Source organism: Microbacterium sp. 4-7 (genome assembly GCF_014332665.1).
GTDB lineage: Bacteria > Actinomycetota > Actinomycetes > Actinomycetales > Microbacteriaceae > Microbacterium.
Window position 1 is genome coordinate 169,813 of the sequence record NZ_MCRH01000005.1, and the last position, 224,858, is coordinate 394,670.

Sequence of the window (224,858 nt, forward strand, 5' to 3'; positions counted from 1 at the left end):
GACGAGGAATCGGAAGAGGCGTCGCTGTATACCGCCATCCCGAACAGTGGGAGGAACTCGTGTTCCGGCCTCGGTGTGCAGGAGAGCCGGGCTCACCCGCCGCCGAGCGCGCGCGTCACTGGGACTCGCGCGGCGGGTTGTGCATGAACTCGATCCGGATGCCGTCGGCATCCTCCACGAACGAGGCGTAGTAGCGCTCCGTGTATCGCGGATATTCCTTGGGCTCGCGCACGGCCGACCATCCCGCATCGCGCGCGACGGCGTGAAGGCGGTCGACCTCGTCTCGCGTCGACACCGAGAAAGCGATGTGCTGCCATCCCACGCGGCCGTGACGATGGGGCCCGGATTCCTCATCCCAGGCGTACAGGATGATCTCGGTCTCGTCGCCGTTGTGCCACGAGATCGAGTGGTCGTCCTCGCCGCCGCTCTGATAGCCGAGGGCCGTCAGCACGGGATGGAACTGCGCGCGACCGCGCTCCAGCTCGTTGACGGTGATGCCCAGGTGATCCAGAAGAGCCATGCGTCCAGTCTTCCAGTCGGCGCCCGGATCGCACTAGTGCGGAGCGTGGTACTCCGCTTCGCCCCGCTTCCAATAGCCCTTGACCACCGCGTTCGCGGAGTCGACGCCCCACCGGCTGAGCAGCGCGCGCCCGGGCTTCACGACCGACTGCTCGGCGGCGATGAACACGAACGGGTCGTCGCCGACCGAATCGTCGGCGGTCAGGCGGTCGAGGAATGCGATGAGGGCGGAGCCTTCGGCGGCGTCGCCACGGTGCAGCCATTCCACGTCGACCGGGGTGTCGATCTCGATCTCCCGGCCGACGGAGGCCGTCTCGATCACGATGCGGGCGGGCACCCCGGCGGGTATCGACGAGGCGAAGCGTCGGATCGCCGGGATGGCGGTCTCGTCTCCGACGAGAAGCCAGGATCCGGGGCTGCCGCTGAGCACGGCCGAACCGCGGGGGCCACCGACTCCGATCGATGCACCCAGCGGAGCGGTCGCGGCCCACGGGGCGCCGACCCCTGCGTCGCCGTGCACCGCGAACTCGACGTCGAGCCAGTCGTCGCCCCAGGCGAGAGGTGTGTACTCGCGACTCGGCGCCTCCCGCATCTGCTCGAGGGACTCCACGGGACCGGACGGGAAGAAGAGGCGCATGTGGTCGTCGGAGCCGGGAGAGTCGAAGCCCTCGAGGTCACTGCCACTGAGCCGGACACGCACGTAGCCAGGGGCCAGCCATTCCCGGGCGGTCAGCGTGACGGTGCGGAAGCGCAGATCGAGGCCGCGGCGCTCGATGGAGAAGCGGGATTTCGTATCGCTCATAAAGTAAGGCTAACCTATCTTGGAGGTGGAGTTAGGGCATCCTAAGTCCGCCGTTCCCGCGCCGTTTCCGCGCACTCATCACCGCAGAACAGGAGTCTCTCCATGTCCATGCCCAGAATCCTCACCGCTACGAGCGTCGGTCTCGTCGGCCTCCTCACCCTCGCCGGCTGCGCCTCCGGCTCCGACGCCGAGCCGCAGGGGACCGCAGCCGCAGCGGACTCGGTCACCGTCGAGGACAACAGCGGATCGCACGAGATCGCCACGCCCCCTGCATCCGTCGTCGCACTGGACAACCGCACGTTCCAGACCCTCTCCGACTGGGGAGTCGAGCTCTCGGCCGGCGCTGTCGCGCTCATGCCGGACACCGTGTCGTACCTCGACGACGAGTCGATCGTCGACATCGGCCTGCACAGCGAGCCCGACCTCGAGGCGATCGTCGCAATCGAACCCGACCTCATCATCAGCGGCCAGCGATTCACCCAGCACAACGAGGCGATCGCGGAGCTCGTGCCGGACGCCACGATCATCGACCTCGAGCCGCGCGAGGGCGAGCCCTTCGACGAGGAGCTCAAGCGTCAGACCACCGTCCTCGGCGAGATCTTCGGCAAGCAGGACGAGGCGCAGGCGCTCGTCGACGATTTCGACGCGGCCGTCGAGCGGGCCAAGGCCGCATACGACGACGCCGACACCGTCATGGCGGTGAACACCTCCGGCGGCGAGATCGGGTACCTCGCGCCGACCGTCGGGCGCTCGCTCGGACCGATCTACGACATCCTCGGTCTGACGCCGGCGCTCGAGGTCGATGACGCCTCCGACGACCACCAGGGCGACGACATCTCCGTCGAGGCGATCGCCTCCTCCAACCCCGACTGGCTTCTCGTGCTCGACCGCGATGCGGTCTTCGCCGCCGAGACCCCCGACTACGTGCAGGCGTCCGAGATCCTCGAGAGCTCCGAGGCGCTAGCCGGCGTCACCGCCGTTGCCGACGAGCAGATCGTCTACATGCCCACGGACACCTACCTGAACGAGGGCATCCAGACGTACACCACGTTCCTCGAGGACCTCGCCGACGCGCTCGAGGCCGCGCAGAAGTAGGGCCGACCGGCGGCATCCGCTCCGAGCGGATGCCGCCGTCCGGCGTCGCATGATGACCCGCACCCACACCCGCACCGCATCCATCGAGTCGCCCCGTTCCGTCGGGCGGCTCTTCGACGTGAAGCTGCTCGTCGGCATCCTCGTCGTCGTCGCACTCCTCGTCGTGTCGCTCTTCACGGGCGTATACGACATCGCGGGGGCCGCGGACGGCGCGGAGATGTTCCAGATCACCCGCGTGCCGCGCACGATCGCTCTCGTCCTCGCGGGAGCCGCCATGGCGATGGCCGGGCTCGTGATGCAGCTCCTCACCCAGAACCGCTTCGTCGAACCCACGACCACCGGCACGACCGAGTGGGCAGGGCTCGGTCTGCTGACCGTCATGGTGCTGGTGCCGAACCCGTCGATCCCGTTGAGGATGACGGGCGCCATCATCGCCGCCTTCATCGGCACGATGGTCTTCTTCGCATTCCTGCGCCGCGTCTCCCTCCGGTCGTCGCTCATCGTCCCGATCATCGGGATCATGCTCGGCGCCGTCGTCGGATCGGTGTCGACGTACTTCGCGCTCGTCACCGACTCGCTCCAGGCGATCGGCGTCTGGTTCGCCGGCAGCTTCACCTCGGTGCTCCGCGGGCAGTACGAGATGCTCTGGATCGTGGCGGTCGTCGGGGTCGTCGTCTTCATTGTGGCGGACCGCCTCACGATCGCCGGACTGGGGGAGGAGATCGCCACCAACGTCGGCGTCGACTACAACCGCGTGATCCTGCTCGGGACCGTGCTGATCGCCGTCACCACCGGAGTCGTCACGGTCGTCGTCGGCAACCTCCCGTTCCTCGGACTGATCGTGCCCAACATCGTCTCGATGGTCCGAGGAGACGACCTGCGCAGCAACCTGCCGTGGGTGTGTCTGCTGGGCATCGCGATCGTCACGGTCTGCGACATCATCGGCCGCACGATCATCATGCCGTTCGAGGTCCCGGTCTCGCTGATCCTCGGGATCGTCGGCGCGATCGTCTTCATCCTCCTCCTGCTGAGGCAGCGTCGTCGTGGCTAGCGCACTCGCGGTCGATGCCCGCACCTCCGGATCCTTCACGTCCGCGCGTGCGCGCCGTCGCTACGCCCTGGTGCTGGGCGTCCTCATCGTCCTCTCCGCGGCCTTCGCCTTCGCCCTGCTCGCCTGGGACAACCCCATGCCGATCGGATCGCCTGGGTTCTGGCGCATCGCGAAGCTCCGCGTGACGAATGTGACCGTGATGGCAGTGGTCGCGGTGGCGCAGGCGATCGCGACCGTGAGCTTTCAGACGGTCACGAACAACCGCATCATCACGCCGTCGATCATGGGGTTCGAATCGCTCTATCGGGTGGTGCAGACGACTACGGTCTACCTGTTCGGCGTCGCAGGGCTCGTCGCGATCCAGGGCGTCTGGCAGTTCGGCCTGCAGGTCGTCATCATGGTGGGGCTCGCGATGGCGCTCTACGGATGGCTGCTGTCGGGGCGCTACGGAAACCTCCAGATCATGCTCCTGATCGGGATCATCATCGGCGGCGGACTCGGGGCGATCTCGACCTTCATGCAGCGGCTGCTCACACCGAGCGAGTTCGACGTGCTGGCGGCTCGCCTCTTCGGCAACGTCTCCAACGCGGACGCGTCCTACCTGCCGCTCGCGATCCCGCTGTGCGTCGCCGCGTCCGCGCTGCTGTGGCTGCGGGCACGGCGGCTGAACCTCCTCGCGCTCGGACCCGACGTGTCGCGCTCGCTCGGACTCGACCACAAGCGCGAGCTCTATGCCGTGCTCTTCCTCGTCGCCGTGCTGATGGCGACCTCCACCGCGCTGGTGGGCCCGATGACGTTCCTCGGCTTCCTCGTCGCGACCCTCGCGTACCAGTTCGCCGATACATACGACCACCGGCTCATCTTCCCGGTGGCGGTGCTCACCGCCTTCACGATCCTCGCCGGGGCGTACTTCGTCATGAAGAACGTCTTCTACGCGCAGGGCATGGTGTCGATCCTCATCGAACTCGTCGGAGGAACCGTGTTCCTCGTCGTCATCCTCAGAAAGGGCAGGCTGTGATCACACTCGACGGCGTCCGCCGCGACTACAGCGACCAGGTCGCGATCGGCCCTGTGGACCTCCGGATCCCCTCCGGCGGCATCACAGCACTGATCGGTCCGAACGGCGCGGGAAAGTCGACTCTGCTGACGATGATCGGCCGGCTCGGCGGCATGGACGCCGGAGCGATCGAGATCGCCGGATACGACGTGGCGACCACGAAGTCGAAGGATCTCGCCAAGATCGTCTCGGTGCTGCGGCAGGAGAACCACTTCGTCACCCGTCTCACCGTGCGCCAGCTGGTGGGCTTCGGGCGCTTCCCGCATTCGAAGGGCCGGCTGACGCGCGCCGACGAGGAGCTCATCAGCAGAGCGATCGACTTCCTCGATCTCGGGGACCTCGAAGGTCGATACCTGGACGAGCTCTCCGGCGGCCAGCGACAGCGAGCCTACGTCGCCATGGTCCTGGCGCAGGACACCGAGTTCGTTCTGCTCGACGAGCCACTCAACAACCTCGACATGAAGCACGCCGTGCAGATGATGAAGCACCTGCGCCGGGCGTCGGAGGAGCTGGGGCGCACGATCGTCATCGTGCTGCATGACATCAACTTCGCGGGGCACTACGCCGACCACATCTGCGCCATGAAGGACGGAGCCGTCATCGAGTTCGGGTCGCCCGCCGAGATCATGACCGGCGACGTGCTCACCCGGGTGTTCGATACGCCCGTGCGGGTGGTCGAGGGGCCGTCCGGTCCGTTGGCGGTCTACTACTGACGCTCAGAGCTCGACGCCGTGGTCCTCGTCGTTGACGCCGGTGTTGTGGCCGCGCCGGGACTCGTAGCCGATGAACCAGCCGAGCCAGACGATCGCGGCGAGCAGGATGCCGAGCCAGACGTTCTGGAAGATCAGGCCGATCACGACACCGACGATGAGCAGCCCTGCCGTGACGGAGAAGCGGAGTGCGTTGCGGGACATGGCCTCAGCCTAGGGGCGATCCGCGCCGTGCGGCAGGGTCAGCGACTCCGATGATCTTCGGGGGAGAGCCGCGGCCCACGACGGGGTTCGCTCACCCTGCTCGCGAAGATGAGGCGGATCACTCGCTGCCGGTGGCCGGCCCACGGGGCGAGCAGCTCGAGCATCCCGTCGTCATCCGTGCGGTGGCCCGTGAGGGCATAGCCGACCTGATGGGCCAGGTGGTAGTCCCCGACGCTCACGGCGTCAGGATCGCCGAGGGCTCTGATGCGGGTCTCGGCCGAGGTCCAGATGCCGACGCCCGGCAAGCTCGTCAGCACGCGATCGCGCTCCTCGCCGGCGGGGGCGGCCAGAAGTGCGCGCGAGACGCTCTCAGCGCGCTCGGCGGCGCGCACGACGGTCTTCGACTGCGGCGGCTGCACCGCGACCCGGTGCCAGTCCCACGACGGGATGCGGCGCCACTGCGCGGCGGTGGGGGCGGTGTACATCGGCCTCGGGGTGGGACCGGGTGCGCGCTCGCCGAACTTCGTGACGAGCTGTCTCCATGCGCGGAACGCCTCGAGGCCGGTCACCTTCTGCTCGATGATCGCGCACGCGAGAGCGTCGAACACGACGCCCGTGCGAGCCAGGCGGATGCCGACCGACCGGCGTGCGACGTCGGCGATCAGCGGATGATGGGAGGGATCGAAGCCGGTGGGGTCGTCGTTCGCGCCGCACAGCTCCGGGACGCTGTCGAGCGCGTGCTCCGCTCCGTCGCCCCACGCCGTGGCGATGATCTCGTCGCCGCGGGCGCGCAGCGCGAGTGCGGCAGGACCGAGCGGCGTTCGCAGCGTGCGCCAGATCACCGGGCCGTCGAACACCATGGTCGGGTCGCCGGGCCCCCGTCGCAGCATGCCCACCGTCGCGCGGAGATCGACGGGTGCGGCCGGCCGATACACGGTCTCGCGCGGCGCGCCGCGGGAGGCCGCATCGGCGGCTCCGGCATCCGCGGTCAGGGTCATGCGCCCACCATACGTGGCGGGGCTGACACTCGGATCAGAAGCGGTCGGGCGAGGGCGTTCCGTGGCCGTAGCGGATGACGACGTCGGCGTGCCGGTCGAAGCGGTAGCCGATGCCGCGCACGGTGCGGACGATGTCCTCGTAGCGGCCGAGCTTCGCGCGCAGACGCCGCACGTGCACGTCGATCGTGCGCTCGCCGGGAGTCTCGTCGTCCTGCGCCTGCCAGAGCGCGGAGACCAGCTCGCTGCGCTCGATCGTCCGTCCTTCACGGAGCACGAGGTACTGCAGCAGCTCGAACTCCTTGTAGGTGAACGCCGCGGACTCGCCGTCGATCAGCACGCGCTTGCGCGAGATGTCGACCACGACGCCGCCTTCTTCGTCGGTCGCCTCCTCTTCGGCAGCGGCCTTGGTGCGTGCGATCGCACCCGGCTCGTGCAGTGCGAGACGGACGACGTCGAGGTCGCGGCCGCCGGAGCCGTGCGGGGCCAGGGCGACGGTGGCGTGCGTCTCGGCACCCGGTGCGAGCTCGGCGAGGGTGCGGCGCAGAGCGTCGACCAGGAGCGGGAGGCTGACGCCGGCTTCGGCGGCCTTGATCTCGTCGAGACCGACGTAGAGGGCGAATCCTCGCGGCGAGCGGACGGCGGGAAGATCTGCATCGAGCGGTGCGGCGGGCTCCGACGAGACGGTGCGGACGGCGGTGGCGGCGGCGGGACGCTCGAGAAGTGCGATGTTCGACATGATGATGTAGTCCTCAGGACGTGAGCCGGAAGAAGGCTCTGATGCGTTGCATGAATGACCGGGCGAGCCGGGAAGCGAGCACGGGGTGGGTGCTCGGAGACCAGTCCTCGCAGATCGCGAGAAGTCAGGTCAGACGGAGTGGCTGTTCGTTCAGCGACACATTCGGCAACACATGCCAACGCGACCGGGCATCATCATCCCGGCAGTCCTGTTCGCCTCCTGGGCGGACAAAGGGCTTGCGTTGGTAGTCATGGGGGGATTATGTCGGAAGAAGTCCGCGCGTGTCAAAACGGCCGCCGGCCGGGGAGCGAGGCGTAACGTGGAGAAGGTGACCACTTCGACCCTCGCTGCCGGCTTCATCCTCACTGATGAGAAGGACGCCTCGCGGTACACGCTGACGCGCGACGGGCAGCTCGTCAGCGTGCTCGACTATCGCGACGACGGGAACACGATCGCCCTGACGCGAGCCTTCACCATCCCGACTTTCCGCGGCCACGGCTACGCGGGCGTCGTCGTGGAGGGAGCGGTCGCCGAGATCGAGGAGCGCGGAGATCGCAAGGTCGACGCCGTGTGCTGGTATGTCGCCGACTGGTTCCAGGCGCATCCCGAGCACGCGTCTCTGCTGCGCTCGCGCTGACGCATCGACGTGTGACGCTGTGTTACGCGGCGTCATTCCTCCGGTAATATGGATGCTCTGCTCAGCCCCGTCGGCTGAGGTGGTCAGGCGCTGACGCGCGCTGGTCCGAGGCTCGAAACCTCCGGCATCGTCCCCGACACCGGAGGTTCTTCCATGTCATCGTCCCTGCGCGCCCGCCCCCAGACACGGTGGTGGGCGCTCGTCGTCATCTCCCTCACGCAGCTGATCGTCGTCCTCGACGGCACCATCGTCAGCATCGCCCTGCCGCAGGCGCAGGCATCGCTCGGTCTGAGCGACGGCCAGCGTCAGTGGGTGGTCACGGCCTACGCCCTCGCCTTCGGCGCGCTGCTTCTGCTCGGAGGACGCATCGCCGACTACCTCGGTCGCAAGCGCACCTTCATGATCGGGATGGTGGGCTTCGGCGCGGCGTCCCTGTTCGGCGGCCTCGCGCAGTCCGGCTGGGAGCTGATCCTCGCGCGCGGCCTCCAGGGGGTCTTCGCCGCGCTCCTCGCTCCCGCCGCCCTCGCTCTCCTCACCGTGACCTTCCCCTCCGGGAAGGAGCGCAACACGGCGTTCGCCGTCTTCGGGACGGTCGCAGGAACAGGAGCGGCCGTCGGTCTCCTCCTGGGCGGATTCCTCACGGAGTTCACCGATTGGCGCTGGTGCCTGCTCGTCAACCTGTTCTTCGTCGCGATCGGACTGATCGGCGGAGCGCTCTTCCTGACGGAGAGCAAGGCGGACGGCGACAACCGCTACGACGTCTGGGGCGCGATCACCGTGACCCTCGGTCTCGGCTCCCTCGTCTACGGGTTCAGCCTCGCCGAGAACGGCTGGGGCGACCCGCTCACCATCACCTTCCTCGTGCTCGGAGTCGTGCTGCTCGCCGCGTTCGTCTGGGTCGAGAGCCGCGTGGCCCAGCCGCTCCTTCCGCTGCGGGTCGTCGCGGACCGGGTCAGGGGTGGTGCGTTCCTGATCCAGGGCGTGGCCGGAGCGATCATGATCGGCGCGACGCTCTACCTGACCTTCCACCTGCAGTTCGTGCTCGGGATGGGCGCGCTTCAGGCGGGCGCGGCGACCCTGCCGCTGCCGATCGCCACGATGATCATCGCCCCGATCGCGACCAAGCTGCTCGGAGTGATCGGACCGCGGCCGATGATGATCGTCGGACCGCTCATCGCCGCGGCGGGTCTGTTCCTGTTGTCGGGCATCACCCCGGACGGCGCCTACCTGGTGCAGATCGCCCCGGCGCTCGTGCTGCTCGGCGTCGGCATGGGCTTCGTCTTCATCCCGCTGCAGAACCTCGCTCTCACCGGAGTGGCTCCGCACGACGCGGGCATCGCGTCGGCAGTCGCCAACTCGGCCATGCAGATCGGCGGATCGATCGGCCTGTCGGTGTTCACAGCCGTGTACGCCGCGTCGGTCGGAGGGCACGCCCAGGCGGATCTCGACCCCGGGCAGCTGACCGACGCTTACGGCTGGGTCTTCATCGTCGCGTCGATCCTCATGCTCGTCGCCGCGGTGATCGCCGCGGTGATGGTGCGGGGCACGAAGGACGAGCTGATGCCGGCGCAGCCGGGACTGGCCGTCGCTGCGCACTGACGTCGTCGTGGCGTCCTCTCTCGGCCGGATCGCGGAGATCTCGATGCGGGGAACGGGCGCCACGGCACGCCTCGGACCGAATGTCGGTGGGGGTTCGTAGCGTGTGAGTATGCGAATCCTGCACACCTCCGACTGGCACATCGGCCGCACCTTCCATGGCAACTCGACCATGGACGCGCTGGCCGAGGTGCTCGGGGCGCTCACGGCGCAGGTTCGCGACCACGCGGTCGACGTCGTCATCGTCGCCGGCGACGTGTTCGACTCGGCGACCCCCGCCGGCCCCGCGTACACGCTTCTCGGTGACGCTCTCGTGGCGCTGCACGAGACGGGGGCCCGTGTGATCGTCACGAGCGGCAACCACGACTCCGCCGCGCGGCTGGGGTTCCAGGCGCGACTGCTGCGTGACGGCATCCATGTGCTGACCGACCCCCTCGCGATCGGCACTCCGGTGACACTGACAGACGCCGACGGCCCCGTGCACTTCTTCGGCATCCCCTACCTCGAGCCCGCCATCGTCCGACAGCACTGGAACGGGGCCGAACTGCGCACGCAGGCGCAGACGCTGGCGCACGCCATGGACCTCGTACGGGTCGGTATGAATGAACACCCCGGCCGGTCCGTCGCGATCGCCCACTGCTTCTCCGCCGGGGTCGACGCCACGGTGGGCCTCGAGCGCGAGGTCCGGCAGGGCGGTCTCGACGTCGTGCCGCTGACCGTGTTCGACGGTCCCGACTACGTCGCCCTCGGTCACATCCACGGGCGCCAGCAGATCAGCGAGCGCGTGCGCTACTCGGGCGCCCCCCTGCATTACAGCTTCGGCGAGCAGAACAAGCCGCGCGGGTCCTGGCTGGTCGAGCTCGACGCGACCGGACTGGCATCGGTCGAGTGGCTCGAGCTCCCCGTGCCTCGCCGTCTCGTCACGCTCACGGGCACCCTCGAGGAGATCCTGTCGACCGAGAACGTCGCCGCTCACGCGGAGGACTGGGTCTGCGCGGTCTACACCGACGCGCTCGCCCAGACAGAGCCGATGCGCCGACTCCGTGAGCGGTATCCGCACTGCGCGATGGTGCAGCATCAGCCGTCCCAGACCTCGGAGACGATCGAGCGGTCGTACGTCGAGAGATTGCAGGGTGCCGTGACCGATCCTGAACGGATCGAGGCCTTCCTCGAGCACGTCCGCTCAGGGCACGGGGCGACCGAGCGCGAGGCCGAGCTGATCCGCGAGGTGCTCGATGACCGCGTTCGTGCAGAAGCCCTCGTCTAGTCCGGTGGCCGCTCGACGCGAAGACTCTCCGACAGCGAAGGAGGCGCTCTGATGCAGCTGCACCTCCTCGAGGTCGAGGGCTTCGGGCCGTTCCGCGATCGTCAGGTCGTCGACTTCGACGCCTTCGCAGACGACGGCATCTTCCTGATCGCCGGTCGCACGGGAGCAGGCAAATCCAGCATCCTCGATGCGGTCTGCTTCGCTCTCTACGGTGGGGTGCCACGGTACGAGGGTGGCGAGAAGCGACTGCGCAGCGACCACTGCGAGCCCGACGACGTCACCGAGGTCGTCGTCGAGTTCAGCACTCCGGCCGGCCGATACCGGGTCACACGTTCGCCCGAGTACGAGCGGCCCAAGAAGCGTGGCGGCGGGATGACGGTGCAGTCGGCAGCCGTGCAGCTCGACACGCTGGTCGGCGGCGAGTGGATCGGACTCGCTGCGAAGGAGCGCGAGGCAGCCTACGAACTCGACGAGATCCTGCAGCTCAGCCGTGAGCAGTTCCTGCAGGTGATCCTGCTCGCGCAGAACCGCTTCTCGGAGTTCCTGCTCGCCGGCAGCCGTGAGCGGCAGGCACTGCTGCGGCGGTTGTTCGGCACCGAGCGGTTCGAGGACGTGCAGACACGTTTCGACGAGCGACGCAAGGCGGCGGAGCGGTCGCTCGGAGCCCGTCTCGCCACCGTGTCAGTCCGCCTCGACGAAGGCGAGCGACTGGTCGACAACGCCGACCTCGGGCATGACACCGACGCGCAGGGAGGCGACACCGCTTCGAGTGAGGCGGAGTCCCTCGTGATGACGACGGACGACCGTCTCGACCGTCTGCGTCGCGCTCAGGCTCGAGCGGACTACCGCGCCGAGCGTCGCGCGGCGGAGCGTGTCGACGCCGAGAAGGAGTCGGATGCCGCGGATGCGGCGCTCGCGACGCTGCGAGACGAGCAGAGGGCGCAGATCGAGCGCGATCGTGCCAGGGCAGCGCTCGATCGTCTCGAGGCCGAGGAGCCTCGGATCGCGGACGCGCGCACGGAACTGCACGAGGCTCGGACTGCGGAGCTTCTTCGGGGCCCGATCACGGCCGCGGCGACGGCGTCTTCTGCGCTCGATGCGTCGGTCGAAGCCGAGAAGCGCGCACGCGCCGTGTGGGCGGCTCACGACATCGTCACGGACGATCTCGCGGAATGGGCGGCTGAACGCACCAGGCAGACGGGCACGTGGCAGCGGGCGGCGGAACTGGAGGGTTCCGCGTCCGCTCTCGACGCCGAACTCACCGCAGCCGCGGATGCCGTGGCGGCGGCGACCGCGCGCATCGAGGCGGCGGAGGCCGATCGCGTCGCTCTTCCGGGACAGCTCGAACAGCTCACTCTCGACCGTGACGCGGCGAGGCAGCGTGCCGATCGCGTCGCGGATCTGGCTGCAGCGCGAGATGCTGCCGCCGTGCGGCATGCCGCCGCACTCGAGGCGGAACGCCTCGGTGTCGCGCACGCTGGAGCGGAGCGCGAGCTCGCTGAGGCCAGCGTCGCGCTCGCCGCGGCCCAGACGGCGCTGGCTCAGCTCAGACAGCGCCGCCTCGACGGCATCGCGGGAGAGCTGGCGGCTTCCCTGCAGGACGACGAAGCGTGTCCGGTATGCGGATCCCCCGAGCATCCCGCTCCCGCCGTGCACACGGATCCGGTGTCCGCCGACGACGTCGACGAAGCCGAGACCGAGCGCGACATCATCGCCGGGCGTGAGCGTGACGCCGCCGAGCACGTGTCCTCGCTGCGTGCGGATCTCGCCGCCGCAGTCACCCGGGCCGACGGTCGAGCAGCCGATGAGGCTGCCACAGAGTTGCACGACGCGACCGCCGCACACGCGGAGAGCGTCGAGGCCTCGCACGAGCGGACGAGGCTCGAACAGCGGCGCGACGCCCTGATCGAACGCATCCGGCGGCTCGAGATCGATCGCGAACGTGACTCCGCCGCGCTGGCCGCAGCCCGCGAGGAGCACTCGCTCGTGGCTCAGCGCATGGCCGAGGCGCGTCAGGCGATCGCCGACGCGAAAGGACCGTTCGACTCCGTGGCAGCGCGGCTCGCTGCGACGCTCGATGAAGTTCAGGCTGCTCTCGCGCTGGTCGAGGCGTCGGCCGAACGTGAGCGCAGAGCAGAGGCGGCGACCGCGGCGATGCTCGAGCGGGACGCCGCACTCGCCGCCTCCGAGTTTCCCGACGTGGCCGCTGTCGAGCGGGCGCTGCGCTCCGCCGCTTCCCAGGCGGCGCTCGAGAGCCGGATCACGCAGCATGCCGTGCTCAGAGAGAAGGAGCGCGCGATCCTCCTCGACCTCGAACTGCGCACGCTGCCCGAGGAGCCGATCGACCTCGATCCCGCCGAGCTGAGGTCCCTCGCCGCTCGGCAGCGCTGGTCGGCAGCGGTCGACGAAGCCGGGCGAGCTGCCGCCGTGGCGGAGCAGCTCGCAGCACTCATCGAGGCCGCCGCCGCCGAGCACGCGCGCACCGCGGAGGACGCCGCCGAGTACGAAGTCCTGCAGAACCTGGCCGACACCATCGCCGGGCGCGGTGCGAACACGCGCAAGATGACCCTCGAGACGTTCGTGCTGGCCGCGGAGCTCGAGGAGATCGTCGAGGCGGCCAATCGACGCCTCGGTGACATGTCGACCGGGCGCTACCAACTGCGTCACTCCGACGCGCTCGCCGCGCGCGGCGCGGCATCCGGGCTCGGGATCGTCGTGTTCGACGCATTCACCGGCCAGACAAGGCCAGCGCAGTCCCTGTCAGGAGGCGAGACGTTCCTGAGTTCGCTCGCCCTCGCTCTCGGACTCGCCGAGGTGGTCACGGCGCGAGCCGGCGGCATCCGTCTCGACACCCTCTTCATCGACGAGGGGTTCGGATCCCTCGACGGCGACACGCTCGACGTCGCTATGCGCACCCTCGACGAGCTCCGACAGGGCGGTCGCACCGTCGGGGTGATCAGCCACGTCGAGGCGATGCAGGAGCAGATCCCCGCGCAGCTCTCCGTACGCGCGACGCCGAACGGGCCGAGCATCATCGAGACGCGCTGAGACCCCGCACCGACGCGGTGCGTGTCTCAGACGCCGTACTCCCGACGGATCACCTCGCGCAGCTGCACGCTGCAGCGGGCGATCGCCTCGCGGAAGTCGACGAGCGCACCGTCCTCGGCTCGATCGGAGATCGCACGGAAAGCACGGATCGGCACCCCGAACTTCTCGGCGACCCAGATGTACGCATAGGTCTCCATGTCGACCAGTCCCGCACCGGACGGCCGGATGACGGCCGTGATCCCCGCATCGCCGACGAAGCTGTCTCCGGTCGCGATCAGCACACCCTCGCGGCCCGTCGACACGCGCGCCGGCAGGGAGACGTGCTGCCCTGCGACACCGTCGAGGTCGAACACGTCATGCTGCAGCGCGCTGCCGATCTCGTGGACCGTCGCCTCGAGTTCAGGGTCGATCCCACCGGCGGTGCCGACGACCACGACCTCGGAGTACTCCTTGGCGTCGAGCGCACGGGTCAGGGCGTAGACGGCCTGCATCTTGCCCTCGCCGGTCACGAGCTGGTCGAATCCCTCGAGCTCCTCCGGGAACGCTGCGAGTTCGGAGGCCATGGCTGCGACGAGAAGTTTCACTCCGCCATCCTCTCAGGTGCATCGGCCGCCGCGGAGTCACGCGCGTGCGATCCACGTCATCTCGATGTAACACTGGAGGAGGATACTGACGTCGGGTAGACCGGAGGAACACATGACCCTGCAGCAGCAGATCTCTGAAGCGCTCGGCGTGAGGGCTGAGATCGACCCCGAGATCGAGGTGGAGCGCCGCGTGCAGTTCCTCGTCGACTACCTGCGCACCACCGGCGCGAAAGGTTTCGTGCTCGGCATCTCGGGCGGTCAGGACTCGACACTCGCCGGTCGTCTGGCGCAGCTCGCCGTCGAGCGGGTGCGAGCAGAGGGCGGGGAGGCGAAGTTCCTCGCCGTCCGGCTGCCGTACCGCATCCAGAAGGACGCGGCGGATGCCCAGGCAGCACTCGAGTTCATCGAGCCGGATGCGTCGGTCGAGGTGAACATCCAGAACGGCGTCGACGGCGTCGAGGAGGACATCGAGTTCGCCGTCACGAGCGACATCAGCGACTTCAATCGCGGCAACATCAAGGCGCGAGTGCGCATGGTGACGCAGTACGCGCTGGCCGGCCACGACGGTCTGCTCGTGATCGGCACCGACCACGCGGCTGAGGCCGTGACGGGCTTCTACACGAAGTTCGGCGACGGGGCCGCCGACATCCTCCCGCTCTCCGGACTCACCAAGAGGCAGGGGCGTTCGCTTCTCCTGCTCCTCGACGCTCCCGACCAGCTCGCCTACAAGGTGCCCACCGCCGATCTGCTCGACGGTCAGCCCGGTCGCGCCGATGAGGACGAGCTCGGACTCACCTACGAGCAGATCGACGACTTCCTCGAAGGGCGCCAGGTCGACCCGGAGGTCGCCGGGCGCATCGAGTCGCGCTATCTCGCCACCCAGCACAAGCGCAACCTGCCCGTGACGCCCGACGACTCCTGGTGGCGCTGAGCGGCCCATCGTGATCCCGTGTCGGATGCCGCGGCTAGTGTCGAAGTGTCCGACAGAACGGGAGCATCGTGCGGATCGACACTCAGGCGCAGCGCGTCATCTGGAGCGCGAGCGACCTCAAGGCGGCCGCCGAATGCGAGTTCGCGTGGTGCCGCGCGATCGACGCCAAGCTGGGGCGGGTCCCCGCCGTCGACGAGCCCGAAGACGCGACGCTGGCGCGGGCGGCGCTGCTCGGAGACGTGCATGAGCGGACGGTCTTGGCGCGCTATCTCGATGATCTCGGCGCCGATCGGGTGCATCTCGTCGAGAAGGTGTCGTCCGTCGACGCAGTTGCCCTGGCGGCGGCGGTCGAAGAGACGGTCCAGGCACTCGGCTCCGACGCTGTCGTCGTCTTCCAGGCGGCTTTCGCTACACCCGAGTTCGTGGGATTCGCAGATTTCCTGAAGCGCGACGACGACGGTCGCTGGCGGGTGCAGGATTCGAAGCTCGCCCGAAAAGCGCGGGTCACGGCCCTCATGCAGCTCGCGGCATATGTCGATCAGCTCGATCGGCTCGGCATCCCACGATCCGACGAGGTCGACCTCATCCTCGGCGACGGCTCAGTGAGCACCCACTCCGTCGACGACCTCCTCCCGTTGTTCCAGGTGCGACGGGCGCGTCTGCGCGCGCTCATCGCAGATCGTCGCATCGACGACGGTTCCGCCGGGGCCGCGCTGGCGTGGGGCGACGACCGCGGCGATCTCGAGGTCGTGGCGTGCGGGCGCTGCGCCACCTGCGAGGAACAGGTGATCGCGCACCGAGATCTCCTCATGGTCGCCCGCATGCGGCCCGTGCAGCGTGCGCGACTGAGAGCCGCCGGCATCGAGACCATCGACGCCTTGGCAGAGGCGCCCACGCCCCCCGACGGCATGAACACCGACACGTTCGAGACTCTGAGGGCACAGGCCCGACTGCAGATCCAGGCGGATGCCGACGGTGCGCCGACCTATGACGTGCACTACGCGGCCGCGATCCATACGCTCCCGGTGCCGAGCCACGGAGACATCTTCTTCGACTTCGAGGGTGACCCTCTCTACACCGAGCCGGCGTCGGACGGTCAGGCTCACTGGGGGATCGACTACCTCTTCGGATGGGTCGACAACTCCGATCAGTACACCGCGCTCTGGGCACACGATTTCGCGGCGGAACGCGAGGCGTTCGAGAGGTTCCTCGACTTCGTGAAGCTGCGGCGCGCGGCTCATCCGGGCATGCACATCTATCACTACGCCCCGTATGAGACCTCGCACCTCGTGGCCATGGCGGCGCGGCACGGCGTCCGTGAGGGCGAGATCGATCGACTGCTGCGTGAAGGAGTGTTCGTCGACCTGTATCCGCTCGTGCTGCGGACCGTGCGGGTCGGCACGAGGTCGTACTCCATCAAGAAGCTCGAGCCTCTCTACATGGGCGCGGATGTGCGCACGAGCGACGTCCAGAAGGGCGATGACTCGATCGTGCAGTACGTCGCGGCTCGAGAGCTCGCGGCGGCGGGGGAGCAGGAAGAAGCGGATGCCGTGTTCGCCGACCTCGCCGACTACAACCGCTACGACTGCGTCTCCACCCGGCGCCTCCGCAACTGGCTGATCGACATCGCGAGGGCTGAGGGCGTGACTCCGGCGCCGCCGGATGAAGCGGACGAGGTGATCTACGAGCCGTCACCGCGCTCGGTGTCACTGCTCGCCGATGCGAAGCGCGCGGTCGACGCAGGCGACGACGGTCAGGTGCATCGCATCGCGGCCGCGGCGATCGACTACTTCCCGCGCGAGGCGAAGAGCTTCTGGGTCTCGCACTTCCAGCGACTGCGCGAACCCGTCACGATGTGGGACGGCACGCGTGACGTCGTGCGCATCGACCGCGCCTCATCGCGCGTGCAGAGGGATTGGAGCATCGGCGAGGGCCGACGGGTGATGTCGCGCGACATCGAGATCCGCGGCGAGGTGTCGCCGGGCACCACTCTGGGCGCCGGGGCGCAGCCGTTCGCCCTGTATCCGGTGCCGGCTCCCTTCGACACCGAGGCACCGTCACGAGCGGTGCATGTCCCTCACACCGTCACGGTCGCCGAGGTGCTCGACGACGGCTACCTGATCACCGAGACGGCGATCCAGGGGCAGACCTGGGACGAGCTTCCCCTCGCTCTCACTCCGGCTGCGCCGCCACGCGTCGTCTCGCTGCAGGGCGCGATCGATGAGTGGGCGGACTCCGTCCACGCGGCCGCACCCGGGTTCCCGCGTGACGCGGCCACCGACGTGCTTCGTCGCCTCCCTCCGCGCACGCTGTCCGGTCGTCCGCTGCCCGAGCAGGGCGACGACGTGATCGACGCCATCGTCCGAGGCGTGCTCGATCTCGACCGCAGCTACCTCGCCGTGCAGGGCCCCCCGGGGACCGGCAAGACCTACACGGGCTCGCAGGTGATCGCCCGGCTGGTGAAGGAGCACGGATTCCGGATCGGTGTCGTGGCGCAGTCCCACGCGATCATCGAGAACCTCCTCGAACGAGTCGTCGCCGACGGTGTGCCGGCGAGTCAGGTCGGCAAGGCTCCGAAAGACCCCTCCGTCGAGCCGGGCTACACCGTCATCCCCAAGAACGGCATGGCGTCATTCCTCGCCGAGCAGGCCGAGCACGGTGCGGTCGTCGGCGGCACAGCGTGGGACTTCAGCAACACCGCCCGCGTCGAGCGCGGAGGGCTCGATCTCCTCGTGGTCGACGAAGCAGGGCAGTTCTCGCTCGCGTCGACGATCGCCGTCGCGGCCGGAGCGAAGAACCTGCTGCTCCTCGGAGACCCGCAGCAGCTTCCTCAGGTCAGTCAGGGCGCGCACCCCGAGCCGGTCGACACCTCGGCGCTCGGCTGGGTCATGGACGGCGACGCGGTCATCAAGCCCGATCACGGCTACTTCCTCGCGAGATCGTGGCGCATGCATCCGTTCGTCGCGGCCCCGGTGTCCAGGCTCGCGTACGCGGGCCAGCTCGCCTCGGCACCCGGAACCGAGAGGCGGTCGATCGACGGCGTCGACGCGGGGCTCCACGTCGTCCCGCTGCGGCATCGAGGCAACGCCACAGAGTCGCCGGAAGAGGCGGCCGAAGTGGTGGCGCTGGTACGCGGTCTCGTCGGACGCACGTTCACCGACAATGATGCGGAGTCCACGGCGCGCCCGCTGGCGCAGAACGACATCATCGTCGTCGCGCCGTACAACGCCCAGCGTCAGACCGTGCACGATGCGCTCGCCGCGGCGGGCTTCCACGACGTCCCGGTCGGCACGGTCGACAACTTCCAGGGCAAGGAGGCGGTGGTCTCGATCACCTCGCTCGCGGCGTCCAGCGGACGCGATGCTCCGCGAGGCCCGGAGTTCCTCCTGCTGCAGAATCGGTTGAACGTGGCGATCTCGAGGGCGCAGGTCGCGGCGTACCTCATCCACTCACCGGCCCTGCTCGACGATCTTCCGCGCACTCCCGAGGGGGTCGCTCGGATGAGCGCCTTCGCGCGTCTGGTCGGAGCGGCGAGCTGAGGTCGCCGGGGGCTGGGAGAGCGATGACTCACACGATCGATGATGTCCTGCGAGCCTCGGCCGCGTGGGTGTGGTTTCCCCGCGGCAGCGAGCAGCAGCGGAGCCATCTGCAGCTGGTGCGGTATCCGACGCGATTCGGTGGCGGAGTGCGCGGCTCGCAGGTCGACTCGGATGCGGATGCCGCAACCGTCGTAGAACACGCCATCGACCGCACGAGGGCGTGGGACGAGAGCGAGCTGCGGTTCTGGACCAACGCGTCCGACCGCCCCGATCTCGAAGCCGAGCTCCTCAGGCGCGGAGCCGAGCACATCGACACCGTAGCCGTCTTCGCGAGCCGGATCGACAGCGGCACGATCGACAGCGCCGCGAGCGATGTCCCGCCTGAAGCCAGGGCGGAGGTCGTGCGAACGCTCGAGCAGGTTCGCGAAGTCGACGCGATCAATGTACCGGTCTGGAAGCAGCAGCCGCTCGATGACGAAGGCCTGCGCATCGAACTCGACGGGATCACATCGGCGTACGACGCAGGCACGCAGGTGCGTGTTCTCGCCCGTCTCGGCGCGGACGGCGAGGCGGTCAGCACGGGCGGCTGCACGATCGTCGACGGCTTCGCACGCCTGTGGGGAGCGGCGACGATCGAGCAGGCACGGGGACGAGGAGCCTACCGTGCCGTCCTCGTGGAGCGGCTTCGCCAGAGCGCGGCACGGGGAGCGACCACGGCGTTGGTGAAGGGGCGCACCGCCACCTCCGCGCCGATCCTCGCGCGAGCGGGTTTCACGAAGTACGGCGAGGAGCGCTGCTACCTCCTGAGGGCGTGAGTCACACGACGCGGCTGCTCGAGCGCGGTCAGGCGCCGGTGCCGCCGAGTTCGTCGCGCACGATTCGCGCTCCCGCTGACAGGGCGCTCATCTTGTCGAGAGCGACGCGCCTCGGTAGGGGCGCCATCCCGCAGTTCGAGCTGGGGATGAGCAGGTCCGCATCGACGAACTGGAGCGCGCGCCGCAGGGTGTCGGCGACTTCTTCCGGAGTCTCGATCTGCTCGCTCGCGACGTCGATCGCGCCGAGCATCACCTTCTTGCCGCGGATCAGCTCGATGAGGTCGAGCGGCACGTGGGAGTGGTGGCTCTCAAGCGAGACGATGTCGATGGTGGATCGCTGCAGAAGGGGGAACGACTCCTCGTACTGCCTCCACTCGGCTCCGAGGGTCGCCTTCCAATCGTTGTTGGCCTTGATCCCGTAGCCGTAGCAGATGTGGACCGCGGTCTCCGCACGCAGTCCTTCTGCTGCCCGCTCCAGAGCAGCGACGCCCCAGTCCTTCATCTCGTCGAAGAACACGTTGAACGCGGGCTCGTCGAACTGGATGATGTCGACTCCGGCTGCCTCGAGCTCTTTCGCCTCCTGATTGAGGATCGTCGCGAACTCCCATGCCAGCTTCTCGCGGCTGCGATAGTGGCGGTCCGACAGCGTGTCGATCATCGTCATCGGGCCAGGCAGCGCCCACTTGATCGGCTGGTCGGTCTGCTGGCGCAGGAAGGCCGCGTCGTCCACGAACACGGGCGCGCGGCGGCTCACTGCGCCGACGACGGTCGGCACGCTCGCGTCATAGCGGTCGCGGATGCGGACCGTCTCCCGATTCTCGAAGTCGACTCCGTCGAGATGCTCGATGAAGGTGGTGACGAAGTGCTGACGGGTCTGCTCCCCGTCGCTGATGATGTCGATCCCGCGTCGACGCTGCTCGTGCACTGCGGCGCGCAGGGCGTCATGCTTGCCCTCCACGAGCGCATCGCCCTGCAGCTCCCACGGCGACCAGAGGACTTCGGGCCGGGCGAGCCACGCCGGCTTGGGCAGACTTCCGACGATCGAGGTGGGGAGGAGTTCTCGCACGGTCGACGATCCGCGGCCGGTCATCGGACCGCAACGGGGGAGGCGGACACGGGGGAGGACGGAGCGGGGTACCCGGCAGCCCACCGGTCCAGCACCGTCCGGTGCGGCGTGACGAAGTGCTCATCGGCGTAGCGTCCCTGCACGACGGCGAGCTGGCTGCGCTCCTCGCGGTCGTACGTGATCTCGGTCTGCTGATAGTCGTCGTGGGCGAGGCTCGGACGGTAGACGCTCTCGGCGGACGCATTCGCGTTGTAGATCTCAGGCCGGTAGATCTTCTGGAAGGTCTCCATGGTGCTGATCGTGCCGATGAGCTGCAGATCGGAGTAGTCGCTCAGGAGGTCGCCGCGGAAGTAGAAGGCGAGGGGGGCGACGCTGCCGCGTGGCATGAAGTAGCGGACCTGCAGCCCCATCTTCCCGAAGTACTCGTCGGTGAGCGAGAAGGAGTCCTGCACGTACTCGGCGCCGAGCACGGGGTGGTGGTTGCCGTTGCGGTGATAGGTCCTGCTGGTCGAGACGCTGATGCAGATCACCGGCAGGGTCGAGAAGCGCTCCTGGTACGCCTCGGACTCGAGGAAATGCTGGAAGAGCTTGCCGTGCAGCACGCCGAAGTCGTCGGGAGTGGAGAATCCGCCGGCGGCCGCGCTCGCCGCAGGCAGGACGACGCTGAAGTCGTAGTCGCGGAGGTAGGAGGAGAAGTTGTTTCCCACGATCCCATGGTGGCGTTCGCCGGTCAGCCGGTCGACGATGTGGACGTCGAGCACCTCGAGCACCGGGAACTCCTCATCGTTGCCATCGGCGAATCGCAACTGCACCGAGACGATGTCGAGCTCGACCGTGTAGCGCTTGTCGCCGCCCGCGAGGTCGTTGAAGCGACGGTCGATCATCTCCAGGGCGTTGCGGAGGTTCTGCTGGCGGCGCTCGCCGCGCGCGAGGTTGGCGAAGTTCGTGGTGATGCGCGAGCTGTCGGACGGGGCATAGTCCTCGTCGAAGCGAGTGGTCGTGATGCTGAACGTGATCTCGTTCGCCATGAGGGGCCAATCCGGGAGAGGGGAGGCCCATCGGGCCTCGCGAAAGCGGTGATCTCATAGTGCAGCGATGCCAGAGCTATCGGGTAATTCGGCTCCGCTATGCGGTGATATAGCCTTCTCCTATGCCTAGGCGATCGAGCGGGATCACACTGCAACAGCTCCAGTACTTCATCGAGGTCGCGGCGGAGGGGTCCATCACCGCGGCGGCCGACGTGCTCTATGTCGCGCAGCCCACGATGTCCGCGGCGATGAAAGACCTCGAGAGTCGAGTCGGACGCGATCTGCTCACCCGGTCGGCGCGAGGGGTGACGCTCACGAGCGACGGCACGGAGTTCCTCGGGTATGCGAGACAGATCGTCGAGCAGGCCGAGCTTCTCGAGCAGCGCTACCTCGGGCGGCCACCGTCGCGCCGACTCCTCGGGGTCTCCACTCAGCACTACTCCTTCGCCGTCGACGCATTCGTGCGGATGGTCAAGCGCTCGAGCGCCGCCGAATACGAGTTCTCGCTCCGCGAGACCCGCACGTGGGACATCATCGAGGATGTGCGGACGCTCCGCAGCGAACTCGGCATCCTCTTCCGCAACGACTTCAACCGCAACGTCATCGACAAGCTCCTGCGGGACTCGGGTCTCGCATTCCATCCGCTCTTCATCGCCGAGCCGCACATCTTCGTCTCACGGCGGAACGCACTCGCGTCGCGAGACCGTGCGACCCTCGACGATCTCGTCGGCCTTCCGCGTCTCACCTTCGACCAGGGCGCGAACAACTCGTTCTACTTCGCGGAGGAGATCCTCTCGACCCTCTCGAGTGCGCGGGAGATCCGGGTCTCCGATCGAGCGACGATCTTCAACCTGATGATCGGTCTCGACGGATACACGATCTCGACCGGCATCATCAGCGACGATCTCGATCCCGAGATCGTCGCCGTGCCCCTCGACGTCGACGAGCGCATCGAGATCGGCTGGATCGGACGCACGGCCATACCGCTCACCGAACAGGCTCAGCAGTACCTCGGCGAGGTGCGAGACGTCGTGGCGAGCTTCGGCGTGCCCCTTCTCGAGGACGAACCGCGCGAGCCGGAGATCCGTCAGACGGTGCCGTAGAGCCGATCGCCGGCGTCGCCGAGTCCGGGCACGATGTAGCCCTTCTCATTGAGGCGCTCATCCAGGGCCCCGAGCACGATCGTCACGTCGCGGTCTCCGACGAGCGCCTCGATGGCGGCGAGGCCTTCGGGAGTGCCGAGCAGGCAGATCGCCGTGACGTCCTTGGCCCCGCGGTCGAAGAGGAACTGGATGGCGGCAGCCAGCGAGCCGCCGGTCGCGAGCATCGGATCGATCGCGAAGCACTGACGATCGCTCAGGTCGTCGGGAAGGCGCTCGGCGTAGGTGGTCGGCTCGAAGGTCTCCTCGTCGCGGACCATGCCCAGGAACCCGACCTCTGCCGTCGGCAGCAGCTTCACCAGGCCCTCGAGCATGCCGAGGCCGGCGCGCAGGATCGGCACGACGATCGGACGGGGCTCCGAGATCTTCACGCCCATCGTCGTCGTCACGGGAGTGGTGATCTCGACCGGACTGACCTTCACGTTGCGGGTCGCCTCATACGCGAGAAGCGTCACGAGTTCTTCGGTCAGCTGCCGGAAGACGGGCGACGGGGTGCGATGGTCGCGCAGCACCGAGAGCTTGTGAGTGACGAGAGGGTGGTCGGCGACGTGGACACGCATGGATACAGGCTAATGCGCCGGGGGCTCCGGTACGACATCGGATGCCGTCGGCTGCCCGAGCGGCTGTCGTAGGCTCGACGCATGACCGCCTCCGACGCCCGCGCGATGCGACGCGCGCTCGAGCTCGCGGCCGAGGCGTCGGCGGCCTCGGAGATCCCGGTCGGCGCGGTGGTGCTCGACGCAGAGGGCCGGATCATCGCCGAAGGACGCAATCATCGTGAGGCGACCCACGACCCCACGGGGCACGCCGAGATCGCGGCGCTGCGGTCGGCCGCAGCGTCCGTCGGCTCGTGGAATCTCGACGGCCACACCCTCGTCGTGACCCTCGAGCCCTGCATCATGTGCGCGGGGGCGATCCTGCAGGCGCGGATCGGCCGCGTCGTCTTCGGCGCGTGGGACGACAAGGCGGGGGCCGCCGGCTCCATGTACGACGTGCTGCGCGACCGTCGGCTGCCGTACCGCGCCGAGGTCGTCGGCGGGGTCGAAGCGGATGCCGCCACGGCCCTGCTGCGGAGCTTCTTCGAGCAGCGGCGCTGACGGCTACGGCACCCCGCGCGCGATCAGTCGGAGGACTTGAGCACGAAGACGTCGGTCGACGGCTCGGGGTCGAGCGACGGCCGGTACACGTCGGGCTCGATGTAGATCACGCGTGCGATCGGAAGAGCCTCGCGGATGCGGGCCTCGATCGCATCGATGTCGACAGCTGCCTCGCGCAGCGGCTTGTTCGCGTTGAGTGCGATCTTCGCCGCGACCATGAGCTCGTCCGGGCCCAGGTAGAGGGTCTTCATGTGGATGATCTTCTCGATCTCGTCGCCCGCGTTGATCGCGTCGACGATGCGATCGTGATCGGCCTGCGTGGCGCCCTCGCCCACGAGGAGGCTCTTCGTCTCGACGCCGAGCACGATCGCGATGAGTACGAGCAGGATGCCGATCATCAATGTGCCGAGTGCGTCGAACAGCGGGTTTCCGGTGATCACGGTGAGCCCGACGCCGAGCAGTGCGAACGTGAGACCGGTGAGTGCCCCGACGTCCTCGAGGAGCACGACGGGGAGCTCCGGCGCCTTCGCGCGGCGCACGAACGACACCCAGGACTGGCCCGTGTCACGGACGAGATTGCTCTCTCTGACGGCGGTGCGCAGCGAGAACGACTCGAGGCCGATCGCGACCACCAGCACGACGATCGGCAGCCACCACCACGTCTTGTCGAGTTCATGCGGGTGCGTGAGCTTGTCGATCGCCTCGTAGATCGCGAACAGACCTCCGACGGAGAACAGGATGATCGACACCACGAACGCGTAGACGTACCGTTCCCGCCCGTAGCCGAAGGGGTGCGCCCTGTCCGCCTCGCGCTTCGCCTTGCGTCCGCCCAGCATGAGCAGCAGCTGGTTGCCGGAGTCGGCGACCGAGTGGATCGCCTCGGCGAGCATCGATGCGGATCCCGACAGCGCCCACGCGAGGAACTTCGCCAGGGCTATGCCCAGGTTCGCCAGGAACGCCGCGAGAATGGCCTTGCCGCCGCCGGATGCACTCATGCGTCGAGTCTAGATCGGCTCGTCCGTGGTCGCCCGGTGCGCCCGCCGTAGGATGGCGACATGGCTGACTCGCTTCCCTCTCTCGCGTTCCTCGGTGCCGGATCGATGGGCGGCGCGATCCTCCGAGGGGTGGTCGCATCCGGCATCCAGGTCGACGGGGGAATCACCGCGACGAACCGCACGCCCGAGAAGGCGGCGGCCCTCGCCGACCTCGACGGGGTCAGGAGCATCGCCCTGTCCGAGACCACCGACGGCAACGCGGATGCGGTCGCGAAGGCTCGCATCGTCCTCGTCGGGGTGAAGCCCGCGATGGTGCCCGATCTGCTGCGCGAGATCGCCTCGCATCTGGCCGACGACGCGATCGTCGTGAGCCTCGCTGCGGGAGTCACGCTCCAGACCTTCGCCGACAACCTCGGCGCCGACGTGCGGGTCATCCGATCGATGCCGAACACGCCCTCGACAGTTGGCAAGGGAGTCACCGGTCTGGCCGCGGGGGCAGCGGCATCCGACGACGATCTCGCCCTCGTGCACCGCCTCTTCGCCACCGTGGGCGCGGTCGTCGAGGTTCCCGAATCGCAGATCGACGCATTCTCGACGATCTCGGGTTCCGGCCCCGCCTACGTCTACCTGCTCATCGAGGAGCTGACCAAGGCAGCCGTCGGAATGGGCTTCAGCGAGAGCGACGCGCGGGTCATGGTGGAGCAGACCTTCATCGGCGCCACTGCGCTGCTCGATGCGTCGGGTGAGGAGCCGTCCGAGCTCCGCCGCAGGGTCACGAGCCCCAAGGGCACCACCGAGAAGGCCGTGGCGGTGCTGCAGGACGCGCACCTCGATCGCACCTTCGCGGATGCCGCCGCTGCCGCGCTCGCACGCGCGAAGGAACTCGCGGCCGGAGCCTGACATGCAGCTGCGGTTCTCCGGGGAGATCTGGTTCTGGCGCGGTCCCGCGCCGTTCCATTTCGTCACCGTGCCGCCGGCGGAGAGCGAGATGATCGGTGAGGTCGCGAGCGTCGTCACCTACGGATGGGGGATGATCCCCGCATCCGTCACGATCGGCGACACGACGGTGACCACCGCCCTCTGGCCCAAGGACGGCGGCTACATCGTGCCGATCAAGAAGGCCCTGCAAGACCGTGAGAGCGTCGGCGTCGACGACCTCGTCGAGATCGCGCTCGACATCGACGCCTGACGTCCGTCGCGCGGATGCCGGTCAGCGGTCGAGGGCGGCGAAGCGCTCGATGTCGCTGTTGGTGCCCGAGACGATGATCAGATCGTGGTTTGTCACGATAGTGTTCGCCTCGGCGTAGCGGAACGGCTTGCCCGGGCTCTTCACGCCGACGACGGTGACCTTGTACTTGCTGCGCACGCCGGATTCGTTCAGACCCACGCCGCGGATGAACTTCGGCGGGTACATCTTGGCCAGCACGAAGTCGTCGTCGAAGCGGATGAAGTCGAGCATCCGGCCGGAGACGAGGTGCGCGACGCGCTCACCGGCTTCTCGCTCGGGGTAGATGACGTGGTTGGCGCCGACGCGGGCGAGGATCTTGCCGTGCGACTGTGAGACGGCCTTCGCCCAGATCTGCGGCACCTTGAGATCGACGAGGTTCGCGGTGATCAGCACCGACGCCTCGATCGACGAGCCGACGGCGACGACGGCGACCTGGAAGTCCTGAGCGCCGATCTGCCGCAGGGCGTCGATGTTCTTCGCATCCGACTGCACGGTGTGCGTGACGCGATCCGACCACTTCTGCACGAGCTCGAGGTTCGCGTCGATTGCCAGCACTTCGCGGTCGAGGCGATCGAGCTCGCCGGCACACGCGGCACCGAACCGGCCGAGGCCGATGACGAGGACGGGAGCATCGCTCCGGAGTACTTCAACCAACGATCGGCCTTTCCACGGGCAGCGAGTAGTACTGCGTTCGCGACGTCGCGGCGACGGCCGCGGCGAGAGTCACTGTACCAATGCGCCCCATGAAGATGGTCGCGGCCATGACATAGGTCGCGGAATCCGGAAGCGATTCCGTCAGGCCCGTAGACAGACCGACCGTGCCGAAGGCCGAGATCACGTCGAAGAGGACGTGGCTGATGTCGGCCTTGGTGATCTGGGCGATGATGATCGTCGACAGGGCGACGATCGTGGCACCCCACGCGACGACGCTGAGTGCCACCCGCTGCACATCGCTGGGGATGCGCCGGCCGAACGCCTCGACGGACTGTCGTCCCTTGGCCTCGGACCACACCGCGATCGCGAGCACCGCGAGCGTGGTGACCTTGATTCCTCCTGCTGTGGATGCCGATCCGCCGCCGACGAACATGAGCATGGAGCCTGCGACCAGCGATGACCCGTTCAACCCTCCGACGTCGACCACCGAGAAACCGCCGGAACGAGTCATGATCGACAGGAAGAACGCCTGGAACGTCGTGTCCACAGCATCCATCGAACCGAAAGTGCGCGGGTTCTCGTACTCGAGGACGAGGAAGACGATCGCACCCAGAAGGATGAGAAGCGACGTGGTGATCAGCGTGAGCTTCGTGTGCAGCGACCACTTCTTCACGTGCCAGACGTGCTTGGCGAGCGTGTAGATCACCGGGAATCCGATGCTCCCGAGGAAGACGCTGATCATGAGCACCGTCAGCACGAAGTAGTCGTCAGCGAAGACGCCGACCCCGCCGGGGTTGGGTGAGAATCCCGTGTTGGTGAACGACATTGCTGCGTAGTACGGCGCCTCCCACAGTGCGACGAGAGGATCGATCTTCGCCATCACCAGACCCGGGTACAGCAGCAGTGCGACGACTCCCTCGATGACGAGGGTGGACAGCGCGACGGTGCGCAGCAGCTGGCCGACCTCTCCCAGCCGCACGGTCTGGCTCTCGTTGACCACACCGCCGTGGGCCCGCAGGGGATTGGTGTCTCCCGCGGCGAGGAGTTTCGCGCGCAGCCCGAGCTTACGAGAGACCACCATTCCCATCAGCGATGCGAGGGTGAGCACACCCATGCCTCCGATGTTGACGCCGACGAAGATGACGACATTGCCGAACGGCGACCAGTGCGAGGCCATGTCGACGGTGACGAGGCCGGTGACGCAGATCGTGGAGACCGCGGTGAACAGGGCGTCGCTGAGCGGCGTCACGGTTCCGGAGGCCGAGGCGATCGGCAACGAGAGCAGAGTGGTGAAGACCAGGATGAGCGTCGCGAAGATGACGATCGCGAATCTCGAGGGGGACGAGGTGATCATATGCCGGAGGAAACGCCCGATACCGCGCAGTGCCATCGGGGCAGAGGGCATCGATCCGATGCTCGACATCGTCCGCCTTTCTGATCGGCGCCACACGCCCGCACGCCGAGGAGGTCTCGCCGAGCCTTCGTCATGGTACTCCGTGCCGGGGACGACTACCCTGATCACATGACGGACATCTTCGACGTGATCGCAGACGGTACGAGGCGAGACATTCTCCAGCTTCTCCTGCGACGCACCGCCGAAGGGGATGCCGGAACGAGCGTGAGCCAGATCGTCGCCGACCTCGGCATCAGCCAGCCGACCGTCTCGAAGCATCTGAAGGTCCTGCGCGAGGCCGAGCTGGTCAGCGTCCGCGAAGACGGGCAGCGTCGTTTCTACAGCTTGGCCGTCGAGCCGCTCGAGGCCGTCGACGACTGGCTCGTGCCCTTCCTCATGGATGCCTACGGCGACGACGCACCCGACATCGACTACCCCGGACTGCCGCTGCCCGACGGAGCCGCACACGCGGCCGAGGTCGTCGGCCGTGCCGCGGCATCGGCCAAGCACGTGGTCGCGACGGCTCTCAAGCGCCTCGGCGGCTGATCGCGGCCGGAGACACACATCGCCCCTGACGATCGGGGGGCGTGTCGTCAGGGGCGAGGCCGCGGGCCCCAGCCCGCGTGACTCGGATGGTGCCATCGTGAGTCGTGTGGTCAGCCTCGCAGGGCAGTCTGAACGGTTCCGGCATACGTCCTATGTCTCCGCTGTGACCTCGCCCGTTCCGCTGGCCGTGCGCGGATTCGGGACCTTTCCCGTGCGCGCCTTCGCGACCGTCGGGGATGCACACTGATCACACAGGCCACATGGGTTTACACGTGTCCCACCTTGCCCATAGAGTGTGCACACAATCCAGAAAGGGGTACGTGGGATGCCCGAGGTTCCAGATGTCCGGTTCCTTACGGTGGCCGAGGTCGCCGAACTCATGCGCGTGTCTAAGATGACGGTCTATCGGATGGTGCACGCTGGGGAGCTGCCAGCCATCCGCTTCGGTCGCAGTTTCCGTGTTCCGGAATCCGCGGTCGCCGAGGCCCTGCAGCGACCGATAGCCGACGTCGGCTGACGTCCTCGGCGTCGTCTCGTGAGCGCGTGCAGCAGAAGCTCCACGGTTTGCTAGACTGATCCGAGGCATTTTTCCGTGCCCGTACCCGGGTGTCCGTCACCGACGACACCCAGCCACTGACTTAGTGAGGTTTCCGTGGGTTCTGTCATCAAGAAGCGCCGCAAGCGCATGGCGAAGAAGAAGCACCGCAAGCTGCTTCGTAAGACTCGCCACCAGCGTCGCAACAAGAAGTAAGCGACCAGACACGAGCGCCTGTCTCCGGACGGGCGCTTTGTGTCTCTGCCCCCGGTTTCCCACTCGTCGCAGGAGCATGCCATGAAGTCGATCACCGTCACCGAACTCGCCGAGCGGTCGAACACCCCGCTCATCGATGTCCGAGAGGTGGATGAGTTCGCCGCCGGTCACGTACCCGGGGCAGTCAACATCCCGATGTCCGAGATCGGCAACCGGCTCGAAGAGTTGCCCGCAGAGTCGTTCGACGTCATCTGCCAAGCGGGTGGGCGGTCGGCGCGCGTCGTCGAAGCGCTCGAGTCCCGCGGATACGACGCCACCAACGTCGAGGGCGGAACGGGCGAGTGGATCGCGCAGGGCCGCGATATCGAGGTGCCGTCGGCGTGACCACGCTGACCCTCATCGGCAAGCCGGACTGCCATCTCTGCGATGTCGCGTCCGAGATCATCGACGCCGTCGTCGCCGACCTGCCTGACGCGGCAGCCGAGCGCATCGAGATCGTGGAGGCCTCGATCGCCGACGATCCTGTGCTCTACGAGCTGTGGTGGGAGAAGATCCCCGTCGTCCTGATCGACGGCGACCTGCACGCGCACTGGCGTCTGTCCGCCGACCGACTGCGCGACGCGCTCGAATCAGCCGTGCAGCAGGACGCACTCGAGAAGGAAGCCCGATGATCCGTCACGTCGTCACCTGGAAGCTCGCAGCCGACGATGCGGCGACACGCGCCGAGCAGGCCGCCGAGGTCGCCCGTCGTCTGAACGCTCTCGACGGCGTCGTGCCGCAGCTGCGCTCGATCACCGCGGGCGCGAACGTCGCTTATCCCGACGCGAACTGGGACGTCACCCTCGTCGCGGACGTCGATTCGATCGCTGCGCTCGAGGAGTATCAGGTGCACCCGGCGCACGAAGAGGTCGTGGCGTATGTGCGCTCGGTCGTCGCCTCCCGTGTGGCCGTCGACTTCGAACTCTGAACCTCTGATCGGCGGTTCTCGGTGTGATGAGCGCAGGGGGAATCGCAGGCGAGACCACTTGGCGTGACATCACGATCGCCTGGGCATCGCCCTCGCAGCCGCACGGTGTCACTGAAGCCGATGCCGCGGCGATGGGTCAGCGGGAACGCCTCCGCGAGCTGAGCGGCTGCCGTGCCCAGGCGTTCCTCGCCGGCAGGGCACTGATGCGCGCCCTCGTACGCAGGATCACCGGGACTCACGACATCGTCATCTCGAGCCGCTGTGCCAGGTGCGGGGCGGACCACGGTCCGCCGCGCGCCGACGGCGTCTTGCTCAGCGTGAGTCATGCGGAGGGTCTCGTCGTCGTCGCAGTGGCTCCGGCAGCGGTGGGGACTGCGGCGTCGCTCGGCGTCGATGTCGAGCAGGCATCTGCGGCCGGCCGGGTCGACGAGCTGCGAACGATGTTCCCTGACGGTGCCGCCCCGGATCTCGCGGGGTGGACGCGCATCGAGGCGGCGGTCAAGGCGGATGGTCGCGGATTCGAGACAGAGCCGTCAGAGGTGCTCCTCCGACTGCGCGCGAACACGGATCCCTGCGTGTGGTCGGCAGCGCTTCCGGGTCGTGCCGCCACGATCGACGTCACGACGCTGGTCGGCCCACCGGGGTACGTGCTGAGCGTCGCTCGGGGGTGATCCCGCTCGGTCTCAGGACCGGGATGCAGGAAGTGCGGGCAGCGGGAGTTCGTCGATCCAGGTCCGCACCAGGGTGCGCGCCCGGTCGTCGGCCACCTCGCCGACGAGGCCGAGGAAGTCGTCGCTGGTGACAGCGAGTCGCGCGAACCGCGCGGTCCACTCCCGCGTCAGAGCGAAGAACCGCTCATCGCCGATCGTGAGTCGCAGGGCATGCAGGGTGAGGGCGCCGCGCTTGTAGACGCGATCGTCGAACATGTCGTTCGGACCGGGATCCGAGAGCAGCAGATCCTGGGCGAGGCCGCGGAGGGCGGCGTGATGGGCCAGAGCGTTCTCGTGGGCGGTCGACGCGCCGGACGCTTCCGACCACAGCCACTCGGCGTAGCAGGCGAATCCCTCGTTCAGCCAGATGTCCCGCCAGCGGGCGACGCCGACGCTGTTGCCGAACCACTGGTGCGCGAGCTCATGCGCGATGAGGCGCTCGCTGCCCCCGGCTCCGTCCACGTGATTCGCACCGAAGATCGCCATGCCCTGCGCTTCGAGGGGGATCTCGAGATCGTCGGGTGTGATGACGACCTTGTAGGACTCGTAGGGATACGTGCCGAAGGCTTCGACGAACGTCTCCATCATGTGCGGCAGCGGGGCGAAGTCGGAGCGCACGCGGCCCGCGAGCGCCCGCGGGTGGAACAGACGCCCGGGAGTCGTACCGAGAGCGACCCGGTCATCGTCGTACTGGCCGATCTGCACGGTCATCAGGTATGTCGCGGTCGGCACCGGCTGCTCGAAGATCCATCGGGTGCGACCGCGCTGCGTCGATCGCGTGGCTGCGCCGCCGCTGACCACGGTGTACTCGGGATCGGCCGTGAACTCCAACCGATACGTCGCCTTGTCCGAGGGCAGGTCGTTGCAGGGGAACCAGGTCGGCGCGCCGGTCGGCTGCGACGCGACGAGCACGCCGTCTTCGAGTTCTTCCCACCCGAGGAGCCCCCATCGAGTGCGCCGGGGCGACGGAGAACCGGAGTACTCGACCGCGACCGTGAGCTCCTGACCGCTCGCCCGCTCGCCCCCGAAGACCACTTTGAGCCGCCGGTCGTCCTGCCTGAACGACGCCGCGCGATCACCGACCACCCGCACCTTCGTGACTTTGAGCCCGACGAGGTCGAACGAGACGTGCTTCGCCGATTCCTGCAGCTGCAGTCGGATCGTCGCCGTGCCCGCGATGCGGTTCGTGGTCACGCGATAGTCGATGGCCAGGTCGTAGTGCAGCACCCCGTAGCGCCGATCGCCGCTGTGCGGGGTGTAGGGGTCGACGGTCATGCGTTCGAGGCCTGGTAGGAGCGCACTTTGACGGCACGCCACGGCCCGATGGGGTTGCCGCTCCATCGACTGCCGATCGGCACGAACTCGCCCCGCATCACGAGTGAGGCGGGCCCGACCGTGGCATCCGATCCGATCGTGGCCGCGGGCAGGATCACGCTGTGCGGACCGAGGGTCGCACCGCTCTCGAGGGTCACTGCGTCGATGCTCATCACTCGATCATGGAACAGATGCGTCTGAACCACACATCCGCGGTTCACGGTCGCACCGTCCCCGAGGGTGACCAGGTCGGGCTCGGGCAGCCAGTAGCTGTCGGTCCAGACGCCTCGGCCGATCTTCGCGCCGAGGGTGCGCAGCCAGATGGCGAGTGCAGGAGTGCCTGATGCGGCGTTGGCGAACCAGGGTGCGGCCACCATCTCCGTGAAGGTGTCCGACACCTCCGTGCGCCACACGAAGCTCGACCAGAGCGGATGCTCACCGGCACGGATCGGCCCCACGATCAGCCATTTGGCGGCGGTGGTGATCAGAGCGGCGAAGGCGCCTGCGGCGAGCATCACGGCGCTCGAGAGCAGCACGGCCCATGCGAGTCCCCAGGCCTCGACCACCGCGGCGAGCGTGAGCATCACACTCACTCCGATCGCGCAGGTCACGAACACCGGGATGATGCGGCACAGCTCCCACAGAGCCCGCGCGAGGCGGAGTCCCGGGCGCGGGCGATACGTGCGCTCGAGATCGGAGTCGTTGACCACACGGCGCAGTCGCGCGGCGGGCGAGCCCAGCCACGATGAGCCCGCCTTGGCCTTGGGTGGAGCGACGGACAGGACGGCGACGAGGCCGTCGCGAGGCACGTTGTGCCCACCGGCGGCCATGCCGGAGTTGCCGAGGAACGCGCGCTTGCCGATGCGCGCGGTGCCCAGCCGCATCCATCCGCCCTGCAGCTCGTAGGTCGCGACCATGGTGTCGTCGGCGAGGAACGCTCCGTCGGCGATGGTCGTGAGCTTCGGGATGAGCAGCACGGTCGACGCCTCGACGTCGCGCCCGACCTCGGCCCCGAGGGCCCTGAGCCAGAAGGGAGTGGCACTGCTCGAGTACAGCGGGAAGAGGAAGGTACGGGCGGAATCGAGCAGACGCTCGGTCGTCCACGCCTGCCAGGCGATGCGCGAGCGCACCGGGTACACGCCTTCGCCGAGACCGGCTCCGAGCACACGCACGAGGACGAGCACGAGACCGGCGAAGACGAAGCCGGCGAGCAGCACTGCGGGAACCAGCAGCGCCAGGATGCTCGGGACGGCCGCTGTCAGGGAGTCGGACCCGCGCATGCCCAGCGCGAGCACCCAGGCGCCGGCGGCGAGCGAGAGGACAGGGAGGACGCCGAGCGCGGCGGAGGAGGCGGCGTAGGCCCACAACCACCGGGTGCGGCTGGGCGGGCGGCCCTCCGCGAACGGCCGCGACACTCCGCCGACGCGTGCCGCCGGCGATCCTGCCCAGCGCTGCCCGGCGCGGACCCGACCGAACACGGCCGAGCCGGGTGCGATCTCGGCGCTGCGACCGATCTTCGTGCCGGGGGCGAGGGTGCTGCGGGCTCCGATGGTCGCTCCCGCGCCGATGCGGATGCCGCCGATGCGCACGGTGTCGCCATCGATCCAATAGCCGGTGAGGTCGACCTCGGGCTCGATGGAGGCTCCGGAGCCGATGTCGAGCATGCCCGTGATCGGCGGGACGGTGTGCAGATCGACATCTCTGTGGATGCGGGCGCCGAGAGCTCGTGCGTAGTAGACGACCCAGGGAGCACCGGCCAGGCCGACCGGGTCGACCTGCTGGGCGATCTGCTCCGCGAGCCACAGACACAGATGCACTCCGCCGCCGCGCGGATAGTCGCCAGGGCGGAGTCCGGCGAGCAGCAGACGCGCGGCGACGGCGGCGATCGTCATCTTCCCCACCGGGGTGACGAAGATCAGCAGGCCGACGATGATCGTCCACACCGGAACAGCGGGCAGGAATTCGAATCCGGGGGACAGCCGCAGGAGCCAGCTCGCGGCGAGCAGGTAGAGCAGCCATCGGATGCCGGTGAACACGAACAGCGGGAGACCCGCGATCGTCTGCACCCACTGCATCCGTCGGGGGGTCGGGACGGGCTGGCGGAAGACGCGTTCCTCGGCGTCCTCGTCGTCGGCCTCATCGTCGACGGCATCCGACATCTGGCGCAGCCGCGGCAGATCGTAGACGTCGGTCATCGTGAACTCCGGCGCCCGGGTGCGCAGGCGGGAGACCAGCTGGGCGGCCGCGAGCGACCCGCCGCCGAGCTGGAAGAAGTCGGCGTCCTCGTCGCCCGGGCGCACGCCGAGCACGGCGAACCACTGCTCGGCTAGCCACGCCGCCGTGCCGGACAGGGACGAGTCGTTCGCGTCGCCGGAATCGAGCGGCCAGGGGAGAGCCGCTTTGTCGACCTTCCCGGACGTGCGGACGGGCAGGTCGTCGACGACGGCGAGCAGGGGGATCAGCGGAGCGGGAAGCGTCTCCGAGAGCTCACCACGCGCCACCTGCCGGTCGAACCCCTCGTCGGGCACGACATAGCCGACGAGGATCGGCATGCCCGTCTCGGTCTTCTGCACCACCACGGTCGCCGCCGAGACGGAGCTCAGCGCCTGCAGCGCCGCCTCGACCTCGCCGAGCTCGATGCGGCGGCCGCCGATCTTGACCTGGTCATCGGCGCGACCCTGGAAGATTAGTCCCTCGGACTCGACCCGCACGACGTCGCCGGAGCGGTAGGCCCGGTCCCAGCCGAGAGTGGGCATGGGCGCGTACTTCTCGGCATCCTTCGCAGGGTCGAGGTACCGGGCGAGACCGACTCCGCCGATGATCAGCTCGCCGGTCTCGCCCTCGGCGACGCGCTGTCCGTCAGCATCGACCACGGCGAGCGACCACCCGTCGAGCGGGAGGCCGATGCGCACGGGACCCGTACCGCCCATCAGCGAGGCGCAGGCCACGACCGTGGCCTCGGTCGGGCCGTAGGTGTTCCACACCTCACGTCCGTCCGATGCCAATCGGGCGACGAGCTCGGGCGGGCAGGCCTCCCCGCCGAAGATCAGCAGGCGCACGTTCTCGATCGCGTCCTGCGGCCAGAGGGCGGCGAGCGTCGGCACCGTCGAGACGACGGTGATGCCGTGGCCGAGCAGCCAGGGCCCCAGGTCTTCGCCCGAGCGCACGAGAGCTCGCGGTGCGGGCACCAGGCAGGCGCCGTGGCCCCACGCGAGCCACATCTCCTCACAGGACGCGTCGAAGGCGACCGAGAGGCCTGCGAGCACGCGATCACCGGGACTCAGCGGTGCGGCCTGGAGGAACAGACGTGCCTCGGCGTCGACGAAGGCCGCGGCCGAACGGTGCGAGACCGCGACGCCCTTGGGCACGCCGGTCGACCCGGAGGTGAAGATGATCCAGGCATCGTCGTCGACCGTCGGCGGCGCGACGATCGGGATCGCGGAGGTGCGCGGATGAGGCGACTCGCCGCCGAGGAGATCGACCGCCTCGGTCGCCCCGGCCGGCATGTAGCCGGCGTCGGTGATCGTGCCCGCGATGCGGGCCTCGTGGAACACGAGATCGGCACGCTCCTGCGGGTCGTCGGCATCGACGGGGACATAGGCGGCGCCCGCCGCGATGGTGCCGAGGATCGCGATGTACAGCTCGCGGTGTCCGGACGACATGCGGATACCGACGCGGTCGCCGCGGCGCACGCCTCTCTCGTGCAGCAGGGCCGCCGTGCGCCAGACGTGCGCGAGCAGCTCGGCGTAGCTGAGCGCCCCGTCCGCGTCCTCGATGGCCGAGGCGTCGGGATATCGCCGGGTCGTCTCCTGAAGGATGTCGATCAGCGTGCGGGGAGGAGGCGCGTCGGCGCCCCGGTCGAGCGCCTCCTGCACGTCAGCGCGCAAGGAGGTCGAGCAGAGCGGCCTTCGTCAGGCGCGAGTATCCGGTGCGGCCCTCGGCGCGGGCGCGGGCGCGCAGCTGGACCAGGGTCAGCGCGCTGAGCTCCGGTGCCGCTGCAGAGGTCTCTGTTGGTACCGGTGCCGGTGCCGGTGCCGGTGCTGGTGCTGGTGCCAGTGCGGGTGCCGACGTCGGGGTCGTGATCGTGACCGTCGGCTCGACGGTCGGAGCCGCGACCACGGCCTTCTTGGCCACGGCCTTCTTCGCCTCGGCCTTCTTGGGGGCCTTCTTCGGGGCCGGCTGCTTCGCATCCGGCGTCGGCTCGACGGCGGACTTCGTGTCGGCCTTCTTCTGATCCTTCTTCGCGGCGGACTTCCTGTCCGACGCCTTCTTCTCCGCCTCCAGGCGTGCGGTGGCCTGGGTGAGGCGCGCGGTCGCCGCGGTCGCCGACTTCGCGACCTTCTTGGGCCGATCCGCGACCTTCTTCTTCGAGACTTTCGCCGCGTCCTTCGCGTCCTCGACGAGAGGCTTCAGCTTCTTGGCGTCTTTCTTGGGCAGGGACTTGATCAGCTTCTTCGCATCCTTCGCCGCATCCTTCGCCGCGTCGAGAGCGGCTTCGGCGGTGCGCTGTGCTGAGGTCTTCTTTGCCATGATCGGGTCTCCTCTGAGTCCGGAGCGTGTCGGCTCGGGCTGTCGGCACAGAGGATACTCAGGCAAGGTGAACAATCGGTGCCGCATCGTACGTAACACGCCCGTCATATTCGGTCACACTTGCAACACAAATGTGATCCGCAGAAGGCGGCCGACGGCGGGTTCGGCCCGGTGGTGCATGTTTAGATGTTCTCCTACCCGTCCGTGGGGAACCACACCCTCGTCCTTCAGGAGCTGACATGCAGCGTCGCAACATCATCGCCGGGATCGCGCTCGCCGCGACCGCCACCCTCGCCCTCGCCGGATGCGCGACCGGCGGCAGTGACGCGGGATCGGGTGAGCCTGCGGCCGGCGACGAGTACGACCTCATCGAGGCGGGCACCCTGACGGTCTGCTCCGACATCCCATACGCACCGTTCGAGTTCGAGGGCGGCGACAACGGCACGGGTTACACCGGCTTCGACATCGACCTGCTCGACGCGATCGCGAAGGAGCTCGACCTGAAGCTCTCGGTGCAGGACGTCGGATTCGACGCGCTGCAGTCGGGCACCACGCTCGCCGCCGGACAGTGCGACGTCGGCGCCTCGGCCATGACGATCACCGACGAGCGCAAGGCGAACATCGACTTCTCCGAGCCGTACTACGAGTCGCTGCAGTCGCTGCTCGTGCGCACCGACTCGGGCATCGAGTCGATCGACGACCTCTCGGGCAAGAACGTCGGAGTGCAGCAGGGCACCACCGGAGAGGCCTACGCGACCGAGAACGCCGAGGGCGCAGAACTCGTCCAGTACCCCTCCGACGGAGAGCTGTGGCCCGCGATGCAGGCCGGACAGATCGACGCGATCCTTCAGGACCAGCCGGTGAACCTCGAGCACGAGAAGGCCGACAGCGCGTACAAGATCGTCGAGGAGTACGAGACCGGCGAGTCGTACGGTTTCGCATACGCGAAGGGCGAGAAGGATGCTCTGCGCGAGGCGATCGACGGCGCGCTGCAGGATCTCCGCGACAGCGGCGACTACCAGACGATCTACGACACCTACTTCACCGCGAAGTAATCGGCGAGCGACGTAGGACAGGGAGACCTTGACAATGGCGTTGAGGCGCACCACGAAAAGCAAGCTGTATCGGTACACCGTCTATGCGGTGCTGATCGCGGTCGCCGTCTGGCTGATCGTCAGCACCGACTGGGCCCGCATCGCGCAGCTGTATTTCAACCCGGAGGTCGCGGCGAAGATGCTTCCGGGCATCATCACCACGGCGCTCGTGAACACTCTGTGGTTCACGGCCGTCGCGTTCGCCGGCGGTCTGCTGCTCGGCGTCGTGCTCGCACTGCTGAAGCTGTCGTCCATCGGACCCTTCCGATGGATCGCGACGGCGTGGATCGAGCTCTTCCGCGGGCTTCCCGCGATCCTCACGATCTTCGCCATCGCGTTCATCCTGCCGATCGGACTCGGCGTCCCGGGCACGAAGCTCGGCGGACCGGTCGTGCTCGGCCTGATCGGTCTCATCCTGGTCGCATCGGCGTACATGGCCGAGACGATCCGCGCCGGCATCCAGGCCGTTCCCAAGGGGCAGACCGAGGCGGCACGTTCGCTCGGCATGTCGCCCATGAAGACGACGTTCTGGATCGTGGTCCCGCAGGGGTTCCGCATCATCATCCCGCCGCTGACCAACGAGTTCGTCCTGCTGCTGAAGGACACGTCGCTGCTCTTCGTGGCAGGTTCCTTCATCTGGTCTAAGGAGCTGACGAACTTCGCCCGTGACGCGAGCACGCAGAACGCGAACGGAACGCCGCTCATCATGGCGGCGGCCCTCTACCTGATCGTGACGATCCCCCTCACGCGCTTCAGCGCGTACCTGGAACGAAGGATGTCGAGGCAGCGATGATCACCGATCTGATTGACGTCCACGCCCCCGCGATCGACCTGCAGGGGCTCGTGAAGAGCTTCGGCGACAACGAGGTGCTCAAGGGCATCGACCTCACCGTCACCGCCGGAGAGGTCGTCTGCATCATCGGCCCGTCGGGCTCGGGCAAGTCGACGCTGCTGCGCTCGGTGAACCTGCTCGAGGAGCCGACCGGCGGCAAGGTGCTCATCGAGGGGATCGACATCACTGATCCCGATGTCGACATCGACCGGGTGCGCACCCGCATCGGCATGGTGTTCCAGAGCTTCAACCTCTTCCCCCACCTCGATGTGATGGGCAACCTCATGATCGCGCAGCAGCGCGTGAAGAAGCGGTCCAAGGCTGAGGCTGAGCGGGTCGCGAAGGAGATGCTCGGACGCGTCGGGCTCGCCGAGAAGGCGGACGCCTTTCCCGGACACCTGTCGGGCGGTCAGCAGCAGCGTGTCGCGATCGCGCGGGCGCTGTGCATGAACCCGGACATGATGCTGTTCGACGAGCCGACGTCGGCGCTCGACCCCGAGCTCGTCGGCGAGGTGCTGCAGGTCATGCGCTCGCTCGCGGACGAGGGCATGACGATGCTCGTCGTCACGCACGAGATGGGCTTCGCCCGCGAGGTCGGATCACGTCTGATCTTCATGGACGGCGGCTACATCGTCGAAGAGGGTGACCCGCGCGAGGTGCTCGCGAACCCGCAGCATCCGCGTACGCAGGACTTCCTGGCTCGCGTCCTCTGAGTTCGCGTCTCACCTGTCACGACGAGACCCCCTCCTGCTGAGTCAGCGCGAGGGGGTCTCGTGTGCGGAGAGTGCGGTGCGAGGTCAGGCCTCCACGACCTCGGCATCCGCGGCATTGCGGCGCACCGAGTCGATGCCGTTCAGCGCGGACGATCTCGACGAGTAGCCCTCGCTGATCGCGATCACCTCGCCGTTGCCGGACTTGAGGCGGAACCGGTACTCGCCGGACTTGTCGGTGTACAGCTCGAACGTGCCTGCCATGAGGTGTCCTTTCTCGACGGTGAGGAGGGCACGAGGCCCTCGAGCATCACGGTATCTCGGAGTACTGCGCCAGCGATAGGGCTCGGTCAGCCGCGCGGATGCACGGCGACGGGCTCGGGAGCGACGGCGATCCGCACGCGATCGCCGAAGGCCGGGCGGATGCCCGGAGCGTGCTGGAGGCGCACCAGCTCGCCTGATTCGGTGCGCACGAGCGTGCGGCGCATGCTGCCGAGGAACGTGCTCTCCTGCACCAGCGCATCGGTCGCGGCATCGGCCTCGGATGCGAAGTGCACGTTCTCCGGGCGCAGATACACGTCGACGGGCCCGTCGGCCGGCGACTGCAGGGGAAGCTTCTGACCCCACACGACCACGTGATCACCCTCGGCGACACCCGAGACGACGCTCGAGAGCCCGACGAAGGCGGCGACGCCCGCCGTGGACGGCGTCGTGTAGAGCTGCTCCGGGGTTCCGATCTGCTCGATGGTGCCGGCGTTCATCACGGCGATCCGGTCGGAGACCGCGAGGGCCTCCTCCTGGTCGTGCGTGACGAACACGGTGGTGATGCCGAGCCGCAGCTGGATGCGCCGGATCTCATCGCGCAGCTGCACCCGCACCTTCGCATCGAGGGCAGAGAGCGGCTCGTCGAGAAGCAGGACCTTCGGCTCGGTGACCAGAGCGCGGGCGAGCGCGACGCGCTGCTGCTGACCTCCGGAGAGCTGATGCGGGTAGCGATCGGCGAAGTCCGAGAGCCCCACGAGCGCGAGGGCGTCGAGGGCGCGCGTTGCCGCCTCGGCCTTGCCGACGCCGCGGCGACGCAGCCCGAACGCCGTGTTCTCCGCGACCCGCAGGTGCGGGAACAGGGAGTACGACTGGAACACCATGCCGATGTCCCGCCTGTTCGTGGGCACCCGCGAGACATCGTTGCCGCCGAGCAGCACCGCACCGCTGTCGAGCCCCTCGAGTCCCGCGAGCACGCGAAGCAGCGTCGTCTTGCCGCAGCCGGAGGGGCCGAGCAGCGAGACGAACTCACCGGGGGCGATGTCGAGATCGACGCCGTGCAGCACCGTGTTGCCCGAGTAGCTCTTCACGATGCCCTGCAGTTGCACGCGCGTGCCCTCTCCGGCTTCGGCGAGCAGCATGTTGTCGGCGGTCTGAGGGAGGGTCATGAGCGGGCCTTTCCGGTGCCGCGGGCGACGCGGCCGATGAGAAGCAGAAGCAGGAAGACGAACAGCAGCGCCAGCAGGGTGAAGATCGCCGGAGCGTACGGATCCTGCTTCTGCACGACGACCATGGCCGTCTGGAACACCTGGCGGTTGAGGAGCGAGGCGATCGTGAACTCGCCGAGCACGACGGCGATCGAGATGAGAGACGCCGCGAGGAGTCCCTGACGCAGGTTGGGAGCGAGCACCTTCAGCACGACGGTAGGCCAGCCGGCGCCGAGGGATCGGGCGGCTTCGGCGAGCGTGCGCAGGTCGGCGGCGTCGATGGAGGCCTGGATCGAGCGGTACGCGAACGGCAGCACGGTGATGCCGTAGGCGAAGGCCAGCGTCCACGTGCCGGTGCCGAGGGTGCGTCCGATCTGCAGGTAGATCGGTGCGAGACCCACGACCAGCACGATCGCGGGGATCGAGATCGGCAGCAGCACGGCGAACTCGAAGACGGGTGTGAGCTTCGCGAAGCGCAGGTTCACCAGGATCATGGTCGGTGCGAGCAGCAGGAGCACGATCGCGACGGTCACGACCGCGAGGACCAGGGAGTTGCCCAGGCCCATCCAGATCGGCCTGATCGCCGCCGACTTCGCGGGATCGAAGAGCGCGGCCCACCGCTCGAGGCCGAGACTGCCGTCGGTCTGGCGCAGCGTGTAGAGCAGGGTCGAGACGAGCGGGATCGCGAAGAATGCGCCGACGACCACGCCGATGATCCAGCGGGTCGCGAGTGACGGGCCGAGGCGGTTCATGACTGCCACCTCGCTGCCCGACGCTGGATGAGCGAGTACAGGGCCATAACGACTCCCACGATGACGATCATGCCGAGCGCGAGCGCGCCGGCGAGATTCTCACGGCCGAGAAGGGTCTCGCTCGTGAGGGCGGCGCGGATCTGCAGCGGCACGATCTGCGAACCCTGACTGGCGAGGGCGGCGGCGGTGGCGTACGACGAGAAGGCGTTCGCGAAGAGCAGCAGGAGGCTCGCGAGGAACGAGGGTGCGAGCACGGGGACGCCGATGCGCAGCCAGAAGCTCGCGCGCGTGCCGCCGAGCGTGAGGTTCGCCTCGGCCCACTGCGGCTTGAGGGCTGCGAGGGCGGGCATGAAGGTGATCACCATGAGCGGGATCTGGAAGTAGATGTACGGGAGGATCAGCCCGGGAAGCTCGTAGAGCCACGTGCCGTTCGCGAAGATGTCGATGCCGAGGTCGTTCTTGAGGAAGAGGGTGACGACCCCCTGGATGCCGATCGTGGCGATGAAGGCGAAGGCGAGCATCACGCCGCCGAACTGGGCGAGGACGCCGGCCGCAGCATCCACGGTCGAGCGCACGGCGCCGTCCGGGTTCATGCCGAGCAGGGCATAGCAGACCAGAGCACCCGCGATCGCGCCGACGACGGCGGTCAGCAGCGACAGGCCGGCGGAGTTGGCGAACGTGGTGAGGACGACGGGGTCTGCCAGGGCCGACAGGTTCGACCAGGTGAACGACCCGTCCTTCGTGAAGAAGCCGGAGCCGATCGCGAGGAGGGTGGGAACGGCGAGGAAGAGCACGACGTAAACGGCGAACGGCACGAGACCGAGCCAGGCGACGGACGGCGCGGAGCGCTGGGCCCGCGACGAGGTCGCAGACCCAGCGCTGTGCGCTGCGGGGGAGACGGGGGCGGATGCCGTGGCATCCGCCCCCGCTGCGGTGGCAGTCGTCACTGGACCGCCGCGGCCCACTTCTCGCCGAGCAGCGTGCCGGCGTTCGTCGACTGCTCCTCGGTCGGGACGACCGTCTCGCTGGGGACCTCGGGAAGAGCAGCAGCCAGGTCGGCGTCGATGGTGCCGGCCTCGGTCATGGCCTCCATGCGGGCCGGGCGTGCGCCGCCCTTGAGCCACAGGTTCTGCACCTCGTCGCTGTAGAGGAACTCCTGCCACAGGCGTGCGGCGGCCGGGTTCGGAGCATCCTTGTTGATCGCCTGGTTGTAGTAGCCCGCGTAGCCCGTGCCGTCGAGGACGACGACCTTCCAGTCCTTGTTGTCGGTGGCGTGCGCCGCGTTCAGGTAGTCCCAGTCGAAGACGACAGGGGTCTCGCCGCTGGCCACGGTGGCGGTGGTCACATCGACCTTGAGCAGGTTGCCGGCCTTCTGGAGGTCGGAGAAGAAGTCGATGCCGGGCTGGAAGTCGTCGAGGGTGCCGTCGGACTGCACGGTCGCGAGGCCCACGGCGGCGAAGGCCGCGCCGGCCTGCGTCGGGTCTCCGTTGATGGCGACGGCGCCCTTGTAGGCGGCATCCTTCAGATCGTCGAGCGACTCGGGAGCGTCGAACTTCGACGAGTCGTAGCCGATCGACATGTATCCGCCGTAGTCGCCGACGAAGAGGCCGGTCGGCTCCTTGAGAGCGTCGGGGATCTCGTCCCACGTCTGCACCTGGTACGGCGCGAAGACGTCGGTGTTCTGCAATGCGACGGTCAGACCCAGGTCGAACACGTCGGGCGCGGTGTCGAGGCCCTCGTTCGTCTTCGCAGCCTGGATCTCCTCGGCGCTCGACACGTCGGGAGAGGCCTCGTTGATCGTGATCTCGGGGTACTTCTCGGCGAAGAGGTCGAGGATCTCGCCGTAGTTCGCCCAGTCACGCGGAAGCGCGATGACGTTGAGCTGCCCCTCGGCCTTCGCGGCCTCTTCGAGGTCGGAGAAGGAACCGAAGTCCTCGACCGAGGTCGCGGATGCGGCGTCGACAGCGTCGCTGCCTGCGGCCGGGGTCTCCGCGCCGGTGGCGCAGGCGGTGAGACCCAGCGCGGCGGTCGTGAACAGGGCGATGCCGGCGCCGATTCGTGCGCGGCGGTGGAAGTTGGTCATCAGGGTCCTCTCGGTGCCCGGCGCTGTGAGCCGGATTCGGGTTGCGAGAGGACACTATGAGCCGAGGGTTGCCGATGATCGCGGCTCGGGTGAACGACAGGTGTCGAAGGTGTGACGGGTCGGACTGCAGTGGCGTTCGAGGTGCCGCGTGGTCTGACATCCTGGACGGATGGACATCGGCAGTGTGCTCGGGCTCGAACAGCTCACCTGGGGCACGCTGATCCTCGTCGTCGTCGCGGCCTTCGCTGCCGGGTGGATCGATGCGGTGGTGGGCGGCGGCGGTCTGCTGCAGCTCCCCGCCCTGCTGCTGATCCCCGGGATCTCGCCGATCCAGGCTCTCGCGACCAACAAGCTCGCGTCCGTGTTCGGCACGGCCACGAGCAGCGTCACCTACTACCGACGTGCGAAACCCGATATCCGCACGGCTCTGCCGATGGCCGCGATCGCCCTGGTCGGATCGTTCGGGGGAGCTGCCGTCGCGACTGTTCTGCCGGCCGCCGCCTTCAAGCCGATCATCGTGGTCGCGCTGCTCGCCGTCGCGCTCTTCACGGCCTTCCGCCCGCAGATGGGCGCCGCGACGCGGCTGCGCTTCAGCGGGCACAAGCACCACATCATGGCTGGTCTGTCAGGGCTCGTGATCGGCTTCTACGACGGTCTGATCGGGCCGGGCACCGGCACGTTCCTGGTGATCTCGCTCGTCGCGCTGCTCGGCTACGACTTCCTGCAGGCGAGCGCGAAGGCGAAGATCGTCAACCTGGCCACGAACACCGGCGCCCTGCTGCTCTTCATCCCGCACGGCGCCGTGCTGTGGCTGCTCGGCGGCATCCTCGCGGTCGCGAACGTCGCCGGCAGCTACCTCGGATCCCGCATGGCCATCTCGCGCGGCACGACCTTCATCCGCGTCGTGTTCCTCGTCGTGGTGGTCGCCCTCATCGCCAAACTCGGCGTCGACGTGTGGAACGAGAACATCGTTCCGGCGCTCGCGCAGCTGCGCTGAGCATCCGCGCTGCCGCGCATCCGCCTCCGCCTGCGCTCCGGCATCCGCTCGCGCTCCGGCATCCGCTCGCGCTCCGGCATCCGCTCGCCGTCCGCGCGGTATTCTGCGTGTGTCACGGCCGGATTCGGTGAGTCCGGCCGATCCTGACGCATTCGGCCGAGCGGGGGATGCGCGGTGCATGCGTCCGGGATCCGGCCTGGCGCATACGCAGAGACCCCGCTCCGCTGAGCGGAACGGGGTCTCGGTGCGACGGGGCGATGTGGCGTCAGGCCTCGTCGTCCTCGGGCTCGAAGTCGACGCCGGCCTCGGCGCGCTGCTCGGCCGTGATCGGTGCCGGAGCGGCTGTCAGCGGGTCGAACCCGTTGCCGGACTTCGGGAAGGCGATGACGTCGCGGATCGACTCGGTCTTCGACAGGTGCTGCAGCACGCGGTCCATGCCGAGGGCGATTCCACCGTGCGGCGGGGCGCCGAACTTGAAAGCGTCCAGCAGGAAGCCGAACTGCTCCTGCGCGACCTCGTCGCTGATGCCCATGACCTCGAACACGCGCTTCTGCACGTCTTCGCGGTGGATGCGGATCGATCCGCCGCCGAGCTCGGAGCCGTTGCACACGATGTCGTATGCATAGGCGAGAGCCGAACCGGGGTCGGTGTCGAACGTGTCCTGGAACTCGGGCTTCGGCCCCGTGAACGCGTGGTGCACGGCCGTCCAGGCTCCGGCGCCGACGGCGACGTCACCCGACGCCACGGCATCCGCTGCCGGCTCGAACATCGGAGCGTCGACGACCCACGTGAACGCGAACTCGTCGGGGTTCAGGAAGCCGAGACGACGTCCGATCTCGACGCGGGCGGCGCCGAGCAGTGCACGGCTCTCCTTCGTCGATCCGGCGGCGAAGAACACGCAGTCACCCGCGGATGCGCCGACGAACTCGGCGAGGCCCGCCTGCTCCGCCTCGGACAGGTTCTTGGCGGCGGGGCCGCCGAGCGAGCCGTCCTCGTTGAAGAGGACGTACGCGAGGCCACGCGCACCGCGCTGCTTGGCCCAGTCCTGCCACGCGTCGAGCTGCTTGCGGGGCTGGCTCGCACCGCCGGGCATGACGACCGCGCCGACGTACTCGGCCTGGAACACCCGGAACGGGGTCTCGGCGAAGTACTCGGTCGCCTCGACCAGCTCGAGTCCGAAGCGCAGGTCGGGCTTGTCGGAGCCGTACTTGGCCATCGCCTCGGCGTAGGTCATGCGGGGCAGCGGGGTCTGCACATCGACGCCGATGGTCTTCCACATCGCGACGATGAGCGACTCCATCAGCGTGATGACGTCTTCCTGGTCGACGAAGCTCATCTCGATGTCGAGCTGCGTGAACTCCGGCTGGCGGTCGGCGCGGAAGTCCTCGTCGCGGTAGCAGCGGGCGATCTGGTAGTACTTCTCGACGCCGCCGACCATGAGCAGCTGCTTGAACAGCTGCGGCGACTGCGGCAGGGCGTACCAGCTGCCCGGGTGCAGACGGGCGGGCACGACGAAGTCGCGGGCGCCCTCGGGCGTCGAGCGCGTGAGGGTCGGCGTCTCGACCTCGGTGAAGTCCTCGCCGTGCAGCACATCGCGGACGGCCTTGTAGACGTTCGAGCGCAGACGCAGAGCGGATGCCGCGGCGGGGCGACGCAGGTCGAGATAGCGGTACTTGAGGCGCGCCTCCTCGCCGACCGTCTCGGTGTCGGCGACGGCGGTCGACACCTGGAACGGCAGCGGAGCGGACTCGTTCAGCACCTCGACGTCGGTCGCGATGAGCTCGATCTCGCCGGTGGGCAGGTTGGGGTTCGCGTTGCCCTCGGGGCGACGCGAGACCTCGCCGGTGACCTTGAGGACGAACTCGTTGCGCAGCGGGTGCGCGATCTCCTCATCGCGGATGACGACCTGCGCGATGCCGGACGCATCCCGAAGATCGATGAACGCGACTCCTCCGTGATCACGACGGCGATCGACCCAACCCGAGAGGGTGACGGTCTGACCGATATGCTCGGCTCGCAGTGAGCCTGCCGAGTGGGTGCGAAGCACGGAGGATTCCTCCTGATCTGGGAAATGATGAACCCGCCCATTCTACGTGGGCGGGTGTCGCCTCCTCTGCCCGCGGCATATCGGTCAGTAGGATCGCCACGACAGAAAGGGTCACCATGGACTCCAACGGCATCTCCGACCTGTATGCGTCGATCTTCTCCGGCACGACCGGACTCATCGTGCTCGTCTTCTACGTCCTCGTCGCGGTCGGTCTGTGGAAGGTGTTCACCAAGGCGGGGTACCCCGGCATCCTCGCCGTCATCCCGATCGTGAACGTGGTGTTCCTCGTCAAGATCGCCGGGATGTCCGGCTGGCTCGCACTGCTCTATCTCATCCCCATCGTCGGCTTCATCTTCGGGATCATCGTGGCGGTGCGACTCGGCGAGCGGTTCGGCAAGGGCGGGCTCTTCTCCTTCTTCCTGCTCTTCGTCTTCCCCTATATCGGGTATCTCATCCTCGGTTTCGGCGACTCCCGCTACAGCAGGGCGTGACGTGGTGGCATCGCGACTGCACCTCGTCCGCCACGGCGAGGTGCACAACCCGAAGCGCGTGCTCTACGGTCGGCTCCCCGACTATCACCTGAGCAGGGCGGGACGGAAGATGGCGCGAGCCGCCGCCGATCACATCGCCGGGCTCGATCGTCCGGTCGCGGGGCTCTACTCCTCTCCGCTCGAGCGGGCGCAGGAGTCTGCTGAGCCGTTCGCCGAGCGCTTCGGCCTCTCGCCCGAGATCGACATCCGCCTGATCGAGCCGACCAACGTGTTCGAGGGCACGCAGATGCGCCGCTCGCTTCTGAACCCGCTCAAGTGGTGGCACCTGCGGCAGCCGTCGCTGCCCAGCTGGGGTGAGCCCTACGCGTCGATCGCCGAGCGGATGCTGGGCATGATGGCCGAGGCGTGGCGGTCGGTCGACGACGGCGATCTGGTGATGGTGTCCCATCAGGCGCCGATCTGGATCACCCACCTCCGGGTGGCGGGTTTGCCCCTGCAGCACGACCCGCGCACCCGGCGCTGCGCACTGTCGAGCGTCACCTCGTTCGAGCTGGTGGGCGACGTGTGGCGTGAGGTCGATTACGCCGAACCTGCGGCGACCGGCGGTGCGGTGGACGTGGGAGCAGTCTGACCCCTCGCCTCGGTCTCCCTTCCGCTGCGGTCAGTGCGCCATCAGCGACTGGATGACGCCGACCGCCGCCATCTGACCGGCAGCGGACGCGAGCAGCACCGATGCCATGGGTCCGGGAAGCGACGCCCGGTGCGCGAGGTCGCCCGCCGCGAAGACCCCGGGCTGCGATGTGCGCCCGAATTCGTCGATCTCGATCGAGCCGGAGGGCAGCAGTTCCAGGCCGAGCTGATCGGCGAACGGCGCACGGTGGCGCAGTGAACCGGATGCCACGAACACGCCGGCCACGGTGTGCGCGGTCGACGCCGTGGTGATGCGCACATCAGCCGCCTCCGGCGCGACGGCGGCGACCGGTTCCGCACTGACCCGAACGCCCAGGCCTTCGAGAGTCCGCGTCTCGTCGGCCGCGAACGGCTGCTCGACAGGAAACACCGTGGTGTCGCCGACGATGCGCCCGAGCAGCCCGATCAGGTGCTCGGCTCGAGGAGCGGGCCCGAGGATGCCGATCGAGCGACCGGCGTGCTCGTGGCCGTCGCAGAACGGGCAGCTGAAGGCCTTCGTGCCCCAGAGGTCCTGAAGTCCGGGGATGTCGGGGAGATCGTCGGCGACGCCGGTCGCGAGGATGACATGTCGGGTCTCGACCGTCTCGCCGTCGGCGAGTCGTACGACGAAGCCGCCGTCTGAGCCGGTCACCGTCTGTGCTCCGACGTCGCGGAGCTCGACATCCGGGTACTCGGCGAGCTGCGCTCGCGCCGTCGCGCGGAACTCCGTCGGGGGAGTCCCGTCGTTCGCGACGACGTTGTGCATGTGCAGCACGGTGCCGTTGCGGTATTCGCCCGAATCCAGAAGCAGCGTGGGGCGGTGCATCCGCCCGAGGGTCAATGCCGCCTGGAGGCCGGCGGGGCCTGCGCCGATCACGATCGCGTCGTACATGTGGGGTCCTTCCGAGGGGTGCTCGCTTGCGTTCGTCCTCAGTCTGTGACTTCATGTCAACATGAAGTCAAGCATCGAGAGTCCGTGGTCCGTGGGAGAGGTCGCCGAACGCTTCGAGCTGCCCACGAACGTGCTCAGGCACTGGGAGTCGGTCGGCCTGCTGCGCCCCGCGCGGGACACCGCAGGGAGGCGCCGCTACGGCCAGGACGACGTCGTGCGGATCGCTGTCATCCAGCGCAGCAAGGCAGCCGGGATGACCCTCGATCAGATCGCCGTGCTCCTCGACGACGGCAGTGCGGGGCGTCACGAGGTGCTGCAGCGGCACCTCGACGATCTCGATCGGCGCATGGAGGACATGCGCCGTTCGCGGGAGATGACCGAGCACGCGATGGGATGCCGGTCGCACGACATCGCCACCTGCCCGCGCTTCCGGGCCAGCGTGGAGGACGTCCTCGCGCGTCTCTGACGGCAGGCGAGCACCCCCGGGGCATCCGGCCCATGCATAGGAACCCCCGCGTAAACTGGGAATCGTGCCACTCGCCTCGACGGTTCGTCCGATCCGCAGCGGCCGCTCCTCCCGCATCCGGCCATCTCGCCGCGCGGTCGGGGCCGCGCTCGCCGCGGTGCTCGCCATCGGTCTGAGCGCCTGCGCTCCCGATCCCGTGAACGACTCGTTCCTCAGCGGTGACAACCCGGGCTATGTCGCGGCAGACGGAGCGATCGTCGAGATTCCGGTCGCCGAACGCGGCGAACCCGTCACCGATTTCGGCGGACTCACCGAGGACGGCGAGGACTTCTCCAGCTCTGACCTCGCGGGCAAGGTCACGGTCGTCAACTTCTGGTACGCCGGATGCGCCCCGTGCCGCCTCGAGGCGGAAGACCTCGAGAGCGTCTGGCAGGAGCATGGCGGCGACGACGTCGCCTTCCTGGGCATCAACACGCGCGATCAGGCCGACACCGCGAAGGCGTTCTCCGCCGAGTTCGGTGTGACCTACCCGAGCCTCATCGACGTCGACACGGCCGAGGCGAAGCTCGCCTTCGCGTCGTCGGTGCCGATCCAGGCGACCCCCACCACTCTCGTGCTCGACAAGCAGGGTCGCGTGGCCGCCCGCATCATCGGGCCCATCGATGGCACCTCGATCCTCTCGACGCTCGTCAAGGACGCGCTCGCGGAGGACTCGTGAGACTCCCGGGAGCGGCGTGAACCCCGAAGTCATCATCGGATCGGGAGCCCTCTGGCTCGCGATCCCCGTCGCGCTGCTCGCGGGCCTCGTGTCGTTCCTGTCGCCGTGCGTGCTGCCCCTGGTGCCGGGCTACCTCGGATTCCTCGGGGGAGCGGTCGCCCCCCGCCGCGTCCCGAACCCGACGGACGGCTCGGCGGTGTCGACGGTCGAGGCCCCCGCTCGCGGCCGACTCGTCGTGGGCGTGCTGCTCTTCATCCTCGGCTTCAGCCTCGTGTTCGTGTCCCTCACCGCGCTCGGCGGGCTCGCCAACGTCTTCCTGCTGCAGTGGGGCGAGCTGATCACCCGCATCCTCGGCGGCGTGATCATCCTGATGGGCCTCGTGTTCCTCGGTCTGTTCGGGTTCGCCCAGCGCGAGCTGCGATTCCATGTCGACTCGAAGGCCGGCCTGATCGGCGCACCGCTGCTCGGCATCGCCCTCGGCATCGGATGGGCGCCGTGCCTCGGACCCACGCTCACCGCGATCTTCGCCCTCTCGTTCAACGCCGGCGACCCGGTGCGGGCGGGCCTGCTCGGGCTGGCGTACTCGCTCGGCCTCGGCATCCCGTTCCTGCTGGTCGCGCTCGGGTTCGGATGGGCGACGAAGGCGATCGGATTCCTGCGCCGGCACATCCGCGTCGTGAACGTGATCGGCGGCGTGCTGCTCATCCTCCTCGGCCTGCTGATGATCACGGGGCTCTGGACGGACATCATGTCCCGACTGACGGCGGTGATGAGCAGTGTCGACCTCCCGATCTGATCAGAAGAAGACGCATCGGAAGGATGACGTGAGCAGCACAACCGAGAGGTCGAGCGATCCGCTCCGGCCGTCCGACCACGTCGACGGCGAAGAGTCGATCACCCAGCCCCGCCTCGGATTCGTGGGCTGGCTGCGCTGGGGATGGCGTCAGCTGACCTCGATGCGCACCGCGCTGATCCTGCTGCTCGTGCTCGCGATCGCGGCGATCCCCGGCTCGATCTTCCCCCAGCGGATGGCCGACCCCAACGGCGTCACGCAGTGGGAGCGCGACAACCCCGATCTCTTCCCCGTGCTCGACGGGCTGAAGATGTTCGACGTCTACCTCTCGCCGTGGTTCTCGGCGATCTACCTGCTGCTGTTCGCCTCGCTCGTCGGCTGTGTCATCCCGCGCATCCGCCACCATGCGAAGGCCCTGCAGGCACGCCCCCCGCGCACCCCTGCACGTCTGAAGCGCCTCGCCGACTTCCGCGCGGTCGAGCGCGCCTCGACGGACGCTCCGGCAGAGGCCGCCGCATCGATCGACATCGCGCAGAAGCAGCTCAAAGCCCTGGGCTACCGGGTCGAGCGGTACGACGACAAACGATCGTCGTCGGTCTCGGCCGAGCGCGGCTACTGGCGTGAATCGGGCAACCTGCTCTTCCACCTCGCTCTCGTCGGCGTCCTGATCACGGTGGGCGTCGGGGGAGGGTTCGCGTACACCGGACAGCGCGTCCTGGTCGAGGGCGAGACGTTCGCGAACACCCTGCTCGACTACGACTCGATGAACCGCGGCCGCTTCGTGAGCGACGGAGCACTCGCGCCCTACTCGATGCGTCTCGACAGCTTCGACGTCACGTACCAGCCGTTCGGCGAGCCGGGCTCGGGCCAGGCAGGCGACTTCTCGGCCAACGTCACCGTGCAGGAGAACGGCGAGGAGCGCACCGGATCGGTCAAGGTCAACGAGCCCCTCGGCGTCGCCGACGACAACGTCTTCCTGCTCGGCAACGGCTACGCGCCGACGATCACCGTGCGCAACCCCGATGGGGACGTGGTGTTCACGAACAGCACGCCGTTCCTGCCGCAGGACAACAACATGACCTCGCTGGGCGTCATCAAGATCCCCGACGGCCTCAGCGAGCAGGTCGGCCTCGTCGGCTTCTTCTACCCGACGACGGGGGTGCTCGACACCGGCGCGTTCTTCTCGGGATTCGGCGACCTCACCAACCCGACCCTCACGCTCGACGTCTACACCGGCGACCTGGGCATCAACGAGGGCATCCCGCGGTCGGTCTACGTGCTCGACACCACCGGTATGACCAAGGTCACCGGGCGCACGACGGACCTCGAATCGATCGAGCTGGCACCCGGACAGACCGCCGACCTGCCGAACGGCTTGGGAACCGTGACCTTCGAGGACGAGTCCCCGGCGGGTGCGACAGACGCGTCGCAATCGGTCAAGCGCTTCGCCTCGTTGCAGATCCACCGCGACGCGTCTGGCCCCTGGGTGCTCGGCTTCGCGCTTCTCGCGCTCGGCGGTCTGATGCTCGCCCTGTTCATCCCGCGACGCCGGGTGTGGGTCAAGGTGACGGCACAGGACGGCACCGTCTCTCTCGAGTACGCCGGTCTCGCTCGTGGCGAGGACCCGACGCTCGCGACGGCCGTCGACGACCTCGTGGCAGGTCATGCGCGTCTGATGGACGCGGCCGGGGTCACGACGGCGGTCGAGGTCAACGAGCCCGACACCGACACCGACGCCTCAGAGGCGAAAGACGCTGAGGCTGACGGCTCTGACGCCGATGGCTCCGACCAGGCGGCGTCGGCACCCGAGACGCCCGCCGACCGCGACTCCGCGCGCCCCGCATCCGACACCCCGAAAGTAGACTGACACCATGTTCGATCTCGAAGTGATCTCGCCGATCCTGCTGTGGACGGCGATCGCGATCTATGCGGCGGCCTTCGTGGCCTACGCCTTCGACCTCGCCCGTCGGTCGCAGCTGTCCGCGGACGCGGCGACCGTGCAGGAGTTCGAACTCGTCGGAGCCGGAACCCGTTCGCGCGGCGGCAAGGCGGCGACGGCTGCCGCGGCATCCGGATCCGATGTCGCTCCGCAGCGCTTCGTGATGGCCCGCATCGGGACCTCGCTGACCGTGCTCGCGTTCATCTTCCATCTCGCCGCCACGCTCACCCGTGGTCTCGCGGCCGGGCGAGTGCCGTGGGCCAACCTCTACGAATTCGCGATGATGGGAACGCTGCTGATCGTCGCCGTGTTCCTGGTGGTGCTGACGCGCATCGATCTGCGCTTCCTCGGCACGTTCATCACCGGTCTGGTCGTCGTGCTGCTGGGTCTCTCCGCCACGAACTTCTACGTCGACGTCTCGCCCCTGATGGACCCGCTGAAGAGCGTGTGGCTGGTGATCCACGTCTTCGTGGCCTCGCTCGGCACCGCGTTCTTCGCTCTGGCCTTCGCCCTCTCGGTGATCCAGCTGATGCAGTCGCGTCGCGAGCGCCTCATCTCCGAGGGCGCGGAGAAGACCGGCCCCGGATTCCTGCGCACGTTCCCCGGGTCCGAGCGGCTCGAGAGCATGGCCTACCGCTTCGCGATCATCGGCTTCATCCTCTGGACGTTCACGCTGATCGCCGGCTCCATCTGGGCCTACTACGCCTGGAGCCGCTTCTGGGGCTTCGACGTCAAGGAGACCTGGACCTTCGTCATCTGGGTTCTCTACGCCGGGTACATCCACGCTCGCGCGACGCGCGGCTGGCGCGGCAACCCCTCGGCGTGGCTGGCGATCGTCGGCTTCTCGGCCGTGCTCTTCAACTTCACGATCGTCAACGTCTTCTTCAAGGGTCTGCACGCATACTCGGGCCTCAGCTGAGCGCCCGAGCGCGGCTCATCTGAACGAGCGCAGTCCGAAGGGGATGACCTCGGAGTGCTCGGCTCCGTCTTCGTACCAGACGAGCTCGACTTCGCTGATGGTCTCGGCGGGGCGCGAACTGAGCGAGCGCCGCGACTTGTGCGACAGCTCCGTCCACGCCGCGGGCGCGAGCGTCTTCGCATAGATCACCGACAGGTGGAACGTCCAGTCGTCCGTGCTGCGCTCGTCGAGACGTCGGAAGTCCGTTCCCTCGAGCGCTTCGCTGAGTGTGGAGTACGCCGACACGATGGATGCGGTGCGCCGCAGCCGCAGGATGACGACCTGCCAGGGTGCGGGGAACACGTCGACGGCCTCGGCGACGACCTCGATCGGACGCTGCGCCACCGCCCACTCGCGGATCAGCGCGAGCAGCTCTTCGCGGCGCTCGGGCTCATGGAACGCGCGCAGGGTGACGTGCTCGGTGTGCGGGTGCGGAGCTTCCATCCGGCCGAGCGCCGACCTCTGCTCGGCCCGGTACACGTCCGACACGGCCCGCGTGGGTCGCAGCACGAGATACTGCTGTCCCTCGAGTGACTCGAGCTGGGCGGGAGAGGTCATGAAGGGGCGACGCATCCTCTGATCGTACGTGCGCGGGCACACGTCCGAATACCGTTCGATCGCGAGCGGGCACGGATTCGGAGCGGATACAGGACGCGCCGCGCATCGTGATCGATGCGCGGCGCGTCCTGCGTCGTGGTCCGAAGCGGTGCTCGGCGAGGTGGTTCACGCCGTCGCGAGGGCCGCCTTCACGGAGGTGGTGCGCCGCAGTGCCACCGCGACGGTGGTCGCGACGAGCGACAGCACGCCCCAGACGATGAGGGCTGCGGCTGCGCCTCCGTTCGCGGTGATCAGCCCGGCGAACGCGGGGGAGGTCGGCAGCGATGCGCCGAGATCCGCCAGCCATCCCGGCACGGTCGAGATCAGACCGGTCGCGATCGCGAGCACGCCGACGAGCGCGCTGACCCAGCGGCCGACGCCGCCGAAGACCGCGACGAGTGCCTGGTTGACGGCGGCGAAGACGATCCCGGCCAGCACGGCGATACCGGCGAATGCCCACCAGGCCGCGGCGTCGTATCCGGCGACGATCTGCACGATGAGCGACACCAGCAGACCCTGGGCTGCACCGATGGCGGCAGCCGGGGCGAAGGCGCGCAGGGCGAGTCCGGCCGACGAGCGTCGGGAGGTCAGGGTGCGCGCGGTGTAGGCCCGCATGACCAGGAACGAGGCGAGAGACCCGAACCACAGCACCACGGCGGCGAGCAGCGGAATCGCGGTCGGGCCGAAGATCGTGGCGCCGTCGGCGCCCTTGGACGCCACCGGATCGGCGATCACCGACGCGAGCGAGGTCGACTCGGAGTCGCTGAACGAGGGGAGCGAATCGGATGCGGTGCGCAGGCCGCCCGCGAGATCGCCGGTTCCCGTGGCGAGGGTGTCGAGGCCGGTCGCGAGCTCGTCGGCACCGGTCGCGAGCTCGGTCGCTCCGTCCGACAGCTGGGATGCGCCCGTCGCCAGTGCTCGTGCACCGCTCGCCGATTCGTCGAGACCCTGCGACGCCAACTGGTTCAGACCGTCCGCGAGACCCGTCGCCCCCGCACCCGCCTCGCCGAGCTGGGCGGCGAGCGTGGTGAAGGCGCCCGGGAGAGTCGCGATCTGGGGAGAGACGGTCGTGAGATACCCCGATGCGGTTCCGGCCGACGTCGCGGCATCCGCAGCGTTCGCGGCCTCGGCGGCGAGCTCGGCGCACAGATCACCGGAGGTCATGGGGTCACAGCTCGCGGCCATCGCGCCGAGGCGCTGAGCAAGCCCGGCGGTCTGGGTGGCGGCATCCGTCGCGGCCGCTGTCCCGGTCTCGACAGCTCCCACGAGAGCGGGCAGCTGACCGGCCTGATTCTGCAGCTCCGTCGCGCCTGCGGTCAGCCCGGTGCCGATCTGGCTCGCGCCGTTCGCGGCCTCGCGGGTCTTCGACGCGAGTGTGTCGAGCCCGGATGCCAAGGAGGATGCGCCGTTTCCGAGCTCCGTGGCACCCGAGGCGAGCTGAGTCGCGCCGTCGGGGATCGCCGCGGCTCCCGTGGCCGCATCCCGCGCGCCGGTGGCGAGTTCGGCGGCGCCGTCCGCGGCCTCGCCGATCTGGTCTCCGATCGTGGTGAAGCCGACGAGGATGTTCTCCGTCGTCGCCTCCGACAGCAGTGTGCCCATGCTCGAGGCCGCCACGTTCGCGATCTGACTCGTGATCAGGTCATCGGCGACGAGCCCGTCCTCCGGGGTGGTGACCTGGATCGTGGCCTGCTCCGCGTCGCCGCCGCCGTCCGAGATCGCCTGCCCCGCCGAGGTCGCTGCGGCCGAGAACTCCTCGGGGATCGTGATGACGGCCTGGTACGAGCCGTCGGCGAGACCGTCGGCGGCGTCGTCCTCGTTCGAGATCACCCAGGTGAGGTTGGAATCGAGCTCGTCCGATCCTTCGACGAGCCCCGAGGCGAGCTGTCGACCGAGCGGAGTGAGCTGCCCGTCGATCTCGACGGGCTCGTCGAGGTTGACGATCGCCGCGGTCATCGACTCGAGACGCTCGGTGGGATTCTGCAGGGCAGCGACCAGGATGCCGCCCACTGCCGCGGGAAGCAGCAGGACGCCGAGGATCGTCAGCCACGTGATGGGCTTGCGCGAACGGGCGCGTTCGATGGGGAGGGTCATGCGTTCACCTCGGTCGATTCGGTGGTGCCGTCGACGATGCGGGGCACCGGGGACTCGGATTGCGACTGTGCGGCTGGCGCGTCGATGTCGATCGTGTCAGCCGATGAGCGGCCGGCATCGGCCAGGATCTCCAGGGCCGCCTGGGGATCGAGCGCGGTGAGCAGCATCGCCGTCGTGCTGCGGGAGTCGCGCAGTCGCGCCGCGAGCTGATCGCGTTCGGGGCGGGAGAGCCGGTCGGCTCCGTCGATCACCACGAGAGCCGGCCGTCCGCGCAGTGCCTCGGCGAGGTCGGCCGACAGGCTCGCGGCATCGGCGGCCATGACCGCTCCGACATGCGCCCGCACCCACGCGGATCGACCGGGCAGAAGATGGCCTGCGACCCGGAGGCGGCCATCGTCCGCAGTCGCCCGCCCGGCGATCGTCAGAGCGAGCGCGCGCAATGCGCCGGCTGACGATCCGGTGAGCACGGCGGAGGCCCCGGGTGCGAGGCGCAGGTGGAGGCCGTCGATGCCGGCATCCGTCATCGTGAGGTCGTCGGCGGCGACGATCGAGTCGTCGCCCGGCCAGCCCGCCAGGTGACGCTCGCGTTCGACCGCCGCTCCTTCGATGTCGACGCTCGGGAGGATCCGCTCCAGCCAAGCCGGGATCTCCCACGCGCGCTCCCCGAGGATGGCCATGAGTGCAGGGATCAGCGTCATCCTCACCAGGAACGCGTCGATCGCGATGCCGGCCGCAAGGCCCAGCGCGATCGGCTTGAGCGACGAGTCGCCTTCGGGGACGAACGCCACGAAGACGGCGAACATGATGAGGCCGGCAGCGGTGACGACCTTCGCCGATCCCGTGAAGCCGCTGCGCACGGCACGCAGTGCCGCGGCTCGGCGAGTCGCGCGATCGGGGCTCCTGCCGTCGGGATCGTGCACGAAGTCCTCGCGCATCCGAGACACCAGGAACACCTGATAATCCATCGCGAGCCCGAACAGCACACCCATCAGGATGATCGGCATGAAGCTGATGATTGGACCGACCTTCGCGACATGGAGGGCGTCGGCGAACCAGCCCCACTCGAACACGGCTCCCACGATGCCGAACGCGGCGACGATCGAGAGCAGATAGCCGGCGGCTGCCGTGACCGGCACCCAGAGAGAGCGGAACACGATCGTGAGCAGGATCAGAGACAGGCCGATGACGAAGATGCCGAACGGGAGAAGGGCGTTGCCCAGCTGGTCGGAGATGTCGATGCCCACCGCGGTGAACCCGGTCACCTTCAGGTCGATGCCGAACTCGTCGAGCCACTCGTCGTGGTGCGAGCGCAGCTCTCGCACGAGATCGGCCGTCGCGGGGTCATCGGGTGCGGTCTCGGGGATGATCTGCACGATGCCGGTGTCGGCGGTCTCGTTCGGGGTGGCGAGGGCGACCTCCTTGACCCCGTCGATCTGGGCGACCTCGTCGCCGAGATCCTCCATCAGGGTCAGCGGATCGGTCGACGTGACGATCGTGCCCGTCAGGATCAGCGGTCCGTTGAACCCGGGACCGAACTGCTCGCCGACCAGGTCGTAGCTCTGCCGCGCTTCGGAGTCCTGCGGCAGCACGCCCGCGTTGGGCAGCGCGAGATTCAGGCTGAGGGCGGGCACGGCGACGATGCCGAGCCCGAGCACGACGGCCAGGGACACGAGGATCGGACGCCGGGTGACGCCGGTCACCCAGCGCTCGCTGAAGCGACGGCGCTGCGCGGGGGCTGCCTTGCCCTTCTTCGCCTTCGGAGCCCGGCGCGGTCGACCGGCGACGCGGCCCTTCATGAAGCCGAGCAGAGCGGGGGTGAGCGTCACGGCGATGGCGACGGCGACCGCGACGGCGGCGGAGGCCGCGATGCCCATCGTCGTCAGGAACGGGATGCCCGCGAACCCGAGTCCGATCAGGGCGATCAGCACGGTCACGCCCGCGAACACCACCGCCGAGCCTGCCGTGCCCACAGCCCGCGCTGTCGACTCCTCGGGGTCGACTCCCTCGCGGACCTGATCCTGGTGCCTGGCCATGATGAACAGTGCGTAGTCGATTCCGACGGCGAGCCCGAGCATCAGGGCGAGGAGGGGAGTGGTCGACGAGACCGTGGCGAAGGCGGTGGCGGCGAAGATGCCGGCCATCGAGATGCCCACACCGAGCACGGCCGTGAGCAGCGGGAGCCCTGCGACGACGAACGAGCGGAACGTGACGATCAGCACCAGCAGCGCGATCAGCAGACCCACGGCCTCGGTGAGCGTGACACCGGGGATGGAGGTGGCGAAGAGCTCTCCGCCGAGGGAGGTCTGTGATCCGTCCGGCAGCTCATCGGCGAGTTCGGCCACGACGGCTCGCAGGTCATCCTGCGTCTCCTCCGATACATCGCTGGCCTGGCCGTCGAACTGCAGGCGGATGATACCGGCCGTCTCGTCGTCGTTGATCATGCCGCTGACCATCTCGTCGAACGGGGAGGTCGCCGAGAGCACCGAGTCGTCGAGGTCGGCGAGCTGGTCGACGGCATCCTCGATGTCGGTCTTATATGCGTCATCCGTGATCGAGTCGCCGTCGGCGGCGACCACGATGATCTGCGCGCTGGTGCCGCTGACCGCGGGGAACGAGCGGTTGAGCTGCTCGAGGCCGGCCTGGGACTCGGTGCCCGGGATCGAGAAGGAGTTGTCCGTGCCAGCCCCGAGGACGAGGGCGCCGGCCCCCGCGATGCCGAGGGCGAGCAGCCAGGAGACGAGAACGCGCCACGGGTGCCGGTAGGACCAGCGACCGAGCGAGGACAGGAGTGTGGACACGAGGCTCCTCAGGGAATACGGGCTGGATACACAGGTGTATCCAATACATACCTGTATCGTAAGGTGGTCCGAGCCCCGGAGTCTGTGTGCGGGGTGTGAGAATGAGAGGCAGGAGGATTCGATGACGACACCCGCCACCCGCAGCCGGGAGAACACGCGAGCCCGGCTTCTCGATGCGGCCGCGCAGGTCTTCGCCGAGGTCGGCCTCGACGGCGCCTCCGTCGAAGCGGTCTGCGATCGCGCCGGGTTCACCCGCGGCGCGTTCTATTCGAATTTCGAGTCGAAGGACGAGCTCTTCCTCGTGCTCGCCGGCAGCGTCGGCGAGCAGCGCGTCAATGCGGTGCGTGACCGCGTCGACGAGATCGCCGCCGAGGGCGGTCTGTCAGAGGGATGCGACCCGGTCGAGCTCGTCCAGCGGATCATGGACGCGGGCGGCGATGACCGCCTGGGCGTCATGCTGATGAGCGAGATCCGGATCCGTGCTCTGCGTGACCATCAGTTCGGCGCTGCCTACCTCGTGCAGGAGCGCGAGATGGTGTCGAGCATCGCCGTGATCATCACGGACATCGTCTCGGTGAGCTCGCTCGAGCTGAAGGTTCCTGCCGAAGAGGCCGCGCGCATGCTCATGATCATCTGGGAGGGCATGACCGTTCGCGGAGCGATGGCCGGTCAGGACTCCGACCAGCTGCGGCATTCCAGCGGCGAGGAGCTCGGGCGCCTCGTGCAGCTGCTGCTCGCGGAGTGACCTCGCAGACGAACGGCGGTCAGCGCGCGTCGAGCACGGCGTAGCACCGCGCGAGGCGATCGAGCCACCAGTCCCGTCGGTCGTCCGAGGCGGCGAGCCGCGCCAACGCGTCGGGATCCGGGGTGACCCGAGCTGCCGGGATCGAACCGTCCACCGGGCGCAGGTCGGCGACGTCGTCGAGGAACAGGGATGCCGTGCCGAGCCCGCAGTCGTAGTCGAGAGTCGGCAGGGCGGCGGCGAGCGCCGCGCCCTGGGAGAGTCCGATCGCGGTGTCGAGCGCGCTGGAGACCACGACGGGCAGGCCCGCGGCGGTGATGATCTGCAGCGCATGCGTGATGCCCCCGAGCGGCTGCGCCTTGATGACGAGCAGGTCGGCGGCCTTCTCGCGCGCGACCGCGAGCGGGTCGGAGGACTTGCGGATGCTCTCGTCGGCGGCCACCGGAATGCCCATGTACTTCACCCGGGTGCGCAGTTCGGCGAGCTCCGGCACTGTCGCGCACGGCTGCTCGACGTACTCGAGATCGAACTCGTTGAGCGCATGCACGGCGTGCTCGGCCTCGTCGACGTTCCACAGGCCGTTGGCATCGACGCGGATGCGACCCTCCGGCCCCATGGCCTCGCGCACGGCTCGCACACGGGCGATGTCGTCTGCGAGCGTCTGCCCGGGTTCCGCGACCTTGACCTTGGCGGTGCGGCAGCCGGCGAAGCGGGCCAGCACTTCGGCGACCTGCGCCGCCTCGACAGCCGGGATGGTGGCGTTCACGCCGATGCGCTCGCGGAGAGGCTCGGGCTGCGTCTTCCAGGCGAAGTCGATCGCCGCTGCGAGCCAGGTGGCCGACTCGAGATCGTCGTACTCGACGAACGGAGAGAATTCCGCCCATCCCTCCGGCCCTTCGACGAGCAGCGCCTCTCTCTTGTCGACCCCGCGGAAGCGGGTGTGCATCGGAAGCGAGACGACCCTGGCCGAGCCGAGCAGATCTGCGAGCGGTGGGAGCATGTGCTCATTCTGCTCTGTCGGCGCCTCGTCGGGGATCCGCCGTGCCGACGGGTCCGCCTCAGCGCAGGCGCTTCTGCAGTTCGCCCATCCGCTCGCTGGGGCGGAACCCGAGCGCGGTGTTGACGGCGAGCATGTGCGCGTTCGACTCGGCGTTGTGGGTGTAGACGGCGCGGGTCTGCGGCGCCTCCCTCTGCAGCATCCGCAGGTTGGCTGCCTTGACCGCGATGCCGAGCCGGTGCCCCCGGTCCGCGGTGCGCACGAGCGTCCCCCACTGATAGGCGTTGCCGTCGTCGGTCGACACGACGAGCTGCGAATACGCCGCGGCCTCGCCGTCGGTCGCAAGGGCGATGGCCCCGAACGACACGCGCCTCTGGCGGTCGAGCAGTTCCTCGCTCTCGCGGATGCTGTCGACATCGGGTCTCTGGGGTTCGATGGCGAGTTCGCCGGTCGGGGCTTCGGTCTCGAGGGCGGCGTCGAGGATCGTCCAGCGTTCCACGACCTCATCGGGGATGCGGCCGACCCAGCTGCGGATCTCGTACGGAGCGATGGCCGATGCGATGTCGCTCTCGATCCGGTCGAGCAGTGCGGGGTCGACCGGGAGGTCGAGCCTGCTCTGCACGTCGCCGAGCGCCAGGCTGTAGCCGCGGGCGCGTGCGAACTCACGCCCCGGCGATCCGGCACCTTCCGAACCGAGTGCGTGGCGCCACGACGTCGCCCCCTGCGCGATCGTCCGACCGGACGCCGTGACCTCTGCCTCGAGGAACGCGAGGGCCTCGGAGCCGATGCCGCGCCGTCGGTGCTCGGGCGGCACGCTGATCGCGAGATGGGCGACGTGGGTGTTGTCCTTCAGGGGGAGCGCGAGGCTCGCGGAGCCGACGATCCGGTCGGCGTGGCGCAGCAGATAGGCGCGTCGATCGACGACGGCCGACTCCTGCTGCAGCTCGCTGCGCGACTCCTCGAGCGACCACACGACGGCATCCGCGCCGCGATCCGCGCGTTCGGCGGTGGCGTACGCATCCCACCACGCATCGACGGACCGGTCATCGGTCGCGTCGATGCGGAGGATCTCGATCGCCATGCGACCACCGTACGCGCCTTGTCCCTCACATAAATGTGTGATTGACAATGGTGTGTGACGCACAGTAGTGTGATGGACATGAACGAGACCCTCGACACGCATCTGCAGGAACTGCGCCGCGGCACCGTGGTGCTGGCGTGCCTGCAGCTGCTGCGCACGGCGGGGTACGGCTACGGGCTGCTCGAAGACCTCGAGCGCCGCGGCTTCGCCACCGATGCGAACACGCTGTACCCGCTGCTTCGGCGTCTCGAGAAGCAGGAGTACCTGACGAGCGAGTGGAACACCGACGAGGCGCGGCCCCGCAAGTTCTACCGCACATCGGAAGCCGGCATCCGGCTCGCCGACACCCTGACCGAAGAATGGCGATCGCTCACGACGGCGATCGCGACCCTCACAGCTGAGGAGAACTGACATGCCCTCGACAGCCACGCTCACCGAGCGATACATCAGCGCCACGATCCGCAGCCTCACGCCCGAGGTGCAGGACGACGTCCGCGCCGAGCTCGAAGGATCCATCGCCGACGCGATCGACGCGAGACTCGAACAGGGGGACGACCCGGCCGAGGCGGAACGGGCGGTCCTCACAGAGCTGGGCGACCCCGGCGTCCTCGCCGCCGGCTACGCCGACCGGCCGCTGCACCTGATCGGACCCCGGTACTACCTCGCGTGGTGGCGGCTGCTCAAGCTGCTGCTCATCATCGTGCCGGTGTGCGCGATGGGCGGTGTCGCGATCGCGCAGGCGATCGAGCGCGCACCCATCGGAACGATGATCGGCGCCGCCGTCACGGTCGGCATCTCGGTCATCGTGCACGTCTGCTTCTGGGTGACCCTGGTCTTCTTCATCCTCGAGCGCACCGGAGCGGACACCGGGGTGAAGTGGGACGTCGACCAGCTGCCCGAGCCGACCCAGAACGGAGCCGGCAGGGCGGACGCGATCGCGTCGCTCGTGTTCCTCGTGCTGGGGGTGGGCGCGGTCTTCTGGGACGCATTCATCGGCTTCTTCCCGACGGAAGGAGATCCGATCGCGATCCTGAACCCGGGTCTGTGGCCCTGGGGGATCACGTTCTTCCTCGGGCTCTTCGTCGCCGAGGCGCTGCTGACGGTGGTGGTCTACGCTCGCCGCCGCTGGACGATCGCCGCCGCTGTGGTCAACACCGTGCTCGCGGCGGTGTTCGCCGTCTGGTCGCTGACGCTGCTGGTGCAGGGCGAGCTGCTCAACCCCGAGTTCCTCCGCTTCGTCTTCACCGACAACGGCGTGACCGATGAGACGATGCGCATCCTGACCGTGATCACCGGGTTCGCCCTCATCGCGTTCCCGATCTGGGACATCGTCGACGGCTGGATCAAGACCGCTCGCGCTCGCCGCGGCTGATCACCGCACGCAGACGGCGTCGCCTCTTCCGGGCGACGCCGTCTCCGCGCGCAACCCGGGCGGGAATAGGCTGGATGCTGTGACCAGCGCATTCGTCTCAGACCTGTTCGACCCGGACGAATGGGTGCTCGCGCCCGGTGCCGAGGACTACACCGACATCACCGCCCACGTGAGCACGGACGGCGGAGTCGCGCGCATCGCGTTCAACCGCCCCGAGGTGCGCAACGCCTTCCGCCCGCACACGGTCGACGAGCTCTACCGGGCACTCGACGACGCACGGCAGAACCCCCGCATCGGCGCGGTCCTCCTCACCGGCAACGGACCGAGTCCGAAGGACGGCGGGTGGGCGTTCTGCTCGGGCGGCGACCAGCGCATCCGCGGCCGCGACGGATACAAGTACTCCGATGACGAGACGACCGTGCACGATCCGGCTCGCGCCGGTCGCCTGCACATCCTCGAGGTCCAGCGCCTCATCCGCTTCATGCCGAAGGTCGTCATCGCCGTCGTGCCGGGCTGGGCGGCCGGCGGAGGGCACTCGCTGCACGTGGTGTGCGACCTCACGATCGCCTCCGCCGAGGAGGCGCGGTTCAAGCAGACCGACGCCGATGTCGGCAGCTTCGACGCGGGGTACGGATCGGCGTACATGGCGAGGCAGACCGGGCAGAAGTTCGCGCGCGAGGTGTTCTTCCTCGCCGAGGAGTACTCGGCGCAGCGGGCGTACGAGGCCGGGGCGGTCAACCGGGTCGTGCCCCATGCCGAGCTCGAGCGCGAGGCGCTGAAGATGGCGCGCACCGTGCTCACCAAGTCGCCCACGGCGATCCGCATGCTGAAGTTCGCCTTCAACGCGGTGGACGACGGGCTCGTGGGGCAGCAGGTGTTCGCGGGCGAGGCCACGCGTCTCGCCTACGGCACCGATGAAGCGGTCGAGGGCCGCGACTCGTTCCTCGAGAAGCGGGACGCCGACTGGACCTCGTTCCCCTGGCACTACTGAGCGGATCGAGACGCACATGGTCGCGCTGACGCCGACGGATGCCGAGGATCCGGCCGAACTGCGGGCCGCTCTGGCGCGCGCGCTCGACGGCGGGCCGGCGCTCGGATTCGGGATGCTCGGAGACGCCCCGAAATGGGTGCCGGACGGCACGGCCGTCGTGATCGCCACCTCCGGCTCCAGCGGAGTCCCCAAACGGGTCGCGTTGAGCGGCGAGGCGCTGCGGGCGAGCGCCGAGGCCACGGCGGCGAGAGTCGGCGGCGGGCGCTGGCTGCTCGCGCTGCCGGCCGGATACGTCGCAGGGCTCCAGGTGGTCGTGAGGTCTCTGATCGCCGGCACGCACCCCGTCGCGCTGGGCCGTCGGTTCTCGCCCGAGTCCTTCGCCGAGGCGACGCTGTCGATGCTCCGCCCGTCTGCCTGCGGTTCCGCCGCGATCCCCGAGCTGTACACCTCTCTCGTGCCTGCGCAGCTGTCGACTCTGCTCGACGCGGCCGACGACCGACCGGTGTCGGCCGCGCTTCAGGCCTACCAGGCGATCCTCGTGGGAGGACAGGCGCTGCCCGAGCCCCTCCGCGACAGGGCCGCCGATCTCGGCATCCGGCTCGTCCGCACCTACGGTTCCACCGAGACCAGCGGCGGGTGCGTCTACGACGGTGTCCCCCTCGACACGGTCGCTGTGCGCACCGTGGACGGAGAGCTGCGCATCGCCGGTCCGATGCTCGCAGACGGCTATCTCGGCGACGGGGAGCTGACGGCGAAGAACTTCTCGCGCGACGAACACGGCATCCGCTGGTACCACACCGGCGATCTCGGGCTCTTCGACGACGGCGTGGTGCGGGTGCACGGCCGCGCCGACAATGTGATCGTCTCGGGCGGAATCAACATCTCCCTCGACCGCGTCGAACGGCTGGTTCGCAGTGTCCCGGGACTCACCGGCGCGGTGGTCGTCGGCGTACCGGACGAGCGATGGGGTGAGGCCTCGGTCATCGTCGCACCCAGAGGCGAAGCTCTGCGACGAAGCGAGTCGGAGCAGCTCGCGCACGCACGAGACCTCGTCGCCGAAGAGCTGGGCAGGCACGCGAGGCCGGCGCGGCTGATCATGGTCGACGAACTCGCCGTGCTGGCCTCAGGCAAACCCGACCGCGAGTCGATCAGACGCGCCGTCGTCGAACTGCACTGACGGTCGATTCGCCGGAGTGGGAACTCTCCTGCCAGAGTGAGGCATGGCCACCTACACGCACGGACATCACGAGACCGTCCTCCGCTCTCACAGCAGCCGCACCATCGCGAACTCGGCGGAGTACCTGCGCCCCCACCTCACCGCGAACACCAGGCTTCTCGACGTCGGAGCGGGGCCCGGCAGCATCACGGTCGACTTCGCGGGCGTCGTCGCCCACGTGACGGCGACCGAGATCGATGAGAACGCGCTCTCACTCTCGCGCGATCTCGCGTCGAGCAGAGGGCTCACGAACCTCGACTTCGCGGTCGAAGACGTGCACGCGCTGAGCTTCGCCGACGACACCTTCGACGTCGTCCACGCGCACCAGGTGCTGCAGCACGTCGGCGATCCGGTGCAGGCGCTGCGTGAGATGCGCCGGGTCGCAGCGCCCGGCGGTGTCGTGGCGGCACGTGACGCCGACTACGCAGGCTTCATCTGGTTCCCCATGCTCCCTGAACTCGACCACTGGCTCGACCTCTACCGGCGAGCGGCGAGGGCCAACGGCGGCGAGCCCGATGCGGGGCGCCGCCTTCTCGCCTGGGCCCGCGCGGCCGGATTCGATGACGTCACCGCGACGACCTCCAACTGGACCTACGCGAATCCCGAGGATCGCGCCTGGTGGGGCGGCATGTGGGCCGACCGCATCCTCGAATCGGCGCTCGCGCGGCAGCTGGTCGACAGCGAGATGGCGACGTCGAGCGACCTGCAGGTGATCAGCGACGCGTGGAAGCGCTGGGCCGACGACGGCGACGGGTGGTACCTCGTGCCGCACGGCGAGATCATCGCCCGCGCCTGACCGGACCGCGGATACATCTGCAGGCGGATGCGAGGCGGATGCCGTGCCGCGTAGCGTGGGGGAGTGATCCGCCCGCTCTCCCGTACGGCGCTCGTGCTCGACATCGTCGGGGCGGCGCTGCTCTTCGTCATCCTCACGCCTTTCTCCGTCGTCTTCTACGGCCCGGGGGCGGTCGGCGAGGGGATCAGCGGTGCGGCGGTCGCGGCGATCGTCACCGCGGGCATCCTGATGTTCGGCGGAGTCGCGATCGGCAGGCTCGCCCCCGGACTCGCGCTCGCCGCGGCCTGGGCGGGCGCGATCGTGCAGATGCTGTCCGGATTCGGTCCGCTGCCGATCGATGTGGCGATCCTCCTGGTGCTCTACGCGACCGCCGCCTGGGGGTCCCGCGCGGTGCTGTGGTGGGGCTTCGGCTCGGCGCTGCTCGGTGCTCTGGTCTCGGCGGTCTACCTGGTCGTCGTCACGGGCGTCACCTCCGGCGCCAGCGGGTGGGATCAGCTGACGACCGGCACGCTGCTCCTGGTCGTCTCGGTGCTCGCGCTCGGATTCGCGTGGGTCTGCGGTCTGCTGTGGCGGGTGGTGCTGCGCGCGCGGAGCACCCGTTCGGCGCAGCTGAAGGCGGAGTCGCTCGCGGCGGAGGAGCAGGAGCGTGTGCGGATCGCCCGCGACATGCACGACATCGTCGCGCACTCGCTGGCCGTGGTGATCGCGCAGGCCGACGGCGCCAGGTATGCGGCCGCCGCGAAGCCCGAGATGGCCACCGAGGCCCTCGGGACCATCGCCCAGACCGCTCGCAGCGCCCTGAGCGACGTGCGTCTGCTGCTCACGCAGCTGCGCCACCGACAGGGGGACGGTCCCCAGCCGACGCTCGCAGACCTCGAGTCTCTGTTCGCGCAGGTGCGTCAGGCGGGAGTCGAGCCCCGGATCACCGTCGATCCGATGCCGCCGGGGGAGCCGCCGGGAGCCATCCAGCTCGCGGTGTACCGGATCCTCCAGGAGGCGCTCACGAACGCCATCCGTCACGGCGACGGCGCGGTCGACGTGCACCTCGCGTGGCTTCCCGACCGTGTCGACATCCAGGTGCGCAACACTGTGGGACGGGAGCAGCCGCAGATCGGCGGCGGTCACGGGGTGATCGGCATGCGTGAACGGGCGCAGCTCGTCGGCGGTAGCCTTCAGGCGGAGCGCCAGGGAGCGCAGTTCGTCGTCCGCGCCTCGCTCCCGATCGGAGAAGTCGCATGATCAGGGTCGTCCTCGTCGATGATCAGGCGCTGTTCCGCGCCGGAGTCCGCATGCTGCTCGCCTCGCAGCCCGACCTCGACGTCGTCGGAGAAGCGGGCGATGGCCGCGAAGCCGTCGCTCTCGTGCACGCGACTCGACCGGACGTGGTGCTGATGGACATCAGGATGCCGGTCATGGACGGGCTCGCTGCGACCGCCGAGATCCTCGCTCAGCCCGACCCGCCGCGCATCGTCATGCTGACGACCTTCGACCTCGACGAGGCCGCCGCTCGCGCGATACGTCAGGGGGCGAGCGGATTCCTCCTGAAGGACGCCGACCCCGAGTTCCTCCTCGCCGCGATCCGCACCGTCCACGCGGGCTCGAGCGTCATCGCCGCGTCGGCGACCCGCGAGCTGTTCGAGCACTTCGCCGAGGAGCCGAAGCCGGTGCCGGTGCAGTTCTCCGCGCTGACCGAGCGTGAGCGCGAGATCTTCGCGCTCGCCGCCCGGGGGCTCTCGAACTCCGAGATCGCCGCTCGCGAATATCTCAGCGAGGCGACCGTCAAGACCCACATCAGCCGCATCCTGACGAAGCTCACCCTCCGCGACCGGGTGCAGCTGGTGGTCTTCGCGTTCGAGCACGGACTCGCCTGACCCGATTCCTGTCCGCGGGATCATCCTTGCGATGTAGGCGGATGCGCCGTCAGGCCGACGCGGCGGAGCAGCCGGCGTCCGTAGCGTCGAAGGCATGGAGATCACGACCACCGACCTCGGGCTCGCAGCCCGCGTCCAGCACCTCAAGAAGACCTACGGCGCCGGCGAGGGCACCGTCCACGCGCTGGACGACGTCAGCGTCGGCATCCGCCGCGGACAGTTCACCGCCATCATGGGACCGTCCGGTTCGGGCAAGTCCACGCTCATGCACATCATGGCCGGCCTCGACACCCCGACGCAGGGGAGGAGCTGGATCGGCGACACCGAGATCACGGAGCTCGGAGACCTCGATCTCACGATCCTGCGCCGCCGCCGGGTCGGCTTCATCTTCCAGGCGTTCAACCTCGTGCCGACGCTCACCGCCCTCGGCAACATCATGCTGCCGTTCGAACTCGACGGGCGGCGACCCAGCGCGATCGAGAAGGCGCGCATCGATGGACTGATCCAGACGCTCGGGCTCGGATCCCGTCTGCAGCACCGACCGCATCAGCTCTCGGGGGGCCAGCAGCAGCGCGTCGCCATCGCCCGTGCGCTCGCCACGGCGCCCGATCTCGTGTTCGCCGACGAGCCCACGGGCAATCTCGATTCCCGCACGGGGCGCGAGGTGCTGCAGCTGCTGGCCACCGCGAGCCGCGAGCACGGACAGTCCATCGCCATGGTCACCCACGACGCGATCGCGGCGAGCCATGCCGACCGGGTGCTGTTCCTCGGAGACGGCCGGATCGTCGCCGACCACCCGCGCCAGAGCGCCGAGGAGATCTCGGCCTACATGCTCGCCGCCGAGGTCGCGGCATGAGCGCCGTCATCGAGTCTCCGACTCTCGCCGTCGTACCGCAGACGTCCGCGACCGGTCCACGCCTCGCCTGGCTGCGCGACCGGGGCATGGGCGCCAGCATCCTGGTCGCAGCGCTCTCGGCCGCCTTCGGAGTGGTGCTGGTCGAGACCACGGCCTACCTCGGAGCCGTGCTGCAGGCCGACCCCTTCATCGGCGACAGCGAGACGCTCGCGTTCATCGTGGGACTGCTCTCGGTTCTGCTCACGGGCGTCGCGATGTACGTCGCCGCGATCGTCACCGCGAACACGTTCTCGACGATCATCGCCGGGCGCACGCGTCAGATCGCCCTGATGCGCCTCATCGGCGCGACCGCGAGGTCCCAGCGGGCCGTGGTCGGCCGGCAGGGCTTCGCGGTGGGGGTCATCGGCGCGGCACTCGGGCTTCTCGCCGGCCTCGTGATCGCCGCGGTCGGCGTGCAGATCGGTTCCGGGCTGATCGAGAACGTGCCGCAGGGGTTCTCTCTCGCCCAGCCGTTCATCGCCTTGCCGGTCGTCGGCGTCGCGCTCACGACCTGGGCGGCGGCATGGGTGGGCTCCAGACGCGTCCTCGCCGTCACGCCGCTGCAGGCGATCGGCGGGTCGGTCGAGCGCACTCGCGAAGAGCTGTCCCGCCCCGGGCGGCACATCGGCGCATGGATCCTGCTGGCTTCCGGCACCGTGCTGCTGGCGGCAGGGGTCGTCGTCGGCCTCGTGCACCCGCTCGGGGTGGTCGTCGCCTTCGTCGGCGGACTGCTCTCCTTCACCGGACTCGCGCTCGGATCGGTGCTGTTCATGCCTCCCGTGCTGCGTCTGGTCGGGCGGATGTTCGGATCGAGTGCCACGGCACGACTCGCGGCCGAGAACGCCCTCCGCTATCCCGAGCGCTCGTCGCGCATGGCGATCGGCGTCGTGATGGGGGTCACACTGGTCACGATGTTCGCGGTCGCGCTCGAATCGGTCAAGCAGATGCTGATCGGTCAGGTCGAGGGCGAGACGCCTGCGGAGTTCTTCACCCCGTTCGACGCCTTCGCATCGGTGATGATGGTGCTCGTGGCGGTGTCGGCGGTGATCGCCGCGGTCGGTCTCGTCAACCTTCTGACGATCGGCGTCGTGCAGCGTCGTCGCGAGCTCGGACTCCTCCGGTCCATCGGCCTGTCCAATGGGCAGGTGCGCCGCATGGTGCTGCTCGAGGCGGCGCACATCACGGTGGCCGCCACGCTGACCGGGTTGATCCTGGGCATCGCCTACGGATGGATCGCGGCGCAGTCGCTGCTCGGTTCCGTGCCGACCCTGCCCGACTTCGAGGCCGCAGGGCTCGTCGCACCGCACGTGCCCTGGCTGCCCGTGGTCATCATCGTCGCGGCGACCGCTGTGCTGACCCTGGTGGCTGCCGCGACGCCGACTCGCCTCGCCACCCGCGTGGCGCCCGTCGACGCACTGGCCGCCGACTGACGACGACGCCTGGGGATGCCCCGATGACCGAATCGGTCATCGGGGCATCGGCACCCGGGCGGTCGTTCTAGGCTGGACGGATGCCGTCTCCGTTCGACCAGTCCACGTATCAGGTGCGTCTCGAGTGGGGCGTCGACGGGCTCGATCGCGTCGCGCCCGCCGATGTCGTCGTCGTGGTCGACGTGCTCCGCTTCTCGTCGACGGTGGCAGACGCTGTCGCGTCGGGCTCCGCGGTCTCGCTCGACGACGCGCGTGAATGGTCCCGCAACGGTGCCGCGGTCGCCGCCCGCGCCGGCGACGCGGTCGTGCTGATCGGAAGTCTCCGCAACGCGGCGGCAGTGGCACGAGCGATCGCGACGCTGCAGGAGCGCAACCAGTCACGTACTTCCGTGAGCGTGATCGCCGCGGGCGAAGCCGACGCCGCGGGCACCGTGCGCTTCGCGGTCGAAGACCACCTGGGAGCCGGCGCGATCGTCGCCGCGCTCACCGAACTCGGCATCGACCACACGGCGCCCGATGCGGCCGTGGCCGCCGAGGGATTCCGCGCGCTGAAGAGAGCGCTGCGCCACATGGTCAGCGCGAGCGGTTCGGCGCGTGAGCTCGCGGACGGGGTCGCCGCGACCGAGCGGATGCGGGCATCCGGTGCTGCGCCGACGACGGTGTCGGACGCCGCCGAGCTCGACGCCCTGGATGTCGTCCCCGTGCTGCGTGACGGGCTCTTCGTCGCCTTCGACTGAGCGGTCTGCGGTCGTCCCCGGCGCGCAGGCCATCCCCGCTCGTAGGTGAGGCGCCTGTGGATCTCGTCCCTGCACGCGCTCGGCAACAGGCCGTGCATCCGGCACGGGTTTCGTGTTCCGCGACGTAGGGTCATGGCATGAGGTTCGTCCCCGCTTTCATCGTCGATGCCGTCCTGGTGCTCGTCTTCGCCGTGATCGGCCGTGCCTCGCACGGAGAAGATCCCGGCGGGTTCCTGCTCACCGCCTGGCCGTTCATCGTCGCCCTCCTGCTGGGTCACGTCGTGGCGGCGCTTCTGCCGGCGAGGCCGCGTCGACCGTGGTCGCTGGCCTGGGGTGCCGTCGTCTGGCTCGTCACCGTGGTCGGCGGGCTGCTGCTGCGCGTCGTGGCGGGGGACACCGCGCAGATCGCGTTCATCATCGTCACGACCCTCGTGCTCGGCGTCTTCCTCGTCGGGTGGCGAGCCCTGGCAGCGCTCCTGCGTCGGCGTGCGGGGCGTGCGAGCGACGTCGGTGCGGCGCGCGGGCGGCCTGAGGAGCGGGAGGATGACGACACTCCCGTCGACCGGGACGCACCCGCCGACGCGGCAGCCTCGGATCGAGCGCAGGAGGAACCCTCGCCCGAGGCCGATCCGGAATCAGGTCCTCACGCGCGCTGACCGCACTCTGGCGGTTCGCGGCGCTCGGGGCGGGTCGACGTCGTGCGCGGATCAGCGCGACATCTGCGCCGCGAGCCTTGTGTCGGCCGTGATCTCGCGCCGAGTCCAGTCGAACAGGTAGCGCGCGTCGTACGAGCGGGAGCACCGCGCGCACGATGTGGCGCGTGACGGACGCCGATGGCGGTAGGTCACGTGACCAGCGGGGCACTGGCCGACCCACGGCGCGAGTTCGACCGCCGTCTCGCCATGGTGGGTGGTTCCGCCGACGTAGCCCAGGTCTCGGGCCACGCGCTTCCAGGTCGGGCCGTGGGCCGCTTCATGACCCGCGAGGGCATGCGCCACCTCGTGCAGCAGCACCTGATGGATCTCGTCGTCCTCGAACCGCGCAGCCAGATACCGCGACACGGTGATGCGCTTCTTCGTGTAGTCGCACTGCCCCGCCCGACGCTTCGCGTGGTCGAAGCCGAATGACCAGCTGTCGTCGAGGTGCAGCGTGATCAGTGCCTCGCCCCAGACGCGCACCCGGTCAAGTTCCGCCATGCGATCAGGCTAAGCCATACCGCCGACATCGCCCCTCAGCGGGGCACCGGCGGGCGTGTGCTGCCGTCAGCCCGCGACGAGCTGCGTCGTGCGGCGCCGCTCGGCGGCTTCGATGGCGAGCAGCACCGTCTCGAGCTCTCGGTCCTCGGCCCCGGCCTCGCGGCGCAGGAAGAGGGACTGCTTGAAGCTCTCGCGAGCGGTCTCGTAGTCGCCGGCCTCGTAGGCGTTCCTGCCGTGATGGTGGTGCGCGAACGCGGCGATCGACAGCCAGCGCTGTCCCTCGGCTTCGGCGGCGCACGTCGCGAGCTCCTGCTCGGCGGCGGCGTGGGCGCCGCGGTGCTGCAGGATCGTGGCGTGCAGCACCCTCGAGCGCAGGACGTCCTTGCGTGTGCCCGCCATGCGCGACTGGCGCACGGCCTCATCGGCGAGGGGGAGCGCTTCGTCCAGACGGTCGAGGACCTTCAGCAGCCAGACCCGCTCCAGCAGTGCCGGAAGGCTCCGCTGGCTCTCGATCTCCTCCAGCCGTGCGGCGCATTCACCGAGGTCGACCAGCTCGCGAAGGCTCTCCGGGTCGTATCCCTGGATGAAACTCATTGCTCTCCTTCCGCAGCGTCCCCCGTCAAGTGTGCCTCGCGTCGGCGAAGTCGTCGGGGCGGCACGCCCCACGGCCCCGCATCCGATCTCGATCGAGGCCTCAGCGGAGGAACAGCGAGGCGTCCGGACGAGGGGAGGCGACGGCATCCGCATCGGTCACCACGCGCGCACCCTGCACGAAGGCGGTCACCTCGGCACCCTGCGCGATCTTGGCGGGATGCGGCCCCGCGGCGAGCATCCTGGGCAGCCATTCGGTGGGCAGGGGAGCCGCCGATGCGGCGATCACGAGGTTGCCGAACCTGCGCCCCTTCAGCACCTGGGTGTCGGCGAGGACGCCGATCTCGGGCAGAACCTCCGCGATCGTCGCGACCTGTCGCCGGGCGAACGCGAGGCCCGGCCCGTCGGCGACGTTCACGAGCAGCACGCCGGCGGGCGCGAGCAGTTCGGCGAGTTCGCGGTAGAACTCGATGCTGGTGAGGTGAGCAGGTGTCTGGGCTCCGGAGTAGACGTCGGACACCACCAGATCGCAGGTGCCGACGATCGCCGGGGGGAGGCGGCGGACGCCCTCGCGGGCATCTCCGATGCGGAGCCGGATGGCCGCGCCTCGCGGCAGGGGGAGGTGCTCGCGCACGAGGGTGGCCAGCGGTGCCTCGAGCTCGATCACCTGCTGCCGGGAACCGGGGCGGGTCGCCTCGATGTAGCGGGGGATCGTCAGTGCGCCCGCGCCGAGGTGCACCGCGGTCAGGGGGCCGGCAGCGAGCTGGTCGATCACGGCGCCCATCCGCACGATGTACTCGAAGTGCAGGTGCGTGGGGTCATCCAGGTCGACGTGCGACTGCGGGGTGTCGTCGACGATGAGCTCGAATCCGCTGGTGAACTCCGACGGCACGATGCGGGCGATGCCTCCGTGGTCGAGACGGACCTGCGGGTGCTCGGTGTCCTTCGCTCGCGTCCTGCCCATCCTCCGAGACTACGCGCTCACTCCGCCTCGACATCGTGTGGTCGGCTCACGCGATGGGAGGATTGAGGGCTGCTGACTCGCCGCGAGTCTGCCGCGGAGGCTCGATGTTACGGCCGCATGACGTTTCCGAGAATAACTTGCAGGGAATTAGTTAGTGATGAATACTTTTTCCTACGTGGTAGGCACCCGATGCCGCCAGGACGTTCAAAGAGGAGATCCCTGATGCACAAGCGCATTCTTCCGGTCGTGGCGCTGGGCGCCGTGGCCACCCTGGGCCTGGCGGCCTGTGCCGGCGGCGGAGCCGACACCGGCGGAGCCGTCGACGGAGAGGGCCAGGAGCTCACCGTCTGGATCATGAAGGGCACGAACCCGGACGCGAGCGCGTTCTACGACGAGGTCTCGAGCGCCTTCGAAGACGAGACCGGCGCCACGGTCAAGATCGAGGAGATCCAGTGGGCGGACGCTCACGATCGCTTCGTCACGTCGATCGCCGGCGGCACCACGCCCGACATCGCCGAGACCGGAACCACCTGGACCGCGGAGTTCGCGGACGCGGGTGCCCTCGAGCCGCTCGACGAGTACGTCGACGCCGAAGACGGCCTGCGTGACGACCTCGTCGAGGGCCTCGCGGTCGCCGGCACCTACGAAGACGAGCTGTACGGCATGCCCTGGTACGCCGGAGTCCGCTCCATCGTCTACCGCACCGACGTGTTCGAGGAGCTCGGTCTCGAGGCCCCGAAGACGTGGGACGACATCGTCACCGCTGGCGAGGCCATCAAGGCCGCCAAGCCCGACATGCTGCCGTTCCCCGTCGCGGGTGACGCGGAGTTCCAGGTGTACCCCTGGGTCTGGGGCGCCGGCGGCGAGGTCGCGACCCTCGACGGCAAGACCTGGACGAGCGAACTCGACAGCAAGGAGTCGCAGGCCGGCATCGAGTTCTACACCGGACTCGCGACCGAGCACGGCTTCTCCTCCGCCGGGGCCACGACCTGGAAGGAGACGGACCTCCGTGACTCGTTCACGCAGGGCAACGTCGCCATGATGCTCTCGGGCTCCTGGACCCCGAAGGCTCTGATCGAGGCCAACCCCGAGCTCGAGGGCAAGATCGGCGCCGCCGTGATCCCCGGCGAGGACGGCGGCATCGCTCCGTCCGTGCTCGGCGGCTCGCACCTGTCGGTCTTCAACACGACCGAGAACGCCGACCTCGCATGGGAGTTCGTCAAGCTGATGACCACGGGCGAGTTCGCCGAGAAGTGGGCTGACGAGACCGGATACTTCCCGGGAGTGCAGTCCGCGATGGAGGAGGCCCTGGCCTCGACCGACCCGCTCGTCGCTCCGTTCGCGCAGCAGATGGTCGAGGGCGGCGCATCCGTGCCGGTCACCCCGAACTTCGGTGCCGTTCAGGCGAAGAAGACCACCAACTCGATGATCCAGGCGATCCTCAGCGGGCAGAAGGACGTCGCCACGGCGACGAAGGACGCCGCTGCTGAGATGACCGACCTGCTCAACCAGTAAGGCTGTATCCCTTCATGTCGATGGTGCAAGCGCCACTGCCGGTCACGAAGGCGGAGTCCACCTCCGCCTCCGTGGCCGGCGGCCGGCCGCCCAAGCGGGGTTTCTCGCTGATCACGGCCCGCCCCTGGCTTCTTCTCGCCCCCGGGCTGGTCATCCTCGCGGTGCTCATGCTCTGGCCGCTCATCCAGGTCGTCATCTTCTCGCTGCAGGACTACGGTCTTCGCGAGATCAACACCGGCGAGAACAACTGGATCGGCGTCGACAACTACGTCGAGGCGCTCACCAACCCGACCCTGTGGACCGTCGTCCTGCCGAACACCGTCGGCTTCGCCGCCGTCGCCGTGTTCGTCACGGTCGCGGTCGGCACGCTCGTGGCGCTGCTGCTCGCGAAGCTGGGCACGGTGTGGCGCACCATCGTCTCGAGCTGCATCATGGTGGCGTGGGCGATGCCCGCCGTCACCGGAACCTACGTCTGGACGTTCATCTTCGATGCCGACCGCGGCATCTTCAACACCGTCCTGCAGGATCTCGGCCTGATGGACGACCCGGTGAACTGGTTCACCAATCAGTGGTCGTTCTACGCGATCGTGCTGCTGAACGTCGTGCACCACGGCTTCCCGTTCGTCGCCATCACGGTGCTCGCGGGCCTGCTCGGCGTCTCGAAGGAGATGCTCGAGGCGGCCGCGCTCGACGGCGCGAACGCGTGGATGCGGTTCTGGAAGATCATCTTCCCCACTCTCAAGCCCGTCTTCTCGGTCGTGATCATCCTGTCGACGATCTGGGACTTCAAGGTCTTCGCGCAGGTCTACCTGATGCCCGGTGGAGGCGGCGGCAACCGATCGGTGCTGAACCTCGGCGTCTGGTCGTACGTCGAATCCTTCGGCCAGAACCGCTACGGCTTCGGTGCCGCGCTCGCCGTGCTGCTCACCCTCGTGCTGATCGGCATCACGATCGTGTACATCCGCTCCCTCATGAAGGAGGACGAGCTGTGAACCCCCGCCCGTCTGTCATGTCGCGCGTCGGCACCGGCATCGCGATCGCCGCCGTCCTGATCTTCACGCTGTTCCCCGTCTACTGGATGGTCTCCAGTGCGCTCGACGCCAAGGCGTCCAGCGGAGGGCAGTCGCTGCTGCCTCAGGAGTTCACGTTCGACAACTTCGCCTTCGTCCTCACCGACGGCGGTTTCGGCACCTACCTCCGCAACTCCGCGATCGTGGCTCTCGTCACCGTCCTGGTCAGCGCCCTGGTGTGTCTGCTCGCGGCTGTCGCGGTCGCCCGGTTCCGCTTCAAGTTCCGCACGACCATCCTGATGATGATCCTCGTCGTGCAGATGGTTCCGCTCGAGGCCCTCGTCATCCCGCTCTTCCTGCAGGTCAAGAGCCTCGGGCTGCTCAACAGCATCCTCGGCCTGATGGTCGTGTACGTCGCGCTCTCGCTGGCGTTCGGGATCTGGATGCTGCGCGGGTTCGTCGCCGCCGTGCCCGTCGAGCTCGAGGAGGCCGCGTACATCGACGGCGCCAGCTGGTGGCGGATGTTCCGCTCGATCCTGCTGCCGCTGGTGATGCCCGGTCTCGTCGCGACCAGCATCTTCAGCTTCATCACGGCCTGGAACGAATTCATCTTCGCCATGACGATCCTCGGCAGCGCGACCGACCAGTACACGGTCTCGATCGGACTGAAGTCGTTCTTCGGCCTGCACTCCAACGACTGGGGCAGCATCATGGCCGCGTCGACGATCATCACGATCCCGGTGATGGTGTTCTTCGTGATCGTGCAGCGTCGTCTCTCGGCCGGCATGGTCGCGGGAGCGGTGAAGGGATGACCGACGACCTCGTCCGCCTCGCCAACGGGGTGCTCTGGCCGGGGTTCCTCGGCACGGAGGCCCCCGAATGGCTTCTCGACGAGCTGCGCGACGGCCTCGCGGGTGTCGTGTACTTCAGTCAGAACGTCGGCGAGGGACTTCCTTCTCTGAGCGACGAGATCCTGCGGGCCAATCCGGACGCGCTGATCGGGATCGACGAGGAGGGCGGCAACGTCACACGCCTCGAGTCCGCAGCCGGCTCCACGCTTCCGGGGGCGGCTCAGCTGGGCATCGTCGACGACGTCGAGGCGACGCGGGCATCGGGTGCCGAGCTGGCTCGACGAGTGGCCGCGATCGGCGGCAACGTCGTGCTCGGTCCCGTCGCGGATGTGAACACCGATCCGCGGAATCCTGTGATCGGCGTCCGTTCCTTCGGCAGCGACCAGAAGCTCGTCGCCCGACACGTGCAGGCGGCGGTGGAGGGCCTGCAGAGCACGGCGGTCGCGGCGTGCGTCAAGCACTTCCCGGGGCACGGTGACACGCACACCGACTCGCACCACGCACTGCCCGAGATCTCGCTGGGGATCGAGGAGTTCGAGCGCGTGCACCTCGAGCCGTTCCGCGCGGCGGTGGCCGCAGGTGTCGACGCCGTCATGACCGCGCACATCGTCGTTCCCGCCTGGGGCGCCGAGCCGGCGACGCTGAATCCCCGAGTGCTCGGGCTGCTCCGTGGCTGGGGCTTCGACGGCGTGATCATCACGGATGCCCTCGACATGGCGGCCATCCGCGAGACCGTCGGCATCGGCGAAGGCGCCGCGCGTGCCCTCGCGGCCGGAGCGGATCTGCTGTGCATCGGCAACCCGACGAACCGCGGTGAGGCCACGCTCCCCGACCAGGACCGTCGAGACTTCCTCGCCGCGCGCGACGGGATCCTCGCGGCGGTGGACGACGGCTCACTCTCTCGCGAGCGACTCGCCGAAGCGGCCGGGAGGGTCTCCCGCCTGGCTCAGACGCTGAGCGTCCGTGCCGAGACTGCGACTCCCGTCGACTACGACGGATCGGACATCGTCCGACGCGCGATCACAGGAGTGACGCGCGATGCCGAGGCGCTCGCCGTCGTCGATGCTCGCCGACGTTCGACGCTCGCGGTCGACAGCGCGTCGGCGTACGTGGCTGAGACTCTGGCGGCAGACGGTCATCGCGTGCGCGTCGACGTCGCACGGACGACGATCGACGAGCAGGATGGGGCTCTCGACGCGGCTGTCGCGGCAGACGGACTGACGGTCGTCCTCTTGGATCGTCCAGACACCGACGACGGGCAGCGTGCGCTCGTCGAGCGCGCCGCTCTGCGTGATCCCGACGCGGTCGTGGTCAACGTCGGACTCGCGGCACGGCAGCCTCTGCCCCTCGCGCTCGTGGAGGTCGGATCCGCGAGCCGGATCGGAGCCCAGGCCGCCAGAGATCGACTGATCGGGGGCTCGTCGCGCCGCGCCGATCCGTCGCCCGACAGCGCGGGTGCCGCCGACTGAGGCAGGATGACACCGTGGACGCCGATGTTCTCGCGCTGGTGCGCCGATCCGTTCCCCGACTGAGTGCTGCAGAAGCACGGGTCGCGGAGACGATCCTCGGAGACCCCACGCTCGTCGTCGACCTCGCCATCAACGACCTCGCCCAGCTCTGTCACACATCGCTGTCGACCGTGGCTCGCTTCGCGCAGTCGCTCGGCTTCAGCGGATACCGGGAGCTGCGGGTCGCGGTCGCCCGCACGATCACGCTCGCCCAGGCGCAGCAGGCGCGCTTCGGCCTCGACACCACGGCGATCGATCCCGATGACGAGCCGTCCGCCATCGCTGCGAAGCTCGCGGCACAGGAGATCGACGCGATCGAGAAGACGGCGCTCGGACTGGACGCCGACGCGCTCGACCGCGTCGCCAGGGCCGTCGTGGCGGCGCGCCACGTGGATCTGTTCGGGCAGGCCGCATCGTCGTTGACCGCTCAGGACCTTCAGCAGAAGCTCGCGCGCATCGGGTGCTCGGTCGCGCACTCCGCCGATCCGCACCTCGCCCTCACGACGGCGTCGCTGCGGACCCCGGAGGACGTCGTCATCGCGTTCTCCCACGGGGGCGAGACGCAGGAGGTCGTCCGGGCTGTCGAGATCGCCAGAGATGCGGGCGCCTTGTCGGTGGCCATCACCAGCGCCTCCGACTCGACGCTCGCGCTCGCCGCAGACGTCTCGCTGATCACCTACGCGCAGGAGTCGCCGTTCCGCATGGCCGCGATGTCGAGCCGCATCGCGCAGCTGGCGCTGGTCGACATCCTCTTCGTCCGGGTCGTCCAGCACCGGGGCGAACCCGTGGTCATCCCGCTCCAGCTGACGCACGACGCTGCGGCGCCACGTCGACGTCGCTAGAAGCAGGCGATGAGATACCCGTCGACCGTCACCGGTGCCCGTGGCGACCGGCAGGAACAGCGCCGCTGATCAGTCGATGTGGTCTCGGGTGCTGACCAGTGCCCTGGTCGCGATCCGGTGCGCGCGAGCGAGGCTGCCGGTGAGCGAGAGTCCCGACAGGACGCCGGCCAGGAATCCGGCGGCGAACGCATCTCCGGCGCCGATGGACTCCACGACGGGGACATCGAGCGACCTGCTGTCGGTGCGCTCGGCGCCGTCGAAGGCCACAGCGCCGTCTGGACTCGTGGCCAGCAGATACCTCGGTTCGGGGAACAGCTCGCGCAGTCGATCGGGCTCGCCGGTGCCGAAGACCGCCTCGGCGTCGGGGCGTGTGCAGAACGCGATGTCGGCGCGGCGGACGTAGTCCGCGATCACCGCGCGCCCCTCCTCCTGTCGCCCGCGCCACAGCGCAGGTCGCCAGTTCACGTCGAAGCTGAGCAGCCGCCCGTCGCGCGGCGCATCGAAGAGGGCGTTCTGCGCTGCGTGGGCGGTGTCCGAGAGAGCAGGCGTGATCCCCGAGGTGTGCACGAGGGCGGCCTGTGACAGCAGCGCGGATGCCGCGGGGGAGTCGAGCGTCGCCGGCGACAGGGCCGCGGCCGCGGAGCCCGAGCGGTAGTAGTGCATGGTCCCGTCGACGGAGCCGTCCGGACGCGGTGACAGCTCCTTGACGTAGAGGCCGGTGGGCGCCTCGGCGTCGATCTCCACGGCGGAGTCGTCGACCTCGTGCCGGCGCAGCTCGGCGGTGAGGAAGCGCCCGAACCCGTCGTCGCCCACACGGGAGACGACGGCGGTGCGGATGCCGGCCGAGGCCAGTGCGATCGCCGTGTTCCACTCCGCTCCGGCGAGCGAGCGGTGGAACGTCCGCACGTCCTCGAGGGGCGCGGCGATGGCCGGGACGAAGGAGACGAGGCCCTCGCCGACGCAGACGGCGAGGGGAGACGTGTCGGGCACGCTCTGGAGATTACCGGATCGGCCACACCCCCGGACATCCGTAACAGGAATGAAACCTGCAGGTGTTTGGCATCGGTCTGCGCACTGGGTAGTTTCAAGGAATCACCGTTTCCGAAGTCGACGATGTCTTCGGAACGCGCACAGCAGCGCTCGACAGAAAGGTCACACAATGCACCACTCAGTCATGCGTCGGCGAGGTCTCATCGCCGTCACCGGAGCGGCAGTCGCCGCGATGGTCCTCTCAGGATGCGTCGCCAGCGAGCGCGGCGACGACGGCGGAGAGGCGTCCGGCGATGTCGACGGAACCTTCGTGTTCGCGGCGTCCTCCGACCCGGCGAGCCTCGACCCGGCCTTCGCCCAGGACGGCGAGAGCTTCCGCGTCTCGCGTCAGATCTTCGAGGGCCTCGTCGGCACCGAGCCCGGCACGGCCGACCCGGCACCGCTGCTGGCCGAGTCATGGGAATCGTCCGAAGACGGCATGAGCCACACCTTCACGCTGAAGGAGGACGTGACCTTCCACGACGGCACGCCGTTCAACGCCGAAGCCGTATGCGCGAACTTCGACCGCTGGTTCAACTGGACCGGCCTCGCGGCCTCCGAGGCGTTCGGCTACTACTACAACAAGCTCTTCAAGGGCTACGCGGAGAACCCGGCTGACGCCGTCTACAAGTCCTGCACCCCCGACGGCGACTACTCCGTGACGATCGACCTGAACAAGCCGTTCGCAGGGTTCGTGGCGTCGCTGTCGCTGCCGTCCTTCTCCATGCAGAGCCCTTCGGCCCTGCAGGAGTTCGGTGCTGATGAGGTCAGCGGCTCGGCCGAGGCACCCGTCCTCTCGGAGTACGCGATGGGGCACCCGGTCGGCACCGGCCCGTACCAGTTCGACGAGTGGGCGCCGGGCGAGCAGGTCTCGCTCAAGGCGTACGACGACTACTGGGGCGAGGCGGGTCAGATCGACGAGATCATCTTCCGCACGATCGACGACCCGACCGCGCGTCGTCAGGCTCTCGAGTCCGGCTCCATCGACGGCTACGACCTCGTCGGTCCGGCCGACACGCAGGCACTCGAGGACGACGGCTTCACCATGGTCTCCCGTCCTCCGTTCACGATCCTGTACCTCGCGTTCAACCAGGCGCTCCCTGAGCTGCAGGACCCGAAGGTCCGCGAGGCGCTCTCGTACGCGGTCGACAAGGATGCCCTGATCAGCCAGGTCCTGCCCGAGGGCACCGAGAAGGCGATCGAGTTCGTGCCCGACACCGTCAACGGCTACAACCCCGATGTCACGACCTACGACTACGACCCCGAGAAGGCCAAGGAGCTGCTGGCAGAGGCCGGCTACGACGAGGCCAACCCGCTGAAGCTGACCTTCAACTACCCGGTCAACGTCTCGCGTCCCTACATGCCGGACCCCGAGCAGATCTTCACGGTCCTCTCGTCGCAGCTCGCCGAGGTCGGCGTCGAGACCACCCCGGTCTCGGAGGAGTGGGTCGAGTACCTCGACCGCACCACCGGCACGTCGGACCACGGCATCCACCTGCTCGGCTGGACCGGTGACTACAACGACACGGACAACTTCGTCGGCGTCTTCTTCGGGCAGCAGAGCTCCGAGTGGGGCTTCGACAACCCGGAGCTGTTCCAGAAGCTCAACGAGGCTCGCGGCGTCTCCAACCTCGAGGACCAGACGGCCCTCTATGAGGAGATCAACGAGATGGTCGCGCAGTTCATCCCCGGTGTCCCGCTCGCGCACCCGGCGCCCACACTGGCGTTCGACCCGCGTGTCGAGAGCTACCCCGCCAGCCCGGTGAACGACGAGGTCTTCACGGACATCGTCCTCACCGAGTAGGTCTGACCGACTGAGTTGCCCACCCGGGTCCCCGCGCTCGCCGCGGGGACCCGGGCCCGGCGTACCTTCTGATCAACGGAGACCTCTTGCTGCGCACCATCGGCAGACGACTGCTTTTCCTCATCCCCACCCTGATCGGCCTCAGCATCCTGCTGTTCGCCTGGGTCAGGGCCCTCCCCGGCGGCCCGGCCGTCGCGCTTCTCGGCGAGAAGGCGACACCCGAGGCCATCGAGAGGGTCAACGAGCTCTACGGCTTCAACAAGCCCATCATCGAGCAGTACTTCATCTGGGTCGGCCGCCTGCTGCAGGGCGACTTCGGCACATCGATCCAGACCAACCGGCCGGTCACGGAGGAGTTCTTCCGCCGATTCCCGGCCACGATCGAGCTGAGCGTCGTCGCGCTCATCTTCGCGGTCGGCGTGGGCATCCCGCTCGGATACTGGGCCGCTCGCCGCCACGGCAAGTTCACCGACCACGCGTCGGTCGTGCTGAGTCTCATCGGCATCACCATCCCGGTGTTCTTCCTCGCCTTCATCCTCAAGTACGTGTTCGCCGTGCAGCTCGGCTGGCTGCCGTCGGACGGCAGGCAGAACCCACGAATAGACGCCACCCATCCGACGGGGTTCTATGTGTGGGACGGCATCATCACCGGCGAGTTCGACGCCTCGTGGGATGCCCTCATGCACCTGGTGCTCCCGGCACTCGCGCTCGGCACCATCCCGCTCGCGATCATCGTCCGCATCACCAGGGCGAGCGTGCTCGAAGTGCAGAACGCGGACTACGTGCGGACGGGGCGGGCGAAGGGCGTCGGCTCGTCGACGCTGCGCAGTCGCTTCATCCTCCGCAACGCGATGCTGCCGGTGATCACGACGATCGGTCTGCAGACCGGGCTCCTGATCTCGGGGGCAGTGCTCACCGAGACCGTCTTCGCGTTCCCCGGCATCGGGTCCTTCCTCGCGAGGGCGATCTTCACACGGGACTTCCCCGTGCTGCAGGGGTTCATCATCTTCATCGCGATCGCCTACGCGCTGATCAACCTGGCCGTCGACGTGTCGTACAGCTTCATCGATCCGAGAGTGCGGGTGCAGTGATGATCCGTCTCGTTCTCCGAAAGGGGGTGGCGTCATGACCATCTCGCTCCCACCCGCGCAGGGTCCGTCCGCGGCGAGCGGCTCGGTCGTCGACACGGTCGCCGTGAATCAGGCCGGCCTCAAAGAGGGGCCCGGGGGGTTCTGGCGCGACGTGTTCCGCCGCCTCCGCCGCAACCCGACGGCCTGGATCGGCGCCGGCATCGTGCTGGTGTTCGTCCTCGTCTCGGTGCTCGCGCCATTGCTCGCCCCGTACCCCGAGACGGCGTTGCCCGGCGCGAAGTACATCACGCCGACGCACATCCCCGGTCCGGGGGAGCTGCCGGAGTTCCCCCTCGGGCTCGACCGCTTCGGCGGCGATGTGCTCTCCAAGCTCATCTGGGGCGCGCAGGCGTCGCTGCTGATCGGTGTGATCTCGACCGCGCTCGGTCTGGTCGGCGGAATGATCCTCGGACTCCTCGCCGGCACGTTCGGCGGATGGGTCGACACCCTCATCATGCGCATCGTCGACATCATCCTGTCGGTGCCGAACCTGCTGCTGGCGGTATCCATCGCCGCGATCCTGGGTCAGACGCCCTTCGCGGTGATGATCGCCATCGGAGCATCCCAGGTTCCGATCTTCGCCCGCCTCCTGCGGGCGTCGATGCTGCAGCAGCGATCGAGCGACTACGTGCTCTCGGCCCATACGCTGGGGCTCGGTCGCGGGCAGATCACCATGTCGCATGTGCTGCCGAACGCCATCGGGCCTGTCATCGTGCAGGGCACGCTCACACTCGCGACGGCGGTGATCGATGCGGCGGCGCTGTCGTTCCTCGGTCTCGGCGGCGGCCGTCCCGAGACGGCCGAGTGGGGCCGCATGCTCACCTACGCCCAGGCCGAGCTGGCCATCGCGCCATGGCTGGCATTCCTGCCCGGCATCTGCATCGCGGTCACCGCGCTCGGCTTCACCCTGTTCGGTGAAGCCCTGCGCGAGGCCATGGACCCGAGGACGAGAGCACGATGAACGCTGCGAAAGAGACACGGACCACGGACGCTCCGCTGCTGTCCGTCGAAGGGCTGGCGGTCGACTTCGCCACCATGGACGGCGTCGTGCACGCCGTCGAGGGAGTCGACCTCGAGATCGCGCCGGGCCAGACCGTCGCGATCGTGGGGGAGTCCGGGTCGGGCAAGTCGACCACTGCCATGGCCATCATCGGGCTGCTCGCCGGTGGCGGGCGCGTGGCCGGCGGCAGCATCCGCCTCGACGGCAAGGACATCACCCGCGCTCCCGAGAGCGAGCTGCGCACCATCCGCGGGCGCGACATCGGCCTCGTGCCGCAGGACCCCATGTCGAACCTGAATCCGGTCGCGAAGATCGGCACCCAGGTCGCCGAGACCCTGCTCGCCCACGGACTCGCCACCAGGCAGAACGTGCAGCAGAAGGTCGTCGAGGCGCTGACAGCCGCCGGACTGCCGGATCCCGAGAAGCGCGCGAAGCAGTACCCGCACGAGTTCTCCGGCGGCATGCGCCAGCGCGCACTGATCGCGATCGGCCTGGCGTGCAAACCGCGCCTGCTGATCGCGGACGAGCCGACGAGCGCGCTCGACGTGACGGTGCAGCAGACGATCCTCGACCAGATCGGCGACATGACGCGCGAGCTCGGCACCGCCGTGCTGCTCATCACGCACGATCTGGGACTCGCGGCCGAGCGTGCCGAGCGCGTCATCGTGATGCACCGCGGCAAGGTGGTCGAGCAGGGGCCGGCGAAGCAGATCCTCGAGAATCCGCAGCACCCCTACACGCAGTCGCTCGTGCAGGCGGCGCCGTCGGTGGCTGCCGCGCGTCTGCGCCCGGAGGCGTTCCACGCCGAGGAGCGTCCGTCCGATCCGAACGCAGCCGAGGATGCCTCGAGCGCGCTCGCCCTGCCGATAGCGGACAACATCGTCGAGATCGAGAACCTCACCAAGGTCTATCCGGTCCGCGGGCAGAAAGAGGACTTCGTCGCCGTGAACGACGTGTCGCTCGCCATCCCGCGCGGCGAGACGGTGGCGATCGTGGGCGAGTCCGGTTCGGGCAAGACGACGACCGCGCGGATGCTGCTGAAGATCATCGAGCCGACGAGCGGTCTCATCCGTTACGAGGGAAAGGACGTCTCCTCGCTCACCCGTGCGGAGACCCGGGACTTCCGGCAGAAGGTGCAGCCGATCTTCCAGGATCCGTACTCGAGCCTGAATCCGATGTTCACCATCGAGCGCCTCATCTCCGAGCCGCTGGACTTCTACAAGCGGGGGAGCGGCGCCGATCGGCGCAAGCGCGTCCGGCAGCTGCTCGACGACGTGGCCCTGCCGCAGTCGATGCTGCGCCGGTATCCGTCCGAGCTGTCCGGCGGTCAGCGGCAGCGTGTCGCGATCGCCCGTGCGCTCGCACTCTCGCCCGAGCTGATCGTGTGCGACGAACCCGTGTCAGCGCTCGACGTCCTCGTGCAGGATCAGATCCTGAACCTGCTGGGCGACCTGCAGACCGAGTACGGACTCAGCTATCTCTTCATCTCCCACGACCTCGCCGTGGTCCGCCTGATCAGCGACTACGTGTGCGTGATGAAGGACGGCTCGCTCGTCGAGGCGGCATCCTCGGAGGAGATCTTCACGAATCCTCGAGACCCGTACACGCGACGTCTGCTGGCGTCGATCCCGGGGAACGAACTCAACATCGCCTCCTGACGACGACGATGCGTCCCGCCCCGAGCGCGAGCTCCGGGGCGGGCGCACCGGGTCGACGGACGACGCTTCCGGGTGCCATTACCGCAGCATCCGAAGAAGGTCAAGGATTGCGCTTGCCATGTCGCAAGATCGCGCGTATAGTTGGTAGTTGCGCTCGCTTCTCCGTGCCCTCATATGGTGGTCGGCATTTCGTTGAGTCTTTGAGCGCACACTCCACCTGACGACAAAGGAATCGAGAAGCCCTGCGGGGCTCACGGAGGTTATTCCCTTGGCTGCTGCTCGCAACGCATCCACATCCACCACCACCAAGAACGGACGCGGAGCTTCCCGTCTTTCGTTCGCCAAGATCTCCGACACGCTGACGGTCCCTGACCTTCTCGCTCTGCAGACGGAATCCTTCGGATGGCTCGTCGGCAACGACGCCTGGAAGGCTCGAGTCGCAGAGGCCAAGAAGGCCGGCCGCACCGACGTGAACGAGAACAGCGGTCTCGGCGAGATCTTCGAGGAGATCTCTCCGATCGAGGACCTCGGCGAGACGATGCAGCTGTCGTTCACCAACCCTTACCTCGAGCCGGAGAAGTACTCGATCGAGGAGTGCAAGGAGCGCGGCAAGACGTACGCCGCTCCGCTGTACGTCGAGGCCGAGTTCATGAACCACCTCACGGGTGAGATCAAGACCCAGACGGTCTTCATGGGCGACTTCCCGCTGCAGACCGACAAGGGAACGTTCATCATCAACGGCTCCGAGCGCGTCGTCGTCTCGCAGCTCGTGCGTTCGCCCGGTGTGTACTTCGACAAGACCCCCGACAAGACGTCCGACAAGGACATCGTGTCGGCTCGCGTCATCCCGAGCCGTGGTGCATGGCTCGAGTTCGAGATCGACAAGCGCGACCAGGTCGGCGTGCGCGTCGACCGCAAGCGCAAGCAGTCGGTCACCGTGTTCCTCAAGGCGCTGGGCATGACCAGCGAGGAGATCCTCACGGAGTTCGCCGGCTACACCTCGATCGAGGAGACGCTCGCGAAGGACACGATCGTCACGAAGGAAGATGCGCTCCGCGACATCTACCGCAAGCTGCGTCCGGGCGAGCAGGTCGCCGCCGAGGCCGCCCGCGCGCTCCTCGACAACTTCTACTTCAACCCGAAGCGCTACGACCTCGCGAAGGTGGGTCGTTACAAGATCAACCACAAGCTCGGTCTCGACGCTCCGCTGACCGACTCGGTCCTCACGGTTCAGGACATCGTCGCGACGATCAAGTACCTCGTGCGTCTGCACGCAGGCACGGAAGAGACCTTCCCCGGCATCCGCTCGGGCAAGAAGGCCGACATCCGCATCGCGACCGATGACATCGACAACTTCGGCAACCGTCGCATCCGCGCGGTCGGCGAGCTGATCCAGAACCAGGTCCGCACCGGTCTGTCCCGCATGGAGCGCGTCGTCCGCGAGCGCATGACCACGCAGGACATCGAGGCGATCACGCCGCAGACCCTGATCAACGTGCGCCCCGTCGTCGCCGCGATCAAGGAGTTCTTCGGAACCTCGCAGCTGTCGCAGTTCATGGACCAGAACAACCCGCTCGCGGGTCTGACCAACAAGCGCCGCCTCTCGGCCCTCGGCCCCGGTGGTCTGAGCCGTGACCGCGCAGGCGTCGAGGTCCGTGACGTCCACCCGTCGCACTACGGCCGCATGTGCCCCATCGAGACCCCTGAAGGCCCGAACATCGGTCTGATCGGTGCCCTCGCGACCTTCGCGCGCATCAACTCGTTCGGTTTCATCGAGACCCCGTACCGCAAGGTCGAGGGTGGCGTCGTCACCGAGCACATCGATTACCTGACCGCTTCTGAAGAGGTCGACTTCAACATCGCGCAGGCGAACGCCCCGCTCGACAAGAACGGTCGCTTCCGCGAGAGCCACGTCCTCGCGCGCCCCAAGGGCGGTAGCGGTGAGGTGGACCTCTTCCTTCCGGAGGAGATCGGCTACATCGACGTCTCGCCGCGCCAGATGGTGTCGGTCGCGACCTCGCTCGTGCCCTTCCTCGAGCACGACGACGCACAGCGCGCACTCATGGGCGCCAACATGCAGCGTCAGGCTGTGCCGCTGCTCCGCAGCGACTCGCCGCTCGTCGGAACCGGTATGGAGGGCTACACGGCCATCGACGCCGGCGACGTGCTCACGGCTGAGAAGCCGGGTGTCGTCACCGAGGTCTCCGCAGACCGCGTCACCGTCATGCTCGACGAGGGTGGAACGCAGGACTACCACCTGCGCAAGTTCGACCGCTCGAACCAGGGCACGTCGTACAACCAGAAGGTCGTCGTCAACGAGGGCGACCGCGTCGAGGTCGGAGAGGTCATCGCCGATGGCCCCGCCACCGAGAACGGCGAACTGGCACTCGGAAAGAACCTCCTCGTCGCGTTCATGACGTGGGAGGGCTACAACTTCGAGGACGCGATCATCCTGAGCCAGGACCTGGTCAAGGACGACACCCTCTCCTCGATCCACATCGAGGAGTACGAGGTCGACGCGCGCGACACGAAGCTCGGCAAGGAGGAGATCACCCGTGACCTCCCCAACGTCAGCCCCGAGCTCCTGAAGGATCTCGACGAGCGCGGCATCATCCGCATCGGTGCCGAGGTCCGCCCCGGCGACATCCTCGTCGGCAAGGTCACGCCGAAGGGCGAGACCGAGCTGTCGGCGGAAGAGCGTCTGCTCCGCGCGATCTTCAACGAGAAGAGCCGCGAAGTCCGTGACACCTCTCTCAAGGTGCCCCACGGCGAGCAGGGCACGATCATCGCCGTCAAGGAGTTCAACGCCGAGGACGGCGACGACGAGCTCGGCTCCGGTGTCAACCGCCGCGTCGTGGTCTACATCGCCCAGAAGCGCAAGATCACCGAGGGTGACAAGCTCGCCGGTCGTCACGGCAACAAGGGTGTCATCGCCAAGATCCTCCCGATCGAGGACATGCCGTTCCTCGCGGACGGAACCCCGGTCGACATCGTCCTGAACCCGCTGGGCATCCCCGGTCGAATGAACTTCGGCCAGGTGCTCGAGACCCACCTCGGGTGGATCGCGAAGCAGGGCTGGAAGGTCGAAGGCACCCCGGAGTGGGCTGCGCGACTCCCCAAGGACGCGTTCGAGGCTGCCCCCGGCACCAAGGTCGCGACCCCGGTGTTCGACGGTGCGAGCGAGGAGGAGATCTCCGGTCTCCTCGACGCGACCACCCCGACCCGTGACGGCATCCGCCTGATCGACTCGACCGGAAAGACGCAGCTGTTCGACGGCCGCTCCGGTGAGCCGTTCCCGGCGCCGATCTCGGTGGGCTACATGTACATCCTGAAGCTGCACCACCTGGTCGACGACAAGATCCACGCACGTTCGACGGGTCCGTACTCGATGATCACCCAGCAGCCGCTCGGTGGTAAGGCGCAGTTCGGTGGCCAGCGATTCGGTGAGATGGAGGTGTGGGCCCTCGAGGCCTACGGCGCCGCATACGCGCTCCAGGAGCTCCTCACGATCAAGTCCGACGACATCCTCGGCCGCGTCAAGGTGTACGAGGCGATCGTCAAGGGCGAGAACATCCAGGAGCCCGGCATCCCCGAGTCCTTCAAGGTGCTCATGAAGGAGATGCAGTCGCTCTGCCTGAACGTCGAGGTCCTCTCGGCAGACGGCACGCTCGTCAACCTGCGTGACACCGACGACGAGGCCTTCCGCGCTGCGGAGGAACTCGGCATCAACATCTCCAGCCGCTTCGAGGCCGCCTCGATCGACGAGATCTAAGGTCCAGGCCGCCGACCGCGCGTCACGCCCGGTCGGCGGCCCACCTCCCCGATTTCTTCAGAAGAATTCCTACACAGGAGAATTTGTGCTCGAGTCAAACACTTTCGATGAGCTTCGCATCGGCCTGGCCACCGCGGACCACATCCGCGCCTGGTCCTACGGCGAGGTCAAGAAGCCTGAAACCATCAACTACCGCACCCTGAAGCCGGAGAAGGACGGTCTCTTCGGAGAGCAGATCTTCGGCCCGTCCCGCGACTGGGAGTGCGCCTGCGGCAAGTACAAGCGTGTCCGCTTCAAGGGCATCGTCTGCGAGCGCTGCGGCGTCGAGGTCACCAAGTCCTCGGTCCGTCGTGAGCGCATGGGTCACATCGAGCTCGCCGCTCCCGTCACCCACATCTGGTACTTCAAGGGTGTTCCCTCGCGTCTCGGGTACCTGCTCGACATGGCGCCGAAGGACCTCGAGAAGGTCATCTACTTCGCCGCCTACATGGTCATCTCGGTCGACGAGGATGCTCGTCACCGCGACCTGGGCACGCAGGAGAACAACATCCGTCTCGAGCTGAAGACGCTCGGAGACCGTCGCGACGCGAAGATCGCCGAGCGCCTGGCTCGCCTGGAGGAGGAGCTCGCTTCCCTCGAGGCGGAGGGTGCCAAGGCCGACGCGAAGAAGAAGGTCAAGGACGCCGCCGAGAAGGAGATGTCGCTCATCCGCAAGGGTGCCGACGAGGCGATCGCCAAGCTCGAGCGCGTGTGGGAGGACTTCCGCACGCTCGAGGTCGGCGCACTGCGTCCCGAGGACGACGTCTTCCACGAGCTCCAGGACCGCTTCGGTCAGTACTTCGAGGCCTACATGGGCGCCGAGTCGATCCAGCGTCGCCTCGCGGCGTTCGACCTGGCAGCCGAGGCGGAGAGCCTGCACCTGCAGATCTCCGAGGGCAAGGGCCAGCGCAAGATCCGCGCGATCAAGCGTCTGAAGGTCGTCAACTCGTTCCTGGAGACCGGCATGAGCCCGGCCGCCATGGTCCTCGACGTCGTTCCGGTGATCCCGCCGGAGCTGCGCCCGATGGTGCAGCTCGACGGTGGCCGCTTCGCGACCTCCGACCTCAACGACCTCTACCGTCGTGTGATCAACCGCAACAACCGTCTTCGTCGTCTGATCGACCTCGGTGCTCCCGAGATCATCGTCAACAACGAGAAGCGGATGCTGCAGGAGGCCGTCGACGCACTGTTCGACAACGGTCGCCGTGGTCGTCCCGTCACCGGTACCGGCAACCGTGCCCTGAAGTCCCTCAGCGACATGCTGAAGGGCAAGCAGGGTCGTTTCCGCCAGAACCTGCTCGGCAAGCGCGTCGACTACTCGGGCCGTTCGGTCATCATCGTCGGCCCGCAGCTGAAGCTGCACCAGTGCGGTCTGCCCAAGCAGATGGCGCTGGAGCTCTTCAAGCCGTTCGTCATCAAGCGCCTGATAGACCTCGGTCACTCGCAGAACATCAAGGCGGCCAAGCGCGCTGTCGAGCGCACGCGTCCCGAGGTCTGGGACGTGCTCGAGGAGATCATCCGCGAGCGTCCGGTGCTGCTCAACCGTGCGCCCACGCTGCACCGTCTCGGCATCCAGGCCTTCGAGCCTCAGCTCGTCGAGGGCAAGGCCATCCAGCTGCACCCGCTCGTCTGCGCGGCGTTCAACGCCGACTTCGACGGTGACCAGATGGCTGTCCACCTGCCGCTGTCGGTCGAGGCTCAGGCCGAGGCCCGCGTGCTCATGCTCGCGTCGAACAACATCCTGAAGCCGTCCGACGGACGCCCGGTCACCCTGCCTTCGCAGGACATGATCATCGGTCTGCACCACCTGACCACGGTCAAGGCGGGCGCAGCCGGTGAGGGCCGTGCATTCGGTTCGGTGGGCGAGGCGATCCTGGCGAAGGACGAGGGAACCCTCGACCTGCAGGCCAAGGTCCGCATCCGCATCCCGGGTCTCACGTTCCTCGAGGGCGAAGCTCCCGAGGGCTACGAGCGTCACGGTCTCGTCGACGCATCGCTCGGTCAGGCGATCTTCAACGACACGCTGCCCAAGGGATACCCGTTCGTCCGCGAGCAGGCTGACAAGAACAAGCTGTCGCAGATCGTCAACAAGCTGGCCGAGGAGTACCCCAAGGTCGAGACGGCTGCGTCGCTGGACCGCATCAAGGACGCCGGTTTCTACTGGGCCACGCGCTCGGGTGTGACCGTCGCCCTGAGCGACATCCTCACGCCGCCGAACAAGGCTGAGATCGTCGCGGGCTACGAGAAGCAGGCCGCGAAGGTCCAGTCCCAGTACGAGAAGGGCCTCACGACCGACGTCGAGCGTCGTCAGGAGCTCATCAAGATCTGGACCGAGGCGACCGACGAGGTCCAGGCTGCGATGAAGGCCAACTTCCCCGAGGACAACACCATCAACCGCATGGTGTCGTCGGGTGCTCGTGGTAACTGGCTGCAGATCCGGAACATCGCCGGTATGCGTGGTCTGGTGAACAACCCCAAGGGTGAGATCATCCCGCGTCCGATCATCTCCTCGTACCGCGAGGGTCTGTCGGTTGCGGAGTACTTCATCGCGACGCACGGTACCCGTAAGGGTCTCGCCGACACCGCTCTGCGTACCGCCGACTCGGGTTACCTGACCCGTCGTCTGGTGGATGTCTCGCAGGACGTCATCATCCGCGAAGAGGACTGCGGCACGTCGAAGGGCCTCGAGCTCCCGATCGCCGCTCCGAACTCGCAGGGTGAGCTCGTGCGCGACGCGAACGTCGAGAACTCGGTGTTCGCTCGTACGCTGGCCTCCGACGTGGTCGACAGCAAGGGTGAGGTCCTCGCCTCTGCCGGCGACGACGTGGGTGACGTTCTCATCGACAAGCTGGTCGGTCTCGGTGTCGAGAGCATCAAGGTGCGCTCGGTCCTCACCTGCGACTCCGCCGTCGGTGTCTGCGCGCAGTGCTACGGCCGTTCGCTCGCGACGGGTAAGACCGTCGACATCGGCGAGGCCGTCGGCATCATCGCGGCACAGTCGATCGGTGAGCCCGGTACCCAGCTGACGATGCGTACGTTCCACACCGGTGGTTCGGCGTCGGCAGATGACATCACGCAGGGTCTGCCCCGCGTGCAGGAGCTCTTCGAGGCTCGCACCCCGAAGGCCGCATCGCCGATCGCCGAGGCCGATGGCCGCATCACGATCGACGAGACGGACAAGGCCAAGAAGGTCATCCTGACGCCCGACAACGGTGACGAGGAAGTGATCTACCCGGTCCTGAAGCGTGCGACGCTTCTGGTCGAGGACGGTCAGCACGTCACGGTCGGTCAGCCTCTCCTGGTCGGAACGCTCGACCCCAAGGAGGTCATGCGCGTCATGGGTGCCCGCGAGGTGCAGCGTTACCTCGTCGGCGGCGTCCAGGGTGTCTACCGCTCGCAGGGTGTGCCGATCCACGACAAGCACATCGAGGTCATCGTCCGTCAGATGCTCCGCAAGGTCACCGTCGTCGATCACGCCGACACGACCCTGCTCCCGGGTGAGATGGTCGACCTCAAGCGCTACCAGGCGATCAACCGCGAGGCTGTGGCAGAGGGCAAGCGCCCCGCGTCCGGCCGTCCGGAGCTGATGGGTATCACGAAGGCGTCGCTCGCGACCGAGTCGTGGCTGTCGGCCGCTTCCTTCCAGGAGACGACCCGCGTTCTCACGCAGGCCGCCATGGAGGGCAAGCGCGACCCGCTGGTCGGTCTCAAGGAGAACGTCATCATCGGAAAGCTCATCCCCGCCGGAACCGGTCTCTCGAAGTACCGCGACGTCACGGTCGAGGCGACGGAGGAAGCCAAGAGCGAGCGCTACCCGAACCGGATCTTCGCATCCGACGGTGCGTACGCCGACGGCGACTTCGGTTACGTCGACTTCGACGCGTTCTCGACGGACGACATCACGCCGGGTACGTACAACTGATCGAGTGAGTGAGTGAGAAGGCCCCGGGCGATTCGCCCGGGGCCTTCTTCGTGCCCGGATCCGGGGTGCCTGCCGTGGACAGGGCGGCGGATCAGTCGAAGAGGTGCGCCACGATGCTCGAGGTGTATCCCTCGGGCGCGAGATTCGAGTACTGGGAGTCGATCAGCACGTCGTCCCGCCAGAAGAGGGTGCGACCGTCGGTGACAGGGTACTGCTCGTTCTGCCAGGTCTTCTCGCAGCGCGTGCCGCCGTCGGGAGTGAAGCACGTGTAGCCCTCGTCGGCCACGAGAGCGTTCAGCATGTCGAGGGCCGGCCCTCGGTTCATCAGGGAGATGGTGGTGACCAGCCGGGTGGTGTCCGCCCTCGGATCCGCCCAGATGCAGGTGAGCTCGCCGTCGTCTCCGACCCCGGACGGCCCGAAGGCCGCGTCATTGAGTGGCACTCCCTCGAGCTGTGCGAGCACGTCGTCCGAGAGGATCGCCCTGCAGTCGGTCGGGAGAGCGATCGGAGTCTCTGTCGGTGTGGGGGAGGGCGACGGGCTCTCCGATTCGTCCGGTCCCGGACTCGACGACGGTTCAGCGGAATCGTTCGACGGAGTGGTGCCCGAACCGGTCGGATCGCAGCCGGTGAGCACGGCGAGGAGCAGGAGAGCCGCAGCGCCGGCGGCGATTCGAGCGTTCATGCGCTCACCGTAGCGCTGTGCCCAGCCCGCGCAGGGAGGCTGACCGAACCGCCGAAGAAGCCGCTCTCGCGGTAGTGTCGGCGGAATGAGTGATGATTCCTCCCGTATGCCCGGTGCAGTCGTCGTCGGAGACGCGCTGATCGACGAGATCCACGACGTCGGCGGGGTGCGTGAGCTGGTCGGCGGCGCGGCACTGAACGTCGCCGTCGGTCTTCGCAGGCTCGGGGTGCCGACCACCCTGATCGCGATGGTCGGGGACGACGAAGCGGGGGCGCACATTCGCGAATACCTCGACGATCACGACGTGCGGCTGATCGCCAGCGAGGCGCCGCTGGGCTCGTCCCGGGCGATCGTGCAGCGTGGTCCCGACGGCGAGCCCGTCTACGTGTTCAACGAGGCCGCGCAGAGGCGCAGCATCCGCTATTCCGACGAGGCTGTCCGTGCGATCGCCGATTCGGATCTCGTGGCCGTCAGCTGCTTCCCCTTCGACGTGCCCGGTGAGGTCGACGCCCTGCTCGACGCCGTCGGCGACACTCGCCTCGCTGTCGACCCGAACCCACGGTCGGGGATGCTGAGCGACCGTGCCGAGTTCGTGCAGGGCTTCGAGCGCGCCGCCGCAGGAGCGTCGATCGTCAAGATCGGCGCCGATGATGCGTCTCTCCTCTATGACGGCGATCTCGATGCGCTGAGGGCGCGGCTGCGCGCGCTCGGGGTGAGCGCGGTGCTCGCGACCGCAGGCGCCGATGGTGCAGCCCTCGAGTCGGATGCCGGCATCGTCACGGCGCCCATCTCGACGCTGCCCGGTCGCGTCGTCGACACCGTGGGAGCCGGAGATGCGACTCTCGCGGCCGTGGCGGCCGGCCTTGCTCAGGGGACACCCTCCGATGCGGAAGGCCGGCAGCACCTGCTCGATCGAGCCATGGATGTGGCCGCTGCGACGTGCCGAGCCGAGGGCGGCCTGCTGCGGACTCCGGAGTCGATCGCTGACGCCGATCGCGGCGTGTTCGGCAGCTGAGCGTTCGATTTCTCACGCTTGCCCTCGGCAGGTATGATTATCTATCGTGCCCCCGGTTGGCTGTCGAAGTCGGACGGGTGCGCTCTGGCGAGTTACCCAAGCGGCCAAAGGGATCTGACTGTAAATCAGACTGCTCAGCATTCGGGGGTTCGAATCCCTCACTCGCCACCATGGGGTATTCCCGGATCTCGAGGAAATCATTCCCGTATCTCGGAAGACGAGGTCAGAAGAGGAAAACCACCGGAAGCCCAGTGGTTTTCCTCTTTTTCGGGTCATTTGCTCGGCTTCACGGATGCGATTCTGAACGGCCTTCCCGGGTGCCTGGGGCGCGATGACATGGACCGGCCCCTTAGGCACGCGTGGCCTAGTCAGTCGACGACCTGCTGGATGAGCTCGAGTACGCGCGCCCACGACGTGCACGTAGCCTGATTCCACGAGGCGCTTCTTCGCCGAGCCGCTTCGGCTGCAAGTGGATCATGGCGCTTCGGCAGCGCCGTGAAAGCTGGGTCTACGGCGTCGGTGTCGCGGCAGCCGCGAACACTTCCACATAGGCATCGAACCGGAACCCATCGTTGACGAACTCGCCGTCGTCGAACAGGCTGTGGCCGTCTCAGGTGAAGGCCATCGTCCATGAATCCGGGTGCCCGATGCCATCGACCTGTCGGCGGATGTCGTCTTGAATGGTGGGCAGGATCCGCGACACAGTCTCCTCGGTCGTTGACGCCGCATGCAACGACTCTGACGAGGCCACGAAGATCGTGTGGCCCGGAACGGTTGTCAGCGGGCTGTCGCGGAGGCGCCGCCGGATCCTCCCGGAGTAGAGATCCTCGAGGCTGGCGCGGAGCGCCAGCCCGATGTCGACTGTGATGTCGCTGACGTAGTCGTTGGGGTGAATGGGCTGAGGGGTCACGGTCGTCTCCTGCATGTGTGAGGTACCCGAAGAACCGGGTACCCCACACACATGCGCGGTCTCGCGCTAGGCGTGCGTCACATCTTGACCAGCCCGTAGCGGGCGCGACGCGCGGCCGGCATCCCACGGCCCTTGCGGGCGTTCTTCGTCCGTCGCGGTGCGGAGACATGACGGTTCGTCCGCTTCTGACGACGGTTCGGCTCTGGGGCCGGCCGTGACTCGTTGTACTCTTCCTCCAGCCAGTTCGCGATGATGAGGCCGTTCTTGGCGATGACACCGAGGAGAGCGAGGAACGCCTGGTTGGGCTCTCCACGCAGACGTCGGTTGGTGGAGTCGTGCAGGCTGTTGTCGGAGCGCTTGAGTAGCTTGTTGAACGACTCGATGGTCTGGCGTCCGTAGGTGTGGGCGTCGTCCCACTCGGCGGTGCCGTAGTGGTGGTGCTGGCGGTACTTCGCTCCGAGCTCGGCGTCGAAGGTCACGCTCGAATCGTTGGTACAGATGTGACCCGGGGCCTTCGGCACGTTCTCTACGGGCAGCGGCTGTGCGCCGTTCCTCGGCGCCGGCTCGTTCGGCCTGAGGGGGCACTCGAGGCTCCGACCTTCACCGGAACCGGGGCAGGGCATGACCAGGTTGCCGTTAGCCTTCTTGTCCTTCTGGTACAGCTCCCACTTCGTGCGTTCCTGGAGTGCGGCGTACCGCCACTGACGATGGCTGAGCTCTCGCTCTGCGCGGATGGCCTTGGTGAGCTTCTTGTTCCTCTTGTCTTCCTGAACCTTCTTGTTGTACGTGACCATGATTTGCCGGTGGCTCATCGGGGTCGCCGGGCACATCCAGCGGCCTTCGAGCATGAACGCCCCGTGCGCCTGCGCCTGGGTGGTGCCTTCGCCTTTCGATGCCCGCGCCGTCGGCAGCGGGTAACGCATGCTCAGCATCGCTCCCGCTTCGCGCAGCGGGGCCTGCAGCACCTGAGGGTTCGCGTTCGGAAGGTACGCCTGGTCGCCGATGATGTACCCGAACCCGTGACCACACGCGAGGATGTCGTCGAAGATGTCCCGAGCCCGATAGTTGGAGTCAGATGTCGGGGTGTGGAAGTTGAACCCGACGATGATGTGCGGAACGGACTCACGGTACTTTGGGTCGTTGGAGACGAGCACCGCGAGCTCGGCCTCGTAGCCGTACCCGACCTTCTTCGCGTGAGTTTCCTCACCGTCCCAGCTGTCGCGCTGGTCATAGGTGCGGATGTACCACCCGGCGTCGGGGTCCAGTGGAATCGTCTCGTCGTCTCGGCGATTCTCTCGTCGTTCTTTCGACATGCCGCGGCTGGGGGCGGCGAGGAAGGTGGCGTCGACGGCCAGGCTCAGTTCATGGGTCTTTGCCGATGCCGGCAAGGTGTCGTACTGGGCGTGCAGCAGGTCGTTGGCGAAACGGAAGAAGCGCATGCGCCGGTCTTCGAGCTCATCGGCGCGCATCTCCCGGTCCTCGAGGACGGCGGGCCATTCGCCCTTGAGGAGCGGGCGCTGACGGGTGGGGAGGGGCTTGTAGTCGAACACGTCCAGGAGGCGGTTCGTCGCACGCTCCACACGTCATGCCGGCAGGAGCAGCTTTGCCAAGCCCGATCCGCTGACGATCCGCGTCCACCTTCGACTGCTCCGTCGCAGCGTCGAGGACCGCACCATCCAGATTGGTCAGTAGTGCGGAATGAGTGACGAGGAACTCATACTCCTTGTGCAGCGCCGACAAGTGGCGGTCGGCGAATTCGGTTGCGGACGGTGCGGTCGCCAGGTGCGCGGCATGCGCGTACGCCTCGACGGCTCCACGGGCGACGGTGACACTGGTGGTCGTAGCGACACGAGCCAGGTGGTTCAGTGACCGGAGATGGTCGGCCCCGCTGAGTATCGCGCCATTGATGGCCGTGAACGTGGGCACGACCTGGTCGCCGGCCAGCCGGTCATCACCCCAGATCACGATGGGGGAACCTTCGGGCGGTGCCGTCGAGCGGAACTCTGCCATGAGACTGTCGCCGAGGTCTGCGAACGTCGTCAGAGCGATGGTCACGTTGTTCCGGTCTTCGGAGGTGAGGGTCACGAACACAGACTAGAGCCACCGGAACTGCTCGCGGGACGCACATGGCGAGCGGAACGTCCGCTACGGGGTCGGCGAATCTACACGCACCCGAAGTTGGATGGAACCGTGGCGGCGTATCCGGACATTACGTTCTATGAGGGCCACCGACTTCGTCGCTCTACGCGAACGCTGCCTTGCACTTATCGACCACCACTACCGAGACCACCGCGTCGGTCCGGCCTGGCTTGCTCGTGAGCTTTTCGTCTCTCGCCGCCAGCTCGACAGAGCATTCGTCGGTTGCCCGAGCGTTGCCGAGCTCCTCGCCAAGCGCCGACTCCGGCAGGTCGTGGCCATCGCCGCTTTCCGCCCCGACATTCCCATGTCCATCGTCGCGCGACGCTGCGGGTACGGGACGTATGAGACTTTCCGTGCTCAGTGTCACCGTTACTTGCAGTGCAGCCCGCGGGATGCGCGAAACACTCACGCTGAGACTCTGAGGGCATTGACGTTGCCGACGGCCGCATAGCGCTGGCTGTTGATGTGCAGACACGTCCGAGGTGGGACCTTGTGTCGACGACTCCGTTTAGACTCGGGGAGGCAGTCGGGGCTTTCCGATGTCTGTACGTCGCGAGGTGAGGCAGTGTCGGAGAACGCAGAGACGAGGGCGCCTCACGACGGCGAACTCCTCTTCCGCCTTTCGCGAGGCGACGAACCGGCGTATCGCATGTTGCACGACCGGCACCAGGCTCCGGTGTGGCGAATGTCGCTCGTGCTGATGCGCACCACGTGGGATGCCGAAGAGGTCGCGGCTACCGCATTCTTCGAACTGTGGCGCAAGCGCGACAAAGTCCGGGTCGTCGACGGATCGGTGCTGCCTTGGCTCCTGGCGACGACGTCGTTCGCAGCGAAAAACAGCCTTCGTTCCCGTCGCCGGTACCAACGGCTCCTCACCCGTATCCCGCACGACGGCGACGTTCCCGACCATGCCGACGAAGTTGCCCAGGCCATGGACTCCCTGAGGATCTCGAGCGACGTGCGCGAGGCCTTGCTCCACCTCAACCAGCGGGACGCGAGCGTCGTCATCCTGTGCGTGATCCAAGAACTACCTACCTCGGAGGCAGCGGTCGTGCTCGGCATACCCGAGGGGACGGTCAAGTCCCGGTTGTCGCGCGTGAAGACCCGCCTGCGAGGAGTGCTTCATGAGTATGCTCCGACAACAGAGGAGGCGAACGCGTGACTGACCCATCCGAAGGAATGCCGCACCGCCGCGAGGTGCAGGACTTGCTCATCGAGCAGATGCGCCGGGACTTGTCGCGCCAGCCATGGTGGAAGACCCTTACGGGGCGGCTATCCATCGCCGCTGGCGTGCTCGTTGTGGCGGGGGCAGGAGTCGCCGCCGTGGTCCTCTTGGAAGAACGCCCGGTCGACGACACCAGCATCGTGCAGTGCCTCGAAGGTCCATACCGGAACCCGGACGGCACGCTGTCTGGCGCGGCGGTGAGTATCGCCACGCCAGACGGCGTCGTACCGATTGAAGACGCAGAGGCTGTATGCATCCAGATGTGGGAGTCCGGTGCGTTTGCCGAGACGGACCCACTGTCCGCGACGCCAGGCCCGGCTGTTGCTCCGTCCGAGTTCACGACCTGCGTCACCGACAATGGCGAAGCAGCGGTCGTGCCAGGAAAGATCGAGTGCTCGACGCTTCGCTTGCACCCGTATCAGAGCTGAGCCGGACGAGGATCAACCGAAGGTTCCGACCGGGCGGTAGACGATGGACGACGTCTTCGCGGCCAGTGTGCCCAATGAGGAACAGTACGGGGCGCAGGTCAGGACCGCGCCGGTGTAGCTCGTTCCGTCGTACTGCGACGACCAGCAGTTGTTGAACCCTTCCGCCGACCGCACGTTGTTGGTCCACCCGGATCCGAGACTCGGGAAGCCGAACGTCACGCCGTAACAACCGCTTCCAGAGCCCCAGTGAAGAAGAACAGACCCCGAGCGCGACGTCCCGGTCCAGATCTTGCCGACTGTTACGGTGGCTGCGGCCGCCGCACGAGCACTCACGCCCTCCGGGTGAAGCTGCTGGTAATCGCCTGGTGCACCATCTTCTATGAACTGTTCCGCTGCTTCGACCGAATCGAAGCAGGAGACCACGGTGGGGATGTCGTCGGGAACCGGCTCGCCGTCGGGGATGGCTACACCTCCGACGGTGCAGGCGGCGGGGACGGTGGGTTCCGCAGATGCGAGTGCCGGCGAGGGCGCGGCGAACGCGAGGGTTGCGATGAGCGCCACGGCAGCTGGCAGGAATCGTCGAGACAAAGGAAGCTCCTCCGGTAGGGGTTGGATTCGCTTCGGTATGTCCAACCCCCAGTCCGGGGTTCCTGCACTACTCCGCTCAACAGGTCGAGATCCGCGTATTTACGGGGAAGTCGGCCTCACGGTTTGACTCGATCTCTGTACTCCGGTGTGCCTTCGGCGACGGCGGTTGCGTACTTCCAGGCGCACTCGACACCAGCGTCACGAAGGACGCTGGTGTCCGACTGCGCCGCTGCCACGCACAGATCGGGCCGGAGGGAGACCGGCGTCCAGAACGCGAGGGGGCAGCGTCAACGAGCTCCGCGCGGAGTCGTCCGAGCGTGATGAGGCGTGCAACGGCAAGGGCAGGGTCTACCGGGGCGCACATCACAAGTGGCCTATGCAGCCGACGCGAAGCACCGCGACTACCGGGCTAGAGCGCGGGCGAAGCGCGCGAGAGAGGACGCTACCTCGTCGTGATTCGAGGAGTCCTCGACTCGGTCGACGCGCCGACGGTTCTCATCGCAAGAGAGGGTCTCGATGTCGCGACGGTGTGTATCGACCCCGGTGTCCAGGACAGCCGGGCGGTGAGCTCACGATGAGCGATAGGCCGCGACGATGTCGGCCGCGATATGACCGCGGTCACCCACGGCGTAACCGTTGCGACGTGCCCATGTGCGGATGGTGCCCCTCTCATCCGCCGACGGCGGCGCGACGGCGGAAGAGCCACGGGACGCCAGAGGGCGCACCCGCCGTCCCGCCTTGATGAACGGAGCGAGGGCGTCGCGGAGCTTCTCCTGGTTGGCGTTGGTCAGGTCGATTTCGTTCGAGGTGCCGTTGAGTTCGAACGTGACCTTGCCGCCCTCGTCGATGGTCGACTGGTCCAAGTCGTCGATGAGCTCGACGATTCGCCGCTGTGCCATGGAGATCCAATCATGAGGTGCCACGCTCATCTTCGTCGCGGTCTTCTGGATCCTATAAGTGATAGGGCGGCATGGACTTCGCGACTACCTGGCTGGGTCCTGACTACAGAATCTGAGCCATTCTGCCGACCATCGAGGGCGTGCACAGACCGGTGAGAATCGCGGAGATGGCCCTGCTATGGCGCGGATCGAGCCGCGTCCAGCTCGTCGATGACCACGAACTCCGACTACTTAGGGTGTTTCTGTCTCGCTCATCGCCGTGTTGTTCTCGCGGATCGGCGCTCTAGTCACAAGCTCCGCGGAATAGTCCGAATGGTCGAGGCGCGACGACACCAGACTCATCGATACGGAGTAGATATGCGAAACCGAACTTATTGGAAGCCACTGGCATCTGCGGCGGCTCTGGCCGCCGCATTGGTCATGGTTGGCGGACCACAGGCGGCAATGGCTCAGCCCGCAGTGAGTGCCGAAGCTCCGGCGGCGGCAGACTCCGCGTTCTACTACGTGCCCTTGCCGCACACGACGCGATTGACGGATGCCGTGACGACTGCCGAATATCACGGCTATCCAGTTCTGGCATACCGGTTTGAGAATCCTCAGATCGTCGGTGAGTTTGCGGTGAGCGGCACGCAGAGCGTCGACGACTTCCTCAGTGACTTCCACGACCAGTATGGAACTGAGCCAATGGTCGTTTCAGCTCTCATCAGTGTCCCTGCTGATGAGCTCGAGCAGATCGCCCAGGAAGACGCGGCAACCGACAAGGTGAGCGCGAGGTTGGCCGATTTCGTTGCACCGCCTGCCGACGCGGAGAAGGTGGAGACCTTGTTCGCGGATCGCCAGGCACACGCTGCCTCCGAGAACACTGAAGCCCTCCGAGCACCCGCAGAGTGGACACCCACTTACGCGGAGGTGGAGGTCTATCGCCAGAGCGCGAGCGACGTGAGATTCGTGCAGTACTACGCGTGGAACGGGACGACGACGAGCACCACTGCCCTCGACGACATCTTCGGCATGGAGTTCGAGGTCAATATCAAGACTGACCAGGCGGGGTACCAGGGCAGCCCGCGCCCCGTCGGATGCCCGGCGGACTACAAAGACCGTCCATTCGCGAAAAACTACGCATGGACGTGGTCGGTGCTGATGAACATCGGTAACGGACTCGAGCAGGCGCCGCCTGCCATTGGCGCGTACCCCGACTACAACGACCTTCTCGATGACTGCAACAAGAACTCCATCGCAATCGGCTTCCGACTCCCGCAGGAGCTCCCGTCGGGCCCGACGGGGACCCAGGACATACTGCTGACAATTGACGCACCGCGGGGGTTGGACACGACCGGCAAGATCTCCGGCGGAGTCCAGACCATCACCAATACCTGGTGCGCGGACTTCCCGCTGCTCGAGAACACCGACTGCATGGGCGTCGCTGCCGGAACCGCGGGATACCGTCCGACGCTCGCTGAGAGCCGGGGATGGGTTGCCCCCAATAAGTGCTGGTCGTCGGACAACCGTGGTCTTGCGGATCCTGTGACCTACACTTGCCCTGCATGACCAGGAACGTGACTCGGCAAGACACCTCCTCAACAGTGAGAGGGTGGCTGCTCGTGGCGGCCGGCTTCCTCGGGATGCTGCCTGTGTGGGGTGCGTTGGTGTCGCAGTACGTCGACGCCCGCGACGCGTATACGGACTGTGCGGCCGATGCGCCAACCGGCGCGACGCTCGTGGGAGACACGTATCGGTTCGCGGTTGAACGGACGTCATTCCCGGCGGGCCGGCAGTGCATCTATGACATGCAGGACGGAACCCTCGTCACCACGCAGTCAGGGTGGACACCGACCATCTGGGCAATTGCGGGCACCGTCGTCTGCGTCGCGGCTGTCGTCGTGATCTGGCTGCTCTGGCGCCGGACTGCGGCGATGCAGCGTCTGCTTGTGCATGTGGCTCTCGTGTTCGCTGCGCTCGGGTGGGTGTCCATCGCCTGGTTCGCTTCGCTCGGATGACGCCGTGTGCCGCTCCGCCCGCTGTGCGCGGCCGAGCGGCACACGGTTTCCCTCGCCTTCGAGGAATGCGTGAGGTCTCGAAGGAAAGCAATCGTAACTACCGACGTCGATGCAGTTCGCAAATGGCGGATTCAGGTCAGGTGAGCGCGCTCTTATGGGTGGCGCCGTGAACATGTCGCGCGGAGCCCGGCATGCGCCTGAGGTAACTACAGAATTCGAGACAGGAACAAAAGAGTTCTGCGCCCGTAGAGCATCCAGCGCGCCGCTGCATGATTCGATGGGAGCAGCTCGGCGGCTGATCCATGTCCCCCAAATGGCCTACATACAGATCGTTCACTCCGCCGCAAGATCAAGACCGAGCAACTCAAGACCCGCGAGAACTCGGGGATCTAAGTCGCAACCGGCAGAAGTCCGCGTGTGCGCGGCCTGTTGCATGTATCAGAGGGTTGGAAATGCGCAGGAGTGGAGGGGAAGAAACTATGGGAATGAATCATCGGTTGCTCTCACTCGCTCCTGTCGATAACTTTCGAACCTGTGAGGCGCCTGTGCTTCACAATGACAAAGGATAAATACTTATGCGACGAAGCAATGTCAAGAAGAAGTTGGCGAGGGGGTTCACTGCCGCGGCTATCGGGATCGCAGCAACCTTCGGGATCGCTGCGCCCGCGTCGGCGGCCAACGGTAACTGCCCGTCGTCCTACCTGTGTACCTGGAAGGACTCGTTGTCCGTAACCGACGGCTCGGGTTCGGCGTTGCAGCTGTTCCAGCAGCACATCTCGAATTACAACAACTACAAGTACCTCGGCACGAATTACAACGCGGGAAACTCCGCGACGTCGATCTTCAACAACGGAATCACGGAAACCGCCTACATGTACGCCAGCACCAGCAAGAGAGGCTTCTTGTTCTCGATCCCGAAGGGGAGTTGGAATTACTTCCTGTCGGGCTCTCATGGCGACAATATCGAGTCCGGCTACTTCGCCTCGTTCAACTGATGGTCTTTCCTCATCGCAGGACCCGAGGGCTGCGAGCACTGCTCGCAGCCCTCGGGCTCGCCACTGCGTCTCTGCTCATCGTCGGCTGTACCGCTACAGAAGATCTGTCAGGCGAACTCCCGCCGCAGAACGTCGCGGAGTGGTCACTCCCGCTAGACGAGTTCACATACACGTCGGCACCACTGCGAGACTACGCAGAGGCACTCCTCGAGAAGCCTTGTTACGCGAAGCACGGGATCGACTGGCCAGTCCCATGGCAGCCAATCGACCGGACGGCCGGGCCATCGTTTAGCGCCGGGCTCCAGCAACTTTTCACCCCCGAGCTCGCGCATGCCTACGGGTATCACCGTGCGCCGAACGACTACGAAAACTCGGATGAGTGGAGAGAATTCGTCGCGGACGCGGGGCGCATCGCTGAGACGACTCCTGGGTTCGATCCGATCTTGGAAGCGTGTCGTGATGAAAGTCGTTCCGCACTCCCGGTGCCGTCCGACGAGACCCTCTACTACGCCGTTGACGCCGCGCAGACAATAAACGACGAGGCGGAGCTGAAAGATGACGTTGTCGCGGCAGGAGTCGTGTGGGCTGCGTGCATGGAGGACAAGGGCTTTGGTGGCCTGCCGCCGGTGCCTAACGAGGCTCCCGGCGACGCCTTGATAGAAAAGTGGCAAATCGGGGTACCGGGTACAAAAGCAAGTCCCGAAGAGATCCAGATGGCGACCGCGGACGCGGAATGCGCGGAAGAATCCGGCTGGCTCGACGCGTACTACCAAACGGTCTGGGATCTCCAGGTCGAGTTCGTGACCAAGAACTCGGATAGGCTCCAGCGAATGCGCACCGAACTCAGCGAAGATCGCGACCGCCTCCTCACCGCAATCTCGGAAAACGCTCCGACCAAGTAAAGGCAGTCGACAGATGAAAGGAACGCGACCCAGACGTAAGTGGTGGATCGTTGCGGGTGCGATTGCCCTTGCTGGCGCGCTCATTGTCGGAGGGTGGGCAGTTGCACTGACCTTCGTCTCCCCACAGCAGGTCGAAGCGGCTGCAGCACCACCGAGCCAGGCGCCCCTGCTGGCGACCATTGAGCGCGGCGATCTCATCGAGACGCAAACCTGGCCAGCGTCCGTGGCATTCGCGGGACGGCAGTCGATTCCTTTGGCCGGGCCTGCCGAAACGGCACGGAGCGTCGTGACGAAAGCGCCGGTCACCCCGGGCGGGCAAGTAGATCGCGGTGCCGTGATCCTTGAGGTAAACGGGAACCCCGTCTTCATTTTCGAGAGCGCGTTCCCCTTCTACCGAGACCTCGGCCTTGGAGACAAGGGGCCCGACGTGCTCGCGTTCCAATCCGGACTCGTCGGCCTGGGCTTGCTGGGTGAAGCCGACGGTACGTTCGGCGCGCAGACCGCTACCGCGACGAAGGCGCTCTACACCCGCGCGGGGTATACCGCCCTGACACGCGCGCCCGCTGAGGCGAGCGCAGACGCGGCCACGACCAAGACCGCGGACGAGAAGCCCACCGAGACCTCCTCTCCGGCACCGAGCGTCTACATCCCCCTTGCGGCACTGGCAGCATCGACCTCACTGCCTGCCACGGTGCGGAGCACCCCGGAACTTGGCGCTTTCATCAGCGATGACAGCGCCCTGACAACCGATAGCTCGGCGACGGAGATTCGGGTGGCGCTCGACAGCCCAGAGGACTTGCCGGCCGGAAGTGTGGTCACCGTCGCCGTTGAAGGCGGCGAATCCATGCCGGCCACCGTCACGAGCGTCGAGGTCGCGACCCAAGCGCCGGGTCCCGACACGCAGCAGAACGCCGACAATGTTGCCCCAACGTACTTTGCTGTGGTGCTGCCCGCTGACGGGAGCGCGGTCAACGACGAGCTCGTCGGACGTCCCGCTAGCGTGTCGCTGCAGAAAGAGCCGCTCGCACGCGACGCTCTCCTCGTGCCGCTGTCCGCCGTATCGGTCGAGACAGATGGGACGGGAACGCTCATGGTCGAAGACGCCGAAGGTGACTTCGCTCGGGTCCGCGTCGACATCATCGCGGTGCAGGACGGCCTGGCTGCGATCTCCACCGACGAGGCCGGGGTCGCCGAAGGCCGGCGGGTTCTTCTCGGATGAGCGAGCCATTGCTGCGGCTCGAGAGTGTTGGCCGAGTGTTCGAGGCGGACTCTGACACGCCGCTTCATGCGCTCGCCGACATCAATCTCGCCATCCACGAAGGGGAGTTCGTCGCCATCGTGGGACCGTCCGGGGGAGGCAAGACAACGCTGCTGTCGCTGCTGGGCTTGCTTGACTCACCGACATCCGGGGAGTATTTCGTCGGGGGTATTGCCACCTCGTCCCTCTCGGAGACCGAGCGCACACGCTTACGGGCAACGATGTTCGGGTTCGTGTTCCAGGCCTTCCATCTACTCGACCGCCGCCCGATCTCTGACAGTGCGGAGCTCGCGCTCTTCTACCAGGGAGTGCCGGCCACAGAGCGAGCGGAGCGTGCGTCCAGCGCATTGTCCTCGCTGGGCCTCGGGGGCCGCGAGAAGGGGCTGGCGTCGAAACTGTCAGGTGGGCAACGTCAGAGAGTCGCGATATCCCGTGCTGTGGCGTCGGGAAACCCGGTGATTTTGGCGGATGAACCGACCGGCAACTTGGACAGTGAGACAGGGGCGGCCGTTCTCGCCGAATTCCAGAACATCCATCGCTCGGGCGGCACCGTTGTCGTCGTCACACATTCAGACGAGGTTGCCGCGACTGCGGACCGGATCGTGCGGATCTCGGATGGTCAGATCGTCTCGGACAACGGTGCGCGCCGGTCTGCCGACACCGCCCCCAAGCCCGCGCATTCGGGGCTGCGCCGGGTGCGGAGCTCGGACATGCTCCGCGAGGCGGTGCGTTCGGTCATGTCGCGGGGCGGCCAAAGTCTGGGCCTCGTACTCGCTGTCGCGGTCGCCGTAGCGCTCATGATTATCTCGCTGGGCCTCGGGGCTTCGGCAAGCGCACAAGTCTCGGAGACTTTCGATGCACGCGCGAACAGAGAGGTCGCGGTCACCTGGGATCAACCATCGGCGAGAGCTGTAGCCGACGCCATGGAGGACGCGGCTGGCCTCGCAGGCGTCGAAGCCGTCGCGGGGCTCGTCGACCATGGCGAAGTCGACGTCGCGACTCCGGCGGGCGCCTTCAAGGTGACGCTGCGAGGCGCAGTCGGCGATATCCCCGGGGCGACCTCATCGACGATGACGTGGGCGAACAACCACGACACCGTCGCCAACGGTCAAGTCATCGTCGGGAGGGCCCTCGCACGACAGCTGGACCTCGCGCCGCTCGCGTTGACGCCGGTCATCTCGGTTGGAGGTCAGAACTACGTCGTGGTCGGCATAGTGGAGACGTCCGACCGGTTCCCGTTGCTCTCCGGCGAACTCATCATGGGCGAGGAGCAGGCGCTCGAGCAAAGTCCACAGGCGGGCAGTCAACTCGCGATTGTCACGTCGAGCGGCGCCGCGAGCCAAGTGGGGAGCCACGTGGCCCTCGCCATCGATCCAAGGCACCCCGAGCTGTACAACGTCAGCGTGCCGGTGGATCCACAGAGTCTCAGGCAAGAAGTGGAAGGCGGAGTGCAGATCGCCCTCCTAGCCTTCACTGTTCTCGCGGGCTTGGTGGCGATCCTGACACTCGCCAACGCCATCACAAGTTCAGTGATGGCGCGCAGCGGTGAACTCGGTCTTCGTCGGGCAGTGGGGGCACGGGGACGAGACCTGGGGATCCTCGTGTCGCTTGAGGCTGCGCTGGTGGGGTTGTGCGGTGGACTGGTCGGCCTGTTCATCGGCGTAATCGCACTGCTTGTCTTCACTATCGCGCAGCGCTGGCTGCCGGTGTTCGATCTCGCGCTCGCCCCAGCGGCTGTTCTCGCCGGTCTCTGCCTGGCGACCCTGAGCTCGTTCCTCGGCGCTGCCCGTGCCGCAAGGGTGAGTCCGCTCACAGCCCTACGCGGCTGAGCGAGCATCGCGCCGCTCCTCCAACCGCTCTCAACGACTGTCCAAACCGACCTGAACGCGTCCGTCGCTCAACCCTGACTGCGAGCTGCGGCGTTCTCAAGCGAGAGTAAGGCAGTCGAGGACGTGCGTGGGAATAGCGAAAGGAACGAGTAGGAAACGCGTGAAAATGGGGGGCCGCGATCCCTGTAGAGAGTATGGCTCGCGGAGATACGGGAAACCCCCACCATGGGGTATTCCCGGATCTCGAGGATTTTGTTCTCGTATCTCAGAATGCCAGGTCAAACGAGGAAAGCCCCCGGGAATACCGGGGGCTTTCCTCGTTTCGGTGCCAGTTCTGCTTTCTTGCGTGAGCTGTCGGCAGGCCGCCCAGAGGTCCCTGGGCTGGCTGGGTCGCACTGTGCGCGACCGTTGGGCAGTGGCAGCTCAACCGATGAGACAACAGGCACGACGAGAGCGTCGCAGGGCGAGCTCAGTCTCGACGTAGCAGGCCCTCAGGTAGGCGATCCCCTGGGGAGAGCCAGAACCTGAGGGCGACGGCGCCGCGGCCGAATCCTGAGTTTCGCCCGCTGGCACCTCAAGCAGGAGTAGGGCAGTCGGGGGTATCCGTGGGAATCGCGAAAGGAACGCGTGGGAAACGCGTAGGAATCGCGGGCCCCGATCCCTGTAAAGGGTAGGACTCGGGGACACGGGAAAACCCCACCCTCTGTTCGTTGTTCTCGATCACGAGATCGACGAGCCGGAGAAACGCCCCCGTCCTCGGGGGCGTTTCCTTTTCACGGCGTGCTCACATCGCAGGAACCAGGACGCGATCGATCGTGTGGATCACTCCATTGTTCGCGGTGATGTTCACCCGCCACAGCACCAGGGCTGGGTCCCGCAGGGTGGGGCTCTCGTCACGCAAGAAGACGCCGCGCGGCCGGACGACCCCGCCGTTGGCCATGGTGAGTGAATTCGACGTGATGACCTTGATCGGGCCCAGCTTCTTGCCCGCGACGACGTGGTACAGCAGGATGTCGGCGATCTGGTCGGTGGTGAAGGCGGTCGTGAGCGTGGTCAGTGCCGCCGCCTCGGATGCGGGTGCGGTGCCCGTCAGGTCGGACACCAGCCGCAGGAAGGCTCGATCGTTCGGAGCGAAGACGGTGAACGTTCCCGCCGGATCTGCGAGCGTGCTGTCGAGGCCGGTGGCGAGCACCGCCTGGACGAGCAGGTCGTAGTCGTTGGCGTTTCGGTCTGGAGCGCCTCCTCCTGAGGCGGTGACGAGAACATCGACGATGTTCCCCGAGGGGCGTGCTGTCTCTGCGGCCTGTGCGGGCGCGGCGGTCAGGACGAGGGCGAGTGCGGCCACCCCTGCGAGGGAGGCGCGGATCTTTCCAGTCATCGTTCAACTCCATTGTCGATCGGGGTCACGGCGAGGGTCGTGACACAGGGTTATTCCGCTGGTCACCACCGTTTGGATGCACCGGCCGCGAAGTTTCTCTGAGCTGCCTCGGAGAGCGGAAGACAGTTTCTGGACTGTATTCAAAAACATATGGACAGAGTGATCGGGGGCGCGCATAATCGCTTCAACACCACCGGGCACCAGCGAAGGAGCACCCCATGAGTGATGAGAAGGAAACGTCCGAACTGTTCTCCGAGGCCTCGGGGCCGAGTGGAGCATCGATCACGGACTGGACGGATCTCGGCCGAGAGATGTGGGCCTATCTGACCGGTCGCGGAGCGGCGGTCAACTACACGTTCGAGGACATGACCGTGGAAGTCCCTCGGGATATCGGGCCGGATGCGCCTCGCGCGACGTGGAAGTTCAACGGCACGCTGCGCGTGACGACCAGCGACAGCGAATCCGGCGAGAGCCGGCCGGCCTGACGGCCTGCCACCATGATCCGTCTCGATATCGACCTGAAGGTCGAGCACGTCGCTTCGGACGGCGCATCTCCGACTCGCTTCACCGTGCGTGCCGCGGGTCGGGCGGTCGTCATCTCGTTCGAGTCCACTGCGGGCCTCACCGGCATGGGTCGCCGCGAGCTCACGCAGCTGGCACCTCTCGCCGATGCCTTGTCGCGACGAGGCCTCAGCGTGCGTGTGGAAGGGCCGAAGGGGACTCTGCTCCAGCTCGGCGACGTCAGGTCAGGGCCTGTCGGCCGTGCGATCGCCGGGTCGTCGCACATCAGGCTCGGACATCTGTCGGCGCTGCTCTCGGAGGTGAAGCACCGGGACGATGGCAGCCGGTTCCGCCTCCCCGCCCCGCCGCCCACTCTCTTCCCCCTCGTTCCCACGTTGGCACGTCGGGTGCCGCGGCGGGTGACGACCACCCACTACCTTCCCGGATCCGGTCGACCACGGCTGATCTTCGCGGTCGGGAACGGCGACTGGAACAGCACCAGGCCGCGTGAGTTCGATCTCCTTCCCGGACGGACGACGATCGGCTCGGGCAAGGACGCCGACCTGCGGCTCGAGGGAGTGGAGGCGCTGCACGCCGAAGTCCGCCACAACGAGGACGACGAGTACGTCCTGTATTCGTACGCCCCCACCGGCGGCGGGCGGCCCAATCTGCCGCACAGCTCGGAGGATGCCCGGATTCTGCGCACCGGATCGCGGATCGAGATCGGATCCTGGCGGCTGGCGTTCTATCGTGAGGAGTTCGCCGATCACGGACGCCCCTTCGGAGGACGTCAGGGTGGCGAGTACGCCTTCCAGAGGCAGCAGCCGATTCGACCGTACGGATCGGGGGAACTCGGCTGAACAGACGCACACGAGAGGTACCGGACATGAGTGACCAGACACGGATCGCGCAGCTCGAGAAGGAGCACGTCGAACTCGTCCTGCGCCGCTTCGACCGCAGGGACGCATGGGAGCTGGGTCGCTCGATCGCAGAACGGGCATTGGCCGAGGGTCACCCGGTCGCGGTGGACGTGCGCACCCCGTCAGGGGTCCTCTTCCACGCATCTCTGCCGGGCGCGACGGCCGACAACGACGCATGGGCGGCGAAGAAGGCGGCGACCGCTCTCAGGTTCGAGACCAGCACGGCTCTGCTCGAAGCGCGCATCGAGCAGGGCGGCCGGGACATGTACGAGCCGGGATGGCTCGATCCGGTCGTCTACGCGGTCGCGGGTGGGTCGGTGCCGATCCGCGTCGACGGTGTGGGTGTCGTCGCGGTCGCGACGGTGTCGGGACTTCCGTCATCGGACGACCACGACCTGGTCGTCGAGGGGATCGCAGGGCTGGGTCTGCTCACGGAGTAGCGGCGCGGATCTCGATCTCCGCGTATGGATAGTGGCAGTCGCCGGTCGCACCTGATCGCTCGCAATCGAGATCGGGTACGAGCATCAGCATCGGCGTCCCCGTGAGATCGGGCGGCACCTCGACCGACACCGAGGTCGCTCCGACCTCGAGACGTGAACCGGTGCGCAGATCGCCCTCGGGGGAGCGGATGATCACCTCGCCCGCCCAGAGCTCGTCGAGGCACTCGGGGGGATGCACTGACACGGAGACCGTCTGCCCGGCGGTGGCTGACAGCGGATCGACCGTCAACATCACAGCCACGCCATCGCAGCTGAGAGGGCTCGCACGAGGGGCGTCGCTGACCGAACCGGCGCCAAGGGGCGTCTCCGCAGTCGACGCATCGTTCGCAGGCTGAGTTCCGCCGGAGGAGGACGAGCAGCCGGTCAGCCCGACGCTGAGCGTCGTCGCCGCGACCAGGATCCGCACAGCGCGCCACATCGAGTTCTTCATGACTCAGAGTGTCGCGGGCCGAGGCATCGTCTCAGTAGTCCGGGTGCAACCGCAGCCGTGACGCGATCTGAGCGGCCTGCTCAGCCGGCGTCAGAGCGATGTCGATCTCGATGGCCCGCTCGTCCGCCTCCAGGGGTTCGAGCGTCGCGAATTGCGAGTCGAGCAGTGTGGCGGGCATGAAGTGCCCCTGGCGGCGCAGCATCCGCTCGAGGATCAGCTCGCGCTCGCCGGCGAAGTGCACGAACGTGACCGCATCCCGGCGAAGCACGTCGCGGTAGCTGCGTCGCAGGGCGGAGCAGGTCACGATGCCGGGCTCGCCGGCGTCGATGCGCTCATCGATCCACTCGGCGATGCGGTCGAGCCAGGGCCAGCGGTCCTCGTCGTTCAGAGCGTGGCCGGCAGCCATCTTGGCGACGTTCGCCTCGGGATGCAGGTCGTCGCCCTCTTCGAACGCCCAGCCGAGACGGCCGGCGAGCATCGCTGCCACGGTCGACTTTCCGGTGCTGGCGACGCCCATGAAGACGAGGACGGGTGCGTTGACGGACATCATGGCGCGCTCAGACGAACATGCTCAGGACGAGGACGCCGGCGAGACCGGTGACGGAGATGAGGCATTCGAGTACTGTCCATGACTTCAGAGTCTGCGGGATGCTGAGGCCGAAGTACTCCTTGATGAGCCAGAAACCCGCATCATTGACATGCGACAGGAACACCGAGCCCGAGCCGATCGCGAGCACCAGCAGCGCGACCATGGGGGAGTCGAGGGTCTCGGTGAGCGGCTGCAGGATGCCGGCGGCGGTGATCGTCGCGACGGTCGCGGATCCCGTGGCGATGCGGATGACGACGGCGACCAGCCACGCGAGGATCAACACGGAGACGGACGACCCGGAGACGAACTGGGCGATCACGTTGCCGATGCCGGTGTCGACCAGCACCTGCTTGAATCCGCCACCCGCGCCGACGATCAGCAGGATGCCGGCGATCGGGCCGAGCGACGAGCCGACGATGTCGTTGATCTTCGTGCGGTCGAATCCGGCGCCGCGGCCGAGGATGAAGAATCCGGCGAGCACGGCGATGAGCAGGGCGATGACCGGCGTGCCGAGGAAGTCGAGCGCGACCTTCCACGGGGCGTCGGAGCCTGCGGCCGAGATGTCGGCGACAGCCTTGGCGAGCATGAGGAACACGGGGAGCAGGATGCTGAAGAGCGTCGCGCCGAACGACGGGCGGCGACGCTGCTCGATGCCCTCGTCCTCGTCCGTCACGAACAGCTCGGGGACCGGGACGTCGACCCAGCGCTCTGCGAAGCGGGCGAAGAGCGGCCCAGAGATGATCACGGCGGGGATCGCGACGATCACACCGAAGGCGAGGGTGAGGCCGAGGTTGGCTCCGAGCGCGTCGATCGCGGCGAGCGGGCCCGGGTGCGGCGGCACGAGGCCGTGCATGGCCGAGAGGCCGGCGAGCGTCGGGATCGCGATGCGCATGAGTGGCGCCCCGGAGCGCCGTGCGACGAGGATGATGACCGGCACGAGGAGCACGAGGCCGACCTCGAAGAACATCGGGAGACCGATGACCGCACCGATGAGTCCCATGACCCACGGCAGCGACCGTGCGCTGGCACGGCTGACGAGCGTATCGACGATGCGGTCGGCACCACCCGAGTCGGCGAGGAGCTTTCCGTAGATGGCACCGAGGGCGATCAGGATTCCCACCCCGCCCATCGTGGTGCCGAATCCGGTCGAGAAGCTGGTGACCGATGCCGCGATGTCCATGCCGGCGATCGCGCCGGTGGCGAGCGCGCCGATGGTGAGCGACAGGAAGGGATGCAGCTTCACCCACGTGATGAGGACGATGATGATCGCGATCCCGAGCACTGCGGCGGTGATCAGCTGACCGGCGGGGCGGTCAGGGGCTGCCGTGTCGGCGACTGCCGTCATGAGCGCGTCGGCGGCGGGGGTGAAGAGTGCCATGAGCTTCCTTGATCCGGGCGTGGTTTACGACCTTATGCCGTACATAATAAGCACGCATACCACGTCATGCGCAACATAACCGAAACAATCGCCTGAGACGTCCCACGTCAACGACCCTGTGGCGGGCATACTCGACATATGACCGTCGCCGGCCCTGCAAGCCCTGTCCACGACTCGCTCGTCGCCGAGCTCGGTCGCGCGATCGTCGACGGCGAGCACCCCCCGGGCTCGCGGATGCTGACGGTGGAGCTCGCTCAGGAGCGGGGAGTGTCCCGCTCCGCCGCCCGTGAGGCGGTGCGGGTCCTCGAGTCCTTCGGTCTTGTCTGGGTGCGGCGGAAATCGGGTGTCGAGGTGCGGCCGCGGGCCGATTGGAACGTCTACGCGCCCGAGGTGATCGCGTGGCGACTCGCGGGCCCCGGTCGCGATGAGCAGCTTCGCGAGCTCAGCCAGCTCCGTTCCGTGATCGAACCGCTCGCTGCGCGACTCGCTGCGGTGAACGCGACGTCGGAACAGAAGGTCGAGCTCGTCTCACTCGTCGTCGCGATGAGCGAGGAGGACCACGAGGCCGACCGAGAGCGCTACCTCACCGCGGACATCAGGCTTCACCGTCTTCTGCTGGATTCGTCCGGCAATCGGATGCTCGCCGCTCTGGGCGGCATGGTCGAGGCGGTGCTCAGGGGGCGCACGGCGCATGACCTCATGCCGCACGTGGCCAATCAGAGCGCTGTGCAGTGGCATCGGGATGTCGCGTTCGCGGTTGCGGGCGGAGACGCCGATGCCGCGGCGTCAGCGATGCGGAGCATCGTCATGGAGGCCGACGAGGCGATGCAGCGCGCTGCCGAGTAGCCGAAGAGCGGCAGCCTCAGCCGATATCTCGGTATACGTCGGCTTCCGCAGTATTCCGGAATCGTTCGCAGACCTACGATCGGATCGCGGAGAGTTTCGCGTTCTCGGGGGAGGCCGGCGATGGAGCAGGGGACAGGCGGACGTGCGCGCGGCGCGCGTCTTCCCCTGCACATGCTCGATCGTCCGCGGCTGACGGAGATCTTCGATCGAGGGCATGCCCTGACGGTCATCAGCGGCCCCGCCGGAGGTGGGAAGTCGGTTCTGCTGAGCCAGTGGGCGACGGTGCAGGAAGAGCGAGCGGCTGCTGCGGTGCGACTCGGGTTCGACGAGAGCGTCACGAACGAGCACCTCATGCTTCGCGAGATCCTGACCAAGGTCATCGTCCAGGACTTGATCGCTGATCGGAGCACCGCTCGCTCGGCGCTGCGTGGGTTCGACAGCGTCCGGGATCCGGGCGGCGAGCTCGCGCGTCTGCTCGGCGACCTGAGTCGCCCGTGCGTCCTACTGATCGACAATGCGGAGCGGGCCGATGAGCGGTCGTTTCTCGGGCGGGCTCTCGATCTTCTCGACGCCGCACCGCTCCTGCGGATCGTCGTGGCGACGCGCCGCTCGACGGTGACGCGGACGCTGCAGATGCTCGCGTCCGCGGACGTGTGCGTCGTCGGACCCGCGCATCTCTTCTTCACGTGTGACGAGGCTCGGGCGGTGGTGGAACGCGTATCCGGTCAGGCGCTCCCGCCGCATCCGCTCGGTGAGGAGAGCGCACTGCCCCTCGCAGCCCGGGCGTTGGGCCTTGCTCTCGCGACCCATCGGGACCCGGTCGAGATCGCCGCCGTCGAGGTGCAAGGGCTCGCTGATGCTCTGATGGCCAGCCTGATCGGTCCGGATGCTCCGGCCGACTTCCAGGAGTTCCTGCTTCGGACTTCGGTGCCGGGGAGAGTGACGCGCGAGATCGTCCGGCGTCTCGGCTGGCCGGATGGCGGGGACGAGCACCTCGATCGGGCCGAGCTCTACGGACTGGGCATGTGGGAACCGGCGGATGACGGTCTCGGGTTCGTCTACACCCCGCTGCTGCGCGAAGCGCTCGCGCGCCGACTCGATCAGCGGCCACTCGACGCCGTGGCACCGATCCGCCGAACAGTCGCGCTGTGGGCTTCCGAGCACGGCCGCCATCTCGAGGCGCTGACCAACGCGATGAGAGCGAGGGACTACGTCCTCGCGGTGCGCCTCGGGCGCAAGTCCTGGTTCATCCTCTCGCGGTCGAGTCCGCGCGAAGTCGAGACGCTGCTGCGTCGCGAGAATCCTCTCGTGCTCGCGCGTCATCCGCTGCTCGGCATGCTGCTGGCTTTGGTCCTGCTGCGTCTCGGTCAACGGCTGCGCGCGTTCGCCTATTTCCAGGGCGCCGCGCTGTCACTCGGCCGCCGGGGCGTCGACGATGACCCCGTCGAGCGGTTCTGGATGCTCAGCGCGAAGGCGCTGGCCGAGCGGTTCGCCGGGCAGTTCCGGCGATCCGGGATGTCCGCCGATCTGGTTGTTCAGGTCTTCCACACGATGGATGCCGAGCAGCGTGCGGAGTGCACCGGATTCGCGGCGCTGCTGCTCAGCAACTGCGGGCTCAGCTTCTTTCAGCTGGGTCGGATCTCGGATGCCATCGAGGTCCTGGAGCTCGGCATGACGATTCAGGTCGCGCATACCGTCATGATCCTCGAAGACGGTGTCGGTCTGCGGATGCCCGATGACGACGGCGGCTGGTATCACTGCGCTGCGACTCTCGCCGGCGTATACGCCCTGCGGGGACGGCTGTCCGATGCGCGGCGGGTCCTCGACGAGATCGACGGCGTCGATCCGCCGCCCGCCTGGCGATCGGAGCAGTTCGGGATACTGGAGCAGATCGCCCACGCCGTCATCGCCATCGCGGCGCTCGATCTCGACGAGGCCAGACGCCGTACGGATTCGATCGCACACCACCTGGGAACGACGGAGCTCTGGCCCTACCTCGTCTGCGTTCAGAGCGAGATCGAGGTGCGCGAGGGGCGCGCGGCCGAGGCATCGCTGGCCATCGCCCATTCGCTCGGGCGGGGCGTGAACTCGGCGGTCTCCGACTACGGATCGTCCCGGCTGACTGTCGCGCAGGCGATGGCGTCGCTGGCGCTCGGCGACCAGACGGCGGCCCGACGGACTGCGGCAGGGCTCCCGGGCGATGATCCGGCTCGGCTCGCCGTCGAGGCGTTCGTCGCGCTCCTCACCGGTGACGACGCGCGTTCCTACGCCGCGGCCGAGGTCGCCCAGGCCGAACGCGACCCGGACCTCGACCGGCTCTGCCTCGCAGCCATCACGTCCTCAGCCGCGGCAGCACGGTTGGGCAGGCGTGAGGCATCTGCCCGCGCGATGTCTCGCGCCGTCGCCGTGATGCGAGAGCAGCGCTCTCAGGCTCCGCTCGCGCTCTTCGCCGGTGACGTGCTGAGCGAGGTGCGCGAACTGTGCGCGCCGACCGAGCAGGAATTCCTCGACTCCTATCTCGCGCGCGCCTCGGACGGATGCCCGTTCCCGGCGCTGCCGCCCCCGGTCAGGCTCACGTCGAGAGAACTCGCGGTGATGCGAGAGCTGCGGAGGACGTCGTCCACCGACGCGCTCGCCGCGGCACTCTTCGTCTCACCGAACACGGTGAAGGTCCAACGTCGCAGCGCGTATCGCAAGCTCGGTGCGTCGAACAGGGAGCAGGCTCTTCTGCGCGCCGCAGAGCTGGGGCTGCTCGAGGACTGAGCGACTGACCGGTCGATCGAGGCGCACCCCGAGTTCGGGTGACGCGCGGTGCGCCTCAGAGTCGGGAGCGTGGGAGGGGTGAACCTGGGGGTTCGTGCTCTCGTCGACCTGTGTTCACGATAGGTGCGGGCGCGTCGGGGTCGTGAGGGAGCGCATCCAACACGCGGTATTTCGCCCTGGAACTCACCCTGGCCGCGCCTCGCCGCGATCTCGGACGCCTGGTCGCGACCCCATGCGCACCGGTGTTCATAGACTGGAGCGATGCGAGCGCTCACCGAAGCAGACGTCCGTGCCTCGTTCGTCAATGCGGATGCCGACGAGCTGCGGGTCATGGAGATGCCCCACGACTTCGTCCTGATCGACTGGGACTACCTGGACTTCTTCGCGTGGCGAGACCCGAGTGCGGGTCGGCGCGGCTACGTGCTCACTCAGCACGACGGTGAGGTCTCGGGGTTCGTGCTGCGAGTCTCGGACCCCGGCCGAGGTCGTTCGGGCATGTGCAACATCTGCCACACCATGCAGCCGGGAAACCAGGTGGCGCTCTTCTCAGCACGGCTCGCAGGCGAGGCCGGTGAGCGGGGCGACTCCGTCGGCACCTACATGTGCGCCGATCTCTCCTGTCACGAGAACGTGAGACTCGCCCACCCGCTCGCCCCGAACGAGATCCTCGCCCCCGGACAGGTGGACGTCCGTCTCGACGGCACGAGGCGGCGAATGGAGGCCTTCGTGGGCCGCGTGAGGCAGCAGGCCTGATCACGGTTAGCCTGGTCGCATACGTCCTGCGCTCGAAGGAGAAGCCATGAACGATGCCATCCTGTTCACCGTCGATGAGGGGCTGGCCCGGCTCACACTGAACCGTCCCTCACGGCTCAATGCCTTCAACTCCGATCTGGCGCACGCGTGGCGCGACGCGACGGCCGAGGCGACGTCGCGCACGGATGTGAAGGCGATCCTGATCGATGCGTCGGGCCCCGCGTTCTGCGCCGGCGGTGATGTCATCGAGATGGCGACGACGATGGGATCGGGTGACGAGATCACGGCCCTGGCCGAAGTCATCAACGCCGGGATCCGGTCGCTGACCGAGTCTGCGGTGCCGGTCGTCGCCGCAGCCCACGGGACGACCGCCGGCGGCGGGCTCGGCATCCTGCTCAGCAGCGACTACGCCGTGGTCGGCTCACGCTCTCGGCTGGGCAGCCTCTATGCGAACATCGGGCTGACACCCGACCTGTCGGTCTCGGCTCAGCTCGCTCGAGCGGTCGGACAGCGCCGCGCGCTGCAGCTGGTGCTGCAGGACCGCCTCCTGACGGCCGCGGAAGCCGTGGAATGGGGCCTCGTCGCAGAGGCCGTCGACGGGGCCGACTCTGCGGACGAAGCCGGCCGGGTGAGGGCGCGTGCGGAAGAGATCGCCCGCTTCTGGCTCGCCGGTGCGGCTGAAGCGTACGGTCACGCGAAGCGCCTCGTCCGCTCTCAGCCCGAGCGGACGTTCGCCGAGCAGCTGAGCGAGGAGGCGCGCTCGATCGGCGCCTCCCTGGCGACCCCGGACGCTCAGGCCCGGATCGCCGCGTTCGCCGCGGCATCCGCACGCAAGGGCTGATTCCCGCGGGAGCCGGTTCGCCCCGATGTATCCACGGATCATGTCGAGGCTCCTGCCTCCGCGCCGGCGCATGCAAGGATGAACGCAACGCCGCTCAACGAGAGGAACGCGATGTCGCAGCCGGAGATCACCCAGCAGCCCCCCGCGCTGGTCGAGAAGAAGAACATGTCCCTTCTCATCAGAGGGGCGATCTGGATCGCCATCGGCGCACTCATCGCCGCGGCGCTCGTCTGCGTCGTCTGGGTTCTGATCGGTGATCAGGACGGGCTGATCGGGCGGGCATTCCTCACGATCCTCCTGCTCGCCGCGTTCGCAGGGATCGCGATCCTCGAGGCGGGACTCGCCCCCAACCGTCCCGACTGGCTCGCGCTGTCGAGCATGGTCAGCTGGATCGTGGCTCTGCTGGTCGGAGCGGTCAAGATCTGGCTGCCCGAGGACGACGCGTTCTTCACCGGTGCAGAGCGCTTCTTCCAGCTGCTGCTCGTGGTGGGAATCCTCCAGCTCGCCCTGCTGCATGTGAGGCTGTTCACTCCGGCCGCGCAGCGTCACGTGACGACGTTCACCCGCATCATCTACATCGCGACGATCGTGTTCCTCGGCGGCCTCGTGGCCATGCTGATCTTCTTCCTCACCTTCCCGCACACCTTCGACTACGGCGAGCTGTACTGGCGAATCGTCGTCGCACTCACGATCCTGGCCGCGGTCGGAACCACGCTGATCCCGCTGCTCAACGCCCTGTTCGCTCCTCGCAAGCCGGCCGGAGCTCGTGCCGCCGCCGCGGCGCAGAGTGTCGCAGCCGCTCCGGCATGGCCGACCTACGCAGACGGTGTGACGCCCCTGCCGGTGCTGCCCGACGGCTCGCCGGACTGGAATGCCTACTACACCGGCCACCCGTCGCCGCAGCCGCAGCAGGCGCTCCCTGTCGCTCCCGCGCCGCAGGGGGTCCCCGTCGCGCCGTTCCCGACCGCGCCTGAGCCGTACTCGCAGGGCCCGGCGACGCCTCCGGCTCCGCCCGCGCCCGCGGCTCACGACGCCTACCCGCCGGCTCCCACTGCTCACGACGCCTACCCGCCGGCTCCCACTGCTCACGACGCCTACCCGCCGGCTCCGCCGCTGCCTCCCCAGTGAGCATCGAACTCGAACTGGCTGACCTCGCCCGCCGGATCGCGCGCGAGGCGGGAGACCTGGCGCGGCGCCGTCGCGACGAGGGCGTGCACCTCGCCGCCACGAAGTCGACGCTGGCTGACATCGTCACCGAGGCCGATCGCGAAGTCGAAGCGCTCGTCCGCGACCGGCTGAGGGTCGCTCGACCCGGCGACGGCTTCCTGGGCGAAGAGTCGGAGGCTGAACCCGGCGTGACCGGCATCACCTGGGTCGTCGATCCGATCGACGGCACGGTGAACTACGCCTACGGAATCCCCTCCTATGCCGTGAGCATCGCGGCAGTGAGGGGCAGCGCAGTCGCGGGGGAGTGGGAGGCGCTCGCCGCTGCCGTCTACGCGCCCGCAACCGCCGAGATGTTCACCGCCGCTCGAGGTCATGGCGCCTTCCTGGGCGACGTGCGGCTGTCGGTCACGACCGAGACGCCGGCGGGAGCGCTGCTCGCCACCGGATTCGGCTACGACCCCGCGACGCATGACGGCGACCTCGCGACCGTGCGCAGGATCATGCCGATCGCAAGAGACCTCCGCCGCGCAGGCTCTGCCGCCCTCGACCTCGCTTTCGTGGCCTCCGGGCGGCTGGACGGCTACTTCGAGCGCGGCCTGAAGCCGTGGGATCACGCGGCAGGCGCGCTGCTGGTCACCGAGGCGGGGGGCGATGTCTCGCTGATCGACCGTGCTTCCGCGAGACCCATGCTCATCGCGGGTGGCACTGAGGTCCATCAGCGCGTCCTCGATACTCTTCGAGATGAAACGTGAACGATTCATGGCATTCACAGGTGGATCAGGCTAGGGTTTATCCGATCGTTACTTTCATCGGCCCGAATCGGTGAAGGTCGTAAGCGCCCCCGAGCTTGACGTTTGAACCCGAGAGAATCTGATTTGCCCTTCGAGAATCCCCAGGCTGCCTCTGCGCCCACGCGCCGCTCCAGCCGTCCCCGCACTGCGGCCTTCGAGGCCTCCGCGGCAGGAGTGACGGAAGCCGTCTCCGAAGCCGCGCCCGTCTCCGAAGCCACGGCCGTCCCCTCCGAGGCTCCCCTGTCTCGTCGTGCCGCCCGCCAGCGACTGAACACCGCAGAGGTCTTCATCGCCGCGACCGCGGTCGCGGCGGCGTCAGCAGCATCCGACTCCGCCGACGTCGTCGTGAGCGAGACCGATGAGGCTCCCGCGGACGTCGCCGAGCCGATCGTCATCGAGCCGATCGTCGCCGAGCCGATTTCGATGCCCGCAGCAGCCGAGCACGATCAGCCCGACTCGGAGCGCGCGGACGACGCAAGCCACCGTTCGAGCGACGAGGATGCCTTCGAGACGGCTGCCCGTGCATTCCGTCGCGTGGCACCCGAGGCCGCGGCCGAGCCCGCCGATCACTCCACGGAGGCCGCCGAGGCTGACGAGACTCCGGTCGAGCATGTCGTGCGCCGTCGCCCGTCTGCACGCAAGTTCCTCGCCGTCGGCGCGACCGTCGGCGTGATGAGCCTCGCCGGTCTCCTCGCCGTCGGCATGACCCTTCCTGCCGAAGCCGTCGCCGCAGTGCAGGGAACGCCGTCGCTCGCGGCGACGTCCCTCGTCGCTGCATCGGGTACGGCGTCGAAGGCTGCATCCGACGACGAGATCCAGGCGTTCGTCACGTCTTCCGACGTGCAGAACGAGCCGCTCGCGCGCTCCGACAGCTTCTCGAGCGTGTCTCTCATCCAGGTGGCATCGGAAGAGGGCATCAACTACTCGAATGAGGTCTTCACCAACGACGCCGAGGCTGCCATCCAGTGGCCGTTCAAGGTCGGCGTGGGTATGAGCTCGGGATACGGCATGCGCTGGGGTCGTCTGCACGAGGGAATCGACTTCGTCCCCGGTGAGGGAGCGCCCATCCAGGCGATCGCCGACGGCGTGGTGCGCATCGCCACCGAGCAGGGCGGCGCCTACGGCGTCACCGTGTACATCGACCACGTGATCGACGGACAGATCGTCACGAGCCACTACTCGCACATGCAGTACGGCTCGCTGCAGGTCAAGCCCGGGCAGACCGTGAAGGTCGGCGACGTCGTCGGCCACACCGGAAACACCGGTCGTTCCTACGGAGCGCACCTGCACTTCGAGATCATCATCAACGGCGGCACGATCGATCCGCTGCCGTGGTTGCGCGAGAACGCGGGTCGTACCTCGTACTGACACCTCGATTTCATGAGGACGCCACAGTGATGGTATTCTCGTGTGGTTGCCCCGCGAGGGGCAGCACGCCCCGATAGCTCAGTGGCAGAGCACTTCCATGGTAAGGAAGGGGTCGTCAGTTCAATCCTGACTCGGGGCTCACAGCGTTCGTATCTGCGATGCGGATGCGGTGTGGCAGGGTAGCTCAGCTGGTCAGAGCGCACGACTCATAATCGTGAGGTCGCGGGTTCAAGCCCCGCTCCTGCTACAGATGAAAACCCCCGGGATTCCCGGGGGTTTTTGCGTACCCGGGCTCAGGATCGACCGAGACGCACTGCGGGCACGATGTTCGCACGGTGCCCACCCGATCGGGTGAGGTTCGGCGTGCGCGATGTCAAGGGGATGCCCTGGCGAGGCCTGCGGCGGTCACACTGGTCGTCCAGTACCCGGACGATAGGAGCGACTCATGTCAGACCCCCACGCAGCACCGGACGAAGGCGCCGAGATCGACGCGACCGGCGTGGACGCCGACTTCGTGACGAACGACCCGGACCCCGAGGTCGACCCCGCCACCCCGGGTGAGAGCCAGAAGGCCGACGGCGACAATGCGGATCACCCGGACGAGCTCGAGGTCGGCGACCTCCCCTGACCACGCACGAAAGACGGGCCCGCTCCTCATCTGAGGAGCGGGCCCGTCTTTCGTGAAAGGGTCAGCGACCGGCGGGCGGGATGTCGCGCCGACCGGCTGCGATGCGGTCCTCGTCGCCGGGGGCGGCGTCACTTCGACCGGAGCCGCCGCGCTGCTCCGCCTCGAGACGCTCCGCCTCCTCGCCGCTGATGGCCTCGCCCCGAGCGACGAGCCCCGCCTGATCCGACAGCGGGATCTGCTTGAGGAACAGCGAGAGCACCAGAGCGAGAGCAATGAAGGGCACCAGGTACCAGAAGACCGGTGCGAGGGCATCCGCGTAGGCCGTGACGATGCCGTCCCTGACCTCGTCCGGCAGCGAGTTCAGCGTCGCGGGGTCGATCGTCGACGCCGCCTGCGAGGCGGCATCCGGTGATGCTCCGGCGTCGGCGAAGACGCCGAGCAGGTTCTCGGTCAGGCGGGTGGTGAAGATCGTGCCGAAGACGGCGGTTCCGAGTGATGCACCCACTTCGCGGAAGTAGTTGTTCGTGCTCGTCGCTGTGCCGATCTCGCCGGCGGGAACGGCGTTCTGCACGACCAGCACGACGACCTGCATGATCAGTCCCAACCCGGCGCCGAACACGAAGAGGAAGGCGCAGATCAGCCAGATCGGCGTCTCGGCCGAGAGGGTGGTCATCGAGATCATCGCGATGCCCGTCAGGATCGTTCCGACGATCGGGTAGATCTTGTACTTTCCCGTCTTCGAGATCGCGATGCCCGAGAAGATCGACGTTCCGATCAGTCCCACCATCATCGGGATCATCAGCAGACCGGATGCGGCGGCCGACGTGCCTGACGACATCTGCAGGAACGTCGGGACGAACCCGATCGCCGCGAACATCCCGATGCCGAGCACGAGACCGATCGCGGTCGCGTTGACGAAGATCGGATTGCGGAAGAGGCTCAGCGGGATGATCGGGTCCTGCACCTTGGCCTCGGTGATGACGAATGCGGTCGCCGCCACGATGAGCCCGGCTCCCCAGGCCCATGTGGCGAGCGAATCCCAGCCGAACTCCTTGTCGCCGCCGAAGTCGGTGAAGAAGATCAGACAGGTCGTCGCTATCGAGAGGAAGATGACGCCGAAGATGTCGATCGGCTTCTGGGCCTTCTTGCTGGGCAGCTTCAACGCGACGAGGGCGATGATGAAGGCGGCGATTCCGACCGGGATGTTGATGTAGAACGCCCACTGCCAGGTGAGGTGGTCGACGAAGAACCCGCCGAGCAGGGGACCGGCGACGGCCGACAGACCGAAGACGGCGCCCAGGGGACCCATGTACTTGCCGCGCTCGTTCGCGGGGACGATGTCGGCGATGATCGCCTGCGACAGGATCATCAGACCGCCGCCGCCGAGGCCCTGCAGTGCGCGGAAGATCACGAACATCCAGAAGTCGGTGGCGAAGGCGCAGCCGACGGACGCGAGCGTGAACAGCGCGATCGCGACGAGGAAGAGGTTGCGTCGGCCCAGGACGTCACCGAACTTGCCGTAGATGGGCATGACGATGGTGGTCGCGAGCAGATAGGCCGTGGTGATCCAGACCTGGTGGTCGACGCCGCCGAGCTGTCCGACGATGGTCGGCATGGCGGTCGAAACGATCGTCTGGTCGAGGCTCGAGAGCAGCATGCCCGCTATCAGGGCGCTGAAGATGATCCAGATGCGGCGCTTCGTGAGCAGGAAGGGCGCATCCTTGGTGGCGGTGGCGGACATTCAGTGGGCTTTCTGTGATGGTGCGAACACGGTGCGAGCGATCTCGAGGCGTCGGCTGACGAGGTCGCTGAAGGAGTCGGTCGAGTGGTGGTGCAGCAGCTGGTCCATGCACAGGCGCACCAGGGCACCGACAGTGTGGACCATGACCTCGGCGCGCAGCTCGGCATCGTCGCCTCCACCGCTTCGCTGAACGACGAGCTCGCCGTCGCGCCTCTCGTTCTTCGCCAGCTGCTCGAATGCGGCCTTGAGCAGTCGAGGCTCCTGCTCGATCACCGCGAACAGGGCCGGCGCGTCGTCGAGGGGATTGAAGAGCTCGAATCGCGCGATCGTCAACCCGATGAAGTCGTCGAGCAGCTCGCCGTCCTGCGCGACGAAGGCGGCCTCGAGCGCTTCCTGTCGCGAGTCGATCGCGGCGAACCCGAAGACGGCGTTCTCCTTGCTCTCGAAGTAGTTGAAGAACGTACGCCGCGAGACACCGACCGCAGAGCAGAGCTCCTCGACGGTGAAGCCGGCGAAACCGTGCTCGGTCGTCAGTCGGCGAGCCTCGTCGGTGAGTGCGCGGGACGTCTCCCTCTTGCGCTGCTCTCGCAATGAATCTGCACTCTCGCTCATGAAGTGCAATCTTGCACTCTGAACCTAAGAGTGCACTGTGAGCTCCGTGCTCCGATCGTGTCGGTATGGGCTTCCTCCTCGGAGCTCTCCCCGCGCTCGTCGCCGAACTGGCCCCGAGCGATTCGACCGGGATCGCGGCCGGGGTCTACAACTCGCTGCGCACCCTCGGAGGGTCGGCTGCCGGCGCGGTGTTCGCCGTGCTGCTCGCGGGCTTCACCGCATCCGGATCCCTCAGCTCGTCGATCGGCGGTTACATCACCATCTGGAGCGTCTGCGCCGGCGCGTTCATCATCTCCGCCCTCGCGCTCGCATTCATGCGGATGCCGCGCCTCACCGACTCCTCCGCACGAAAGGCCCACTCGTGAGCGCCCCCGATTTCGCGGCCGATGCCGTCGCGATCCTGCCCGACCTGGTCGCCCTGCGACGAGCTCTGCACGCCGACCCCGAGCTCGGACTCGACCTGCCGCGCACGCAGCAGAAGGTTCTCGACGCGCTCGAAGGACTGCCCCTCGAGATCACCACCGGCACGCGCACCACCTCGGTCGTGGCGGTTCTGCGCGGAGGGCGGCCGGGGCCCGCGGTGCTGCTGCGCGGTGACATGGACGCCCTGCCGATCGAGGAGACGACCGGTCTGGAGTTCGCCTCCACCAACGGCACCATGCACGCGTGCGGGCACGACCTGCACACCGCGGGCCTCGTGGGCGCGGCGAGGCTTCTCTCGGAGAGACGCGACGAGCTGCACGGCTCGGTGATCTTCATGTTCCAGCCGGGGGAGGAGGGACACGGGGGCGCGAAGGTCATGATCGAGGAGGGGCTGCTCGACGCGGCCGGTGAACGTCCGGTCGCCGCGTACGCGATCCATGTCGCACCCGGTCCGCGCGGCCTCTTCGCGACGAGGAGCGGAGCGGTGGCCGCAGGATCCAACCAGCTCTTCGTCACGGTCGACGGCAGGGGAGGGCACGGTTCGCAGCCTCATCAGACGCTCGATCCGGTGCCCGCCGCGGCCGAGATCGTGCTGGCGCTCCAGAGCTTCGTGACGCGGCGGTTCGATGCCTTCGATCCCGTGGTGCTGTCGGTGACCCGGCTCTCGACGGGTGAGGGAGCGGTCAACGTCATCCCCGAGCAGGTCGAGCTCGCTGCGACCGTCCGCAACATGTCGCCCGCGTCGCTCGCGACCCTCCAGGAGGGGCTGCCTCGGGTGATCGAGGGGGTGGCGGCCGCGCACGGCCTCACCGCCGACGTGCGCTTCGACACGATGTATCCGGTGACCGTGAACGACCCCGCAGAGACGGCCGAGACCGTCGACGTGCTGCAGGGTGTCTTCGGCGAGCAGCGCGTCGTCATCATGCCGACGCCGATGATGGGATCAGAGGACTTCGCCTTCGTCCTCGACGAGGTGCCCGGCACGTTCATCGCGCTGATGACCTCGCCGCCCGACGCGGACCCGAGCACGATCGAGTGGAACCACTCGCCGAGGGTGCTGTTCGACGACGCGGTGCTCGGCGACCAGGCTGCGGCGCTGGCATCCGTCGCATTCGCCCGCACGGCTCGCTGACGTCGCCTCTCAGCGGAGGCCGCTCCCCGTCGGGGAGCGGCCTCCGTCATGAATGACGACCAATTTGTGACGAATCGTTCGTAGCATCCGTCTTAGTGGTGTCGCTGCACTGCGGCCCTCCCCGCAGGGGATCGGAACACACTGACGAAGGAGCACATGATGGCGAACGTCTCGAACGCACAGCAGCCCAAGGTCCAGGTCGCCCCGGCAGGTTCGACCGTCGCCTCGACGGGTGCGACGATCATCGAGAACGGCGTGGTCGCGAAGATCGCGGGCATCGCGGCGCGAGAGGTTCCCGGTGTGTACGCGCTCGGTGGCGGAGCCGCTCGCGCCGTCGGAGCCATCCGTGATGCTCTCAACTCCACCGACCTGACCCAGGGTGTCAGCGTCGAAGTGGGCGAGACGCAGGTCGCGGTCGACGTGACGATCGTCGCCGAGTACCCGGCATCGTTGCAGAAGGTCGCGGACGATGTCCGCGCGGCGATCTCCGTCGCGATGAGCGAGTTCGTCGGCAAGCAGGCGGTCGAGGTCAACGTCACCATCAACGACGTCCACATCCCCTCCGATGACGCGTCGGACGACGTCGCCGCCGCCGCCGACGACGCCGTGGAGACGCGTGTCCTGTGATCCATCGAGATGCGAACGAGTGATCGGATCAGCATCTCGTGACCTCGTGATCGGGTCGATGATCCGATCCGATCACGGGTCCGCTCCGAATCTATTCGGGGGAATGGAAAAGGGAGTCGACGCATGGCTGGGGAACGCTTTCGCTCTGCACTCGAGCAGGCCGACGACCGGATCGTCGCCGGTCGGGCGATGGATGGGGACGTCGCCGCATTCGCGGTGCTGGTGCGCAGGTACACGCCGATGATGCGCGCGTACACGCAGCGGATGCTGAACGCCTCGGCCGATGTCGACGACATCGTCCAGGAGACGTTCGTGACCGCGTGGCAGCGGTTCTCCGAACTGGACGACCCCGCGAAGGTCAAGAGCTGGCTGATGCGCATCGTGAGCCGCAAGGCGGTGGATCGCATCCGCGCACTGCGACCGATGATCGACGTCGACGACGTGGAGCAGGCCGCGCCGCCGCAGGGTGCTCCGGCGCGCGTCGTCGAGGCCCGCGCGGGGATCGAGGCGCTGGGGGCGGCGTTGCAGGAGCTGCCGGCCGCCCAGCGGGAGTGCTGGGTGCTCAGGGAGATGGGCGGGTACTCGTACGACGAGATCGCCGCCGAGCTCGACATATCGGTGTCGACGGCGCGTGGCCTTCTCGCCAGAGCCCGCAAATTCATGATCGTGCGAATGGAGGCCTGGCGATGAGCGATGATCAGGCGACCCCCGACGTCCGTCAGCTCGGTCTCGAACCGGGCGATCTCGACGGGCACACGCTCGAAGAGCTGAGCGACTATCTCGAAGCAGGGAGGGTTCCCCTCGACCCGTCGATCGAGGGCTCGCCGGGATGCCAGCTCGCTCTCGACGCACTCGAGCGGCTGCACGGCCTCGGCGGTCAGCTGATCGACGCCGATGCCGCCGCCATGCCCGAGGTCGATGACAGCTGGGTCGATCGCATCCTCTCGGGCATCGCCCTGGACGCCCGCGCCGGGCGTCGGATCCCGTTCGCAGAGACCGACCCCGCGGTCGACTTCGGAATCACCGAGGGGGCAGTCCGGGGCCTCATCCGCTCGGCGGAGAACGCTGTGCCCGGCATTCTGGTCGGGCGGTCGACACTCGACGGCGACGTCACCGCCGTGGGCGAGCCGATCCGCATCGCGATCGAGGTCAACGCCGTCTACGGCGAGTCGATCCCGCAGGCGGTGGACCGGCTCCGCGAAGAGGTCGCCGAGCGTCTGCGGCGGCAGACGTCCCTCACGGTGACCGCGATCGACGTCACCGTGCGGGACATCCAGAGAATCAGCAGCGCGGCGGAGGAGACACCATGAGCGTTACCGATCCCACGGGACTCGCTGAGAGGATCGAGGCGGCCGTGCTGGCCACCCCGGGTGTGCGCAGCGTCTACCGGGCGGGCTCACTGGTGTCGAATCTCGTCGGAGAAGGTGCGGTCGCGATCGGCATCAGCCGGGTCGACGAGCCGCTCGTGGCGGTTCGCGTCGCCGACGAGGGCGTCGTGGTCGAGGCATCGCTCGGCATCGAGTACTCGGCGAGTGCCGTCGAGCTGCTGCAGGACGTCCGCGGGGCCTTGGGGAAGGTCCTGGCGGAGGACGGGCTGGGGCCCGTCGAGATCGTGCTCACGATCGCGTATGTCCATCCTCGGGAGGCATCGTCGGACTGAGTCCGCGTGAGCGCGCTGAGGCGCCGATCCTGGGTGAGGATCGGCGCCTCCTGGTGGGGCGGCCGGCCTGATGCCGAACGGCGGATCAGGCGATGGCGCGCAGGCCCTCGACGAGAGGCGTCGTGGGACGGCCGATGAGGCGCGCGAGCGTGCCGTCCGACTCGGAGAGCGCGCCCGACGCGATGCCGGCATCCAGAGCGACGACGAAGCCCGCCGTGCCCTCGTCGAGACCGGCCGCCTGGAGTCCGGCGAGCTGCTCGTCGGCCGTGAGCGGCTGATAGGTCACGTCGCGGCCGGAGACCTCCGCGAGCGCGGCCGCGAGCTCGGTGTAGTCCCACGCGACGTCGCCGCCGAGTTCATACACCTGCCCGATGTGACCGTCTTCGAGCAGCACGACGGCTGCGGCCTCGGCGAAGTCCTTGCGGCTGGCCGACGCGACGCGGCCGTCGCCGGCTCCGGAGGCGAGCACTCCGGTCTCGGCTGCACGGGCGAGGTCAGCGGCGTAGTTCTCGGTGTACCAGTTGTTGCGCAGGATGACTGCCGGGAGACCGGACGCCGTGATGAGCTCCTCGGTGGCCTTGTGTTCGGGGGCGAGCACGAGATCGCTCGTCGTGGCCTTCGGAGCGCTGGTGTAGACGAACTTCGTGACACCGGCGGACCGGGCGGCGTCGATGACCGCCTGGTGCTGCGCGACGCGCTGCCCGACCTCGGAACCCGAGATCAGCAGGACGCTGTCCACGCCCTCGAGGGCGGAGGTGACGGAGGAGGGGTCGGTGTAGTCGAGCCGCGCGACCCGCACGCCGAGATCCTCGGCCTTCGCGACATCGCGGGCGCCGGCGATGATCGACTGCGGGTCGGCGCCGCGCTCGAGGAGGCTGGCGATGACGAGGCGTCCGAGGTTGCCGGTCGCACCGGTGACGAGGATGGTCATGGGGTGTCCTTTCGTAGGTGACAGAGGCGATAACCTGGCCACCGTGTCGGAACATTCCATACTGTGGGTACCCACTTTGAAGTAAGGTACATACATGACGGTTAGTTATGCAGAGATCCGCGAGTCGACTCCGCAGATCTTCGAGCCGGGATGCAGCACCCGCGTCATCCTCGACCACGTGATGAGCAAGTGGGGCGTGCTCGTGCTCTCGTCCCTCTCCGACGGCACCCATCGCTGGGGCGAACTGCGCCGCGAGGTCGGCGGCATCAGCGAGAAGATGCTCGCCTCGACCCTGCGAACCCTCGCCGACGACGGGCTGGTGCGTCGTGAGTCCTTCCCGACGGTGCCTCCGCACGTCGAGTACAGCCTGACTCCTCTCGGGCGGGATCTCATGGGGCGGATGCTGCCGCTCGTCGAGTGGGTCGCCGACCACGCCGACGGAATGATCGTTCGTGACTCACTCGACTGATTCCGTCGCTCAGTTGCGCAGAAGCCCACGGAATCCGTCGGTATAAGAAAAGGATTGACGCGATATACGCGGTACCCGTATGTTCTGAGCATGTCAGCTACGACGCCGATCCATCTCGAACGCCCCGACGGCAAGGGCCTGGCCGCCGGCACCCTCGGTCTGTGGGGCTCGACCGTCATCGGCCTGGCCTCGACGGCCCCCGTCTACTCACTCGTCGCGACGCTCGGCTATGTGGTGCTGGCCGTCGGAGCTCAGGCACCGATCGCGTTCATCATCGCGTTCGTGCCGATGCTGCTGATCGCCTTCGCCTACCGTGAGCTGAACAACGCCGTCCCCGACTGCGGCACCACGTTCACGTGGGGGACGAAGGCGTTCGGTCCCTGGGTCGGCTGGATGGGCGGCTGGGGTGTCGCAGTCGCCGGCATGGTGGTGCTCGCCAACCTCGCCCAGATCGCATCGGTCTACTTCTGGTCCCTGATCGGGTTCGATCTCGAGAACAACGACTGGCGGATCGTCCTCGTCGCTGTGCTGTTCATCGCCGCGATGACCTGGGTCAGCTGGCGCGGCGTCGAGATCGGTGAGCGCATCCAGAACGTTCTGCTGGGCATCCAGTACCTCGCCCTGGCGATCTTCGTCGTCGCCGCTCTCTGGCAGTTCTTCGCCGGTACCGCCCCGAACCCGACGCCGTTCGAGATGGAATGGCTGAACCCGTTCGCGTTCACCAGCTGGCCCGGATTCACCGAGTCGATCCTGCTCGCTCTCTTCATCTACTGGGGCTGGGACACGTGCCTCGCGCTCAACGAGGAGACCAAGGATCCCAAGAAGATCCCCGGCCGCGCGGCGCTGCTGACGACCGTCATCCTCCTCGTCACCTACGTCGGCGTCACGATCGCCGCGATGATGTACGCCGGTCTCGGGTCGGAGGGCACCGGGCTCGGCAACGAGGCCAATGCCGACGACTTCTTCCTGGCGATCAAGGACGGCCTGCTCGGCCCGTTCGGCTGGGTGCTCGTGGTCGCCGTCGTGCTCTCGGCCATCTCGTCGACGCAGACCACGATCCTCCCCACCGCCCGCGGCACCCTCGCGATGGGCGTGTACCGCGCTCTGCCGGCGAAGTTCAAGGACGTGCACCCGACCTACAAGACTCCGTCCTTCTCGACCATCGTCATGGGGGTCGTGGCCATCGCGTACTACATCGGCATGACCCTGATCAGCGACGACATCCTCCAGGACTCGATCCTGTCGCTCGGTCTGGCGATCGCGTTCTACTACGCCATCACCGGGTTCGCCTGCGCCTGGTACTTCCGCAAGGACCTCACCCGCTCGGCGCGCGACTTCCTCTTCAAGGGGCTGTTCCCGGTGCTGGGCGCGGCCATGCTCACCTGGGCCTTCGTGCAGTCGGCGATCGACATGTGGGACGTGGACTACGGCTACACGGTGCTCTTCGGCATCGGCGGCACCTTCGTGATCGGCATCGGAGCGCTCGCGTTCGGCCTCGTGCTCATGTTCGTCTGGTACCTGTTCCCGCGGTCGAAGAGGTTCTTCCGCGGCGAGAGCCTCAACCGCGACACCCAGGTGATGGTGCCCGACGAGCCGGGCCTGATCCGCTCGATCGACGGCGGCATCTGAGCTGCGGCATCCTGTCCGAGCCGGATCGCGTGCGGGTACGCCCTAGGCTTTATCCGTGCGCATCCGGCTCGACATCGCCTACGACGGCACCCACTTCCGCGGGTGGGCCAAGCAGCCCACCCTGCGCACAGTGCAGGGGACTCTCGAGGCCGCGCTTGCTCGCATCGTCGGCTCCGAGGTGCAGTTCGTCGTCGCAGGACGGACGGATGCCGGGGTCCACGCCCTGGGTCAGGTCGCGCACGTCGACCTCGACGAGGAGCAGTGGGCCCGCATCGAGTCGCGTCAGGGTCGTGCGCCGCAGGACCCTGCGGCGTCGATCGCGCGACGGATGAGGGGAGTGCTCGGCGCCTACCCTGATGCGACCGTCACGGCCTCGTCCATCGCTCCGGATGGATTCGACGCCCGATTCTCTGCGGTCTGGCGGCGTTACCGCTACCGTCTCGCCGACTCGACGGCGGGGTACGACCCTCTTCGGCGCCACGACACGACCGCGCACCGCGGCGTTCTCGACGACCAGGCGATGGATGCCGCGGCGCGGACGCTCATCGGACTCCACGATTTCGCGGCCTACTGCAAACCTCGCGAGGAGGCCACGACGATCCGGACGCTCCTCGACTACCGCTGGTCGAGGGACGCCGAGGGTGTGCTGGTCGCCGAGGTGAAGGCCGACGCGTTCTGCCACAGCATGGTGCGGGCCCTCGTCGGCGCGTGTGTCGCCGTGGGGGAAGGGCGTCTCGACATCGACGATCTGGTCGTGCTGCGCGACGCGCTCACCCGCACCAGCGAGTTCAAGGTCCTGGCGGCGCGGGGACTCACGCTCACCGAGGTCGGCTATCCCGCCGACGATCTGCTGTCGACCAGGGCGGAGCAGACGCGCGCCCGTCGTGACGGCACGAGCGCATGAGTCGGCGGGCTGCGATGTTCGTCGAAGTCACCTCCCCGGGCTGGGCGTTCTGGCGAGCGCTGGTCGACACCTGCATCGGGCTGATCGTCGGCACGCTCTACACGTTCGTCGGCATCATCGTGGTCGGCATCGTGGGGGAGGAGGCGCTGTCGTCCCTGTACTGGCAGATCGACCTCGACCCTCTGTTCCGAGCGAGCATGGGCGTCTTCCTGCTCGCGGCTGCGCTGCTGGCAGCCCTCGTCCCCGTCGTCGTGGTCGCCGAACGCTTCGCGGCACTGCGCGCCGTCGAAGCCGCTGCGCTCGAGAACCCGGATGCCGTGCCGCAGCACTCCCTGCGCCAGACGCTGCAGGCGTCACCGGCCGCACTCCTGCAGAAGACCGGCACGGTGATGTTCTGGTGCGTGGTCGGACTCGGCGCCCTCTTGGCGCTGGGGGTGCTCTTCACGGAAGATCTCCGTGAGGATGCGGTGAGCTGGGTCGCGCTCCTCGTCATCGCCGTGCTGGCCGCCGGCGCCGCGGCGGTGCGACGACTCGGGCGACGAGCCGTCGAGCGCGTTGGGCCGCGGATGAGCGCGCAGTGGAGCCGGTGGAAGCGGCTGGTGCCGCTCGCGGAAAGGCGCGACGCCGACCGCAGGGACGCGGCGATGCGCACCGTCGTGCCCCGCTGGCTCGCGGTGCCGAGCGCGCGGACGGTCGGCCGGATCGCGAAGATCCTGCTGACGGCGACGCTCCTCTCGCTCGCGGCCTTCATGCTGTCAGTGTTCATGCGACAGCAGTGCCGCACCTGCGACCCGGTCTACTGGGACGAGCCCATCGAGAACGGCATCGATGTGCTGAGCCTGACCAGCGGCGCAGCGATCGCGATGTGCGCCGCCCTCGGCATCGTCGCCTGGCTCGGGGGAGTCGTCCTGCAGTTCTCGCGCGAGCGCGCGCTGGTGCGGTGGGTCTCTGACGGCGTGCCGCGTCGCGTCGACACGAGCCTGGTCGAGTCCCTGCTCGCGGGCAATCGGTCGATGGTCCGGCTGCAGATCGGTCTGTCCGTGGTCGGGGCGGGTGCTCTCATCGTGGGCACCGGCGCGATCTGGGCGGACTGGACGGCGATGGACGCACGGTGGCCCCTCGTCGCCGCCGTCGTGCTGATCGCCTCGGGCTTCGTCATCGGCTGGGCGGATTCGCGCCGACGTCGCAGAGAGCGCCAGCTCGCGCGGGATGCACTGTTCCCCGGCGACGTCGGACGCCGCGGCGACGCGACGACGCGAGGGCGGGCGATTGCCACCGGAATCCAAGACTGACGCACTACCGTGAAGTGCGATGAAGGTCATCTCGTACAACTTGCAGAAGCACCGCGCCGCAGGAGAGCTCGCGGCGCTGGCCTCGACGCACGATCCTGACATCCTGTGCCTGCAGGAGTGCGATGTCGCGGACCTGCCGGAGACCATCGGAGACCTCACCCTCGCGGATGCGACGCAGGGCAACCGGCTGGGACTCGCGATGTTCTATCGCGCGAGCGAGTTCCACCTGCAGGGCATCCGCACGATCGAGCTGAAGAAGTCGCTGCACGACCGCATCGCCAAGCCCGCGCACGAGCGGGTCCTGGGCGCACGGCTGCGGGACATCGACGCGGGGCGCGAGTTCATCGCCGCGTCGTTCCATGCGGCGCCGCTCACGGCCCTGAACTCCCTGCGGCGGCATCAGATCCGGGCGGCGCTCACCGAGCTGGCGACGCTCGGCGAGGGACTGCCGCAGCTGATGGTCGGCGACTACAACTACCCCGTGTTCAAGGAGAACCTCGGTCAGACGATCCGCGAACACGGATACGCGCTGACACTGAGCGACGATCACACCTACACCCGGTACCGCGTGTTCCGCGGCCACTACGACTTCGCCACCTCTGTCGGCTTCGAGATCCAGCGGGTCACCACGCTCCCGCAGGGGATGAGCGACCACCGTCCGATCCTGGTGACCACCCGCTTCGACTGACCGCCGACCGGCCCGGTTTGGGAGAACGCTCGGAATGACGTAAGCTGTCACTTTGGTACTCGACTGCCGAGTGCCACGAACGTGAGCCCTCCACTGGCGTGTTCCTCCCTGTAGGGAAGAACCACCCCGGAGTGGGATTCACGAACTTCTCCGTTCGAACAAGAAAGCAGCACTATCGTGACGCGCACTTACACCCCTAAGGCCGGCGAGGTCCAGCGTGACTGGGTCGTCATCGACGCCACTGACGTCGTTCTCGGCCGTCTGGCCTCGCACGCCGCTACGCTCCTGCGTGGCAAGCACAAGCCCACCTTCGCCAACCACATCGACTCGGGTGACTTCGTCATCATCGTGAACGCCGACAAGGTCGCGCTCACCGGTCAGAAGCTCCAGAAGAAGCTGGCCTACCGCCACTCGGGTTACCCGGGCGGCCTGAAGTCGGTCACCTACGCCGAGCTCATGGAGAAGAACCCGGTCCGTGCTGTCGAGAAGGCCATCCGTGGCATGCTCCCCAAGAACAGCATCGGCCGTCAGCAGCTGTCGAAGCTCAAGGTCTACGTCGGTGGAGAGCACCCGCACGCCGCTCAGCAGCCGAAGACGTACACCCTCGACCAGGTCGCCCAGTAAGCGCCGTAAAGACTTAAGGACATACTCGTGGCTGACATCCAGGACACCACCGAAAACCCCCAGAACTTCTCGACGTCGACTCCCGAGACCGACGCAGTCGAGGCGGCTCCCCGCCCCGTGCTGAGCGTCCCGGGTGCCGCTGTCGGCCGTCGCAAGCAGGCCATCGCCCGCGTGCGTCTCGTCCCCGGCTCGGGAACGATCACGGTCAACGGCCGCACGCTCGAGGACTACTTCCCGAACAAGCTGCACCAGCAGCTGATCAACGACCCGTTCACCATCCTCAACCTCGCCGGCGGCTACGACGTCATCGCGCGCATCTCGGGCGGTGGCCCCTCGGGCCAGGCCGGTGCACTGCGTCTCGGCATCGCTCGTTCGCTCAACGGCATCGACGAGGAGAACAACCGTCCGACCCTGAAGAAGGCCGGCTTCCTGTCGCGCGACGCTCGCGTCAAGGAGCGCAAGAAGGCTGGACTCAAGAAGGCCCGCAAGGCGCCTCAGTACTCGAAGCGTTAAGGTCCACCGCTCCGATGCCGATCTTTGGCACGGACGGCGTGCGAGGGCTTGCCAATGGCATCCTCACCGCCGACCTCGCGCTCACCCTGGCCCAGGCGACTGCTGTCGTCCTGGGCCAGGGCCGTACTGCGGAGGCTCGTAAAGCCGAAGGCAAGCGACTCACTGCAGTCGTGGCCCGCGACCCCCGCGTCTCCGGTCACTTCCTGACCGCTGCCGTCTCCGCAGGACTCGCATCCTCCGGCGTCGACGTGCTCGAGGCCGGAGTGATCCCGACGCCGGCTCTCGCGTTCCTCGTCGCCGACCGCGACGCCGACTTCGGTGTGATGATCTCGGCCTCGCACAATGCGGCACCCGACAACGGGATCAAGATCTTCGCCCGCGGCGGCGTGAAACTGCCCGATGTCGTCGAGCAGCGGATCGAAGAGGCCATGGCCGGCGAGAAGCTGCGTCCGACCGGTGCCGGCGTGGGCAGGATCATCCGATTCTCCGACGCCGAAGACCGCTACGTCGTCCACCTGCTCGGCTCGCTGCCGAACCGGCTCAACGGCATCAAGGTCGTGCTCGACTGCGCCCACGGCGCCGCATCCGGCGTCTCGCCGGAGACCTTCCGCGATGCCGGGGCCGATGTCACCGTGATCGGTGCCGATCCGGACGGCTGGAACATCAACGACGGCGTCGGTTCGACGCACCTCGACCAGCTCGCCGAGGCTGTCGTCCGTCTCGGTGCCGACATCGGGATCGCGCATGACGGCGATGCCGATCGATGCCTGGCTGTCGACGCTCAGGGCAACGTCATCGACGGCGATCAGATCATGGCGATCCTCGCGGTCGCGATGAAGGAACGCGGTCACCTCACCGACGACACCCTCGTCGCCACCGTGATGAGCAATCTGGGTCTGCACATCGCCATGCGCGAGCAGGGGATCACGGTTCGACAGACCGCGGTGGGCGACCGCTACGTCCTCGAGGACATGAACCGGGGCGGCTACGCCCTGGGCGGAGAGCAGTCCGGACACGTCATCATGAGCGAGTTCGCGACCACCGGTGACGGTCTGCTCACAGGGCTCCACCTCGTCGCCGAGATGGCGCGCCAGAACAAGACGATCGCCGAGCTCGCGAGCGTGATGACCGTCTACCCGCAGGTGCTGATCAACGTCCGCGACGTCGACAAGGACGCGCTCGAGTCCGATGCCGTCGTGCAGCAGGCCGTTCGCGAGGTCGCAGCCGAACTCGGCGAGACGGGCCGGGTGCTCCTGCGCAAGTCGGGCACCGAGGCTCTCGTCCGAGTCATGGTCGAGGCACCGGATGCGGAATCCGCGCAGTCGTACGCGGACCGCCTCGTCGATGTGGTGCGGGAGCGCCTCTCCCTCTGAACCGTCGAGCGCGCCGTGCGGCACCGACCCCTGGTCAGTCGCGCGGCGCGCTCCAGTTCAACTGCTCGATGTATCTCAGCAGCACGCCCTCGCGCAGAGCCCACGGCGACACTTCGAGCTCGTCGACGTCGAGCGCCGTCATGGCCGTGTGCAGCGATACGGCGGCGGCGACGATCTGGAACGTGCGATCCGCCGTGATCCCGGGCAGCTCCTGCCGCGCGGAAGCGGGCAGGCGAGCGAGTCGAGGGATCCACGATCCCAGCGCTGCTCGCGGCAGCACCATGCGCTGGATCCCCGACCAGCCGGGAACCGGATAGCCGGCCAGTCGAGCCAGAGATCGGATCGCCTTCGAGGAGCCGACGACGTGATCGGGCCGCGGGAGCGCGGTGAATCGGGGAAGCACCTCGGCAAGGGTGGCGCTCGCGTGCTCGCGAAGCCGCTCGACGTCGTCTTCGCCCGGCGGGTCCTGCGGAAGGAACTGCACGGTCATCCGACCGGCTCCGAGTGGGACGGATGCCGCGGCGTCGGGAAGCTCGTCGCCGCCCGCCGCGACCTCGAGCGATCCACCGCCGATGTCGAGGAGAAGGAGCTGGCCTGCCGACCAGCCGAACCAGCGCCGAACGGCGAGGAAGGTGAGTTCGGCCTCGGTCTCTCCATCGAGCACCTGCAGAGGCTGGCCGAGGGCGGCTTCGATGCGGGCGATCACGTCGGCGCCGTTCCGGGCGTCGCGCACCGCACTCGTCGCGGTGGCGAGCAGCTCATCGACCCGCTCGGCGTCCGCGACCGCGCGCGCCTGGGCCACGGCCGCTTCGAGTGCGCGCACCCCCTCTTCCGAGATCGATCCGTCATCGGTGAGGTAGCGCATCAGGCGCAGGACGGTGCGGTCGCTGGTGGTCGCCAGCGGCCTGCCGCCGGGGCGGACGTCGGCGGCGAGCATGTGGACGGTGTTGGAACCGATGTCGAGTACTCCCAGGCGCACGGATAGAGACTACTCGTGCGCCGTTACGATGTATCCGTGACCACCGCCGACCCCACGCTGCCGCTGTCTCCGTATCGCGAGATCGGGCGCGATGAATGGGCGCGATTGGCGGCGGGACTCGACCAGCCGCTCACCGAGACCGAGGTCGTCGAACTCCGGGGCATCGGCGACCGGCTCGACCTCGCCGAGGTGCGCGAGGTCTATCTGCCGCTCAGTCGACTGCTGAGCCTCTACGCGACGGCCACCAAGCGGCTGGGCGCCGCGACCAGCTCGTTCCTTCAGGAGGACGATTCCACGACCCCGTTCGTGGTCGGAGTCGCCGGCTCGGTCGCCGTCGGCAAGTCGACGATCGCCCGTCTGCTGCGCGAGCTGATGAGCCGCTGGCCGGGCACCCCTCGCGTCGAGCTCGTGACGACGGACGGGTTCCTGTATTCGAATGCCGAGCTCGAGCGCAGGGGCCTGATGGAGCGCAAGGGTTTTCCGGAGTCCTACGACCGGAGGGCGCTGCTCGAGTTCCTCACCGAGGTGAAGAGCGGTGCGGCAGAGGTGCGGGCGCCGTTCTACTCGCACATGCGCTACGACATCGTCCCCGACGCCCATGTGGTCGTCCGTCGCCCCGACGTCGTGATCGTCGAGGGCCTGAACGTCCTCCAGCCGCCGCCCGCCCCCAATGACGTGGCCGTCAGCGACCTCTTCGACTTCTCGATCTTCGTCGACGCCGACACCTCGCACATCGAGAAGTGGTACGTCGATCGGTTCCTCGCACTGCGCCAGGGCGCGTTCTCGAATCCCTCGTCCTACTTCAACGTCTTCGCCCACCTGACCGATGACGAGGCGATCACGACGGCTCTCGGCTATTGGAACGAGATCAACATGCCGAACCTGGTCGAGAACGTGATGCCGACCAAGCATCGCGCGCGTCTCGTGCTCAACAAGGGCGTCGACCACAGCGTCGAGAGCGTGCTCCTGCGGAAGCTCTGACCGGTCGGCTATTTCGTTCGGAACCTTCGCAAAAAGCCCGCCTTACTCTTGACGACATGTGTGGAATCGTCGGATACGTGGGCCCGCGGCCCAGCCAGGACATCCTGCTCGCAGGCCTCGCCCGTCTCGAGTACCGCGGGTATGACTCCGCGGGTGTCGCCGTCATCGACGGCGACGGTTCCCTCGGGATGCGCAAGAAGGCGGGAAAGCTCGCCATGCTGCGCGATTCGCTGAAGGATGCCGAGCTGTCGGACGGCAACACGGGCATCGGGCACACCCGCTGGGCCACCCACGGTGGGCCCACCGACGAGAATGCGCACCCGCATCTCGCCGATGACGACAAGCTCGCCGTGATCCACAACGGCATCATCGAGAACTTCGCCTCGCTCCGCGACGAGCTGCTCGCCGATGGCGTCAGCTTCCGCAGCGAGACCGACACCGAGGTCGCTGCCGCGCTGCTCGGCCGCGAGTACCGCAACAACGGCGGAGACCTGCAGGGCGCGTTCCGCGCCGTCGTCAACCGCCTCGAGGGCGCTTTCACCCTGCTCGCGATGCATCAGGACCACCCGGGCCTGGTCGTGGGTGCTCGCCGCAACTCGCCCCTGGTGATCGGCCTCGGCGAGGGTGAGAACTTCCTCGGCTCCGACGTCGCCGCGTTCATCGAGCACACCCGCAAGGCACTGGCCATCGGCCAGGACCAGATCGTCTCGATCACCCCGGACGCCGTCACCGTCACCGACTTCGCCGGCACGCCTGTCGAGGCCGAGCCGTTCGACGTCTCGTGGGACGCCGCCGCCGCCGAGAAGGGCGGCTGGTCGAGCTTCATGGCCAAGGAGGTCGCCGAGCAGCCCGAGGCGGTCGCCAACACGATCCGTGGCCGCATCCAGGGCGACCAGGTCGTGATCCCCGAGCTCGACGGGCTCGACGACCTGTTCCTCGGCATCAACCGCATCATCATCACCGCCTGCGGTACGGCCGCGTACTCGGCGCTCGTCGGCAAGTACGCGATCGAGCAGTGGGCGCGGGTCCCCGTCGACGTCGAGCTGGCGCACGAGTTCCGCTACCGCGACCCGGTGATCGGCGACGACACCCTCGTGATCTCGATCAGCCAGTCCGGTGAGACGATGGACACGTTGATGGCCGTCAAGTACGCGAGGGAGCGCGGCGCGCGCACCCTCTCCATCTGCAACACGCAGGGTGCGACGATCCCTCGCGAGTCCGATGCGGTGGTCTACACCCACGCCGGGCCCGAGGTCGCAGTGGCGTCGACGAAAGCCTTCTCCGCGCAGATCACCGCTCTGCTGCTGCTCGGCCTGCACGTGGGGCGCGTGCGCGGCTCCGTCCAGGATGCGTCGGTCGACGTCGCCGAGCTCACCGCACTTCCCGAGAAGATCGCCAAGGTCCTCGAGAGCGAGCAGGAGCATGTCACCCAGCTCGCGAGCTGGATGGCCGACACTCGTTCGGTGCTGTTCCTCGGTCGCCACGTGGGCTTCCCGATCGCACTCGAAGGCGCGCTGAAGCTCAAGGAGATCTCGTACATCCACGCGGAGGGCTTCGCCGCCGGCGAGCTGAAGCACGGCCCGATCGCGCTGATCGAGCCCGGACAGCCCGTCTTCGTGCTGGTGCCTTCGCCTCGGCACTCGGCTGTGGTCCACTCCAAGGTCGTCTCGAACATCCAGGAGATCCGCGCTCGCGGAGCTCGAGTGATCGTGGTGGCGGAAGAGGGCGATGCGGCCGTGCTGCCGTTCGCCGACGAGGTCATCCGCATCCCGCTCGCCGGCGCGATGTTCGAGCCGCTGCTCGCTGTCGTCCCGCTGCAGATCTTCGCGATGGCGCTCGCCACGGCCAAGGGGCTCGACGTCGACCAGCCGCGCAACCTCGCCAAGTCCGTCACCGTCGAGTAAGCGTCGTCGGCCTCCAGTGGCCGCTCATCGAGACACGTCACCCATCCGGGGCACGGGCACCGTGCAGAGGCTGGGCCGACCGATTCGGGATGCCGCGACTAGGCTGAACTGGTGATCATCGGGACCGGCATCGACCTCGTGGACATCCCGCGGTTCGAGCGGACGATGGAGCGCACGCCGCGGCTTCGGGAGCGGCTGTTCGCGCCGGGGGAGCGGGGTCTCCGGCTGCCGTCGCTCGCCGCGCGCTATGCCGCGAAGGAAGCCCTGATCAAGACGCTCGGCGGCTCTGACGGCGTGCACTGGATCGAGATCGAGATCGCCTCCGAGGCATCCGGCCGCCCGCATTTCGTGCTCTCCGGTTCCACCGCCGACGTCGTCGCAGAGCGCGGGATCACCCGACTGCACCTGACCCTCACCCATGACGCGGGGCTCGCCGCAGCGTTCGTGGTCGCCGAAGGAGAGCCGCTGTGACCGTTCCGTTCCGCGAAGCCCGCATCGAGCCGGATGCCATCAGCGACAACGTCCGCCATTTCCGCAGACTCACCGGCGTGCAGGTCATCGCCGTCGTGAAGGCGAACGCCTACGGCCACGGGGCTGCCGCGGCTGCCGTCGCCGCCCTCGCCGGGGGTGCCACTCGTCTGGGGGTCGCCGAGATCCCTGAGGCGCTCGAACTCCGTCGTCAGGGCATCACCGCTCCGATCGTCGCCTGGCTGCACGCGCCGGGCGAGCGTTTCGACCAGGCTGCGGCGCACGACATCGAGGTGGGAATCTCGTCGTTCGACCAGCTCGAAGCGGCGGGAGCGGTCGCCTCGGTCGACCGCCCGGTCGGCGTGCACCTCAAGTTCGAGACCGGGCTGTCGCGCAACGGCATCGCCCCGGCGGACTGGCGTCGTGTGCTCGCCGAAGCCGCGCGCCTCGAACGCATCGGGCGGTTGCGCATCGTCGGGCTCTTCAGCCACCTCTCGAACACGTCGCCCCAGGACGACCGGGCGGCACTCGCGAAGTTCGAGGAGGCGGTCACGGCGGCGGCGTCGTTCGGCATCCATCCCGAGATCCGGCACATCGCGGCGACAGCGGCCGCGATCGACCTGCCGGAGATGCGTCTGGATGCCGTGCGCATCGGCATCGGTATCTACGGCCTCTCGCCGTTCGACGACCGCTCTTCTGCGGAGCTGGGGCTTCGCCCGGCCATGACGCTGCGGGGGGCGATCGCCGCCGTCCGCCGCGTGCCGGCCGGCGCCGGGGTGTCGTACGGATACGACCACCGCACCTCCCGTGACACGACCCTGGTGCTCGTCCCGCTGGGATACGCCGACGGCGTGCCGCGCCACGCATCCGGGCGCCTGCCCGTATCGATCGCCGGACGCCGATACACGAACGTCGGCCGCATCGCCATGGACCAGTTCGTCGTGGACGTCGGGGACGCCCCGGTGTCGATCGGCGACGAGGTCGTGCTGTTCGGCGACCCGACGCTCGGCGTGCCCTCGGCATCGGAGTGGGCGAACGCCGCATCGACCATCGACTACGAGATCGTGACGCGCATCGGCGCCCGTGTTCCCCGGCGGTCGGCATGAGCGTCGACCCGTCCTTCCTGGGGCTCCGCGAGATCGAGACCTCGGACGCGATGGAGCAGCTCGGCTTCCGCATCGGCGAGCAGCTCGAAGCGGGCGACCTGCTGATCCTCACCGGCCCGCTCGGCGCAGGCAAGACGACGTTCACCCGCGGACTCGCGGAGGGTCTGGGCGTACGCGGCCCCGTGCAGAGCCCCACCTTCGTGATCGCGCGCACGCACCCCTCGCTCGTCGGACGCGCGCCGCTCGTGCACGTCGACGCCTACCGGCTCGGCTCAGGGGCAGAGCTCGACGATCTCGACCTCGACCTCGCACGATCGGTCGTGGTGATCGAGTGGGGACGCGGGATGGCCGAGGACCTGGCCGAGACCTGGTGGGACATCGAGCTGGAGCGTCCCGTCGGCGGTGACGACGAGCTCGACCCCTCGGAGCTCGACGCCGACGCACCGCGGCACGTGTCGATCACGCGTGGCGGACGCTCAGCGATCACCGGCTGAACGACGACTACCCTGGAGAGGTGATCCTCGCCGTCGACACCTCCCTGGGCACCGCCGTCGCCCTCATCGACGACGACGGCACGCGTCTGTCAGATGCCTCGTCCGCCGATCCGCTCCGTCACGCGGAGGTCATCGGCGAGCTTCTCGTGCGGGCCCTCGACGCGCCCGGATCAGGCCCGATCGATCATGTGGTGGCCGGTATGGGCCCGGGGCCGTTCACCGGACTCCGCATCGGCATCGCGACGGCACGCACGTTCGCGCTGGGGCGTGGCATCCCCGTCGTCCCCGTGCCGAGCCACTTCGCCGCAGCGCTCACGGCCGTCGAGCATCACGCCGTGACCGGGCCGTTCGCCATCGTGACGGACGCCCGCCGCCGAGAGGTCGCCATCACCGTCTTCGACGGAACGGATGCCGACGGCATCCCGCACGTCATCACCGACACCGTGCTGGTCGCACGCGTCGACGCCGACGAGCACCTCCAGGGGATCCGCCGTATCGATGTGGAGACGCTGTCGGGCGTCGATCTGGCTCGCGTGGGCGCGAGGGCGTTGGCTGCCGGGCGCACACTCGCGGGCACCGAGCCGATCTATCTGCGTCAGCCCGACGTCACCGTGCCGGGAGCGCCCAAGAAGGTGGGGTCATGACGCTGCGCGACGCGACGCCAGACGATCTCGACGCCATCATGGCGATAGAGCACCGCTCGTTCCCCACCGACGCGTGGAGCTCGGAGGCGATGGCCCTGGAGCTCGCGAGCCCGCACGGACGCTATCTGGTCGACGAGCAGGACGGCGCGATCATCGGCTACGGCGGAGTCCGTGCACTGCAGGGGTCGAGTGACGCCGACATCCAGACCATCGCGTTCGACGTCGAGCACCGCGGTCGCGGCCGCGGCCGGGCGCTTCTGCGGTCCCTTCTCGATGCCGCGGTGGAACGCGGAGCCAGAGAGGTCTTCCTCGAGGTGCGGGCAGACAACCCCGGTGCCGAGGGGCTGTACCGCTCGGAGGGGTTCGAGGAGATCGGACGTCGCCCCCGCTACTACCAGCCCGACGACGTCGACGCGATCGTGATGCGCCTCGCCCTGCAGCATCCGCGCTCCGAGCATCGAGATGAGACGGCGTCGGATGCCGCGAAGGAGGCGACCTCATGACCGAGCCGCTGGTGCTGGGCATCGAGACGAGCTGCGACGAGACCGGCATCGGGATCGTCCGCGGACGCAGGCTGCTCTCGAACACGATCGCGTCGAGCATGGACGAGCACGCCCGCTACGGCGGAGTGGTTCCCGAGGTCGCCGCCCGCGCCCATCTCGAGGCACTGCAACCCTCGATCGATGCCGCCCTGGCCGAGGCCGGGGTGCGGCTCGGCGACCTCGACGCCGTGGCCGTCACGAGCGGACCCGGCCTCGCGGGAGCGCTCATGGTCGGCGTCGGTGCCGCCAAGGGTCTGGCGGTGTCGCTCGACAAGCCGCTGTACGCGGTCAATCACCTGGTCGGACACATCGCCGCGGACATCCTGACTCTCGACTCCGAGCCGCTGGAGTACCCGACGATCGCGCTGCTGGTATCGGGCGGGCACACCTCGCTGCTGCACGTGCGCGATCTCACGACCGACGTCGAGATGCTGGGCGAGACCATGGACGATGCCGCGGGGGAGGCGTTCGACAAGGTCGCCCGACTGCTGTCGCTGCCGTACCCCGGCGGACCCGAGATCGATCGCGCGGCACTCGACGGAGATCCGAACGCGATCCGCTTCCCTCGAGGTCTTTCGCGCGCCTCCGACCTCGCGAAGCACCGTTACGACTTCTCCTTCTCCGGGCTCAAGACCGCTGTCGCGCGCTGGGTCGAGCGCTGCGAGGCAGACGGCGTTCCCGTGCCCGTCGCCGACGTCGCCGCGAGCTTCCGTGAGGCGGTCGTCGATGTGCTCGTGACGAAGGCGCTCGCCGCGTGCGCAGACCTCGGCGTGCCCCGCCTGCTGCTCGGTGGAGGAGTGATCGCCAACCGACGACTCCGCGAGGTCGCCCTCGCGAGGGCGGAGAAGGCCGGCGTGACGGTGCGCATCCCGCCGTTGTCGCTGTGCACCGACAACGGCGCGATGATCGCGGCGCTCGCCGCGGAGCTCATCGCGTCCGGCCGTCGCCCGTCGACGCTGGCGTTCGGAGCCGACTCGACGCTTCCCGTCACCGAGATCCAGGTCGACGAGCGCGTCGCGGTGATGTGATGAGCGACGTGCCTCGCACTCCGGATAGGGCGGGTGCAGAACCGGGGCCCGCCTCGAGTGCCGCGGTGCCGCCGACCAGGATCGAGCGCCCGAGCGGCGAGGTCGAGCATCCGGCGGGGTCGGCACGCATACCTGGGTCGCGCCGCGAGGGATACACGAAGCTCCCCACCGGCCCGGTCGGAGTCGAGCCGGTGGTCGTCACGGGGCCAGTCGCCGAGGACATCGGTCGGGAGAGCGACTGGGAGCCGGCGACGGGCACGTCCGCCGTGGACGACACCCGCCTCGCTCCCTGGGCGCTGATGGCGGCGGTCGTCGCCTTGGCCGCGTCGTTCTTCGTCGGTTGGGGCATCCCGATCGCCATCGTCGCCGTGATCGCGTCGATCATGTCGCTGCGCCGACCGGTCGAGAGCCGCGCCATCGCTCGTTGGGCGCTCGTCCTCGGTCTGTGTGCGACCGTCTACAGCCTCGGCTGGCTCGTCTGGGCCGGGATGCAGTTCGAGAGACTCGGATAGCCGATGCTCGACGCGGACCGATCCGTCGAGCTGCGCGCGCTCCAGGCGCGGGCGTACGGCCGTGCGGGGGCGTTGAGCGCGGCGGACGCAGCGCGGCTGCGCGAGCTGGAATCCGCGAAGACGCGTCTGGCGGGGCCGCCGGCGACGAGAAGTCCGGAGACGCGTGCGCCGGACCCTGCGCACGCTCCGCGGGGAAATGCCGAGGAGGAGCGGATCGCGTCACCTCCCGAGGCGGCCGTGGACATCGAGGCCCAGGGTGAGTCCCCGCTCATCGCGCTGCGACACCATCGGCGTCTCGCGGTCGCGGTCGCCACGGCCTTCGCGGTCATCGGCCTCGCGCTGGGCTGGCTTCTCTTCACCGACCGGGGTCCCGCGCCGATGCAGCTCAGCGCCCAGCAGGAGGAGTGGCAGAGCGCGATCGTCGCATCGGGGGACTTCGACCCGGGGTCGGTGCGGGCCATGGCGGAGGAAGAAGGCGTCGTGATCTGGTTCGCGACGAAGAACGAGAGCGCTGACGTGTGCCTGGTGCTCGGACACGAGGACGCGACGGCTCCCGCGTGCACGACGCGGGAGCAGGCCGTGGTCCAGGGCGTGAATGCCACTCTCACGAAACCCGTGAGCCAGAGTCAGACTTATGACGTCGAGGCGCAGATGTTCCTCACGCCGGCCGGCGAGCCGGCGGTCGTCACCCGCAGCTACATCACCTCGCCGCAGTCCACGGCGATGTTCGCCAGCCCCGACGAGGCGGCGGCGGCGACCGCCCTCGCCGAGCGGACGGGACTGGACCGGCGGACGATCCTGGTCGCCGGCTACGACGACGACGTGCCGATCTGGACGGGGATCGACATGTCCACGCAGAGGTACTGTCTCGTCTACGACGGGTCGATGCCCGACCCTCCGATGGCCTGCGATGACAGCATCATGCTCGCCGACGCGGACAGTACGCTCGTGCTCGACGTCGTGGGTGAGGGGAAGACGACCCGCTACGAGTACCGGTTCGGCTACGGTCAGCAGTACCTGACCGTGACGAAGGGCTGGGAGGGCGACGATGCTGCAGGAGAGTGACTCTGCCGAGCTGCGCGGGCTGCAGGTCAAAGCGTACGGCCGCGACGGTGGCCTGACCGAGGCCGAGGCGGCGAGGCTGAGAGAGCTCGAATCGCTGCGCGGCGAGCCTGGCAGGCCTGACCGGGTCGACCCTGGCCCGCGTGACCGGCTCGACGCGCCGGTCGGGCAGGGACCGGCCCACGAGCCGCCGACGTCGGAAACGCCGTTCCGTGACGGTCAGGCACCCGTCGCCGACGCTTCCCCCAGCGCGCCCGGCGAACACGCGGACGACGGAAGTCGGTCCACCGAGACCGGAGGCCTCCGCGCGGCATTCCGTCAGCACTGGAAGGCGGTCGCCGCGGCATCCGCACTTCTGCTCGTGATCGGTCTCGGCACCGGCTGGGCGCTCTTCGGGCGTTCCGGCGATGCCGTCGCGTTGACTTCCGCGCAGCAGGAGCGGCGTGCGGAATTGCAGGCCGAGGGCGGGTTCGACCCGGGCAGTCTGCGCGCGATCGGACAGGACGAGGACGCCCTCGTCTGGTACGCGACGAAGGACGACGGCGAGACGGTGTGCCTGACGCTCGACGCCGCCGACAAGTCGGCGGATCAGTGCCAGCCCGCGGCCGATCTCGACAACGGGAACGGCATCGGCCTGAACGCGAGCGTCGCGGTGCCGGGGGAGGGGGACGAGGGCCTCGAGGAGATCTGGGCGTCCGCCGCGCGAGCGATGAACGGGGAGGTCGTCGGCATCATCCAGCGATGGCGTTCGGACGAGAAGTCCTGGCTGTCGCAGTTCCAGGGCGACGAGCGGGAACGCGCCGAGCAGCTGGTCGAGGAGGGTTTCGAAGAGTTCTCCTTCTCGGTCGTCGGGTACTTCCGCGATGCCCCGGTCTGGCGCGCACAGCGCGTCGAGAGCGACGACATCCAGGACTGCCTCATCGTCGATGCCGTCCAGGCCGTCGAATGCCGCCCGGCGAGCGAGGGACAATCGTCGGCGGACGTCATCGAGGTCGCCGGAACCATCGTGGACGAGGCCGGAGGGATGATCTCCGACTGGAGCGTGCGTCTCGCGTACACGTTGAACGGCATGCCCTACCTCGTGGTGTCCGGAGACAGCACGACGGCGACGGCAGAGCAGACGGTGAGGCCCGGTGAGACGCTCGAGCTCGGCGGCGAATTCCAGGATCCGATCCAGGTCGACATCCCGTCAGACGACACCGAGGGCTAGGCGCCGGGGAGACGTCAGCCGGCTGCCGGCACCCGATCGGCGAGGATCGCTCGTCGCTGATCACCCACGCGAGTGAGGATCAGCGTCGCGGTCTGCTCGCCCCGCAGCGCCAGCTTCTTGCGGAAGGCCGCGGGGTCGATGTCCATGCCGCGCTTCTTGATCTCGAGGGAGCCGATGTCGTTCGACTTGAGGACGGCGCTGATCGCCTTCGGGTTCGCCGGCATCGTCTCGCGCACCCGGAACGACTGCACGAACGGACTGGTGACGGCGGCGTCGGAGGTGAGGTACGCGATGCGCTCGTCGAGCATTCCCGCGTCGAGGCTGCGCGCGACATCGCCGATCAGACGCGCCCGGATCACCGCCCCGTCCGGCTCGTGCAGGAACGCGCCGAGTTCGCGCACGGGCTCGTCGACGGCGTCGGCGCCTGCGGTGAGTTCATGTGATCGCTCGCCGCGGATCACGAGGGCGGAACGGCGGATGCCGTCGCGGGCGAGAGCGCGCGTCCAGAGCACGAGCTCGACCACGCTGCCGTCTGCGCTCACCCACTGCGCCTCGGCGTCGACGGGAAGCGAATCGCGGTCGTGACCGGGACCGAGCTTGATGCCCGTCGATGTGCGCGAGGCCACATCGAAGGCCCAGTCCAGCGGCGGAGAGTAGTCATCGGACGAGACCCGGCGCGTCTCGCTGTGCCCGGCGGTGCGGCGGGCCGGATCCATCCAGATCGCCTGGTTCTCGTCGCCCTCGACGGGCACGTGCGCCTCGGCCGTGCCGTGGATCACCCTCGCGCTGTCTCCGAGAGGCGCCAGGTTGTACGCCGCGATCGCCGAGGTCACCTCGTCGGCGTCGACGGCGACGACGTCGAGCCCTGCACCGGCGAAGGCAAGAGAATCCCCGCCGATGCCGCAGCCGAGATCCGCGACGCGAGTGATGCCGGCGCGGCGCATCCGCTGGGCATGCCGGGCGGCCACGCCCAGCCGTGTCGCCTGTTCGAGTCCGGCCCGGGTGAACAGCATCCGGGCCGCGAAGTCGCCGAACTTGCCTTTCGCCTTGGTGCGAAGTCGTGCCTGTCCGACCACGGCCGAGACGAGCTCGGGCGAGTGGCCGGCCGCACGCAGCCGGGATACGATCCGAGCGACGTCGGCGACCTCGTCGACGGGGCCGAGTTCGTCCAGCGCCTTCAGGCCCTCGGGGGTGAGCAGTGCGCGCAGCTCGGAGATCTCCACTGCCCCAGCTTAGGCGGCGGGCTGTTCGCCGCATTGGCACTCGCATTGCGTGAGTGCCAGCGGAACGCCTAGACTGGATTAGCACTCTCGGGTTGAGAGTGCGAAAAGTCTTCCTGTCAGCGTCAAGAAAGAAGAGGTAGACCGTGTCGGTTTCCATCAAGCCGCTCGAGGACCGCATCGTCATCAAGCAGGTCGAGGCCGAGCAGACCACCGCGAGTGGCCTGGTCATCCCCGACACCGCCAAGGAGAAGCCCCAGGAGGGCGAGGTCGTGGCCGTGGGCCCCGGCCGCATCGATGACAACGGCAACCGCGTTCCGCTCGACGTCGCCGTGGGCGACCGTGTGCTCTACAGCAAGTACGGCGGCACCGAGGTGAAGTTCGGCGCAGACGAGTACCTCGTCCTGTCGGCTCGCGACGTGCTCGCAGTCGTCGTCCGCTGAGACAACGTCTTCGGAAGGCCCGGATGCATCACGCATCCGGGCCTTCCTGCGTGTTCGGCCACCGGTGCATCGATTCCTGCCAATGTCCGGACGGCGGGTCTCGTGGGGCGGAGGCGGCGCGGCGACGGGCATAGGGTTGTGCGGTGACCCCGACGAATGCCGCCTCCCGAGCCACTCAGACGGCGGGAGTCGCGTACGCGGGGGGAGCGTATCTGCTCTGGGGCGTGCTGCCCCTCTACTTCCTGCTGCTCGTGCCCACCGGTCCGTGGGAGGTCGTCGCGTGGCGCGTGCTGCTGTCGTTCGTCTTCTGCCTGCTCCTCCTCACCGTGATGCGCGGCTGGGCCGCCTTCGGCGTCATCGTCCGACAGCCGAGGCTGCTGGGATGGACGGCTCTGGCGGGTGTCCTGATCTACGTCAACTGGCAGGTGTTCCTCATCGGAACCCTCTCCGGGAACATCGTGGAGACCAGCCTCGGGTACTTCATCAACCCGATCACCACCGTGCTGCTCGGGGTGTTCGTGCTCAAGGAGCGCATCCGCAGGCTCCAGTGGGCGGCGATCGGCATCGCGGCGGTCGCCGTGATCGTGATCGTCCTCTTCTACGGCGAGTTCCCGTGGATCGCCCTCTCGCTGACCGCCTCGTTCGGCGTCTACGGACTCATCAAGAAGAAGATCGGCCCCGCGGTCGATGCGGTCAGCGGACTCACGCTCGAGTCGTTCTGGCTGATCCCGATCGCCGTCGTGCAGCTGATCCTCGTCGCCGCCACCCCCGCCGGGATCACGATGGGCTCGCACGGTGCGTGGCATGCGGTGCTTCTCGCGTTCGCCGGTGTGGCCACGGCGGTGCCCCTGCTGCTCTTCGCCGCGGGCGCCCGGCGCATCAACCTCACCGTCATCGGGATGATCCAGTTCATCACCCCCGTCATGCAGTTCATCATCGGCGCGGTCGTGCTCGGCGAGCCGATGCCGGCCGAGCGGTGGGCGGGCTTCATCATCGTCTGGGTCGCGATCCTCGTGTTCCTGATCGACCTGTTGCTCGCCGCGCGTCGCGGACGCCGGATCGATCAGCCGACACTCGTCTGAACTCCCGGTTCACCCGTCCGGAAACTCGGTGTCGGATCGTTAACGCACCGAAACATCGGCGACCCCTACGCGAAGCCTTTCAGTCCTAGTGTTAGAGCACCCGACCGTGGTCACAATCCACGGCCAGTCACGCAAGGGAGCATCATGACCTCATTCACGCGCTCGCGCAGCGCCAAGATTCTCGCCGGAGTCGCGCTGCTGAGCGTCTCGGCGATCGTCGTCGCAGGCTGCAGCGGCACGCCCTCTGAGGAGCCGTCCGACGGTGGCGGCGGCGGCGGATCGTCGGCCGACCTCACGCTCGAGCTCGGCTCGCTGCTGCCGCAGACCGGTTCGCTGTCGTTCCTCGGCCCGCCCATGGAATCCGGCGTCGGCCTCGCGGTCAAGGAGGTCAACGATGCTGCTGCCGGCGTCACGATCAACCTGACGGCTGAAGACGAAGGCGACACCGACACCAAGGCCTACGAGACGTCGATCAGCAAGCTCCAGGGCGCGGGCGTCACCGCCATCGTCGGTGCCGCGGCGTCGGGCGTCTCACGCCTGATCCTCGACGGAAACGTCAGCGCCGGCATCCTGCAGATCTCGGCCTCGAACACCGGCCCGGACTTCACCGACTGGGACGACAACGGTCTCTACTTCCGCACCGCGCCCAGCGACCTTCTGCAGGGTGAGGTCCTCGGCAACCTGATCGCCGAAGACGGACACAAGACCCTCGGCGTGATCTACCAGAACGACGCCTACGGAACCGGACTGTTCGACAACATCAAGTCGACGTTCGAGAACGCGGGTGGCGAGGTCGTCGCTGACGCGTCGTACAACGTCGGTGACGGTCAGTTCGACGCACAGGTCGAGACGATCAAGGCTCAGAACCCCGACGCCGTCGCGATCGTGTCGTTCGACCAGTTCAAGACCATCGCCCCGCTGCTGGTCAACGCCGGCATCTCGCCCGACAAGTTCTACCTCGTCGACGGAAACCTGTCGGACTACGGCTCCTCGCCCGACACGAACTTCCCGTTCTCGCTCGAGGGCGCACAGGGCACGAAGCCGGGACCGGCGCTCGAGGACGACTTCACCGACCGTCTGCAGACGTTCTGGACCGGTGAGGGCAACCCCGAGGTCAACGACTTCACCTACGCGGCCGAGGCCTACGACGCGGTCGTGCTCGTCGCACTCGCGTCTCTCGCCGCCGGTTCGACCGAGGGCGCGGACATCGCGGCCAAGATGGCCGAGGTCTCGGGCGGCAGCGGAGACGGTGAGAAGTGCACCAGCTTCGAGGACTGCGCGGCGATCATCAACGACGGTGGAACCGCCGACTACGACGGCTACTCCGGCGAGATCACGTTCGATGAGAACGGCGACCCGCAGGGTGCATCGATCGGCACGTACGAGTACGGCGCCGACAACCTGATCTCCCGCACCAACTGATCACGAGCGGAGGCCCCGGATCCTCGATCCGGGGCCTTCGTCGTGTGCGTGCCCGCTGCGCGAGGGGACAGAAGAGGGGCGGATGCGAGTCGCATCCGCCCCTCTGTCGTGGGAGCCCTCAGGCGGCGTCGGTGCCGAGAGTTCCGAGGTAGAGGCCGATGACCTTCGGATCGTTCAGCAGGTCGCGTCCGGTGCCCTCGTACGCGTCCTTGCCCTGGTCGAGCACGTAGCCGCGGTCGCAGATCTGCAGGCAGCGCCGCGCGTTCTGCTCGACCATGATCGTCGTCACGCCCGCCTTGTTGATGTCGGAGACGCGGATGAACGCATCGTCCTGACGCACGGGGGAGAGGCCGGCGGAGGGCTCGTCGAGAAGCAGCACCGACGGGTCCATCATGAGTGCCCTCGACATCGCCACCATCTGCCGCTCGCCGCCCGAGAGCGACCCGGCGCGCTGCTTGAGGCGCTTGCCGAGTTCGGCGAAGATGCCGGTGACGAACTCGAGGCGCTCGGCGTAGATCTTGGGGTTCTGATACAGCCCCATCTGCAGGTTCTCCTCGATCGAGAGCGAAGGGAACACGTTGTTCGTCTGCGGCACGAAGGCGACGCCCCGCTTGACGAGCTTGTCGGCCTTCAACCCGATGATGCTCTCTCCGTTCACGGTGATCTCGCCGCTGCGGACGTTCACCATCCCGAAGATCGCCTTCAGCAGGGTCGACTTGCCGGCGCCGTTGGGGCCGATGATGCCGATCAGCTCGCCCTGTCGGGCGACGAGGTTGGCGCCGTTGAGGATGTTCACACCGGGCAGGTAGCCGGCGTGCACGTCCTTCAGCTCGACGACGATGTCGTCCGTTCGCGGTGCCGCAGCGGAGGTCTCGGCGCTCATGCGTTGTCCTTCTGGTCGTGATCCGGCGTGCTCGTCGCTTCGAGCTCCGCCTCGGCTTCTGCTTCGATCTGCTCGCGGAGCTTGGCGGCGGTGGCGTTCTCGATCACGGGGATGCGACCGGTCACGGCACCGAGATCGAGGTCCTGGTGGGCGCCGAGATAGGCGTCGACCACGGCCGGGTCCTCCATGACCTCGTCGGGCGGGCCCTCGGCGACGACCTTGCCCTCGGCCATGACCACGACCCAGTCGGCGATGTGGCGGACCATGTGCATGTCGTGCTCGACGAACAGCACGGTCATGCCCAGGCCCTTGAGGTCGAGGATGTGATCGAGGAGCGACTGGGTCAGCGCCGGATTGACGCCGGCCATCGGCTCGTCGAGCATCACCAGGGTCGGATCGCTCATGAGCGCTCGCGCCATCTCGAGGAGCTTGCGCTGGCCGCCCGAGAGCGCCGCGGCGAAGTCCTTCTCCTTGGCGTCGAGCTTGAAGCGGGCCAGCAGCTCGCGGGCCTTGACCTCGATCTCCTGATCCTGCTTGCGCCACAGGAACGGGAACAGGCTCGACCAGAAGCCCTCGCCGCGCTGTCCCGGAGCACCGAGCTTCATGTTCTCGAGCACCGTGAGCAGCGACAGCGACTTGGTCAGCTGGAACGTGCGCACCTGTCCCATGCGCGCCACCTTGAAGGAGGGGACGCCCGAGAGGCTCGTGCCGTCGAACGACCAGGTCCCGCTGTTCGGCTTGTCGAAACCGCAGAGCAGGTTGAACAGGGTCGTCTTCCCTGCTCCGTTCGGGCCGATCAGAGCGGTGATGGCGCCGCGAGGGATCTCGACGTGGTCGACGTCGACGGCCGTCAGACCGCCGAAGCGCCGCTGCACGGCATCCGCGATCAGGATGGGATCGACCTTCGGCACGCCGGGGGCCGCAGGGCCCTTGGCGAGTCCGGTGGTCTTCGGTCGGCGGATGCTGCCGGTCGCGGGCGCCGTCTGGGCGCTCTCGTCGGGGGTCAGTTCATTTGACAAAGGTCATCTCCCTCTTGTCTCCGAGGATGCCCTGAGGTCGGAAGATCACGAGCAGCATCAGGGCGATGCCGACGAAGATGAACACCAGGGTCGAGGCCTGGCTGTCGGACATGGGCAGGATTCCGGACCTCGCCATCGCCGGGAGCAGGTTCGCCATGAAAGCGAAGACGACCCAGAAGAGGATGGCCCCGAGCGTCGGGCCGAACACGGTGGCCGCGCCGCCCAGCAGCAGGATCGTCCACAGGAAGAACGTGAGCGAGGTCGTGTAGCTGCCCGGCACGACAGCCGAGGGGAGGACGAAGACGATTCCTCCGGCTGCGCCGATCACGCCACCGACGACGAGCGCCTGCATCTTGTACGCGAAGACGTTCTTGCCGAGCGAGCGCACGGCATCCTCATCCTCGCGGATTCCCTTGAGGACGCGTCCCCACGGGCTGCGCATGAGCGACCACACCAGCAGGATCGCGACGAGCAGCACGATGAGTCCGAACACCCGGTTCCACAGGTCGTTCGCGCTGTAGGTCCACGGTCCGAAGCCGTAGGTGCCCGGCGGGAACGGATTGGCGTCGCGGAACCCGCCGTTGAACTGCGCGAGACCGTCGGCCGAGTTGGTGTACTCGTCGAAGATCTGGGTGGTGAAGAGCAGTCGTACGATCTCACCCGCGGCGATCGTCGCGATGGCGAGGTAGTCGGCACGGAGCCGCAGCGTCGGGATTCCGAGGAGGACTGCGAAGAACGCGCCCCCCAGGAGACCGATGAGCATGCCGACCCACCAGGGGAGCCCGAAGGTCAGCACGGAGATCGCGTAGCCGTATCCGCCGACCGCCATGAAGGCGGCCATGCCGAAGTTGAGCAGGCCCGCATAGCCGAAGTGCACGGCCAGACCGGTCGCCGCCAGCGCGTAGGCGAGGGTGACGGGGCTGAACAGATAGACGGCTGTGTTCGAGAAGATGCTTCCGAAGTCCATGGCGATCAGCCCAACCTTTCCCTGCGTCCCAGCAGGCCCTGAGGTCTGACGAGGAGGATCACGATGAGCACGACCAGGGCGCTCGCATACTTCAGATCCGAGGGGATCCAGAGGGTGGAGACCTCGACCGCGATGCCGACGATGAGGGAGCCGACGAGCGCACCGAACGCCGTGCCGAGCCCGCCGAGGGTGATGGCGGCGAAGATGAGCAGCAGCATCTGCATGCCCATGTCCCACTTCACGCCGGGGCGGAAGTAGGCCCAGAGGATGCCGGAGATGGCGGCGAGCGTGCCGGACAGGATCCAGACGTAGCGCACGACCTTGTCGACGTCGATGCCGGATGCTGCGGCGAGCTGCGGGTTGTCGGAGATGGCGCGGGTCGCCTTACCGATGCGGGTGCGGGTGAGGAAGAACGCGACGCCCACGATCACGACGATGCTGACCACGATGCCGATCAGGTCGATGTAGGACAGCGAGATCGGACCGAAACGGAACGGCTCGGGGCTGGCCCCCGGGAGCTGGCGCGTGCCACCACCGATCATGTACTGGAACGCATAGCGCAGGGCGAGAGACAGACCGATGCTGACGATCATCAGCTGCACGACACCGAGGCCTCGTCGTCGCAGCGGACGCCAGATGCCGGCATCCAGGGCCCAGCCGAAGAGACCGCCTCCGATCACGGCGGCGATGATGCCGAGCCACAGCGGCAGATGCCAGAAGCTCGTCGTCACGAGGGCGACCAGGCCGCCCCACGTGACCATCTCGGCGTGAGCGAAGTTCGACAGCCGCGTCGTGCCGTAGATGAGCGCCGCGCCCATGGAGGCCAGCGCCAGCAGCAGACCGAAGTTCAGGCCGCCCACGAGACGTGAGAGGAGCTGGTCGATGAAGGACGTCGTCATCCTCTCGCCCTCACCGAGGAAGAGGTTGAGGATCTTCGTGCCGGTCAGGCCGAACTCGACCTCGAACGACGCCGTCGTGCCCGCGATGGGCTGGGTGCCCTCGGGCAGCTGCGCCGCATCGACGATCACGCCGTCGGGGAGGGTCTCCTCGTCGACGGTGAGCGTGTACGTGTCCTTCTCGGGCACGTACAGGCGCCACTTGCCCTCGGCGTCGGTCTCGGTCTCGCCTTCGAAGCCGCCGCCCTCGATCGTCATCACGACGCCTTCGACGGGGTCGTCATCGAAGGTGATGACACCGGCGAAGTAGAAGTCTGTGATCTCCTGGCCGTCGTCCGTTTCTTCGGCGGAAGCCGCAGCCGGAGGCTGCAACCACAGGAAAGCGATGGCGAGGAGCGACGCGAGCAGGATGATGACCCACCGCATTCCGCTTCGATTCGCCGAGATCGTCGGACGCACAGAACCTCCAGCCCAGTACACAGGCCATGACGGAGTTGTTCATCGGCCCTGATGTACGACGGTATGAGCGTAATGTGTCGGCTCTGTTTCGACCAAGGCACGATCTGCTCACGGTGAGAACGATCCCATCACGAAGTTGCGAAATACCGATAGGTCATCCGGGGCGTCCTGCGCGCGATGTCAGCGGGCGCAGGGAATTTCCTCAGCCGCTCCGCACTTAGAATTGGTACACCCTCGCCCCAGATCGCGCCCGCAGGAGGACTATCCATGGACCAGCACGACCCCTTCGGCTTCGTCGGACTCACGTACGACGATGTGCTGCTCCTTCCCGGGCACACCGACGTCATCCCCAGCGAGGCAGACACCTCGTCGCGGATCACTCGCCGTATCTCGGTCGCGACTCCGCTGCTCTCCAGCGCCATGGACACGGTCACCGAATCCCGCATGGCCATCGCGATGGCGCGAGAGGGCGGCATCGGGATCCTGCACCGCAACCTCTCCATCGCCGATCAGGCGGCCCACGTCGACCGCGTCAAGCGCAGCGAGTCGGGCATGATCACCGACCCGATCACGACGTCGCCCGACGCGACCGTCGAAGAGGTCGACGCGCTCTGCGCCAAGTACCGCATCTCCGGTCTGCCGGTCGTCGACCCCGACGGCCGCCTCGTCGGCATCATCACCAACCGCGACATGCGCTTCGTCTCGGGCTTCGAGCGTCAGACCACCTTCGTGAAGGACGTCATGACGTCGGAGGGTCTCGTCACCGCACCGGTGGGCGTCGCCGCCGGCGAGGTCATCGCCCTGTTCGCGCATCACCGTGTCGAGAAGCTGCCGCTCATCGATGAGGACGGCAAGCTGGCCGGTCTCATCACCATCAAGGACTTCGACAAGAGCGAGAAGTACCCGCTCGCCACGAAGGACGACCAGGGTCGTCTGCGTGTCGGCGCGGCCATCGGCTTCTTCGGCGATGCCTGGGAGCGCGCAGAGGCGCTGCGCGACGCCGGAGTCGACGTCCTCGTCGTCGACACGGCCAACGGCCAGTCACAGGGCGTGATCGACCTCGTCACGCGGCTCAAGGCGGACGAGAGCTTCGCGCACATCGACGTCATCGGCGGCAACGTCGCCACCCGCGAGGGCGCTCAGGCGCTCATCGACGCAGGTGTCGACGCGGTCAAGGTGGGCGTGGGGCCAGGCTCCATCTGCACGACGCGCGTCGTCGCCGGCGTCGGCGTGCCCCAGGTCACGGCCGTCTACGAGGCGTCGCTCGCCGCACGTCCGGCCGGCGTCCCTGTGATCGCCGACGGTGGTCTGCAGTACTCCGGTGACATCGCCAAGGCGCTCGTCGCGGGTGCTGACGCCGTGATGCTCGGCTCGCTGCTCGCCGGCACCGACGAGTCGCCGGGCGAGATCGTCTTCCAGTCGGGCAAGCAGTTCAAGCAGTACCGCGGCATGGGCTCCCTCGGGGCCATGCAGACCCGCGGCAAGCAGACCTCGTACTCGAAGGACCGCTACTTCCAGGCCGACGTGCCCAGCGACGACAAGCTGATCCCCGAGGGCATCGAGGGACAGGTGCCGTACCGCGGCCCCGTGTCGGCCGTCGCGTATCAGCTGGTCGGCGGACTGCGGCAGTCGATGTTCTACGTCGGAGCCCGCACCATCGAAGAGCTCAAGCAGCGCGGCAAGTTCGTGCGCATCACCGCGGCGGGTCTCAAGGAGTCGCACCCGCACGACGTGCAGATCGTGGTCGAGGCGCCGAACTACAAGCGCTGAGACGAATCGAGAAGGGGCCGGATGCGATCGCATCCGGCCCCTTTCTCGTTCGGCTGCGAACTCAGCTGCAGGTGTAGGTGACTCCGCCGACCTGCCACACGCCCGGACCGAGGTCGGCGCACATCGCGAACAGGTTCGCGAAGACGCTCACGAGCACGATGATGCCGATGATCCAGATGACGGTGATGACGGCGCCGACCGCGATTCCCGCGATGGCGAGGCCGCGCGGTGCCCCGGCCTTGCCGAGCCTGACGGCGGCGACGATGCTCAGGATCAGTCCGAGCGGAGCGATGACGAAGGCCAGGACGAGTCCCGCGACCGCCAGCCCCTGCCCGGCGGGGGAGGTGTACGGCGTGGGCTGTCCCGGGCCGGCCATCGGGTAGGCGGCAGGATCCACGGCGGCATCCGCCGGTCGCGCTCAGTCCCACGCGGGAGGGCTGTACTGCGGGTCTTCGGGCCGCGTCGAGTCGGTCATGGTCGCTCCGTTTCGAGAGGGGCGGCCGTCCGCAGACCGCTTTCATCCTCGAGAGTACTGAGGGAGCAGCCGTGGCCGCCATCGCGGCGGTCTGTTGATATGCCAGTATTTAGAGACACCCGCTCGACTTCCCCTCGAGCTCCCGGCGCGAAGGGCGCAGGGAGTGCCACGCCGGCCGCTGATCGGCAGGGGGACTTCCCCACTGAGAGCTGCAGATATGCCCCAGGATGCTCCCCGCGTCCTCGTCGTCGACGACGACCCAGACGTCGCCCTGCTCGTCAAGACCGTGCTCGAGAGGCGGGCCGGCTGCGAGGTCGTGGTCGCTCACGATGGCGAGTCCGCCGTCGCGCGGCTCGAGACCTTCACGCCGGACGTGGTCGTCACGGACATCGAGATGCCCGGACTCGACGGGCTGGAGCTGCTCGCGCAGCTGCGTCGGAACGACCCGCTCCTGCCGGTGGTCGTCATGACCGCGCACGTCTCGGTCGAGTACGCCGTCTCGGCTCTGCGCGCGCAGGCCGACGAGTTCCTCACCAAGCCGCTCGACAACGTGAAGCTCGTCGAGGCGGTCACCCGGCTCGTGACGGAGGGCCGCACGCGCCGCGAGGCCAACCGCACCAAAGAGGTGGTGCTCGCCATCGGCGCGCACCCCGACGATGTCGAGATCGGCGTCGGAGGACTCCTCGCCGCGCACTCCCAGGCGGGCGACTCGATCACGATCCTCACCCTCTCGCGCGGTGCGCGCGGGGGAGACGCTGACAGCAGGCAGCACGAATCGCTCGCCTCGGCGGAGATGCTCGGTGCGCGACTGTTCGTCAAAGACCTCATCGACACCGAGATCTCCGGCGGCGGAGCCACGGTCCGGTTGATCGAGGAGGTCGTGCAGGAGGTCCAGCCGACGATCGTCTACACGCACTCGTCGAACGATCGGCACCAGGATCACCGAGCGGTGAGCGAGGCGACGATCGCCGCGACCCGGCGGGTCGGAACGGTCGCCTGCTACCAGAGCCCCTCGGCGACGATCGACTTCCGCCCGACGCGGTTCGTCCGCATCGACCAGTACATCGGTCAGAAGCTGCGGCTGCTCGAATGCTTCGGCTCGCAGACGGCGACCCGGGACTACCTCGAACCCGAGTTCGTGACGGCCACCGCTCGCTACTGGTCGCGCTTCGGCGGAGGATCGGCGGTCGAGCCGCTCGAGGTCGTCCGTGAGACCGCCGAGTTCATCGGCGCCCACGAACTCACACGACGGGAGAGCTGATGAGCGCGCGCGTACTGGTGACGGGCGCCGGTGGCCCGGCGGGCGTCGCCGTCATCCGCTCGCTGCTTCGTCGTGAAGACCTCGAGGTCTTCGCCGCGGACATGGACGGCTGGGCGAGCGGCATCTACCTCGTGCCGCCGACGCACCGCCGTCTCGTGCCGCCGGGGCGCGATGACGACTTCGTCTCGGCGATAGCCCGCATGGTCGAGGATGACAGGCTCGATCTCGTGATCTCCACCGTCGATGTCGAGCTGATCGCGCTCGCCGGCAGGCGCGAGGAGCTGGCTCCGGCTGTGCTCGCCGCGCCCTCGCAGGACACGCTCTCCATCGCCCTCGACAAGCTGCTGCTCGCCGAGCGGTGCGAGTCGACCGGTCTCACGCCGCGTACTGTCCTCGCGGGCTCCGATGCGCTGGCGGTCGATTGGGAGTTCCCCGTCTTCGCCAAGCCTCGTCAGGGAGCCGGCAGCCGCGGCGTACGGCTCGTCCCCGACCGGGCGGCGCTCGAAGCGCTGCCGCAGGACGAAGGACTCATCGTGCAGGACTTCCTCCCGGGCGAGGAGTACTCGGTCGATGTGATCGCAGATGCCTCCGGCTCGGTCGTCGCGGCGGTGCCGCGGACCCGAGCCAGGGTCGACTCCGGTGTGGCCATCGCGGGGCGCACGGTGCACGACGACGAACTCGAGAACGCGGCGGCATCCATCGCCCGGGCGATCGGACTCGTCGGCGTCGCCAACGTCCAGCTCCGGCGCGACCGCGACGGCCGAGCGGTGCTCCTCGAGGTGAATCCCCGATTCCCTGGCGCGCTTCCGCTCACGATCGCCGCGGGAGTCGACATCCCCTCGCTCGTCGCCGACCTGTTCCTGGGCCGCGGGATCCCGTCGACGGTCGCCTTCCGCGAGATCGCGTCGGTGCGCTTCCTCGAGGACGTGATCGTCGAGGTCGACGAGATCCTCGTCTCCGCGCACGCGGGACATCAGGAGGAACTGTGAGTCACGCGCTGCTGCGAGGCGACCACCACGTGCATTCGACGTTCTCGGATGACGCGGTCTCCACTCTCGCCGAGAACGTCGCCGCGGCATCCGCTGCCGGTCTCACGACCGTGCGCCTGGTCGACCACGTGCGGCAGTCGACGCCCTGGGTGCCCGAGTACCTCGCGGCGGTGAGGGCGCTGCGCGTGCCCGAGGATCTGACGGTACTGACGGGAGTCGAGGCGAAGATCCTCGATGCCTCGGGAGAACTGGACATCCCCGAGCTGCCGAGCGGGATCGATCGCATCCTGATCGCTGACCACCAGTTCCCCGGAATCGACGGACCCCTCGGTCCGAGCGCCGTCCGCGAACGGCTCGACGCCGGCTGGGCCGCCGAGGACGCGCTCGATCAGCTCGTGTCGGCACTGATCGCGGCGATGCGACGTCACCCCGGCAATCAGCTCGCCCACTGCTTCTCGATCCTGCCCAAGATCGGTCTCTCAGAAGCGGAACTCGGTGCCGATCGCATCACCGCGTGGGCGACGACGGCGGCCGAGACCGACACGCAGGTCGAGGTGAACGAGAAGTGGGGCTGCCCCGGCATCCCCCTGCTCGACGCGCTGCGCACCGCCGGCGCCGAGATCGTCGCGTCCACGGACAGCCACATCGCGTCCGACGTCGGACGCTACGCGCGCGTGACAGAGATCCTCGACCGATGGAGGGCGAGCTGATGGCCGAACTGAACTGGGTCGAGACCGTCGTCGTCGTCATCCTCCTGCTCTGCGTGCTGGTCGGCACCCTGCCGGTGATCAACACCGGGCTGCAGTTCCTCGCCCTGCCCGTGCACGCGTTCCGCAACCACTACGGCAAGGCGGCACCGCACCATCCCCGCGTCGCGGTGCTGATCCCGGCGTGGAACGAGGGCCTCGTGCTCGGCCAGGCGATCGAACGCCTGATGCAGCTCGAGTACCCGGCCGACCGCCTGCGCATCTTCGTCATCGACGATGCATCGACCGATGACACCCCCGAGGTGGTCGCCGCGAAGGCGGCGGCATTCCCCGGACGGGTCGTGCATCTGCGTCGGGACAAGGGCGGCGAGGGCAAGGCGCACACGCTCAACCACGGACTCGACATCGTGCTCGCGGACGAGTGGACCGAAGCGGTGCTGATCATGGACGCCGATGTGATCTTCGCGCGGGATTCGCTGCGCAAGATGAGCCGGCATCTCGCCGATGAGAAGGTCGGCGCCGTCACCGCGTATATCGCCGAGGGCAGTCGCGACCGCAACTACCTCACCCGGTTCATCGCGATCGAGTACGTCATCGGGCAGCTCTCGGCCCGGCGGACGCAGAACGTCGGGGGAGCGATCGCGTGCCTCGCCGGAGGGGCGCAGCTGCATTCACGCGCGAATCTCGAGGCGATCGGGGGCCGGATCCCGACGGGAACGCTCGCCGAGGACACCATGACGACCTTCGAAGGGCAGCTGGCCGGGCGCAGGATGGTGTTCGAGCCGCACGCGGTCGTTTTGGCCGAAGAGCCGCGCACGATCGACAGTCTGTGGAAGCAGCGCCTCCGGTGGGCCCGCGGCAATGTGCAGCTGACGTCGATCTACCGGCATCTGTGGTTCCGCCCGAGCCGAGTGCACAACCTCGGCAGCTTCGCCTTCGGGCTCGCGTGGTTCACCATCCTGCTGCTGCCGGCCTTCATGATCCTCGCAGCCACCGCGCTGCTCGTGCTGCTCGTCCTGCACAGCGACATCGCCGAGTTCGTGTTCCGATTCATGTGGATCGCCGCCGCGTGCATCTATCTGTTCTCGATGCTCTACGCCGTGCAGCTCGATGGGCGGATCGGCCGACAGTCGTGGCGTGAGGCGCTGATGTTCCCCGGGCTCGGCGCCCTCATCCTGATGGCGATCGCCCTGTTCCCCTGGCTGTTCGAATCGGGCCTGAACGACCTCGGGCTCGCGCTCACCGACGAGACGCGGTTGATGTGGGCTGTCGTCTTCTACCTCTGGGGACCGATCTCGATGCTCGGGATCTGGCTCGCCCGTGTCGTCGAGCCCCTGCCGGCAGGACGGTTCTTCGCCGGGCTGCTGCTCTACGTCTGCGGGTACGGCTCGCTGCTCTGCGCCATCACGGTGGACTCCTACATCAAAGAGTGGCGCCACGCCGACGCCGCATGGATCAAGACCGAGAAGATCGGACGGGTCGACTCATGACCGAAGCACCTTCGAGAAGCGCCGAGGAGGAGGAGATCGCCGCCGACGCCCGTCGGGAGAAGCTCCTGATCCCGCAGGCCCTCCTCGCCCTGGGCATCGTCGTCGTCATCGTGATCGTGCGAGAGCTGTTCCTGCGATGACCGCGCGGCCGCTGGCCCTCGTGGTCGAGGACAGCGCAGACCAGACGGCGCTCCTGAAGCGCTATCTCGACCGCGAGGGCTTCGACGTGTTCGCCGCGGTGGACGCCGAATCGGCGATCGCCGCATTCTCGACGATCTCACCGGTCGTCGCCGTGCTCGACCTGCTGCTGCCCGGCATCAGCGGCTCGGAGCTGGCGAGACTCATCAAGACCCGCTTCCCGGAGTGCTTCCTGATCGTGAGTTCCGTGCTCGACGTCGCCGACTACCCCGACGCCGACGCGGCACTGCCCAAGCCGATCATCGGCGCCGAACTGCGGGCACTCCTCAGAGAAGTGGCACGATGACTCCGACCAGCACCGTCCAGCAGACGATGGAGCGCAGCTGGCGCCGGTACTTCGACAATCCGACGCCGCTGATGAAGCAGGGGCCGACGGCGATCGCGGTCGCGATCGCCTCCGTCCTCATGTTCACGATCCCCGGCATCCCGGTGACCGACACCGGCGTGGCGATCTTCGGCCTCGCCACCATCGCGGTGGTGACGGCACTCGCGGCGGTGCTCTCGGTGCGCGGGGTGTACGACGGCTGGGTCGTGATGCTCATTCCGATGATCGACATCCTCGGATTGGGTGCGATCAGGGCGGGTACCGGCGGGCCGGCATCCCTCTTCTCCTCGTTCGTGCTCCTCCCGGTCATCTGGATCGCCGCAGCCCCCGGTCGCCGCCAGGTCGTGATCGTCGGTGTGTTCTCATCGATCGCGCTGCTCATGCCGAACATCATCGATCCGCCGGAAGACCCTGTGGCCTGGCTTCGCGGTGTCATCGGCCCGCTGGTGTTCGCCACCGTCGGTGCGATCGTGAACGAGCTCTCCCGACTGCAGAGACTGCGCACGGCCCAGGCCGAGGCGCATGTCGTCGAGCGCACGGCCGCTCTCGCCGCCAACGAGGCGATGCTCGAGCAGCTGAAGTCGAGCGAGCAGCAGTATCGCGCGCTCTCCGAGTCCTTCACGAGCCTGTGGAACTCCATCACCGGCCAGGCGGTCATCGCCACCGACAACTGCGGGGTGATCACGGCATGGAATCCGGGTGCGGTGCGCCTGCTCGGCATGGCGGTGCCGGACGCGCTCGCCGCCGTTCCGGTCGACCGGTTCTTCCCCTCGCACGCTCTCGCCCCGTTCGCGACCGAGGCCGCCGCCCACGCTGACGACGGGCTGCACCCCGGCCTGCGTGCGCTGTTCGACGATGCCGACGCCGGTCTGCCGGTGGACTCGCACATCGACGTGGCGACCGTCGGCGGATCGACGGTTCCCGCGCGCGTCACCGTCACTCCCTACCAGGACTCCGACGGCTCCCGACACGGCTACCTGCTGGTGATCACCGACGAGACCAGGGCGGTGGAGGTCGCGCGCATGAAGGACGAGTTCGTCGGCATGATCTCGCACGAGCTGCGGACACCGCTCAGCGCCATCATCGGCTTCCTCGACCTGCTGCAGAACGATCCCGCGCAGCCTCTGACGACCGACCAGCAGGAGTTCGTCGACATCATCGAGCGCAACGCGCAGCGCCTGCTCAACCTCGTCGGGGACCTGCTGTTCACCGCCCAGGTGGAGTCGGGCCGCTTCCCGCTCGAGCGCCGAGACGCCGACGTCACCGAGCTGGTGCGCAGCGCCGTCGCATCGTCCGGCCCGCATGCGCAGCGCGAGGGCATCGAGATCGTGGCCGAGATCCCGGCGACTCCCGTCGTGCTCTCGGTCGACTCGGGACGAATCGGACAGGCCCTCGACAACCTGCTCTCGAATGCGATCAAGTTCACCGCTGCGGGCGGGCGGGTCACCGCGGGCGTGCGTCTCGTCGACGGAGGCGTCGAGCTCTCCGTGCGCGACACCGGTGTGGGCATCCCCGAAGACGAGCAGGGCATGCTGTTCACCCGATTCTTCCGCGCGTCGACAGCGACCCGCAACGCCGTGCCCGGCGTCGGCCTGGGCCTCACGATCACCCGGGCGATCGTGCTCGCCCACGGCGGCACGATGGACGTGACGAGCAGAGAGGGCGTCGGCACCGAGTTCCGGATGCTGCTCCCGGCGGCGCCGCGCACCGAGGCGATCCAGGTGGTCGGCCGCACTCGCTGACCGGTCGGCCCGATTGCTGATAGCCTGGTCGGCTCGCCACGCGGGCGGAAGGACGGCCACGCACGGTGGGATACATAGATGTTGCGGGGGTCTCGCTGACCCTTCCCGACGGCAGACCGCTGTTGGACGAGACGAGCTTTCGCGTCGGAGCCGGGTCGACGAGCGCCCTCATCGGGCCCAACGGGGCCGGCAAGACGACGCTGCTCCGCATCATCCGAGGCGACCAGCCCGCCGATGACGGCGTCGTGACGATCGATGGCGGCCTCGGCGTGATGGACCAGTTCGTCGGCCACGGCGAGTCCGGTCAGACCGTTCACGAGCTGCTGGTGCGGGTCGCACCCCATCGCATCCGGCAGGCGGCGCAGGCTCTCGAGGCTGCGGAGGACGCGCTGATCGAGCGCGATGAGCACGACACGCAGATGGCGTATGCGACGGCGATCGCGGAGTACGCGGATGCCGGCGGCTACGAGCACGAGACGGTCTGGGACCAGTGCACGGTCGCCGCGTTGGGAGTGCCCTTCGAGCGCGCCCGCTTCCGCGATCTCACGACGCTGTCGGGTGGCGAGCAGAAGCGACTCGCTCTGGAGGCGCTGCTGCGCGGACCCGACGAGGTGCTGCTGCTCGACGAGCCGGACAACTATCTGGACGTTCCCACCAAGCGCTGGCTCGAGGAGCAGCTCAGGCAGACGCCGAAGACCGTGCTGCTGGTATCGCACGACCGGGAGCTGCTGGCCCGTGCGGTCGATCGGCTGATCACCCTCGAGACCGGCGGCGCGGGGGCCTCGGCGTGGGTGCACGGCGGCGGATTCGCGACCTACCACCAGGCGCGCAGCGACCGCATGGACAGACTCGATGAGCTGCGCCGCCGGTGGGACGAGCAGCACGAGAAGCTGCGGACCCTCGTCGCGAACCTCAAGGTGAAGGCGTCGGCGAACGACGGATTCGCGTCGCGGTACCAGGCGGCGCAGACGCGACTGCGCAAATTCGAGGAGGCCGGACCGCCGGAGGAGCGACCCCCGGCTCAGGACTTCGACATGAGGCTGCGAGGGTCACGCACGGGCAAGCGCGCGGTGGTCGCACACGGGCTCGAGCTCTCCGGGCTGATGAGGCCGTTCGACGCCGAGGTCTGGTACGGCGATCGGGTCGCCGTGCTCGGGTCGAACGGATCGGGGAAGTCGCACTTCCTCCGCCTCCTCGCACGCGGGGGCAGCGATCCGGACCCGACGCTGGGTCACGTGACGTCCACCGGGGAGCAGCTCGCGACGGTCGATCACCGTGGGCAGGCCGTGCTGGGAGCGCGCGTCGTGCCGGGGCTGTTCGCGCAGACGCATGCGCATCCCGAGTTCGTCGGCAGAACGCTGCTCGAGATCCTCCACAGGGGAGACGAACGACGGGCCGGCATGCCGCGGGATGCCGCGAGCTCGGCGCTCGACCGGTACGGACTCGTGCGGCAGGCGCAGCAGGCCTTCGAATCGCTGTCGGGCGGCCAGCAGGCCCGGTTCCAGGTGCTGCTGCTCGAGCTCTCCGGTGCGACGCTGCTGCTGCTCGACGAGCCGACGGACAACCTGGACATCGAGTCGGCCGAGGCGCTCGAAGACGCTCTGCGTCGTTTCGAGGGGACCGTGCTCGCGGTCACGCATGATCGCTGGTTCGCCCGCTCGTTCGACCGGTTCCTCGTGTTCGGCTCGGACGGCGAGGTGTACGAAGCCGATGCCCCCGTGTGGGACGAGCGCCGCGTGGTGCGAGCCCGCTGAGTTCAGCGCAGTCGGAACGGCTCCGCCGCGAGAGCGGAGGGATCGAGGGCCAGATCGGCGAGGGTCGCGCCCACGCCAGGGGCGAACTTGAAGCCGTGGCCGGAGAAGCCGGCGCCGACGACGATCCGCCCCGATCGGTCGAGCACGAAGGCGCTGTCATCGGTCGAGGTGTAGGTGCAGCTGATCGGCTCCGCGGATGCCGGGTCGAGGCCCGGCATCCACTCGCCCACATAGTCGGCGAGAGCCTGCGCGTGCGTCACCGCGTGCGGGCGGGCATCCGGGTCGACGACGTCGCCCACGCGATGGAACCCGACCTTGACGCCCTCGCCGGGCGTCGGCATCCCGTAGACCGTCGCCGGGTAGCGGCCGGGATCGACGTAGTGATTGAACGAGGGCCACACCGAGTCGGCGGCGGGGCGGAAGTGCGCGGGGAACTCCTCGGTGACCTCCAGGCGCGGCAGAGGGATGCCGGGAAGCATCCGCTCGGTCCAGGCGCCGGCCGCGACGACGACGACGTCTGCCCGCACGAGGGCGTCAGGCAGCACGATGTCGACGCCGTCGTCGGTCTCGTCGATCCGCGTCACGGGGGTCTCCCAGCGCACCTCGCCTCCCGCGGCGACGATCCGTCGCTCGAACTCGCCCAGCGCGGCGGATGCGCGGGCGACGCCCGCGTCGCGGGAGAAGAGCACATCGTCGCCGAAGCGCATGCCCGACCATCGCGACGATGCCTCGTGCGCCGTCAGCATCTCGGCGTGGATGCCGCGCTCGGACAGCCGCCGTTCGATCGCGGCGACGTCGACATCTCCGTGGGTGACCAGGCCGTGCAGACGCAGCAGCGGCTCGCCGCCCACCTGCCCGAGGGCGTCCCATCCGGCGCGTGCGCGGACGAGCAGGTCGAGATAGTGGTCCTCGTCGTAGGCGTTGTTGAAGTTGCGCGTGGCGCCGTGCGAGGCGCCCTGGTGGTGGCCACGGGCGAAGCGCTCGAAGACGACGGGCTTCATCCCTCGTCGGGTGAGCTCCCACGCGGTCGCAAGGCCCATCACGCCGCCACCGACGACGGCGACCTCCACCGAATCCGACATATTGCCTCCCGACCTCTCTCTCAGTCTCCCAGCCGTCGGTGTCATCGCGTACGCCCGGTAGTCTGGGGTGGTGACCATGGAGATCGAGCTCGGCCGAGGCAAGCGTGCGCGTCGCGCGTACACGTTCGACGACATCGCGGTGGTGCCCTCGCGGCGCACCCGCAACCCGGAGGACGTGTCGACCGCCTGGACGATCGACGCCTTCGGCTTCGGGATCCCGGTGCTCGGCGCACCGATGGACTCCGTCGTGAGCCCTCAGACGGCGATCATGCTCGGGCAGCTCGGCGGACTCGGCGTCCTCGACCTCGAAGGACTGTGGACCCGTTACGAGAACCCTGAGCCCCTTCTTGCGGAGATCGCATCCCTCGGCGAGGGAGAGGCGACGGCGCGCATGCAGCAGCTCTACTCCGAGCCGATCAAGCCCGCGCTCATCACGCAGCGTCTCGCCGAGATCCGTGAAGCCGGAGTGACCGTCGCCGGATCGCTGACACCGCAGCGCACGCAGGAGTTCTACGACACGGTCGCCGCCGCAGGGGTCGACCTGTTCGTCATCCGCGGCACCACCGTGTCGGCCGAGCACGTCTCGAGCGTCGACGAGCCACTGAATCTCAAGAAGTTCATCTACGACCTCGACGTGCCCGTCATCGTCGGAGGCGCAGCCACCTACACCGCGGCCCTGCATCTGATGCGCACGGGTGCGGCCGGTGTCCTCGTCGGGTTCGGCGGGGGAGCGGCGTCGACCACGCGCGCGACCCTCGGCATCCACGCTCCGATGGCCACGGCCGTCTCGGACGTGGCCGCGGCCCGCCGTGACTACCTCGACGAGTCCGGCGGACGCTACGTGCACGTCATCGCAGACGGTGGCGTCGGCACGTCCGGTGACATCGTCAAGGCACTCGCGATGGGTGCCGACGCGGTCATGCTCGGCGTCGCCCTCGCACGCGCCACCGATGCACCGGGTCGCGGCTTCCACTGGGGTCCCGAGGCGCATCACCCCAAGCTCCCGCGCGGTCGTCGCGTCGAGGTCGGCGGCATCGGCACGCTCGAGGAGATCCTCTACGGTCCGGCGCCCGTCGTCGACGGCACGGCGAACCTCATCGGTGCGCTGCGCAAGTCGATGGCCACCACCGGATACTCCGACCTCAAGGAATTCCAGCGGGTCGAGGTCGTCCTCGCACCGTACGAGGCCTGAGGCCCGCACCACGCCGTGACTTCTGCTGCTCTGTTCCCCCCGACTCTCCGCGAGGTCATGCTCCGGGGACGCTGGATCGGGATGCTCGTGCTGTGCCTCGTGGTGGCCGGCGTGTTCGCGTGGCTGGGGCAGTGGCAGCTCGAGCGCGCGATCGAGACCGATCCGCCGCCCGCAGGAGCGACCGAGCAGGTGCGACCGCTGACCGATGTGGTCGAGCCGGGTGCGTACCTCCCCGAGCCGCTGGTCGGGCAGAAGGTCGAGACGTCGGGGACCTGGATCCGCGATGACTTCCTCATCGTGTCGAGTCGGTTCAATGACGGCGTCGAGGGCTACTGGGTGACCGGTCAGCTGCGGGTCGCGGAGCGCACGTCGATCGCGGTCGCGATCGGATGGACCGCCGACCGTGCCGTCGCCGAGGCGGCCGTCGAGAAGCTCGACGAGAGCGCAGAGGACGTATCCCTCGTCGGTCGGGTGATCTCGGACGAGGGGCCATCGGTGCCGCCGAAGGACGATCCCCAGCGCATGGACCGCATGTCGACCGCTGCGCTGCTCAGCCACTGGCACGACGTCGACGAGCTCGACGTGTATCGGCCGTACCTCGCCTCGATCACGGCGACGGCAGGTCTCACGGACATCTCCTCGCCTGCACCCGAGGAGCAGTCGCCGGTGAACTGGCTCAACATCTTCTATGCCGCGGAGTGGGCGATCTTCGCCGGGTTCGCCTTCTACCTCTGGTATCGACTCGCCAAGGACGCCTGGGAGCGTGAGGTCGAGGAGTTCGAGGACGCAGCGACCGCCGCCGGCGACTCCGTCTGATTCCGCCTGACCCGACCGCATCCGCGCGGCGCATCGCGCGCATGTGAGCGGTTCGCGGTCCGATATTCCACCTTCGTCAGGGTCGGGTCCGGACGTTCGGTGAGGGCTTGGTTACCAATCGGAAAACTCCGTTGAGGTTGTCGGAGGGCCTCCGTATGCTCGCTCACATGTGCGTCGGCTGAGAGCCCGCACCGCCCGGTTTCACGAGAGCCGTCGCCAGAACACACCCGAGGAGACAACACAGATGATGTCCGCTCCCGACGCCGCGAACCATCAGGTTCCCGGGTCAGACCGCAGAAGTCGGGGGCGTCTCGGCGTTCTCGCCGCCACCTGCGTCGCCGCACTGGGCGCCAGCGCCCTGATCGCCGCGCCAGCCTCCGCAGACGTCTCGGGAACGGGGGTGGTGATCAACGAGGCCTACCTCTCCGGGGGCAGTGCCGGGGCGGCGTTCACCAACAAGTTCGTCGAGCTCTACAACCCCACGGCGGCACCCGTCACCCTCGACGGGCTCTCGCTGCAGTATCGATCCGCGACAGGAACGGGCGGTTCGAACGGCGTCGCGCCGCTGACCGGCGTCATCCCCGCCGGCGGCCACTATCTCGTGCAGGCGGGCAGCAACGGAGCCAACGGCGCAGCACTGCCGACGGCCGACGTCGTCAGCACCCTCAACCCGAGCGGAACGAACGGCACTCTCGCGCTGGTCGAGGGCACCGCGGCGGTCACACTGACCCCCGGCTCGGTCACGGGTGTCGACGGCGTCATCGACGTGCTCGGCTACGGCACCTCGAACACATTCGAGACTGCCGCCGCGACTCCTCCCACGGGCAACACCGACGTCAAATCGCTCAACCGCACGGGCGGCAAGGACACCGACGACAACAAGGCGGACTTCAGCCTGTCGGCCACCATCACGCCGCAGAATGCGGGCACGGTTCCCGACCCCGATCCTGAGCCTGAGCCCGAGCCGACCGACGTGTCGATCGCCGACGTCCAGGGAACGACCGATGTCTCGCCGCTGAACGGCCAGACGGTCACGGTCGAGGGCATCGTCACCGCCGACTATCGGACCGGCGGCTACAAGGGCATCGTGATCCAGACCGAGGGCTCCGGCGGCGCGGTCGACGCGACCCCCGGCGCATCGGACGGCGTCTTCGTCTTCCTCAACGCGCTCGCTCCCACGCTCGCGATCGGCGATCGCGTCTCGGTCACCGGCTCGGTCAGCGAGTACTTCGGCCAGACGCAGATCAACCCGGCAGCGCTGACCGGCATCTCGGTCCTGCAGGCAGGGGTGGGCGTTCCCGAGGTCACCCCGCTTCCCGATGCCGCCGTCGGCGGCGACCGTGAGCAGTACGAGAACATGTACGTGGCCCCGGCGGGCACCTATCGCCTGGCTTCCAGCCACCAGCTCGTCAACTTCGGAACCCTCTGGCTGAACGCCGGGGCGGATCTCAACGTCAAGAGCACGGAGCTCGTGCGTCCGGGAGCCGAGGCGGCGGCGATCACCGCGGCGAACCGCGCCAACCGGATCCTGCTCGACGACGGGTGGTCGATCCAGGTCTCGAACAGCGGGCACCCCAACGACCAGCCGTACTTCACGAAGGACCTCGTCGTCCGCAACGGCGACACGGTCGACTTCAGCGAGAACGGGTACGTGCTCCAGTACGGCTTCGACGACTGGCGTCTTCAGCCGGTCGTGCCGATCGACAGCACGTCGTCCGCCGACCTGAAGGTCGGCTTCCAGCCCACGAACCCTCGCACGGACACCGCCCCGACGGTCGGCGGCGACGTGCAGGTGGCGTCGTTCAACGTCTTCAACTACTTCACCACGCTGAAGAGCGAGAACTCGAACGCACGAGGCGCGGCGAATGCTGCCCAGTTCGAGATCCAGAAGTCGAAGATCGTCGCGGCGATCAACGGCCTCGACGCCGAGATCGTGTCGCTGATGGAGATCGAGAACTCGATCAAGCTCGGCGGCTCGCTCGACGAGGCGCTGGCCGATCTGGTCGACGGGCTCAACGACGCACTCGGCAGCGCGGAGTGGGACTACGTCCGCACTCCCGATGAGCTGAACGACTCGGCGACGACCGACTTCATCACGAGCGCGATCATCTACAAGAAGGACGCGGTCGAGACGGTCGGCGACAGTCTGACCGTGACGGACGAGAGCGTCTGGGGCAACGCCCGCGAGCCGATCGCGCAGGCGTTCGACATCGACGGACGCGTCGTCACGGTGGTGGCGAACCACTTCAAGTCGAAGTCGGCACCCGAGGGCGGCGGCGCCGAGCCGGCAGACGGCCAGGGCTTCTTCAACGCCGACCGCGTGAAGCAGGCGAACTCGCTCAAGACCTTCACCACCGAGATCGAGGAGACGACAGGCAGCAGCGACATCCTGCTGATCGGTGACTTCAACGCCTACGCGAAGGAGGACCCGATCGAGGTCTTCACGAGCGAGGGGTGGAGCGACGTCGCACGCGAGAAGGCTCCGGAACAGCACACGTACACGTTCGACGGCGAGCTCGGCTCGCTCGACCACGTGCTCGCGTCGCCGTCGCTCGCCGCATCCATCACGGGCGCGGGTGTGTGGAGCATCAACTCTCCGGAGTGGAGTGACCGCGGCTACGCGTTCGGCGCCACCGAGGCGGGAACACCGTTCCGCTCCAGCGACCACGACCCGATCATCGTCGGCGTCTCCTCCGAGGTCCCGCCGGTGAGCATCGACGTCGTCACCATGAACGACTTCCACGGTCGCATCGAGGCCGACGGCGCTGCCGCAGGCGCGGCGGTCGTCGCCGGAGCCGTGCAGCAGTTCCGTTCCGAGAACCCGAACACGATCTTCGCCGGTGTCGGCGATCTGATCGGCGCATCGACGTTCACCTCCTTCATCAACGATGACAACCCGACGATCGACGCGCTCAACGCCGCCGGCCTCGACGTCAGTGCCGCGGGCAACCACGAGTTCGACCAGGGCTGGGAGGACCTGCGCGACCGCGTGCAGGACCGCGCGGACTGGGAGTACATCTCGTCGAACGTGTTCGTCACCGAGACGGGCGAGCCCGCGCTCGCACCGGCCTGGGTGAAGGAGCTCGACGGCGTGCGCGTCGGCTTCGTCGGCGCCGTCACCGAGGACCTCGACTCGCTCGTGTCGCCTGAGGGCATCGCGGATCTCGAGGTGCGCAGCATCGTCGATTCGGTGAACGCCGTGGCCGACGACCTGCGTGACGGAGACGCGTCCAACGGCGAAGCGGATGTCGTCATCCTTCTCGTTCACGAGGGAGCATCGAGCGTCGAGCTGTCGAGCATCACGCCGGATTCGCCCCTGGGCGAGATCGTCTACGGCGTGGACGATGACGTGAACGCGATCGTCTCGGCACACACGCACCTCGCCTACAACCACGTGATCGACGGGCGTCCGGTCATCTCGGCCGGGCAGTACGGCGAGAACCTCGGACTGATGAACATCCAGGTCGACCCGAAGACGAAGGACCTGATCTCGATCACCAACGAGATCAAGCCCCTCACCTCGGCAGGGAAGGCGCTCTACCCGGCCGTCCCGGAGGTCGCCGACATCGTCGCGAAGGCGAAGGCTGAGGCCGACGTGCTCGGCGCGGTCAAGGTCGGAGACATCACCGCCGACTTCAACCGCGCTCGTCAGACGAACGGCTCGGAGAACCGCGGAGGGGAGTCCACCATCGGCAACTTCGTCGCCGACGTGCAGAAGTGGTCCACCGGTGCGGACATCGCGCTGATGAACCCGGGAGGCATCCGCGCCAACCTGACGTACGCCTCGTCGAACGCCAACGACCCGAACGGCAATGTCACCTACCGCGAGGCGGCCACGGTGCAGCCGTTCGCCAACACGCTGGTGACCCTGTCGCTGAGCGGCGTGCAGCTCAAGGGCGTGCTCGAAGAGCAGTGGCAGCCGGCAGGCTCGGCCCGTCCGTTCCTGAAGCTCGGCGTATCGGAGGGTCTCGTCTACACCTACGATCCGGCCGCGGCTCAGGGATCGAGGATCACGTCGATCACGCTCAACGGCACGCCGATCGACCCTGCGGCGAACTACACGGTCGCAGCGAACTCGTTCCTCGCCGGGGGTGGAGACAACTTCTTCACCTTCAAGGAGGGCTCGAGCAAGCGTGACACCGGCAAGATCGACCTGCAGTCGATGGTCGACTGGTTCGATGCGAACAAGACGGCGACCCCCGACCTCGCGCAGCGCGCGGTGGGAGTCTCGGTCAGTGCACCGGATGCCGACGGCTACAGCGCCGGCGACCAGGTGACGGTCGCTCTCTCGTCGCTGGCGTTCAGTGCGGGGGAGCAGGCGCCCGGCGAGGTGACCCTGTCGCTCGGCGGCACCCGGCTCGCTGCGAGCGCCGTCGATCCCACGATCGTCGACACGACCGATGAGGCAGGGCGCGCGTTGCTCGGCTTCACGGTTCCGGCGGGTGTCTTCGGTGAGCAGCTGCTCACCGTCGCCGTCGCCGGTACCGGGACCACCGTGCAGGTGCCGTTCTCGATCGCGGGGGAGGAGCCGGTCGAGTTCGCAGGATCGATCGACCTCGGCTCGTCGAAGGTGGCAGCGGGCAAGAAGCTCACGATCACCGGCGAGGGCTACCAGCCGGGCGAGACGGTGACCGTGCAGCTGCGACCGAAGAAGGGCGCGGCCCTCGACGTCGGCACCGTTCAGGTCACCGCCGACGGCACGTTCTCGACCACCGTCACGGTGCCGAAGAGCACGCAGCCGGGCAAGTTCACGGTCGCGGTCGCTCAGGCCGACGGCGATGAGGCGACGGCCACCGTCACCGTCAACCGCGCGGGCGGCATCATCGGCGGCATCATCGACTGGCTGTGGGACCTCATCTCCGGCTGGTTCTGACCTCGATAGGCGGCACGCCCGCCTGACACGCACGAAGGCCGTCGGGAGTGATCCCGGCGGCCTTCGTCGTTCCCGTGGTTCGTCAGGGTGCCGCGTTGCAGCGCGGAGGACGGATGTTATGGTGCTGGCATGGGGGTAGCAGTCGAGGTCGATTTCGACCAGATCCAGACCATGATCGATGTCCTGCTCGGGTCGCTTTCCGATCTGCGGGCCGAGGGTGCCGCTCTCGACAGCGCTTCGCAGGTGATGCTCGCAGGTTGGGACGGCGAAGCTGCAGACGCCTACGAGAGTCGGCACGACCAGTGGCAAGCGGACCATGCCGACAGTCTCGACGCATGACTCCCTCAGACGACCTGACCGCCCGCATCGACGCTGTCATCGGACGAGACGACTCGGAGTCTCGCGCATCCGTGCTCTCGGGGGTTCTCTCGTCCACCGCCCTGCCCTCGTGGCCCCAGCCCTCGTTCGCCTCATGAGCGGCGGCGGACCCGTTGCGCCGGGCTGGTACGACGTCCATCGACGCACCCAGAGGTGGTGGGACGGTCGCCAATGGACGGAGAACGTCATCCATCACGGGCGACCGATCACGGCCACGGCACTTCGCACAGAGACGACCAGGATGCAGTGGATGTGGGTCGGAGTCGGCGTGGTCGCCTGGGCGGCGTTCCTGGTCTTCTCGTTCGCCTTCGGGGCGAGCGCGGCGTTCGCGCTCGCCCTGCTGCCGGTCGCCGGCACGGCGGCGATCGTCGCCGCCGCGATCACCGGGTCGCGCCTGATCGCGGCTGTTTCCCCCACCCCCGGTGGCCCGGTCGCCTCCCGATGACGAGAGCGGTCAGGCTGAGGGGCTGATGACCTCGACCTCTGCCTGCGCGAGAGCGGCGGCGAAGGCCGGGGCCGGAGACGAATCCGTCACCAGGTAGTCGGCTCGGTCGAGCGTGGTGACCTGAGCGAACAGTCGTCGGCCGAACTTCGACGAGTCGGCAAGGATCGCGGTGCGCTCGGCCCGCTGGATCATCTCGGCCATCATGTTCGCGTCCCCCATGTTCGACGTCGAGAACCCGGCCTCGTCGATGGCGCCCACGGCGATCAGTGCCAGATCGCAGCGGATGTCCACTTCCGGGCCGCCCGGGGTCATCATGAACGCGACGGGTCCGGTGGTGGCCTGGGTGATCGCCCGCACGGCCCCGCCGAACACGTAGAGGTCGCGGAAGGCGGATGGCGAGATCTCCGCGGGGATCCGCAGGTTGTTCGTGGCGATCGTCAGGTCGCGATGGTTGCGAAGCGCCCGAGCGAGAGCCAGCGTCGTCGTTCCGGCGTTGAGCATCACAACCGCTCCGTCGTCGATGAGTCCCGCCGCGAGACGCGCGATCGTCTCCTTCTCCTCCGTCTGCAGCCGGAGACGGACGTCGAGCGCTCGGTCCTTGAGCTGCCCCTCGGCGCTGACCGCTCCGCCGTGGGTGCGGATGACGACGCCCTCTCGGTCGAGCTGATCGAGGTCCCGACGGATCGTGTCGATCGAGACGTGGAAGTGCTCTGCGAGACCTCCGACGGTCACTTCGCCGACCTGTTCGACGTAGGCGGCGAGGTCGGCTTTGCGGCCGGCGGGGAGTCGACGCTTGGGCGACGGAGTTGCTTCCATGCAGACATCTCTAGCACAGGTGCGCAGATAAACCGGCAGACTTCGGCAGAGATCGGCATCCGACGTATCCACGCGACCAACTTGGTTTTCGCCGTGACAATGCGGGTACAGTCGTGAAATCTGTAGTTACAAGTCGAAATGGATGCAGAGAATGCTTGACGATCTCGCAAACTACGGCATAACATTGCTCAAAACCGCATGAACAAGCATTGAAGCGCGAATGCGGCACGATCTCGAAGAGGAGAAGTGATGATCACAGTGGGGCGAGGGCGACGCATTCTGAAGCTCGCCGGCGCAGCGACAGCAGCCGTGACAGTCCTGGCCGTGGCAGGGTGCGCGGCAGGCGACAGCGGAACCGATGGAGGGGATGGAGGAGACGTCACCATCGAGTTCGCCCAGTGGTGGGAGCCCGAGCTCCCCGACGGTGAGTTCCGGGCGCTCATCGACGAATTCGAGGACGCCAACCCGGGCGTCACGGTCAAGCTCGTGAGCGGACCGTACGCATCGACCAAGGAGCAGCTGTTCGCGGGAGCGGCCTCCGGCACCATGCCGGACGTCGTCGGCCTCGACGGCGCGTGGGTCAACGACTTCGCCTCTCAGGGAGTGATCGCAGACCTCACCGCACTCATGGAGGAGTACGACTACGACGACAGCGAGCTGGCGAGCCAGATCCAGGTCGACGACAGCACGTACATGATCCCGGTGGTGAACTTCGTCTACCCGATGTTCACCAACGACACGCTGCTGGCGGATGCGGGAGTCACCGCCCCGCCGGCCACGCGCACGGAGTTCGCCGACGCGGCATCGAAGGTCTCGGCGCTCGGCGGCGACGTGTCGGGCTGGGTGCTCCCGCTCTCCCTCGAAGCGCCGAACGGCGTGCAGAACGACGTCATGTCGTGGGTGTGGGCCTCCGGGGGCTCGATGCTCGAAGACGGTCAGCCCGATCTGACGAACGACGACGTGACGTCGGCGGTCGACTTCATCGGCGGCATGTGGGATGACGGCTCGATCGCCTCCGGTTCCTTCACGATGAAGGAGCAGGACAAGGTCGAGGAGTTCACCAACGGTCGTGTCGGCATGATGATCGACTCGCTCGCGCACATCAACCTGATCCGCGAGACGAACCCCGATCTGAAGTTCTCGATCTCGGCGCTGCCGGCCGAGGACGGATACGACGGCGAGCGCGGCATCCCCTACGCATCCTGGGGCATCGGCGTCGCCGAGAACTCGGAGCACAAGGAGGCGGCATTCAAGCTGGTCGAGTTCCTCATGAGCGAGCAGACCAACTCGGAGCTCTCGACGATGGCGAACGCGTTCCCCGGCAACTCGAAGTCGGTCCCCGGATTCGTCGAGGACGATGAGCTGTTCAAGACGGCGTTCGAGATCTACCAGGCGGGCTACCCGGCGAACGAGTTCACCGGGCTCCCCGTGGCGGAGGAGCTGATGCGTCAGCTCGGCGAGCAGCTGCAGTCGGCGTTCGACGGTCAGCAGTCGATCGACGACGCGCTCAAGAAGGCGCAGGACGCGTGGGTCGCGGAGTTCTGATCTCCCACGACCCGCATTGAACGGGGTGCCGCATCGCTCCCGATGCGATGCGGCACCCGACCAACCAAGGAGCCACGCTTCCCATGAGCCTGAGAACGTCCGACGACACCGAGGTGATCGTCACCGGAGTCGCGCTGTCGCGTCGCCGACGGCAGCTGCGCAAGACGACCGAGTCGTACGCCTTCCTCTCGCCGACCATCATCCTGCTGTTCGTGCTGATGATCGTGCCGATCGTCATGGTGATCGGCTATTCGTTCCAGGACAACGTGATCCTGAACAAGTCGCCCGAGTTCGTCGGCATCGGCAACTACGTCGAGATCCTGTCGGATCCGCGCTTCTGGAAGGCGACGGGCAACACCATCCTCTTCACGGTGACGAGCGTGGTGGCGCACCTGGTGCTCGGTCTCGCCTTCGCGATGATGCTCAACAGCCCGCTGCTCGGTCGGTTCTCACGGTCCTTCTTCCGGGCCCTGTACGTGCTGCCGTGGCTGTTCACGGTCGCCGTGATCGCCGTGCTGTGGCGGATGCTCCTGGCCCCGAACGGTGTGGTGAACTTCCTGCTCAACACCGACATCGAATGGCTCGCATCGCCGCAGCTCGCGCTCGGCACCATCATCTTCATCAACATCTGGGCGGGATACCCCTTCTTCATGGTCAGCCTGCTGGCCGGCCTCCAGGGCATCCCGAATGAGCTGAACGAGGCTGCCACCGTCGATGGCGCGGGTGCCGTGCAGCGCTTCTGGAACGTCACCATCCCGCAGCTGCGTCCCATCATCGTCAGCCTCGTGCTGCTCGACCTGATCTGGACGTCGCAGCAGTTCGCGCTCATCTGGATGACCACGGGTGGCGGACCGATCGACGTGACCGAGGTGCTCAGCACCTTCACCTACAAGCTCGCCTTCGCGAAGTACGACTTCTCGCTCGCGGCGACCTCCGCCGTGCTGGTCCTGCTCATGTCGATGGTGCTCGCCGTCTTCTACGTCCGTCACCAGAAAGCGAGGGACTGACCATGGCTCTCACCGTGCAGAACCAGCGCCGCGTCGCCAAGACCGGGGTCATGATCGGCCTCATCCTCGGAGCAGTGTTCGCCGCAGGGCCCGTGCTGTGGATGCTGTCGAGCTCGTTCAAGTCGAACACGCAGATCTTCGAACTGCCTCCTCGTCTGGTCACCGACACGTTCTCGTTCGACGCCTACATCGCGATCTTCACGAACCCCGAGACGATGCGGTTCTTCTTCAACAGCTACGTCGTCGCGGGCTCCGTCACGATCCTCACCCTCCTCGTCGCGATCCAGGCGGCGTACGCGTTCAGCCGGTTCGACTTCCGGGGCAAGCGCATCCTCAACGTCGTCATCGTCAGCGTGCAGGCCGTGCCACCCATCACCCTGCTGATCCCGTACTTCGGTCTGATGGTGGCGCTCGGGCTGTACAACTCGTACCTCGGGCTGATCCTCACCTACATGGTGTTCACGCTGCCCTACGCGATCATCATGATGACCGGCTACTTCAACACCCTCCCCAAGGAGCTCGACGAGGCCGTCCGCGTCGACGGCGCCGGATCCATGACCGCCCTGTGGCGCATCCTCGTGCCGATCTCGATCCCCGGGATCGTGTCCGTCGGCATCTACACGTTCATGATCGCGTGGAACGAGTACCTCTTCGCTCTCACCCTCACCCGCACGATCGACATGCGCACGGTGCCCATCGGCATCCAGCTGCTCATGGGGCAGCACTCGTACGAGTGGAACCAGATCATGGCGATGAGCGTGCTCGGCTCGATCCCGGTCCTCATCCTCTTCCTCATCTTCCAGCGGTACTTCATCAGCGGTCTCACGGCGGGGTCCGTGAAGAGCTGACGTCGTCCCGACGGATCCACGACCACCACGAAACAGGAGAAATCACGTGCTCTACACCGGCAAATCCATCCTCGATGTCGCCAATGCCAACAACTTCGCCATCCCGGCGTTCAACATCAGCGACTGGGCGATGTTCAACGGAATCATGGACATCAGCGAGGAGAAGGCCGCTCCGGTCATCATCGCGATCCACCCCGACGAGGTGTCGCACATCACCACCGACCTCATCCCCGCGATGCACGCCCGCGCCCACCGGTCGAGCGTGCCCGTCGCGATCCACTGGGACCACGGCGGAAGCTACGAGGAGATCATCTCGGCCATCAAGGCCGGCTTCACCTCGGTCATGATCGACGCATCGCTGCTGCCGTTCGACGAGAACGTCGCGCTCACGCGCAAGGTGGTCGACGCGGCGCATGCCGTCGGCATCCAGGTCGAGGGCGAACTCGGCACGATCGGCGCCAACGACAGCTACGGCGAGTCGGGAGCGGCCGAGATCATCTACACGAACCCGGAAGACGCGGTGCGCTTCGTCGAGGAGACAGGCGTCGACAGTCTCGCCATCGCGATCGGCACGTCGCACGGCCTGTACCCGAGCGACAAGAACCCCGAGCTGCGTCACGACCTGCTCGAGCAGATCAAGGCCGCGGTCGGCATCCCGCTCGTGCTGCACGGCGGATCCTCGAACCCGGATGCGGAACTCCGCCGCGCCGTCGAGCTGGGTGTGAACAAGATCAACATCTCGAGCGACATCAAGGTCTCGTACCACAACCGCATGCGCGAGATCCTCGGCACCGATCAGCGTCTGCGCGAGCCGAACGCGATCCAGCCGGCGGCGCTCGAGGCGATGAAAGCCACCGCTGCTGAGAAGATCGAGCTGTTCGGTGCGGACGGCAAGGCGTCGCTGTACTGAACCCCGGATCTCGGAAGGATGATCGGCGACGTGGGCAGAACTCTCGTACTCGGACTCGGCGGCACCGTCGACTACGAGCTGAAGTGGGATTCGTCGGTGTTCGACAGGCTGGCGCACGCGCACGGAGTGCGGCGGCACGAGCTCACCACCACGGCGCCGATCACCGACGAACGGTCGTTGCTGGTGGCGGTGCTCGCGTTCGTCGCCTCGGGGACCGGGGCGGAGCGTTTCGTCGCCTCGTCCGAGGTGATCGAGGACTTCGTGTCGCACTTCGAGCACGCGATCACGCTCGGGGGCACCGGTGTGCGAGCGGGGCTCGTGCTCGACGCCCTCGGCATCCCGAGCGTGCAGCACCTCGTCAGCATCGACGACAACGTCCGTCGTCTGCTGCCGGACACGATCTCCTACATCTGCTCGGCGACCGAGGACACCCTCGACCCGCATCTGATCGTGCAGTATCCGGTCGGCGCGCACGTGCGCCTCACGGACGGCGACGTCCTGTCGCCCGCGCCCAATCGGCTGATCTTCGCGAACGATCCGCCGAACCGGACGATGCTGCTCGCCACCGATCTGCCGACGACGCTGGCCGACGCGGGCGTCTTCCTCGTCTCGGGATTCAACACGATGCAGGATCACGACCTGCTGGAGCTCCGGCTCGCCGAGGTGCAGGGCGCGATGCGCAGCCTCCCCGACGACGCGCTCGTCTACTACGAGGACGCGGGCTTCTACACGCGCGATTTCGCCGACACCGTGCGCCGCCATCTGCTGCCGCAGATCCATGTCTACGGCATGAACGAGGATGAGCTGCAGGAGTACCTCGGACGCGCGGTGAACCTCCTTGATACCGACGACGTCATCCGCGCCCTCCGCGCGGTGCACGCGATCATCCCCGCGCGGGCACTCGTCGTACACACCCGCTACTGGGCGATCGCCATCGGACCGGATGCCGCCCGGCACGGTGCCGCCCTCGACTCCGCCGTCCGCGTCGCCGCCACCCGCTACCGCGTGGGCGACGCCCTGACCGCCGCGGACGTCGACGACACCGATGCGATGCCCCGCCACGGGGGAGGGGAGGCGCTCGTCGCCGCTGTCGAGGCCGGTCTGCCCGGTTCCGCCGGGGTCGCCGCATTCTCGCTCGACATCGCCACCCCGACGACCGTCGGACTCGGCGACACGTTCGTCGGCGGCTTCCTCGCCGGAGCCGTGCGATCGAAGGAGAACGTGTGAACCCGATCCTGCTGCCGTCCAACCGGCCCGCCGAGCGCTTCTACCGCGGCGGTGCGCGCATCAGCGCCTTCCGCGGCGAAGCCAGTGACGCTCCCCGCGAGCCGGAGGACTGGATCGGCTCGACGACCACGGTCAACGGCGAGCCCCTGCTCGGGCTCACCACGCTCCCGGACGGCCGCGTGCTGCGTGACGTGATCGAGCACGATCCGACGGCCTGGCTGGGCGATGCCACGTCGCACGGTGGGGTGCGGACACGCGACTGCTCGTGAAGCTGTTGGACGCGGGGCAGCGACTGCCGGTGCATGCACACCCGCACGACGACTTCGCAGCGACGCATCTCGGTCGAGCACACGGCAAGGCAGAGGCGTGGTATATGCTGCAGGGCGGCACGGTGCATGTCGGACTTCGGGAGGACGTCGATGCCGCGGCGCTCGCCGACCTCGTGGATCAGCAGGACGTGGACGCACTGCTCGGTCTGCTGCACGAGGTGGAGGTCGCTGCGGGCGACGTCGTCTGGGTGCCGCCGGGCGAACTGCACGCGATCGGCGCCGGCATCCTGCTGCTCGAACTCCAGCAGCCCGAAGATCTGTCGATCCTTCTCGAGTGGGACGGCTTCGCGATCGACGGTGCCGAGGCCGGGCATCTCGGCCTCGGCTTCGAGCTGGCGCTCGCCGCGGTGAACACCCGTGGGCGCTCGGCGGTCGACCTGGATGCGCTGATCGGAACCGCCCCCGACTCCGGTTCTGTCTTTCCAGCCGCCGCGGACGAGTACTTCCGACTCGAGCGGATCCCCGTCGACGGCTCGACCGTCGTCGGTCGCGGCTTCTCGATCGTGATCGTGAGCGGCGGTGACATCGAGATCGACGGACGGAGACTCCGCATCGGTTCCTCGCTGCTCGTGCCGGACGCGGCCGGGGTGCTCGAGGCGACGGGCGCGGGCGAGCTTCTCGTGGCCCGCCCGCCCGCGCCCTGACTCGGAATCGACGCGGACTCTCCCCGGCTAGACTGGAGCCATGCCCGAACCGAAAGTCGCCAGCTTTCCGGCGATCCGTGGTGCGCTGAAGTTCTACCAGATCGCGTCGATCATCACCGGAGTCATGCTGCTCCTGCTGGTCGCCGAGATGGTGCTGAAGTACACGCCGATCCGACTCGAGCTCTTCGCAGGGGGATCCGGCGGTCTGCTGTGGTTCGCACCCGTGGTCGAGGGACCCGATGGCCTCGAATCGACCGGCGACGGACTCAACATCTCGCTCTCGATCCTCGTCGCGCACGGCTGGTTCTACGTCGTCTACCTCTTCGCGTGCTTCCGGATGTGGAGCCTGATGCGCTGGCCGTTCCTGCGCTTCATCCTGCTCGCGCTCGGCGGTGTCATCCCGCTGCTGTCGTTCTTCATGGAGGCCATCGTCGCCCGCGACGTCAAGGCCTACCTCGCTTCCCGGGAGGCCGCCGCGGCCCCCGCCCCTGCCACGGAAGGTGTCCGGTGACCGAACAGTCCGAGACCCAGCAGCGCCCCGCGCTCGTCGTCGACTTCGGCGCGCAGTACGCGCAGCTGATCGCCCGCCGAGTGCGTGAGGCGGGTGTCTACAGCGAGATCGTGCCGCACACCGCCACGGCCGCCGAGATCGCCGAGAAGAACCCCGTCGCCATCATCCTCTCGGGTGGTCCGTCGTCGGTCTACGAAGAGGGCGCCCCGCGCCTCGACCCGGCCGTGTTCGACCTCGGAGTGCCCACGCTGGGCATCTGCTACGGCTTCCAGTACATGGCGCAGACGCTCGGCGGCGAGGTCGCGAACACCGGGCTTCGCGAGTACGGCGCGACGGATGCCGTCATCTCCGGCGACGGCGGCACGCTGCTCGGCGGCCAGCCGGCAGCGCAGAACGTCTGGATGAGCCACGGCGACCAGGTCGCCAAGGCGCCCGAGGGGTTCGACGTGCTCGCCACGACCGACGCGACGAAGGTCGCGGCGTTCGCGAACGAGGAGCGCGGCTTCTACGGTGTGCAGTGGCATCCCGAGGTCAAGCACTCCGACCACGGACAGCAGGTGCTCGAGAACTTCCTGCACAAGGGAGCCGGGCTCGCCTCCGACTGGAACAGCGACAACGTGATCGCCGAGCAGGTCGAGCGCATCCGCGAGCAGGTCGGTGACGCCCGCGTCATCTCCGCCCTCTCCGGCGGTGTCGACTCGGCGGTCTCGACCGCGCTCGTGCACAAGGCGATCGGCGACCAGCTGACCGCGGTGTTCGTCGACCACGGCCTTCTCCGCAAGGGCGAGCGCGAGCAGGTCGAGAAGGACTACGTCGAGTCGACCGGCGTGCGTCTGATCACGGTCGACGCGGCAGATGTCTTCCTCGGTCACCTCAAGGGCGTCACCGACCCCGAGGAGAAGCGCAAGATCATCGGGCGCGAGTTCATCCGCGCTTTCGAGAAGGTGCAGCTCGACCTCGTCGCCGAGGCGAAGGCCTCGGGCGGCGCCCCGGTCAAGTTCCTCGTGCAGGGCACGCTCTACCCCGACGTCGTCGAGTCGGGCGGCGGTGCAGGCACCGCGAACATCAAGTCGCACCACAACGTCGGCGGACTTCCCGATGACCTCGACTTCGAGCTCATCGAGCCGCTGCGCGCGCTGTTCAAGGACGAGGTCCGTGCGATCGGCCGCGAGCTCGGCATCCCCGAGGCCATCGTCGGGCGCCAGCCGTTCCCCGGCCCCGGCCTCGGAATCCGCATCATCGGCGAGGTCACGCAGGACCGCCTCGAGATCCTCCGCGAGGCCGATGCCATCGCTCGCGAGGAGCTCACCAAGGCCGGACTCGACCAGGACATCTGGCAGTGCCCGGTCGTTCTCCTCGCCGACGTCCGCTCGGTCGGCGTGCAGGGCGACGGACGCACCTACGGCCACCCGATCGTGCTGCGTCCGGTGTCGAGTGAAGACGCCATGACCGCCGACTGGACACGCCTGCCCTATGACGTGCTGGCCAAGATCTCCAACCGGATCACCAACGGCGTGCGCGACGTCAACCGCGTCGTGCTCGACGTGACGTCGAAGCCGCCGGGGACCATCGAATGGGAGTGAGCGTCTCGCTCACCTGATCTCGAACGGGCACGGACCATCACGGTCCGTGCCCGTTCGCGTTATTTCGGGCAGGATGAGCGTATGACCAAGGCGCGGACGAAGATCACGGTGATCGGTGCAGGCAGTGTGGGCGTCAGCGTCGCGTATGCGGCGCTGATCCGGGGGAGTGCGGCCGAGGTCGCGCTCTACGACATCGCCACCGACAAGGTGGATGCCGAGGTGCTCGATCTCGCGCACGGGACGCAGTTCACCTCCGCGGCCGTGAGCGGCGGCTCCGACCTCGCCGTCGTCGAGGGCAGCGACGTGATCGTCGTCACCGCCGGAGCGAAGCAGCAGCCGGGACAGACCCGCATGGAGCTCTCGGGCATCAACGCTCGTCTGCTCGAGAAGCTCATGCCCCAGCTCGTCGAGCGCGCGCCGAACGCCGTCTTCATCATCGTCACGAATCCGGCCGATGTGATGACGGTCGTCGCCCAGCGTGTCTCGGGCCTGCCGCCGCATCGCGTCTTCGGATCCGGAACCGTGCTCGACACGTCGCGTCTGCGCTGGCGGCTCGCGCATCGCGCGAATGTGAGCACCGCGAGCGTGCACGCCGACATCGTGGGCGAGCACGGCGACACGGAGTTCCCGCTCTGGTCGAACGCGACCATCGGCTCGGTGCCGATTCTCGACTGGCCCGCCGATGAGCCGTTCACCGTCGACGAGCTCGACCGCATCGCCGTCGAGGTGCGCGATGCGGCCTATGCCGTCATCCGCGGCAAGGGAGCCACGAATCTCGCGATCGGCGTCAGCTGCGCCCGCATCGCCGAGGCAGTGCTGCACGACGAGCGGGCGGTGCTTCCGGTCGCGACGGTGCTCGACGGCGAATACGGGCTTCGCGGTGTCGCGCTGTCGGTGCCCTCGGTGGTGGGCGCTGCCGGGGCCGTGCCGTTGGCCGAGACGCCCATGAGCGAGCACGAACTCGCACTGCTGCGGGCCTCGGCCGACGCGATCCGGGCTGCGGTCGACGAGCTCGACTGAACGGCCACCGGAGAATCCCAGAGTTTTTTCGCGGAGATGTCGATCTGCGGCACCTTCGTTCGACGTCTTCAATGAGAGGGTCGACAGGCGGCCCCACCACCGAGGAGAACACCATGAAGTACATGCTGATCATGCGCTCGAACGACGAAGCGGTCGAGGCGTACAAGGAGATGCCGTTCGAGCAGGTCATCGAGGCGATGGGCAAGTACAACGAGTCGATGATCAAGGCCGGCGTGCTGGCTGCGGGCGAGGGCCTCAGCGACGCGGCGGAGGGATTCGTCGTCGACTTCAGCGCCGAGAAGCCTCTCATCACCGACGGCCCCTACGGAGAGACGAAGGAGCTGTTCAACGGCTTCTGGATCCTCGAGGTCTCCAGTCGTGAAGAGGCGGCGGAGTGGGCGAGCAGGGCTCCCCTCGGCAAGGGGTCGTTCCTCGAGGTGCGGCGTGTGACCGACGAGTCCGACTTCCCGGCCGACAACGAGTGGATCGAGAAGGAGAAGGGCTGGCGCGAAGAGGAAGAGGCGCGTCGCGCCCAGCAGTGAGATGACCGACTCCGCACGCCGCGAGACGGTCCGCCACGCACCCGACGAGGGCGTGCGGCGGGCCGTCGCCGCCGTGTGGCGCATCGAGTCGGCGAAGATCGTCGCGACCCTGACGCGTGTGGTCGGCGACTTCGGCCTCGCCGAGGACCTCGCGCAGGAGGCGCTGCTCGATGCCCTGCGGCAGTGGCCGGTCGAGGGCGTTCCGCGCAACGGCGCCGCCTGGCTCACGGCGGTCGCGAAGCGCAAGGCGATCGACGGCTGGCGGCGCCGCGAACGTCTCGACGACCGGATGGCCGTGCTCGCCCACGACCTCGAGCGAGAGCAGGCGGATGCCGCAGACGCGCCGCCCTGGGACCCGGATGCGGTCGACGACGACGTGCTGCGGCTGATCTTCATCTCGTGCCACCCGGTGCTCTCGCGCGAGGCGCAGGTGGCGCTCACCCTCCGCGTGGTGGGCGGCCTGTCGAGCGAGGAGATCGCCCGGGCGTTCCTCGTGCCGACGGCGACCGTGCAGCAGCGCATCGTGCGGGCCAAGAAGACTCTCGGTGCGGCGCAGGTCCCGTTCGAGATGCCACCACGGGAGGAGCACGCAGAGCGCCTGGGAGCGATCCTGGGCGTGCTCTACCTGATCTTCAACGAGGGGCACGCCGCGAGCAGCGGTCCCGACTGGATGCGCCCCGAGCTGAGTCTCGAGGCGATCAGACTCACGCGGGTGCTGGCCGCGCTGATGCCGCGCGAGCGCGACGTGCACAGCCTGCTGGCCCTGATGGAGCTCACCGCCGCGCGGTTCCCCGCCCGGATCGATGCCCACGGCGAACCGGTGCTCCTGTCCGACCAGGACCGTCGTCGCTGGGATCGCAGCCGCATCGCGCGGGGACGTGCTGCGCTCGCGGCCGCTGACGCACTCGGCTCGGGTCGCGGCCCCTACGGCCTTCAGGCGGGGATCGCGGAATGCCATGCGACAGCCGCGTCCGTCGACGACACCGACTGGGAGCGGATCGTGCTCCTGTACGAGGCGCTCGGTCGGATCGCTCCCTCGCCGGTCGTGGAGCTCAACCGGGCGGCTGCCGTCGCGATGGCGACGGGCCCGGCATCCGCTCTGCAGATCATCGACCGGCTCGGCGCCTCGGGTGCGCTGGCCGGTTACCACCTGCTGCCCGCGACGCGGGGGGAACTGCTGCTGCGACTCGGTCGCGCGGAGGAGGCGCGCAGCGAGTTCGCCGTCGCCGCAGCGCTCGCAGGCAACGACAGGGAGCGGGCGCTGCTGCAGGCCAAGGCCGACGCGCGCTGACCAGACGGCACACAGAGAAACCGCCCTCTCCACCAGCGTCGCTGGGGAAGAGGGCGGTTTCCTGTGTTGCTATGAGGTCAGCTGCGGGCCTTGCTGCCGCGGTTGACGATCAGGCCGTAGATCAGCAGCACGATGATCGAGCCGCCGATGGCGAGGAGCCACGTGCCCAGGTCCCAGAACTCCGTGAGAGGACGGTTCAGGATCAGGCTTCCGAGCCAGCCGCCGAGGAGGGCGCCGACGACGCCGAGCAGGAGGGTGATGAACCATCCGCCACCCTGCTTGCCGGGAAGGATCAGCTTCGCGATGGCTCCGGCGATGAGGCCGAGAAGAAGGAATCCGAGAAAGCTCATGTTCAGCTCCTTTGTTTCGTGAGCCCTGGGGTGCCAGGGCTCGTGTGATCCACTGTGCCCTCTCAGCTGATTATCAGCCAACCCCTTGCGCTGGAGGCCTCGGATATGCCAAGAGGCCCGCCCCCGAAGGGACGGGCCTCTGAGTGGGGCGGTTCGCGGTCAGTTGTTGCCGCGGACGATCGCGATGATGCGCAGGATCTCGACGTAGAGCCAGACGACCGTGACCATGATGCCGAAGGCGCCGAGCCAGCCGTACTTGCGGGGAGCGCCGTTGCGCACGCCCTGCTGGATCTGGTCGAAGTCGAGGACCAGCGAGTAGGCCGCCATGATGACGACCAGGACGCCGATGATCAGACCGAGCGGGATGCCGAAGATGGGCTGGCTGTAGAGGCCGAACGCCTGACCCTGGGGGAGGACGCCGGTCCACATGAGCACGAGGTTCAGCAGCGAGAACACGAGGTAGCCGACCATGGCGATCATGAAGATCTTGGTGGCCTTCTTCGACGCGCGAATCTTGCCGCTGGCGAAGAGAGCGAGGGTCACGCCGACGACCGAGACCGTGGCGAGCGTGGCCTGCACGACGATGCCGGGCCACATGACCTCGAAGAACGCCGAGATGCCGCCGACGAAGAGGCCCTCGAATGCGGCGTAGGCGAAGATCAGCGCGGGGCGGACCTTCTTGCGCGAGGTGAACGTGATGACCATCGCGAGCACGAAGCCGCCGAGTGCGCCGACGATCCACGGCATGAGGTTCGGCTCGAAGCGGTTGTAGGGGTTCAGCTCGGGAGCGGCGACGCCGCCCAGAGTCAGGAACCAGCCGACGGCGGCGGTGACGAGCAGGATGGCGAAGAGTCCGGCGGTCTTCCAGACGGTGTCCTCGACGGACATGCGGTCGGTCTCGATCGCGCCGGCCGGGGGAGCCGCGTACATGCCCTCCAGCTGCGCGTTCGCCGCGGCGTCCATGGTGCCGTGCTGGAACGACGCGGCTTGCGCCCCCTGCGCTCCCTGCGGGGCACCCGGGTAGGTCGCGACGTTGCGCGGATCCTGCTGCTGGAACGCCGGGTTGTTGAAGGCGAAGTTGCTCATGTGGGCCTCACTCCAAAGTGGGTTGTAGGTCGCTTTCCTCCACGATACCCGGAAGGGCAGGTCATCAGGGTGTTCTACGCTGAGAGCGTGCCCAGGAAATCGCCTCTCGTGATCGGGCATCGCGGTGCGCCCGGCTATCGTCCGGAACACAGTCGCTCGTCATACGAGCTCGCCCTCGCGATGGGAGTCGATGCGGTCGAACCCGACGTCGTCGCCACGAAGGACGGCGTGCTCATCGTGCGGCACGAGAACGAGATCTCCGGCACCACGGATGTGGCCGAGCACCGGGAGTTCGCCGACCGGAAGACGACCAAGCGCGTCGACGGCGAGGCCCTCACCGGCTGGTTCACCGAGGACTTCACCTGGGATGAGCTCACGACGTTGCGCAGCCGGGAGCGCCTTCCGAAGGTGCGCGTGTCGAGCGCGAGCTTCGACGGTTCGCAGGCGATCCTGCGGTTGACCGACGTGCTCGACATCGTCCGGGCCGGCTCGGTCGAGTACGGACGCGAGATCGGCGTGGTGCTCGAGGTCAAGCACGCCACATACTTCGCGAGCATCGGCCTCGACCTCGCGCCGCTGATCGAACGCGACCTGCGTGCGGCGGGGTGGGCCGAGGGCGAGCTGCCGCTGATCGTGGAGTCCTTCGAGTCGACGATCCTCGGACAGCTGAGGGCCCGAGGCATCGGGGCGTCGTATGTCTACCTGATCGAGGCGTCGGGACGCGCGTACGATCTGGTCGTCGCTCAGGGCACGCAGGCGCCCACGTATGCGGCCACCGTCACCCCGCAGGGACTCGATGCGCTCGTCGGCCGGGTCGACGGAATCAGCGTCGACAAGCGCATGCTGCTCGCCGCAGGCAACTCGATCGTCTCCGATGCGCACGCGCGCGGGCTCACGGTCTTCACATGGACCTGTCGGCCGGAGAACGCCTTCCTCTCGGCGGAGTTCCGCGGCCACGGAGGCAAGAGCGCCTACGGGGACTACGAGGCCGAATGGGGCGTCATCGCTCGCACGGGAGTCGACGGGGTCTTCGTCGATCACCCCGACCTCGGGGTCGGTTTCTTTCGCGGCTGACCTCGATCAGAACGGGCCGAGCACGTCCGGAACGGGGCGATCGAGGTGGAGCGCTCGCAGCGGCTCGAGGATCTCGCGCTCCTCGAAGCGGAAGTGCGACTCCATGATCGCGCCGATGCCGTCGAGGTGGCGCTTCAGCGTCTCGCTGCCCTCTCCGCTCTCGACGGCCGTGCGGAGTCCTCCGAGCAGGTGGGCCAGCATCGAGTGATCCTGCATCAGCTTGGCGATCACGTCGCCGAGTTCCGGGTGCTGGTCGCGCAGCGCGGGGAACAGGGCGCGGTCCTCGCTCAGATGATGCCCATCGAGGGCCGAGCAGAAGCCGATGCAGAACAGCGCGAGCTCGCGCGCGGCATCCGGAGCATCCGAACCGTCCTGCACCGCCTCCCTCGTGGCCTCGAGGGCGGCGCGGAGTCTCGTGTGCGCCCGGCGCAGCTCTGCGTCCCAGGCGATCAGGCGATCGGCATCCATCCCGGCAATTCTAGAGCCGGCAGCCGCGGTCAGAGCGTGCGGTCGAAGGCGCCGCGGCGCGACACGATCTCCTTGCCGAGAGGCATCAGCGAGACGGGCACCATCTTGAAGTCGGCGATGCCCATCGGGATGCCGATGATCGTGATGCAGAGCGCGAGGCCGGAGACGATGTGTCCGATCGCCAACCACCAGCCGGCGAGGATGACCCAGAGCACGTTGCCGAGGAACGAGCCGACTCCGGAGGTCGGCTTGCTGACGATCTCACGCCCGAACGGCCAGATCGCGTAGCGGGCGATGCGGAACGAGGCGATGGCCCAGGGGATCGTCACGATCGGAATGCACAGCAGGATGCCGGCCAGCATGTAGCCGAGGAAGAGAGCGAGTCCGGCGAAGATCAGCCAGATGATGTTGAGGATCGTGCGCACGGGCCGATTCTCGCATCGACGGCTGAGCATCCGCCTGTTCGCGGCCTCCCGGGCCGATGGCGAACCGCCACCGGTCGTTCACCATCCGTGCACCTGCACGCCGTCGTTCGGCCATGCGGGATCGCTGATGTGGAGTCCTACCCGACTGATTCCCTCAGGAGCCCTATGTCCCGCCTGCACTCTGCGGCTGCGGTCACGACGGTCTGCGCACTCAGCGCTGCCGCCCTGCTCGCCGTGCCGCTCGCCGCCACCGGAGCCGAACCCGGTGTCCGCATCAACGAAGTCGAGTCGAGCGGGGGAGCACCCGGCGACTGGATCGAGTTCGTCAACACGTCGGCCGTCGCGGTCGACCTGAGCGGTTTCGTCGTCAAGGACGACGGCGAAGATGAGGCGTACACATTCCCGGACGGATCGGTGATCGAGCCCGGCGCGCATCTCGTTCTCGACCAGGCCGATGCCGGAGCGGGCGGCTTCGCCTTCGGCCTCGGCAAAGAAGACCAGGTGCGGCTGTTCGACCCGAGCGCCGTGCTCGTGGACGAGACATCGTGGGCGGCTCACGCTGCGGTGACCTGGGGAGCGCGGGAGGTCGACGGCATCGTCGAATGGGCGGAGACGTCCGAGTCCACGAAGGGCGCGGCGAACGTCTTCGCATCCGACGAACCTCTGGGCGGCACCATCGCGATAAACGAGGTCGACTCGCAGCCGGCGGACTGGGTGGAGTTCCACAACTCGGGCGATGCCCCTCTCGACATCTCGGGCTACGAGATCCGCGACAACTCCGACGACCACCGCTGGCAGTTCCTGCCGGGCACGGAGATCGCCGCCGGCGAGTTCCTCGTCGTCGAGGAGGGCACCATCGGTCTCGTCGGTGGCGTCGAGACGGCCTTCCGCGATCCGATCGGAATCGGCAGCGCCGACCGCATCCGCCTGTTCGACACGGCTGGCGTGCTGGTCGATGACACGCAGGCATGGAGCGGCCATGCCGCCATCGACGGCGACGCCATCGCCGCGACCCTCGCACGCTGCCCCGACGGAGAGGGCTCCTTCGTGCTCGCATATGCGACCCCGGGGGTGACGAACACGTGCGTCATGCCGGACGTCGTGATCAACGAGATCGAATCCGACGGCGACGCGACCGACTGGGTCGAGGTCGTCAACTCGGGCAGCACACCGGTCGACCTCTCCGGCTGGACCGTCATGGACGGCGACCCGGTCGGCCACGCGGCGGAGACGACGCCGCTGCCCGCGGGCACCGTGCTCGAACCCGGCGCGTACCTCGTCTTCGACCAGCCGAAGGACTTCGTGTTCGGTCTGGGCAACGGCGACACCGTCACGCTGCGCGACGCGAACCTCAACATCGTCGACGAGCACGTCTACGCGGCGCATGCGGCGGGCGTCCTCGCGCGATGCGCGGACGGAGCTGGAGAGTTCGCCGACATCGCGGTCTCGACCAAGGGCCAGCGCAACGCGTGCGGCAACCCGGTGCGGATCAACGAGGTCGAGTCCGACGGCGGATCGCCCGGTGACTGGATCGAACTCGTCAACCCGACCGCATCCGCCCTCGACGTCTCCGGCGTCGTCGTGAAGGACGACGACGACACCCACTCCTACGTCATTCCGGCCGCGACCACCATCGCCGCGGGCGGATACCTCGTCATCGAGGGCACGGACCTCGGCTTCGGTCTGGGTGACGGCGACTCCGTTCGCGTCTTCGACGGAGATCTGCTCATCGACTCCACCACGTGGGGCGCAGGGCACGCGGCCACCACGTGGGGGCGCTGCCCGGACATCGCCGGCACCTTCGCGGCGACCGCGGAGAGCACGAAGGGTGCGGCGAACATCTGCGCCGGCGAGATCCCCGTCTCGCCATGGCCGGGTTCGGCCGACGTCCGGGTGCTCGACACCGCGCCGACGTTCCTCGAGGACAGCTCGGGTCTCGACGTGCAGGAGACGTCGGACGGATCGTTCCTCTGGGCCGTGGACAACGGCGAGGGGCGCATCTGGAAGCTCGAGGCCCACGCCGACGGCTCGTTCTCGCAGATCGCCGGGTGGGAGTCGGGCAAGCGTGTGCGATTCCAGAAGGATGCCGGCGACCCGAACGCCGCAGGCCCCGACACCGAGGGCATCACCGTCGACGGCGAGGGATCGGTCTACGTCGCCTCCGAGCGTGACAACAGCGCCAAGGGCGTGAACCAGAACACCATCCTGAAGGTCGACCCTGAAGCCTCCGCCGACGACCTCGTCGCCGAGCAGGAGTGGGATCTGACCTCGTCGCTCCCCGCCGTGGGAGCGAACCTCGGCATGGAGGCGGTGCAGTGGGTGCCGGACAGCGCTCTTGACGGCGCACTCTTCGACGTCAACACCGCGGCCCCGTACGACTCGGCAGACTACGCCGGACACGGCGGCGGCCTGTTCTTCGTCGCGGTCGAGGACAACGGTCACGTCTACGCGTTCGCGCTCGGCGCCGACGGCCGGGCCACGCTGGTGTCGGAGATCGCACCCGGTCTGCCCGGCGTCATGGCGCTCGACTACGACAGCGTGCTCGACGTGCTGTGGGCGGTCTGCGACGACGGCTGCCAGGGGCAATCGGCCCAGATCACGCTGAACGGCACCGAACAGCCCGGCATCGCGCACTTCGCCCGCCCTGCCGGCATGCCCGACATCAACAACGAGGGATTCGCGACCGCCCCGGCCTCGCTGTCGGTCGACGGTGAGCGTCCGGTCTGGTGGTTCGCCGACGGTTTCGCCGCCGAGGCGCTGCGAGTCGGCACCCTTCCCGGAGTGACCGGAGAGACGCCCGGCGAAGGGTCCGGGGAGAACCCGGGGCAGACTCCTGGCGAAGGCCCGGTCTCGAGCCAGCCCGGCGGCGCGCCTTCCGGTGACGACCGTGACGGTGCCGCCGGCCTCGCTGCGACCGGCGCGGAGGTGCCCGTGGCCCTGATCGCTCTGGCCCTGATGCTCGTCGTCGGCGGTGCGCTCGTCGCCGGTCGGCGCCGGCGCGTCAGCTGACACGAGCGACGCGACGACGGTGGGGCGGATGCACGGGATCCCGTGCATCCGCCCCATCCGCCGGCAGTGTCGGTGGCGCGGCCTAGACTCGTAGAGCCATGACCGAAGCCCCCCTCATCGTCCCCGGATCCGTCGGCCCTCGCTCCACCGGAGCGCAGGGACAGGACGACCTCCTCGCCGGCCTCAACCCGCAGCAGCTCGAAGCGGTGACCTACCGCGGACCCGCGCTGCTGATCGTCGCGGGTGCAGGCTCCGGCAAGACCAGCGTGCTGACACGGCGCATCGCCTCTCTGCTGAGGTCACGCGAGGCATGGCCCAGCCAGATCCTCGCGATCACCTTCACCAACAAGGCCGCCGGTGAGATGCGCGAGCGCGTCGAGGCGATCGTGGGCGACGCGGCGCGGGGCATGTGGATCTCGACGTTCCACTCCGCCTGCGTGCGGATCCTCCGGCGTGAGGCTCAGCAGTTCGGGTTCACCAAGTCATTCACGATCTACGACTCCGGTGATTCGCGGGCGCTCATCAAGCGGCTGGTCAAGCAGCACGAGGCCGATGCCTACGGTCTCACGCCCGGGGCCGTGCAGTCGCGCATCTCCAAGCTCAAGAACGAGCTGTCGGATGCCGACGCGTATGCGCGACAGGCGAACATGAACGACCCGGCCGAGCGGATCTTCGTCGAGCTTTTCGCCGACTACCAGCGGCAGCTGCAGAAGGCGAACGCGTTCGACTTCGACGACCTGATCGGCCAGACCGTCTATCTGTTCCGCGCCTTCCCTCAGGTCGCCGACACCTATCGGCGCAGGTTCCGTCATGTGCTGGTCGACGAGTACCAGGACACGAACCACGCTCAGTACGCCCTCATCCACGAGCTGACGCGTCCGGTCTCGGGCGATTCGCCCGATCCGTATGCCTCCGACGGCATGATGATCTTCGAGCCGGAGACCACGCCGGAGCTCGAAGGCGCGTCACTCACCGTGGTGGGTGATTCCGACCAGTCGATCTACGCCTTCCGTGGCGCCGACATCCGCAACATCAGCGAGTTCGAGCGCGACTTCCCCGGCGCTCGCGTCGTGCTGCTCGAGCAGAACTACCGTTCGACGCAGAACATCCTCTCGGCGGCGAACGCGGTGATCGGCAACAACTTCGACCGCAAGGACAAGAAGCTCTGGAGCGACAAGGGCGACGGCGACATGATCGTCGGCTTCACCGGGTACTCCCAGCACGATGAGGCCCAATTCGTCGCCGACGAGGTCGAGGCGCTGCACCGCGCCGGCATGCCGTACTCCGAGATGGCCGTCTTCTACCGCACGAACTCGCAATCGCGTGCGCTGGAGGAGATCTTCATCCGCTCCGCCGTGCCCTACAAGATCATGGGCGGCACGAAGTTCTACGAGCGTGCCGAGATCAAGGACGCCCTCGCCTACCTGGTCGCCGTCGCGAACCCGGCCGACGAGATGGCTGTCCGCCGCATCCTGAACAAGCCCAGGCGCGGCATCGGCGATGTGACCGAGACGGCGATCGCCCGGTTCGCCGAAGACCACGACATCACGTTCCGGCAGGCCCTGTCCGTGCCCGAGCAGCTGGGCTTCGGTCCGAAGATCCAGGCCGGCATCGCCCAGCTCGATGCCGTGCTGGCCGAGGCGACGGAGATCATGCTCCCCGCCTCCGGCGAGGTTCCCGCTCCGACCACCGTCGCCGACGGGCTCAACGTGCTGCTGTCGAAGAGCGGCTACCTCGACGCCCTGCGGGCGAGCCGCGACCCACAGGATGAGGCGCGCGTCGAGAACCTCGACGAGTTCGTCGCCGTCGCGCGGGACTTCGCGCGCAACAATCCTGACGGGACGATCGTGGACTTCCTCACAGAGGTCGCCCTGGTCTCGGATGCCGACGACCTCGACGACGAATCAGGGTCGGTGTCGATGATGACGATGCACACCGCGAAGGGACTCGAGTACGACGCGGTCTTCGTGACCGGCGTCGAAGAGGATCTGATCCCGCACCGCATCTCGGCGGGGGAGCCGGGCGGTCCTCAGGAAGAGCGGAGGCTCTTCTACGTCGGCATCACGCGCGCGCGGAAGCGCCTGCATCTGTCGCTCGCGATGACCAGGGCCCAGTTCGGCGAGGTCTCGGTCGCGATGCCCAGCCGCTTCCTGCAGGAGATCCCCGCCGGACTCATCGACTGGCGCCAGTCGCCCGGCGACGTCAACTCCCGGGGAGGCATGCAGTCCCGTGCGCTCAATGCGCGCCGGGCAGGCGGATTCGGCGGCTCCGGCGGCTCCGGTTCCGGCGACCGTTTCGCGGTGAAGCAGCTGCCGGGGCGCGACTCTCTCAAGCCGCTCTCGACCGCGATGGACAAGTTCCCCAACCGCGTGACGGCGAAGATGCGTGACAACGGCGACCTCGAACTCGCCGCCGGGGATCGCATCCGCCACACGGACTTCGGCGACGGACGGGTCGACGCGGTGACGGGCGAGGGTGCCAAGCGCATCGCGCACGTGCGCTTCGATTCCGCCGGCCAGAAGAAGCTCCTGATCAAGGTCGCGCCGATCGAGAAGATCTAGCCCTCTGGCGGGTTAGGCTGGCTGATATGGCCCTGTTCTCCCGCCGCAAGAAGTCCGCCGACGACGTCGTCGCCGACCAGTTCGACACCGAGACCGAGGAGTCCGCCGACGAGACTCCGGACGGTGCGGAGGCGTCGGCGGACGCCGCCGAGGCCACGCCCACCATCGGTATCTCCGTCCAGGCGTTCCGTGGGGTCGGTGCTCAGGCCGGACCGGAGGTCGAGCTGCCCGGTCCTGACGCGCCGGCAGCATCGGCGCCTGCGACAGCACCCGCCCCTGCTCCCGCTGCGCCGGCACCCGCCCCTGCTCCCGCTGCGCCGGCACCCGCCCCCGTGGCCGAGCCCGAGCGTCGACTGCCGCTGGCGCCCGCGATGCCGCCCGAGCAGACCGAGACCGTCCCGGGCATGAAGGACAACGTCCTGCTGCGTGAATCCCTGAAAGAGGTCGAGCAGGGCGCCACGAACGAGCAGCTGCTCGGAGTGCTCCGCCAGGCGCTGCAGGGGCACATGTACATCCGCGTCAACGGTGACGCACGCGCGCAGATCAGTGAGGGCAAGCCTCTCGCTGTCGCGGTCGTGCGTGATGGCGATCGTCAGTTCATGCTCGCGTTCAGTTCGGCCGCCGCTGTCCGAGACTCCGTGCAGCTCGAGAAGGACCCGACGGCGACATCTGCCGTCGCCCAGCCTGTCACGTCCGTTCTGCAGCAGGTCGTCTCGGGTGACTTCGCCGGCCTCATCGTCGACAACGCCTCTGCACCGCACCGCGTGGTGTTCCCGTCCGAGCTCCTGCAGAAGGCGCTCGAGCAGGCAGACGTCGACATGACGGTCAAGTCGCTGATCGCCGCGCCGCGAGAGCAGGACACCGCATCGAAGGTCGGTGAGGCGCTCGCGACGAAGCGCATGTGGGTCGCCGTCAACGAGGGAAATCCCGGCGGACAGGTCGGGATCGCCGAAGCGCAGACTCCCGACGGCAAGCGGTTCCTCCAGCTCTTCTCGCACCCGCTCGAGGTGCTCGCGCTCGGTCGGGGCGATCGACCGCTGCCGTTCGAGCCGCTGCAGCTGGCCAAGATCCTCTCCAGCCACATCGATATGGCCGGGGTCATCATCGATCCGGCCGGCCCCAGCATCGTGGTCGAGCGCGACGCTCTCACCTCGGTGCTGATCCTCGCGATCGACATCGACGACTGACGGGCTTCCCCCGCGTCGCACCGGCCCTCTAGGGTCGGAGCATGGCCTCAGAACGCGTGACCCTGACAGTCATCGATCCCGATGGAGAGCGCGAGGTCGCGCTCTCGAGCCCGAACAGGGTCGTCTGGCCGAAGGACGGCATCACGAAGGCCGAGCTCGCGGAGTACTTCCAGCTCGTCAGCGTGCCGTTCCTCGAGGCGAACGGGAATCGTCCCGTCTCGCTCGAGCGCTTCCGCGACGGCGTGGGAAGCGACGGGTTCTTCTCGAAGAACCCGCCCAAGGGAACGCCCGACTATGTCGACGCCGTCACCGTGACCTACAACAGTGCGCGTCGGCATCCGCAGATCGTCCTGAATCGCCCGAGCGCGATCGTCTGGGCGGCGCAGATGAACACGATCGTCTTCCACCCCTGGGCGTCTCTGGCCACCGACCCGGACAATCCCGTCGAGTTGCGGATCGACCTCGACCCGCAGCCCGGCACGGGGTTCGCGGATGCCATCCCCGCCGCGCACGCGCTGAGAGAGGTGCTCGAGGAGGTCGGTCTCACCGCGTTCGTGAAGACCAGCGGCAACCGTGGACTGCACGTGTTCGCGCCCATCGAACCGACTCATGAGTTCCTCGATGTGCGGCACGCCGTGATCGCAGCCGGCCGCGAGCTGGAGCGACGGATGCCGGAGCAGGTCACGATGAGCTGGTGGAAGGAAGAGCGTGGTCAGCGGGTCTTCATCGACTTCAACCAGGCGAACCGCGACCGCACGATGGCCGGTGCCTACAGCCCCCGCGCGCTTCCCGGGGCCACGGTCTCGACGCCCGTGCACTGGGACGAGCTGGACGGTCTCGACCCCGCGGTCTTCACCGTCCGCAGCATCCCGAAGAGACTCGCCGAGGTCGGTGATCCCTGGGCGGGCAAGCAGGACGAGCCGGGGCGCATCGACACGCTTCTCGAGTGGTGGGAGCGGGACAAGGCGGCGGGCCTCGGCGAGTTGTCGTTCCCGCCCGAGTTCCCCAAGATGCCCGGAGAGCCCCCACGCGTGCAGCCCAGCAAGAAGGTCGACGCCCACTGGGATGCGAACGGTGATCCCGTCGAGGAGTGAGCCTCAGCCGATGACCTCGGCCAGGTCGTACCCGGCCACGGTGTCGAGCTGGTCGTAGGTGCACGACCGCGCATCCCGGTCCGGACGCCAGCGGTCGAACTGCACCGTATGGCGGAACCGCGAACCCTCGAGCTGGTCGTAGCGCACCTCGAGTACGAGCTCGGGGCGCAGCCGGACGAACGAGACATCTTTGGACCCGCTGAAGCGCGAACGCTCACCCTCGCCGGTGAGGGCCTCGCCGGAGTCGTCGCGCTGCACGAGCGGGGCGAGCTCCTCGACGAGCTCCCGGCGGCGCACATCACTCCATGCGGCCACGCCGCCGACCTGCCGCAGGGTGCCGTCGGAGTCGTAGAGGCCGACGAGCAGAGACCCGACGCCCGACCCGGACTTGTGCACGCGGTAGCCGAGCGCGACCACGTCAGCGGTGCGGGCATGCTTGATCTTGATGAGGGTGCGCTTTCCGGGCGCGTACGGCTGATCGAGTGGCTTGGCGACGACCCCGTCGAGCCCTGCGCCCTCGAACTCGGCGAGCCAGCGCACGGCGGCGTCCCGATCGCGGGTGGTGCGCGTGATGTGCAGGGGATGCTCGACCCCTTCCATCAGGGTCTCCAGGCGCGCGCGGCGTTCGGCGAACGGAGTGCTCAGGAGGTCTTCGTCGTCGACGGCCAGCAGATCGAAGGCGATGAACATCGCAGGCGTCTCCGCGGCGAGCTTCGCCACTCGTGAGGCCGCGGGATGGATGCGCTGACTCAGCGCCTCCCAATCGAGTCGCTGCGCCCCCTCGTGTCCCGTGGCCACGACGATCTCTCCGTCGAGCAGGCACGGCCTCGGAAGCAGTCGCGGGATCGCCTCGACGAGCTCGGGGAAGTATCTCGTCAGCGGTTTCGCGCCGCGGGAGCCGATCTCGACGGTCTCGCCGTCCCAGGCGATCAGCCCGCGGAATCCGTCCCACTTGGGCTCGAACAGCAGCCCTCCGGCGGTCTTCGCGGGATCGGGGACGGATGCTGCCGCCTTCGCCAGCATCGGGGACGGGATCTCGTAGCGCATGGATCCATCCTGGCGTCGGTCGCGTCGTGGCAGAAGGGTGATTTCGCCCGTCAGGAGAAGAGGTCGTCGAGGGAGACGCGCATGCCGGCATCCTTGAGCGCCGTGCGGGCGGCATGCCATCCCGCCATGCCGTTGACGCCCGGGCCGGGCGGTGTCGACGCCGACGCGAGGTACACCCCGTGCATCGGAGTGCGCCAGGGCGCGATGCCGAGGACCGGGCGCCGCAGCGCCTGCGGGATCGTGAACGCCCCGCCGAGGATGTCGCCGCCGATCTCCGACGGGTTGACCGCCTCGCGCGACGACGCCGGCACCGAGTGGTGCGCGAGGATGAGGTCTCGGAATCCCGGTGCGAATCGCTCGACCTGACGCGTGATGAGTTCGGTGGCGTCGAGATCGGAGTCCTGGGGAACATGGATGTACGCCCACAGCACCGCCTTGCCCTCCGGCGCCCTGCTGGGGTCGAAGACCGAGGGCTGCACCGTCAGGACGTACGGTCGGTCGCTGATCCGTCCCCGGGCGACAGCGTTCTCACTCGCCCACGTCTCCGCCGCCGATCCGCCGATGTGGACGGTGGGCGACTGGGCGACGTCGGTATTCGCCCAGGGGATCGGCCCGTCGAGAGCGAAATCCACCTTCGCAGCGGCGGGGCCGTATCGGTAGTTGCGGATCGCTCGCGCGTACGCCGCGGGGATGTCCGGATGGGTGAGGGTGAGGCGGGGCGACGTGTTCAGCATCAGCAGATCACCACGGGCGGGGTCGCCCCAGTCGAGCGATCCCAGGTCGGTGACGTGGATGCCCGATTCGACGGATCCGCCATGGGCCTCGATATCGGCGACCATGCTGTCGGCGATGCGCTGCGCGCCGCCTCGCGGGTACATCCATCCGCCGGCGTGCGCCTGCGCGGCGAGCAGCAGCCCGGCTGCGGCACCGGCGAGCGAGGGGAGCGGGGTGTTCGCGTGCGCCAGGACACCGGCCATCAGCGCGGCGGCCTCTTCGGTGCGGAAGCTGCGCCGGGCGAGCGGCGTGCCCTGGTCGAGCATCCGCAGCGCGAACCGGAGAGCCGTGATCGGCTCGCGAGGCACCCTGAGCATCTGATTGCCGGTGAAGTCGACGACACCCTCGACGTGAGTGCTGAGCGGGCGCAGGAGCGACAGCCAGGCCCGCTCGTCGACGCCGAGCCCTGCCGCGGTGCGTTCGATGTCGCGCCATGCGATTCCGGCTCTGCCGCCGTCTAGCGGGTGCGCGTACGAGATGTCGGGGAGGATCCAGTCCACCCGTTCGGCGAGGCCGAACGCCTGGAAGAACGACGAAGAGAGCGCGGCCGGGTGCACGGCGGCGCAGACGTCGTGCCGGAAGCCCGAGAGGGTCGATTCCGTCGTGCGGACTCCGCCGCCGATCGTGTCGGCGGCTTCGAGCACGTGCACCTCGTAGCCGGCGCGCGCGAGGGACACAGCCGCCGCCAGGCCGTTCGGTCCGGAGCCGATGATCGTCGCGCGTGCCATTCGGCCAGTCTTCCATGCCCGGGCGTGAGATCCTTGAGGAAATGAATGAAGTTCAGGGCCCGACCCCCACAGGCAACTCCCGTCCGTACCGAACCCTCGCGGAGGCGCTCCGCGCGCATCGCATCGCCGAGGAGAACCACGAGTTTATTTCCGCGGTCACCGACGCCGTCGGCATCTCCTCCTATATCGACCGCGGTCGCTACATCGAGGCGATCCGCCGCGGCGACGGCGCGCCGCTGCACATCGGCAAGACCTACACCAACGGCTTCACCGAGGACGAGACGATCGTCATCGGCTCGACGCCCCTGCGACTGCAGCCGAGCGAGGGCCGTGCACCGTACTTCTACGTGACGCATCCGAGCGAGTTCCGCCCGATCGCGCCTGTCAAGGCGAAGAGATCGACGACCCCTCGTGTCGCGGCTGCGCCGAAGGCCGAGCGCGCGACCAAGACGGAAGAGCGCGACTACGGCGTATGCGACGTCTGCTTCATGGTGAAGACGCCGGCCGGCGGCTGCGGCTGCGACTGACGTCCTCGTCGGCACCGCGGTGGTGAGCGCTCAGGTGAAGGCGCTCATCCCCGTGATGTCGCGCCCGAGCAGCAGCGCCTGCACGCTCTCGGTGCCCTCATAGGTGTGGATCGCCTCGATGTCGGCCATGTGCTGCATCACACCGTTCTCGAGCAGGATGCCGTTGCCGCCGAGGAGGTCACGGGCGACGGATGCCACGCGTCGAGCTGCTCGCGTGTTGTGGAACTTCGCCAGCGAGGCCTGCGTGGGGCGAAGCTCACCCGCGGTCTCGAGGTCTGCGAGGCGACGGCAGTACAGCTGCATGGCCGTGAGGTCCTCGAGCATGTGCGTGAGGCGCTCCTGCACCATCTGGAACTTGGCGAGCGGCTTGCCGAACTGGATGCGCTGGGTCGAGTAGGCCAGCGCCGCTTCGTAGCAGGCCGTCGCGTGGCCGAGGGCCGACCACGCGACCCCTGAGCGGGTGGCGTAGAGGACGACCGACGCGTCCTTGAAGCTCTTGGTGCCAGGGAGTACGGAGTCGAGCGGCACCCGGACGTCGTCGAGCACGATGTGAGCCTGGTGGATCGCCCGAAGCGAGGCCTTGCCGCGGATCGGCGTCCCTGAGTATCCGGGGGTGTCCTGTTCGACGAGGAAGCACCGGACCGCACCGTGTTCGGGCGCCGTCTCGTCGTCGACGCGGGCCCAGACGAAAGTGATGCCGCCCGAGGCGCCGTTGCCGATCCACTTCTTCGCGCCGCGGATGACCCACTCGTCGCCGTCGCGGCGGGCCACGGTCTCCAGCGATACCGAGTCAGACCCGTGGTCGGGCTCGGTGAGGGCGAAGGATCCGAAGACCGAGCCGTCTGCCAGAGCCGTGAGCCACTTCTCCTGCTGAGCGGGGGATCCGAAGAGCGCCAGGGTGCGCAGCGCGAGCCCGCCTTGGACGGCGAGCACGGTGCCGAGCGACCCGTCGCCGCGCGAGATCTCCATGTTCACGAGCCCGGCAGCGAGGGGAGAGAGCCGGGTGAGGGCAGGATGCTCGATGCCATCGACGACGAGATCCATCTCGCCCATTCGGCGCGCGGCCTCGAGTGGATACTCCGCGCGATCCCAGGCGTCCGCCATCTGAGGCCCGACCTCGTCGATGTAGGCCTTGGCGCGATCCCAGGCCGACCGGTCGGCGTCGGGGATGTCGGCGAAGACGGCGTAGTAATCGCTGTCCTGTCGCCCGGTGATGTCGTACGACGAGACGCGCTCGCCGGGCAGGGGAGAGGCTGCGGTGCTCATGGTGACTCCTTCGTGACACCAAGTATCGTACGCTCTGAAACTCGGTTTCACGACTCCGGTGGAGAGAGTCCTGGTTCAGTCGAGTTGAGAGCGCAGGCGCCGGGTGACCTCGGCGATCGGCATCGAGCGAGGGAACACGGCGACGACCACGTCATCCGGAGCCTCGGAGACCGCGTCGGAAGGCACCCCGTAGCGGCGGCGGACGTCGGCGAGCGCCGTCTGCAGCGTCGAGAGCGGCACCTTCTTCTTGCCGCGCAGCAGCTGCCGCAGCACATGGTTGTGCACGGCGGTGACGAGGGCGGAGAACCCGACGGCATCGAGAGGATCGATCCCGGGGAGCGAGCTGCGCAGATAGTCGTCGAACAGCCGCTCGTAGCGGAACACCGTGATGATCTCGCGCTCACGGAGCACCGGCACCTGGCGGACGATCTGGTAGCGGCGACGCGCGAGTTCGGGATCGTGCGCGAAGTGGGCGAAGACCGACTCGGATGCCGCGCAGACCGCACGCCAGGGATCGTCATGCCCTTCCGCGAGGAAGGTCCGCAACTGGTCGAGCAGCACCTCATGGTCCGCGAAGACCACATCCTCTTTGCCGCCGAACTGGCGGAAGAAGGTCGAGCGTGAGACGCCTGCGGCCTTCGCGATCTGCTCGACGGAGGTCTGGTCGAAGCCCTGTGACGCGAAGAGCTCGAGTGCAGCGGCCACGACGCCGGTGCGCAGTTCTGCGGATTCGTGCATGGAATGAGCCTAGACCTGTCGATGTCGTCGACGATCATGGGCGGTCGCCGTAGGGCGTGAGGCCGTGGCGACCGGACGGAGGCGTGGCCGTCTATGCCGTCGGACGGACGCCGCTGACGCGGTTCCAGATCTCCACCCGGTGGGTGAAGTCGGCGAGGGCCTCGGATTCCGCGTCGAAGGCGCGGAGCGAACCGGCGATGGGTTGTGCGCGTTCGTCTTGGATCCAGGTCTGGAAACCGTTCCTGCCGAAGGTCAGGACGATGACGTTCGGCTTGCCGCGCGGGTCCTCGAAGAGCGAGTACCCGGCATGGCCGCGTGCGCGGAGGTCGGCGAGCACGGTGTCACGGTTCATGCCAGTCCTCCAGGGACGCTCAGTTCGCGCACGAGTCCGAGTCGCAGATAGAACGAGAGCGGCAGGGGCAGCACGAGCTGGGTGGCGCCGCCGGGTTCGCCGAATGCGGGAGCCACCCTGCCGCTGTAGATGGGTTCGTCCCAGCGGTAGTAGCCGATGTCCACGAGATCATCCAGGTCGCGGCGAAGCGCGGCATCGCCGGATCGCTCGTATGCGGCACGGACGTGTACGCAATCGCCGATGACGATGAACTGGTGGTACGCCGACGGATTCTCGACCCAGGGGAGCGAGCGCTCAGGATACGCAGCGGGCTGCCCGTTCTCGACGAGGTAGACGTAGCGGGTGTTCACGGGGCCGTACATGTCCCAGACCTCCGCGCCGGCCGGCACGGGCTCGCGAGTGAGGGCGCGGCCGTCGGGGCCGATCCAGACCTCGGTCATGCGGAGTCCCCGATCCGGCGCACAGCGGTGGAATCCGCTGCCTTGTGCGACCGTGCCATCCGCAGGAACTGGTCGAGAGCCTCGGCTTCGGAGGAGAAGCGCGACGGGCCGAAGAACCGGTCGCCGCGCTCGTCGGTGTCCCACACGATCCACTCATCGCCGTCGCGATCGATCCATGCCGACCGTTCGCGACGGCCGGTGCGCCCGAACCAGTTCGCGGTGGCGGTGAGCTGTTCGTCCTGGATGATGCGCTGTGCGTCGGCGGCGGTGAGGTTCGTCATGGGATCTCCTTAAGCAGGCCCAGCGCGATGAGCTGCTCGGCGGTGAGCGGAAGCTGCACCTGGGAGCCGCCACCCGGCGAGCCGAATCCGGGCGCGATGTCTCCCTGGTACCCCTGTGAACCGAGGTATTCGGGCTTGAGACCGCCCGCCAGGAGTTCGTCCTTGACGTGCTGAGGGGCGCTGTCGAACGCACCACGCAGATCGGACAGATCGCCGACGACCTCGTAGCGGTGGTAATGCGCGGGATTCTCGACGTAGGGCAGGGAACGCTGGTCGTACGTGTACGGCCCGTCATCCGGCACCGGTGAGGTGTATCGACCGTCGGGGGGACCGTAGCGGTCGAGCACGTCACCGGGCTGCGGCGTGTGCGGCTGTCGGATCGGATTGTCGTTGGCATCCAGCACGTACCCGCCGCCGGGCACCTGGCTCCAGTCGATGCTCCCATCCGGCTGAAGGACCTCAGGCCCCTTGGGGATCTGCACGTCGGGTGGGAGCGTGCCGGTCTCGGCGAAGTCGTCGGCGTACTGCGGGTAGTTGCGCTCGAGATATGTCTGGAGCTGCTCGTCGGTGAGCATGCTCTGGTCGCGCACGCTGGGACCGGGCGAGGTGGGCCCGTCCGGCGTCGTGCCGTCGGGCGGGGTGTGGGGAGGTGTGCCGTTCGGGCTGTGCGGTGCTCCGGAACCGGAGGGAGTGTTTCCGCCGCCCGGACCGCGCGAGAAGAGGTCTCCGAGGCGCTGGAAGAGCGCCTTGAGTTCGTCCAGGTGCTTGGCGAGAGCCGTGACGGCGTCGACGAGCTTGAGCACCGTGCCGGAGATCCGGGCGGTCATCGCCGAGACCCGGCTCGTCGCCTGCGCGATGACGTACGGGGTTGCAGTGCCGAGTGAGATCACCAGCGTGCTCGCATAGGAGATCAGCGAGCCCACGAGCTGCGAGAGCGTGTCGCGCACGAGCTCATGAACGACCTGGACGAGCATGGATGCCGCTTCCATGCCGGTCTTCATGCCGCCCGCCCACGCGCCCGCGGCGGAGATATGAGCGGCGACGTCCGCCTGGAGTCGGAGGTACGCGGCGATCGCCTCGCCCGACATCGAGCTCACGTCGGCGAGTCGGGAATCGAGGGTCTCGCCCGCCTGCTGCAGATGCTGGGCGATGTTGCCCCACGTCGCGGCGAATCCGGCGACTTCACCTGCGTCGCCGGTCAGGTCGTTGAGCCAGCCTTTGAGCGGCTCGAGATGGTCCATGAGCCAGCCCAGACCCGCCGCGATCAGCGATCCGAGCGGATCCATCGCCGTCGCGACGGTGTTCGCCAGGGCGGAGAACGATGCGAGGCCTCCGGCCACCCAGTCTCCGCTCTCGATGGCGTTGACGAGCTCATAGCCGTCCTCGAGCAGCCCTGCGCCGCTGAACGGCGTCGTCGGATCGATCGGTCCGGCCACCAGCGGGTTCGGCGGCGTCATCGGACGCCGCCCTCGACCGATGCCATCAGACCGCTGATCGTGTCGAGCTGTCGCTGCTCGCCCTCATCGAAGTCATCGGCGAGACCTTTGAGCTGTTCCTCGGACTGCTCGAGCATGGTCGCCGCGGCGGAGATCGCGCCGATGGCGATCGACGAGACGAGTTGCGCAGGCGGAACCAGGAACGCGCACATCACCCCGAACGCCCCGCCGCCGACGTTCATCGACCCGGCGGCGTTCTCGGCGAGCCTGACATCCGACGCGATCTGGCCGACGCGCTGCGCGTGCCTGCGCACCGTCTCGGTGTCTACCGCGATCAGCTCCGCCATCAGCGGTACTCGATCCGTGGCTGGCCGTCCTGACTCGGGTCGGGGAGCTGAGCGATCTCTTCACGCAGGTGCTCGACGGCTGCGTCGTCCGCGCCGAACGCCTCGGCGGCGATCTCGACGGCCTTCGCGCCGGCCGCGCGCTGCGCATCTCCGGCGAGGGAGACGATCAGAGCGCCCAGCGCTGCGGGGGATCGGTCGTATGCGGCATCCGTGAGCGTGACCTCGGCGAGCCGACCGGAGGAATCCACCGTGACCGCGACATCACGGCCAGGCGACGTCGCCCGCTCACGCACGGCAGCGATGTCGTCGCGCACCTGCTCGGCCTGTGCCGCGCGGCGCTCTGCGTCTCTGACCTGCTGCTCGATGCGGGCCCGTGTGGCGATCGGATCCGACCAGTCGAACGTGTCCGTCATTGTCTCCCCCTGATTCAACGCACAAGAATGCTACCGGACGGCATCGGCTCGTCGCCCGCGCTCTGCGGACGTAGGGGCGCTCAGGCGGCGGTAGTAGGCTGGGGGATTGATCGATGTCTCGACATCGAGAGAATTCCAGGCCGCAGCCCAGTGAAGGAAGCACAGTGGATCTGTACGAGTACCAGGCACGAGACGTTTTCGAGAAGTACGGAGTGCCGGTCCTCGCCGGCATCGTCGCCGACACCCCTGAGGAGGTGAAGGCAGCCGCTGAGAAGATCGGCGGCGTCGTCGTCGTCAAGGCCCAGGTCAAGACCGGTGGTCGTGGCAAGGCCGGCGGCGTCAAGGTCGCCAAGACCCCCGACGAGGCGTACGAGGCGGCCAAGGCCATCCTCGGTCTCGACATCAAGGGCCACATCGTCAAGCGCGTCATGGTCGCGCAGGGTGCCCGCATCGCTGAGGAGTTCTACTTCTCCGTGCTGCTCGACCGTGCCAACCGCTCGTACCTGAGCCTCTGCTCGGTCGAGGGCGGCATGGAGATCGAGGAGCTCGCTGTCGAGCGTCCCGAGGCGCTCGCGCGCGTCGAGGTCAACCCGCTGACCGGCATCGACAAGGAGAAGGCCGTCGAGATCGCTCGCGCCGCCAACTTCCCGGAGGACCTCGTCGAGAAGGTCTCCGACGTGTTCGTCAAGCTCTTCGACGTCTACAAGGGCGAGGACGCGACTCTCGTCGAGGTCAACCCGCTGGTCCGCACCGAAGAGGGCGACATCATCGCGCTCGACGGCAAGGTCACGCTCGACGACAACGCCTCCGAGATCCGCCACCCCGAGCACGAGGCGCTCGAGGACAAGGACGCTGCGGACCCGCTCGAGGCCAAGGCCAAGAAGAGCGGTCTGAACTACGTCAAGCTCGACGGCGAGGTCGGCATCATCGGCAACGGCGCAGGTCTCGTCATGTCGACGCTCGACGTGGTCGCCTACGCCGGCGAGAACCACAACGGCGTCAAGCCCGCCAACTTCCTCGACATCGGCGGCGGCGCCTCGGCAGAGGTCATGGCCGCAGGCCTCGACGTCATCCTGGGCGACCCGCAGGTCAAGAGCGTGTTCGTCAATGTCTTCGGCGGCATCACGGCGTGCGACGCCGTCGCCAACGGCATCAAGGGCGCACTCGAGACGCTCGGCTCCACGGCGTCCAAGCCGCTGGTCGTGCGCCTCGACGGCAACCGCGTCGACGAGGGTCGTGCGATCCTCGCCGAGTACGCGCACCCGCTCGTCACGCTCGCCAGCACCATGGACGAAGGCGCCGACAAGGCCGCCGAACTCGCCAACGCCTGATCGCAGAGAGACACAAGGACTAGAGAAATGTCGATCTACCTCAACAAGGATTCCAAGGTCATCGTCCAGGGCATCACCGGCGGCGAGGGCACCAAGCACACGGCGCTCATGCTGAAGGCCGGCACCCAGGTCGTCGGCGGCGTGAACGCACGCAAGGCCGGCACCACGGTCGCGCACACCGACAAGGACGGCAACGCCGTCGAGCTCCCCGTCTTCGGCTCGGTCGCCGAGGCCATGAAGGAGACCGGCGCAGATGTGTCGATCGCCTTCGTGCCCGGCGCCTTCACCAAGGACGCGATGATCGAGGCCATCGATGCCGAGATCCCGCTGCTCGTCGTGATCACCGAGGGTGTCCCCGTCGGCGACTCGGCAGAGGCCTGGGCGTACGCCCAGAGCAAGGGCAACACGACTCGCATCATCGGACCGAACTGCCCCGGGATCATCACCCCCGGTGAGGCGCTCGTCGGCATCACGCCGGCGAACATCACCGGAAAGGGACCGATCGGGCTCGTGTCGAAGTCGGGCACCCTGACGTACCAGATGATGTTCGAGCTGCGCGACCTGGGCTTCTCGACGGCCATCGGCATCGGCGGCGACCCCGTCATCGGCACGACGCACATCGACGCGCTCGCCGCGTTCGAGGCCGACCCCGAGACCAAGGCGATCGTGATGATCGGCGAGATCGGTGGCGACGCCGAAGAGCGCGCGGCCGACTACATCAAGGCGCACGTCACCAAGCCGGTCGTCGGCTACGTCGCGGGCTTCACGGCTCCCGAGGGCAAGACCATGGGCCACGCCGGCGCGATCGTGTCGGGCTCCGCGGGCACCGCCCAGGCGAAGAAGGAGGCCCTCGAGGCCGCCGGGGTCAAGGTCGGCAAGACGCCGTCCGAGACGGCCGCACTCATGCGTGAGATCGTCGAGTCGCTCTAAGCGCTAGACTGGAGGAGAAGGCCCTGGACTCCACTCCGGGGCCTTCTTCTATGCCCGGACGCTTTCGACACGCCAGGTGCGTAGGGACGACGAAGGGCGGATGCCGCAGCATCCGCCCTTCGTGTTGTTCGTCGTCGCTCAGGCGACGCCGAAGAGCGCCTCGATGGGACCTCGGGCGAAGAAGATCACGAAGCCGACGGCGACGATCCAGAGCAGCGGGCTGATCTTGCGGGCCTTGCCGGAGAACGCCTGGATGAGCACCCAACTGACGAAGCCGGCGCCGATTCCGTTGGCGATCGAGTAGGTCAGCGGCATCACGGTCACGGTCAGGAACACGGGCAGCAGCACGTCGAACTCCGTGAGGTCGATGTACTTGATCTGCGCCATCATCATCGCGCCGACGATCACGAGCGCGGCGGCCGCGATCTCGGTCGGGACGATCGAGGTGAGCGGCGTGAGGAACATCGCGAGCAGGAACATGCCACCCGTGATCAGGTTGGCGAATCCGGTGCGCGCACCCTCGCCGATACCCGCTCCGGACTCGATGAACACGGTGCTCGACGACGAGGACGTACCACCACCGACGATCGCGCCGACACCTTCGACGACCAGCGCCGACTTGATGCGCGGGAAGTCGCCGTTCTCATTCGCGAGGTCGGCCTCCTTGGCGAGACCGGTCATGGTGCCCATGGCGTCGAAGAAGTTCGAGAAGACGAGGGTGAACACGATCATCACGATCGCGACGAGGCTCACCTTGCTGAAGTCGAAGCTGAAGTCGACCGCGCCGACCAGGCTCAGGTCGGGCAGACCGAACGGCGATCCCGTGAGAGTCGGAACCGTGAGCCCCCAGCCGCCCGCGTTGTCGTCGGATGCGGCTCCGAGATGCCAGATCGCCTCGACGATCACCGCGAGGACGGTGCCGGTGACGAGGCCGATGAGCAGCCCGCCCTTGACCTTGCGCGCGACCAGGATGCCGGTGACGATGAGCGTGACGATGAACAGCACGGTGGGCACGGTCGCGACCGATCCGCCGACGCCGAGACCGACCGGCGGAGATGCGCTGCCGGTCGCGGTGACGAAGCCGGAGTTCACGAACCCGATGAAGGCGATGAACAGGCCGATTCCGACCGTGATCGCGATCTTCAGCTGGAACGGGACCGCGTCGAAGATCATCTTGCGCAGGCCGGTCGCCGCGAGAAGCACGATGACGAGACCGTTGATCATCACGAGAGCCATCGCCTCGGGCCAGGTGACCTGACCGACGACCGAGAACGCCACGAAGGCGTTGATGCCGAGGCCGGCGGCGAAGCCGAACGGCAGGCGGGTGATGAGACCGAACAGGATCGTCATGATGCCGGCGGTCAACGCGGTGGCGGCGCCGACGGCGCTGAAATCGAGCGTGTCGCCGGCGACGTCGGCCGAGCCGGACAGGATGATCGGGTTGAGGATCACGATGTAGGCCATCGTGACGAAGGTCACCAGGCCCCCTCGGATCTCGGTGCCGATCGTGGATCCGCGCTTGCTGATCTCGAAGAAGCGGTCGAGGGCGTTCTTGGGTTGGGCCTCTGAGCGGGTGGGGGACGGGGCAGTTGTCATCGGGAAACCTCCGCTGGAGACGATATCGTGTCGCCCGAGTCGCGCGCGCCCACAGGCGACGACAGGGTTCTCGTCGTAGTCTCGATTCGATATGCAACGCCTCCTCGTCGCGCTCCTCGCCGCCTTCGATGCCGCAATCGCTGCGGCGGTCGGTCTCGTGGTCCTGCTGGCGCCGCTCACCCTTCTCTGGACGCTCTCGTTCGGCGTCACGGCCGACTGGGGAGCGCTCTGGCCGCTCACCGGCACCCTGTGGCAGTTCGGTCACGGCGTGCCGCTGAGCATCGACGTATCGACCGAGGTGCTCCGCACGACGGGCATCGCACCGGCGGCCGCCGCCTTCACGCTCTCGGTGACACCGCTCGCGTTCCTGATCTTCACGCTGCTCTTCGCAGCCCGCTCCGGCACCCGCGCCGCGCGCGCGGGGGCCTGGCTCCTCGGCTCGCTCTCCGGCTCCCTCACGTTCGCGGCGATCGCGACCGGAGTCGCACTGACCGCCCATCTCGGAGCCGTCGAGACGCCCGTCGTCGAGGCGATCCTGCTTCCGACAGCCGTCTATCTCGTGGGCGCCGTGTGCGGTGCCGTCCGCATCGCCTGGGAGGACGGTGACGGCGGCTTCCTCGACCGGATCCACGACGTCGTCGACTCGTGGGGCGATTGGGGGCCGGTTCCGAGTGCGGCCGTGCGCGGAGCTGCCTTCGCCGTCGTGGGGACCACTGCAGTCTCCGCAGTGGCTGTCGCCGTGCTCACGGCGGCACGAGGCGGCGAGATGGTGGCTCTCTTCCAGGCGGCGCGGGTCGATGCGCTCGGCGCCGGAGTCATCACTCTCGGGCATCTCGCCTATCTGCCCACCATCCTCGTCTGGGCGGCGTCTTGGCTCGCCGGACCCGGATTCGCCGTGGGGGTCGGCACAGCGGTGTCCCCGGCGGGCACCCAGCTCGGCGTGGTCCCCGGAATCCCCGTGCTGGGGCTGCTTCCCGAGAGCACGTCGATCTGGATGCTCATCGTCATCATCCTCCCGATCGGCGCCGGTGCCTTCGCCGGCTGGGCGGTCCGGTCCCGCCTCGTCTGGGAGGGCACGCCGCTCGGCCTCGCCCCCCGTGCGACGATCGCCATCGGGATCGGCGTGCTGACCGCCGCTGTCGCCGCGATCGCCGCCCTGTTCGCCGGAGGGTCGATGGGGCCGGGGCGGCTCTCCGAAGCCGGGCCTGCCCCGCTGCCGTTCGCTCTCGCGCTGGGGGGAGAGGTCCTGCTCGGCGCAGCGATCCTGCTCCTGTCGCCCCGCAATCGCGATGAGCTCGCGGAAGAGCGCACCGACCGCTGGGTCGCCGAGATGACGGCATCCGATGCGGTGTCGAACGCACGCACGGATCCCAGCGACGGAACGGTCGGCTGGCCGGACGGACCGTCGACCTATGACACGGCGCCGCTGGATGACGCGGGCGGATTCCGGCTCCCGCGGCGCGATCCGCGCGATCCCGTCGGCTGACATGCGGCTCGGGGCCTCCCATCGGCCCCGGTAGACTGGGCGCGTGCTCACGGTCGCCGTTCTCATCTCGGGCACCGGCTCGAACCTTCGCGCCCTCCTCGAGGCTGCTCGCCACCCCGATTTCCCTGCGCGGGTGGTGGTCGTCGGCGCCGACCGCGAAGCCGATGGCCTGGCTCACGCCGAGGAATTCGGCATCCCCAGCTTCACGGTTCCGTGGCACGAGCACGAATCGCGCGAAGCCTGGGGCGAAGAGCTCGGCCGCCAGCTCGCCGTCTGGAACGCAGACCTCGTCGTGCTCAGCGGCCTGATGCGTCTGCTTCCTGCCGCCCTCGTCGCCGACCTCTCGCCACGACTGATCAACACGCATCCCGCATACCTGCCCGAGTTCCCCGGCGCACACGGAGTGCGCGACGCGCTCGCCGCGGGCGTCTCGGAGACCGGCGCGAGCGTGATCGTCGTCGACGACGGCGTCGACACCGGCCCGATCCTTGCGCAGGAGCGCGTGCCGGTCGTCGCCGGTGACACCGAGCACAGCCTCCACGAGCGCATCAAGCCCGTCGAGCGCCGACTTCTCATCGACGTGGTGCGCCGCATCGCGACCGGTGAGTTCTCGCTGACCTCAGCATCCTGAACCGATCCACGCACGCCCCCCTCGCACGAAGGAGCCCATCATGGCCGGCCCCCGCCACGACCACTCGCTGTACCGCGATCGCGACACCGTCCCGGTTCGCCGCGCACTCGTCTCGGTGAGCGACAAGTCCGGTCTGCTCGATCTCGCCGCCGCTCTCGCCGGCGCGGGCGTGCAGATCGTCTCGACCGGCTCGACGGCCTCCACGATCCGCGAGGCGGGCTTCGAGGTCACCGACGTCGCCGCCGTCACGGGAGTCGCCGAGATGCTCGACGGTCGTGTGAAGACGCTGCACCCGAAGATCCACGGCGGTCTGCTCGCGGACCTGCGCCTCGAGGATCACGAACGTCAGCTCGCGGATCTCGACATCGCGCCGTTCGAGCTCGTCGTCGTGAACCTGTATCCCTTCGTCGAGACGGTCGCCTCCGGTGCTGAGGGCGACGACGTGGTCGAGCAGATCGACATCGGCGGCCCCGCCATGGTGCGCGCCGCGGCCAAGAACCACGCGAACGTCGCGATCGTCGTCTCGCCGCAGTCGTACCCGGGCATCATCAGCGCCATCGAGAACGGCGGCACCACGCTGACGCAGCGCCGCGAGCTCGCGGCCCGCGCCTTCGCCCACACCGCCGCCTACGACACCGCGGTGGCCTCATGGTTCGCGGAGGGCACGCTCGGCGAGGGCGAGGACCTGCCGACGCACCTGACGATCCAGGCCGAGCTGCTGGCGACGCTGCGCTACGGCGAGAACTCGCACCAGCGCGGCGCGATCTACACGCGTGTCGGCGGCCACGGCATCGCCCAGGCGACGCAGCTGCAGGGCAAGGAGATGTCGTACAACAACTACGTCGACGCGGATGCCGCGCTGCGCGCCGCCTACGACATGGTGAAGCCGGCCGTCGCGATCATCAAGCACGCGAACCCGTGCGGCATCGCCACGACCGCCCCGAACGCCCTCGACCCGATCGCGAGCGCGCACATCCGCGCCCACGAGTGCGATCCGGTGTCGGCGTACGGGGGAGTGATCGCCGCGAACGGCACCGTCACCCTCAAGATGGCCGAGAATCTGAAGGACATCTTCACCGAGGTCATCGTCGCGCCGTCGTTCGAACCCGCAGCCCTCGAGGTGTTCAAGGCGAAGAAGAACCTGCGTCTGCTGCAGCTGCCGGAGGACTGGCAGCAGGAGCGCATGGATGTGCGCCTCGTCTCGGGAGGACTTCTGCTGCAGGATGCCGATCGCTTCCCCGACGACATCGTCTCGGTCGCCAAGAACTGGGAGCTCGTCTCGGGCGAGCGCCCCAGCGACGAGGAGATGGAGAACCTCATCTTCGCGTGGAAGGCGTGCCGCGCCGTCAAGTCGAACGCGATCGTGCTCGCGAAGGACAACGCCACGGTCGGTGTCGGCATGGGTCAGGTCAACCGTGTCGACTCGTGCCGCCTCGCGGTCGAGCGAGCCGGTGATCGTGCAGCCGGTTCTGTCGCTGCCTCCGATGCCTTCTTCCCGTTCGCCGACGGTGCGCAGGTGCTCATCGACGCGGGCGTCACCGCGATCGTGCAGCCCGGTGGCTCGGTGCGCGATGAAGAGGTCGTCGACGCCGCACGCAAGGCCGGCGTCACGATGTTCTTCACCGGGGAGCGTCACTTCTTCCACTGAGTCGTCCGGCCGTCGATGACGGCCGGCGCTCAGAACACCACGATGGCGGACATCGCCACCGTCGATGCCGTCATCGTGGTGTGATGCACTCGGTGGAGCCAGGACCGCTCCGAGCGCAGTGCGATCGTCGAGAGCAGGATCGCTCCGAGTCCGAGAGTCACGCCGAGCACCTGCGGCATCCCTGCGCCCCCACCGTGCGAGTGCGTGGAAGAGACGGCCGCGTCGGTGACGTCGGTCCCGGGAATCGCCGCCATCAGCAGGATCAGCGCGGCGGTCGAGACGAGTCCGAGTGCCAGGTGGGCCGACAGATTGCCGCCTGCGCGCGCGATCCGGTCTCCGAGCACAGCCGGCGCCCGGCAGCGGATCGCGAGAACGAGCGCGGCGGGGAGCATCAGGGCGAACCACACGACGGGAGGCAGCAGCGCGACCGTCATGGCATCGCCCATGCCCGCCAGCATGAGTACGGCCGCCGCGATCTCGGGAGCACCGACTCCATGCCGCATGCCGATCAACGACCCCGCACCGATCGTCGCCAGTGCCAAGGCGCCGAGGTGCAGGAGGTCGTTCATCGGATGGACGCGGGACGCACGTCGCTCAGGATGCCCACACGACGCCACTCGGCGTCGACGACGTCGGCCGGCGCCGCGGCGGCGAAGGACAGAGCACCCGTCGCGACGTCGAGAGCGACCGTGAGCTTCGTCTCCCAGCGGAGGTGTTCCGGCTGATCGGGCCGCGCGCGCACCGAGATCGGTGCGTCGGGGATGGCTCCGAACGCGAGGGCCCGCTCGCGATCATCCACGATCCGAGCAAGGTCCGCTGCCTCCGTCAGACACCGGTATCGAGGCACGCTCGTGGTCTCGTACGGCGAGTACTCGCCGGCGGCGAGGGTCTCGTCGAGGAAGTGATTCGTGTGGGCCAAGGTGCGTCCGCGGGGAACAGGCAGCACCGCGACCCCCGCGGGGGAGACCTCGACGGCTGCGGCCTCGGCCGCCTGGCCGTCGAAGGCCGCGACGGTCAGGACGCTGGACGCTGCGAGCGGGACGCTCCGGGCGATCTCGACCGCGTCGGCGACCGTCGACGCACGGTCGAGGATCATGCGGGCGAGAACGTGCACGGGCACCCCGGCCTGCGATCCGTCGGATCGGTGATGGAGGATGTTGAAGTGGAGTCCGAGGCCTCGATCGTTCACGCCGATCTTCGCCGGCTGCCCGAACTCGCAGAAGGTCACGACACCGGTTCCCGATGCCGATCGCAGGCGCCGCACCACGGTCTCGTTCGACAGCGTCTCGTGCCAGTCCCAGGTCTGCAGAGTGCGGGGTGCGCTCGCGTCATCGGGCGCGTACACGACCGTCGAGCACTCCATCGACGGCGTCATGCGCGCCAGGATCTCGGTGCGAGCGGTCAGCAGATGCACGTCGGTCAGCGACAGGCCGCTGCCCTCGGCGATCCCGACGAACTCGTCGGCGATCTCGGCGGCGTGGGTCTCGGTCATCGCCCGGCACTCGTCGGCGACCGCTCGGGCGCGCTCGGCGGGAACACCCGATTGCGCGAAGAGTCTCAGGTACGAGTCGCGGGCGGCGGCCAGCTGAGGCGACCAGTGGGCACCGAACCGGCGTCCTTCCTCCTGCGGCTCGCCTGCCTCCGCAGACCACTCGTGGACGATCACCGGTCTCCTCCGATGCGCTCGACGAGTTCGGCGACGTCGCCATACGGGCAGCCGCGGGCACGGGATGCGGCGGCGACGCGCTCGCGCACCTCGAGGGGCTTGTCCTGACTGACCTTGAAGACCGCGCGCTGCTCGATGATCTCGAACCGGAACGACACGATCCCCCCGACGATGCGCTCGAACGTGGGCAGCGAGCTCTGCATGTCCCACGCCGTCTGCTCGAGGTTCTCGAGCTCCTCGACGGTTCGTGTGACGACATGCATGCCGTCGCTCGCATCCTCGAGCACGGTCACCCTGGCCGTCAGGTGCACGGCCGCGTAGTCCCACGTCGGCACGTTGGGGTCATCGGCATAGGTCGTCGGCGACACGTAGTCGTGGGGGCCGGAGAACACCAGCAGCACCGAGTCGCCGTCGGTGATCTGCTGCCACTGCGGGTTCTTCCGCGCGATATGGCCGAGCAGCTCTCCGCCGACGAAGCCGCCGTCCGGTGCCATCCGCTCGATGATCACCGGGGTGTGCGTGACCGTGGGTGCGCCGGCCGCGCCGCCGCCGTTCGTCACGATGAGCGCGAACGGGTGTCGGCGGACCAGCTCGTTGACCTCGTGCTGTGAGGGGGCGAGGTACTTCTCGAACTCGTACACGGTCAGCCCGCCGCGCAGAGGATCGCGTCCCACGCCGTCTCGCCCGCGAGGGTGGCGACGGCGGTGGAGTTCAGCGAGAGCCGGCCCCGGGACGAGCTGGGATTCTCGGGCAGCGCGACCTCGTCGGTCGTCAGCGCGAAGAGCGTGTCGCCGTCGAGCGGGGTGTGGAAGGGCTGGATGCCGCGGTGCATCGAGCTGTGCACCTGCAGGCCGAACTGCTTGAGCTCGGTGTCGGTGAGCTGCACGTTCGTCACGACCGCGGTGATCGTCGTGTTGCCCGACATCGAGTCGACCAGTCGGGACTCCCCGATCGCCTCTTCGTAGTCCAGCGCCGGGTGGCGGCGCTCGCCGGTGCTCGCGTCGTAGTTGCCGCGGATGATCCTGCCCGAGCGATCGAGGATCACTCCGTAGGGGTTGAGCACCGTCACGACGAGGACCTTCACATCACCCACCTGGCGGAATGCGACTCCCTGGCCCGTGAACTCCACTCGGGCGGGGTCGACCTTTCCGGATGAGGCCGAGGCGCCGCCGCCGACGCGGCCCACTTCGACGACGCCCTGACGTGCGGCCTGCAGGGCGGCCTTGCCGAGCGCGGTGTCGGGGAAGACGGAGTTCTCGCGCACCGAGTAGTCGTAGATGATGGCGCCCGACACGAGCTGCAGCTGGTCGAAACCGGAGCGGTGCTCGGCGCGCTCGAACAGCGCCTCAGACACGCCCGCCACGGCGGAGAGGCCGTACACCGAACCTCCGGCGAGGCAGATGGCGTGGTTGTATCCGTACAGTCCGCTGGCGCCCACGGCGCCGCCGCGCCGGTCGGTGAATGTCCGAGCGCCGGCTGGGATCGACAGCACCGTCGCTCCGGTCGGACCTTCGGTGTATTCGGCCGTTCCGAGGAGCACGCCGGGGAAGTCGTACTCGACCCGCCCACGATCGGTGCCGTGCACAGGGGAGAGGGCGTAGTCGCCGTTGGATCGACGTGGTCCTGCGGCAAGGACCGGGGCGAGACGGTGGGTGTCGGTCACGATGAGAGCTCCTGGAACAGTTGACGCGAATAGGGATGGCTGGGCAGGTCGTAGAAGACCTCGGTCGGGGCGTGCTCGACGATCTCGCCGGCGCGCATCACCGCCACATGATGGGAGATGTAGCGGACGGCCGCCAGGTCGTGCGAGATGAACAGGGCGGCGAAGCCGTGTTCCGCCTGCAGGTCCTGGATGAGGTTGAGGATCTGCGCCTGCACCGAGACGTCGAGCGCGCTGACGGCCTCGTCGAAGACGATGAAGGCGGGGTGGGTCACGAGCGCACGTGCGACGCTCACTCTCTGCAGCTGTCCTCCCGAGAGCTGGTGGGGACGGCGAGTGGCGAACGAGGCCGGTAGTCCGACGCTCTCGAGCATCGCCAGGGCCCGCTCCTCGGTCGCCGGCGTGCGACGTTCGTGCACGAGCACGGGCTCCAGCACCGATGACAGCACGGTCGAGCGCGGGTCGAGCGCCCATCGCGGATGCTGCAGGACCGCCTGCATCCGCCCGGCGCGGGATCGCAGGCTCCTGGCGAGCGGCGCTCCCTGGAACCGCACGGCCCCGGAGTCGGGGTGCTGCAATCCGAGCACGACTGTCCCTGTCGTCGTCTTGCCCGAGCCGGACTCGCCGACGAGGCCGAGCGTCTCACCCGGCGCCACCGAGAACGAGACTCCCGACATGGCTCTGACCTCTCGTCGACCCGCGCCGAAGCCCGATGGGAAGACGACGCTGACGTCGTCGAGTTCGACGGTCGGAGTCGCGGAGGACGCGCTCATGCCGACACCTCCTCGTCGGGGATGAGTCCTGCTCGCCGATCGGCCAGCACGAGATCCGCGGTGCGGATGCAGAGGCTGTGCCGTGGCGACACGGGCTCGGGCCTGACGACCTCGCACGCATCGATCCGATGAGCGCAGCGTGTGGCGAAGGCGCAGCCCTCCGCCTCGCCATGCAGCACCGGAGGGGAGCCCGGGATGCTCGAGAGCCGCTCTCCCCGTTTCGCACGCGAGGGATCCGTCGCCGCGAGCGCTCGAGCATACGGGTGCACCGGGGTGCCGAGCACCGCGGATGCCGGACCGCGTTCGACGACCCGGCCGGCGTACATGACGGCGACCTCGTCGCACCAGCGCGCGACGGCCGGCAGATCGTGACTGAGCCAGAGGATGGTCGTGCCCTGCTCCTTCGCCTGAGCGAACAGCAGCCGGATGACCTCTTCGCGCACCTGGCTGTCGAGCGCCGCGGTCGGCTCATCGGCGATCAGCAGCCGGGGGCGGCGGCACATGGCCATCGCGATGGCCACACGCTGGGCCATCCCGCCCGAGATCTGATGGGGGAAGAGTCGGATGACGCGCGCGGGATCGGCGATCTGCATGCCCTCCAGCAGCTCGACCTGGCGGCGGGGAGAGCCGTCGTCGCCGACCGCGCGGAGCACGAGCTTCAGCTGGGCGCCGATGCGCATCGTCGGATCGAGCGAGCCGATCGGATCCTGCGCGATATAGGCGAGGGTGTCGCGTCGGTAGCCGCGCAGCTCGTCGTCGTCGAGACCGAGCACGTCGATCCCGTCGACCTCGATCAGGCCGCTGACGATCTGCGCCGAACGCGGCTGCAGGCGGCCGATGACGGAGGCGAGCGTCGACTTGCCGGATCCCGACTCGCCCACGATCGCGACCGAACTGCCGTCTGCGACGTCGAGGTCGACCCCGTCGAGAGCCCTGACAGTGGTGGTGCCCGTGAACTCCAGTGCCAGATCGCTGATGCGTACGGCGGTCATCGGAGGGACCTCGTCTCTCGCGGTTCGAATCGGTCACGGAGGCCGTCGCCGATGATGTTGATGCACAGGATCGAGACCACCAGCACGGCGCCGGGGACGATCACGAGCTGGGGGGCCTGGGTCATGTACAGCATCCCCTGTTGGATGAGAAGGCCGAGGGATGCCTCAGGAGCCTGCACGCCGAAGCCGAGGAAGCTCAGTCCTCCCTCGATGAGGATCGCGACGGAGAGCGCGTAGCTCGCCTGCACGGCGATGGTCCCTGCGATGTTCGGCAGCAGTCGACGGACGAAGATCACCGGGGTTCGGACTCCGCTGATGCGCGCAGAGACGATGAAGTCCCGCTCGGCCACGGCCCGGGTCGCGATGCGCACCACGCGGGTCATGAGAGGGATGGTGATGACGACGATGCTGATGATCGCCGCCGGCCGACCGGGCCCGAGGAGGGCGGAGACGAGGATGGCGAGCACGAGAGCGGGGAACGCGTAGAGCACGTCGGCGACGCGCATCACCGCCTCGTTCACCGCCCCGCCGTAGTAGCCGGCGAGCATTCCGAGCACGGTGCTGACCACCGCCGAGCAGACCACGGCGACGATCGACACGACGAGGGTGGTCGCCGTGCCCTGGAAGAGGCGGGGGAGGAGCGAGCGTCCGAGGTTGTCGGTGCCGAACGGCGCGAGCGCCGACGGGCTCTCGAGCCTGCCGCCGACCGTCGCGGTCGTCGACCCGGCGAGGCCGGCGAGCACGGCGATCACGGTGATCACGACGACGAGACCGAGCACGACGATCGCGGTGCGCAGCACGGCATCGCTGCGACGCCAGGCGCCGCGCGTCGCGTCGCCCGCCGCGCGGACGCGGTGCGTGGCTGTGGGGGCGATGGTCATCGGCGGCTCCCTCCGGTCAGGCGCAGACGGGGGTCCAGCGCATTGGCGATGAGGTCGACGAGCAGGCTCGCGACGATGAACACGATGGCGGCGAGCAGCACCGCGCTCTGGACGATCGCGTAGTCGCGCCGCCCGAGAGCCGTCTGCAGGTACGAGCCCATGCCCGGGATGTTGAACACGAACTCGACGATCACTGTGCCGCCGAGGAGGACGGCGATCAGAGCGCCGACGATCGTCAGGATGGGGGCTGCCGCGTTGCGGAGCACGTGGTGACGGATGATGAACCAGGGGGTCTCGCCTCGTGCCACGGCAGCCTGCACGTGCGGTTCGACGAGGACGTTCATGACGGCATCCCTGGTGTTCCTCGCCACGACGGCGACACAGCCGACGGCGAGGACCGTGACCGGAAGCACGAGCGCCCCGAAGAAGCGCGCAGGGTCGACGGCGAACGGCGCGAACCGGCCGACCGAGACGCCGAGCCCGAGGGTCGAGACGGCGAAGACCACGACGCCCGCGAGCAGGAACTCGGGGATGCTGATGCCGAGCGCACTGACGATCCGGCCGACGGCACCGGCCGAACCCTCCGATCGCAGGGCGGCGAAGAAGCCGAGCGGGATGCCGACGAGCAGGGTGACGATGATCGTCAGCAGCGCGATCGTCGCCGTGACGGGAAGGCGTGCGGCGAACTCGTCGGTGACCGACACGTTCGAGACGAACGAGTAGCCGAGGTCACCGGTGAGAACGCCGAACAGCCAGTGGAAGTACTGCGCGACGACCGGGTCGTCGAGCCCGGACTCGGCCACCGCCTGGGCCCGCTGCGCCTCGGTGGCGAGCGGACCCAGGACGAGGTCGATGTAGTCGCCCGGCATGAGACGGACGGACGCGAAGATCAGCACCGAGACGACGACGAGCGTCACCAGTGCGGCGCCGATGCGCCGGAGCGACCACAGAGCGACGGCCATGTCAGCTGGCGCGGAACTGGGTGATGTAGCGCAGGAAGTTGCCGTAGCCCTCGTCGTTGCTGAGCGTCGGCGACAACGACTCGGTGTTCCATCCGATCGTGGACGGACGCAGTACCAGCGGCACCATCTCGCTCTGCTCGTCGGCGACGGCGCAGAGGTTCTCGAACACGGCGGCCCGGTCGGCCCCCGGCTCGGTCGAGTATCCGTCGGCGATCAGCCCGTCGAGTTCGTCGGAGCCCTTCATGAAGACGGCCGAGAAGCCGGCGACCTCGGGGTTCCACCAGGTCGTGACCATCGCAGGATCCGCGTAGCCGGCGAACCAGCTCAAAGCGAGGTCGAATGTCGCGGGGCTGCCGTACACCTGATCGGAGTAGGTGGCGTAATCGACCTGCTGGATCTCGACCGTCACGCCGATCTCGGCGAGGTTCTGCTGCATGACCTGAGCGATCTGGGCAAGTACCGGCTCATCGGTGTACACGACGAGGTCGAGCTCGAGGCCTCCGACCTCGTCGATCACCGCTTTCGCCGCGGCGACGTCGTGTGCGGCCGAGGGGAGGTCCGCGGCGAGGCACGAGTCGGGAAGACCGGCGGGGGTGACCCCGGTGGCCGCGGTCGAGCCGCCGAATGCGAGTTCGTTGATCGCATCACGATCGATCGCGCTGTTGATGGCGAAGCGCACGTCCTCATCCTGCAGCGCCTCATCGCCCGTGAGGGAGTTGATCATCAGGTAGTGGAAGTCGGTGTTCTTCTGTCCGACGACGCTGACCTCCTGCGCGTTCGCCAGGAGCTCCGCCGAGTCGATGGAGTTGAGCACGGCGAAGTCGGCCGATCCGTCGCGGAGGGCTGCGGCCCTGGTGGCCTCATCGCCGACGATGTCGATCGTCAGC

220 protein-coding genes and 3 tRNA genes (1 of these 223 running past the window's edge) are annotated in these 224,858 nt (G+C 67.9%); 146 read left to right on the plus strand and 77 right to left on the minus strand.

The annotated features are described in order from the left end of the window. Positions 1-115 precede the first annotated feature (115 nt). Together BEP68_RS10865 and BEP68_RS10870 are read right to left on the minus strand one after the other, a co-directional pair. On the minus strand, positions 116-520 hold the full coding sequence (locus tag BEP68_RS10865; protein WP_072590779.1) for a VOC family protein: 405 nt from the start codon (positions 518-520) through the stop codon (positions 116-118). Between the two features lie 33 nt (positions 521-553). Next, on the minus strand, positions 554-1,321 hold the full coding sequence (locus BEP68_RS10870; protein ID WP_187249977.1) for a siderophore-interacting protein: 768 nt from the start codon (positions 1,319-1,321) through the stop codon (positions 554-556). 102 nt (positions 1,322-1,423) lie between these two features. Here BEP68_RS10870 and BEP68_RS10875 point away from each other — a divergent pair, with 102 nt between their 5' ends. Genes BEP68_RS10875 through BEP68_RS10890 form a run of 4 tightly spaced genes read left to right on the plus strand, consistent with a single transcriptional unit; the run spans position 1,424 to position 5,237 of the window. Further along, complete coding sequence (locus BEP68_RS10875; RefSeq protein WP_187249978.1) at positions 1,424-2,416, plus strand: siderophore ABC transporter substrate-binding protein; 993 nt, start codon at positions 1,424-1,426, stop codon at positions 2,414-2,416. Between the two features lie 52 nt (positions 2,417-2,468). Further along, positions 2,469-3,467, plus strand: a complete 999-nt coding sequence (locus tag BEP68_RS10880) for an iron chelate uptake ABC transporter family permease subunit (protein WP_187249979.1) — start codon at positions 2,469-2,471, stop codon at positions 3,465-3,467. Beyond that, positions 3,460-4,485 (plus strand): iron chelate uptake ABC transporter family permease subunit, encoded by a 1,026-nt coding sequence (locus BEP68_RS10885; protein WP_187249980.1) that lies wholly within the window; start codon positions 3,460-3,462, stop codon positions 4,483-4,485. The genes BEP68_RS10880 and BEP68_RS10885 overlap by 8 nt, the downstream gene beginning before the upstream one ends. Beyond that, entirely contained in the window at positions 4,482-5,237 is a 756-nt protein-coding gene (locus BEP68_RS10890; protein ID WP_053098831.1) for an ABC transporter ATP-binding protein, read from the plus strand. The genes BEP68_RS10885 and BEP68_RS10890 overlap by 4 nt, the downstream gene beginning before the upstream one ends. A gap of 3 nt (positions 5,238-5,240) precedes the next feature. On the opposite strand, the gene BEP68_RS10895 is transcribed toward BEP68_RS10890, so the two are convergent. From BEP68_RS10895 to BEP68_RS10905, 3 genes are read right to left on the minus strand one after another with little or no spacing between them, the layout of a single operon-like run. After that, complete coding sequence (locus tag BEP68_RS10895; protein ID WP_053098832.1) at positions 5,241-5,438, minus strand: hypothetical protein; 198 nt, start codon at positions 5,436-5,438, stop codon at positions 5,241-5,243. A gap of 38 nt (positions 5,439-5,476) precedes the next feature. Next, positions 5,477-6,436, minus strand: a complete 960-nt coding sequence (locus BEP68_RS10900; protein WP_056277061.1) for a DNA-3-methyladenine glycosylase family protein — start codon at positions 6,434-6,436, stop codon at positions 5,477-5,479. A gap of 34 nt (positions 6,437-6,470) precedes the next feature. Then, the gene (locus BEP68_RS10905) at positions 6,471-7,172 is read right to left on the minus strand and encodes a winged helix-turn-helix domain-containing protein (RefSeq protein WP_053098834.1); all 702 of its coding nucleotides are present in this window, start codon (positions 7,170-7,172) and stop codon (positions 6,471-6,473) included. A 328-nt stretch (positions 7,173-7,500) separates the two neighbouring features. Between BEP68_RS10905 and BEP68_RS18210 the strand changes: the two genes are divergently transcribed. From BEP68_RS18210 to BEP68_RS10925, 4 genes are all read left to right on the plus strand, one after another. Beyond that, positions 7,501-7,809, plus strand: a complete 309-nt coding sequence (locus BEP68_RS18210) for a GNAT family N-acetyltransferase (RefSeq protein ID WP_053099389.1) — start codon at positions 7,501-7,503, stop codon at positions 7,807-7,809. A gap of 153 nt (positions 7,810-7,962) precedes the next feature. After that, positions 7,963-9,408 carry an MFS transporter gene (locus BEP68_RS10915; RefSeq protein ID WP_053098835.1) on the plus strand — a complete coding sequence of 482 codons (1,446 nt, stop codon included), beginning with the start codon at positions 7,963-7,965 and terminating at the stop codon, positions 9,406-9,408. 109 nt (positions 9,409-9,517) lie between these two features. Continuing rightward, positions 9,518-10,672 carry an exonuclease SbcCD subunit D gene (locus BEP68_RS10920; protein WP_053098836.1) on the plus strand — a complete coding sequence of 385 codons (1,155 nt, stop codon included), beginning with the start codon at positions 9,518-9,520 and terminating at the stop codon, positions 10,670-10,672. A gap of 51 nt (positions 10,673-10,723) precedes the next feature. After that, positions 10,724-13,720, plus strand: a complete 2,997-nt coding sequence (locus BEP68_RS10925) for an AAA family ATPase (protein WP_187249981.1) — start codon at positions 10,724-10,726, stop codon at positions 13,718-13,720. Between the two features lie 26 nt (positions 13,721-13,746). Here the strand turns inward: BEP68_RS10925 and BEP68_RS10930 are convergent, their stop codons facing one another. Beyond that, positions 13,747-14,304, minus strand: coding sequence for a nucleoside phosphorylase (locus BEP68_RS10930; RefSeq protein WP_056277071.1), 558 nt, complete (start codon positions 14,302-14,304; stop codon positions 13,747-13,749). A 112-nt stretch (positions 14,305-14,416) separates the two neighbouring features. Between BEP68_RS10930 and nadE the strand changes: the two genes are divergently transcribed. The 3 genes from nadE to BEP68_RS10945 all read left to right on the plus strand — a co-directional run bounded on the left by nadE (position 14,417) and on the right by BEP68_RS10945 (position 19,589). Continuing rightward, positions 14,417-15,235, plus strand: coding sequence for an ammonia-dependent NAD(+) synthetase (gene nadE / locus BEP68_RS10935; protein WP_053098839.1), 819 nt, complete (start codon positions 14,417-14,419; stop codon positions 15,233-15,235). Between the two features lie 68 nt (positions 15,236-15,303). After that, positions 15,304-18,774 (plus strand): TM0106 family RecB-like putative nuclease, encoded by a 3,471-nt coding sequence (locus tag BEP68_RS10940; protein ID WP_187249982.1) that lies wholly within the window; start codon positions 15,304-15,306, stop codon positions 18,772-18,774. 23 nt (positions 18,775-18,797) lie between these two features. Then, positions 18,798-19,589 (plus strand): hypothetical protein, encoded by a 792-nt coding sequence (locus BEP68_RS10945; protein ID WP_187249983.1) that lies wholly within the window; start codon positions 18,798-18,800, stop codon positions 19,587-19,589. 28 nt (positions 19,590-19,617) lie between these two features. On the opposite strand, the gene BEP68_RS10950 is transcribed toward BEP68_RS10945, so the two are convergent. Next, positions 19,618-20,655 (minus strand): methionine synthase, encoded by a 1,038-nt coding sequence (locus BEP68_RS10950; protein WP_187249984.1) that lies wholly within the window; start codon positions 20,653-20,655, stop codon positions 19,618-19,620. A gap of 20 nt (positions 20,656-20,675) precedes the next feature. After that, on the minus strand, positions 20,676-21,683 hold the full coding sequence (locus tag BEP68_RS10955; RefSeq protein WP_187249985.1) for a putative oxygenase MesX: 1,008 nt from the start codon (positions 21,681-21,683) through the stop codon (positions 20,676-20,678). A gap of 122 nt (positions 21,684-21,805) precedes the next feature. On the opposite strand from BEP68_RS10955, the gene BEP68_RS10960 reads away from it, so the two are divergent. Then, positions 21,806-22,786, plus strand: a complete 981-nt coding sequence (locus BEP68_RS10960) for a LysR family transcriptional regulator (protein ID WP_056277084.1) — start codon at positions 21,806-21,808, stop codon at positions 22,784-22,786. Here BEP68_RS10960 and upp read toward each other — a convergent pair. After that, positions 22,771-23,403, minus strand: coding sequence for a uracil phosphoribosyltransferase (upp, locus tag BEP68_RS10965; RefSeq protein WP_042538962.1), 633 nt, complete (start codon positions 23,401-23,403; stop codon positions 22,771-22,773). The genes BEP68_RS10960 and upp overlap by 16 nt on opposite strands. 81 nt (positions 23,404-23,484) lie before the next feature. Here upp and tadA point away from each other — a divergent pair, with 81 nt between their 5' ends. Further along, positions 23,485-23,940: a tRNA adenosine(34) deaminase TadA gene (gene tadA, locus BEP68_RS10970; protein ID WP_056277087.1), complete on the plus strand. Its 456-nt coding sequence runs from the start codon at positions 23,485-23,487 to the stop codon at positions 23,938-23,940. 23 nt (positions 23,941-23,963) lie between these two features. Here the strand turns inward: tadA and BEP68_RS10975 are convergent, their stop codons facing one another. Beyond that, positions 23,964-24,935 carry a cation diffusion facilitator family transporter gene (locus BEP68_RS10975; protein ID WP_072590790.1) on the minus strand — a complete coding sequence of 324 codons (972 nt, stop codon included), beginning with the start codon at positions 24,933-24,935 and terminating at the stop codon, positions 23,964-23,966. 60 nt (positions 24,936-24,995) lie between these two features. On the opposite strand from BEP68_RS10975, the gene proC reads away from it, so the two are divergent. Further along, complete coding sequence (gene proC / locus BEP68_RS10980; protein WP_187249986.1) at positions 24,996-25,835, plus strand: pyrroline-5-carboxylate reductase; 840 nt, start codon at positions 24,996-24,998, stop codon at positions 25,833-25,835. A gap of 1 nt (position 25,836) precedes the next feature. Further along, entirely contained in the window at positions 25,837-26,124 is a 288-nt protein-coding gene (locus BEP68_RS10985) for a DUF1905 domain-containing protein (protein WP_187249987.1), read from the plus strand. 21 nt (positions 26,125-26,145) lie between these two features. Here BEP68_RS10985 and BEP68_RS10990 read toward each other — a convergent pair whose 3' ends face one another. Both BEP68_RS10990 and BEP68_RS10995 read right to left on the minus strand, forming a co-directional pair. After that, entirely contained in the window at positions 26,146-26,817 is a 672-nt protein-coding gene (locus BEP68_RS10990) for a potassium channel family protein (RefSeq protein ID WP_140036265.1), read from the minus strand. Beyond that, complete coding sequence (locus tag BEP68_RS10995; RefSeq protein ID WP_261987838.1) at positions 26,810-28,207, minus strand: TrkH family potassium uptake protein; 1,398 nt, start codon at positions 28,205-28,207, stop codon at positions 26,810-26,812. The genes BEP68_RS10990 and BEP68_RS10995 overlap by 8 nt, the downstream gene beginning before the upstream one ends. A gap of 132 nt (positions 28,208-28,339) precedes the next feature. Here BEP68_RS10995 and BEP68_RS11000 point away from each other — a divergent pair, with 132 nt between their 5' ends. The 7 genes from BEP68_RS11000 to BEP68_RS11030 all read left to right on the plus strand — a co-directional run bounded on the left by BEP68_RS11000 (position 28,340) and on the right by BEP68_RS11030 (position 31,145). Further along, complete coding sequence (locus BEP68_RS11000) at positions 28,340-28,756, plus strand: ArsR/SmtB family transcription factor (RefSeq protein ID WP_056277731.1); 417 nt, start codon at positions 28,340-28,342, stop codon at positions 28,754-28,756. A gap of 325 nt (positions 28,757-29,081) precedes the next feature. Then, positions 29,082-29,273, plus strand: a complete 192-nt coding sequence (locus BEP68_RS11005; RefSeq protein WP_053098849.1) for a helix-turn-helix domain-containing protein — start codon at positions 29,082-29,084, stop codon at positions 29,271-29,273. Between the two features lie 135 nt (positions 29,274-29,408). After that, the gene (locus tag BEP68_RS11010; protein WP_003792170.1) at positions 29,409-29,507 is read left to right on the plus strand and encodes a 30S ribosomal protein bS22; all 99 of its coding nucleotides are present in this window, start codon (positions 29,409-29,411) and stop codon (positions 29,505-29,507) included. An 81-nt stretch (positions 29,508-29,588) separates the two neighbouring features. Further along, positions 29,589-29,891 (plus strand): rhodanese-like domain-containing protein, encoded by a 303-nt coding sequence (locus BEP68_RS11015; protein ID WP_053098850.1) that lies wholly within the window; start codon positions 29,589-29,591, stop codon positions 29,889-29,891. After that, positions 29,888-30,178 carry a glutaredoxin family protein gene (locus tag BEP68_RS11020; RefSeq protein ID WP_053098851.1) on the plus strand — a complete coding sequence of 97 codons (291 nt, stop codon included), beginning with the start codon at positions 29,888-29,890 and terminating at the stop codon, positions 30,176-30,178. The genes BEP68_RS11015 and BEP68_RS11020 overlap by 4 nt, the downstream gene beginning before the upstream one ends. Next, positions 30,175-30,474: a Dabb family protein gene (locus BEP68_RS11025; protein WP_053098852.1), complete on the plus strand. Its 300-nt coding sequence runs from the start codon at positions 30,175-30,177 to the stop codon at positions 30,472-30,474. Before BEP68_RS11020 ends, BEP68_RS11025 begins: the two co-directional genes overlap by 4 nt. Before the next feature lie 26 nt (positions 30,475-30,500). After that, positions 30,501-31,145: a hypothetical protein gene (locus BEP68_RS11030; RefSeq protein ID WP_187249989.1), complete on the plus strand. Its 645-nt coding sequence runs from the start codon at positions 30,501-30,503 to the stop codon at positions 31,143-31,145. Positions 31,146-31,157: 12 nt separating this feature from the next. Here the strand turns inward: BEP68_RS11030 and BEP68_RS11035 are convergent, their stop codons facing one another. Genes BEP68_RS11035 through BEP68_RS11045 form a run of 3 tightly spaced genes read right to left on the minus strand, consistent with a single transcriptional unit; the run spans position 31,158 to position 37,028 of the window. After that, positions 31,158-32,459, minus strand: a complete 1,302-nt coding sequence (locus tag BEP68_RS11035) for a M1 family metallopeptidase (protein WP_187249990.1) — start codon at positions 32,457-32,459, stop codon at positions 31,158-31,160. After that, positions 32,456-36,385: a Pls/PosA family non-ribosomal peptide synthetase gene (locus BEP68_RS11040; RefSeq protein ID WP_187249991.1), complete on the minus strand. Its 3,930-nt coding sequence runs from the start codon at positions 36,383-36,385 to the stop codon at positions 32,456-32,458. Before BEP68_RS11040 ends, BEP68_RS11035 begins: the two co-directional genes overlap by 4 nt. Next, the gene (locus tag BEP68_RS11045) at positions 36,375-37,028 is read right to left on the minus strand and encodes a hypothetical protein (protein ID WP_187249992.1); all 654 of its coding nucleotides are present in this window, start codon (positions 37,026-37,028) and stop codon (positions 36,375-36,377) included. The genes BEP68_RS11040 and BEP68_RS11045 overlap by 11 nt, the downstream gene beginning before the upstream one ends. Before the next feature lie 239 nt (positions 37,029-37,267). On the opposite strand from BEP68_RS11045, the gene BEP68_RS11050 reads away from it, so the two are divergent. The 3 genes from BEP68_RS11050 to BEP68_RS11060 are packed head-to-tail and all read left to right on the plus strand — an operon-like array spanning position 37,268 to position 39,667. Further along, a complete protein-coding gene (locus BEP68_RS11050; RefSeq protein WP_053098857.1) occupies positions 37,268-38,083 on the plus strand; it encodes a transporter substrate-binding domain-containing protein in 816 nt (271 codons plus the stop codon). Between the two features lie 34 nt (positions 38,084-38,117). Continuing rightward, entirely contained in the window at positions 38,118-38,915 is a 798-nt protein-coding gene (locus BEP68_RS11055; protein ID WP_053098858.1) for an amino acid ABC transporter permease, read from the plus strand. Then, positions 38,912-39,667: an amino acid ABC transporter ATP-binding protein gene (locus BEP68_RS11060; RefSeq protein ID WP_053098859.1), complete on the plus strand. Its 756-nt coding sequence runs from the start codon at positions 38,912-38,914 to the stop codon at positions 39,665-39,667. Before BEP68_RS11055 ends, BEP68_RS11060 begins: the two co-directional genes overlap by 4 nt. Positions 39,668-39,751: 84 nt before the next feature. Here BEP68_RS11060 and BEP68_RS11065 read toward each other — a convergent pair whose 3' ends face one another. The 5 genes from BEP68_RS11065 to BEP68_RS11085 all read right to left on the minus strand — a co-directional run bounded on the left by BEP68_RS11065 (position 39,752) and on the right by BEP68_RS11085 (position 43,968). Then, on the minus strand, positions 39,752-39,928 hold the full coding sequence (locus BEP68_RS11065; protein WP_082297996.1) for a YegP family protein: 177 nt from the start codon (positions 39,926-39,928) through the stop codon (positions 39,752-39,754). An 86-nt stretch (positions 39,929-40,014) separates the two neighbouring features. Beyond that, positions 40,015-41,094, minus strand: a complete 1,080-nt coding sequence (locus BEP68_RS11070) for an ABC transporter ATP-binding protein (RefSeq protein ID WP_187249993.1) — start codon at positions 41,092-41,094, stop codon at positions 40,015-40,017. Next, on the minus strand, positions 41,091-41,885 hold the full coding sequence (locus BEP68_RS11075; protein WP_053098861.1) for an ABC transporter permease: 795 nt from the start codon (positions 41,883-41,885) through the stop codon (positions 41,091-41,093). The genes BEP68_RS11070 and BEP68_RS11075 overlap by 4 nt, the downstream gene beginning before the upstream one ends. After that, entirely contained in the window at positions 41,882-42,832 is a 951-nt protein-coding gene (locus BEP68_RS11080; RefSeq protein ID WP_315985306.1) for an ABC transporter permease, read from the minus strand. Before BEP68_RS11080 ends, BEP68_RS11075 begins: the two co-directional genes overlap by 4 nt. Continuing rightward, a complete protein-coding gene (locus BEP68_RS11085; protein WP_053098863.1) occupies positions 42,829-43,968 on the minus strand; it encodes an ABC transporter substrate-binding protein in 1,140 nt (379 codons plus the stop codon). The genes BEP68_RS11080 and BEP68_RS11085 overlap by 4 nt, the downstream gene beginning before the upstream one ends. Before the next feature lie 169 nt (positions 43,969-44,137). Between BEP68_RS11085 and BEP68_RS11090 the strand changes: the two genes are divergently transcribed. Continuing rightward, positions 44,138-44,965, plus strand: coding sequence for a sulfite exporter TauE/SafE family protein (locus BEP68_RS11090; RefSeq protein WP_187249995.1), 828 nt, complete (start codon positions 44,138-44,140; stop codon positions 44,963-44,965). A 265-nt stretch (positions 44,966-45,230) separates the two neighbouring features. Here the strand turns inward: BEP68_RS11090 and aspS are convergent, their stop codons facing one another. Beyond that, positions 45,231-47,012 carry an aspartate--tRNA ligase gene (gene aspS / locus BEP68_RS11095; protein WP_053098865.1) on the minus strand — a complete coding sequence of 594 codons (1,782 nt, stop codon included), beginning with the start codon at positions 47,010-47,012 and terminating at the stop codon, positions 45,231-45,233. 116 nt (positions 47,013-47,128) lie between these two features. Here aspS and BEP68_RS11100 point away from each other — a divergent pair, with 116 nt between their 5' ends. Both BEP68_RS11100 and BEP68_RS11105 read left to right on the plus strand, forming a co-directional pair. Next, positions 47,129-47,503: a DUF5684 domain-containing protein gene (locus BEP68_RS11100; protein WP_187249996.1), complete on the plus strand. Its 375-nt coding sequence runs from the start codon at positions 47,129-47,131 to the stop codon at positions 47,501-47,503. 1 nt (position 47,504) lies between these two features. Beyond that, on the plus strand, positions 47,505-48,134 hold the full coding sequence (locus BEP68_RS11105) for a histidine phosphatase family protein (protein WP_187249997.1): 630 nt from the start codon (positions 47,505-47,507) through the stop codon (positions 48,132-48,134). Between the two features lie 30 nt (positions 48,135-48,164). Here BEP68_RS11105 and BEP68_RS11110 read toward each other — a convergent pair whose 3' ends face one another. Then, entirely contained in the window at positions 48,165-49,064 is a 900-nt protein-coding gene (locus tag BEP68_RS11110) for an NAD(P)/FAD-dependent oxidoreductase (protein WP_187249998.1), read from the minus strand. A 61-nt stretch (positions 49,065-49,125) separates the two neighbouring features. Between BEP68_RS11110 and BEP68_RS11115 the strand changes: the two genes are divergently transcribed. The 5 genes from BEP68_RS11115 (at position 49,126) to ccsB (ending at position 53,899) form a co-directional block, all read left to right on the plus strand. Further along, positions 49,126-49,530, plus strand: a complete 405-nt coding sequence (locus BEP68_RS11115) for a MerR family transcriptional regulator (protein ID WP_053098869.1) — start codon at positions 49,126-49,128, stop codon at positions 49,528-49,530. Positions 49,531-49,594: 64 nt separating this feature from the next. Continuing rightward, on the plus strand, positions 49,595-50,248 hold the full coding sequence (locus tag BEP68_RS11120) for a TlpA family protein disulfide reductase (protein ID WP_082297998.1): 654 nt from the start codon (positions 49,595-49,597) through the stop codon (positions 50,246-50,248). A 16-nt stretch (positions 50,249-50,264) separates the two neighbouring features. Next, a complete protein-coding gene (locus tag BEP68_RS11125) occupies positions 50,265-51,044 on the plus strand; it encodes a cytochrome c biogenesis CcdA family protein (protein WP_187249999.1) in 780 nt (259 codons plus the stop codon). Between the two features lie 28 nt (positions 51,045-51,072). Beyond that, positions 51,073-52,908, plus strand: coding sequence for a cytochrome c biogenesis protein ResB (locus BEP68_RS11130; RefSeq protein ID WP_315985307.1), 1,836 nt, complete (start codon positions 51,073-51,075; stop codon positions 52,906-52,908). Between the two features lie 4 nt (positions 52,909-52,912). Next, entirely contained in the window at positions 52,913-53,899 is a 987-nt protein-coding gene (gene ccsB / locus BEP68_RS11135) for a c-type cytochrome biogenesis protein CcsB (RefSeq protein ID WP_187250001.1), read from the plus strand. Positions 53,900-53,914: 15 nt separating this feature from the next. On the opposite strand, the gene BEP68_RS11140 is transcribed toward ccsB, so the two are convergent. From BEP68_RS11140 to BEP68_RS11150, 3 genes are all read right to left on the minus strand, one after another. Beyond that, the gene (locus tag BEP68_RS11140; RefSeq protein ID WP_187250002.1) at positions 53,915-54,496 is read right to left on the minus strand and encodes a 2'-5' RNA ligase family protein; all 582 of its coding nucleotides are present in this window, start codon (positions 54,494-54,496) and stop codon (positions 53,915-53,917) included. Between the two features lie 165 nt (positions 54,497-54,661). Beyond that, the gene (locus BEP68_RS11145; protein WP_187250003.1) at positions 54,662-56,626 is read right to left on the minus strand and encodes a YhgE/Pip domain-containing protein; all 1,965 of its coding nucleotides are present in this window, start codon (positions 56,624-56,626) and stop codon (positions 54,662-54,664) included. Further along, on the minus strand, positions 56,623-59,424 hold the full coding sequence (locus BEP68_RS11150) for an MMPL family transporter (RefSeq protein WP_187250004.1): 2,802 nt from the start codon (positions 59,422-59,424) through the stop codon (positions 56,623-56,625). The genes BEP68_RS11145 and BEP68_RS11150 overlap by 4 nt, the downstream gene beginning before the upstream one ends. 121 nt (positions 59,425-59,545) lie before the next feature. Between BEP68_RS11150 and BEP68_RS11155 the strand changes: the two genes are divergently transcribed. Then, complete coding sequence (locus BEP68_RS11155) at positions 59,546-60,169, plus strand: TetR/AcrR family transcriptional regulator (protein ID WP_053098875.1); 624 nt, start codon at positions 59,546-59,548, stop codon at positions 60,167-60,169. A 19-nt stretch (positions 60,170-60,188) separates the two neighbouring features. On the opposite strand, the gene BEP68_RS11160 is transcribed toward BEP68_RS11155, so the two are convergent. Both BEP68_RS11160 and BEP68_RS11165 read right to left on the minus strand, forming a co-directional pair. Continuing rightward, positions 60,189-61,166, minus strand: a complete 978-nt coding sequence (locus BEP68_RS11160) for an o-succinylbenzoate synthase (RefSeq protein WP_187250005.1) — start codon at positions 61,164-61,166, stop codon at positions 60,189-60,191. 58 nt (positions 61,167-61,224) lie between these two features. Then, entirely contained in the window at positions 61,225-62,244 is a 1,020-nt protein-coding gene (locus tag BEP68_RS11165; protein WP_187250006.1) for a GNAT family N-acetyltransferase, read from the minus strand. A 78-nt stretch (positions 62,245-62,322) separates the two neighbouring features. On the opposite strand from BEP68_RS11165, the gene BEP68_RS11170 reads away from it, so the two are divergent. From BEP68_RS11170 to BEP68_RS11220, 11 genes are all read left to right on the plus strand, one after another. Next, entirely contained in the window at positions 62,323-62,655 is a 333-nt protein-coding gene (locus BEP68_RS11170) for a PadR family transcriptional regulator (RefSeq protein WP_082586537.1), read from the plus strand. 1 nt (position 62,656) lies between these two features. Continuing rightward, positions 62,657-63,616, plus strand: coding sequence for a permease prefix domain 1-containing protein (locus tag BEP68_RS11175; RefSeq protein WP_187250007.1), 960 nt, complete (start codon positions 62,657-62,659; stop codon positions 63,614-63,616). 79 nt (positions 63,617-63,695) lie between these two features. After that, positions 63,696-64,607, plus strand: a complete 912-nt coding sequence (locus BEP68_RS11180) for a 1,4-dihydroxy-2-naphthoyl-CoA synthase (RefSeq protein WP_187250008.1) — start codon at positions 63,696-63,698, stop codon at positions 64,605-64,607. A 16-nt stretch (positions 64,608-64,623) separates the two neighbouring features. Next, complete coding sequence (locus BEP68_RS11185; RefSeq protein WP_187250009.1) at positions 64,624-65,784, plus strand: AMP-binding protein; 1,161 nt, start codon at positions 64,624-64,626, stop codon at positions 65,782-65,784. 43 nt (positions 65,785-65,827) lie between these two features. Next, on the plus strand, positions 65,828-66,619 hold the full coding sequence (locus BEP68_RS11190; protein ID WP_187250010.1) for a class I SAM-dependent methyltransferase: 792 nt from the start codon (positions 65,828-65,830) through the stop codon (positions 66,617-66,619). A 63-nt stretch (positions 66,620-66,682) separates the two neighbouring features. Next, positions 66,683-67,858 carry a histidine kinase gene (locus BEP68_RS11195; RefSeq protein WP_053098883.1) on the plus strand — a complete coding sequence of 392 codons (1,176 nt, stop codon included), beginning with the start codon at positions 66,683-66,685 and terminating at the stop codon, positions 67,856-67,858. Then, entirely contained in the window at positions 67,855-68,490 is a 636-nt protein-coding gene (locus BEP68_RS11200) for a response regulator (protein ID WP_053098884.1), read from the plus strand. Before BEP68_RS11195 ends, BEP68_RS11200 begins: the two co-directional genes overlap by 4 nt. Positions 68,491-68,584: 94 nt before the next feature. Continuing rightward, positions 68,585-69,346 (plus strand): ABC transporter ATP-binding protein, encoded by a 762-nt coding sequence (locus BEP68_RS11205; RefSeq protein ID WP_056277163.1) that lies wholly within the window; start codon positions 68,585-68,587, stop codon positions 69,344-69,346. After that, complete coding sequence (locus BEP68_RS11210; RefSeq protein ID WP_053098886.1) at positions 69,343-70,815, plus strand: ABC transporter permease; 1,473 nt, start codon at positions 69,343-69,345, stop codon at positions 70,813-70,815. Before BEP68_RS11205 ends, BEP68_RS11210 begins: the two co-directional genes overlap by 4 nt. Before the next feature lie 80 nt (positions 70,816-70,895). Next, positions 70,896-71,552 (plus strand): 2-phosphosulfolactate phosphatase, encoded by a 657-nt coding sequence (locus BEP68_RS11215; protein ID WP_187250011.1) that lies wholly within the window; start codon positions 70,896-70,898, stop codon positions 71,550-71,552. A 137-nt stretch (positions 71,553-71,689) separates the two neighbouring features. Next, positions 71,690-72,208: a DUF3054 domain-containing protein gene (locus tag BEP68_RS11220; RefSeq protein WP_187250012.1), complete on the plus strand. Its 519-nt coding sequence runs from the start codon at positions 71,690-71,692 to the stop codon at positions 72,206-72,208. Between the two features lie 51 nt (positions 72,209-72,259). On the opposite strand, the gene BEP68_RS11225 is transcribed toward BEP68_RS11220, so the two are convergent. The 3 genes from BEP68_RS11225 to BEP68_RS11235 all read right to left on the minus strand — a co-directional run bounded on the left by BEP68_RS11225 (position 72,260) and on the right by BEP68_RS11235 (position 74,303). Continuing rightward, complete coding sequence (locus BEP68_RS11225; RefSeq protein ID WP_053098888.1) at positions 72,260-72,748, minus strand: SprT-like domain-containing protein; 489 nt, start codon at positions 72,746-72,748, stop codon at positions 72,260-72,262. 66 nt (positions 72,749-72,814) lie between these two features. Beyond that, entirely contained in the window at positions 72,815-73,342 is a 528-nt protein-coding gene (locus BEP68_RS11230) for a hypothetical protein (RefSeq protein WP_056277172.1), read from the minus strand. 100 nt (positions 73,343-73,442) lie between these two features. Next, positions 73,443-74,303 (minus strand): spermidine synthase, encoded by an 861-nt coding sequence (locus BEP68_RS11235; protein ID WP_053098890.1) that lies wholly within the window; start codon positions 74,301-74,303, stop codon positions 73,443-73,445. Positions 74,304-74,525: 222 nt separating this feature from the next. Between BEP68_RS11235 and BEP68_RS11240 the strand changes: the two genes are divergently transcribed. The 5 genes from BEP68_RS11240 to BEP68_RS11260 are packed head-to-tail and all read left to right on the plus strand — an operon-like array spanning position 74,526 to position 80,029. After that, positions 74,526-75,818, plus strand: coding sequence for a sugar ABC transporter substrate-binding protein (locus tag BEP68_RS11240; protein WP_053098891.1), 1,293 nt, complete (start codon positions 74,526-74,528; stop codon positions 75,816-75,818). 14 nt (positions 75,819-75,832) lie between these two features. Next, positions 75,833-76,810 (plus strand): carbohydrate ABC transporter permease, encoded by a 978-nt coding sequence (locus BEP68_RS11245; protein WP_053098892.1) that lies wholly within the window; start codon positions 75,833-75,835, stop codon positions 76,808-76,810. Continuing rightward, on the plus strand, positions 76,807-77,640 hold the full coding sequence (locus tag BEP68_RS11250; RefSeq protein ID WP_053098893.1) for a carbohydrate ABC transporter permease: 834 nt from the start codon (positions 76,807-76,809) through the stop codon (positions 77,638-77,640). The genes BEP68_RS11245 and BEP68_RS11250 overlap by 4 nt, the downstream gene beginning before the upstream one ends. Then, positions 77,637-79,148 (plus strand): glycoside hydrolase family 3 N-terminal domain-containing protein, encoded by a 1,512-nt coding sequence (locus tag BEP68_RS11255; protein WP_187250013.1) that lies wholly within the window; start codon positions 77,637-77,639, stop codon positions 79,146-79,148. The genes BEP68_RS11250 and BEP68_RS11255 overlap by 4 nt, the downstream gene beginning before the upstream one ends. 14 nt (positions 79,149-79,162) lie before the next feature. Continuing rightward, positions 79,163-80,029 carry a MurR/RpiR family transcriptional regulator gene (locus BEP68_RS11260; protein WP_053098895.1) on the plus strand — a complete coding sequence of 289 codons (867 nt, stop codon included), beginning with the start codon at positions 79,163-79,165 and terminating at the stop codon, positions 80,027-80,029. A gap of 69 nt (positions 80,030-80,098) precedes the next feature. Here the strand turns inward: BEP68_RS11260 and BEP68_RS11265 are convergent, their stop codons facing one another. Then, complete coding sequence (locus BEP68_RS11265) at positions 80,099-81,019, minus strand: sugar kinase (protein ID WP_187250014.1); 921 nt, start codon at positions 81,017-81,019, stop codon at positions 80,099-80,101. A gap of 169 nt (positions 81,020-81,188) precedes the next feature. Between BEP68_RS11265 and BEP68_RS11270 the strand changes: the two genes are divergently transcribed. The 6 genes from BEP68_RS11270 to rpoC all read left to right on the plus strand — a co-directional run bounded on the left by BEP68_RS11270 (position 81,189) and on the right by rpoC (position 94,383). Further along, positions 81,189-82,862 (plus strand): ABC transporter substrate-binding protein, encoded by a 1,674-nt coding sequence (locus BEP68_RS11270; RefSeq protein ID WP_053098897.1) that lies wholly within the window; start codon positions 81,189-81,191, stop codon positions 82,860-82,862. An 86-nt stretch (positions 82,863-82,948) separates the two neighbouring features. Next, positions 82,949-83,953, plus strand: a complete 1,005-nt coding sequence (locus BEP68_RS11275) for an ABC transporter permease (RefSeq protein WP_187250015.1) — start codon at positions 82,949-82,951, stop codon at positions 83,951-83,953. Positions 83,954-83,987: 34 nt separating this feature from the next. Beyond that, positions 83,988-84,953 (plus strand): ABC transporter permease, encoded by a 966-nt coding sequence (locus BEP68_RS11280; protein WP_187250016.1) that lies wholly within the window; start codon positions 83,988-83,990, stop codon positions 84,951-84,953. Further along, entirely contained in the window at positions 84,950-86,650 is a 1,701-nt protein-coding gene (locus BEP68_RS11285; RefSeq protein WP_187250017.1) for an ABC transporter ATP-binding protein, read from the plus strand. Before BEP68_RS11280 ends, BEP68_RS11285 begins: the two co-directional genes overlap by 4 nt. 268 nt (positions 86,651-86,918) lie before the next feature. Then, positions 86,919-90,422, plus strand: coding sequence for a DNA-directed RNA polymerase subunit beta (locus tag BEP68_RS11290; protein WP_053098901.1), 3,504 nt, complete (start codon positions 86,919-86,921; stop codon positions 90,420-90,422). An 85-nt stretch (positions 90,423-90,507) separates the two neighbouring features. Then, positions 90,508-94,383 carry a DNA-directed RNA polymerase subunit beta' gene (gene rpoC / locus BEP68_RS11295; protein WP_053098902.1) on the plus strand — a complete coding sequence of 1,292 codons (3,876 nt, stop codon included), beginning with the start codon at positions 90,508-90,510 and terminating at the stop codon, positions 94,381-94,383. A 91-nt stretch (positions 94,384-94,474) separates the two neighbouring features. Here the strand turns inward: rpoC and BEP68_RS11300 are convergent, their stop codons facing one another. After that, entirely contained in the window at positions 94,475-95,065 is a 591-nt protein-coding gene (locus BEP68_RS11300) for a hypothetical protein (RefSeq protein ID WP_053098903.1), read from the minus strand. A gap of 85 nt (positions 95,066-95,150) precedes the next feature. Between BEP68_RS11300 and BEP68_RS11305 the strand changes: the two genes are divergently transcribed. Both BEP68_RS11305 and BEP68_RS11310 read left to right on the plus strand, forming a co-directional pair. Further along, a complete protein-coding gene (locus tag BEP68_RS11305) occupies positions 95,151-96,080 on the plus strand; it encodes a carbohydrate kinase family protein (RefSeq protein ID WP_187250018.1) in 930 nt (309 codons plus the stop codon). Between the two features lie 86 nt (positions 96,081-96,166). Beyond that, a tRNA-Tyr gene (locus tag BEP68_RS11310) sits at positions 96,167-96,251 on the plus strand. Positions 96,252-96,690: 439 nt separating this feature from the next. On the opposite strand, the gene BEP68_RS11315 is transcribed toward BEP68_RS11310, so the two are convergent. The 3 genes from BEP68_RS11315 to BEP68_RS11325 form a co-directional block, all read right to left on the minus strand. Then, positions 96,691-96,990, minus strand: a complete 300-nt coding sequence (locus BEP68_RS11315; protein ID WP_187250019.1) for a hypothetical protein — start codon at positions 96,988-96,990, stop codon at positions 96,691-96,693. 77 nt (positions 96,991-97,067) lie between these two features. Then, positions 97,068-98,540 carry a hypothetical protein gene (locus tag BEP68_RS11320; protein WP_187250020.1) on the minus strand — a complete coding sequence of 491 codons (1,473 nt, stop codon included), beginning with the start codon at positions 98,538-98,540 and terminating at the stop codon, positions 97,068-97,070. Next, the gene (locus tag BEP68_RS11325) at positions 98,446-99,075 is read right to left on the minus strand and encodes a hypothetical protein (RefSeq protein WP_187250021.1); all 630 of its coding nucleotides are present in this window, start codon (positions 99,073-99,075) and stop codon (positions 98,446-98,448) included. Before BEP68_RS11325 ends, BEP68_RS11320 begins: the two co-directional genes overlap by 95 nt. 133 nt (positions 99,076-99,208) lie before the next feature. Here BEP68_RS11325 and BEP68_RS18435 point away from each other — a divergent pair, with 133 nt between their 5' ends. The 3 genes from BEP68_RS18435 to BEP68_RS11340 all read left to right on the plus strand — a co-directional run bounded on the left by BEP68_RS18435 (position 99,209) and on the right by BEP68_RS11340 (position 100,782). Then, positions 99,209-99,580 (plus strand): helix-turn-helix domain-containing protein, encoded by a 372-nt coding sequence (locus BEP68_RS18435; RefSeq protein WP_187250022.1) that lies wholly within the window; start codon positions 99,209-99,211, stop codon positions 99,578-99,580. Positions 99,581-99,778: 198 nt separating this feature from the next. Further along, entirely contained in the window at positions 99,779-100,291 is a 513-nt protein-coding gene (locus BEP68_RS11335; RefSeq protein WP_187250148.1) for an RNA polymerase sigma factor, read from the plus strand. Beyond that, on the plus strand, positions 100,288-100,782 hold the full coding sequence (locus BEP68_RS11340; protein WP_141651271.1) for a hypothetical protein: 495 nt from the start codon (positions 100,288-100,290) through the stop codon (positions 100,780-100,782). The genes BEP68_RS11335 and BEP68_RS11340 overlap by 4 nt, the downstream gene beginning before the upstream one ends. 12 nt (positions 100,783-100,794) lie before the next feature. Here BEP68_RS11340 and BEP68_RS11345 read toward each other — a convergent pair whose 3' ends face one another. Further along, positions 100,795-101,370: a hypothetical protein gene (locus tag BEP68_RS11345; RefSeq protein ID WP_187250023.1), complete on the minus strand. Its 576-nt coding sequence runs from the start codon at positions 101,368-101,370 to the stop codon at positions 100,795-100,797. A 569-nt stretch (positions 101,371-101,939) separates the two neighbouring features. Continuing rightward, complete coding sequence (locus BEP68_RS11350; RefSeq protein WP_187250024.1) at positions 101,940-102,269, minus strand: histone-like nucleoid-structuring protein Lsr2; 330 nt, start codon at positions 102,267-102,269, stop codon at positions 101,940-101,942. 444 nt (positions 102,270-102,713) lie between these two features. Here BEP68_RS11350 and BEP68_RS11355 point away from each other — a divergent pair, with 444 nt between their 5' ends. The 6 genes from BEP68_RS11355 to BEP68_RS11380 all read left to right on the plus strand — a co-directional run bounded on the left by BEP68_RS11355 (position 102,714) and on the right by BEP68_RS11380 (position 109,250). Further along, positions 102,714-103,817, plus strand: coding sequence for a hypothetical protein (locus tag BEP68_RS11355; protein ID WP_187250025.1), 1,104 nt, complete (start codon positions 102,714-102,716; stop codon positions 103,815-103,817). Next, positions 103,814-104,266, plus strand: a complete 453-nt coding sequence (locus tag BEP68_RS11360) for a hypothetical protein (RefSeq protein ID WP_187250026.1) — start codon at positions 103,814-103,816, stop codon at positions 104,264-104,266. Before BEP68_RS11355 ends, BEP68_RS11360 begins: the two co-directional genes overlap by 4 nt. A gap of 575 nt (positions 104,267-104,841) precedes the next feature. Further along, on the plus strand, positions 104,842-105,261 hold the full coding sequence (locus tag BEP68_RS11365; protein WP_187250027.1) for a peptidase inhibitor family I36 protein: 420 nt from the start codon (positions 104,842-104,844) through the stop codon (positions 105,259-105,261). Next, positions 105,261-106,163, plus strand: coding sequence for a hypothetical protein (locus BEP68_RS11370; protein ID WP_187250028.1), 903 nt, complete (start codon positions 105,261-105,263; stop codon positions 106,161-106,163). The genes BEP68_RS11365 and BEP68_RS11370 overlap by 1 nt, the downstream gene beginning before the upstream one ends. A 13-nt stretch (positions 106,164-106,176) precedes the next feature. Beyond that, a complete protein-coding gene (locus BEP68_RS11375) occupies positions 106,177-107,382 on the plus strand; it encodes a hypothetical protein (protein ID WP_187250029.1) in 1,206 nt (401 codons plus the stop codon). A gap of 35 nt (positions 107,383-107,417) precedes the next feature. Continuing rightward, positions 107,418-109,250: an ATP-binding cassette domain-containing protein gene (locus BEP68_RS11380; RefSeq protein ID WP_187250030.1), complete on the plus strand. Its 1,833-nt coding sequence runs from the start codon at positions 107,418-107,420 to the stop codon at positions 109,248-109,250. Between the two features lie 784 nt (positions 109,251-110,034). Here the strand turns inward: BEP68_RS11380 and BEP68_RS11385 are convergent. After that, the gene (locus BEP68_RS11385) at positions 110,035-110,628 is read right to left on the minus strand and encodes a fasciclin domain-containing protein (protein WP_187250031.1); all 594 of its coding nucleotides are present in this window, start codon (positions 110,626-110,628) and stop codon (positions 110,035-110,037) included. A gap of 218 nt (positions 110,629-110,846) precedes the next feature. On the opposite strand from BEP68_RS11385, the gene BEP68_RS11390 reads away from it, so the two are divergent. The 3 genes from BEP68_RS11390 to BEP68_RS11400 are packed head-to-tail and all read left to right on the plus strand — an operon-like array spanning position 110,847 to position 112,489. Continuing rightward, the gene (locus BEP68_RS11390; RefSeq protein WP_053098914.1) at positions 110,847-111,113 is read left to right on the plus strand and encodes a hypothetical protein; all 267 of its coding nucleotides are present in this window, start codon (positions 110,847-110,849) and stop codon (positions 111,111-111,113) included. Positions 111,114-111,125: 12 nt separating this feature from the next. Next, positions 111,126-111,989, plus strand: a complete 864-nt coding sequence (locus BEP68_RS11395) for an FHA domain-containing protein (RefSeq protein ID WP_187250032.1) — start codon at positions 111,126-111,128, stop codon at positions 111,987-111,989. A gap of 26 nt (positions 111,990-112,015) precedes the next feature. After that, positions 112,016-112,489 (plus strand): heme-binding protein, encoded by a 474-nt coding sequence (locus tag BEP68_RS11400; protein WP_072590829.1) that lies wholly within the window; start codon positions 112,016-112,018, stop codon positions 112,487-112,489. Here the strand turns inward: BEP68_RS11400 and BEP68_RS11405 are convergent. Genes BEP68_RS11405 through BEP68_RS11415 form a run of 3 tightly spaced genes read right to left on the minus strand, consistent with a single transcriptional unit; the run spans position 112,479 to position 114,946 of the window. Next, positions 112,479-112,979 carry a hypothetical protein gene (locus BEP68_RS11405; protein WP_187250033.1) on the minus strand — a complete coding sequence of 167 codons (501 nt, stop codon included), beginning with the start codon at positions 112,977-112,979 and terminating at the stop codon, positions 112,479-112,481. The genes BEP68_RS11400 and BEP68_RS11405 overlap by 11 nt on opposite strands. 31 nt (positions 112,980-113,010) lie before the next feature. Then, positions 113,011-113,526: a gluconokinase gene (locus BEP68_RS11410; RefSeq protein ID WP_372984381.1), complete on the minus strand. Its 516-nt coding sequence runs from the start codon at positions 113,524-113,526 to the stop codon at positions 113,011-113,013. 10 nt (positions 113,527-113,536) lie between these two features. Next, positions 113,537-114,946: a GntP family permease gene (locus BEP68_RS11415; RefSeq protein WP_372984322.1), complete on the minus strand. Its 1,410-nt coding sequence runs from the start codon at positions 114,944-114,946 to the stop codon at positions 113,537-113,539. Positions 114,947-115,084: 138 nt separating this feature from the next. Here BEP68_RS11415 and BEP68_RS11420 point away from each other — a divergent pair, with 138 nt between their 5' ends. From BEP68_RS11420 to BEP68_RS11465, 10 genes are all read left to right on the plus strand, one after another. Beyond that, a complete protein-coding gene (locus BEP68_RS11420) occupies positions 115,085-115,792 on the plus strand; it encodes a FadR/GntR family transcriptional regulator (RefSeq protein WP_053098919.1) in 708 nt (235 codons plus the stop codon). Between the two features lie 120 nt (positions 115,793-115,912). Then, the gene (locus BEP68_RS11425) at positions 115,913-118,555 is read left to right on the plus strand and encodes a LuxR C-terminal-related transcriptional regulator (RefSeq protein ID WP_187250034.1); all 2,643 of its coding nucleotides are present in this window, start codon (positions 115,913-115,915) and stop codon (positions 118,553-118,555) included. Between the two features lie 261 nt (positions 118,556-118,816). Beyond that, positions 118,817-119,308: an FBP domain-containing protein gene (locus BEP68_RS11430; protein WP_053098921.1), complete on the plus strand. Its 492-nt coding sequence runs from the start codon at positions 118,817-118,819 to the stop codon at positions 119,306-119,308. Positions 119,309-119,354: 46 nt separating this feature from the next. Then, positions 119,355-120,149: an enoyl-CoA hydratase/isomerase family protein gene (locus BEP68_RS11435; protein WP_187250035.1), complete on the plus strand. Its 795-nt coding sequence runs from the start codon at positions 119,355-119,357 to the stop codon at positions 120,147-120,149. Positions 120,150-120,227: 78 nt separating this feature from the next. After that, on the plus strand, positions 120,228-121,277 hold the full coding sequence (locus BEP68_RS11440) for a hypothetical protein (RefSeq protein ID WP_187250036.1): 1,050 nt from the start codon (positions 120,228-120,230) through the stop codon (positions 121,275-121,277). Next, the gene (locus BEP68_RS11445) at positions 121,274-122,068 is read left to right on the plus strand and encodes an inositol monophosphatase family protein (protein ID WP_187250037.1); all 795 of its coding nucleotides are present in this window, start codon (positions 121,274-121,276) and stop codon (positions 122,066-122,068) included. The genes BEP68_RS11440 and BEP68_RS11445 overlap by 4 nt, the downstream gene beginning before the upstream one ends. 123 nt (positions 122,069-122,191) lie before the next feature. After that, complete coding sequence (locus tag BEP68_RS11450) at positions 122,192-123,475, plus strand: peptidoglycan DD-metalloendopeptidase family protein (RefSeq protein WP_187250038.1); 1,284 nt, start codon at positions 122,192-122,194, stop codon at positions 123,473-123,475. Positions 123,476-123,542: 67 nt separating this feature from the next. Continuing rightward, a tRNA-Thr gene (locus BEP68_RS11455) sits at positions 123,543-123,614 on the plus strand. Positions 123,615-123,648: 34 nt separating this feature from the next. Beyond that, a tRNA-Met gene (locus BEP68_RS11460) sits at positions 123,649-123,722 on the plus strand. 198 nt (positions 123,723-123,920) lie between these two features. Continuing rightward, positions 123,921-124,103, plus strand: a complete 183-nt coding sequence (locus BEP68_RS11465) for a hypothetical protein (RefSeq protein ID WP_187250039.1) — start codon at positions 123,921-123,923, stop codon at positions 124,101-124,103. 61 nt (positions 124,104-124,164) lie between these two features. On the opposite strand, the gene BEP68_RS11470 is transcribed toward BEP68_RS11465, so the two are convergent. After that, positions 124,165-125,844: an MDR family MFS transporter gene (locus tag BEP68_RS11470; RefSeq protein ID WP_187250040.1), complete on the minus strand. Its 1,680-nt coding sequence runs from the start codon at positions 125,842-125,844 to the stop codon at positions 124,165-124,167. Then, positions 125,845-126,456 (minus strand): TetR/AcrR family transcriptional regulator, encoded by a 612-nt coding sequence (locus BEP68_RS11475; RefSeq protein ID WP_187250041.1) that lies wholly within the window; start codon positions 126,454-126,456, stop codon positions 125,845-125,847. A 65-nt stretch (positions 126,457-126,521) separates the two neighbouring features. Between BEP68_RS11475 and BEP68_RS11480 the strand changes: the two genes are divergently transcribed. The 6 genes from BEP68_RS11480 to BEP68_RS11505 all read left to right on the plus strand — a co-directional run bounded on the left by BEP68_RS11480 (position 126,522) and on the right by BEP68_RS11505 (position 130,298). Further along, positions 126,522-126,821, plus strand: coding sequence for a hypothetical protein (locus BEP68_RS11480; protein ID WP_056277217.1), 300 nt, complete (start codon positions 126,522-126,524; stop codon positions 126,819-126,821). After that, a complete protein-coding gene (locus BEP68_RS11485; protein ID WP_053098930.1) occupies positions 126,818-128,011 on the plus strand; it encodes a M20 family metallopeptidase in 1,194 nt (397 codons plus the stop codon). Before BEP68_RS11480 ends, BEP68_RS11485 begins: the two co-directional genes overlap by 4 nt. Positions 128,012-128,170: 159 nt before the next feature. Then, positions 128,171-128,638, plus strand: a complete 468-nt coding sequence (locus BEP68_RS11490) for an Asp23/Gls24 family envelope stress response protein (protein WP_261987824.1) — start codon at positions 128,171-128,173, stop codon at positions 128,636-128,638. Between the two features lie 123 nt (positions 128,639-128,761). After that, positions 128,762-129,328: an RNA polymerase sigma factor gene (locus BEP68_RS11495; RefSeq protein ID WP_056277222.1), complete on the plus strand. Its 567-nt coding sequence runs from the start codon at positions 128,762-128,764 to the stop codon at positions 129,326-129,328. Next, a complete protein-coding gene (locus BEP68_RS11500; RefSeq protein ID WP_053098932.1) occupies positions 129,325-129,948 on the plus strand; it encodes an Asp23/Gls24 family envelope stress response protein in 624 nt (207 codons plus the stop codon). Before BEP68_RS11495 ends, BEP68_RS11500 begins: the two co-directional genes overlap by 4 nt. Next, positions 129,945-130,298: a hypothetical protein gene (locus BEP68_RS11505; RefSeq protein ID WP_187250043.1), complete on the plus strand. Its 354-nt coding sequence runs from the start codon at positions 129,945-129,947 to the stop codon at positions 130,296-130,298. Before BEP68_RS11500 ends, BEP68_RS11505 begins: the two co-directional genes overlap by 4 nt. Positions 130,299-130,383: 85 nt before the next feature. Here the strand turns inward: BEP68_RS11505 and BEP68_RS11510 are convergent, their stop codons facing one another. After that, positions 130,384-131,229 (minus strand): SDR family oxidoreductase, encoded by an 846-nt coding sequence (locus tag BEP68_RS11510; RefSeq protein ID WP_187250044.1) that lies wholly within the window; start codon positions 131,227-131,229, stop codon positions 130,384-130,386. 94 nt (positions 131,230-131,323) lie between these two features. On the opposite strand from BEP68_RS11510, the gene BEP68_RS11515 reads away from it, so the two are divergent. The 8 genes from BEP68_RS11515 (at position 131,324) to glmM (ending at position 138,721) form a co-directional block, all read left to right on the plus strand. Then, complete coding sequence (locus tag BEP68_RS11515; protein ID WP_187250045.1) at positions 131,324-131,698, plus strand: winged helix-turn-helix transcriptional regulator; 375 nt, start codon at positions 131,324-131,326, stop codon at positions 131,696-131,698. 90 nt (positions 131,699-131,788) lie between these two features. Continuing rightward, positions 131,789-133,327, plus strand: coding sequence for an APC family permease (locus BEP68_RS11520; RefSeq protein WP_053098936.1), 1,539 nt, complete (start codon positions 131,789-131,791; stop codon positions 133,325-133,327). 55 nt (positions 133,328-133,382) lie between these two features. Then, entirely contained in the window at positions 133,383-134,231 is an 849-nt protein-coding gene (gene truA / locus BEP68_RS11525) for a tRNA pseudouridine(38-40) synthase TruA (protein WP_187250046.1), read from the plus strand. 14 nt (positions 134,232-134,245) lie between these two features. Next, a complete protein-coding gene (locus BEP68_RS11530; protein WP_187250047.1) occupies positions 134,246-135,523 on the plus strand; it encodes a hypothetical protein in 1,278 nt (425 codons plus the stop codon). A 19-nt stretch (positions 135,524-135,542) separates the two neighbouring features. Continuing rightward, positions 135,543-136,211: an endonuclease/exonuclease/phosphatase family protein gene (locus BEP68_RS11535; protein WP_053098939.1), complete on the plus strand. Its 669-nt coding sequence runs from the start codon at positions 135,543-135,545 to the stop codon at positions 136,209-136,211. Positions 136,212-136,388: 177 nt separating this feature from the next. Continuing rightward, positions 136,389-136,835 (plus strand): 50S ribosomal protein L13, encoded by a 447-nt coding sequence (gene rplM / locus BEP68_RS11540; protein ID WP_045253410.1) that lies wholly within the window; start codon positions 136,389-136,391, stop codon positions 136,833-136,835. Between the two features lie 27 nt (positions 136,836-136,862). Beyond that, positions 136,863-137,348: a 30S ribosomal protein S9 gene (rpsI, locus tag BEP68_RS11545; RefSeq protein ID WP_042539158.1), complete on the plus strand. Its 486-nt coding sequence runs from the start codon at positions 136,863-136,865 to the stop codon at positions 137,346-137,348. Between the two features lie 14 nt (positions 137,349-137,362). Continuing rightward, a complete protein-coding gene (gene glmM, locus BEP68_RS11550) occupies positions 137,363-138,721 on the plus strand; it encodes a phosphoglucosamine mutase (protein ID WP_053098940.1) in 1,359 nt (452 codons plus the stop codon). A gap of 34 nt (positions 138,722-138,755) precedes the next feature. Here the strand turns inward: glmM and BEP68_RS11555 are convergent, their stop codons facing one another. Further along, entirely contained in the window at positions 138,756-139,700 is a 945-nt protein-coding gene (locus BEP68_RS11555) for a Ppx/GppA phosphatase family protein (protein WP_187250048.1), read from the minus strand. Positions 139,701-139,736: 36 nt separating this feature from the next. Here BEP68_RS11555 and coaA point away from each other — a divergent pair, with 36 nt between their 5' ends. The 11 genes from coaA to BEP68_RS11610 all read left to right on the plus strand — a co-directional run bounded on the left by coaA (position 139,737) and on the right by BEP68_RS11610 (position 149,651). After that, a complete protein-coding gene (coaA, locus tag BEP68_RS11560) occupies positions 139,737-140,681 on the plus strand; it encodes a type I pantothenate kinase (protein ID WP_053098942.1) in 945 nt (314 codons plus the stop codon). A 56-nt stretch (positions 140,682-140,737) separates the two neighbouring features. Beyond that, complete coding sequence (gene glmS / locus BEP68_RS11565) at positions 140,738-142,585, plus strand: glutamine--fructose-6-phosphate transaminase (isomerizing) (RefSeq protein WP_053098943.1); 1,848 nt, start codon at positions 140,738-140,740, stop codon at positions 142,583-142,585. Positions 142,586-142,696: 111 nt separating this feature from the next. Next, a complete protein-coding gene (locus tag BEP68_RS11570; protein WP_053098944.1) occupies positions 142,697-143,056 on the plus strand; it encodes a holo-ACP synthase in 360 nt (119 codons plus the stop codon). Further along, positions 143,053-144,159: an alanine racemase gene (gene alr, locus BEP68_RS11575; RefSeq protein ID WP_187250049.1), complete on the plus strand. Its 1,107-nt coding sequence runs from the start codon at positions 143,053-143,055 to the stop codon at positions 144,157-144,159. The genes BEP68_RS11570 and alr overlap by 4 nt, the downstream gene beginning before the upstream one ends. Further along, complete coding sequence (tsaE, locus tag BEP68_RS11580; protein ID WP_187250050.1) at positions 144,156-144,653, plus strand: tRNA (adenosine(37)-N6)-threonylcarbamoyltransferase complex ATPase subunit type 1 TsaE; 498 nt, start codon at positions 144,156-144,158, stop codon at positions 144,651-144,653. The genes alr and tsaE overlap by 4 nt, the downstream gene beginning before the upstream one ends. A gap of 20 nt (positions 144,654-144,673) precedes the next feature. Next, complete coding sequence (gene tsaB, locus BEP68_RS11585) at positions 144,674-145,297, plus strand: tRNA (adenosine(37)-N6)-threonylcarbamoyltransferase complex dimerization subunit type 1 TsaB (RefSeq protein ID WP_187250051.1); 624 nt, start codon at positions 144,674-144,676, stop codon at positions 145,295-145,297. Further along, positions 145,294-145,800: a ribosomal protein S18-alanine N-acetyltransferase gene (gene rimI, locus BEP68_RS11590; protein ID WP_053098948.1), complete on the plus strand. Its 507-nt coding sequence runs from the start codon at positions 145,294-145,296 to the stop codon at positions 145,798-145,800. Before tsaB ends, rimI begins: the two co-directional genes overlap by 4 nt. Further along, the gene (tsaD, locus tag BEP68_RS11595; RefSeq protein ID WP_187250052.1) at positions 145,797-146,867 is read left to right on the plus strand and encodes a tRNA (adenosine(37)-N6)-threonylcarbamoyltransferase complex transferase subunit TsaD; all 1,071 of its coding nucleotides are present in this window, start codon (positions 145,797-145,799) and stop codon (positions 146,865-146,867) included. The genes rimI and tsaD overlap by 4 nt, the downstream gene beginning before the upstream one ends. Beyond that, on the plus strand, positions 146,867-147,379 hold the full coding sequence (locus tag BEP68_RS11600; protein ID WP_053098950.1) for a hypothetical protein: 513 nt from the start codon (positions 146,867-146,869) through the stop codon (positions 147,377-147,379). The genes tsaD and BEP68_RS11600 overlap by 1 nt, the downstream gene beginning before the upstream one ends. 3 nt (positions 147,380-147,382) lie before the next feature. Further along, on the plus strand, positions 147,383-148,444 hold the full coding sequence (locus BEP68_RS11605; RefSeq protein ID WP_187250053.1) for a hypothetical protein: 1,062 nt from the start codon (positions 147,383-147,385) through the stop codon (positions 148,442-148,444). Then, complete coding sequence (locus BEP68_RS11610) at positions 148,428-149,651, plus strand: hypothetical protein (RefSeq protein WP_187250054.1); 1,224 nt, start codon at positions 148,428-148,430, stop codon at positions 149,649-149,651. The genes BEP68_RS11605 and BEP68_RS11610 overlap by 17 nt, the downstream gene beginning before the upstream one ends. Positions 149,652-149,665: 14 nt before the next feature. On the opposite strand, the gene BEP68_RS11615 is transcribed toward BEP68_RS11610, so the two are convergent. After that, complete coding sequence (locus tag BEP68_RS11615; RefSeq protein ID WP_187250055.1) at positions 149,666-150,874, minus strand: THUMP-like domain-containing protein; 1,209 nt, start codon at positions 150,872-150,874, stop codon at positions 149,666-149,668. 143 nt (positions 150,875-151,017) lie between these two features. Between BEP68_RS11615 and groES the strand changes: the two genes are divergently transcribed. From groES to BEP68_RS11630, 3 genes are all read left to right on the plus strand, one after another. Further along, positions 151,018-151,314, plus strand: coding sequence for a co-chaperone GroES (gene groES, locus BEP68_RS11620; protein ID WP_039394204.1), 297 nt, complete (start codon positions 151,018-151,020; stop codon positions 151,312-151,314). A 143-nt stretch (positions 151,315-151,457) separates the two neighbouring features. Beyond that, complete coding sequence (rarD, locus tag BEP68_RS11625; RefSeq protein WP_187250056.1) at positions 151,458-152,396, plus strand: EamA family transporter RarD; 939 nt, start codon at positions 151,458-151,460, stop codon at positions 152,394-152,396. A gap of 144 nt (positions 152,397-152,540) precedes the next feature. Next, positions 152,541-153,818: an ABC transporter substrate-binding protein gene (locus BEP68_RS11630; protein WP_053098955.1), complete on the plus strand. Its 1,278-nt coding sequence runs from the start codon at positions 152,541-152,543 to the stop codon at positions 153,816-153,818. Positions 153,819-153,936: 118 nt separating this feature from the next. On the opposite strand, the gene BEP68_RS11635 is transcribed toward BEP68_RS11630, so the two are convergent. From BEP68_RS11635 to BEP68_RS11650, 4 genes are read right to left on the minus strand one after another with little or no spacing between them, the layout of a single operon-like run. Then, positions 153,937-154,701, minus strand: a complete 765-nt coding sequence (locus BEP68_RS11635; protein WP_053098956.1) for an ABC transporter ATP-binding protein — start codon at positions 154,699-154,701, stop codon at positions 153,937-153,939. Next, complete coding sequence (locus tag BEP68_RS11640) at positions 154,698-155,663, minus strand: ABC transporter ATP-binding protein (protein WP_053099395.1); 966 nt, start codon at positions 155,661-155,663, stop codon at positions 154,698-154,700. Before BEP68_RS11640 ends, BEP68_RS11635 begins: the two co-directional genes overlap by 4 nt. Before the next feature lie 46 nt (positions 155,664-155,709). Beyond that, on the minus strand, positions 155,710-156,687 hold the full coding sequence (locus BEP68_RS11645) for a branched-chain amino acid ABC transporter permease (RefSeq protein WP_053098957.1): 978 nt from the start codon (positions 156,685-156,687) through the stop codon (positions 155,710-155,712). Between the two features lie 5 nt (positions 156,688-156,692). Beyond that, positions 156,693-158,009: a branched-chain amino acid ABC transporter permease gene (locus BEP68_RS11650; protein ID WP_042539449.1), complete on the minus strand. Its 1,317-nt coding sequence runs from the start codon at positions 158,007-158,009 to the stop codon at positions 156,693-156,695. A gap of 300 nt (positions 158,010-158,309) precedes the next feature. On the opposite strand from BEP68_RS11650, the gene guaB reads away from it, so the two are divergent. Continuing rightward, entirely contained in the window at positions 158,310-159,812 is a 1,503-nt protein-coding gene (guaB, locus tag BEP68_RS11655; protein ID WP_053098958.1) for an IMP dehydrogenase, read from the plus strand. Positions 159,813-159,873: 61 nt separating this feature from the next. Here the strand turns inward: guaB and BEP68_RS11660 are convergent, their stop codons facing one another. Continuing rightward, positions 159,874-160,209 (minus strand): hypothetical protein, encoded by a 336-nt coding sequence (locus BEP68_RS11660; RefSeq protein WP_187250057.1) that lies wholly within the window; start codon positions 160,207-160,209, stop codon positions 159,874-159,876. A gap of 295 nt (positions 160,210-160,504) precedes the next feature. On the opposite strand from BEP68_RS11660, the gene BEP68_RS11665 reads away from it, so the two are divergent. The 8 genes from BEP68_RS11665 (at position 160,505) to BEP68_RS11700 (ending at position 168,753) form a co-directional block, all read left to right on the plus strand. Continuing rightward, positions 160,505-161,548, plus strand: a complete 1,044-nt coding sequence (locus BEP68_RS11665) for a response regulator (protein ID WP_053098960.1) — start codon at positions 160,505-160,507, stop codon at positions 161,546-161,548. Beyond that, positions 161,548-162,537, plus strand: a complete 990-nt coding sequence (locus BEP68_RS11670) for an ATP-grasp domain-containing protein (RefSeq protein WP_187250058.1) — start codon at positions 161,548-161,550, stop codon at positions 162,535-162,537. Before BEP68_RS11665 ends, BEP68_RS11670 begins: the two co-directional genes overlap by 1 nt. Next, positions 162,534-163,247 (plus strand): PHP domain-containing protein, encoded by a 714-nt coding sequence (locus BEP68_RS11675; RefSeq protein ID WP_187250059.1) that lies wholly within the window; start codon positions 162,534-162,536, stop codon positions 163,245-163,247. Before BEP68_RS11670 ends, BEP68_RS11675 begins: the two co-directional genes overlap by 4 nt. Continuing rightward, on the plus strand, positions 163,232-164,734 hold the full coding sequence (locus BEP68_RS11680; protein WP_235567436.1) for a glycosyltransferase family 2 protein: 1,503 nt from the start codon (positions 163,232-163,234) through the stop codon (positions 164,732-164,734). Before BEP68_RS11675 ends, BEP68_RS11680 begins: the two co-directional genes overlap by 16 nt. Further along, complete coding sequence (locus BEP68_RS11685) at positions 164,731-164,874, plus strand: hypothetical protein (protein ID WP_171821987.1); 144 nt, start codon at positions 164,731-164,733, stop codon at positions 164,872-164,874. Before BEP68_RS11680 ends, BEP68_RS11685 begins: the two co-directional genes overlap by 4 nt. Then, entirely contained in the window at positions 164,871-165,218 is a 348-nt protein-coding gene (locus BEP68_RS11690) for a response regulator transcription factor (protein WP_053098963.1), read from the plus strand. Before BEP68_RS11685 ends, BEP68_RS11690 begins: the two co-directional genes overlap by 4 nt. Continuing rightward, entirely contained in the window at positions 165,215-166,999 is a 1,785-nt protein-coding gene (locus BEP68_RS11695; RefSeq protein ID WP_261987826.1) for a sensor histidine kinase, read from the plus strand. Before BEP68_RS11690 ends, BEP68_RS11695 begins: the two co-directional genes overlap by 4 nt. Positions 167,000-167,064: 65 nt before the next feature. Continuing rightward, the gene (locus BEP68_RS11700; protein ID WP_187250060.1) at positions 167,065-168,753 is read left to right on the plus strand and encodes an ABC-F family ATP-binding cassette domain-containing protein; all 1,689 of its coding nucleotides are present in this window, start codon (positions 167,065-167,067) and stop codon (positions 168,751-168,753) included. Positions 168,754-168,755: 2 nt separating this feature from the next. On the opposite strand, the gene BEP68_RS11705 is transcribed toward BEP68_RS11700, so the two are convergent. Continuing rightward, positions 168,756-169,835, minus strand: a complete 1,080-nt coding sequence (locus BEP68_RS11705; protein ID WP_187250061.1) for an FAD-dependent oxidoreductase — start codon at positions 169,833-169,835, stop codon at positions 168,756-168,758. Between the two features lie 76 nt (positions 169,836-169,911). Here BEP68_RS11705 and BEP68_RS11710 point away from each other — a divergent pair, with 76 nt between their 5' ends. The 6 genes from BEP68_RS11710 to BEP68_RS11735 all read left to right on the plus strand — a co-directional run bounded on the left by BEP68_RS11710 (position 169,912) and on the right by BEP68_RS11735 (position 177,539). Continuing rightward, a complete protein-coding gene (locus tag BEP68_RS11710) occupies positions 169,912-171,027 on the plus strand; it encodes a GuaB3 family IMP dehydrogenase-related protein (RefSeq protein WP_053098967.1) in 1,116 nt (371 codons plus the stop codon). Between the two features lie 57 nt (positions 171,028-171,084). After that, positions 171,085-171,843 carry an SURF1 family protein gene (locus BEP68_RS11715; RefSeq protein ID WP_082298004.1) on the plus strand — a complete coding sequence of 253 codons (759 nt, stop codon included), beginning with the start codon at positions 171,085-171,087 and terminating at the stop codon, positions 171,841-171,843. A 244-nt stretch (positions 171,844-172,087) separates the two neighbouring features. Next, entirely contained in the window at positions 172,088-176,716 is a 4,629-nt protein-coding gene (locus tag BEP68_RS11720) for an ExeM/NucH family extracellular endonuclease (RefSeq protein ID WP_187250062.1), read from the plus strand. Positions 176,717-176,845: 129 nt separating this feature from the next. Further along, the gene (locus BEP68_RS11725; RefSeq protein WP_187250063.1) at positions 176,846-177,055 is read left to right on the plus strand and encodes a WXG100 family type VII secretion target; all 210 of its coding nucleotides are present in this window, start codon (positions 176,846-176,848) and stop codon (positions 177,053-177,055) included. After that, positions 177,052-177,192 carry a hypothetical protein gene (locus BEP68_RS11730; RefSeq protein ID WP_187250064.1) on the plus strand — a complete coding sequence of 47 codons (141 nt, stop codon included), beginning with the start codon at positions 177,052-177,054 and terminating at the stop codon, positions 177,190-177,192. Before BEP68_RS11725 ends, BEP68_RS11730 begins: the two co-directional genes overlap by 4 nt. Continuing rightward, positions 177,189-177,539 (plus strand): DUF2510 domain-containing protein, encoded by a 351-nt coding sequence (locus BEP68_RS11735; RefSeq protein WP_187250065.1) that lies wholly within the window; start codon positions 177,189-177,191, stop codon positions 177,537-177,539. The genes BEP68_RS11730 and BEP68_RS11735 overlap by 4 nt, the downstream gene beginning before the upstream one ends. 9 nt (positions 177,540-177,548) lie before the next feature. On the opposite strand, the gene BEP68_RS11740 is transcribed toward BEP68_RS11735, so the two are convergent. After that, a complete protein-coding gene (locus tag BEP68_RS11740) occupies positions 177,549-178,355 on the minus strand; it encodes a DeoR/GlpR family DNA-binding transcription regulator (protein ID WP_053098975.1) in 807 nt (268 codons plus the stop codon). A gap of 249 nt (positions 178,356-178,604) precedes the next feature. On the opposite strand from BEP68_RS11740, the gene BEP68_RS11745 reads away from it, so the two are divergent. From BEP68_RS11745 to BEP68_RS11795, 12 genes are all read left to right on the plus strand, one after another. Then, on the plus strand, positions 178,605-179,900 hold the full coding sequence (locus tag BEP68_RS11745; protein WP_056277298.1) for an ABC transporter substrate-binding protein: 1,296 nt from the start codon (positions 178,605-178,607) through the stop codon (positions 179,898-179,900). 83 nt (positions 179,901-179,983) lie between these two features. Beyond that, entirely contained in the window at positions 179,984-180,907 is a 924-nt protein-coding gene (locus tag BEP68_RS11750) for a carbohydrate ABC transporter permease (protein WP_053098977.1), read from the plus strand. Positions 180,908-180,909: 2 nt separating this feature from the next. Further along, on the plus strand, positions 180,910-181,755 hold the full coding sequence (locus tag BEP68_RS11755) for a carbohydrate ABC transporter permease (RefSeq protein ID WP_053098978.1): 846 nt from the start codon (positions 180,910-180,912) through the stop codon (positions 181,753-181,755). A gap of 46 nt (positions 181,756-181,801) precedes the next feature. Next, positions 181,802-182,665, plus strand: a complete 864-nt coding sequence (locus BEP68_RS11760; RefSeq protein WP_053098979.1) for a ketose-bisphosphate aldolase — start codon at positions 181,802-181,804, stop codon at positions 182,663-182,665. A gap of 30 nt (positions 182,666-182,695) precedes the next feature. Then, positions 182,696-183,892, plus strand: a complete 1,197-nt coding sequence (locus tag BEP68_RS11765) for an ADP-dependent glucokinase/phosphofructokinase (RefSeq protein ID WP_187250066.1) — start codon at positions 182,696-182,698, stop codon at positions 183,890-183,892. Continuing rightward, entirely contained in the window at positions 183,889-184,161 is a 273-nt protein-coding gene (locus BEP68_RS18220; RefSeq protein ID WP_261987827.1) for a hypothetical protein, read from the plus strand. The genes BEP68_RS11765 and BEP68_RS18220 overlap by 4 nt, the downstream gene beginning before the upstream one ends. After that, entirely contained in the window at positions 184,158-184,865 is a 708-nt protein-coding gene (locus BEP68_RS11770; RefSeq protein ID WP_261987828.1) for a class I mannose-6-phosphate isomerase, read from the plus strand. Before BEP68_RS18220 ends, BEP68_RS11770 begins: the two co-directional genes overlap by 4 nt. A 40-nt stretch (positions 184,866-184,905) precedes the next feature. Next, entirely contained in the window at positions 184,906-185,376 is a 471-nt protein-coding gene (locus BEP68_RS11775; protein ID WP_187250067.1) for a DUF3817 domain-containing protein, read from the plus strand. Next, positions 185,373-186,959, plus strand: coding sequence for a glutamine-hydrolyzing GMP synthase (gene guaA / locus BEP68_RS11780; RefSeq protein WP_072590861.1), 1,587 nt, complete (start codon positions 185,373-185,375; stop codon positions 186,957-186,959). The genes BEP68_RS11775 and guaA overlap by 4 nt, the downstream gene beginning before the upstream one ends. Before the next feature lie 81 nt (positions 186,960-187,040). Continuing rightward, positions 187,041-187,979, plus strand: a complete 939-nt coding sequence (locus BEP68_RS11785; RefSeq protein WP_053098984.1) for an L-lactate dehydrogenase — start codon at positions 187,041-187,043, stop codon at positions 187,977-187,979. Between the two features lie 113 nt (positions 187,980-188,092). Then, the gene (locus BEP68_RS11790; RefSeq protein WP_053098985.1) at positions 188,093-188,521 is read left to right on the plus strand and encodes a YciI family protein; all 429 of its coding nucleotides are present in this window, start codon (positions 188,093-188,095) and stop codon (positions 188,519-188,521) included. A gap of 1 nt (position 188,522) precedes the next feature. Next, positions 188,523-189,812: an RNA polymerase sigma factor gene (locus BEP68_RS11795; protein ID WP_187250068.1), complete on the plus strand. Its 1,290-nt coding sequence runs from the start codon at positions 188,523-188,525 to the stop codon at positions 189,810-189,812. Positions 189,813-189,889: 77 nt separating this feature from the next. Here BEP68_RS11795 and BEP68_RS11800 read toward each other — a convergent pair whose 3' ends face one another. After that, complete coding sequence (locus BEP68_RS11800) at positions 189,890-190,162, minus strand: GlsB/YeaQ/YmgE family stress response membrane protein (protein ID WP_053098987.1); 273 nt, start codon at positions 190,160-190,162, stop codon at positions 189,890-189,892. A 159-nt stretch (positions 190,163-190,321) separates the two neighbouring features. Further along, entirely contained in the window at positions 190,322-191,248 is a 927-nt protein-coding gene (locus BEP68_RS11805) for a Bax inhibitor-1/YccA family protein (RefSeq protein WP_053098988.1), read from the minus strand. Between the two features lie 87 nt (positions 191,249-191,335). On the opposite strand from BEP68_RS11805, the gene BEP68_RS11810 reads away from it, so the two are divergent. Continuing rightward, complete coding sequence (locus BEP68_RS11810) at positions 191,336-192,322, plus strand: glycerophosphodiester phosphodiesterase family protein (RefSeq protein ID WP_187250069.1); 987 nt, start codon at positions 191,336-191,338, stop codon at positions 192,320-192,322. A 6-nt stretch (positions 192,323-192,328) separates the two neighbouring features. Here BEP68_RS11810 and BEP68_RS11815 read toward each other — a convergent pair whose 3' ends face one another. Next, entirely contained in the window at positions 192,329-192,790 is a 462-nt protein-coding gene (locus BEP68_RS11815; RefSeq protein WP_187250070.1) for a hemerythrin domain-containing protein, read from the minus strand. Positions 192,791-192,819: 29 nt separating this feature from the next. After that, positions 192,820-193,215 (minus strand): YccF domain-containing protein, encoded by a 396-nt coding sequence (locus tag BEP68_RS11820; RefSeq protein WP_187250071.1) that lies wholly within the window; start codon positions 193,213-193,215, stop codon positions 192,820-192,822. Positions 193,216-193,380: 165 nt separating this feature from the next. On the opposite strand from BEP68_RS11820, the gene BEP68_RS11825 reads away from it, so the two are divergent. From BEP68_RS11825 to ligD, 4 genes are all read left to right on the plus strand, one after another. Beyond that, a complete protein-coding gene (locus BEP68_RS11825; protein WP_187250072.1) occupies positions 193,381-196,224 on the plus strand; it encodes a lamin tail domain-containing protein in 2,844 nt (947 codons plus the stop codon). 98 nt (positions 196,225-196,322) lie between these two features. After that, complete coding sequence (locus BEP68_RS11830) at positions 196,323-198,785, plus strand: ATP-dependent helicase (RefSeq protein WP_187250073.1); 2,463 nt, start codon at positions 196,323-196,325, stop codon at positions 198,783-198,785. 26 nt (positions 198,786-198,811) lie between these two features. After that, positions 198,812-199,972, plus strand: coding sequence for an SseB family protein (locus tag BEP68_RS11835; protein WP_187250074.1), 1,161 nt, complete (start codon positions 198,812-198,814; stop codon positions 199,970-199,972). A gap of 41 nt (positions 199,973-200,013) precedes the next feature. Further along, entirely contained in the window at positions 200,014-201,066 is a 1,053-nt protein-coding gene (ligD, locus tag BEP68_RS11840) for a non-homologous end-joining DNA ligase (RefSeq protein ID WP_187250075.1), read from the plus strand. Positions 201,067-201,069: 3 nt separating this feature from the next. Here the strand turns inward: ligD and BEP68_RS11845 are convergent, their stop codons facing one another. Both BEP68_RS11845 and BEP68_RS11850 read right to left on the minus strand, forming a co-directional pair. Further along, entirely contained in the window at positions 201,070-202,113 is a 1,044-nt protein-coding gene (locus BEP68_RS11845) for an ATP-dependent DNA ligase (protein WP_056277324.1), read from the minus strand. Positions 202,114-202,163: 50 nt separating this feature from the next. Further along, complete coding sequence (locus tag BEP68_RS11850; protein ID WP_187250076.1) at positions 202,164-203,615, minus strand: phytoene desaturase family protein; 1,452 nt, start codon at positions 203,613-203,615, stop codon at positions 202,164-202,166. Between the two features lie 41 nt (positions 203,616-203,656). Here BEP68_RS11850 and BEP68_RS11855 point away from each other — a divergent pair, with 41 nt between their 5' ends. Then, positions 203,657-204,142 (plus strand): hypothetical protein, encoded by a 486-nt coding sequence (locus BEP68_RS11855; RefSeq protein ID WP_187250077.1) that lies wholly within the window; start codon positions 203,657-203,659, stop codon positions 204,140-204,142. Positions 204,143-204,172: 30 nt separating this feature from the next. On the opposite strand, the gene BEP68_RS11860 is transcribed toward BEP68_RS11855, so the two are convergent. From BEP68_RS11860 to BEP68_RS11895, 8 genes are all read right to left on the minus strand, one after another. Further along, positions 204,173-205,408, minus strand: a complete 1,236-nt coding sequence (locus BEP68_RS11860) for an acyl-CoA dehydrogenase family protein (RefSeq protein WP_053098998.1) — start codon at positions 205,406-205,408, stop codon at positions 204,173-204,175. 75 nt (positions 205,409-205,483) lie between these two features. Then, a complete protein-coding gene (locus BEP68_RS11865; RefSeq protein WP_053098999.1) occupies positions 205,484-206,146 on the minus strand; it encodes a TetR/AcrR family transcriptional regulator in 663 nt (220 codons plus the stop codon). A gap of 91 nt (positions 206,147-206,237) precedes the next feature. Further along, positions 206,238-206,498: a hypothetical protein gene (locus BEP68_RS11870; protein ID WP_053099000.1), complete on the minus strand. Its 261-nt coding sequence runs from the start codon at positions 206,496-206,498 to the stop codon at positions 206,238-206,240. Next, complete coding sequence (locus BEP68_RS11875; RefSeq protein WP_072590867.1) at positions 206,495-206,938, minus strand: glycohydrolase toxin TNT-related protein; 444 nt, start codon at positions 206,936-206,938, stop codon at positions 206,495-206,497. The genes BEP68_RS11870 and BEP68_RS11875 overlap by 4 nt, the downstream gene beginning before the upstream one ends. After that, positions 206,935-207,219, minus strand: coding sequence for a hypothetical protein (locus tag BEP68_RS11880; protein ID WP_056277343.1), 285 nt, complete (start codon positions 207,217-207,219; stop codon positions 206,935-206,937). Before BEP68_RS11880 ends, BEP68_RS11875 begins: the two co-directional genes overlap by 4 nt. Continuing rightward, complete coding sequence (locus tag BEP68_RS11885) at positions 207,216-208,676, minus strand: glycohydrolase toxin TNT-related protein (protein ID WP_187250078.1); 1,461 nt, start codon at positions 208,674-208,676, stop codon at positions 207,216-207,218. Before BEP68_RS11885 ends, BEP68_RS11880 begins: the two co-directional genes overlap by 4 nt. Beyond that, entirely contained in the window at positions 208,673-209,002 is a 330-nt protein-coding gene (locus BEP68_RS11890; protein WP_053099004.1) for a type VII secretion target, read from the minus strand. Before BEP68_RS11890 ends, BEP68_RS11885 begins: the two co-directional genes overlap by 4 nt. Continuing rightward, complete coding sequence (locus BEP68_RS11895; protein ID WP_056277348.1) at positions 209,002-209,415, minus strand: YbaB/EbfC family nucleoid-associated protein; 414 nt, start codon at positions 209,413-209,415, stop codon at positions 209,002-209,004. The genes BEP68_RS11890 and BEP68_RS11895 overlap by 1 nt, the downstream gene beginning before the upstream one ends. Positions 209,416-209,579: 164 nt before the next feature. Between BEP68_RS11895 and sucC the strand changes: the two genes are divergently transcribed. Next, positions 209,580-210,746, plus strand: coding sequence for an ADP-forming succinate--CoA ligase subunit beta (gene sucC / locus BEP68_RS11900; RefSeq protein ID WP_187250079.1), 1,167 nt, complete (start codon positions 209,580-209,582; stop codon positions 210,744-210,746). 27 nt (positions 210,747-210,773) lie between these two features. Next, positions 210,774-211,676 carry a succinate--CoA ligase subunit alpha gene (gene sucD / locus BEP68_RS11905; RefSeq protein WP_056277351.1) on the plus strand — a complete coding sequence of 301 codons (903 nt, stop codon included), beginning with the start codon at positions 210,774-210,776 and terminating at the stop codon, positions 211,674-211,676. 138 nt (positions 211,677-211,814) lie between these two features. On the opposite strand, the gene BEP68_RS11910 is transcribed toward sucD, so the two are convergent. Then, a complete protein-coding gene (locus tag BEP68_RS11910; protein WP_053099008.1) occupies positions 211,815-213,272 on the minus strand; it encodes an NCS2 family permease in 1,458 nt (485 codons plus the stop codon). A gap of 91 nt (positions 213,273-213,363) precedes the next feature. On the opposite strand from BEP68_RS11910, the gene BEP68_RS11915 reads away from it, so the two are divergent. The 3 genes from BEP68_RS11915 to purH are packed head-to-tail and all read left to right on the plus strand — an operon-like array spanning position 213,364 to position 217,037. Further along, positions 213,364-214,758 carry a DUF6350 family protein gene (locus BEP68_RS11915; protein WP_053099009.1) on the plus strand — a complete coding sequence of 465 codons (1,395 nt, stop codon included), beginning with the start codon at positions 213,364-213,366 and terminating at the stop codon, positions 214,756-214,758. Between the two features lie 43 nt (positions 214,759-214,801). After that, positions 214,802-215,389 (plus strand): phosphoribosylglycinamide formyltransferase, encoded by a 588-nt coding sequence (purN, locus tag BEP68_RS11920; protein ID WP_187250080.1) that lies wholly within the window; start codon positions 214,802-214,804, stop codon positions 215,387-215,389. A gap of 40 nt (positions 215,390-215,429) precedes the next feature. Next, a complete protein-coding gene (gene purH / locus BEP68_RS11925) occupies positions 215,430-217,037 on the plus strand; it encodes a bifunctional phosphoribosylaminoimidazolecarboxamide formyltransferase/IMP cyclohydrolase (protein ID WP_053099011.1) in 1,608 nt (535 codons plus the stop codon). A gap of 29 nt (positions 217,038-217,066) precedes the next feature. Here the strand turns inward: purH and BEP68_RS11930 are convergent, their stop codons facing one another. The 9 genes in view from BEP68_RS11930 to BEP68_RS11970 are tightly spaced (at most 1 nt apart) and all read right to left on the minus strand, a layout consistent with a single transcriptional unit that may run on beyond the window. After that, entirely contained in the window at positions 217,067-217,606 is a 540-nt protein-coding gene (locus BEP68_RS11930) for a hypothetical protein (protein ID WP_187250081.1), read from the minus strand. Further along, entirely contained in the window at positions 217,603-218,703 is a 1,101-nt protein-coding gene (locus BEP68_RS11935) for a C45 family autoproteolytic acyltransferase/hydolase (RefSeq protein WP_187250082.1), read from the minus strand. The genes BEP68_RS11930 and BEP68_RS11935 overlap by 4 nt, the downstream gene beginning before the upstream one ends. Next, positions 218,700-219,377 carry an FMN-binding negative transcriptional regulator gene (locus BEP68_RS11940; RefSeq protein ID WP_187250083.1) on the minus strand — a complete coding sequence of 226 codons (678 nt, stop codon included), beginning with the start codon at positions 219,375-219,377 and terminating at the stop codon, positions 218,700-218,702. Before BEP68_RS11940 ends, BEP68_RS11935 begins: the two co-directional genes overlap by 4 nt. Further along, entirely contained in the window at positions 219,347-220,366 is a 1,020-nt protein-coding gene (locus BEP68_RS11945; RefSeq protein ID WP_232224527.1) for a P1 family peptidase, read from the minus strand. The genes BEP68_RS11940 and BEP68_RS11945 overlap by 31 nt, the downstream gene beginning before the upstream one ends. Then, the gene (locus tag BEP68_RS11950; RefSeq protein WP_187250084.1) at positions 220,363-221,136 is read right to left on the minus strand and encodes an ATP-binding cassette domain-containing protein; all 774 of its coding nucleotides are present in this window, start codon (positions 221,134-221,136) and stop codon (positions 220,363-220,365) included. Before BEP68_RS11950 ends, BEP68_RS11945 begins: the two co-directional genes overlap by 4 nt. Next, the gene (locus BEP68_RS11955) at positions 221,133-222,128 is read right to left on the minus strand and encodes an ABC transporter ATP-binding protein (protein ID WP_187250085.1); all 996 of its coding nucleotides are present in this window, start codon (positions 222,126-222,128) and stop codon (positions 221,133-221,135) included. Before BEP68_RS11955 ends, BEP68_RS11950 begins: the two co-directional genes overlap by 4 nt. Continuing rightward, on the minus strand, positions 222,125-223,009 hold the full coding sequence (locus BEP68_RS11960) for an ABC transporter permease (protein ID WP_187250086.1): 885 nt from the start codon (positions 223,007-223,009) through the stop codon (positions 222,125-222,127). Before BEP68_RS11960 ends, BEP68_RS11955 begins: the two co-directional genes overlap by 4 nt. Beyond that, positions 223,006-223,971 carry an ABC transporter permease gene (locus BEP68_RS11965; protein ID WP_187250087.1) on the minus strand — a complete coding sequence of 322 codons (966 nt, stop codon included), beginning with the start codon at positions 223,969-223,971 and terminating at the stop codon, positions 223,006-223,008. Before BEP68_RS11965 ends, BEP68_RS11960 begins: the two co-directional genes overlap by 4 nt. A gap of 1 nt (position 223,972) precedes the next feature. Further along, positions 223,973-224,858, minus strand: the 3' portion of a protein-coding gene (locus tag BEP68_RS11970; RefSeq protein WP_187250088.1) for an ABC transporter substrate-binding protein. The gene runs 725 nt beyond the window's last position; the window shows 886 of its 1,611 coding nt (coding positions 726-1,611); its start codon lies off the right edge, out of view; the stop codon is at positions 223,973-223,975.

Excerpts from the sequence above, each read along its gene's own strand:
- BEP68_RS11515 (WP_187250045.1), top strand. The coding sequence starts at position 131,324 with ATGACGGTTAGTTATGCAGAGATCCGCGAGTCGACTCCGCAGATCTTC.
- BEP68_RS11520 (WP_053098936.1), top strand. The coding sequence starts at position 131,789 with ATGTCAGCTACGACGCCGATCCATCTCGAACGCCCCGACGGCAAGGGC.
- BEP68_RS10920 (WP_053098836.1), top strand. The coding sequence starts at position 9,518 with ATGCGAATCCTGCACACCTCCGACTGGCACATCGGCCGCACCTTCCAT.
- BEP68_RS11005 (WP_053098849.1), top strand. The coding sequence starts at position 29,082 with ATGCCCGAGGTTCCAGATGTCCGGTTCCTTACGGTGGCCGAGGTCGCC.
- BEP68_RS11145 (WP_187250003.1), bottom strand. The coding sequence starts at position 56,626 with ATGACCCTCCCCATCGAACGCGCCCGTTCGCGCAAGCCCATCACGTGG.
- BEP68_RS11420 (WP_053098919.1), top strand. The coding sequence starts at position 115,085 with ATGACCGTCGCCGGCCCTGCAAGCCCTGTCCACGACTCGCTCGTCGCC.
- BEP68_RS11600 (WP_053098950.1), top strand. The coding sequence starts at position 146,867 with ATGAGCGACGTGCCTCGCACTCCGGATAGGGCGGGTGCAGAACCGGGG.
- BEP68_RS11410 (WP_372984381.1), bottom strand. The coding sequence starts at position 113,526 with ATGTCCGTCAACGCACCCGTCCTCGTCTTCATGGGCGTCGCCAGCACC.
- BEP68_RS11240 (WP_053098891.1), top strand. The coding sequence starts at position 74,526 with ATGCACAAGCGCATTCTTCCGGTCGTGGCGCTGGGCGCCGTGGCCACC.
- tadA (WP_056277087.1), top strand. The coding sequence starts at position 23,485 with ATGACCGCCTCCGACGCCCGCGCGATGCGACGCGCGCTCGAGCTCGCG.
- BEP68_RS11060 (WP_053098859.1), top strand. The coding sequence starts at position 38,912 with ATGATCACCGATCTGATTGACGTCCACGCCCCCGCGATCGACCTGCAG.
- BEP68_RS10900 (WP_056277061.1), bottom strand. The coding sequence starts at position 6,436 with ATGACCCTGACCGCGGATGCCGGAGCCGCCGATGCGGCCTCCCGCGGC.
- BEP68_RS11365 (WP_187250027.1), top strand. The coding sequence starts at position 104,842 with ATGCGACGAAGCAATGTCAAGAAGAAGTTGGCGAGGGGGTTCACTGCC.
- BEP68_RS11965 (WP_187250087.1), bottom strand. The coding sequence starts at position 223,971 with ATGGCCGTCGCTCTGTGGTCGCTCCGGCGCATCGGCGCCGCACTGGTG.
- BEP68_RS11305 (WP_187250018.1), top strand. The coding sequence starts at position 95,151 with ATGAGTGATGATTCCTCCCGTATGCCCGGTGCAGTCGTCGTCGGAGAC.
- BEP68_RS10955 (WP_187249985.1), bottom strand. The coding sequence starts at position 21,683 with ATGGCGAACGAGATCACGTTCAGCATCACGACCACTCGCTTCGACGAG.
- sucD (WP_056277351.1), top strand. The coding sequence starts at position 210,774 with ATGTCGATCTACCTCAACAAGGATTCCAAGGTCATCGTCCAGGGCATC.
- BEP68_RS11955 (WP_187250085.1), bottom strand. The coding sequence starts at position 222,128 with ATGACCGCCGTACGCATCAGCGATCTGGCACTGGAGTTCACGGGCACC.
- BEP68_RS11880 (WP_056277343.1), bottom strand. The coding sequence starts at position 207,219 with ATGACGAACCTCACCGCCGCCGACGCACAGCGCATCATCCAGGACGAA.
- BEP68_RS10865 (WP_072590779.1), bottom strand. The coding sequence starts at position 520 with ATGGCTCTTCTGGATCACCTGGGCATCACCGTCAACGAGCTGGAGCGC.
- BEP68_RS11785 (WP_053098984.1), top strand. The coding sequence starts at position 187,041 with ATGACCAAGGCGCGGACGAAGATCACGGTGATCGGTGCAGGCAGTGTG.
- BEP68_RS11115 (WP_053098869.1), top strand. The coding sequence starts at position 49,126 with ATGAAGTCAAGCATCGAGAGTCCGTGGTCCGTGGGAGAGGTCGCCGAA.
- BEP68_RS11510 (WP_187250044.1), bottom strand. The coding sequence starts at position 131,229 with ATGACCATCCTCGTCACCGGTGCGACCGGCAACCTCGGACGCCTCGTC.
- BEP68_RS11400 (WP_072590829.1), top strand. The coding sequence starts at position 112,016 with ATGAGTGACCAGACACGGATCGCGCAGCTCGAGAAGGAGCACGTCGAA.
- BEP68_RS11805 (WP_053098988.1), bottom strand. The coding sequence starts at position 191,248 with ATGAGCAACTTCGCCTTCAACAACCCGGCGTTCCAGCAGCAGGATCCG.
- BEP68_RS11220 (WP_187250012.1), top strand. The coding sequence starts at position 71,690 with ATGAGGTTCGTCCCCGCTTTCATCGTCGATGCCGTCCTGGTGCTCGTC.
- BEP68_RS11490 (WP_261987824.1), top strand. The coding sequence starts at position 128,171 with ATGGCGAACGTCTCGAACGCACAGCAGCCCAAGGTCCAGGTCGCCCCG.
- BEP68_RS11160 (WP_187250005.1), bottom strand. The coding sequence starts at position 61,166 with ATGCTCCCACCGCTCGCAGATCTGCTCGGCTCGGCCAGGGTCGTCTCG.
- guaB (WP_053098958.1), top strand. The coding sequence starts at position 158,310 with ATGGACCAGCACGACCCCTTCGGCTTCGTCGGACTCACGTACGACGAT.
- BEP68_RS10945 (WP_187249983.1), top strand. The coding sequence starts at position 18,798 with ATGACTCACACGATCGATGATGTCCTGCGAGCCTCGGCCGCGTGGGTG.
- BEP68_RS10995 (WP_261987838.1), bottom strand. The coding sequence starts at position 28,207 with ATGGCACTGCGCGGTATCGGGCGTTTCCTCCGGCATATGATCACCTCG.
- BEP68_RS11500 (WP_053098932.1), top strand. The coding sequence starts at position 129,325 with ATGAGCGATGATCAGGCGACCCCCGACGTCCGTCAGCTCGGTCTCGAA.
- BEP68_RS11085 (WP_053098863.1), bottom strand. The coding sequence starts at position 43,968 with ATGACCAACTTCCACCGCCGCGCACGAATCGGCGCCGGCATCGCCCTG.
- BEP68_RS11415 (WP_372984322.1), bottom strand. The coding sequence starts at position 114,946 with ATGGCACTCTTCACCCCCGCCGCCGACGCGCTCATGACGGCAGTCGCC.
- BEP68_RS11210 (WP_053098886.1), top strand. The coding sequence starts at position 69,343 with ATGAGCGCCGTCATCGAGTCTCCGACTCTCGCCGTCGTACCGCAGACG.
- BEP68_RS11530 (WP_187250047.1), top strand. The coding sequence starts at position 134,246 with ATGTTCGTCGAAGTCACCTCCCCGGGCTGGGCGTTCTGGCGAGCGCTG.
- BEP68_RS10905 (WP_053098834.1), bottom strand. The coding sequence starts at position 7,172 with ATGTCGAACATCGCACTTCTCGAGCGTCCCGCCGCCGCCACCGCCGTC.
- BEP68_RS11045 (WP_187249992.1), bottom strand. The coding sequence starts at position 37,028 with ATGGCAAAGAAGACCTCAGCACAGCGCACCGCCGAAGCCGCTCTCGAC.
- BEP68_RS11890 (WP_053099004.1), bottom strand. The coding sequence starts at position 209,002 with ATGGCGGAGCTGATCGCGGTAGACACCGAGACGGTGCGCAGGCACGCG.
- BEP68_RS11855 (WP_187250077.1), top strand. The coding sequence starts at position 203,657 with ATGAATGAAGTTCAGGGCCCGACCCCCACAGGCAACTCCCGTCCGTAC.
- BEP68_RS11390 (WP_053098914.1), top strand. The coding sequence starts at position 110,847 with ATGAGTGATGAGAAGGAAACGTCCGAACTGTTCTCCGAGGCCTCGGGG.
- BEP68_RS11505 (WP_187250043.1), top strand. The coding sequence starts at position 129,945 with ATGAGCGTTACCGATCCCACGGGACTCGCTGAGAGGATCGAGGCGGCC.
- BEP68_RS11930 (WP_187250081.1), bottom strand. The coding sequence starts at position 217,606 with ATGAACGACCTCCTGCACCTCGGCGCCTTGGCACTGGCGACGATCGGT.
- BEP68_RS10915 (WP_053098835.1), top strand. The coding sequence starts at position 7,963 with ATGTCATCGTCCCTGCGCGCCCGCCCCCAGACACGGTGGTGGGCGCTC.
- BEP68_RS11950 (WP_187250084.1), bottom strand. The coding sequence starts at position 221,136 with ATGAGCGCGTCCTCCGCGACTCCGACCGTCGAACTCGACGACGTCAGC.
- BEP68_RS11725 (WP_187250063.1), top strand. The coding sequence starts at position 176,846 with ATGGGGGTAGCAGTCGAGGTCGATTTCGACCAGATCCAGACCATGATC.
- BEP68_RS11030 (WP_187249989.1), top strand. The coding sequence starts at position 30,501 with ATGAGCGCAGGGGGAATCGCAGGCGAGACCACTTGGCGTGACATCACG.
- BEP68_RS11235 (WP_053098890.1), bottom strand. The coding sequence starts at position 74,303 with ATGGGCAGGACGCGAGCGAAGGACACCGAGCACCCGCAGGTCCGTCTC.
- BEP68_RS11755 (WP_053098978.1), top strand. The coding sequence starts at position 180,910 with ATGGCTCTCACCGTGCAGAACCAGCGCCGCGTCGCCAAGACCGGGGTC.
- BEP68_RS11225 (WP_053098888.1), bottom strand. The coding sequence starts at position 72,748 with ATGGCGGAACTTGACCGGGTGCGCGTCTGGGGCGAGGCACTGATCACG.
- BEP68_RS11715 (WP_082298004.1), top strand. The coding sequence starts at position 171,085 with ATGCTCCGGGGACGCTGGATCGGGATGCTCGTGCTGTGCCTCGTGGTG.
- BEP68_RS11335 (WP_187250148.1), top strand. The coding sequence starts at position 99,779 with ATGTTGCACGACCGGCACCAGGCTCCGGTGTGGCGAATGTCGCTCGTG.
- nadE (WP_053098839.1), top strand. The coding sequence starts at position 14,417 with ATGACCCTGCAGCAGCAGATCTCTGAAGCGCTCGGCGTGAGGGCTGAG.
- BEP68_RS11055 (WP_053098858.1), top strand. The coding sequence starts at position 38,118 with ATGGCGTTGAGGCGCACCACGAAAAGCAAGCTGTATCGGTACACCGTC.
- BEP68_RS11355 (WP_187250025.1), top strand. The coding sequence starts at position 102,714 with ATGGCTCAGCCCGCAGTGAGTGCCGAAGCTCCGGCGGCGGCAGACTCC.
- BEP68_RS11845 (WP_056277324.1), bottom strand. The coding sequence starts at position 202,113 with ATGCGCTACGAGATCCCGTCCCCGATGCTGGCGAAGGCGGCAGCATCC.
- BEP68_RS11610 (WP_187250054.1), top strand. The coding sequence starts at position 148,428 with ATGCTGCAGGAGAGTGACTCTGCCGAGCTGCGCGGGCTGCAGGTCAAA.
- BEP68_RS11255 (WP_187250013.1), top strand. The coding sequence starts at position 77,637 with ATGACCGACGACCTCGTCCGCCTCGCCAACGGGGTGCTCTGGCCGGGG.
- BEP68_RS11865 (WP_053098999.1), bottom strand. The coding sequence starts at position 206,146 with ATGCACGAATCCGCAGAACTGCGCACCGGCGTCGTGGCCGCTGCACTC.
- upp (WP_042538962.1), bottom strand. The coding sequence starts at position 23,403 with ATGCGTGTCCACGTCGCCGACCACCCTCTCGTCACTCACAAGCTCTCG.
- BEP68_RS11280 (WP_187250016.1), top strand. The coding sequence starts at position 83,988 with ATGACCATCTCGCTCCCACCCGCGCAGGGTCCGTCCGCGGCGAGCGGC.
- BEP68_RS11775 (WP_187250067.1), top strand. The coding sequence starts at position 184,906 with ATGCCCGAACCGAAAGTCGCCAGCTTTCCGGCGATCCGTGGTGCGCTG.
- BEP68_RS11395 (WP_187250032.1), top strand. The coding sequence starts at position 111,126 with ATGATCCGTCTCGATATCGACCTGAAGGTCGAGCACGTCGCTTCGGAC.
- BEP68_RS11825 (WP_187250072.1), top strand. The coding sequence starts at position 193,381 with ATGTCCCGCCTGCACTCTGCGGCTGCGGTCACGACGGTCTGCGCACTC.
- BEP68_RS10960 (WP_056277084.1), top strand. The coding sequence starts at position 21,806 with ATGCCTAGGCGATCGAGCGGGATCACACTGCAACAGCTCCAGTACTTC.
- BEP68_RS11300 (WP_053098903.1), bottom strand. The coding sequence starts at position 95,065 with ATGAACGCTCGAATCGCCGCCGGCGCTGCGGCTCTCCTGCTCCTCGCC.
- BEP68_RS11385 (WP_187250031.1), bottom strand. The coding sequence starts at position 110,628 with ATGACTGGAAAGATCCGCGCCTCCCTCGCAGGGGTGGCCGCACTCGCC.
- BEP68_RS11015 (WP_053098850.1), top strand. The coding sequence starts at position 29,589 with ATGAAGTCGATCACCGTCACCGAACTCGCCGAGCGGTCGAACACCCCG.
- BEP68_RS11035 (WP_187249990.1), bottom strand. The coding sequence starts at position 32,459 with ATGACCGTCGACCCCTACACCCCGCACAGCGGCGATCGGCGCTACGGG.
- BEP68_RS11815 (WP_187250070.1), bottom strand. The coding sequence starts at position 192,790 with ATGGATGCCGATCGCCTGATCGCCTGGGACGCAGAGCTGCGCCGGGCG.
- BEP68_RS11170 (WP_082586537.1), top strand. The coding sequence starts at position 62,323 with ATGAACGAGACCCTCGACACGCATCTGCAGGAACTGCGCCGCGGCACC.
- BEP68_RS11140 (WP_187250002.1), bottom strand. The coding sequence starts at position 54,496 with ATGACCTCTCCCGCCCAGCTCGAGTCACTCGAGGGACAGCAGTATCTC.
- BEP68_RS11370 (WP_187250028.1), top strand. The coding sequence starts at position 105,261 with ATGGTCTTTCCTCATCGCAGGACCCGAGGGCTGCGAGCACTGCTCGCA.
- BEP68_RS11670 (WP_187250058.1), top strand. The coding sequence starts at position 161,548 with ATGAGCGCGCGCGTACTGGTGACGGGCGCCGGTGGCCCGGCGGGCGTC.
- BEP68_RS11740 (WP_053098975.1), bottom strand. The coding sequence starts at position 178,355 with ATGGAAGCAACTCCGTCGCCCAAGCGTCGACTCCCCGCCGGCCGCAAA.
- BEP68_RS18435 (WP_187250022.1), top strand. The coding sequence starts at position 99,209 with ATGAGGGCCACCGACTTCGTCGCTCTACGCGAACGCTGCCTTGCACTT.
- BEP68_RS11860 (WP_053098998.1), bottom strand. The coding sequence starts at position 205,408 with ATGAGCACCGCAGCCTCTCCCCTGCCCGGCGAGCGCGTCTCGTCGTAC.
- BEP68_RS11915 (WP_053099009.1), top strand. The coding sequence starts at position 213,364 with ATGCAACGCCTCCTCGTCGCGCTCCTCGCCGCCTTCGATGCCGCAATC.
- BEP68_RS11680 (WP_235567436.1), top strand. The coding sequence starts at position 163,232 with ATGGAGGGCGAGCTGATGGCCGAACTGAACTGGGTCGAGACCGTCGTC.
- BEP68_RS11605 (WP_187250053.1), top strand. The coding sequence starts at position 147,383 with ATGCTCGACGCGGACCGATCCGTCGAGCTGCGCGCGCTCCAGGCGCGG.
- BEP68_RS11685 (WP_171821987.1), top strand. The coding sequence starts at position 164,731 with ATGACCGAAGCACCTTCGAGAAGCGCCGAGGAGGAGGAGATCGCCGCC.
- BEP68_RS11885 (WP_187250078.1), bottom strand. The coding sequence starts at position 208,676 with ATGACGCCGCCGAACCCGCTGGTGGCCGGACCGATCGATCCGACGACG.
- BEP68_RS11695 (WP_261987826.1), top strand. The coding sequence starts at position 165,215 with ATGACTCCGACCAGCACCGTCCAGCAGACGATGGAGCGCAGCTGGCGC.
- BEP68_RS11050 (WP_053098857.1), top strand. The coding sequence starts at position 37,268 with ATGCAGCGTCGCAACATCATCGCCGGGATCGCGCTCGCCGCGACCGCC.
- BEP68_RS11110 (WP_187249998.1), bottom strand. The coding sequence starts at position 49,064 with ATGTACGACGCGATCGTGATCGGCGCAGGCCCCGCCGGCCTCCAGGCG.
- tsaD (WP_187250052.1), top strand. The coding sequence starts at position 145,797 with ATGACCGAGCCGCTGGTGCTGGGCATCGAGACGAGCTGCGACGAGACC.
- tsaE (WP_187250050.1), top strand. The coding sequence starts at position 144,156 with ATGAGCGTCGACCCGTCCTTCCTGGGGCTCCGCGAGATCGAGACCTCG.
- BEP68_RS11635 (WP_053098956.1), bottom strand. The coding sequence starts at position 154,701 with ATGAGCGCCGAGACCTCCGCTGCGGCACCGCGAACGGACGACATCGTC.
- BEP68_RS11375 (WP_187250029.1), top strand. The coding sequence starts at position 106,177 with ATGAAAGGAACGCGACCCAGACGTAAGTGGTGGATCGTTGCGGGTGCG.
- BEP68_RS11075 (WP_053098861.1), bottom strand. The coding sequence starts at position 41,885 with ATGAACCGCCTCGGCCCGTCACTCGCGACCCGCTGGATCATCGGCGTG.
- BEP68_RS11690 (WP_053098963.1), top strand. The coding sequence starts at position 164,871 with ATGACCGCGCGGCCGCTGGCCCTCGTGGTCGAGGACAGCGCAGACCAG.
- BEP68_RS11230 (WP_056277172.1), bottom strand. The coding sequence starts at position 73,342 with ATGAGTTTCATCCAGGGATACGACCCGGAGAGCCTTCGCGAGCTGGTC.
- BEP68_RS11200 (WP_053098884.1), top strand. The coding sequence starts at position 67,855 with ATGATCAGGGTCGTCCTCGTCGATGATCAGGCGCTGTTCCGCGCCGGA.
- BEP68_RS11735 (WP_187250065.1), top strand. The coding sequence starts at position 177,189 with ATGAGCGGCGGCGGACCCGTTGCGCCGGGCTGGTACGACGTCCATCGA.
- BEP68_RS11425 (WP_187250034.1), top strand. The coding sequence starts at position 115,913 with ATGGAGCAGGGGACAGGCGGACGTGCGCGCGGCGCGCGTCTTCCCCTG.
- BEP68_RS11000 (WP_056277731.1), top strand. The coding sequence starts at position 28,340 with ATGACGGACATCTTCGACGTGATCGCAGACGGTACGAGGCGAGACATT.
- BEP68_RS10985 (WP_187249987.1), top strand. The coding sequence starts at position 25,837 with ATGCAGCTGCGGTTCTCCGGGGAGATCTGGTTCTGGCGCGGTCCCGCG.
- BEP68_RS11710 (WP_053098967.1), top strand. The coding sequence starts at position 169,912 with ATGGAGATCGAGCTCGGCCGAGGCAAGCGTGCGCGTCGCGCGTACACG.
- glmM (WP_053098940.1), top strand. The coding sequence starts at position 137,363 with ATGCCGATCTTTGGCACGGACGGCGTGCGAGGGCTTGCCAATGGCATC.
- BEP68_RS11100 (WP_187249996.1), top strand. The coding sequence starts at position 47,129 with ATGGACTCCAACGGCATCTCCGACCTGTATGCGTCGATCTTCTCCGGC.
- BEP68_RS11405 (WP_187250033.1), bottom strand. The coding sequence starts at position 112,979 with ATGAAGAACTCGATGTGGCGCGCTGTGCGGATCCTGGTCGCGGCGACG.
- BEP68_RS11205 (WP_056277163.1), top strand. The coding sequence starts at position 68,585 with ATGGAGATCACGACCACCGACCTCGGGCTCGCAGCCCGCGTCCAGCAC.
- BEP68_RS11175 (WP_187250007.1), top strand. The coding sequence starts at position 62,657 with ATGCCCTCGACAGCCACGCTCACCGAGCGATACATCAGCGCCACGATC.
- BEP68_RS11190 (WP_187250010.1), top strand. The coding sequence starts at position 65,828 with ATGGCCACCTACACGCACGGACATCACGAGACCGTCCTCCGCTCTCAC.
- BEP68_RS11535 (WP_053098939.1), top strand. The coding sequence starts at position 135,543 with ATGAAGGTCATCTCGTACAACTTGCAGAAGCACCGCGCCGCAGGAGAG.
- BEP68_RS11895 (WP_056277348.1), bottom strand. The coding sequence starts at position 209,415 with ATGACGGACACGTTCGACTGGTCGGATCCGATCGCCACACGGGCCCGC.
- BEP68_RS11830 (WP_187250073.1), top strand. The coding sequence starts at position 196,323 with ATGACCGAAGCCCCCCTCATCGTCCCCGGATCCGTCGGCCCTCGCTCC.
- BEP68_RS11850 (WP_187250076.1), bottom strand. The coding sequence starts at position 203,615 with ATGGCACGCGCGACGATCATCGGCTCCGGACCGAACGGCCTGGCGGCG.
- BEP68_RS11475 (WP_187250041.1), bottom strand. The coding sequence starts at position 126,456 with ATGAGCGAGAGTGCAGATTCATTGCGAGAGCAGCGCAAGAGGGAGACG.
- BEP68_RS11480 (WP_056277217.1), top strand. The coding sequence starts at position 126,522 with ATGGGCTTCCTCCTCGGAGCTCTCCCCGCGCTCGTCGCCGAACTGGCC.
- BEP68_RS11440 (WP_187250036.1), top strand. The coding sequence starts at position 120,228 with ATGAACGCAACGCCGCTCAACGAGAGGAACGCGATGTCGCAGCCGGAG.
- BEP68_RS10870 (WP_187249977.1), bottom strand. The coding sequence starts at position 1,321 with ATGAGCGATACGAAATCCCGCTTCTCCATCGAGCGCCGCGGCCTCGAT.
- BEP68_RS11185 (WP_187250009.1), top strand. The coding sequence starts at position 64,624 with ATGGTCGCGCTGACGCCGACGGATGCCGAGGATCCGGCCGAACTGCGG.
- BEP68_RS11065 (WP_082297996.1), bottom strand. The coding sequence starts at position 39,928 with ATGGCAGGCACGTTCGAGCTGTACACCGACAAGTCCGGCGAGTACCGG.
- BEP68_RS11285 (WP_187250017.1), top strand. The coding sequence starts at position 84,950 with ATGAACGCTGCGAAAGAGACACGGACCACGGACGCTCCGCTGCTGTCC.
- BEP68_RS11835 (WP_187250074.1), top strand. The coding sequence starts at position 198,812 with ATGGCCCTGTTCTCCCGCCGCAAGAAGTCCGCCGACGACGTCGTCGCC.
- BEP68_RS11705 (WP_187250061.1), bottom strand. The coding sequence starts at position 169,835 with ATGTCGGATTCGGTGGAGGTCGCCGTCGTCGGTGGCGGCGTGATGGGC.
- BEP68_RS11645 (WP_053098957.1), bottom strand. The coding sequence starts at position 156,687 with ATGGACTTCGGAAGCATCTTCTCGAACACAGCCGTCTATCTGTTCAGC.
- BEP68_RS11430 (WP_053098921.1), top strand. The coding sequence starts at position 118,817 with ATGCGAGCGCTCACCGAAGCAGACGTCCGTGCCTCGTTCGTCAATGCG.
- BEP68_RS11215 (WP_187250011.1), top strand. The coding sequence starts at position 70,896 with ATGCCGTCTCCGTTCGACCAGTCCACGTATCAGGTGCGTCTCGAGTGG.
- BEP68_RS11960 (WP_187250086.1), bottom strand. The coding sequence starts at position 223,009 with ATGACCATCGCCCCCACAGCCACGCACCGCGTCCGCGCGGCGGGCGAC.
- BEP68_RS11070 (WP_187249993.1), bottom strand. The coding sequence starts at position 41,094 with ATGACCCTCCCTCAGACCGCCGACAACATGCTGCTCGCCGAAGCCGGA.
- ccsB (WP_187250001.1), top strand. The coding sequence starts at position 52,913 with ATGTTCGATCTCGAAGTGATCTCGCCGATCCTGCTGTGGACGGCGATC.
- BEP68_RS11730 (WP_187250064.1), top strand. The coding sequence starts at position 177,052 with ATGACTCCCTCAGACGACCTGACCGCCCGCATCGACGCTGTCATCGGA.
- BEP68_RS11155 (WP_053098875.1), top strand. The coding sequence starts at position 59,546 with ATGACGACACCCGCCACCCGCAGCCGGGAGAACACGCGAGCCCGGCTT.
- BEP68_RS11270 (WP_053098897.1), top strand. The coding sequence starts at position 81,189 with ATGCACCACTCAGTCATGCGTCGGCGAGGTCTCATCGCCGTCACCGGA.
- rimI (WP_053098948.1), top strand. The coding sequence starts at position 145,294 with ATGACGCTGCGCGACGCGACGCCAGACGATCTCGACGCCATCATGGCG.
- BEP68_RS11090 (WP_187249995.1), top strand. The coding sequence starts at position 44,138 with ATGGACATCGGCAGTGTGCTCGGGCTCGAACAGCTCACCTGGGGCACG.
- BEP68_RS11910 (WP_053099008.1), bottom strand. The coding sequence starts at position 213,272 with ATGACAACTGCCCCGTCCCCCACCCGCTCAGAGGCCCAACCCAAGAAC.
- BEP68_RS10925 (WP_187249981.1), top strand. The coding sequence starts at position 10,724 with ATGCAGCTGCACCTCCTCGAGGTCGAGGGCTTCGGGCCGTTCCGCGAT.
- BEP68_RS11795 (WP_187250068.1), top strand. The coding sequence starts at position 188,523 with ATGACCGACTCCGCACGCCGCGAGACGGTCCGCCACGCACCCGACGAG.
- glmS (WP_053098943.1), top strand. The coding sequence starts at position 140,738 with ATGTGTGGAATCGTCGGATACGTGGGCCCGCGGCCCAGCCAGGACATC.
- BEP68_RS11745 (WP_056277298.1), top strand. The coding sequence starts at position 178,605 with ATGATCACAGTGGGGCGAGGGCGACGCATTCTGAAGCTCGCCGGCGCA.
- BEP68_RS11465 (WP_187250039.1), top strand. The coding sequence starts at position 123,921 with ATGTCAGACCCCCACGCAGCACCGGACGAAGGCGCCGAGATCGACGCG.
- BEP68_RS11470 (WP_187250040.1), bottom strand. The coding sequence starts at position 125,844 with ATGTCCGCCACCGCCACCAAGGATGCGCCCTTCCTGCTCACGAAGCGC.
- BEP68_RS10975 (WP_072590790.1), bottom strand. The coding sequence starts at position 24,935 with ATGAGTGCATCCGGCGGCGGCAAGGCCATTCTCGCGGCGTTCCTGGCG.
- proC (WP_187249986.1), top strand. The coding sequence starts at position 24,996 with ATGGCTGACTCGCTTCCCTCTCTCGCGTTCCTCGGTGCCGGATCGATG.
- BEP68_RS11720 (WP_187250062.1), top strand. The coding sequence starts at position 172,088 with ATGATGTCCGCTCCCGACGCCGCGAACCATCAGGTTCCCGGGTCAGAC.
- BEP68_RS11165 (WP_187250006.1), bottom strand. The coding sequence starts at position 62,244 with ATGGCGATCGAGATCCTCCGCATCGACGCGACCGATGACCGGTCCGTC.
- BEP68_RS10895 (WP_053098832.1), bottom strand. The coding sequence starts at position 5,438 with ATGTCCCGCAACGCACTCCGCTTCTCCGTCACGGCAGGGCTGCTCATC.
- BEP68_RS11435 (WP_187250035.1), top strand. The coding sequence starts at position 119,355 with ATGAACGATGCCATCCTGTTCACCGTCGATGAGGGGCTGGCCCGGCTC.
- BEP68_RS11245 (WP_053098892.1), top strand. The coding sequence starts at position 75,833 with ATGTCGATGGTGCAAGCGCCACTGCCGGTCACGAAGGCGGAGTCCACC.
- BEP68_RS10875 (WP_187249978.1), top strand. The coding sequence starts at position 1,424 with ATGTCCATGCCCAGAATCCTCACCGCTACGAGCGTCGGTCTCGTCGGC.
- BEP68_RS11875 (WP_072590867.1), bottom strand. The coding sequence starts at position 206,938 with ATGACCGAGGTCTGGATCGGCCCCGACGGCCGCGCCCTCACTCGCGAG.
- BEP68_RS11360 (WP_187250026.1), top strand. The coding sequence starts at position 103,814 with ATGACCAGGAACGTGACTCGGCAAGACACCTCCTCAACAGTGAGAGGG.
- BEP68_RS10880 (WP_187249979.1), top strand. The coding sequence starts at position 2,469 with ATGACCCGCACCCACACCCGCACCGCATCCATCGAGTCGCCCCGTTCC.
- BEP68_RS11495 (WP_056277222.1), top strand. The coding sequence starts at position 128,762 with ATGGCTGGGGAACGCTTTCGCTCTGCACTCGAGCAGGCCGACGACCGG.
- purH (WP_053099011.1), top strand. The coding sequence starts at position 215,430 with ATGGCCGGCCCCCGCCACGACCACTCGCTGTACCGCGATCGCGACACC.
- BEP68_RS11350 (WP_187250024.1), bottom strand. The coding sequence starts at position 102,269 with ATGGCACAGCGGCGAATCGTCGAGCTCATCGACGACTTGGACCAGTCG.
- BEP68_RS11870 (WP_053099000.1), bottom strand. The coding sequence starts at position 206,498 with ATGAACCGTGACACCGTGCTCGCCGACCTCCGCGCACGCGGCCATGCC.
- BEP68_RS11800 (WP_053098987.1), bottom strand. The coding sequence starts at position 190,162 with ATGAGCTTTCTCGGATTCCTTCTTCTCGGCCTCATCGCCGGAGCCATC.
- BEP68_RS11750 (WP_053098977.1), top strand. The coding sequence starts at position 179,984 with ATGAGCCTGAGAACGTCCGACGACACCGAGGTGATCGTCACCGGAGTC.
- ligD (WP_187250075.1), top strand. The coding sequence starts at position 200,014 with ATGGCCTCAGAACGCGTGACCCTGACAGTCATCGATCCCGATGGAGAG.
- BEP68_RS11650 (WP_042539449.1), bottom strand. The coding sequence starts at position 158,009 with ATGCGGTGGGTCATCATCCTGCTCGCGTCGCTCCTCGCCATCGCTTTC.
- BEP68_RS11790 (WP_053098985.1), top strand. The coding sequence starts at position 188,093 with ATGAAGTACATGCTGATCATGCGCTCGAACGACGAAGCGGTCGAGGCG.
- BEP68_RS11025 (WP_053098852.1), top strand. The coding sequence starts at position 30,175 with ATGATCCGTCACGTCGTCACCTGGAAGCTCGCAGCCGACGATGCGGCG.
- BEP68_RS11630 (WP_053098955.1), top strand. The coding sequence starts at position 152,541 with ATGACCTCATTCACGCGCTCGCGCAGCGCCAAGATTCTCGCCGGAGTC.
- BEP68_RS11665 (WP_053098960.1), top strand. The coding sequence starts at position 160,505 with ATGCCCCAGGATGCTCCCCGCGTCCTCGTCGTCGACGACGACCCAGAC.